208 protein-coding genes, 2 other RNA genes, 2 pseudogenes and 3 riboswitches (1 of these 215 cut by a window edge) are annotated in these 230,686 nt (G+C 51.0%); of the genes and pseudogenes, 95 read left to right on the top strand and 117 right to left on the bottom strand.

The window, feature by feature from the left end; all coding sequences use genetic code 11:
- Positions 1-744, bottom strand: the 5' portion of a protein-coding gene (locus tag ACQKDS_RS04120; protein WP_399666184.1) for a UTP--glucose-1-phosphate uridylyltransferase. It extends 150 nt beyond the left edge of the window; the window shows 744 of its 894 coding nt (coding positions 1-744); the start codon lies at positions 742-744; its stop codon lies off the left edge, out of view.
- Positions 745-782: 38 nt separating this feature from the next.
- Positions 783-1,682: a UTP--glucose-1-phosphate uridylyltransferase GalU gene (gene galU, locus ACQKDS_RS04115; protein ID WP_399666181.1), complete on the bottom strand. Its 900-nt coding sequence runs from the start codon at positions 1,680-1,682 to the stop codon at positions 783-785.
- 645 nt (positions 1,683-2,327) lie between these two features.
- On the opposite strand from galU, the gene ACQKDS_RS04110 reads away from it, so the two are divergent.
- Complete coding sequence (locus ACQKDS_RS04110) at positions 2,328-3,914, top strand: TerC family protein (RefSeq protein WP_399666178.1); 1,587 nt, start codon at positions 2,328-2,330, stop codon at positions 3,912-3,914.
- A gap of 39 nt (positions 3,915-3,953) precedes the next feature.
- On the opposite strand, the gene dcuC is transcribed toward ACQKDS_RS04110, so the two are convergent.
- From dcuC to udk, 4 genes are all read right to left on the bottom strand, one after another.
- Positions 3,954-5,312 carry an anaerobic C4-dicarboxylate transporter DcuC gene (dcuC, locus tag ACQKDS_RS04105; RefSeq protein ID WP_399666175.1) on the bottom strand — a complete coding sequence of 453 codons (1,359 nt, stop codon included), beginning with the start codon at positions 5,310-5,312 and terminating at the stop codon, positions 3,954-3,956.
- A 191-nt stretch (positions 5,313-5,503) separates the two neighbouring features.
- Entirely contained in the window at positions 5,504-7,339 is a 1,836-nt protein-coding gene (gene asmA, locus ACQKDS_RS04100) for an outer membrane assembly protein AsmA (protein WP_399666172.1), read from the bottom strand.
- A gap of 33 nt (positions 7,340-7,372) precedes the next feature.
- Positions 7,373-7,954 (bottom strand): dCTP deaminase, encoded by a 582-nt coding sequence (dcd, locus tag ACQKDS_RS04095; RefSeq protein ID WP_039992300.1) that lies wholly within the window; start codon positions 7,952-7,954, stop codon positions 7,373-7,375.
- 124 nt (positions 7,955-8,078) lie between these two features.
- Positions 8,079-8,720: a uridine kinase gene (gene udk, locus ACQKDS_RS04090; RefSeq protein WP_399666169.1), complete on the bottom strand. Its 642-nt coding sequence runs from the start codon at positions 8,718-8,720 to the stop codon at positions 8,079-8,081.
- A gap of 354 nt (positions 8,721-9,074) precedes the next feature.
- Here udk and ACQKDS_RS04085 point away from each other — a divergent pair, with 354 nt between their 5' ends.
- Positions 9,075-9,695: a phosphatase PAP2 family protein gene (locus ACQKDS_RS04085; protein ID WP_399666165.1), complete on the top strand. Its 621-nt coding sequence runs from the start codon at positions 9,075-9,077 to the stop codon at positions 9,693-9,695.
- A gap of 829 nt (positions 9,696-10,524) precedes the next feature.
- Here ACQKDS_RS04085 and apbC read toward each other — a convergent pair.
- Positions 10,525-11,637: an iron-sulfur cluster carrier protein ApbC gene (apbC, locus tag ACQKDS_RS04080; RefSeq protein WP_399666162.1), complete on the bottom strand. Its 1,113-nt coding sequence runs from the start codon at positions 11,635-11,637 to the stop codon at positions 10,525-10,527.
- Positions 11,638-11,814: 177 nt separating this feature from the next.
- On the opposite strand from apbC, the gene metG reads away from it, so the two are divergent.
- The 7 genes from metG (at position 11,815) to sanA (ending at position 20,441) form a co-directional block, all read left to right on the top strand.
- Positions 11,815-13,845 carry a methionine--tRNA ligase gene (metG, locus tag ACQKDS_RS04075; RefSeq protein ID WP_399666159.1) on the top strand — a complete coding sequence of 677 codons (2,031 nt, stop codon included), beginning with the start codon at positions 11,815-11,817 and terminating at the stop codon, positions 13,843-13,845.
- Between the two features lie 279 nt (positions 13,846-14,124).
- A complete protein-coding gene (locus ACQKDS_RS04070; protein WP_399666156.1) occupies positions 14,125-15,339 on the top strand; it encodes an MFS transporter in 1,215 nt (404 codons plus the stop codon).
- A gap of 130 nt (positions 15,340-15,469) precedes the next feature.
- Positions 15,470-15,877 carry a CidA/LrgA family protein gene (locus ACQKDS_RS04065; RefSeq protein ID WP_399666153.1) on the top strand — a complete coding sequence of 136 codons (408 nt, stop codon included), beginning with the start codon at positions 15,470-15,472 and terminating at the stop codon, positions 15,875-15,877.
- A complete protein-coding gene (locus ACQKDS_RS04060) occupies positions 15,877-16,572 on the top strand; it encodes a CidB/LrgB family autolysis modulator (protein ID WP_399666150.1) in 696 nt (231 codons plus the stop codon). The genes ACQKDS_RS04065 and ACQKDS_RS04060 overlap by 1 nt, the downstream gene beginning before the upstream one ends.
- Before the next feature lie 136 nt (positions 16,573-16,708).
- Positions 16,709-17,593, top strand: coding sequence for a cytidine deaminase (cdd, locus tag ACQKDS_RS04055; RefSeq protein ID WP_399666146.1), 885 nt, complete (start codon positions 16,709-16,711; stop codon positions 17,591-17,593).
- Between the two features lie 219 nt (positions 17,594-17,812).
- Positions 17,813-19,510, top strand: a complete 1,698-nt coding sequence (locus ACQKDS_RS04050) for an NAD-dependent malic enzyme (protein WP_399666143.1) — start codon at positions 17,813-17,815, stop codon at positions 19,508-19,510.
- 184 nt (positions 19,511-19,694) lie between these two features.
- Positions 19,695-20,441: an outer membrane permeability protein SanA gene (sanA, locus tag ACQKDS_RS04045; RefSeq protein ID WP_399666141.1), complete on the top strand. Its 747-nt coding sequence runs from the start codon at positions 19,695-19,697 to the stop codon at positions 20,439-20,441.
- A gap of 58 nt (positions 20,442-20,499) precedes the next feature.
- Here the strand turns inward: sanA and yeiB are convergent, their stop codons facing one another.
- The 3 genes from yeiB to ACQKDS_RS04030 form a co-directional block, all read right to left on the bottom strand.
- Complete coding sequence (yeiB, locus tag ACQKDS_RS04040) at positions 20,500-21,678, bottom strand: DUF418 domain-containing protein YeiB (protein WP_399666138.1); 1,179 nt, start codon at positions 21,676-21,678, stop codon at positions 20,500-20,502.
- A gap of 211 nt (positions 21,679-21,889) precedes the next feature.
- Complete coding sequence (gene folE / locus ACQKDS_RS04035; protein ID WP_399666135.1) at positions 21,890-22,555, bottom strand: GTP cyclohydrolase I FolE; 666 nt, start codon at positions 22,553-22,555, stop codon at positions 21,890-21,892.
- 255 nt (positions 22,556-22,810) lie between these two features.
- Positions 22,811-23,968, bottom strand: coding sequence for a YbfB/YjiJ family MFS transporter (locus tag ACQKDS_RS04030; RefSeq protein WP_399666132.1), 1,158 nt, complete (start codon positions 23,966-23,968; stop codon positions 22,811-22,813).
- Positions 23,969-24,073: 105 nt separating this feature from the next.
- Between ACQKDS_RS04030 and ptrR the strand changes: the two genes are divergently transcribed.
- From ptrR to fghA, 3 genes are read left to right on the top strand one after another with little or no spacing between them, the layout of a single operon-like run.
- Complete coding sequence (gene ptrR, locus ACQKDS_RS04025; RefSeq protein WP_399666129.1) at positions 24,074-24,967, top strand: putrescine utilization regulator PtrR; 894 nt, start codon at positions 24,074-24,076, stop codon at positions 24,965-24,967.
- Positions 24,968-24,993: 26 nt separating this feature from the next.
- On the top strand, positions 24,994-26,121 hold the full coding sequence (locus tag ACQKDS_RS04020) for an S-(hydroxymethyl)glutathione dehydrogenase/class III alcohol dehydrogenase (RefSeq protein WP_399666127.1): 1,128 nt from the start codon (positions 24,994-24,996) through the stop codon (positions 26,119-26,121).
- Positions 26,122-26,140: 19 nt separating this feature from the next.
- A complete protein-coding gene (gene fghA, locus ACQKDS_RS04015) occupies positions 26,141-26,983 on the top strand; it encodes an S-formylglutathione hydrolase (RefSeq protein ID WP_399666124.1) in 843 nt (280 codons plus the stop codon).
- A gap of 72 nt (positions 26,984-27,055) precedes the next feature.
- Here fghA and ACQKDS_RS04010 read toward each other — a convergent pair whose 3' ends face one another.
- Positions 27,056-27,592 (bottom strand): DUF924 family protein, encoded by a 537-nt coding sequence (locus ACQKDS_RS04010; protein ID WP_399666121.1) that lies wholly within the window; start codon positions 27,590-27,592, stop codon positions 27,056-27,058.
- A 215-nt stretch (positions 27,593-27,807) separates the two neighbouring features.
- Between ACQKDS_RS04010 and moeA the strand changes: the two genes are divergently transcribed.
- Together moeA and moeB are read left to right on the top strand one after the other, a co-directional pair.
- Positions 27,808-29,046, top strand: coding sequence for a molybdopterin molybdotransferase MoeA (gene moeA, locus ACQKDS_RS04005; RefSeq protein WP_399666118.1), 1,239 nt, complete (start codon positions 27,808-27,810; stop codon positions 29,044-29,046).
- 2 nt (positions 29,047-29,048) lie between these two features.
- The gene (gene moeB, locus ACQKDS_RS04000; protein ID WP_399666115.1) at positions 29,049-29,804 is read left to right on the top strand and encodes a molybdopterin-synthase adenylyltransferase MoeB; all 756 of its coding nucleotides are present in this window, start codon (positions 29,049-29,051) and stop codon (positions 29,802-29,804) included.
- 50 nt (positions 29,805-29,854) lie between these two features.
- Here moeB and ACQKDS_RS03995 read toward each other — a convergent pair whose 3' ends face one another.
- Together ACQKDS_RS03995 and ACQKDS_RS03990 are read right to left on the bottom strand one after the other, a co-directional pair.
- Positions 29,855-31,447, bottom strand: coding sequence for an ABC-F family ATPase (locus ACQKDS_RS03995; protein WP_399666112.1), 1,593 nt, complete (start codon positions 31,445-31,447; stop codon positions 29,855-29,857).
- Between the two features lie 156 nt (positions 31,448-31,603).
- Positions 31,604-32,539, bottom strand: a complete 936-nt coding sequence (locus tag ACQKDS_RS03990; RefSeq protein WP_399666110.1) for a LysR family transcriptional regulator — start codon at positions 32,537-32,539, stop codon at positions 31,604-31,606.
- Between the two features lie 97 nt (positions 32,540-32,636).
- Here ACQKDS_RS03990 and ACQKDS_RS03985 point away from each other — a divergent pair, with 97 nt between their 5' ends.
- From ACQKDS_RS03985 to ACQKDS_RS03965, 5 genes are all read left to right on the top strand, one after another.
- Complete coding sequence (locus ACQKDS_RS03985; RefSeq protein WP_399666245.1) at positions 32,637-33,077, top strand: DMT family transporter; 441 nt, start codon at positions 32,637-32,639, stop codon at positions 33,075-33,077.
- Entirely contained in the window at positions 33,074-33,571 is a 498-nt protein-coding gene (locus ACQKDS_RS03980) for a DMT family transporter (RefSeq protein WP_399666107.1), read from the top strand. The genes ACQKDS_RS03985 and ACQKDS_RS03980 overlap by 4 nt, the downstream gene beginning before the upstream one ends.
- A gap of 202 nt (positions 33,572-33,773) precedes the next feature.
- Positions 33,774-34,022, top strand: a complete 249-nt coding sequence (locus tag ACQKDS_RS03975; protein WP_399666104.1) for a biofilm development regulator YmgB/AriR family protein — start codon at positions 33,774-33,776, stop codon at positions 34,020-34,022.
- Positions 34,023-34,140: 118 nt separating this feature from the next.
- Complete coding sequence (locus ACQKDS_RS03970) at positions 34,141-34,389, top strand: CsbD family protein (RefSeq protein WP_399666101.1); 249 nt, start codon at positions 34,141-34,143, stop codon at positions 34,387-34,389.
- 930 nt (positions 34,390-35,319) lie between these two features.
- Complete coding sequence (locus ACQKDS_RS03965; RefSeq protein ID WP_399666098.1) at positions 35,320-36,897, top strand: malate:quinone oxidoreductase; 1,578 nt, start codon at positions 35,320-35,322, stop codon at positions 36,895-36,897.
- Positions 36,898-37,111: 214 nt separating this feature from the next.
- Here ACQKDS_RS03965 and ACQKDS_RS03960 read toward each other — a convergent pair whose 3' ends face one another.
- Positions 37,112-39,532 (bottom strand): aminotransferase class V-fold PLP-dependent enzyme, encoded by a 2,421-nt coding sequence (locus tag ACQKDS_RS03960; protein ID WP_399666096.1) that lies wholly within the window; start codon positions 39,530-39,532, stop codon positions 37,112-37,114.
- Between the two features lie 471 nt (positions 39,533-40,003).
- On the opposite strand from ACQKDS_RS03960, the gene ACQKDS_RS03955 reads away from it, so the two are divergent.
- Entirely contained in the window at positions 40,004-40,462 is a 459-nt protein-coding gene (locus ACQKDS_RS03955; RefSeq protein WP_399666093.1) for a helix-turn-helix domain-containing protein, read from the top strand.
- Between the two features lie 184 nt (positions 40,463-40,646).
- On the opposite strand, the gene ACQKDS_RS03950 is transcribed toward ACQKDS_RS03955, so the two are convergent.
- The 4 genes from ACQKDS_RS03950 to ACQKDS_RS03935 form a co-directional block, all read right to left on the bottom strand.
- The gene (locus ACQKDS_RS03950) at positions 40,647-41,681 is read right to left on the bottom strand and encodes a fimbrial protein (protein ID WP_399666090.1); all 1,035 of its coding nucleotides are present in this window, start codon (positions 41,679-41,681) and stop codon (positions 40,647-40,649) included.
- Positions 41,678-44,230, bottom strand: a complete 2,553-nt coding sequence (locus ACQKDS_RS03945) for a fimbria/pilus outer membrane usher protein (RefSeq protein WP_399666087.1) — start codon at positions 44,228-44,230, stop codon at positions 41,678-41,680. Before ACQKDS_RS03945 ends, ACQKDS_RS03950 begins: the two co-directional genes overlap by 4 nt.
- Positions 44,231-44,308: 78 nt before the next feature.
- Positions 44,309-45,037: a molecular chaperone gene (locus tag ACQKDS_RS03940; protein ID WP_399666084.1), complete on the bottom strand. Its 729-nt coding sequence runs from the start codon at positions 45,035-45,037 to the stop codon at positions 44,309-44,311.
- Positions 45,038-45,099: 62 nt separating this feature from the next.
- On the bottom strand, positions 45,100-45,657 hold the full coding sequence (locus ACQKDS_RS03935) for a fimbrial protein (protein ID WP_399666081.1): 558 nt from the start codon (positions 45,655-45,657) through the stop codon (positions 45,100-45,102).
- A gap of 472 nt (positions 45,658-46,129) precedes the next feature.
- On the opposite strand from ACQKDS_RS03935, the gene ACQKDS_RS03930 reads away from it, so the two are divergent.
- Both ACQKDS_RS03930 and ACQKDS_RS03925 read left to right on the top strand, forming a co-directional pair.
- Positions 46,130-46,846, top strand: a complete 717-nt coding sequence (locus ACQKDS_RS03930; RefSeq protein ID WP_399666079.1) for an EAL domain-containing protein — start codon at positions 46,130-46,132, stop codon at positions 46,844-46,846.
- 22 nt (positions 46,847-46,868) lie between these two features.
- The gene (locus ACQKDS_RS03925; RefSeq protein WP_399666076.1) at positions 46,869-47,459 is read left to right on the top strand and encodes a helix-turn-helix transcriptional regulator; all 591 of its coding nucleotides are present in this window, start codon (positions 46,869-46,871) and stop codon (positions 47,457-47,459) included.
- A 160-nt stretch (positions 47,460-47,619) separates the two neighbouring features.
- On the opposite strand, the gene ACQKDS_RS03920 is transcribed toward ACQKDS_RS03925, so the two are convergent.
- From ACQKDS_RS03920 to ACQKDS_RS03880, 9 genes are all read right to left on the bottom strand, one after another.
- Complete coding sequence (locus tag ACQKDS_RS03920; RefSeq protein ID WP_399666074.1) at positions 47,620-48,627, bottom strand: HlyD family secretion protein; 1,008 nt, start codon at positions 48,625-48,627, stop codon at positions 47,620-47,622.
- Between the two features lie 85 nt (positions 48,628-48,712).
- The gene (locus tag ACQKDS_RS03915) at positions 48,713-49,729 is read right to left on the bottom strand and encodes an NADP-dependent oxidoreductase (protein ID WP_399666072.1); all 1,017 of its coding nucleotides are present in this window, start codon (positions 49,727-49,729) and stop codon (positions 48,713-48,715) included.
- A gap of 72 nt (positions 49,730-49,801) precedes the next feature.
- Positions 49,802-50,425, bottom strand: a complete 624-nt coding sequence (locus tag ACQKDS_RS03910; RefSeq protein ID WP_399666069.1) for a hypothetical protein — start codon at positions 50,423-50,425, stop codon at positions 49,802-49,804.
- On the bottom strand, positions 50,422-52,017 hold the full coding sequence (locus ACQKDS_RS03905) for an MDR family MFS transporter (RefSeq protein ID WP_399666066.1): 1,596 nt from the start codon (positions 52,015-52,017) through the stop codon (positions 50,422-50,424). The genes ACQKDS_RS03910 and ACQKDS_RS03905 overlap by 4 nt, the downstream gene beginning before the upstream one ends.
- Positions 52,014-56,084 carry an amino acid adenylation domain-containing protein gene (locus tag ACQKDS_RS03900; protein ID WP_399666063.1) on the bottom strand — a complete coding sequence of 1,357 codons (4,071 nt, stop codon included), beginning with the start codon at positions 56,082-56,084 and terminating at the stop codon, positions 52,014-52,016. Before ACQKDS_RS03900 ends, ACQKDS_RS03905 begins: the two co-directional genes overlap by 4 nt.
- 78 nt (positions 56,085-56,162) lie before the next feature.
- Positions 56,163-61,658 (bottom strand): type I polyketide synthase, encoded by a 5,496-nt coding sequence (locus ACQKDS_RS03895; RefSeq protein WP_399666060.1) that lies wholly within the window; start codon positions 61,656-61,658, stop codon positions 56,163-56,165.
- Between the two features lie 38 nt (positions 61,659-61,696).
- Positions 61,697-61,969, bottom strand: a complete 273-nt coding sequence (locus tag ACQKDS_RS03890) for a phosphopantetheine-binding protein (protein ID WP_399666057.1) — start codon at positions 61,967-61,969, stop codon at positions 61,697-61,699.
- Positions 61,944-63,494 carry an amino acid adenylation domain-containing protein gene (locus ACQKDS_RS03885; RefSeq protein ID WP_399666055.1) on the bottom strand — a complete coding sequence of 517 codons (1,551 nt, stop codon included), beginning with the start codon at positions 63,492-63,494 and terminating at the stop codon, positions 61,944-61,946. Before ACQKDS_RS03885 ends, ACQKDS_RS03890 begins: the two co-directional genes overlap by 26 nt.
- 59 nt (positions 63,495-63,553) lie before the next feature.
- Positions 63,554-66,634 carry an amino acid adenylation domain-containing protein gene (locus tag ACQKDS_RS03880; RefSeq protein ID WP_399666052.1) on the bottom strand — a complete coding sequence of 1,027 codons (3,081 nt, stop codon included), beginning with the start codon at positions 66,632-66,634 and terminating at the stop codon, positions 63,554-63,556.
- Positions 66,635-67,764: 1,130 nt separating this feature from the next.
- Here ACQKDS_RS03880 and ACQKDS_RS03875 point away from each other — a divergent pair.
- Entirely contained in the window at positions 67,765-69,387 is a 1,623-nt protein-coding gene (locus ACQKDS_RS03875) for an FMN-binding glutamate synthase family protein (protein WP_399666050.1), read from the top strand.
- A gap of 102 nt (positions 69,388-69,489) precedes the next feature.
- Here ACQKDS_RS03875 and betA read toward each other — a convergent pair whose 3' ends face one another.
- From betA to betI, 3 genes are all read right to left on the bottom strand, one after another.
- Complete coding sequence (betA, locus tag ACQKDS_RS03870; RefSeq protein WP_399666047.1) at positions 69,490-71,160, bottom strand: choline dehydrogenase; 1,671 nt, start codon at positions 71,158-71,160, stop codon at positions 69,490-69,492.
- Positions 71,161-71,347: 187 nt separating this feature from the next.
- On the bottom strand, positions 71,348-72,820 hold the full coding sequence (gene betB / locus ACQKDS_RS03865) for a betaine-aldehyde dehydrogenase (protein WP_399666043.1): 1,473 nt from the start codon (positions 72,818-72,820) through the stop codon (positions 71,348-71,350).
- Between the two features lie 22 nt (positions 72,821-72,842).
- A complete protein-coding gene (betI, locus tag ACQKDS_RS03860; protein WP_399666041.1) occupies positions 72,843-73,439 on the bottom strand; it encodes a transcriptional regulator BetI in 597 nt (198 codons plus the stop codon).
- A gap of 229 nt (positions 73,440-73,668) precedes the next feature.
- Here betI and ACQKDS_RS03855 point away from each other — a divergent pair, with 229 nt between their 5' ends.
- From ACQKDS_RS03855 to eno, 4 genes are all read left to right on the top strand, one after another.
- The gene (locus ACQKDS_RS03855) at positions 73,669-75,708 is read left to right on the top strand and encodes a choline transporter (RefSeq protein WP_399666038.1); all 2,040 of its coding nucleotides are present in this window, start codon (positions 73,669-73,671) and stop codon (positions 75,706-75,708) included.
- Between the two features lie 240 nt (positions 75,709-75,948).
- Positions 75,949-76,023, top strand: a riboswitch (Fluoride riboswitch).
- A 102-nt stretch (positions 76,024-76,125) separates the two neighbouring features.
- Positions 76,126-77,028, top strand: coding sequence for a manganese-dependent inorganic pyrophosphatase (locus ACQKDS_RS03850; protein ID WP_399666034.1), 903 nt, complete (start codon positions 76,126-76,128; stop codon positions 77,026-77,028).
- A gap of 3 nt (positions 77,029-77,031) precedes the next feature.
- Positions 77,032-77,457 (top strand): universal stress protein, encoded by a 426-nt coding sequence (locus tag ACQKDS_RS03845; protein WP_399666242.1) that lies wholly within the window; start codon positions 77,032-77,034, stop codon positions 77,455-77,457.
- 14 nt (positions 77,458-77,471) lie between these two features.
- The gene (gene eno, locus ACQKDS_RS03840; RefSeq protein WP_399666031.1) at positions 77,472-78,758 is read left to right on the top strand and encodes a phosphopyruvate hydratase; all 1,287 of its coding nucleotides are present in this window, start codon (positions 77,472-77,474) and stop codon (positions 78,756-78,758) included.
- A gap of 421 nt (positions 78,759-79,179) precedes the next feature.
- Here the strand turns inward: eno and ACQKDS_RS03835 are convergent, their stop codons facing one another.
- Together ACQKDS_RS03835 and ACQKDS_RS03830 are read right to left on the bottom strand one after the other, a co-directional pair.
- Positions 79,180-79,818 carry a LuxR C-terminal-related transcriptional regulator gene (locus tag ACQKDS_RS03835; RefSeq protein ID WP_399666027.1) on the bottom strand — a complete coding sequence of 213 codons (639 nt, stop codon included), beginning with the start codon at positions 79,816-79,818 and terminating at the stop codon, positions 79,180-79,182.
- 392 nt (positions 79,819-80,210) lie between these two features.
- Positions 80,211-81,026, bottom strand: a complete 816-nt coding sequence (locus ACQKDS_RS03830) for a transcriptional regulator (RefSeq protein ID WP_399666024.1) — start codon at positions 81,024-81,026, stop codon at positions 80,211-80,213.
- A gap of 589 nt (positions 81,027-81,615) precedes the next feature.
- Here ACQKDS_RS03830 and ACQKDS_RS03825 point away from each other — a divergent pair.
- A pseudogene (locus tag ACQKDS_RS03825) lies at positions 81,616-81,918 on the top strand (transporter); the annotation flags it as partial.
- Positions 81,919-82,005: 87 nt separating this feature from the next.
- A complete protein-coding gene (locus ACQKDS_RS03820) occupies positions 82,006-82,536 on the top strand; it encodes a GNAT family N-acetyltransferase (protein ID WP_399666021.1) in 531 nt (176 codons plus the stop codon).
- A gap of 102 nt (positions 82,537-82,638) precedes the next feature.
- On the opposite strand, the gene ompX is transcribed toward ACQKDS_RS03820, so the two are convergent.
- The gene (gene ompX, locus ACQKDS_RS03815) at positions 82,639-83,157 is read right to left on the bottom strand and encodes an outer membrane protein OmpX (RefSeq protein WP_399666018.1); all 519 of its coding nucleotides are present in this window, start codon (positions 83,155-83,157) and stop codon (positions 82,639-82,641) included.
- Positions 83,158-83,552: 395 nt separating this feature from the next.
- Here ompX and rhtA point away from each other — a divergent pair, with 395 nt between their 5' ends.
- Complete coding sequence (gene rhtA, locus ACQKDS_RS03810; RefSeq protein ID WP_399666015.1) at positions 83,553-84,440, top strand: threonine/homoserine exporter RhtA; 888 nt, start codon at positions 83,553-83,555, stop codon at positions 84,438-84,440.
- A gap of 84 nt (positions 84,441-84,524) precedes the next feature.
- Here rhtA and ACQKDS_RS03805 read toward each other — a convergent pair whose 3' ends face one another.
- On the bottom strand, positions 84,525-85,469 hold the full coding sequence (locus ACQKDS_RS03805; protein ID WP_399666013.1) for an omptin family outer membrane protease: 945 nt from the start codon (positions 85,467-85,469) through the stop codon (positions 84,525-84,527).
- 726 nt (positions 85,470-86,195) lie between these two features.
- On the opposite strand from ACQKDS_RS03805, the gene dps reads away from it, so the two are divergent.
- From dps to ybiO, 6 genes are all read left to right on the top strand, one after another.
- Complete coding sequence (dps, locus tag ACQKDS_RS03800) at positions 86,196-86,702, top strand: DNA starvation/stationary phase protection protein Dps (RefSeq protein ID WP_399666010.1); 507 nt, start codon at positions 86,196-86,198, stop codon at positions 86,700-86,702.
- A 133-nt stretch (positions 86,703-86,835) separates the two neighbouring features.
- Positions 86,836-87,102 carry a DksA/TraR family C4-type zinc finger protein gene (locus tag ACQKDS_RS03795; protein WP_399666007.1) on the top strand — a complete coding sequence of 89 codons (267 nt, stop codon included), beginning with the start codon at positions 86,836-86,838 and terminating at the stop codon, positions 87,100-87,102.
- 374 nt (positions 87,103-87,476) lie between these two features.
- Positions 87,477-88,217 carry a glutamine ABC transporter substrate-binding protein GlnH gene (gene glnH / locus ACQKDS_RS03790; RefSeq protein ID WP_399666005.1) on the top strand — a complete coding sequence of 247 codons (741 nt, stop codon included), beginning with the start codon at positions 87,477-87,479 and terminating at the stop codon, positions 88,215-88,217.
- A gap of 111 nt (positions 88,218-88,328) precedes the next feature.
- Positions 88,329-88,988 carry a glutamine ABC transporter permease GlnP gene (gene glnP, locus ACQKDS_RS03785; protein WP_399666002.1) on the top strand — a complete coding sequence of 220 codons (660 nt, stop codon included), beginning with the start codon at positions 88,329-88,331 and terminating at the stop codon, positions 88,986-88,988.
- Positions 88,985-89,707 carry a glutamine ABC transporter ATP-binding protein GlnQ gene (glnQ, locus tag ACQKDS_RS03780; RefSeq protein WP_399665999.1) on the top strand — a complete coding sequence of 241 codons (723 nt, stop codon included), beginning with the start codon at positions 88,985-88,987 and terminating at the stop codon, positions 89,705-89,707. The genes glnP and glnQ overlap by 4 nt, the downstream gene beginning before the upstream one ends.
- A 144-nt stretch (positions 89,708-89,851) precedes the next feature.
- On the top strand, positions 89,852-92,086 hold the full coding sequence (gene ybiO / locus ACQKDS_RS03775; RefSeq protein ID WP_399665996.1) for a mechanosensitive channel protein: 2,235 nt from the start codon (positions 89,852-89,854) through the stop codon (positions 92,084-92,086).
- A gap of 48 nt (positions 92,087-92,134) precedes the next feature.
- Here the strand turns inward: ybiO and ACQKDS_RS03770 are convergent, their stop codons facing one another.
- Both ACQKDS_RS03770 and rlmF read right to left on the bottom strand, forming a co-directional pair.
- The gene (locus ACQKDS_RS03770; RefSeq protein ID WP_399665993.1) at positions 92,135-93,439 is read right to left on the bottom strand and encodes a PAS domain S-box protein; all 1,305 of its coding nucleotides are present in this window, start codon (positions 93,437-93,439) and stop codon (positions 92,135-92,137) included.
- A 412-nt stretch (positions 93,440-93,851) separates the two neighbouring features.
- Positions 93,852-94,817 (bottom strand): 23S rRNA (adenine(1618)-N(6))-methyltransferase RlmF, encoded by a 966-nt coding sequence (gene rlmF, locus ACQKDS_RS03765; RefSeq protein ID WP_399666240.1) that lies wholly within the window; start codon positions 94,815-94,817, stop codon positions 93,852-93,854.
- A gap of 117 nt (positions 94,818-94,934) precedes the next feature.
- Between rlmF and ACQKDS_RS03760 the strand changes: the two genes are divergently transcribed.
- Positions 94,935-95,573, top strand: a complete 639-nt coding sequence (locus ACQKDS_RS03760) for a flavin reductase family protein (protein ID WP_399665990.1) — start codon at positions 94,935-94,937, stop codon at positions 95,571-95,573.
- A 122-nt stretch (positions 95,574-95,695) separates the two neighbouring features.
- On the opposite strand, the gene ybiB is transcribed toward ACQKDS_RS03760, so the two are convergent.
- From ybiB to ACQKDS_RS03730, 6 genes are all read right to left on the bottom strand, one after another.
- Positions 95,696-96,649, bottom strand: a complete 954-nt coding sequence (ybiB, locus tag ACQKDS_RS03755) for a DNA-binding protein YbiB (RefSeq protein WP_399666237.1) — start codon at positions 96,647-96,649, stop codon at positions 95,696-95,698.
- A 220-nt stretch (positions 96,650-96,869) separates the two neighbouring features.
- Positions 96,870-97,169, bottom strand: coding sequence for a colicin immunity domain-containing protein (locus ACQKDS_RS03750; RefSeq protein ID WP_399665987.1), 300 nt, complete (start codon positions 97,167-97,169; stop codon positions 96,870-96,872).
- The gene (locus ACQKDS_RS03745) at positions 97,159-98,229 is read right to left on the bottom strand and encodes a colicin D domain-containing protein (protein ID WP_399665984.1); all 1,071 of its coding nucleotides are present in this window, start codon (positions 98,227-98,229) and stop codon (positions 97,159-97,161) included. Before ACQKDS_RS03745 ends, ACQKDS_RS03750 begins: the two co-directional genes overlap by 11 nt.
- Before the next feature lie 391 nt (positions 98,230-98,620).
- A complete protein-coding gene (dinG, locus tag ACQKDS_RS03740; RefSeq protein WP_399665981.1) occupies positions 98,621-100,822 on the bottom strand; it encodes an ATP-dependent DNA helicase DinG in 2,202 nt (733 codons plus the stop codon).
- Positions 100,823-100,994: 172 nt separating this feature from the next.
- Positions 100,995-101,360, bottom strand: a complete 366-nt coding sequence (locus ACQKDS_RS03735) for a tautomerase family protein (protein ID WP_399665978.1) — start codon at positions 101,358-101,360, stop codon at positions 100,995-100,997.
- A 4-nt stretch (positions 101,361-101,364) separates the two neighbouring features.
- The gene (locus tag ACQKDS_RS03730) at positions 101,365-101,697 is read right to left on the bottom strand and encodes a carboxymuconolactone decarboxylase family protein (RefSeq protein WP_399665975.1); all 333 of its coding nucleotides are present in this window, start codon (positions 101,695-101,697) and stop codon (positions 101,365-101,367) included.
- 352 nt (positions 101,698-102,049) lie between these two features.
- Here ACQKDS_RS03730 and ompC point away from each other — a divergent pair, with 352 nt between their 5' ends.
- Positions 102,050-103,147 (top strand): porin OmpC, encoded by a 1,098-nt coding sequence (gene ompC / locus ACQKDS_RS03725; protein ID WP_399665972.1) that lies wholly within the window; start codon positions 102,050-102,052, stop codon positions 103,145-103,147.
- A gap of 155 nt (positions 103,148-103,302) precedes the next feature.
- Here ompC and ACQKDS_RS03720 read toward each other — a convergent pair whose 3' ends face one another.
- The 3 genes from ACQKDS_RS03720 to ACQKDS_RS03710 all read right to left on the bottom strand — a co-directional run bounded on the left by ACQKDS_RS03720 (position 103,303) and on the right by ACQKDS_RS03710 (position 105,973).
- Complete coding sequence (locus ACQKDS_RS03720) at positions 103,303-103,821, bottom strand: GNAT family N-acetyltransferase (RefSeq protein WP_399665969.1); 519 nt, start codon at positions 103,819-103,821, stop codon at positions 103,303-103,305.
- Positions 103,822-103,823: 2 nt separating this feature from the next.
- Positions 103,824-104,393: a helix-turn-helix domain-containing protein gene (locus ACQKDS_RS03715; protein ID WP_399665965.1), complete on the bottom strand. Its 570-nt coding sequence runs from the start codon at positions 104,391-104,393 to the stop codon at positions 103,824-103,826.
- A gap of 134 nt (positions 104,394-104,527) precedes the next feature.
- Complete coding sequence (locus tag ACQKDS_RS03710; protein ID WP_399665962.1) at positions 104,528-105,973, bottom strand: MFS transporter; 1,446 nt, start codon at positions 105,971-105,973, stop codon at positions 104,528-104,530.
- A 102-nt stretch (positions 105,974-106,075) separates the two neighbouring features.
- Here ACQKDS_RS03710 and ACQKDS_RS03705 point away from each other — a divergent pair, with 102 nt between their 5' ends.
- Positions 106,076-106,729, top strand: a complete 654-nt coding sequence (locus ACQKDS_RS03705) for a helix-turn-helix transcriptional regulator (RefSeq protein WP_399665959.1) — start codon at positions 106,076-106,078, stop codon at positions 106,727-106,729.
- A gap of 112 nt (positions 106,730-106,841) precedes the next feature.
- On the opposite strand, the gene ACQKDS_RS03700 is transcribed toward ACQKDS_RS03705, so the two are convergent.
- Complete coding sequence (locus ACQKDS_RS03700; RefSeq protein ID WP_399665956.1) at positions 106,842-107,885, bottom strand: permease; 1,044 nt, start codon at positions 107,883-107,885, stop codon at positions 106,842-106,844.
- Between the two features lie 108 nt (positions 107,886-107,993).
- Between ACQKDS_RS03700 and ACQKDS_RS03695 the strand changes: the two genes are divergently transcribed.
- The 3 genes from ACQKDS_RS03695 (at position 107,994) to ACQKDS_RS03685 (ending at position 109,471) form a co-directional block, all read left to right on the top strand.
- The gene (locus ACQKDS_RS03695) at positions 107,994-108,293 is read left to right on the top strand and encodes an ArsR/SmtB family transcription factor (protein ID WP_399665953.1); all 300 of its coding nucleotides are present in this window, start codon (positions 107,994-107,996) and stop codon (positions 108,291-108,293) included.
- 65 nt (positions 108,294-108,358) lie between these two features.
- Positions 108,359-109,126 carry a MerR family transcriptional regulator gene (locus ACQKDS_RS03690; RefSeq protein WP_399665951.1) on the top strand — a complete coding sequence of 256 codons (768 nt, stop codon included), beginning with the start codon at positions 108,359-108,361 and terminating at the stop codon, positions 109,124-109,126.
- A gap of 171 nt (positions 109,127-109,297) precedes the next feature.
- On the top strand, positions 109,298-109,471 hold the full coding sequence (locus tag ACQKDS_RS03685; protein WP_399665949.1) for a hypothetical protein: 174 nt from the start codon (positions 109,298-109,300) through the stop codon (positions 109,469-109,471).
- A gap of 6 nt (positions 109,472-109,477) precedes the next feature.
- Here ACQKDS_RS03685 and ACQKDS_RS03680 read toward each other — a convergent pair whose 3' ends face one another.
- From ACQKDS_RS03680 to ACQKDS_RS03655, 6 genes are all read right to left on the bottom strand, one after another.
- Positions 109,478-110,257: a phosphate/phosphite/phosphonate ABC transporter substrate-binding protein gene (locus ACQKDS_RS03680; RefSeq protein ID WP_399665946.1), complete on the bottom strand. Its 780-nt coding sequence runs from the start codon at positions 110,255-110,257 to the stop codon at positions 109,478-109,480.
- A 9-nt stretch (positions 110,258-110,266) separates the two neighbouring features.
- Positions 110,267-111,064: an ABC transporter permease gene (locus ACQKDS_RS03675; protein WP_399665943.1), complete on the bottom strand. Its 798-nt coding sequence runs from the start codon at positions 111,062-111,064 to the stop codon at positions 110,267-110,269.
- Entirely contained in the window at positions 111,061-111,996 is a 936-nt protein-coding gene (locus tag ACQKDS_RS03670) for an ABC transporter ATP-binding protein (protein ID WP_399665940.1), read from the bottom strand. The genes ACQKDS_RS03675 and ACQKDS_RS03670 overlap by 4 nt, the downstream gene beginning before the upstream one ends.
- Positions 111,993-113,099, bottom strand: a complete 1,107-nt coding sequence (locus ACQKDS_RS03665; protein ID WP_399666234.1) for an ABC transporter permease — start codon at positions 113,097-113,099, stop codon at positions 111,993-111,995. The genes ACQKDS_RS03670 and ACQKDS_RS03665 overlap by 4 nt, the downstream gene beginning before the upstream one ends.
- Before the next feature lie 123 nt (positions 113,100-113,222).
- Positions 113,223-114,155, bottom strand: a complete 933-nt coding sequence (gene osmF / locus ACQKDS_RS03660) for a glycine betaine ABC transporter substrate-binding protein OsmF (RefSeq protein WP_399665938.1) — start codon at positions 114,153-114,155, stop codon at positions 113,223-113,225.
- Positions 114,156-114,706: 551 nt separating this feature from the next.
- Positions 114,707-115,837, bottom strand: a complete 1,131-nt coding sequence (locus ACQKDS_RS03655) for a Gfo/Idh/MocA family protein (RefSeq protein WP_399665935.1) — start codon at positions 115,835-115,837, stop codon at positions 114,707-114,709.
- 369 nt (positions 115,838-116,206) lie between these two features.
- On the opposite strand from ACQKDS_RS03655, the gene ACQKDS_RS03650 reads away from it, so the two are divergent.
- Complete coding sequence (locus ACQKDS_RS03650) at positions 116,207-116,776, top strand: DUF523 domain-containing protein (RefSeq protein WP_399666231.1); 570 nt, start codon at positions 116,207-116,209, stop codon at positions 116,774-116,776.
- On the opposite strand, the gene ACQKDS_RS03645 is transcribed toward ACQKDS_RS03650, so the two are convergent.
- A complete protein-coding gene (locus ACQKDS_RS03645) occupies positions 116,738-117,157 on the bottom strand; it encodes an NUDIX hydrolase (RefSeq protein ID WP_399665932.1) in 420 nt (139 codons plus the stop codon). The genes ACQKDS_RS03650 and ACQKDS_RS03645 overlap by 39 nt on opposite strands.
- 248 nt (positions 117,158-117,405) lie before the next feature.
- Between ACQKDS_RS03645 and sseA the strand changes: the two genes are divergently transcribed.
- Entirely contained in the window at positions 117,406-118,251 is an 846-nt protein-coding gene (gene sseA, locus ACQKDS_RS03640) for a 3-mercaptopyruvate sulfurtransferase (RefSeq protein WP_399665929.1), read from the top strand.
- Here sseA and ACQKDS_RS03635 read toward each other — a convergent pair.
- A complete protein-coding gene (locus ACQKDS_RS03635) occupies positions 118,248-119,117 on the bottom strand; it encodes a LysR substrate-binding domain-containing protein (RefSeq protein ID WP_399665927.1) in 870 nt (289 codons plus the stop codon). The two genes, sseA and ACQKDS_RS03635, sit on opposite strands and share 4 nt — an antisense overlap.
- A 104-nt stretch (positions 119,118-119,221) precedes the next feature.
- On the opposite strand from ACQKDS_RS03635, the gene ACQKDS_RS03630 reads away from it, so the two are divergent.
- A complete protein-coding gene (locus ACQKDS_RS03630) occupies positions 119,222-119,785 on the top strand; it encodes a DUF4865 family protein (protein ID WP_399665924.1) in 564 nt (187 codons plus the stop codon).
- A gap of 572 nt (positions 119,786-120,357) precedes the next feature.
- On the opposite strand, the gene ACQKDS_RS03625 is transcribed toward ACQKDS_RS03630, so the two are convergent.
- The 3 genes from ACQKDS_RS03625 to ACQKDS_RS03615 all read right to left on the bottom strand — a co-directional run bounded on the left by ACQKDS_RS03625 (position 120,358) and on the right by ACQKDS_RS03615 (position 123,500).
- On the bottom strand, positions 120,358-120,822 hold the full coding sequence (locus tag ACQKDS_RS03625) for a DUF1456 family protein (protein ID WP_399665921.1): 465 nt from the start codon (positions 120,820-120,822) through the stop codon (positions 120,358-120,360).
- A 268-nt stretch (positions 120,823-121,090) separates the two neighbouring features.
- Entirely contained in the window at positions 121,091-122,125 is a 1,035-nt protein-coding gene (trpS, locus tag ACQKDS_RS03620; RefSeq protein WP_399665919.1) for a tryptophan--tRNA ligase, read from the bottom strand.
- A gap of 271 nt (positions 122,126-122,396) precedes the next feature.
- Positions 122,397-123,500 carry a suppressor of fused domain protein gene (locus tag ACQKDS_RS03615; protein WP_399665917.1) on the bottom strand — a complete coding sequence of 368 codons (1,104 nt, stop codon included), beginning with the start codon at positions 123,498-123,500 and terminating at the stop codon, positions 122,397-122,399.
- 238 nt (positions 123,501-123,738) lie between these two features.
- Here ACQKDS_RS03615 and ACQKDS_RS03610 point away from each other — a divergent pair, with 238 nt between their 5' ends.
- Positions 123,739-124,182, top strand: coding sequence for an acetyltransferase (locus ACQKDS_RS03610; RefSeq protein ID WP_399665914.1), 444 nt, complete (start codon positions 123,739-123,741; stop codon positions 124,180-124,182).
- Positions 124,183-124,227: 45 nt separating this feature from the next.
- Here ACQKDS_RS03610 and ACQKDS_RS03605 read toward each other — a convergent pair whose 3' ends face one another.
- Positions 124,228-124,872: a TetR/AcrR family transcriptional regulator gene (locus tag ACQKDS_RS03605; protein WP_399665912.1), complete on the bottom strand. Its 645-nt coding sequence runs from the start codon at positions 124,870-124,872 to the stop codon at positions 124,228-124,230.
- A 175-nt stretch (positions 124,873-125,047) separates the two neighbouring features.
- Between ACQKDS_RS03605 and bhsA (ACQKDS_RS03600) the strand changes: the two genes are divergently transcribed.
- On the top strand, positions 125,048-125,305 hold the full coding sequence (gene bhsA / locus ACQKDS_RS03600; protein WP_399665909.1) for a multiple stress resistance protein BhsA: 258 nt from the start codon (positions 125,048-125,050) through the stop codon (positions 125,303-125,305).
- 180 nt (positions 125,306-125,485) lie between these two features.
- Positions 125,486-125,743 (top strand): multiple stress resistance protein BhsA, encoded by a 258-nt coding sequence (gene bhsA / locus ACQKDS_RS03595; RefSeq protein WP_399665906.1) that lies wholly within the window; start codon positions 125,486-125,488, stop codon positions 125,741-125,743.
- Between the two features lie 198 nt (positions 125,744-125,941).
- Here bhsA (ACQKDS_RS03595) and ACQKDS_RS03590 read toward each other — a convergent pair whose 3' ends face one another.
- Positions 125,942-126,868 (bottom strand): bifunctional helix-turn-helix transcriptional regulator/GNAT family N-acetyltransferase, encoded by a 927-nt coding sequence (locus ACQKDS_RS03590; RefSeq protein ID WP_399665904.1) that lies wholly within the window; start codon positions 126,866-126,868, stop codon positions 125,942-125,944.
- A 249-nt stretch (positions 126,869-127,117) separates the two neighbouring features.
- Here ACQKDS_RS03590 and ACQKDS_RS03585 point away from each other — a divergent pair, with 249 nt between their 5' ends.
- The 5 genes from ACQKDS_RS03585 (at position 127,118) to ACQKDS_RS03565 (ending at position 130,196) form a co-directional block, all read left to right on the top strand.
- Positions 127,118-127,789, top strand: a complete 672-nt coding sequence (locus ACQKDS_RS03585; RefSeq protein WP_399665901.1) for a CsgG/HfaB family protein — start codon at positions 127,118-127,120, stop codon at positions 127,787-127,789.
- Positions 127,790-127,805: 16 nt separating this feature from the next.
- Positions 127,806-128,162 (top strand): DUF4810 domain-containing protein, encoded by a 357-nt coding sequence (locus tag ACQKDS_RS03580; protein ID WP_399665899.1) that lies wholly within the window; start codon positions 127,806-127,808, stop codon positions 128,160-128,162.
- A complete protein-coding gene (locus tag ACQKDS_RS03575; RefSeq protein ID WP_399665896.1) occupies positions 128,159-128,815 on the top strand; it encodes a DUF799 domain-containing protein in 657 nt (218 codons plus the stop codon). The genes ACQKDS_RS03580 and ACQKDS_RS03575 overlap by 4 nt, the downstream gene beginning before the upstream one ends.
- 140 nt (positions 128,816-128,955) lie before the next feature.
- Positions 128,956-129,222 (top strand): hypothetical protein, encoded by a 267-nt coding sequence (locus ACQKDS_RS03570; protein WP_399665894.1) that lies wholly within the window; start codon positions 128,956-128,958, stop codon positions 129,220-129,222.
- Between the two features lie 128 nt (positions 129,223-129,350).
- The gene (locus tag ACQKDS_RS03565) at positions 129,351-130,196 is read left to right on the top strand and encodes a PA4780 family RIO1-like protein kinase (protein ID WP_399665891.1); all 846 of its coding nucleotides are present in this window, start codon (positions 129,351-129,353) and stop codon (positions 130,194-130,196) included.
- A gap of 182 nt (positions 130,197-130,378) precedes the next feature.
- Here the strand turns inward: ACQKDS_RS03565 and ACQKDS_RS03560 are convergent, their stop codons facing one another.
- Positions 130,379-131,239 carry a YDG/SRA domain-containing protein gene (locus tag ACQKDS_RS03560; RefSeq protein WP_399665889.1) on the bottom strand — a complete coding sequence of 287 codons (861 nt, stop codon included), beginning with the start codon at positions 131,237-131,239 and terminating at the stop codon, positions 130,379-130,381.
- A 324-nt stretch (positions 131,240-131,563) separates the two neighbouring features.
- On the opposite strand from ACQKDS_RS03560, the gene yajD reads away from it, so the two are divergent.
- The 4 genes from yajD (at position 131,564) to ACQKDS_RS03540 (ending at position 133,973) form a co-directional block, all read left to right on the top strand.
- Complete coding sequence (gene yajD / locus ACQKDS_RS03555) at positions 131,564-131,905, top strand: HNH nuclease YajD (RefSeq protein WP_399665886.1); 342 nt, start codon at positions 131,564-131,566, stop codon at positions 131,903-131,905.
- Positions 131,906-132,199: 294 nt separating this feature from the next.
- On the top strand, positions 132,200-132,835 hold the full coding sequence (locus tag ACQKDS_RS03550; RefSeq protein ID WP_399665883.1) for an AAA family ATPase: 636 nt from the start codon (positions 132,200-132,202) through the stop codon (positions 132,833-132,835).
- A complete protein-coding gene (locus ACQKDS_RS03545; RefSeq protein ID WP_399665880.1) occupies positions 132,832-133,134 on the top strand; it encodes a hypothetical protein in 303 nt (100 codons plus the stop codon). The genes ACQKDS_RS03550 and ACQKDS_RS03545 overlap by 4 nt, the downstream gene beginning before the upstream one ends.
- Positions 133,135-133,469: 335 nt before the next feature.
- On the top strand, positions 133,470-133,973 hold the full coding sequence (locus ACQKDS_RS03540) for a DedA family protein (RefSeq protein WP_399665877.1): 504 nt from the start codon (positions 133,470-133,472) through the stop codon (positions 133,971-133,973).
- A 693-nt stretch (positions 133,974-134,666) separates the two neighbouring features.
- Here ACQKDS_RS03540 and ACQKDS_RS03535 read toward each other — a convergent pair.
- A complete protein-coding gene (locus ACQKDS_RS03535; RefSeq protein WP_399665875.1) occupies positions 134,667-135,677 on the bottom strand; it encodes a magnesium transporter in 1,011 nt (336 codons plus the stop codon).
- Positions 135,678-135,736: 59 nt separating this feature from the next.
- A riboswitch (M-box (ykoK) riboswitch) is annotated at positions 135,737-135,906 on the bottom strand.
- A gap of 166 nt (positions 135,907-136,072) precedes the next feature.
- Between ACQKDS_RS03535 and ACQKDS_RS03530 the strand changes: the two genes are divergently transcribed.
- The 4 genes and pseudogenes from ACQKDS_RS03530 (at position 136,073) to ACQKDS_RS03515 (ending at position 140,423) form a co-directional block, all read left to right on the top strand.
- On the top strand, positions 136,073-136,276 hold the full coding sequence (locus tag ACQKDS_RS03530) for a ParD-like family protein (RefSeq protein ID WP_399665872.1): 204 nt from the start codon (positions 136,073-136,075) through the stop codon (positions 136,274-136,276).
- Positions 136,273-137,067: a type I methionyl aminopeptidase gene (gene map, locus ACQKDS_RS03525; protein WP_399665869.1), complete on the top strand. Its 795-nt coding sequence runs from the start codon at positions 136,273-136,275 to the stop codon at positions 137,065-137,067. The genes ACQKDS_RS03530 and map overlap by 4 nt, the downstream gene beginning before the upstream one ends.
- Positions 137,068-137,163: 96 nt before the next feature.
- Entirely contained in the window at positions 137,164-138,882 is a 1,719-nt protein-coding gene (gene dld / locus ACQKDS_RS03520) for a D-lactate dehydrogenase (RefSeq protein ID WP_399665866.1), read from the top strand.
- A gap of 171 nt (positions 138,883-139,053) precedes the next feature.
- Positions 139,054-140,423 (top strand): annotated as a pseudogene (locus ACQKDS_RS03515) (NAD-dependent succinate-semialdehyde dehydrogenase).
- A gap of 71 nt (positions 140,424-140,494) precedes the next feature.
- On the opposite strand, the gene ACQKDS_RS03510 reads toward ACQKDS_RS03515, so the two are convergent.
- Positions 140,495-141,085, bottom strand: a complete 591-nt coding sequence (locus ACQKDS_RS03510) for a Yip1 family protein (protein ID WP_399665864.1) — start codon at positions 141,083-141,085, stop codon at positions 140,495-140,497.
- 201 nt (positions 141,086-141,286) lie between these two features.
- Between ACQKDS_RS03510 and ACQKDS_RS03505 the strand changes: the two genes are divergently transcribed.
- The 4 genes from ACQKDS_RS03505 (at position 141,287) to ACQKDS_RS03490 (ending at position 144,009) form a co-directional block, all read left to right on the top strand.
- Positions 141,287-141,754, top strand: coding sequence for an acyltransferase (locus ACQKDS_RS03505; RefSeq protein WP_399665862.1), 468 nt, complete (start codon positions 141,287-141,289; stop codon positions 141,752-141,754).
- Positions 141,754-142,293 carry a GNAT family N-acetyltransferase gene (locus ACQKDS_RS03500; RefSeq protein WP_399665860.1) on the top strand — a complete coding sequence of 180 codons (540 nt, stop codon included), beginning with the start codon at positions 141,754-141,756 and terminating at the stop codon, positions 142,291-142,293. The genes ACQKDS_RS03505 and ACQKDS_RS03500 overlap by 1 nt, the downstream gene beginning before the upstream one ends.
- Before the next feature lie 107 nt (positions 142,294-142,400).
- Entirely contained in the window at positions 142,401-143,234 is an 834-nt protein-coding gene (locus ACQKDS_RS03495) for a DUF1460 domain-containing protein (protein ID WP_399665857.1), read from the top strand.
- Positions 143,235-143,445: 211 nt separating this feature from the next.
- On the top strand, positions 143,446-144,009 hold the full coding sequence (locus ACQKDS_RS03490; protein ID WP_399665854.1) for a YagU family protein: 564 nt from the start codon (positions 143,446-143,448) through the stop codon (positions 144,007-144,009).
- A gap of 179 nt (positions 144,010-144,188) precedes the next feature.
- On the opposite strand, the gene ACQKDS_RS03485 is transcribed toward ACQKDS_RS03490, so the two are convergent.
- From ACQKDS_RS03485 to ACQKDS_RS03360, 26 genes are all read right to left on the bottom strand, one after another.
- Positions 144,189-144,416 carry a hypothetical protein gene (locus ACQKDS_RS03485; RefSeq protein WP_427622477.1) on the bottom strand — a complete coding sequence of 76 codons (228 nt, stop codon included), beginning with the start codon at positions 144,414-144,416 and terminating at the stop codon, positions 144,189-144,191.
- A 49-nt stretch (positions 144,417-144,465) separates the two neighbouring features.
- Positions 144,466-144,660 carry a hypothetical protein gene (locus tag ACQKDS_RS03480; RefSeq protein ID WP_427622478.1) on the bottom strand — a complete coding sequence of 65 codons (195 nt, stop codon included), beginning with the start codon at positions 144,658-144,660 and terminating at the stop codon, positions 144,466-144,468.
- Between the two features lie 667 nt (positions 144,661-145,327).
- On the bottom strand, positions 145,328-145,501 hold the full coding sequence (locus tag ACQKDS_RS03475) for a hypothetical protein (RefSeq protein WP_399665850.1): 174 nt from the start codon (positions 145,499-145,501) through the stop codon (positions 145,328-145,330).
- A 127-nt stretch (positions 145,502-145,628) separates the two neighbouring features.
- The gene (locus tag ACQKDS_RS03470) at positions 145,629-146,501 is read right to left on the bottom strand and encodes a hypothetical protein (RefSeq protein ID WP_399665847.1); all 873 of its coding nucleotides are present in this window, start codon (positions 146,499-146,501) and stop codon (positions 145,629-145,631) included.
- Positions 146,502-146,720: 219 nt separating this feature from the next.
- Complete coding sequence (locus ACQKDS_RS03465; protein WP_399665844.1) at positions 146,721-147,683, bottom strand: ADP-ribosyltransferase; 963 nt, start codon at positions 147,681-147,683, stop codon at positions 146,721-146,723.
- A gap of 62 nt (positions 147,684-147,745) precedes the next feature.
- A complete protein-coding gene (locus ACQKDS_RS03460) occupies positions 147,746-147,925 on the bottom strand; it encodes a hypothetical protein (RefSeq protein WP_399665842.1) in 180 nt (59 codons plus the stop codon).
- A 343-nt stretch (positions 147,926-148,268) separates the two neighbouring features.
- On the bottom strand, positions 148,269-149,192 hold the full coding sequence (locus ACQKDS_RS03455) for a hypothetical protein (RefSeq protein WP_399665839.1): 924 nt from the start codon (positions 149,190-149,192) through the stop codon (positions 148,269-148,271).
- Positions 149,193-149,250: 58 nt separating this feature from the next.
- Positions 149,251-150,132 (bottom strand): DUF4255 domain-containing protein, encoded by an 882-nt coding sequence (locus ACQKDS_RS03450; protein ID WP_399665836.1) that lies wholly within the window; start codon positions 150,130-150,132, stop codon positions 149,251-149,253.
- A gap of 75 nt (positions 150,133-150,207) precedes the next feature.
- Positions 150,208-152,298, bottom strand: a complete 2,091-nt coding sequence (locus tag ACQKDS_RS03445; RefSeq protein ID WP_399665833.1) for an ATP-binding protein — start codon at positions 152,296-152,298, stop codon at positions 150,208-150,210.
- Between the two features lie 164 nt (positions 152,299-152,462).
- Positions 152,463-153,869 (bottom strand): contractile injection system tape measure protein, encoded by a 1,407-nt coding sequence (locus ACQKDS_RS03440; protein WP_399665830.1) that lies wholly within the window; start codon positions 153,867-153,869, stop codon positions 152,463-152,465.
- Between the two features lie 103 nt (positions 153,870-153,972).
- On the bottom strand, positions 153,973-155,091 hold the full coding sequence (locus tag ACQKDS_RS03435; RefSeq protein WP_399665827.1) for a hypothetical protein: 1,119 nt from the start codon (positions 155,089-155,091) through the stop codon (positions 153,973-153,975).
- 228 nt (positions 155,092-155,319) lie between these two features.
- A complete protein-coding gene (locus ACQKDS_RS03430) occupies positions 155,320-158,214 on the bottom strand; it encodes a hypothetical protein (RefSeq protein ID WP_399665824.1) in 2,895 nt (964 codons plus the stop codon).
- Entirely contained in the window at positions 158,207-160,843 is a 2,637-nt protein-coding gene (locus tag ACQKDS_RS03425) for a hypothetical protein (RefSeq protein ID WP_399665821.1), read from the bottom strand. Before ACQKDS_RS03425 ends, ACQKDS_RS03430 begins: the two co-directional genes overlap by 8 nt.
- Positions 160,844-160,890: 47 nt before the next feature.
- The gene (locus ACQKDS_RS03420) at positions 160,891-161,310 is read right to left on the bottom strand and encodes a hypothetical protein (protein WP_399665818.1); all 420 of its coding nucleotides are present in this window, start codon (positions 161,308-161,310) and stop codon (positions 160,891-160,893) included.
- Complete coding sequence (locus tag ACQKDS_RS03415; protein ID WP_399665815.1) at positions 161,307-161,729, bottom strand: GPW/gp25 family protein; 423 nt, start codon at positions 161,727-161,729, stop codon at positions 161,307-161,309. Before ACQKDS_RS03415 ends, ACQKDS_RS03420 begins: the two co-directional genes overlap by 4 nt.
- A 21-nt stretch (positions 161,730-161,750) precedes the next feature.
- Positions 161,751-163,346: a phage baseplate assembly protein V gene (locus ACQKDS_RS03410; protein WP_399665812.1), complete on the bottom strand. Its 1,596-nt coding sequence runs from the start codon at positions 163,344-163,346 to the stop codon at positions 161,751-161,753.
- Entirely contained in the window at positions 163,339-164,031 is a 693-nt protein-coding gene (locus ACQKDS_RS03405) for a hypothetical protein (protein ID WP_399665809.1), read from the bottom strand. Before ACQKDS_RS03405 ends, ACQKDS_RS03410 begins: the two co-directional genes overlap by 8 nt.
- Positions 164,028-164,195, bottom strand: a complete 168-nt coding sequence (locus ACQKDS_RS03400) for a DUF5908 family protein (RefSeq protein WP_399665806.1) — start codon at positions 164,193-164,195, stop codon at positions 164,028-164,030. The genes ACQKDS_RS03405 and ACQKDS_RS03400 overlap by 4 nt, the downstream gene beginning before the upstream one ends.
- Positions 164,192-164,644 (bottom strand): phage tail protein, encoded by a 453-nt coding sequence (locus ACQKDS_RS03395; protein ID WP_399665804.1) that lies wholly within the window; start codon positions 164,642-164,644, stop codon positions 164,192-164,194. Before ACQKDS_RS03395 ends, ACQKDS_RS03400 begins: the two co-directional genes overlap by 4 nt.
- Positions 164,641-165,912 carry a phage tail sheath family protein gene (locus ACQKDS_RS03390; RefSeq protein WP_399665802.1) on the bottom strand — a complete coding sequence of 424 codons (1,272 nt, stop codon included), beginning with the start codon at positions 165,910-165,912 and terminating at the stop codon, positions 164,641-164,643. The genes ACQKDS_RS03395 and ACQKDS_RS03390 overlap by 4 nt, the downstream gene beginning before the upstream one ends.
- Positions 165,913-165,953: 41 nt before the next feature.
- Positions 165,954-167,369, bottom strand: a complete 1,416-nt coding sequence (locus ACQKDS_RS03385) for a phage tail sheath family protein (RefSeq protein ID WP_399665799.1) — start codon at positions 167,367-167,369, stop codon at positions 165,954-165,956.
- A gap of 19 nt (positions 167,370-167,388) precedes the next feature.
- Entirely contained in the window at positions 167,389-168,450 is a 1,062-nt protein-coding gene (locus tag ACQKDS_RS03380; protein WP_399665796.1) for a phage tail sheath family protein, read from the bottom strand.
- Between the two features lie 18 nt (positions 168,451-168,468).
- The gene (locus tag ACQKDS_RS03375; protein WP_399665794.1) at positions 168,469-168,918 is read right to left on the bottom strand and encodes a phage tail protein; all 450 of its coding nucleotides are present in this window, start codon (positions 168,916-168,918) and stop codon (positions 168,469-168,471) included.
- A 175-nt stretch (positions 168,919-169,093) separates the two neighbouring features.
- Positions 169,094-169,519 (bottom strand): lysozyme, encoded by a 426-nt coding sequence (locus ACQKDS_RS03370; RefSeq protein ID WP_399665791.1) that lies wholly within the window; start codon positions 169,517-169,519, stop codon positions 169,094-169,096.
- Positions 169,520-169,825: 306 nt separating this feature from the next.
- Positions 169,826-170,191 (bottom strand): hypothetical protein, encoded by a 366-nt coding sequence (locus tag ACQKDS_RS03365; protein WP_399665788.1) that lies wholly within the window; start codon positions 170,189-170,191, stop codon positions 169,826-169,828.
- Between the two features lie 240 nt (positions 170,192-170,431).
- On the bottom strand, positions 170,432-170,740 hold the full coding sequence (locus ACQKDS_RS03360) for a phage holin family protein (protein ID WP_399665785.1): 309 nt from the start codon (positions 170,738-170,740) through the stop codon (positions 170,432-170,434).
- A 209-nt stretch (positions 170,741-170,949) separates the two neighbouring features.
- Between ACQKDS_RS03360 and ACQKDS_RS03355 the strand changes: the two genes are divergently transcribed.
- From ACQKDS_RS03355 to ACQKDS_RS03345, 3 genes are all read left to right on the top strand, one after another.
- A complete protein-coding gene (locus ACQKDS_RS03355; protein WP_399665782.1) occupies positions 170,950-171,525 on the top strand; it encodes a LysR family transcriptional regulator in 576 nt (191 codons plus the stop codon).
- Between the two features lie 438 nt (positions 171,526-171,963).
- Complete coding sequence (locus tag ACQKDS_RS03350) at positions 171,964-172,776, top strand: MetQ/NlpA family lipoprotein (protein ID WP_399665779.1); 813 nt, start codon at positions 171,964-171,966, stop codon at positions 172,774-172,776.
- Between the two features lie 252 nt (positions 172,777-173,028).
- Positions 173,029-174,060 carry a MerR family transcriptional regulator gene (locus ACQKDS_RS03345; protein ID WP_399665776.1) on the top strand — a complete coding sequence of 344 codons (1,032 nt, stop codon included), beginning with the start codon at positions 173,029-173,031 and terminating at the stop codon, positions 174,058-174,060.
- A gap of 259 nt (positions 174,061-174,319) precedes the next feature.
- Here the strand turns inward: ACQKDS_RS03345 and ACQKDS_RS03340 are convergent, their stop codons facing one another.
- The 3 genes from ACQKDS_RS03340 to ACQKDS_RS03330 form a co-directional block, all read right to left on the bottom strand.
- Positions 174,320-175,237: a DUF808 domain-containing protein gene (locus tag ACQKDS_RS03340; protein ID WP_399665773.1), complete on the bottom strand. Its 918-nt coding sequence runs from the start codon at positions 175,235-175,237 to the stop codon at positions 174,320-174,322.
- Positions 175,238-175,333: 96 nt separating this feature from the next.
- Positions 175,334-176,260, bottom strand: a complete 927-nt coding sequence (gene pbpG, locus ACQKDS_RS03335) for a D-alanyl-D-alanine endopeptidase (protein ID WP_399666229.1) — start codon at positions 176,258-176,260, stop codon at positions 175,334-175,336.
- Positions 176,261-176,436: 176 nt separating this feature from the next.
- Positions 176,437-177,540 (bottom strand): adenosylhomocysteinase, encoded by a 1,104-nt coding sequence (locus tag ACQKDS_RS03330; RefSeq protein ID WP_399665771.1) that lies wholly within the window; start codon positions 177,538-177,540, stop codon positions 176,437-176,439.
- Positions 177,541-177,893: 353 nt separating this feature from the next.
- On the opposite strand from ACQKDS_RS03330, the gene ACQKDS_RS03325 reads away from it, so the two are divergent.
- Positions 177,894-178,466, top strand: coding sequence for a DedA family protein (locus ACQKDS_RS03325; protein ID WP_399665768.1), 573 nt, complete (start codon positions 177,894-177,896; stop codon positions 178,464-178,466).
- Here ACQKDS_RS03325 and ACQKDS_RS03320 read toward each other — a convergent pair.
- The gene (locus ACQKDS_RS03320) at positions 178,461-179,345 is read right to left on the bottom strand and encodes a LysR family transcriptional regulator (protein ID WP_399665765.1); all 885 of its coding nucleotides are present in this window, start codon (positions 179,343-179,345) and stop codon (positions 178,461-178,463) included. The genes ACQKDS_RS03325 and ACQKDS_RS03320 overlap by 6 nt on opposite strands.
- 129 nt (positions 179,346-179,474) lie before the next feature.
- Here ACQKDS_RS03320 and ACQKDS_RS03315 point away from each other — a divergent pair, with 129 nt between their 5' ends.
- The 3 genes from ACQKDS_RS03315 (at position 179,475) to ACQKDS_RS03305 (ending at position 182,933) form a co-directional block, all read left to right on the top strand.
- The gene (locus ACQKDS_RS03315) at positions 179,475-179,912 is read left to right on the top strand and encodes a PACE efflux transporter (protein WP_399665763.1); all 438 of its coding nucleotides are present in this window, start codon (positions 179,475-179,477) and stop codon (positions 179,910-179,912) included.
- Between the two features lie 658 nt (positions 179,913-180,570).
- Positions 180,571-182,037: an L-asparagine permease gene (gene ansP, locus ACQKDS_RS03310; protein WP_399666226.1), complete on the top strand. Its 1,467-nt coding sequence runs from the start codon at positions 180,571-180,573 to the stop codon at positions 182,035-182,037.
- 140 nt (positions 182,038-182,177) lie between these two features.
- Positions 182,178-182,933, top strand: coding sequence for an arylamine N-acetyltransferase (locus tag ACQKDS_RS03305; RefSeq protein WP_399665760.1), 756 nt, complete (start codon positions 182,178-182,180; stop codon positions 182,931-182,933).
- On the opposite strand, the gene dusC is transcribed toward ACQKDS_RS03305, so the two are convergent.
- Together dusC and rhlE are read right to left on the bottom strand one after the other, a co-directional pair.
- Positions 182,920-183,852 carry a tRNA dihydrouridine(16) synthase DusC gene (gene dusC, locus ACQKDS_RS03300; RefSeq protein WP_399665757.1) on the bottom strand — a complete coding sequence of 311 codons (933 nt, stop codon included), beginning with the start codon at positions 183,850-183,852 and terminating at the stop codon, positions 182,920-182,922. The two genes, ACQKDS_RS03305 and dusC, sit on opposite strands and share 14 nt — an antisense overlap.
- A gap of 120 nt (positions 183,853-183,972) precedes the next feature.
- A complete protein-coding gene (gene rhlE / locus ACQKDS_RS03295) occupies positions 183,973-185,343 on the bottom strand; it encodes an ATP-dependent RNA helicase RhlE (protein ID WP_399665755.1) in 1,371 nt (456 codons plus the stop codon).
- 304 nt (positions 185,344-185,647) lie between these two features.
- Here rhlE and cecR point away from each other — a divergent pair, with 304 nt between their 5' ends.
- Genes cecR through ACQKDS_RS03270 form a run of 5 tightly spaced genes read left to right on the top strand, consistent with a single transcriptional unit; the run spans position 185,648 to position 191,421 of the window.
- Entirely contained in the window at positions 185,648-186,346 is a 699-nt protein-coding gene (cecR, locus tag ACQKDS_RS03290) for a transcriptional regulator CecR (RefSeq protein WP_399665753.1), read from the top strand.
- A gap of 18 nt (positions 186,347-186,364) precedes the next feature.
- Entirely contained in the window at positions 186,365-187,360 is a 996-nt protein-coding gene (gene hlyD, locus ACQKDS_RS03285) for a secretion protein HlyD (RefSeq protein WP_399665750.1), read from the top strand.
- Positions 187,361-187,377: 17 nt separating this feature from the next.
- Positions 187,378-189,126: an ATP-binding cassette domain-containing protein gene (locus ACQKDS_RS03280; RefSeq protein ID WP_399665747.1), complete on the top strand. Its 1,749-nt coding sequence runs from the start codon at positions 187,378-187,380 to the stop codon at positions 189,124-189,126.
- Positions 189,123-190,295 (top strand): ABC transporter permease, encoded by a 1,173-nt coding sequence (locus tag ACQKDS_RS03275; RefSeq protein ID WP_399665745.1) that lies wholly within the window; start codon positions 189,123-189,125, stop codon positions 190,293-190,295. Before ACQKDS_RS03280 ends, ACQKDS_RS03275 begins: the two co-directional genes overlap by 4 nt.
- Before the next feature lie 19 nt (positions 190,296-190,314).
- Positions 190,315-191,421, top strand: coding sequence for an ABC transporter permease (locus ACQKDS_RS03270; protein WP_399665744.1), 1,107 nt, complete (start codon positions 190,315-190,317; stop codon positions 191,419-191,421).
- Between the two features lie 107 nt (positions 191,422-191,528).
- Here the strand turns inward: ACQKDS_RS03270 and ACQKDS_RS03265 are convergent, their stop codons facing one another.
- The 6 genes from ACQKDS_RS03265 to moaA form a co-directional block, all read right to left on the bottom strand.
- Positions 191,529-192,239, bottom strand: coding sequence for a Bax inhibitor-1 family protein (locus ACQKDS_RS03265; protein ID WP_399665742.1), 711 nt, complete (start codon positions 192,237-192,239; stop codon positions 191,529-191,531).
- Between the two features lie 179 nt (positions 192,240-192,418).
- Positions 192,419-192,871, bottom strand: a complete 453-nt coding sequence (moaE, locus tag ACQKDS_RS03260; RefSeq protein ID WP_399665739.1) for a molybdopterin synthase catalytic subunit MoaE — start codon at positions 192,869-192,871, stop codon at positions 192,419-192,421.
- Positions 192,872-192,873: 2 nt separating this feature from the next.
- A complete protein-coding gene (gene moaD / locus ACQKDS_RS03255) occupies positions 192,874-193,119 on the bottom strand; it encodes a molybdopterin synthase sulfur carrier subunit (protein WP_399665736.1) in 246 nt (81 codons plus the stop codon).
- Complete coding sequence (gene moaC / locus ACQKDS_RS03250; protein WP_399665733.1) at positions 193,116-193,595, bottom strand: cyclic pyranopterin monophosphate synthase MoaC; 480 nt, start codon at positions 193,593-193,595, stop codon at positions 193,116-193,118. Before moaC ends, moaD begins: the two co-directional genes overlap by 4 nt.
- A gap of 4 nt (positions 193,596-193,599) precedes the next feature.
- The gene (gene moaB / locus ACQKDS_RS03245; protein WP_399665730.1) at positions 193,600-194,112 is read right to left on the bottom strand and encodes a molybdenum cofactor biosynthesis protein B; all 513 of its coding nucleotides are present in this window, start codon (positions 194,110-194,112) and stop codon (positions 193,600-193,602) included.
- Between the two features lie 49 nt (positions 194,113-194,161).
- Positions 194,162-195,148, bottom strand: a complete 987-nt coding sequence (moaA, locus tag ACQKDS_RS03240) for a GTP 3',8-cyclase MoaA (protein ID WP_399665727.1) — start codon at positions 195,146-195,148, stop codon at positions 194,162-194,164.
- A riboswitch (molybdenum cofactor riboswitch) is annotated at positions 195,135-195,279 on the bottom strand. (Overlaps the previous gene by 14 nt.)
- A 487-nt stretch (positions 195,280-195,766) precedes the next feature.
- Here moaA and yvcK point away from each other — a divergent pair.
- Positions 195,767-196,684 (top strand): uridine diphosphate-N-acetylglucosamine-binding protein YvcK, encoded by a 918-nt coding sequence (gene yvcK, locus ACQKDS_RS03235; RefSeq protein ID WP_399665725.1) that lies wholly within the window; start codon positions 195,767-195,769, stop codon positions 196,682-196,684.
- Here yvcK and ACQKDS_RS03230 read toward each other — a convergent pair.
- Together ACQKDS_RS03230 and uvrB are read right to left on the bottom strand one after the other, a co-directional pair.
- A complete protein-coding gene (locus ACQKDS_RS03230; protein ID WP_399665722.1) occupies positions 196,681-196,926 on the bottom strand; it encodes a VF530 family DNA-binding protein in 246 nt (81 codons plus the stop codon). The genes yvcK and ACQKDS_RS03230 overlap by 4 nt on opposite strands.
- 85 nt (positions 196,927-197,011) lie before the next feature.
- Complete coding sequence (gene uvrB, locus ACQKDS_RS03225) at positions 197,012-199,024, bottom strand: excinuclease ABC subunit UvrB (protein ID WP_399665719.1); 2,013 nt, start codon at positions 199,022-199,024, stop codon at positions 197,012-197,014.
- A gap of 724 nt (positions 199,025-199,748) precedes the next feature.
- Between uvrB and ACQKDS_RS03220 the strand changes: the two genes are divergently transcribed.
- The gene (locus ACQKDS_RS03220; protein WP_399665716.1) at positions 199,749-200,069 is read left to right on the top strand and encodes a hypothetical protein; all 321 of its coding nucleotides are present in this window, start codon (positions 199,749-199,751) and stop codon (positions 200,067-200,069) included.
- 139 nt (positions 200,070-200,208) lie between these two features.
- Complete coding sequence (locus ACQKDS_RS03215) at positions 200,209-200,919, top strand: ATP-binding cassette domain-containing protein (RefSeq protein WP_399665713.1); 711 nt, start codon at positions 200,209-200,211, stop codon at positions 200,917-200,919.
- Between the two features lie 160 nt (positions 200,920-201,079).
- Here the strand turns inward: ACQKDS_RS03215 and bioD are convergent, their stop codons facing one another.
- The 4 genes from bioD to bioB are packed head-to-tail and all read right to left on the bottom strand — an operon-like array spanning position 201,080 to position 204,686.
- Positions 201,080-201,757, bottom strand: a complete 678-nt coding sequence (bioD, locus tag ACQKDS_RS03210; protein WP_399665711.1) for a dethiobiotin synthase — start codon at positions 201,755-201,757, stop codon at positions 201,080-201,082.
- A complete protein-coding gene (bioC, locus tag ACQKDS_RS03205) occupies positions 201,747-202,511 on the bottom strand; it encodes a malonyl-ACP O-methyltransferase BioC (protein WP_399665708.1) in 765 nt (254 codons plus the stop codon). Before bioC ends, bioD begins: the two co-directional genes overlap by 11 nt.
- Positions 202,489-203,649, bottom strand: a complete 1,161-nt coding sequence (bioF, locus tag ACQKDS_RS03200; protein WP_399665706.1) for an 8-amino-7-oxononanoate synthase — start codon at positions 203,647-203,649, stop codon at positions 202,489-202,491. The genes bioC and bioF overlap by 23 nt, the downstream gene beginning before the upstream one ends.
- Entirely contained in the window at positions 203,649-204,686 is a 1,038-nt protein-coding gene (gene bioB, locus ACQKDS_RS03195) for a biotin synthase BioB (RefSeq protein ID WP_399665703.1), read from the bottom strand. The genes bioF and bioB overlap by 1 nt, the downstream gene beginning before the upstream one ends.
- A gap of 89 nt (positions 204,687-204,775) precedes the next feature.
- Here bioB and bioA point away from each other — a divergent pair, with 89 nt between their 5' ends.
- The gene (gene bioA / locus ACQKDS_RS03190; protein ID WP_399665701.1) at positions 204,776-206,050 is read left to right on the top strand and encodes an adenosylmethionine--8-amino-7-oxononanoate transaminase; all 1,275 of its coding nucleotides are present in this window, start codon (positions 204,776-204,778) and stop codon (positions 206,048-206,050) included.
- Positions 206,051-206,053: 3 nt separating this feature from the next.
- On the opposite strand, the gene ACQKDS_RS03185 is transcribed toward bioA, so the two are convergent.
- Both ACQKDS_RS03185 and pgl read right to left on the bottom strand, forming a co-directional pair.
- Complete coding sequence (locus ACQKDS_RS03185) at positions 206,054-206,455, bottom strand: YkvA family protein (protein WP_399665698.1); 402 nt, start codon at positions 206,453-206,455, stop codon at positions 206,054-206,056.
- A gap of 323 nt (positions 206,456-206,778) precedes the next feature.
- Positions 206,779-207,774, bottom strand: a complete 996-nt coding sequence (pgl, locus tag ACQKDS_RS03180; protein ID WP_399665695.1) for a 6-phosphogluconolactonase — start codon at positions 207,772-207,774, stop codon at positions 206,779-206,781.
- Positions 207,775-208,172: 398 nt separating this feature from the next.
- Here pgl and ACQKDS_RS03175 point away from each other — a divergent pair, with 398 nt between their 5' ends.
- Complete coding sequence (locus ACQKDS_RS03175; protein WP_399665692.1) at positions 208,173-208,994, top strand: pyridoxal phosphatase; 822 nt, start codon at positions 208,173-208,175, stop codon at positions 208,992-208,994.
- A gap of 33 nt (positions 208,995-209,027) precedes the next feature.
- On the opposite strand, the gene modC is transcribed toward ACQKDS_RS03175, so the two are convergent.
- From modC to ACQKDS_RS03155, 4 genes are all read right to left on the bottom strand, one after another.
- Positions 209,028-210,095, bottom strand: a complete 1,068-nt coding sequence (gene modC / locus ACQKDS_RS03170) for a molybdenum ABC transporter ATP-binding protein ModC (RefSeq protein ID WP_399665689.1) — start codon at positions 210,093-210,095, stop codon at positions 209,028-209,030.
- Positions 210,096-210,785, bottom strand: coding sequence for a molybdate ABC transporter permease subunit (gene modB / locus ACQKDS_RS03165; RefSeq protein WP_399665686.1), 690 nt, complete (start codon positions 210,783-210,785; stop codon positions 210,096-210,098).
- Positions 210,782-211,555, bottom strand: coding sequence for a molybdate ABC transporter substrate-binding protein (gene modA, locus ACQKDS_RS03160; RefSeq protein WP_399665683.1), 774 nt, complete (start codon positions 211,553-211,555; stop codon positions 210,782-210,784). Before modA ends, modB begins: the two co-directional genes overlap by 4 nt.
- A 170-nt stretch (positions 211,556-211,725) precedes the next feature.
- Positions 211,726-211,869: an AcrZ family multidrug efflux pump-associated protein gene (locus tag ACQKDS_RS03155; protein WP_399665681.1), complete on the bottom strand. Its 144-nt coding sequence runs from the start codon at positions 211,867-211,869 to the stop codon at positions 211,726-211,728.
- Positions 211,870-212,268: 399 nt separating this feature from the next.
- Between ACQKDS_RS03155 and modE the strand changes: the two genes are divergently transcribed.
- From modE to gpmA, 10 genes are all read left to right on the top strand, one after another.
- Positions 212,269-213,063, top strand: coding sequence for a molybdenum-dependent transcriptional regulator (gene modE / locus ACQKDS_RS03150; protein ID WP_399665678.1), 795 nt, complete (start codon positions 212,269-212,271; stop codon positions 213,061-213,063).
- A gap of 90 nt (positions 213,064-213,153) precedes the next feature.
- Complete coding sequence (modF, locus tag ACQKDS_RS03145; RefSeq protein ID WP_399665675.1) at positions 213,154-214,626, top strand: molybdate ABC transporter ATP-binding protein ModF; 1,473 nt, start codon at positions 213,154-213,156, stop codon at positions 214,624-214,626.
- Between the two features lie 223 nt (positions 214,627-214,849).
- A complete protein-coding gene (locus tag ACQKDS_RS03140; RefSeq protein WP_399665672.1) occupies positions 214,850-215,671 on the top strand; it encodes a lysostaphin resistance A-like protein in 822 nt (273 codons plus the stop codon).
- Between the two features lie 297 nt (positions 215,672-215,968).
- Positions 215,969-217,018, top strand: coding sequence for a galactose-1-phosphate uridylyltransferase (gene galT / locus ACQKDS_RS03135; RefSeq protein WP_399665669.1), 1,050 nt, complete (start codon positions 215,969-215,971; stop codon positions 217,016-217,018).
- A gap of 11 nt (positions 217,019-217,029) precedes the next feature.
- A complete protein-coding gene (gene galK / locus ACQKDS_RS03130; RefSeq protein WP_399665666.1) occupies positions 217,030-218,181 on the top strand; it encodes a galactokinase in 1,152 nt (383 codons plus the stop codon).
- On the top strand, positions 218,175-219,218 hold the full coding sequence (galM, locus tag ACQKDS_RS03125; protein WP_399665663.1) for a galactose-1-epimerase: 1,044 nt from the start codon (positions 218,175-218,177) through the stop codon (positions 219,216-219,218). Before galK ends, galM begins: the two co-directional genes overlap by 7 nt.
- Before the next feature lie 351 nt (positions 219,219-219,569).
- Entirely contained in the window at positions 219,570-219,911 is a 342-nt protein-coding gene (locus ACQKDS_RS03120) for a PsiF family protein (protein ID WP_399665660.1), read from the top strand.
- A gap of 213 nt (positions 219,912-220,124) precedes the next feature.
- A complete protein-coding gene (locus ACQKDS_RS03115) occupies positions 220,125-220,328 on the top strand; it encodes a PsiF family protein (RefSeq protein WP_399665658.1) in 204 nt (67 codons plus the stop codon).
- 458 nt (positions 220,329-220,786) lie between these two features.
- The gene (locus ACQKDS_RS03110; RefSeq protein ID WP_399665656.1) at positions 220,787-220,969 is read left to right on the top strand and encodes a hypothetical protein; all 183 of its coding nucleotides are present in this window, start codon (positions 220,787-220,789) and stop codon (positions 220,967-220,969) included.
- 419 nt (positions 220,970-221,388) lie between these two features.
- A complete protein-coding gene (gpmA, locus tag ACQKDS_RS03105; RefSeq protein ID WP_399665653.1) occupies positions 221,389-222,141 on the top strand; it encodes a 2,3-diphosphoglycerate-dependent phosphoglycerate mutase in 753 nt (250 codons plus the stop codon).
- A 59-nt stretch (positions 222,142-222,200) separates the two neighbouring features.
- Here gpmA and aroG read toward each other — a convergent pair whose 3' ends face one another.
- Positions 222,201-223,256, bottom strand: a complete 1,056-nt coding sequence (gene aroG, locus ACQKDS_RS03100; RefSeq protein WP_399665650.1) for a 3-deoxy-7-phosphoheptulonate synthase AroG — start codon at positions 223,254-223,256, stop codon at positions 222,201-222,203.
- A 205-nt stretch (positions 223,257-223,461) separates the two neighbouring features.
- Between aroG and ACQKDS_RS03095 the strand changes: the two genes are divergently transcribed.
- From ACQKDS_RS03095 to zitB, 3 genes are read left to right on the top strand one after another with little or no spacing between them, the layout of a single operon-like run.
- On the top strand, positions 223,462-224,067 hold the full coding sequence (locus ACQKDS_RS03095; RefSeq protein ID WP_399666224.1) for a response regulator: 606 nt from the start codon (positions 223,462-223,464) through the stop codon (positions 224,065-224,067).
- Positions 224,067-227,276: an ATP-binding protein gene (locus tag ACQKDS_RS03090; protein WP_399665647.1), complete on the top strand. Its 3,210-nt coding sequence runs from the start codon at positions 224,067-224,069 to the stop codon at positions 227,274-227,276. The genes ACQKDS_RS03095 and ACQKDS_RS03090 overlap by 1 nt, the downstream gene beginning before the upstream one ends.
- Positions 227,276-228,223, top strand: coding sequence for a CDF family zinc transporter ZitB (zitB, locus tag ACQKDS_RS03085; protein WP_399665645.1), 948 nt, complete (start codon positions 227,276-227,278; stop codon positions 228,221-228,223). Before ACQKDS_RS03090 ends, zitB begins: the two co-directional genes overlap by 1 nt.
- A gap of 50 nt (positions 228,224-228,273) precedes the next feature.
- Here the strand turns inward: zitB and pnuC are convergent, their stop codons facing one another.
- The 4 genes from pnuC to ACQKDS_RS03065 form a co-directional block, all read right to left on the bottom strand.
- Entirely contained in the window at positions 228,274-228,999 is a 726-nt protein-coding gene (gene pnuC, locus ACQKDS_RS03080) for a nicotinamide riboside transporter PnuC (RefSeq protein WP_399666221.1), read from the bottom strand.
- A 26-nt stretch (positions 229,000-229,025) separates the two neighbouring features.
- Entirely contained in the window at positions 229,026-230,087 is a 1,062-nt protein-coding gene (gene nadA, locus ACQKDS_RS03075; protein ID WP_399665642.1) for a quinolinate synthase NadA, read from the bottom strand.
- 309 nt (positions 230,088-230,396) lie between these two features.
- A non-coding RNA gene (locus ACQKDS_RS03070) (RtT sRNA) lies at positions 230,397-230,513 on the bottom strand.
- Positions 230,514-230,556: 43 nt separating this feature from the next.
- Positions 230,557-230,686: non-coding RNA, RtT sRNA (locus ACQKDS_RS03065), on the bottom strand.

Here is a 230,686-nt window from a genome sequence, read left to right as displayed (position 1 = left end):
CTTCAATAAGGTTGCAATCGCATCTGTCAGTTGAATTCTTCCCCAAGCACCGGGTTCTGTTTGCTCTAATATCGGCCAAATATCAGCAGATAGGACATAACGACCTACAGCAGAGTAGTTCGAACGTAACTGAATTTCACGACCCGGTTTCTCAATTATCGAGGTCATAAGCGCACTTTCACCGGGTCTTAGCGAATTAGTCTCACATTCAACCACCGAATAATCATGTAACACATTTTCGTCAGCCGCTTGTACCAGCACTTGGCTTAGACCGGACTGCTCAAAGCGTGCGATCATGTGTGCCAAATTATCTTTTTTAAGGTCGGCTTTAGCATCATCAAGCACCACATCAGGCAATACAACAACGAATGGTGAATCTCCAACCAGCGGTTTTGCACATAAGACTGCATGCCCCAAGCCTTTCGGTTGCCCCTGACGGATATGCATCAACGTCACACCTTTCGGGGTTATTGACTGCACTTCCTCCAACAGTTGCCGCTTGACACGGGCTTCAAGCATCGCTTCAAGCTCGAAAGAAGTATCAAAATGGTTTTCGATCGCGTTTTTAGAAGAGTGCGTAACGAGTATGATTTCTTTAATGCCCGCGGCAACGCATTCATTAACGATGTATTGAATTAACGGTTTATCGACGAGTGGCAACATTTCTTTGGGGATCGCCTTGGTTGCCGGCAGCATACGCATACCCAGACCAGCGACAGGAATAACAGCTTTCAACTTGGTCATGGTAATCCTCTTTCTCTATCATGGTCTGTAGGAGTCACTTAACGCTGATTCAGCGCCTGTTTTAGCCACTGACTAAAATCATCCCCTTCTGTCTTATGACGCAGCCCATATTGCACAAAAGCCTTCATGTAACCCAGTTTGTCACCACAATCATGTGACTTACCACTCATATGGAATGCTTCAACCGTCTCTTGAGCCATTAACATGGCAATCGCATCGGTCAACTGAATTTCGTTACCGGCACCCGGCGGGGTTTTAGCCAGTAATGCCCATATATCAGCTGAAAGCACATAGCGACCCACAACAGCCAAATTAGACGGTGCCTCATCAAGCGCAGGCTTTTCGACAACCGCAGCCATAGGGGCGCTTTCTCCTGCCGTCAAGGTCACCCCACCGCAGTCGACCACGCCATATTTCGAGACATCTTCTTCCGGCACTGGCTCAACCATAATTTGGCTAAAGCCAGTTTCAGAGAATCGTGCCATCATTTTAGCAAGATTCTCTTTGCGCAAATCGGCAGTTGCATCATCCAACAATACATCAGGTAGCAACACCACAAACGGCTCCTCACCTACCATGGGTTTAGCACACAATATAGCGTGTCCCAATCCTTTAGCTTGGCCTTGGCGCACCTGCATAACCGTTACATCCGCAGGACAAATGCTTTGAACTTCTTCTAACAGTTGGCGTTTAACACGTGATTCCAACACGGCTTCCAGTTCGAAGGAGGTATCAAAATGGTTCTCAATCGCGTTCTTTGAGGAGTGAGTAACTAATACAATATCTTTGATTCCTGCAGCTACACACTCGTTGACAATGTACTGAATCAGCGGCTTATCGACCACCGGTAACATTTCTTTCGGAATGGCTTTAGTTGCAGGCAACATTCGTGTACCTAATCCCGCTACGGGGATCACTGCTTTCAGTCTTTTTTGCATTTTATTTACCTACAATCAGATACTTATAAATGTATCTTTATCGAACAATATGGGTTCAATTTTTGGACGCCACGGGCATTCAGACACGCTACCGCCCTTGGCTTTCAGCTACCAATGCACTGTCATCGATACTCCTGTGAACCGATTGCACTTCCGTTTCACTTGGGTCGTGAACATTTCACTGTCTCAATACGTAATTGATAGACTGGTCACAAAAAAGTAAAAAAACTACGCGCTTATAACTAAACGATGATATTTGTTAGTGTTTATTCACCTAAGATTCTTATACTATTGTGATACTGATACAAGCCAAACATGGTAGATGAATGCCCTTTTCAGAATAAGACTACTATCACAAGAACAACTAACTTGATGTAGCCACCGAATCATATCGTAATCCTCTGATTTATAATGAAGTAACCGTATTTATCGCGAGGTTATCAATAAGAAGAAAAGCATACCTCTACGCAATAAAACTACTTTCTCCCGCCCAAAGATAAATACGTCAAGGTTTATCGTTTTACCCCAATGCCATCAGATTTATAATTAACCACGGTAATAATATGTGAGCGTTGAAATTTTGAGCTTACGGCGCCATCATTCTTTTACGGTATAAGTCGTCAAGCTAAAGGTGGTGGTAGGCGTATGGAATGGATCGCAGATCCGACAATCTGGATCGGTTTAGCCACGCTTGTCGCGCTGGAAATCGTCTTGGGGATAGACAACCTGATCTTCATTGCCATCCTGGCGAAAAAATTACCAAAACATCAGCGGGATAAAGCGCGTGTTGTCGGCCTATTACTGGCGTTGCTGACGCGTTTGGCGTTGCTTACCTCTATCTCTTGGTTGACCACACTCACCAAACCCCTGTTTATTTTTTTAGCGCATCCCTTTAGTGCTCGCGACCTTATCATGTCGATTGGGGGCGTATTTTTGCTGTTCAAAGCCACACTGGAACTCAACGAGCGGCTTGAAGGCAAGGACGAACTACAGCAAGAACCCCATAAAGGAGCACGTTTTTGGCCGGTTGTGGCACAAATTGTCGTGCTCGATGCCATATTCTCGCTAGATTCGGTTATTACGGCGGTGGGCATGGTTAACCATTTACCGGTGATGATGCTCGCGGTGTGTATTGCTATCGGCCTGATGTTACTTGCCAGTAAACCACTGACTCACTATGTCAGTGCACACCCTACTATCGTGACTCTTTGCCTTAGTTTTTTGCTGATGATCGGTTTCAGCCTAGTCGCGGAAGGGTTTGGCTACCCTATTCCCAAAGGATATTTGTACGCCGCCATCAGCTTCTCAGTATTGATTGAAGCACTCAATCAATTGGCGCGATTTAATCGTCGTCGTTTCTTATCGAAGCTACGGCCGTTGCGCGAACGCACAGCAGAAGCCGTATTACGTATGCTGAGTGGCAAGCATGAGGACGCTGAAATTGACCGCGATACCGCCAATCTCATCACCGACAGCCAGAGTGAAGCTGGCGAGATTTTCAACCGACAAGAGCGTCACATGATTGAACGTGTGATGGGAATGGCACAGCGCACGGTGGGCAGCATCATGACCTCACGTCATGACGTTGAATATTTTGAACTTGATAAACCGCAACACGCGCTGAGAAAACGACTAGAGAAGAGCCCACACACGCGTATTGTGGTAACAGCAAGCAGCACCCATGACGAACCACTCGGCGTTATCCATACTATTGACGTGCTTAAACAACAGTTAGCACTACAGGCATTAGATCTACGCTCATTGATACGTCAGCCGTTAATTTTCCCGGAACACCTCACCCTGCTCAGTGCGTTAGAGCAATTCCGACAGGCACAAACGCACTTTGCCCTAGTGGTGGACGAATTTGGCTCCGTTGAAGGCATTGTCACCCTCACCGATGTGATGGAAACCATCGCCGGTAATCTGCCTGAGAGCGACGGGGAGTTAGATCCACGATACGACATTCACCAAACAAGAGATGGCCATTGGATCGCTAATGGTTTCATGCCGTTGGAAAATTTAGTGCTCTACTTACCACTACCACTGGCAGACAAACGCGAGTATCACACATTGGCGGGTCTGCTGATGGATCATTGTCAACGTATCCCGCAGGAAGGGGAACAACTGACCATTGGCGACTATCTTTTTGAACCTTTGAAAATCATTCACCATCGAATTGTGAAGGTAAAAATCACGCCGCTAAACCCTACCACGTTGGACGATGATGCTTGAGCCATTACCGGGCGTTTTGCACGCCCGACATCACCCTACTTAAAGCTGTACTGGCACCAATAACTCTGTTGCCACAATCACCACAATTAATCCAACAATCACGGGTACCGACGTGCGCTTTACCACTTCAAACGGCGAAATCTTCGCCATACCGGCAACCGCCACCACCACGCCCGAAACCGGCGACAGCGTGCGACCAAGATTCGACGCCTGCAACATAGGAATAACCAGATAAGCCGGATTGATCCCCATCTGTGCGGCAAGCTTCGGGATTAACTCAACAAAGGCGTAGAACGGCGCATTGCCCGACCCCGTCGTCATCGCTGCCAACATCGTAATCACTACCAACACTAACATCATAATGATGCCACCCGTACCGAACGACTGAGCGAGGCTAATCAAACCACTAATAAAACCGATGGTACTCAACCCTTGTGCAAAAACGCCCGCGGCCACTAACAGCATGACCACACTAGCAAAGGCATCGGCCATACCGCGATAGGCAACCTCCAGACCGCTAAATACCGTTTGAGCGCTAAAACTGCGCACAAACTCAATCACCGCTGCCAACAACATACACAACACCAAAACAGTGATGATATGCAATTCTGGCCCCCATTTACCATCAAACACCAACACACCTAAGATCGGCGTAAACGGCAATACCGCATAAAAACCAGGTGCATGGGTGGTAATTTCGCTGACATCCATGATGTGATGCTGTTCATTGTTTTTATTATCGAGATAACGCTGCCAGAAGAAGTGTGCCACGGCCATACAAACAATCGCAGCGATAGAGATCGGTAAAGTCGTTTTAAATGCAAAATCGACCAGCGGCATTTCTGCCGCTTTAGCTGCCAATACCACATCACCGGAAGTTGGTGCCAGAATGATCGCTGCCGGAGAGGCACAAATAGCCGCTGCTGCCCCACGACTAATACCAACGTTAACCATCAAGGGGAACAGCGTGGCCATCAGCAATACCCCAAGACCGGTGGCAGACGACACCGCCAAGGACATCAGACAAGCAACAAAATAAGCCGCTACCATCAGTAAATAAGGCGAGTTAATCATCTGCAAAGGGCGCGAAGCTAACTTAACCACTACATCATTAGCACCGATATGCGTCATATAAGCAGCAAAACCACACAACATCATGATCATCATGCCAAGATCGCCACCGCGACTCATCAGCAAAATCTTAACGTACTCAATGATATCGGTTGCGTGCCACCCCGTCGAAGCAGCACTGGCAGGCAGCACGCTTTTCCCCATCAAAGCACTGATCGCCAAAAGCATCAGGCCACCTACCATCAATACGCCGGTAGCGGAATAACCTTTAATAATATAGCGACCAACCCCTACAGCCACACCGACCCCAATCAGAAGTTCTATCATATTTCCTCTACTTGTTTTTTTACGCTGCTCTGCACATCTAAACTGACAGAAGTGCGCACCACTGTGCACAAATTCAGTATAAGGAAACATGACTTTCATCAAAGTTACAAATAGAAACTATCAGGGAAAGCAGTATTTAACGATGGGGATGTTATGGTGCTGGCCAAGCGTTGGTCAGCACCGATAAAACATTACAACTTATCGAGCAGTTGCTTGAGCTCTTGTCCTTCACGCGCGTCTTTATTCTTGTCGACCCATTTATTGAGGGCCTCTTTCGCACGATTTTGTAGCGTTTTACGCAGCACTTGATCGACCTGCAGTTGATAGTTCAGCTGCTGCCATGGCCCATAAACCCGTAACGGAATTGCGGTTTTCTTCAATTGATCAATCAACGCACTGCGCCCTTGCCATCCCCCGGTAACCCGCACATTTAATGCCATATCACACTGTTTGCCTGGCATATCCAGCTTACCGCCGCCAGTAATATTCAGCATCGACGAATCCGCAGTAAGATCGCTAACAACAATATTTCCGCTTTTCAACTTAGCTTTAGCGCTAAGCTGTTTCACTTCGGTATAACGTTGATATTCATCTAGCCCGCGAATGCTACTGTCATTGCGTGCTATCGCCTGTTGGATCAATTGTTGTATATTCAAACCATGCAGTTTGGCTTCCTGCACGGCCAGTTGCACATCGCCCCGCCAGTGATGTTCAAAGGACTCCGCGGTTAATCTGTCACCCGTTAAGTCACCACTCATGCTCAGTGTGCCCGTCATTACCTGTGGTAACTCGAAGGCTTTTAACACCGTGCCCAACTCAACCTTTTTCAACTGCGGTTTTACATCAATCAGCGGTTTTTCAGTGCGCACATCCAATGACCCAGGCAAAGAGAAATCGCCACCCGCAACTTGCCCAGATAGCGTTGTTACCGTCAGTAACCCGCGCTGGTTCTCGGCCTGAAGATTAAGATGGGTAACATCCATACCACGATAGGTTAATTGCTTTGCGTTGATGTTAATTTGCGCATCGAAATCACGCAGCGCACGCATATTTTTTTGTTGTTCCTCACCTGCGTTGGCGATCACCGGTGCCCCCGCCATCATAGCAGGCTGCGTATCGCCAGCAGAACGGCGTTGCCAGCCGGAAAGTGCATCCACATTAAGATGTGGAGATGCTAGGTTTAATGCGTAAGTCGGCACGGCTTCTAAACCGATAATCGCATTACCACTCAGTTGACTTTCATTGATACCTAGCGTCATTTGGTCAAGCACCAACTGCCGCGGGCTTTGCTGATACACGGCTTTGACCGAACCTTGGCCTTTAAAGCCGCCAACCGGAATGTCAGCACCTTCAAGTTGATAAGTTAACTGATTAATCGTGGCGCTCGCCTGCCGCGGATAGTGGCGCAAATCCAGATCGGCTGCCAGGTTAAAGGTGAGATTGCGTTGATCGCGATTTACTCGGCTGGAAAGGGCCATTTCAGCTTGGCGATCGCCGGTGCGCTGCAATGTCAGGTTGAGATCGCGCACATTGATTTGTTCGTTATTCGCACGCTGCCAAATCAGCAGACTGTCCACAACACGCAAATTATCAATGTCGAATTTCCACGCGGTCTCTGTCGCTTCCGCAACGCCGCCGCCGGGCGCGATTGGCGCATCAGGTTGACTTTGTTCTTCACTGTCAGGCGTGAGACGAAAAACCGCATTTTTCAGCATCACCTGTTTGACAAACAGTTGGTGAGACAACAACGGGAGCAATTTCACATCAAGACGCATGTTCTCAGCGCTGACCACTGGAGAATGCGCACCCGGAGCAGTTAAGGTCATGCGCCCAGCCAAAATACTGAGTTGTGGCCACACATGCCAGCGCAAATCACCCTCCAACGTCAGGTGATAGCCACTTTTTTGTTCGACCTTACCGATCATGTAACTGCGGAAATCATTTGGATTGACCAGCAGCACCAATGCAGACATCCCTGCCACCAGTACCACCAGCAAAATTGCCAACGTCGTCAGTAATCGTCTCATGCCTTCCTCTTATCAGCTCAGCAGCCAGCGTCTTTAATCCTTATCGATACGGCTAGCCACAGCACCTTGCTGGTCCTTGTACTTCGCATCTTGACGGCTGTTATAAGGCCGCGCCGCCGGGCCCGACAGCGGTTCGAAACTCAGCGCACCGATCAACATACCAGGGCGAAGAGCCAACGGCAGCTTACCTGAATTATAGAACTCAAGCACAATACGGCCTTGCCAACCGGGATCGATACGATGGGCTGTAACGTGCACCATCAATCCCAGGCGCGCCAGCGAAGAACGCCCGTCCAGCCAGCCGACCAAATCATTCGGCAGCGTCACAGATTCAAGCGTCACGGCCAGCGCCAACTCTCCAGGGTGGAGGAAAAAGGCTTCCCCTTCCGGCAGCACAATTTCATCGCTCATCACACGGTCCAATGCAGCACTGACTTCATCTTTCGGCCCACTCAGGTCGATAAATGCCGCCGTATGCCCGCGAAACACGCGAAACTGGTTCCCTAAACGAACATCCACTGTAGCACCGTTAATCCGCTCGACTGGCGGTCGCGGCGAAATGACCAATTTTTCACTATCCAGCCAAGCCTCTATATCACGGTCGCACAGTCTCATTTTTCTCTCTCCATCGGGATGCATTCTCTACAACAAAAATTGCCATACAACCGGCAAAAGGTCTACGTCGGGATATAAATAGTTGACGTCAGACCGGAAATCATCACTCCGGCCTGATACCGTATCATTCAAAAAATTGGCTGATTTTGGCTTTTAGAATATCAATCGCAATACGGTTTTTGCCGCCACGCGGTACGATAATGTCGGCATATTGCTTGGAAGGTTCAATAAACTGTAAGAACATAGGACGAACGGTTTTCTGGTATTGCGCCATCACCGAATCCATTGAGCGGCCGCGTTCATTCACATCACGTTTCATACGACGCATCAAACAAATATCCAGCGGCGTATCGACAAAGATAGAGAAATTCATTTCCTGGCGTAAGCGCATATCGGTCAACAACAAAATCCCTTCAAGAATGATGACCTTTTTCGGCTCCAGATGAACCGTTTCCGTCTTGCGCGTATGTTCAGTGTAACTGTACAGCGGTAATTCAATCGCCTTACCGGCCTTAAGCATTTGCAGATGTTGGAACAACAGGCTGTGATCCATAGCGCTGGGGTGGTCGTAGTTAGTCTTGACCCGTTCTTCCATGGTCAGGTGAGTTTGGTCTTTGTAGTAACTGTCTTCAGGGATAACGCCAATATGTTCATCGCCAACCTGATCGCGCAATTCGCGATACAATGTGCTAGCTATAAGGCTTTTCCCAGAGGCAGATGCGCCAGCTATACCAATAATGACGCACTGATGCGGCTTGTCAGTCATAAAATTAAAGACCTGAATTCGTAATATGAAGGGAGGATACACACCCAAAATAATTCTTGCTGCATCTAAGGCCGTGACGGGTGAGCCAAGGCTCAACGCCCCCAGAAGCCGAGCTCACAACATCACTGACGTGAACAAAAGGCAACCAATCAAGATGCAACTTGAAGTATGACGGATAAAAACGTGACAATTATAGGGAGTTGCCATGCTCCGCGCCACTCTATTGTCGTTTCCGCTTAGAGAAACCCCTGTTTTAGGAACTTTGACTGTAGGGTAATCTGACACATCAAGGTAAACTCACCCACTGAACATTTTCCGCTTTGCGGGATACATAAATTAAGGGAGAGTCCCGCATTGGATTGGTATTTCCTGACCTTCTTAGGCGATAGCCTTTTGCTATTGCCAACGGCTTTGATTGTTTTCATTTTGCTGCTGTCCTCTGCGGGCACCCGCAATACGGCCTGGCAATGGGCATTCATTTTCGGCATTGTCGGCGCCTTGGTCTGTGCCTCTAAATTAGCCTTTATGGGTTGGGGAATCGGCAGCGCACGCTATGACTTTACTGGTTTCAGCGGCCACACGGCGCTTTCTTCTGCTATTTGGCCGGTATTCATGTGGTTGATTAGCGGGAGTTGTCGCCCACTACTGCGCCGCACGGCCATCTCGGTGGGTTGTCTATTACCGATGGCCATCGGCTGGTCACGGCTCGCCATCAACGTGCACTCGACCTCAGAAGTGATTACCGGTCTGTTACTGGGCTTAACCGCCAGCACGCTGTTCCTGTGGTTGCAATACAATAAAACTCGCCCACAGTTTTCTTGGCTAAAAACCGTTATTCTGCTGGCTCTACCCGTGCTGTTGATGGGGCATCGTCAACCAGCACCGACGCAAAACCTGTTGGAAAAGATTGCCGTGACGCTGGCACAAATAGAGCACCCTTTTACTCGAGCTGATTTGCATAAAACATTAAAATGATCTCAAGAGTAATAAACCGCCACTACGGCTAATACCTGTTAGTTAATCTTGAACTGTATTGGCCGTTTTTTTGTGTTATCTGCGTTTTTTAGATAGCCCTATTTATCGTGAACATTTGTTCCCCCGCTGGTTAGGCCTGCTAGTCAGGTCACGCCACCAAAAACTCGGTACGATATTAACGGGCGCGGCATGCCACGCCCCTACAAGTAATGTCATAACGCAGCCAAATAGTGCCGGTATCAACTCAACGTAGTGGCCGGGCATGCCCGGCCTGTATCCTGTCTCCGGCATTAAAAACCTAGCTGCGGAATGCCACGCCCCTACAGGTAACGTCATAACGCAGCCAAATAGCACCGGTATCAACTCAACGTAGTGGCCGGGCATGCCCGGCCTGTATCCTGTCTCCGGCATTAAACACCTAGCTGCGGCATGCTACCCCCTACAGGTAACGTCATAACGCAGCCAAATAGCACCGGTATCAACTCAACGTAGTGGCCGGGCATGCCCGGCCTGTATCCTGCATTAAACACCTAGCTGCGGCATGCTACGCGGTGCGCAGGAGAGGCATTGTCAAATGCCTGATCACCTGAGCACATTGCCCGTGCGCAGAAGGGAGTATGTAAAGCGATGGTCGATGGCAGAAAAGCACCTTGGGTAGCACTGTATGGGGGAGTGGCTTATTAGGATTCAGGCATTGACACGGTCCGTTCCCAACGCGTTCATTCGATAGCGCGCTAGGAACGACCGAAAATTTCTACCCATCAGACAAAATAGCGTTAACTGAACCACATCACGCCATTACGCCGATGCTGTCTTGCTGGATGAAACCTTACAACGCGCGGAAAGCGATCTCTGTAGGAATGGCTTCACCCTGCCAATACATCTGTGCCGCAACGCGACCAGCCAATTGGCGATACATCTCGGCAAACTCGCTGTCAGGACGCGCGGTAACCGTCGGCTGACCACGATCCAGATCCTCGCGCAACGAAATATGCAACGGCATCTGGCCAAGCAAGCGACTTTGGTATTTTTGCACTAATTTTTCTGCCCCACCGGTGCCAAAAATGGGTTCATGATGGCCGCAGTTACTGCAAACATGCATACTCATGTTTTCGACAATACCCAAGACGGGCACATGTACCTTTTCAAACATCACAATGCCCTTTGCCGCGTCCAATAACGCAATGTCCTGCGGCGTTGTCACCACTAACGCACCGGTGACTGGGATGTTTTGCGACAATGTCAATTGAATGTCCCCAGTTCCTGGCGGCATATCCAGCACCAAATAATCCAGATCCGGCCATAAGGTATCTTGCAACAGTTGCATCAACGCCTTGCTGGCCATCGGGCCACGCCACACCATCGCGTTATCATCGGTCACCAGATAGCCAATTGAGTTTGTCGCCAACCCATGCGCCATAATTGGCGCCATGTGCTGTCCGTCCGGCGAGGTTGGCCGCTCATGTTCAGTACCCAGCATATTGGGAATCGATGGTCCGTAGATATCCGCATCAAGAATACCGACCTTCGCACCTTCGGCCACCAGCGCCAGCGCCAGGTTGACCGCCGTACTGGATTTCCCGACGCCACCTTTACCAGAACTCACCGCGATAATATTACGCACACCTTTTACGCCAGCCTGATCGTTCGCGCGTTTCAACGTGGCAATGTCATGCTTCAACTTCCAGTCAATCGCTCGCGCACCGGTAACGCGCAACAATTCGCCGCTCACGCCATCCTTCAGCGCCTCAAAACCACTTTGCCAGGCAAATGGCATCGTCAGCTCAATATGCAGCACGTCGTCCAGCAGCGCGCAGTGATGAATCGCTTTCAGCGTTGTTAGGTTGTTTTTTAACGTCGGGTGTTCAAAGGCGGCCAATACACCGGTCACCAGGGCTCGCAGAACTTCAGGGGTGCTCTGCTCAGGGGATTTTGCGCTCATCCCGGCTCCTCGATTTTTAATGAATAGCGAATGAAATGAATAGCGTTGTGCCCAAGCATATCAGAACTGCACGGTGTCTGGCGCGTACACGTCGAAAGAAACCGCCCTAGCAGCGAAGCGTGCGATCGGTTAACATCAAAGCCCCTTTTTATTCATTACAGAAAGCAAGTTCTCACTATGGCTCAAGTCGCGAAAAAATTATTGGTGACGTGCGCGCTACCGTACGCAAATGGTTCCATCCATCTCGGCCACATGCTCGAGCACATCCAGGCAGATATCTGGGTTCGTTACCAACGAATGCGCGGCAACGAAGTTCATTTCATTTGTGCAGACGACGCGCACGGCACGCCGATCATGCTTAAAGCCCAGCAATTAGGCATTAAGCCTGAAGAAATGATTGCTGAAATGAGCCAAGAGCACCAACAGGATTTCGCCGGTTTCGGCATCAGCTATGACAACTATCACTCAACCCATAGCGATGAGAACCGTGAGCTGTCCAGCCTGATTTATGGCCGCCTGAAGGAAAACGGTTTTATTAAAAACCGTACTATTTCGCAGCTCTACGATCCCGAAAAAGGCATGTTCCTTCCCGACCGTTTTGTCAAAGGCACTTGCCCGAAATGCAAATCGCCGGATCAATACGGCGACAACTGTGAAGTATGTGGGGCGACCTACAGCCCAACCGAACTGATCGATCCAAAATCAGCGGTATCTGGCGCGACGCCAATCATGCGTGATTCTGAACACTTCTTCTTCGATCTGCCGTCTTTCAGCGAAATGCTGCAGGCCTGGACGCGTTCCGGCGCGTTGCAAGAGCAGGTGGCTAATAAGATGCAGGAATGGTTCGAGTCCGGCCTGCAACAGTGGGATATCTCCCGCGATGCGCCCTATTTCGGTTTCGAAATCCCAGACGCGCCGGGCAAATATTTCTACGTCTGGCTGGATGCCCCTATCGGTTACATGGGCTCGTTTAAAAACCTGTGCGACAAACGCGGCGATCTGGACTTTGACGAATTCTGGCGTAAAGATTCCACGACCGAGCTGTATCACTTTATCGGTAAAGATATCGTGTATTTCCACAGCCTATTTTGGCCGGCCATGCTGGAAGGCAGCAACTTCCGCAAACCCACCAACCTTTTCGTACATGGTTATGTCACGGTTAACGGTGCCAAAATGTCCAAGTCGCGTGGCACCTTTATTAAGGCCAGCACCTATCTGCAACACTTGGATGCCGACTGCCTGCGCTATTATTACGCGGCCAAGTTGTCTTCACGCATCGACGACATCGACCTGAATCTGGAAGATTTCGTGCAGCGCGTTAACGCCGACATCGTCAACAAAGTGGTGAACCTGGCTTCACGCAACGCTGGCTTTATCAACAAGCGTTTTGGTGGCCAACTGGCAGCAAGCTTGGCCGATCCAGCGTTGTACCAAACCTTTATCGATGCCGCACCGCGTATCGCAGAGGCTTACGCGAGCCGTGAGTCCGGCCGCGCCATCCGTGAAATCATGGCGTTAGCCGATCTTGCCAACCGTTACGTGGATGAGCAAGCACCGTGGGTGGTGGCCAAAGAAGAAGGCCGCGACGCCGATCTGCAGGCCATTTGCTCAATGGGCATTAACCTGTTCCGCGTACTGATGACCTACCTGAAACCCGTGCTGCCTTCACTGACAGAACGTGCGGAAGCATTCCTCAACAGCGAATTGAGCTGGGACAGTATTCAACAACCCTTATTAGACCACCCGATCAGTGCCTTTAAAGCATTGTTCAATCGTATCGATCTCGACAAGGTTAATGAAATGGTCAACGCGTCAAAAGAAGATATGGCAGCGAGTCAAGCACCGGTTAGCGGCCCATTGGCGGACGATCCTATTCAGGAAACCATTACTTTTGATGATTTCGCCAAAGTGGACATGCGTATCGCGCTGATCAAAAGTGCCGATTTCGTTGAAGGTTCTGACAAGTTGTTGAAACTGCAGTTGGATCTGGGTGGAGAAAACCGTCAGATTTTCTCCGGTATCCGTTCAGCATACCCGGATCCGAAACAACTTGAAGGCCGCCTGACGATTATGGTTGCTAACCTAGCTCCGCGTAAAATGCGTTTCGGTATTTCCGAAGGTATGGTGATGGCTGCGGGCCCCGGCGGAAAAGAGATCTTCCTGCTTAGCCCGGACAGCGGTGCCCAGCCCGGTATGCAGGTCAAATAATTCCTTCGCTTTGCCACTCAACACTAAAACCGGGCTTGCCCGGTTTTATTTTGCCCGCAACGTCGCAAGCTTGTGAGTTCGTAAAAGCCGAACCTCTTTGCCCGTATTGATCGAGTGATAAAATAAACGGTTACAACCTACTCCCGCCCATCATAGGTTGTGTTTAATCGTGGCAATAATCGTTATTTTTCAGGTTATTTTATCTCCCCCTCTTCCCTGTTCAGCAAAATACGCTATGTTATCAACACTGAATGTCTGTATGTTTAAACAGGTGTGGTCATGAAGGGATTCCCGACGCAAATCAATACATTACTGGCAAGTTCATTGATACTGACGATAGGGCGTGGTGTCACGCTACCCTTCATCACTATTTATCTGACCAAGCATTTTCATCTGTTGCCGAAAAGCGTTGGGGTTATTCTTGGCATCAGCTTAACCCTCGGAATTCTTAGTAGCCTGTATGGCGGTTACCTGGTGGATAAATTCAACAAAAAGACCCTGATGATGGCGTCTATTGGGCTATTCGCCCTGAGTTTTTTTACTATTCCGTCGATAACCCGGCCAGGCGGTATCATTGCGGTTCTCGCCGTATTACATACTGCCTATGCCGTGTTGGGCATTACCATTAAAGCCTGTTTCGCCGAATGGCTGCCCATTTCACAACGCATTAAAGCCTTTTCGATCAACTACACGTTGGTCAACGTCGGCTGGGCGGTGGGATCATCACTCGGCGTGCTGGTCGCCGGTTTTAGTCCGCTGCTGCCGTTTTATCTGTCCGGGGGGCTGGCTCTGCTGACGGTAGTGACACTGAATATACGTTTACGCCACACGCAGCCACAGTCGGCCATTAACCATGCGCACGTCGCGCCAGCCCTGCTGCCTGACTTTCGCCAAACGCTGCGCATCCTGCGTCAGGATCGGCGTCTGATTTACTTCACGCTCGGCAGTACGTTAGGTTCCGTGGTATTTGGGCAGTTCACCGGCTATTTATCGCAATACCTGATCACCGTTTCCAGCGCCGAATTCGCTTACCGCGTTATTGGTTTAGTCATGATCGTTAATGCGTGCGTTGTTATTGCACTGCAATATCTGTTGAGCCGTAATATGCGGCAGGACAACCTGTTACGTTGGTTGACACTTGGCACACTGTTTTTTATCGTCGGTTTACTGGGTTTTCTGTTCGCAGGGGCTTCACTGTGGCTATGGGCGGCAGCAATGGCTATTTTCACCTTAGGGGAAATTATTGTCATCCCGGTGGAATACCTGTTTATCGATTTTATTGCGCCTGCACATTTAAAAGGCAGCTATTATGGCGTACAGAACCTTAGCAATCTGGGGGGAGCCATCAACCCGGTATTGTGCGGTTTTCTGCTGAGCTATACCGCGCCGGGTTTGATGTTTGTAGTGTTGATCATCTCAGCGTTGCTGAGTCTGCTGTTTTTCTTCCTTGGCCATCGCTTGGCGCAGCGGCTACCGCAAGCTGAGGTAGCGTGATCAATACGAAATAGCTGCCGTCAATAGTCCAAAATGGCATAGACGGCATAACGACAATTCATGGTGTGTTTTGTGGCACAGCTCACAGTTTAATTGTATGATAAATACATCAGTTAAACAGGAAAGAATCATGAACAACGCATTCGCACTGTGCTGGAAATACCTTCGGGCATTCGCTTTAATATATCTTTGCTTATTTGCCGGTAATACCATTTCCGCCCTGCTCCCTATCACCATTCCGGGCAGTATTATCGGCATGTTACTGCTGTTTGCCCTGCTCGCCTCACAGATCTTGCCAGCCAAGTGGGTAAAACCCGGTTGTCATGTCTTTATTCGCTATATGGTCTTATTGTTCGTGCCCATTGGGGTTGGCGTCATGCAATATTATCAGCAGATTATTGATCATCTGGCTCCCTTGCTGGTGTCCTGCGCCGTCAGTACGTTGATCGTGCTCTTGGTCGTTGCTTACTCCTCACATTACTTTCATCGCGAACGTACGCTGACCAACGAAGATAATGACACACGGGAGGATAAATAATGCTGCACAACATCTGGTGGTCATTACCGCTGACGCTGATCGTCTTCTTCGTAGCGCGTAAACTGGCACAAAAGTTGAAAATGCCATTGCTCAACCCTCTGCTGGTCTCCATGGCAATCATCATTCCTTTCCTGCTGTTGGCCCATATTCCTTACGAGGATTACTTCCAAGGCAGCAAAATTTTGAATGACTTTTTACAACCGGCGATAGTCGCGCTGGCGTTTCCGCTGTATGAACAACTGCATCAGATCCGCGCGCGCTGGAAGTCAATCATCAGCGTATGTTTTGTTGGTAGCCTGACGGCCATGATCAGCGGCGGTGCCTTAGCGTTGTGGATGGGCGCTACGCCTGAAATTGCTGCCTCAATCCTACCTAAATCGGTCACCACGCCAATCGCCATGGCCGCCGCGCAATCACTTGGCGGGATCCCCGCCATCAGCGCTGTGTGCGTCATTTTTGTTGGTATCCTCGGCGCAGTGTTCGGCCATACCATCCTGAATTTACTGAAAATAAATACCAAATCAGCACGGGGTTTAGCGATGGGCAGCGCATCACATGCGTTAGGTACAGCACGTTGCGTAGAGATGGATTTTCAAGAAGGGGCATTCAGTTCACTGGCATTGGTAATTTGTGGAATTATCACATCGTTGCTGGCGCCGTTCCTGTTCCCAGTGTTATTGCATCTGTTCGCTTAAGTGCGCAACACCTGCGACATGTCTCGCAATTATGATTTCCATTGCATTCGTTTCATTAATAAAGAGAAGTTTGTCACATTTTATTATGAACAGGCTGCCTAGAATGTTATCCCGTTAACCCGTAAAGAGACTTTCTATGCATCCGCGTTTTCACACCGCTTTCAGCGAACTGTCTGCCGCATTGCAATCCGCATTGTTACCGTATATGGATGCGCCTCATTTTCCAGCAATGTTTACCGCCAACCAGGTTGAGGCAATCAAGCAGCGCTGTGAATTGGATGATGATGCACTGGCATTTGCCCTGTTGCCACTCGCCGCAGCTTGCTCGCTGACGCCAATTTCCCATTTCAACGTGGGTGCCATTGCTCGTGGTGTCAGTGGCAATCTGTATTTCGGTGCCAATATGGAGTTTCACGGTGTGCCAATGCAACAAACCGTCCACGCCGAGCAATGCGCAGTGACGCACGCTTGGCTACGCGGTGAACCGTCGCTGGCGTCGATCACCGTGAATTACACGCCATGTGGCCACTGCCGACAATTTATGAATGAATTGAACAGCAGCAGTGAACTGCAAATCCGTTTGCCAGGCCGTGATGCGGCGACGCTGGCTGATTATTTACCCGATTCATTTGGGCCACGCGATCTCGATATCAGCACGCTCCTGATGGATCACGTAGACCACGGCTTCCAATTGTCGTTAACCGATCCACTGGAGTTAGCCGCGCTGGCTGCCGCTAACCAAAGCCACGCGCCCTATAGCGATGCCCACAGCGGCGTAGCACTAGAAACTGAAGACGGTACCATTTACGCCGGCCGCTATGCCGAAAACGCCGCCTTCAATCCCAGCCTACCGCCGTTGCAGGCCGCATTGATTCTACTGAATGTCTCCGGTGGCAACAGCCAGACCCTCCGCCGCGCCGTGTTGGCGGAACCACACAACGCCATCATCAGCCAATGGGATGCTACCCGTGCAACGTTGACGGCACTCGGCTGCGAAGACGTGTCCCGCCTTACCTTTTAATGCCCAACGCGGAGCCAGTCAGGCTCCGCAATTAACAGCCTGACACGCTAAATACAATGCCTCCCCGCGTCTAAACCACTTTTTTTAGTTAAAAAATGATTTGATCGTCGATAATTACGTCAATTTGCCCCATGATCCGATAACAATTGCTGTACATATTCTCCTTATCTTTTAGGATCACTCGTTATAAAAACTGTCTGATACGTTAAGAGTAAACTGATGGAACTTGAATACGAAAGTAAACGCCCACTGTATATCCCTTATGCTGGCCCGATTCTGCTGGAATTCCCACTGCTCAATAAAGGCAGCGCGTTCACAGAAGACGAACGTAGCCACTTCAACTTACACGGCCTATTGCCAGAAGCGGTAGAAACCATTGAAGAACAGGTTGAGCGTGCCTATCGGCAGTATCAGGATTTCAAGAACGATAACGACAAACATATCTATTTACGCAACATCCAAGACACCAACGAAACGTTGTTCTATCGCCTGCTCGATGCTCACCTGAGCGAAATGATGCCCATTATCTATACCCCTACGGTAGGGCAAGCCTGCGAGCATTTCTCTGACATTTACCGTCGTGCGCGCGGCTTATTCATTTCTTATCCGAATCGCGACCGCATCGACGATATGTTGCAGAATGCCACCAAGCAGAACGTTAAAGTCATCGTCGTCACTGACGGTGAACGCATCCTCGGCCTTGGCGATCAAGGCATCGGCGGCATGGGCATTCCCATCGGTAAATTATCGCTGTACACCGCCTGTGGCGGGATCAGCCCAGCCTATACCTTGCCGGTCGTTCTGGATGTCGGTACCAATAATCCTCAACGATTGAACGATCCGCTGTACATGGGTTGGCGTCATCCACGCATTTCGGGTGACGAATATCATGAGTTTGTTGAAGAGTTCATTCAGGCGGTAAAACGCCGCTGGCCAAATGTGTTGCTGCAATTTGAAGACTTTGCGCAAAATAACGCCACGCCGCTATTGAACCGCTATCGTGATGAAATCTGCTGCTTCAACGATGACATTCAGGGCACTGCGGCCGTCACGTTAGGCAGCCTGATTGCCGCCAGTCGCGCGGCAGGCAGCCAACTTCGTGACCAAACGGTCACCTTCCTAGGAGCCGGTTCCGCCGGGTGTGGTATCGCGGAACAAATTATCGCTCAAATGAAGTCAGAAGGCCTGAGCGAAGACGAAGCACGCGCGCAGGTATTTATGGTTGACCGTTTTGGCCTATTGACGGATAAATTGCCAAATCTGCTCGATTTTCAAAGCAAGTTGGTGCAAAAAAGCGAGAATCTGACCGCGTGGAACATCAACAATGATGCTATTTCGCTGTTAGATGTTGTCCGTAACGCCAAACCCAGCATTCTGATCGGCGTTTCAGGCCAACCGGGGCTATTCACCGAAGAACTGATCCGCGAAATGCACCAACATTGCCCACGTCCGATCGTGATGCCGCTTTCTAACCCAACGTCTCGCGTCGAAGCGCGGCCAGAAGACATCATCAATTGGACCGACGGCGCTGCACTGGTGGCAACCGGCAGTCCGTTTGCGCCAGTAAACTATAAAGAACAACAATTCCCGATAGCCCAATGTAATAACTCTTACATCTTCCCGGGAATTGGTTTAGGTGTCCTTGCATCCGGTGCCTCACGCGTTACCGATGCCATGCTGATGGCTGCCAGCCGTGCCTTGGCAGATTGCTCACCGCTCGCGACCGACGGCCACGGTGCGCTACTGCCGGATATCGATGATATTCAAGGTGTGTCCAAATGCATTGCAATGGCCGTCGGTAAAGCAGCGCAGCTACAAGGCGTCGCGGTGGTTACTTCAGAAGAAGCGCTATCGAAAGCGATTGAACATAACTTCTGGCGTCCACAATACCGTACCTATAAACGCACCTCGTTCTAATCTGGTTATAACTTTTACTCTGTAGACAAAAATATCGGGCTCAGCATGCTGGGCCTTTTTTGTCGATGATGGCAGCAAAAAGTGCGCTGTAGGACATTAGCGAGCCCGTGGACGGCTTGCGTCGACCTGTCAGGTAAAGTAGCCTTGATTCACCCTATTTCAGATTTGCGCGTAAGGCATCAACATGTGGAAACGCCTAATTATTAGCCTGTTTGTCATCGCTACGCTGCTGATGCTTTCGGCTATCGCGCTTGACCGCTGGATCAGTTGGAAAACCGCCCCCTATATTTATGACGATGTGCAACAATTGCCTACGCGTCAGGTTGGCGTCGTGCTCGGCACCGCTAAATATTATCGTACCGGCGTCATCAATCAGTATTATCGCTACCGAATCCAAGGTGCCATCAACGCTTATAACAGCGGTAAGGTTAAATACCTGTTGCTCAGCGGCGATAACGCGCAGCAAAGTTATAATGAACCGATGACCATGCGGCGTGACTTGCTGGCTGCCGGCGTCGCACCCAGCAATATCGTGCTTGATTATGCCGGCTTCCGCACCCTCGATTCGATTGTGCGTACCCGTAAGGTATTCGATACCAACGATTTCATTATCATCACTCAGCGTTTCCACTGCGAACGTGCATTGTTTATTGCCATGCATATGGGCATTCAGGCCCAGTGCTTTGCGGTCCCGTCACCAAAAGATATGCTGACGGTGCGCGTACGCGAAGTCTTTGCTCGTTTGGGTGCGCTGAGCGATCTGTATATTCTGAAGCGCGAGCCTCGTTTTCTGGGCCCGCTCATTCCGATCGCATCCATGCATAACGTGCCTGAAGACGCACAGGGTTATCCGGCTGTCTCGCCGGAACAATGGGTGACGTTAGAGAATAAACTGGCAGCGGAAAAACAAAAGGCCAGCAGTAAACCCTAAATGGCCCGAATCTGTTCTAAAACGATCGGGATGCTGTCGATCGTTTTCTGTGGCCGACTTACCGTTGCAGCTTGCTGTTTTCCGCCCCCATAACCACAAGCTTACGCCACAACCATTCCATCGGCCCTTGTGTGAAATAGCGTAACCACAGATGAGAAAATAACAGGTTAGCCAACCACACCAGCGGCACAGACGCCAGTAACTGCAAACGGTCATAGTGTTGATACAGACCAAAGCGATAGAAAATCGTGGTACAAATCAGCGTTTGCAGTAGGTAGTTACTCAGCGCCATACGGCCAACCTGAGTCAACCCTCGGCAAATCGATAAGCGCGCCAACTGCGGCCAAAAGCCATAGCACAGTGCCAGATACCCCATCGCTTGCAGCGGTGCCCCCAACTCACGCGGGACTTGTAGCAAAAAACCACTCCAGCGGTAATCCCAATGCAGGTGCCATTGCAACCACACCGCAGGCAGCTGGATCACTAAGGCCAGCGGAATTAACCAGGCAGCCTGACGGCGGTAGTAGGTTGGAGAAAAGTGACCGCGCAGCCATCCACTCCGCATCAGACCCGCGCCGAACAACATCATCCCTGCCAGTTCCCATCCATACTGCGCGCCAATCGCCAACAGGCTCGAAGACAATAAGCCGACGCGATGACGCCAAGCCTCTATCCCTCCCTGTAGCTTCCAGCTTTGTTCAGACTGCAGCGCCGCCGCCCCCGGCTGCCAAAAACTACCCGGCTCCCCCGGCGTGATAAAACTCAATAGCAGTAGCACCGCAACACCAATCAAATACAGCACCACGCCGGTTTTTAACAGCGTAAAAGTGTCTTTTGCTTCTCGGATCATACGCGCACACACTAAGCCAATCAGCCCATAGGCCAGCAGAATATCGCCGTCCCACAGGAAAATGGCGTGCCCAAGCCCGAACAGAACCAGCCAGGTTAATCGCGTGCGCATCCAGCCTTTGCCACGATGCAGCAGCAACTGTAAACCGGCACCGAACAACAATGCGAACATCGCCAGAAATTTAGCCTGCGCAACCAGATCCAGTAACGCCCAAGTCCAGCTATCACGCAATGAGGGCATCCCTAAATAGGCCGGATTCAGATAGGCCGCTTTCGGCAGACCAAAAGCGCTAATATTCAGCAGCAAAATGCCAAAAATAGCGATGCCGCGCACGCAGTCCAACGTGGCAATACGCGGCAGAGGTGAGGTCAAAGCGTCATGATTCATCTGTTTTTCACTGTATGCGAGTCATTAAAAAGGCGCCCATGGGCGCCTCAGACTAATGACAAAGCCAGTTATCGGGGGAGCGAAGCGATGGAACCGTCGTGGCAGAAGCCAGCGGAGCGCCCCTCGCGATGCTGCGCTCGAGTATATCGGGCTAGCTGATGACGCGGTCATCAACCGCGGTCGCCGGTTATTTTGCTGTTCAGCCCCGCCTTTACCCCTGATGATGCCGTACCGCACGGAGGAACTCCTGGCGGGTGTTTTGGCTGGACTTGAATAGCCCGCCCAAAGAGGTGGTGGTGGTCGCACTGGTCGCATCCCGGATACCGCGCGCCTTGACACAATAATGAACCGCATCAATCGATACAGCCACGTTATTGGTACCGAGCAGCGTCTGTAGTGCCACCAGAATTTGTTGTGTTAACCGCTCCTGCACCTGGGGACGCTGGGCAAAGAACTGAACGATACGGTTGATTTTAGACAGGCCAATCACCGCATCCTTTGGAATATAAGCCACGGTGGCTTTACCGTCGATCGTCACGAAATGGTGTTCGCAGGTACTGGTCAGCGTGATGTCGCGCACCGTGACCATTTCGTCCACCTTCATTTTATTTTCAATCACGGTAATTTTGGGGAAATTCGCGTAATCCAGACCCGAGAATATCTCATCGACATACATTTTTGCGATACGATGCGGGGTTTCCGCCAGGCTGTCGTCGGAAAGATCGAGATTGAGCAGTTGCATGATTTCCGTCATGTGCTGCTGAATACGTCGCTTACGCGTTTCGCGATCTAACATTTCACCGCGCAATGGGGTTTCCAAGCCACGCGCCTCCAACGCAGCATGAACCTGCGCGGCTTCTTTACTTAATATCGTCATTTTTGTGTGTCTCCAGCAGGCCACCCTGATTCCCCATTCAAGCGTCGCCATAACGTTGAATTATCGAGCAGGGTTTGATTCTTTTATCCCGTCGGCGTTTAACAGCAATAACGTGCACCCGATCAAGATTTTGCCTCACTGTAAATGAGAGCGCGCCGTTTATCCAGTGATTGTGTTTCAACCAGTGGTGAAAATTCCGCATAGAGTACAATCAGGCTCGCCACATAATATCCTCATTTTTTGCCCGCCTTTCCGTCAATCCCGCACCGATATATCTGCCGCCGCCCGCATTGGGGTATTCACCACCAACAGACCCGCCACCACCAGTCCCGCGGCTGCAACATATAATGCCGGTTCCAAATGTTGCGTCAATGCGGTTGAGAGCGCCGACAGCATCGGCCCCACTAACTGACCAATGGCATAGCCCGTCGTCAACAACCCGGCCATGTAGCGCGCATGGTGGGGTGCCAACTCGCGGCCACGCTGAAGGGCAAGCTGCACCACACAGAGAAAACCACCACCGGTCAGCAATGCACCGACTGCCAGACCCGTCACCCCGGGTACCACTTCTGCGCACAGCACGCCCAACGCCTGCACCCACAACGTCACTGCCAAGCGGGTTTGCGTGGTCAGCTTATCCCGCGTCAAGATGCCGATCACGATCCCCAATACCGCCGCCCCGCCAAATACTGGCCAGACAAACTGTGCGAAAACGCTAGCGGGGAACCGAGCTGCCGCCATCTGCGATAAAAACGTGGCCGGCAAAATGTAACCAAATCCCGCCAGGCTATAACTCCACACCAAACGTTTTAGCGCGGGTGTCAGCACTAAAGGTTGCGAAACCACATTGGGGCGATGTAACGCCCCCGAACGGGGGAAATTCACACTGATGATCGTCGTCAACACCAATGCCAATACACCATATATCAGCCAGGCCTGTGCGGCACTGAGCACCAAACTGTGGATCCCCACCGCCAGCATACCGCTGAGAAAAATGCCCGCACCGGGGCCGGCAAATACCGCGGCACTCAGCGCGGGGCGGCCATAATGTGCCAAACGCTCATTGGTCCATGCCGCCACCAACACCATTGCCCAGCCGCTGGCCCACCCCAGCGCAAAACGCACCACACCGTGCCACCATGCACTTTCAATCAAGGCTGAAAGCAGTGTCAGCAACACCGCACCCCACACGCCGATCCACAAACGCCGTTCGACGTGACGGCTGGCACGCATGGCGTCATACGCCCCACACAAATAGCCCAAATAGTTTACTGCTGCCACCAGTCCGGCACCGGTCAGCGTGAGCTGATGTTCTGCAATCATCAACGGCACCTGCGGCGTAAAGGCAAACCGGCCGATTCCCATCGCAACAATGAGGGCAACAAACCCACTCAATGCAATTCTCAATGCCATTTAGCGCGTCCAACTGTTAAAAGAAAGTTGCCAGTATCATGCCGCAGTATTAAACTCACAAAAACTGAATAATACTAACCAAGTTCATCACGAAAAGAGAAAGGTATGGATCTGACCCAGCTTCGCATGTTTTGCAGCGTCGCCGAAACCGGCTCCGTCGCCCGTGCTGCTGAACTATTACATCGGGTGCCATCGAACCTGACGACCCGTTTACGTCAGTTAGAGCACGAATTAGGCGCCGATCTGTTTATTCGCGAAAAACAACGGTTACGCCTTTCACCGATGGGCCACAATTTCCTCTGTTACGCCAACCGTATATTGGCGCTGAGCGAAGAAGCGATGAGCATCACCCATGCTGGCGAACCCGCAGGCAATTTTGCGCTGGGTTCGATGGAAAGCACCGCGGCGACGCGCCTGCCTACGCTGTTAGCGGCTTATCACCAGCGTTTCCCGCAGGTTTCATTATCGTTAATTACCGGCACCTCGGGTGAAATCACTGAACGAGTGCGTGCCGGTACGCTCGCAGCAGCATTGGTCGACGGCCCACTTCAACATGAAGAACTGAACGGCTGCGTCGCCTTTGCTGAACACATGGTGGTGATTTCATGTCTGGATCATGCCCCCATTCACACCGCGCAAGACGCTAAAGGAGAAACGCTGTTCGCCTTCCGGCCAAGCTGCTCCTACCGGTTACGGTTGGAGTCTTGGTTCAAGCGAGACGGCGCACTGCCCGGCCATATTATGGAAATTCAGTCCTATCACGCGATGTTAGCCTGTGTCGCCAGCGGCGCGGGTCTGGCAATGATCCCGTATTCGGTGCTCAGTTTGCTGCCGGGCCACGAACGCGTGCAAACCCATCCTTTACCCGCCGACATTGCCGAAACAGCTACTTGGCTCTTATGGCGACGCGACGCTTTCGGCCCCAACGTGCGCGCACTGAAACAGTTAATCATTGAACAAGCTGAAATGTCGGCCGTAGAACATACCGAACCCGCTTAAAAGTCTAGACCACGAAGGAGAAGATAATGGAAATGATCAAAACCCGCGCCGCTGTCGCTTGGGGGCCAAACCAGCCACTGAAGATCGAAGAAGTCGATCTCATGCCGCCACAAAAAGGCGAAGTGCTGGTGCGCATTGTCGCGACCGGCGTGTGTCATACCGACGCTTACACGCTATCTGGCAACGATCCCGAAGGCGTTTTCCCCGCGATCTTGGGTCATGAAGGTGGCGGCGTGGTAGAAGCTGTCGGCGAAGGCGTGACCAGCGTGGCGGTCGGCGATCATGTGATACCGCTGTACACCCCCGAATGTGGCGAATGTAAATACTGCCAATCCGGTAAAACAAACCTGTGTCAGGCGATCCGTGCCACACAGGGTAAGGGGCTGATGCCGGATGGAACCACTCGCTTCTTTAAAGATGGCCAGCCTATCTTCCATTATATGGGGACGTCCACCTTCTCCGAATACACGGTAGTGCCAGAAATTTCGCTGGCGAAAATCAACAAAGAAGCGCCGCTAGAAGAGGTGTGCCTGTTAGGCTGCGGCGTGACCACCGGCATGGGCGCAGTGATGAACACCGCCAAAGTCAAAGCAGGCGACACCGTCGCCATTTTCGGTCTCGGTGGCATTGGTCTGTCGGCGATTATTGGCGCGCAAATGGCCGGTGCCAGCCGCATCATCGGCGTGGATATCAATACCAGCAAATTCGATCTGGCGCGCAAGCTCGGTGCAACCGATCTGATCAACCCGAAAGACTACGACAAGCCGATTCAAGAGGTGATTGTCGAACTGACCGACGGCGGTGTGGACTTCTCGTTTGAATGCATCGGCAATGTCAATGTGATGCGTTCTGCACTGGAATGCTGCCACAAGGGTTGGGGCGAATCCGTGATCATCGGCGTCGCTGGCGCTGGCGAAGAAATCTCTACCCGTCCATTCCAATTGGTAACCGGGCGCGTCTGGCGTGGTTCCGCTTTCGGCGGCGTGAAGGGCCGTTCGCAACTGCCGGGCATTGTCCAACGCTATTTGGATGGCGAATTTGCGCTTAACGATTTCATCACCCACACCATGGGTCTGGAGCAGATTAACGACGCGTTCGATCTCATGCACGCGGGTAAATCGATCCGTTCCGTGATTCATTTCGATAAAAAATAAGCAGGGAGTCAAAGCAGGCATGAGCACGTCACTTGAGCTTCTTGAAGAACACCGCATGTTTGGCGGCTGGCAACAGCGTTATCGCCACGCGGCGCAGAGCCTGAATTGCGCGATGACTTTCAGCATCTACCTGCCACCACCGCGTGATGATAATCCACCGCCGGTGTTGTATTGGTTATCGGGGCTAACCTGCAATGATGAGAACTTCACGCTGAAAGCCGGGGCGCAACGCATCGCAGCCGAGCTAGGGTTGGTCTTGGTGATGCCCGATACCAGCCCGCGCGGTGAGCAAGTGCCGGATGATGAAGGATACGATCTTGGCCAAGGTGCTGGATTTTATCTCAACGCGACGCAGGCACCGTGGGATCAACACTTTCGTATGTATGACTACATCAGCGACGAACTGCCCGCGTTGATCAATCAACATTTCAGCGTCAGCGATCGTCAATCAATATTGGGCCACTCGATGGGCGGCCACGGCGCCTTGGTGATGGCGTTCCGTAACCCGCAGCGTTATCGTTCGGTATCAGCATTTGCACCGATCGTGAACCCTTGCCAGGTTCCGTGGGGGCGCAAAGCGTTCACCACGTATCTTGGCAGCGATGAAAGCCAGTGGTTGCCGTATGACAGTTGCCACCTGCTCGCCACCGGCGCGGAAAAAATGCCGGTACTGATAGATCAGGGGGACGACGATCAATTTTTGGCGGATCAACTACAACCGGCGAAACTGGCCGAACTGGCGCGGCAACGTGATTGGCCACTGACGTTACGCATCCAGCCTGGGTACGATCACAGCTACTTCACCATTGCGACCTTTATCGAAGATCATTTGCACTTCCACGCCGAACATCTGTTCCGTTAATGAAAACTACGGGCGCAGCCAAATGCGCCCGCTCCTTTTTCACCCTCGTGGTGGCCGACAATACCGACCCGGTTAGAAACCAGAGCCTGGCTGCTGTAAAAACGCCTCTTCCTCCGCCGTACTGGTTCGCCCTAATATCGCATTGCGATGCGGATAACGCCCAAAGCGATCGATAATCGCCTTATGGCGTAATTCGTAATCCAATTGATCGCCATTATTTAATGCCTGATACAGTTCCACCGCCTGCTGATGAATCACCGCTGATTCCGAATGCATGAACGGCAAATACAGAAAACCGCGCTGCTCTGGACTAAGTTGCCCACTCTCACCGCTGCGTACTGCCTCCTGCGCCAGCACCAACGCCATGCCGTCACAGGAAAAAGAGCGTGGCGTCCCGCGAAATAGATTGCGACTGAACTGATCGAGCACGATAATTTCGGCTAACCGCCCCGCAATGGTGATACGCCAATGCGCCAGTTCCCCCCATGCCGCCGACTGCCACAGCTCGCCAAAGCGCGTATGCAGTTGACGGTCAAAATCATCGTCTTTTTTGAACCACATTTCGGGATCAATTTCCTCAAACCAGAAGTCCAAGACTTGTTGGTGCATCACCGCGCTCCTTTGTTTGGTTACCTGTCTGCACGTCATCGTTAACGCTGCCTGCGTGTTAGCAGTATTCATGCTCAATGATCAGGATACGGCGACTTGAAGTGCATAGCCAGATGCAGAAAGCAGGCTGGCGCATTCTCCCGCGTGGGGATATCTGCCATAATACCCTCACTTTGCCGTTATGCTTCGCGCATTCTGATTACGGAGTTTTCCTTATGGATCATTGCTCTACTTCCGACCTTATCTCTCTTGAGCAAGCACTGGACAAGATGCTTAGCCAGGTTACGCCGTTGGCCAATACTGAATCCGTGGCGCTGAATGAAGCCGCTGGCCGCATCACTGCCGCGCCGGTCATTTCGCCCCTTGATGTCCCCCCTTTCGCCAACTCAGCGATGGATGGTTACGCGGTACGCATCAGTGAGCTAAATGCCAATGCGCCGTTGCCGATCGCCGGTAAAGCGTTTGCCGGAGCTCCCTTCCATGATAGCTGGCCTGCGAACAGTTGCATTCGCATCATGACCGGTGCCCCCGTACCGCCGGGGACGGAAGCCGTAATCATGCAGGAACAGGCGGAAGTCAGTGAAGCTGGCGTTCGCTTTAATGCGGTGGTGCACGCCGGGCAGAACATCCGTTTAGCCGGAGAAGATATTCAACAAGGCGCCAGCGTGCTGCCTGCTGGGATAAAACTGGGCGCGGCACAGCTTCCCCTGCTGGCCTCCTTAGGCATCGCCGAAGTACGCGTGATGCGCAAACTGAAGGTCGCGCTGTTCTCCACCGGCGATGAACTGCAACCGGTCGGCCAGCCATTACAGGACGGACAAATTTACGACACCAACCGGTTCGCCGTTCGTCTGATGTTGGAACAACTGGGCTGCGACGTGATCGATTTGGGGATTATTCGTGACGATCAGGCAGCGCTGCGTAGCGCGTTCGAGCAGGCAGACCGCAACGCGGACGTGGTGATCAGCAGCGGCGGCGTATCGGTAGGGGAAGCGGATTACACTAAGCAAATGCTCGATGAGCTGGGAGATGTGAGCTTCTGGAAGCTGGCGATCAAACCAGGCAAACCCTTTGCTTTTGGCAAATTGCAGCACGCTTGGTTCTGTGGCCTGCCGGGCAACCCCGTGTCTGCCGCTTTGACCTTCTATCAATTGGTGCAACCACTGTTGGCAAAACTGGCCGGTCACAGCGAATGGCGCATGCCACCACGCCTGCGCGCACGCGCATTAACACCGTTTAAAAAATCACCGGGCCGCCTCGACTTCCAGCGTGGCGTGTTCGGCAGCAATGCGCAAGGCGAGCTCGAAGTCAGCACCACCGGTCACCAAGGTTCACATGTGTTCAGTTCATTCAGCCAAGGAAACTGCTTTATCGTACTTGAGCGGGAACGTGGCGTAGTGGCCGCCGGTGAAATGGTCGAGATTGAACCGTTTAATGCGCTGTTGAGGAGCTGAAGATGTTGCCGGAATTAACCGATGCCGAAGCGTTGCGCTATAACCGCCAAATTGTCCTACGCGGTTTTGACTTTGACGGGCAGGAAAAGCTAAAAGCCGCACATGCGTTAGTGATTGGCCTCGGCGGGTTAGGTTGTGCAGTCGCACCCTATCTGGCTGCGGCTGGCGTCGGGCGCTTGACGTTGGTTGATTTCGATACCGTTGCGCTTTCTAACTTACAGCGCCAAATTCTGCATACTGAGCCACGCATTGGCATGAGCAAAGTGGCGTCGGCGCAGTTAGCGCTCGCTGACATCAATCCGCACGTACAGGTTGATAGCGTTGATCGGCAATTAGACGATCGGCAAATGGCGGCCTTGATTGCCACCTGCGATGTGGTGCTTGATTGTACCGACAACGTCACGACACGCGATCAACTGAACCGGTTATGCCATGCGCAAAGCAAACCGCTGGTTTCTGGCGCAGCCATCCGCATGGAAGGCCAGCTCAGCGTCTTTACCTATCAACCCGGTGAGCCATGCTACCGCTGCCTGAGCCGGTTATTCGGTGATAATGCCCTCACCTGCGTTGAGGCGGGCGTGATGGCACCGCTGGTCGGCACCATTGGCACCTTACAGGCGATGGAGGCGATTAAGCTGTTGGCAAATTACGGCCAGCCGCTCAGCGGCAAGCTATTGATGTTCGATGCGATGTCGATGCAATTTCGGGAAATGAAATTGCCGAAAGATCCGCAATGTGAGATATGCGGCGCAAAGTAGCGGAACTAAAAAGGGCGAGAATACACTCGCCCTTGGACGTCTGATTAACGTTACTGAATCCCTTGGCTACGCAGATAATCTTCGTAGTTACCGCTAAAGTCGATCACCTTGTTTGGTGTCATCTCCAAAATACGGGTAGCCAATGAACTGACGAACTCGCGGTCGTGAGAAACAAAGATCAGCGTACCTTCGTACATTTCCAATGCCATGTTCAGCGACTCGATAGATTCCATATCCATGTGGTTGGTCGGTTCATCCATAATCAGGATGTTAGGGCGCATCATCATCAGCTTACCGAACAACATACGGCCCTTTTCCCCACCCGACAGCACCTTCACTTTCTTTTTGATGTCATCCTGGCTGAACAACAAACGGCCCAATACGCTACGAACCGCCTGCTCATCGTCTTTTTCCTGTTTCCACTGGCTCATCCAGTCGAAAACCGTCAGGGTGTCATCGAACTCATATTCGTGATCCTGTGCGTAGTAACCAATACGCGCGTTTTCTGACCACTTCACCGTGCCGCTGTCCGGCTGCGCATCACCCACCAGCGTTTTAAGCAGGGTTGATTTACCGATACCGTTCGGGCCGAGTACTGCAACCTTTTCGCCCACTTCAACCATCAGATTAAGCTTGCTGAACAACGGACCATTGTCGAAACCTTTGGTCAGTGCTTCCACTTCCAACGCGTTGCGGAACAATTTCTTGTCCTGCTCAAAACGGATGAACGGGTTCTGACGGCTAGAGGCTTTCACTTCTTCCAACTGGATCTTGTCGATCTGACGGGCGCGTGAGGTCGCCTGTTTGGATTTAGACGCGTTGGCGCTAAAGCGGCTAACGAACGATTGCAGTTCGCTAATTTGTGCCTTCTTCTTCGCGTTATCGGCCATCAGGCGTTCACGTGCCTGGGTGGCGGCCGTCATGTATTCGTCGTAGTTGCCCGGATAAACGCGCAGCTCGCCGTAATCCAAGTCAGCCATGTGCGTACACACCATATTCAGGAAGTGACGGTCGTGCGAAATGATGATCATGGTGCTGTTACGTTCGTTTAGCACCTGCTCCAGCCAACGAATCGTATCGATGTCCAGGTTGTTGGTCGGTTCGTCGAGCAACAGAATTTCAGGATCGGAGAACAGCGCCTGCGCCAACAGCACACGCAGTTTGAAACCCGGCGCGATTTCGCTCATCGGGCCATAATGCTGCTCAACGGGAATCCCTACCCCCAGCAGTAATTCACCGGCACGCGCTTCCGCGGTGTAACCATCCATTTCACCGTATTCAACTTCCAGATCGGCGACCTTGTAGCCATCTTCTTCGCTCATTTCAGCCAAAGCGTAGATACGGTCACGTTCTTCTTTCACCGCCCACAACTCAGTGTGGCCCATGATGACCGTATCCAACACGCTGAATTGCTCAAAAGCGAATTGATCCTGACGCAGTTTACCCAAGCGTTCATTGGGATCGAGGAACACGTTGCCACCGCTCGGTACCAGATCGCCGCCCAGGATTTTCATAAAGGTGGATTTACCGCAGCCATTGGCTCCGATCAAACCATAGCGGTTACCGCCGCCGAACTTAACGGAAATGTTTTCAAACAGCGGCTTACTGCCAAACTGCATAGTGATGTTGTTAGTACTTAACACAACGCTCGCTCTTCATTGGGAATGTGATTTGGCGCGCATTATGCCATAACGCAACACAGAGATCGTGCGAAGTTTCGGTGAAGATTTGCGCTAAGCGCCGGGATATCTGGATTTATCAGCCATTCCCGCCGCCACCACGTTATTCCGCACCGTCTATCATTCATACTGCCAATACACCGGCGAACCATATTTCTCAACGAAGAAGTCGATCACCGCGCGCACTTTTAGCGGCGGTCGGCGTGCATTCGGGTAAATCGCGGCAATCGCCTGAGGTTCTAGCGTGGTGGATACCGCATAATCCGGTAAGGCATGCACTAACGCTCCCCTTTTCAGCGCCTCACCAATCAACCAATCGGGAAACACCACCAATCCCATCCCATTTAATGCGGCGGTCACTAAGGTTTCCGCATTATTAGAAACTAACGAACCGCTGAAAGAGTAAGGTTGCCAGCGGTTATCTCGATCGAGGAAAAACCAGCGCTGCGCACCGGTAAAGCCGCGATACACTAAGCAATTATGCTGGTTCAGATCGCTCGGCTGCCGCAGCGCCGGCGAACGCGCCAGATAAGCCGGGCTTGCTGCCAAATAAAATTTGGGGCTGGCAAATACCCGCGCATGGAAGTTTGAATCATTAAGTACACCAATACGAAAGATCAGATCGGTGGCATCACGATGGGGATCGATAAAATCATCGGTTTGTACCAGTTCAATATTTAATGCTGGAAAGCGTGCCGCCAGTTCACTTAGCCACGGCGCAATATGCCGTTGACCAAATACCACGGGCGCATTGAGCCGCACTACCCCGCTGGGCTCACGCTCCCGCTCTTGCAATTCCGCCTGCGCTTCGTTGATATTATCAAGCACCGAACGCGCATAACGGGCAAATAACCGCCCCGCTTCGGTCGGTACCACCGCTCGCGTATTGCGATAAAGCAGTTGCGTCTGCAACGCATTTTCCAGCTGCTGCACCACGCGTGATACCGATGATGCCGCTATCCCTGCACGGCGCGCCACTTCCGAGAAATTACCCAACTCAATAACGGCTACGAACAATTTTAACGTTCGAATAGTAATCTGCTGCAAATTTTCCATCTGTGCAAATCTCGCAAAGGTGTTTCTATTATTATGCTGTTTTTCGCAGCACTGCAACAACCTAGAGTGTGCGACTGGATTTTTTGGAGCAGCAATGATGAATATTTTACCGATCGCGCTGGTGGTATTGGGCGGTATGGGGCTTTCGCTGGAGGCCGGGCTACTTGGGCCGTTAGGCAGTGAAGTCGGTCATTTATGGGCGACGTTCAGCATTTTCGGCGTCGGCGCGGTGCTTTCTCTGTTACTGGTTATTTTCTTTAGCCCTCGCTCGGCACCCAGCTATCTGGCACAACCTGGTTGGCAGTTGTTGGGCGGCATCCTGGGGCCGATGTACGTGGTGGTATTGACGTTAGCCACCCCGACTATTGGTATCGCAATGACCATGATCGCGATTTTGGCTGGGCAAGTGGGCAAAAGCCTGCTGATCGATCATTTTGGTTGGTTTGGCTCGACGGCACGTCGGGTAGACGCTAAACGAACGCTGGCCTTGGTGTTCATCCTCGCGGCGTTAGCATTGATTGCAGGTGGTAATGTATGACTCTGATAATGATTATTTTGGCAGTATTAGCGGGGGCCGTATTAAGCATGCAGGCGGCGATTAATGGACGATTGGGGCAAAACGTGGGGGTGTTAAAAAGCGCCTTCCTGACCTTTTTCCTGGGTGCAGTGGTCACCGCCTTGCTAATTTTGTTCTTCGCGGAACCCATGAGCGCCACCCTGCTCAGCGTACCAAAGTGGCAATTACTGGGGGCAATGTTCGGCGTGCCTTACATTATCATCATGGTGGTGGCGGTACAGCGGGTCGGCACGGCAGCCGCAACCGTGGCGGCCATTTTTGGCCAATTAACCATGAGCGTCCTCATCGACAGTTTTGGCTGGCTGGGCAACGATCAAATCCCCTTCTCAGCCCATCGCGCTTTGGCACTGGCCTGTCTGGCGATAGCCTTGGTGTTGATATACCGCAGCAACACGGCCAGCAAACGCCAGCCTAGAGTGCGTAAACCCGCTAGTGAGCGCCACTCATCGCATTAAATACGCCCTAAATATTGTACAAATGATGAATTGATGTATAAGTTTATTGCAAGGATTGCCACATCCTGATCGCGAAAGATGCCGTTGCATCGCCGCTGGGGGGCATTATCCCTTTCTGCCGCCCGCGGCTTTATTTCTCTTTGCCGCTTCGGCTCGTTTCTCACTACGGCGTGTGAAGACTCACCCATTCTGGAGAACGATCATGCACAACCGCGCTCAACAAACAGCCAAAGATATCACTGATTACTTCAATGTCGCGGCAAGCGGCATCAGCACGGGGTCGGAAACCTTATCGATAGTAGTGCAAGAAATGATACGTGATGGGCAACCGGTTTCTCAAAAAACGTTAGTAGCACGGCTAATTAATAAGTTAGAAACAGAGTCCGATCCCATTGTGTTACAGCGTTATCGCCAAGTTTTAGAACATCTTCTGCTCAAACATACTGATTAAGCTAAAAATACCGTCAGCTTCGCAATACTTGAATACATTTTACTCATGCACGATGCAGCAATCTCAACTACCTTTAAAACTGTGCCTGTTAAAGGCTGATTTCAACCAAGGAGGCAATATGTTCGATAAGGCTAATGACAAAATTGACGAGGCCATCGGCGCAGGGCAGGAGCAGCTTGGCAAGACCTTTGACCAGCCTGAGCATGAGTTTAAAGGTAAAGTGCGCAAACAACTCGCGCGCGGCGCGTATACCGTGGACGACATGATTGAGTCAGTCAAAGATCACACTAAATCATCCCCGCTGGCTGCGCTCTTGATTGCTGCCGGTGCAGGATTTGTGCTGGGCAAAATTATTACCCGCAAGTAATGGCGTCTCGCTTCGGCCCGCGTATATACCCGTTAATCTTCAAGTTGCCTGTGTGTTGGCTGCGCTTGTTCACCCGAATCACTTACCAGAGTCAGCTCATCGGGGTTCACTTGCTTGCCGCCTTCCTGCAATTCGCATTATTTAGGGTATAGCGGGCTGTTGTGGTTTATCATCACGCCGCCCCATCGCGCCCCCCTGCACCAATGCCCTCAGCGACGCTGTTCGTCGGCCATTACCGGTATTTAGCCGTGTTACCTGCAACCCTGTTGCTTTACAAGCATCTGAGATGGGGTCATTAAACAGGAATATATAGAGTGATCCTATTCACTTGGCTATTTGCATCCAAAACAGTATTGCGTTCGGTAAAAACGAGCTGTTAAATAGTTCAACGCCATTCAAATAACCCTATATCCCCTTCATACTTCACGTTGCTTGGGTATTGGCTGCCTTTTTTCTCCCTCGTCACAGAGTCACCTTTACTCTCAGGGATTCATTCAGTTGCCGCTAACAAGCAACTCGAATTATCTTGGGTATAGTTTCTGTTAAATTAACACTTTATTTAGTTACAAAAGTAGTTTTTAACATTTCAGCAAACAATAATACGTCTTCAGTAAACGTGAATTGCACAATTAATCTCCAGCATCGTGGCAAATAGTTCCCAACAATAGACATTGCAGTAAGGCAACATCTGGATTTTCCCGCAAGCAACGCGTTGCTGTGCAACCGGGATAAAGGGTGATGGCTAGCCCTGCAACCACGTCAAGCATGATGGGTACAGACTACTTTTTGTTAACCACCCTATTAACAAAAAAGGTTTATTCGCTATTTCGACCGCCGGAATTCATCGCTATTTCACTTATTTCAGGGTAATTCCCGATAAATTCTTTCACCTGCAAATGAGTAGAATTTACACACAAGAGATTTAATGTAATGAGAAAATTACTCGTCCTGTTTTTCTGTCTTAATCTGTTTGGCCTCAGCCAACACACCATCGCGGCAGAACAAAAAAACGTTGATGTGGTACTCATCGGTGGCGGTATCATGAGCGCTACGCTGGGAACCTATCTTCGTGAGTTGGAGCCCAACTGGACCATCGAGATGGTTGAACGCATGAATGGCGTCGCAGAAGAAAGCTCCAACGGCTGGAATAATGCCGGCACCGGCCACTCAGCATTTTGCGAAATGAACTATACGCCGGAAAAAAAAGACGGCACGATTGACATCAGCAAAGCCGTCGTCGTCAACGAATCCTTCGAGATTTCCCGTCAGTTCTGGGCGTATCAGGTCAAGAATAACGTCCTCGGCGAGCCAAAATCGTTTATTAACAATGTGCCGCACATGAGCTTTGTTTGGGGTGATGGCAACATCAATTTCCTGCGCAAACGCTATGCTGCACTGCAACACAGCACCCTATTCCGTGGCATGGAATACTCTGAAGATCCTGAGCAAATCAAACAATGGGCACCGCTGGCAATGAATGGCCGCGATCCCGCTCAGAAAATTGCCGCAACCCGTATGCCACTCGGCACCGATGTCAATTTCGGCGTGATCACTAACCAATTGGTGAATTCTCTGTCAAAAGACAAGAACTTCACCCTTAGCTTGGGTCATGAAGTACGCGATATCAAACGCAATCCTGACAACTCGTGGGCCGTAACCGTTGCCGATCTCAATAACGACGAGAAAGAAACTACCGTTAATGCCAAGTTCGTCTTTATTGGTGCCGGCGGTGCCGCACTGCATCTGCTGCAAAAGTCGGGCATTCCTGAAGCCGACGGCTATGGTGGCTTCCCGGTTGGCGGCCAGTTCCTAGTCGCCAGCAATCCTGACGTAGCCAATCAACACCTGGCAAAAGTTTACGGTTTGGCCAGCGTCGGTTCACCGCCAATGTCGGTGCCGCATCTGGACACCCGCATGTTGGACGGCAAACGCGTACTGCTGTTCGGCCCCTTCGCCACGTTCTCTAGCAAATTCCTGAAAAACGGTTCATTGTTTGATCTGGTGATGTCGATGAACACCTCGAACCTGATGCCAATGACCCACGTTGGGATGGATAACTTCGATCTAGTGAAGTATCTGCTCGGTCAGTTGATGATGAGCGAAGACGATCGTTTTGCGGCACTGAAAGAATATTACCCAGACGCTAATCAGCAAGACTGGACGCTGTGGCAAGCCGGTCAACGCGTTCAGATCATTAAGAAAGACGCAGAAAAAGGCGGTGTACTGCAATTCGGTACGGAAGTGGTCAGTTCGCAGGATGGCAGCATTGCTGCTCTGCTCGGTGCTTCGCCAGGTGCCTCTACCGCCGCGCCGATCATGCTCCACCTGATGGAAAAAGTATTTAAAGATAAACTTGCCACACCAGAATGGCAGGCGAAGCTAAAAGAAATTGTTCCATCTTATGGCACTAAACTGAACGGTAACGTGGAAATGACCAATAAGATCCGTCGTTACACCAGCGATGTACTGCAACTCAATTACATCGAGGTCAAACCAGAAGCCCTCTAGGTTTTAGCCTCTCAAACCGCCGTCTGCTTAATGCCGCTCAGTGTAGACTGAGCGGCATTTTTTATGCATTTTATTGGGAACGCGTTGTAGATTAAGAGATTCGTTCTGTGCGCAGGAGGCATTTCCGATTGGCGATCGGGTTCATTGAATCAATCGCTCCCCGTTTTAGCGGCGATGAATGGAAAGCAATGGTCTGCCTTGAACGAGTCATCCACTACAACGCGGCCTCAAGCCCTGCCGCCTCTGTATTCAACAGCCCCTTTGCACAGAGGTAAAAGCAGTAAACATCGCGGAAGTTTGAGCCGAGACCAAAAGAAACACGAATCGCCCCACAATTCCCTTTGTTGAGAATCTTGTCATCGAAGGCTTTGCAGTCAAGGATCTTTTCCGTCTTATCAAGCTCACAGTGCTCCACACCGGCGGTGGTATATGTCGCTTGCTGAACCGCTCCCAGATTGCAGAAACATCCGTTACGCACGATGATGCCAAAGCGTTCTAAAACTCGCTTCACGAGATCATGTGGAAAGATAGCGTTATAGCAATCGAAAAAGTTCAGCATGACTGTTGCCCCTTTTTTCTCAACCGACAGCCCATACACCTGACAAAGTGGGGTTTCAAGCATCGTGCTATGGCGAAGTTCTGACAGTTTTAGCTCAAGCCATCTGGCCAGTGCGGTTGAACTTACCCTGATCTCCTCCAGCCCCCAGCGAGAAAGGAACTGAAATCCTTGGGCGATCGCATAAAATGATGCGTAGTTTGGTGTGCCGACCTCGAATCGCCGACCATCATCATGGTACAACAACCGCTCAGTGGGGGACCACGGGCCCGAGTAGTAACATACTGCGCCACCGGCAAATGAGTGAGGAGTCAGCTTACGCAGCGAGGACCTTTTGGCGATAAGGCATCCGGAGCCCGTCGGATAGCCGAACATCTTGTAAAAGGAGATCGCAACGAAGTCCGGCCGATGAACGGAGTAATCCAGTCGGGACTGCGGAACAAACGCCGCGGCATCCAACAGCACCATCGCGCCCCGCTTTTGTGCGGCCTGAATCCATTTCAAATCATGTTTGATGCCTGTCGCATTAGACTGCGCAGGATACGCCAGCAGGTGCATATAGCCAGAGGCCAAATTGTCTAACGCGCGTTGCATTGCGCTGTCAAGAATCTCGAGGTTTTGGTCGAGGGGAATATATTTCACCAAGGCATCTTTGGCTTTGGCATATTCCCGGAGCCCGTGGACTGAGGTATGGTTGTCCTTAGTGAGCAGGACCTCCGAGCCACTCTCGAAAGGAAAAGACTCCGCGACCAGCCGAATGGCGCTGCTGGCGTTGGCGGTAAATATTATTTCATACTCGTCCGGTGAACACTGAAAGAAACGATAAATTGCCTGCCTCGCCTGCTCATAAGTTTCTTTCGAAGACTGAGATCCACTATGCGGATTACCGAAGATGGTGCTCTTGAGCATCTGATAATCCTCTTCAATAAGGCAGTGCGGTGCCAAGGTCCCACCAACATGATCCAGGTAAATCATCCGGTTAGCATCCAAACGCGAGAAGTTGCTTTGCCGAAGTGCTTCTACCTTGTCCTCCGCGTACGCGGGATGTTCCGCGAGAAATGATTGCCGCATTGTTTGGTAACACTGCAACTGCGGAGAATTCTGTAGCAAGCACGGCCAATCTTCGCGGTTCACGAACGTTTCCGGTGAAAATTGATAAAACGCGCTAAGTTCTGAGAACTCTGGCGGTGGGCTTGGTCTGGCAGACGCTTTGATTTCCTTATCCACCTGCCCACGCACAAGCCAGGCTTTTACCTGATAATTTCTATCAGGTACTTGCGCGTGAAACTCATGCAGCATCACATCCAGCAGCGCCTCTCGGGTGGGGCTATCACATTGGTTGAACTCTTCTAACAGAATGCAGGCATTGAACAGGAATTCGCGCGTGTCATCGTCGTTAAGATGAAACAAAAGAGGATGCAACGTCACAATGTCATCGACACGTTGGCAAAGCCCCTCGAGGGCGAAAGCGCGAGTGATGGGGGCGTGGTCACTCAGGCTAAGAGCCGCATCCATGATCGCAGAAGGTGTTCCAAAGAGCTTTTGCGATTCGCGTCGTGCCAAATCAAACAACTCATTGTACTGAAAAACGGTGCCGTAGATTGTCCCACCGGGGCGCAGCACCCGTTTAAACTCACGCGCCACCCGAGCCTTGTCGGGCGGAAACATCAGTCCAAAACCACAAACGATCATATCGAAACTGTCGTCTGCGAAGGGCATGTCCGCCATATCCACGTCTGCCTGGAAGGTAACATTACGTACAAGATCGTCACTAAGCACGCTTTGAGCCACATCGATCGCGATCTTCGACAAATCAGTAGCGATAAGCTGGATGTTGAGGGGTTTGGCCAGGTTATTGTAGAGGTAAGTGGTGATACGACCCGTCCCGCAAGCCACCTCAAGGATACGAGTCGGCGGTGCCGCCATGTCGATATCGTTTCGAATCTCCCTGACAAGGAGTTCTCCGTACGGCTTGTAGAGCCGAGGACCCAAAACACGCTCATAGAATTCTGTAAACGAGCTTAGCGACCACTGTTGATCTGATACCACCTTACAATGATGCTGCGTTGAATCATTCATTATTAGCTATCCGAAAGAATGTCGTGGTTAACTTAAAACGGGCTATCGCTTTAATGTTTTTCCAGTCCTATTGATTCGATACGTTCGGCGTCCTTCCGCAGAGCCCATACGCGTTTGTAGGCTTCTACAAACAATGTGTATTACTGAATATTCCTCTTTTTATCTCTTCTGGCTGCCGCTTTGATAGTCAAATATCTAACCAAAATGTTCGCCAACCTCAATCCCCCTCCAGTTTGTCTGTAGATTATTCAAAACTGTAGTTCATGGTTAAGAGGTTGGATCCTTTTTCCTTTTGATTGCCTGCACCGCTGTTTTATTTCCCTGCCGCGAGCGGAGCATTTTTCGCCACCATCATTTACCAAGTTTGCTCTTGCATAATCACAATTAGCCCCCTATTATCAAAGAACGAACTTGGATAATTAGCGTTATCTACTGCGATTTGAATGCCGTATCTGCGGGAGAATGTAAATAATGGATCACGCCAACATCATTCACGATTTGCTCGATTGGATTGAAACCCATCTGGATCAACCCTTGTTATTAGATAACGTAGCGGCGAAATCAGGCTACTCCAAATGGCATCTGCAACGCATGTTCCGCAGCACCACTGGACATGCCTTAGGCAGTTACATTCGCGAACGCCGTTTGTCCAAAGCCGCGCAGGCATTACGCGCCACCCCTCGCTCGATTCTGGACATCGCGCTGCAATACCATTTTGATTCCCAGCCTTCATTTTCACGCGCGTTTAAAAAGCAGTTCGGTAAAACACCTGCTGTCTATCGCCGCATGACGCGTTGGGAGGTAACCGATACGGCGTCACACTCGCTCGCGCCAATGCATCAACCTCATCACGATTCCGCTAATCTGCCATTACTGTCGGCTAAAAAATGCGCTAACGGCAAGTGTCATCCTTGGATCGGTCAACATTGATCGGGTTCACCGCTGCGAACAAGCCAATTTTGCTGCAACGCGATGAGTTGGTTGGGATAAGCGCGGTTAACCGCGCGTAATGCAGAACAGGCGTATCAGCGAATGCCGTCTGATATCCGGAGGGAGGGAGCGCAATCTGAGTGGCCAATTCCATCACAAAATTGGCCAAAGGCATGCTGCGCCGTCAGTTGTACTCGATAGTAAACGTCGCCATCGATTTAATGTTACCGCCTTTGACGGTCGTTCCCGTTCGGTAATAGCGCGCCTTTAAAGGCAGCGTAAGAGTATTGGCCTGATTCGCTACCGTTCGCCCGGCGTACACCGCTTCACCATTTTTAATCGGCTGTGTGGTATTGCCCGTCAGTAACTGTACACCAACCCCCGAAGCCACATTGGCCCCCGGTTGCGATTTAAGCACCCCTGGCGCATTTGACGCATCCTGATCGTAATTGAAGCGCACGTTCACAATCCCCTGCCCAGTATTACCCGGCAGCAAATCTTCCCCGACACCTCCCACGCAGTTAATCCGGATATCGAACGCTTTTTCACCCTGCGTCGATCCCACGCCACCAAATGATGCGGCGGTCACCGTGTCTAAATCGACCACTTTATTCTTAGAGCCGGCCTCCACGTTACACGTCGAGGTGACGATCGTCAGGCTGTTAGCATCCACTATCGATTGCAACAAAGGTAGCCCTGGGCCGGATCCATTCATATAGTAATTGGTATACAGCCCAGTGGTCAGTTGCCCGGTGCCGGTTTGCGCCGCCGTTTTAACAATGTCGATCTTGAAATAACCGCCATTAAGGTTGACGGTCGTGTTGCCACGCAGTGCCAAGGTATGCGGATAGTAGTTACTCACTGACCCAGCTTCACGATAAAGGCGAATACCGATCCCCGGGATATTGGTGCTCCATACATTGGTAAAATTAGTGCGGCTCCCCTGCATAATGGTGCCAATTGCCGAACCACCGTTATAACAGCGACCGATACTGCTCACGGCATTGATCGGGAACTGGCCTGTTACCAGCGTATCCCCTACCTGTTTGTCGGGGGTGACCAATACCCGCCCCAACTTCATGTTAATCACCTGCGCCCGATAACCGTTATTGACGTAACAGGCGGCAAACGCCGTCTGCCCAGACACCATCAACAGACCGAATAGAGCCAGGCGTTTTGCGGTCTTATTCAGCGGAAAAACTCGCGTTAACTTGATCATTTGCAACTCGCCTCATTAATCACGTAATCACTGCCGTTTTGCGGTTTCGCACTGTAATTGACAGTACATTGCTGTGTTGGCAACGTTCCCCACTTCACCTGCAATACGCCGTTCATCATCTCGGTACGCAGGTAAATGCGGCTACCTTGGCCAACAAACCCAATCGTCTGCTGACGCGAATCCAGGACATCGGCACCAAACGGCAACGCATTGCCATCAGGCCCCAGCGCATGAATGATGACGACCTGACCTTTAGTGGTTTTAAACGTCAGCTTGGCAATGGCTCCGGCATACGGTGCAACCTGCTGGCTGCTGCTTTCCAACTCAACATCGCGCGACATACCACTAGGATCGAGCGTTACGTTAGTCATACGGTATGGCGCCACATAAGGCACCACCGCATAACCGTTATTATCAATGCGCACCCCCGGCGAATTGGTGACAATGGCACCGGCCGCATCTGGCGCTTCGACCAGTACCATGGTTTGCCCGCGCTGTGGCGTCATGGTGACACCTCCGCTGTGGGCCACAATGCTGCCCGATGCCCCAAGCGAGGATTGACGGTAGTCTTTGCCATAGCTGTATGAACCATTCAGCGTAGAGAAACGGCTACGATATTCGCCGTTGACGCTGGTATTGGTGCCCCCGGTGCGATCGTTAGCCAGCGTTGCGCTGTAACTGATGTTGTTGTCTTCCCCGGTCGAGCCGTTAACACCAATGCGGCTACTGTCGTAATCTTTACCGCTATAGCCCAGCGAACTGTTCAGGCTCAAGGTTTGTGAGCCGACGCTGAATGGCACGGAAAGGTTCAGGTAATAACGCGTCTCGTCGTGATTATTGGCATCGCTGGTACGCATGGCAGAAAGCCCATAAGTCACACGGCCAAAGAAATTGTTGTACCCCACCTGATACTGCTTGGTCGTGCCGCTCCGGTTCCAGTAATCACGCACAGAACCGGTGATATATAGCGATCCCAAACGCTCACCCAACCCCTGATTCAAGGTGAGTTGGTATTCACTCCGCTGACGATTTACCGCATCAGCGCTCAGACCTTTACGCTCGTTATCACGCGAATACAGCGCATCACGCAGTGATAAATAACCGGAAGTGGAATAGCGGTAAGCCGCAATGGTGAAGTTAGTATTCGTTTCGGTCATCAGTTTGCTGTAGCTGAGTTTGTAACTCTGCCCGGACAAACTGCCCTGTTTCAGACGGGTATTCGCTTGCGTTACGTCCAGCGCAAAGGCCCCCACCGGCGTAGCTACCGCGCTACCGAGTAGCGCGGCACTGTATCCATCGCTCACCGTGACGCCGGTATAACCGGTAACGATATTGGTAAACCCGCGCTGATAAGTCGCCTGGAACATTTCCGGTTTCTTGCTCAAATTATCATCGCGTACTCGGCCTGCCGTTAACGCATAACGTGAAATTCCCGGACGCAGCATTTGCGCCACCGACGAATAAGGCACACTGAACTGGCGCTTGCTGCCATCGGCCTCGTTAACCGTCACATTCAAATCACCGCCGTAACCGGTCGGATATAAATCGTTAATGACAAACTCACCGGGGGCCACCGTGGTTTGATAAATCAGTTGGTCGTTCTGCCGAATTTCTACCAACGCGTTACTCTGCGCCACACCGCGCACCACGGGAGCATAGCCATTTAACGAGTCGGGCAACATCCGGTCGTCAGTCGCGATTTGCGCACCGCGAAAACCGATAGAATCAAAGAAATCGCCGCTGGTGTAAGCATCCCCCAACGTCAATATGCCGCGTACGGAAGGCAGCGCGCGCTGGGCGTAGGTGGCGGTGTTCTGCCAATGGGTACTTTCCTTCGAACGCCAGTTAACATTGGAATCATGACGCAACTGCCAACCGGCAACATTCACCCCGGCGTTAAGCGTCAAATAGGCATTGGTTGAATCTTGCGTATTGCTACCGCTGGTGCTGTGCGTGTTAAACGCGTTGAGATTGTAGGACAGGCTGCCAGCCGTAATACCACGATCCCAAAATTTTGGGTCGACATATCCTCGTGCACTACGGCGTAACGCCGCCTGCGGAATACTGATATCCAGGCGCAGGGTACTGTTGTCAAAACGGTAATACGCTTCAGGTATCCACTGCCCAAGCGATTGGCAAGTCGCGGGGGTTATCGCGGGATCGCGGCTCATCGCTTCGGTATCAACGCCAAATTCGTTCAATGCCAGCAGCGAGAAACAGGTTTCTGCACTGTTTTTTCCCGGCACGTTATGAAACTCAAGGTGTTTTTCGCCTTTCCACTCGCCGTTAACATAAATATCCAACAGATATTTACCGGCCAGAACCGGGTTACCATCACGAAAGCGTGAAAGATCGACGCTTTGTGCCCCCCCGATTAAAAAGTTGCTATTAAAAGTGGCTTCAACGGGCGCCCCCGGTCTCTCGGCGTTTGCCGGCGCTGCCGCGCGCGCCAACATCGGCGTCGCCAACAAGGTTACCGCTTGAAAGACCAAGGGAAGATAACTGAAACATGCCGACTTCACGGCGGCTGATAGAGGCAACTCTTTCATATTTAAGCATTCCTTTACCAAATTTAACGCATTCCGCCGTCCGCTGATGCAGCGGGTCCTGAGGCTCTATTGCAAGAGTTACTTTTGTTTATTTTTAGAACGTGTAACACGGCCGCCAAAATCATTGATGGTGGTGAACTCAATATCGGCGATACCGGTATGATTACCGGAAAAGGCCAGCGTTTTTTCTTCACCGGGAGCCAACATGTCGCCATGCGGTGCTAAAGGCACCTTCTTCTGATTCACCAGCGCATTGATTTCGGTAAATGACACATAAAATGGCGTTGGATTTTTGACGCTAACGCCCGCGCCGCTAAAGCGCCATTGCAGTTTTTCCGGGGCATCATTGGCCTCGCCATCCAACCCTGTTGGGCGATAAATCAGCTTCACACGTGTGCGGAACGCCACTTGCAGGAAGTTTTCCGGCACTTTACCTTGCGCTCCGGTCGGCGCTGGCGGAATTTCCAGCACGTTCAACCAAAACAGGGATTCTTTGTGCTGTGGCAACGACGTACTGGTCAACGACACACGCAACGCTTGGCCGGTTTTCGGCTCAACGCGGCTGATCGGCGGTGTTAAAATAAAAGGAGCTTTGCTATTTTCCGGCGTAGTTTCCGGATTACCTTCATCGATCCACGATTGAACCAATGCGGGCGATTGGCCGTTATTGGTTAATTGGACGGTGACTTCCCGCTGTTTTCCCGGATAAATAATACGCGTACCGTTAATAATAATGCTGGAAAAAGCGCTGCTGCTAAATAGCACGGCGATCAGCAATACACTGTATTTTTTAAATGACATTTTCATTTTTTATCACTGAGGTAGGGAATATTGGCGGGGAAATTCCCCGCCACAGTTCAGAATATGGCTTATTGGTAGATGATGGTGTATTGCACGTTAGTCGTTACATCACCTGCGCCAGCAGCAGCCGTCGCATAATATTCTGCGTAGTAATTCAGATCGGCAGAATCACCTTCGTTAGCAACGGTAACCCATTGGGAGTTAGCCTGCGCGCCATTATTGGTGGCAGCCAGAATTGGCAGGAACTGATTATTGCTACCTAACAGTTGAATTTGCACGTTAGTTGCTGCATCAGCCTGTGCCTGGTTATTCAAACGACCGGTATTGAAATCTACAGTTGAACCCGGTTCGAAATAAGTAGCAACCTGACCTTTAGAGCACTGAGTCAAATTAATAGCAAATGGTGTACGCCCCGCAGTTGCACTTTGCGTAGCCAAGGTTGCAGCAGAAACGGTTGGTAAAGTAACGGTAAAGTCTTTACCGCCTGGGGTACTAATAGTACAAGTTTGGTCAGTCACTTTACCGTTAAAAGTAATAGTACCGTCAGCCGCTTGTGCAGAAAAAGACGAAAGAGTTACGGTGCTTACAGCCAATGCAAATACAGCAGAAAATTTAGAGATTTTCATATTTAGACTCTCGATGAATTAATACAACTATTAAGTACATTCAGCGATGCTACTCCTTGTCAGGAATGAAGCCCCGATGAATCCATTGCCGGCGAAATATAAACCACGCTGAAACTTATTGTTAAATCGTTTATAACATTCATATCCTCACCCTTGATAGGTAAAAACTATCGCCGAATTACCATCGATCGATATTGACGATTCAAAGGAATGGGAATAATCTGTGTTTTTAAAATCGACTCAAGACACAACAGAAAAAAACCAACAAAAATCAACTAATTAAATAAACCAAGCACAATTAATAACTCACCGTTAGTTTTTGATGCATCTTGTCTGACGAACATCCTTTTTATGAAGTGTGGTCATCGTCCAAGACAACGTTTCAAATAAGAATATTACCTATATATCACGTATGATTAATTAAATTTCAACAAAAAATCATGAAGTTAAAATTCAATCGAAGGATTGGGAAATGAGTAGTTATTTTAGATCGAAAAATAATGGAATTTACTTTGTTTTCCAACCGATGTTTGGAAGAACGGGGCAACTGCTGGCCGTCGAGTGTTTATCACGTTTCACTTTCGAGAGTGAATACACACACTTTTCTCCTGAACAATTCTTCCAATATGCAGACAGTGCAATACGTATTGAGATTTTGTTGGAACAAGTCAATCTGATAGAAAAATATCAATCTTGGTTTAATGATAATCAGGTTATCGTCACTCTCAATGTCGATGATCACACCTTGAACGCCCTCGCCAGTCGCCAATTTGCGGAGAGAATTCAGTCTATTCGCTGTATTCATTTTGAAGTTAGCGAAAATGCAACGCGTTTAGTCAAAGATCGAGTTCATGGCGATCCCTCGCTGAACGGCTATTCATTCTGGCTGGATGATTTCGGTTCAGGCTATGCCGGTTTTTCTGCACTTTATAACAGCCAATTTCGTTTTGTGAAACTTGATCGTTTATTGCTGTGGAATTTTATGAATAAACCCGGTGGCGAAGGGCTAATGCGCGCACTATTGCGCTTTTTCCACCTTAATAATTACAAGGTTATTGTTGAAGGAGTTGAAACCGCTGACCATAAAAAGTGGTTGGATGAAATGCCTTATTTCGCACTACAGGGAAAGTTGTGGAAGGAATCCAACATCATGGATTTAAACTCACTTCTTGCAGCTGAATTTTTTTAACTCATTTTTGGTAGCAACCATTATGCCTAAAAACAATGTCCTTGTGATCAGTGAGTGTAAATATAGCTATGTCGGGCTTTCTATGCTGCTGAAGAAACATTATGACCATTACGATCTGAGACTGTTTTCTGACTTTATGCACGGCGGCTCGAAAGCAGAAAAAATAATAAAACACGACATTGCGCTGATTTTTACCTCGCAAAACCTCGAGCAAAGCGTCAACGTGGTAGAAAGCCTGGTCGCCATGCATCAACACTATCGCAGCAAAACGCGGATTCTGGTGTTTTACGAAGATGAACGGGTGGTGAAACTGCTGTCGGTATTAGGTATTTCCGTTGAGTTAGTCTCCACGCGCAAGCCGCTCTATTTACTGCAAGAAAAGTTGCAAAATCTGCTCGACAGCAAAGCGCCCGGCGGTATTAAAGTACAAAAAACCCGCGAACTTAGCCCTGCGGAAAGCGACGTCATCTTCAATCTGCTACGCGGCGACAGTTTACTGCGCATCGCCGAAAAGCGCGGTACGCATCCTAAGACCATTTTTTCGCAGAAATACAGCGCCATGCGCAAACTCAGGCTGCGTAACATGAGCACTATTTTCGTGGCGGCAAAGTAGTTGGCGGGGGAAAGAAAAAAATGATGCCAGCGATGATGCCAAAATCAAGATAATCGTGTCACAGCCGACGGCGCTCGACATGCGCAACGCGCCGGTTTACCCGGTTTTCACCGGGCAAACCGCTAACGCCGAGGTTACATCGACGATTTTACGCACAAAATTAACCCCGGGTGTCGATGGTAACAGACGCAGATAAGCCGCTATCAAGCAGCTCGGGGCGATCAAATACAATTTTTACTGGGACACGTTGAACGATCTTGGTGAAATTTCCGGTCGCATTATCTGGGGGTAACAATGCAAACGTTGCCCCGGTGGCAGGAGAAACACTGTCGACCTTAGCGGTAAACGCTTTCCCCGGATAAGCATCGATAGACACCGAGACGGGTAATCCTTTATGTATGCGTGCCATTTGGGTTTCTTTAAAATTAGCGTTAATCCACGGGGTGTTGCTGGACACAATACTGGCAATCGCTTGCCCCGCTTGCACCATCATACCAACCTGCAAACTGCGGTTACTGATAACACCGTCGATCGGGGCAACAATCCGGGTATAACTCAGTGTTAATTTGGCCTGCTCCAAATTCGCCTGTGCTTGATTCACGTTAGCTTTGTTCTGTTCAATCTCGCTTTGCTGCACAGCAAGCTTATCGCTTTGCGTTTTCAGACGGGCCTGCGCTTGCGTATACTTTGCCTCAGCAACTTTATAACTTGAGGTTGCATTATCCATATCACCTTGCGCTACATAGTTTTTTTTCTGTAAAGACTGAAAGCGCAGGTACTGTTGGCGCGCATTATACAAACTGGCTGCCGCCGAACTGACATCACTGCGATACTCATCTATCGTGCTGATCTGCATTTGATAACCGGCTTGCGCATTGGCTAATGCCGCCTGGCTTTGCGCCAAGGTTGCGTCGGCTTTTTTTACCGCGACCACAAACTCTCTGTCGTCCAGTTGCGCTAACACTTCGCCTTTTTTTACGCGATGATTGTCCTGAATCGTTGAGCTGACCACCACCGCGCTGATGCGCGGACTAATATGGGTAATGTCAGCCTGTAAATAGGCATTATCCGTGGTTTGGAAATAGCGCCAATAAAGAAGCCAGTACAAAAAAACGGCTAATAGCAGTAACACAATCAGTAATAACGCTATTTTTTTCATCTGTTTCATCGTTAATTCCAATCAACTGAATGGCGCCATAACGGATTAAACGCCATTCAGGCTTATCAATAAGCAGAGTACGGTAGTTTTAAATTTACAATCTGATCAACTGCTTACCAAAATGCTTGCCATCCAGTAAATCGATGAATGCCTGAGGGGTATTCTCCAGCCCATCGGTTATCGTCTCTCGATATTTCAAACTGCCTCTCTCTAGTGCATCCAGAAGAAAAGCATCCGATTCGGCATAATCCTTGAACCATTCGGTCACCAGAAAAAAACGATTTAAGGGCGCATCAGGCAAAGAGGAGAAAAAATCGGCAGGGCTGGATGCATCCACATGAGTGCCTTGGTTGTAATACGCCGCATTGCCACAAATGGGAACCCTCGCGCCTTCATTGAGCAATTTGGCAACAAACATCGAAATACGACCGCCAACGTTCTCAAAATAGATGTCGATGCCCTGCGGGCATGCGGCACGGAGATCCCGATTCAGATCGGCCGTTTTGTAGTTCAGGCACGCATCAAAGCCTAATTCCTCTACCACATAGCGGCATTTCTCATCGCTGCCCGCCAATCCCACCACGCGACAGCCAGCCAGCTTACCCAGTTGCCCCACCACCGACCCCACCGACCCAGAGGCTGCTGAAACCACCAATGTCTCTCCCGATTTAGGTTGCGCTATTTTGTTCAAGCCAAAATAGGCCGAGCGCCCTGGCGTGCCGACCACACTAAGAAAAACAGAAGGCGGCAATGAGGTGGGGGGTAAACGATGGACGGTAAAGTTTTGCGCATCACCGACGTAATATTTTTGCCAGCCAGAGAAAGTAAAAACACGGTCACCAATGTTAAATTGTGGGCTATTGGAAGCAACGACTTCGCCAATCGTTTCCCCCTGAATCACTTCGCCCAGCTTGATCGGGCTCACATAGCGGGTGTTTTGATTGAGTCGTGGCCGGGTGTAGAGATCTATCGATAACCACTGGTTTTCGATCAAAAATTCGCCGGGACGTAATTCATCCACCCGGCTGTTTTCAACCCTGAAGTTCTCCAGCCTGGCTGCACCAGCGGGATGGCTATTCAATACGATCGACGTGTTCTCAAATTGACTCATGGCATTCCCCATCTTAACTGCGTATGAAACGGTGAGTTGAACCGGCTATCAAGGCGGCCGGTGAAATACGGTTTAGCGATCGCCGGCACGCAGGTATGACGTCCAGCGATATTTGGGCCAGTAAAAACTGAATAGCACCATCAGTAATGTCAGCGGCCATCCGCAGATGAAAATAATGGCATCAACGGGTACATCGTCACGTTGGGACAATAGATAAACACCGATGGCTTTCAGCAAAAAAACCCAGATCCACATCAGTGAAACTTCATGCCATATACGGGCATACTGCGGTGTGCCATAAACGGGGATACTTTTCAGGCGGGGCATCGCTTGCTCTGCTAATGTGCGAATCATTGGCCTGCCTATCAGCGAGTAAAAACTGAACACCACCACCACCGAAAGCGCACCGCTGATGGCAAGAAATACATTTTCCTTTTTAATGCCGAACGGCGCGTAGCCCCGTAAATAAAGGTAATGGCTGAACCCTGATACCAGGATTAATGCCATCACGGAGAAAGTTCCGCCCCGCTTGCGCAATAATTCAACAGCGGCGGAATAAAGCGCTGTCACTAATAACGCAATACCCGCCCCGCCCCACCAAAAAGCGATGTTATACAACACGATGGGCGTAAGAATGGTGATGCACGCATCCCGTGATAGCAGGTAATGCCAGATCGTCATCGGTGCTGGGTTCATCGCCCCTCCCCTTGATTAACATGCAGGCGGAAGTCGCGGCTTGAAATCAACACAAACAACGCCGTCGCCAGCATCATGGTGCCCATGATCAGAAACAGATCGTTAAATGCCATGATCTCTGCCTGACGGGCGATCCTTTTCGCCAGCAACGCCAGCGCGGTGCTTTTAACACTCGCCGTATCGGCCGCCAGGCCGTGCTCGATTAGCAAACTTTTCATGTCATTGAGATAGCCCGAAAACGCGTTGCTACCAGAAACCAGCGAGGTTTTGATGACACTCACGTGGGTATATATCCGCGTGATGAAGAAGGTGCTCAAGATGGCGGTACCGCAAGAGCCGCCCAAGCTACGGAAAATATTGATCAATACCGCTGAAGAAGCGCTGTCTTGCTGTTGAATATGGCGCGTCGCTAACAAAGACAGCGGCACCATGATAAAGGGTTGGCCTAATGCGCGAATCAGCATGGACCATGTCATCTGTGGCCCGGCAAAATTACCATCCATCGCGCAATCCATAAACGCGCTGATGGCTAGGCCGACAAACCCAATGCAGATCAGATATTTTGGGTTATAACGCTGAATAAGCAGGGGAATAAATGGCAGGATAATCAGCTGTGGAAATCCCATCCAAATGACCACCGTGCCAATTTCTGATGCATTATAGTCGTGCACCATCGTCAGATAATACGGCACCAAAAATAGCGTGCCGTAGATAGCGACACCCAACATGGCAAACACCATGATGGCGCACGAGAAATTAACATCGCGGAACAGCCTGAGATTGATCAGGGGATAAGGGTGAGTCAATTGGGCATACATGAATACAATGAAACTGATGGCCGAGATTACCGCCAGTACGCATATCATGTTGGACTCTAGCCAGTTCTCCTGTCCGCCTTTTTCCAAAATAACTTCGAGTGTCCCCAAGAACAGCATTACGAACACGATACCGATAAAATCGCCATGCCGGATGATGTTCCAGTTGATCGTCGGGTGTTTTAACGCGTAATGAATCAGCCCCCACGACAGCAACGCCGGCAGCGCGTTGATATAAAATATGGCGTGCCAAGAGAAATTATCGGTTAACCATCCGCCTAGCGCGGGTCCCACCGCTGGCGCAAACGTGCCAATAATGCTGAACAGCGACATGCCTAATGGTCGCTTTTCCAACGGGAGGATCTCGATAATCAGACGAAATGAAATAGGGATCAGCGCGCCACCGCTAAACCCCTGCAAGGCGCGAAAAACAATCATGGAGCTGAGATTCCAAGCGGCAGAACACAGCAACGATGCTCCCAAAAACCCGGCAATACACCACAATGCATAGCGCCCTGTCCCTAACGCTTGGCAAAGCCAACCGCACAGTGGAATCGCCACAATCTCCGCGGTGAAATAAGAGGTCATCAGCCATGAGCTATCATTCAGCGTTGCCGAGAGCGCCCCTTGAATCACTTTCATCGAGGAATTGGCGATTTGAATATCTAAGATCGCCATAAACCCACCGACCAATCCGCCGATGATGGCACACCACTCGCGCCGGGATACCCCGACCTTGATGGCCGGGGCTGCCGTTAGGGTTTCCACTGTACTCATAACAGCACCTTGCGCAGTAAGCTTGCCGTATGACAGATTTGCGACTGTTTCATCATCGAGATGTGATTACCCGGCGCGCGGATCACGGTCAGTTCCCCCTTCGCCAAACGCGCCCAGCCAAGCCCGGGAGTATCATGCCTGATGCGATCCGGCATCACCTCTTCCGCCTCTGCGACCACAATATGGCCGCCGTATTCTGCCCCCTGGTAGCGGTCCGTAGCAGAAATGTGCGCCTGTAGAATCGTCAGAAAATGTTGGAAATGCACCTGACTGATATTGTTTGGAACCAAATTTGCGCGTTTAAATTCCTGGAGGAACAATGCCGTACGCTGCGCTTCAGACAGCGTTGCCAGAGTCGTACTCGCAATCTCGAATGACGCACCGGTAAAACGTTCCACTTTACGAGCAAAATAGGCCAGTCGCTGGTACTCATCCATCTGCGCCGCATAATCAATCTGCACCTGCGGTGCAGGTTGATCCAAAATCAGCACCGTCGCTAACTGCCCGCTTGTCTGCTGTAACTGTCGGGCCATTTCGAAAGCAATGGTTGCCCCCAAAGACCATCCTCCCAGCACCAGATTCTGCCGTTGGACGATCGCCTGTGACTGTTGCAGATAGCACGCGGCTAAAGCCTGAATATCATGGTGGTAATCGGCATCTTCACTGAAATTAGCGATCTGAAGGCCATACACCGGATAATCGTCCCCAAGCTCGCGTGCCAGCGCGTCGTAACATAAGATGTTGCCGCCAGCCGGGTGAATCATCAGCAAGGTGGGTTTGCTCTCTTCTCGCCCGGAATTCAACGTGACCAATGGCGATAAGGCACACGGTGTTACCTGTTCCAAGAACGCAGCCAGTTGACGAACGCTACTATTCTCAAATAACTGCCCCAGTGACAACGCCGTGCCAAATTGTTGGTTGATCTCAATAACCAACTTCAAAGCAGTAATAGAGTTGCCGCCCAGATTGAAGAAATCATCTCGTGTATCTACCCGGTCACATTGCAATACCCGGCAATAGATGTTGTGCAAACACTGCTCAACCTCACCCTCTGGTGTCGGTGGTGATTGAGACACATCGGCATGTATAAACGGTAAGGCGGCATAATTGATTTTTCCGCTGGCAGTCAGTGGCAACGCTTCCAGCCATACCCAGTGATCCGGTCTCATGTAGTGAGGCAGTTTATTCTGTAAAGCCGCCTGCACCGCGCTACTTTGCTCACCCTCGCCGCCACAGCAATAGGCCACCAGCCGCGCGTCTCCCTCGTTGAGCGGCCAAAGCTTGACCGCAGCCTGCACAACATCGGGATGCTGCTGCAAGATTTGCTCGATTTCGGCCAACTCCACGCGGTAGCCACGCACTTTCACTTGGCGATCGAGACGGCCCAAAAATTCAAGATTTCCATCCGGCAACCAGCGTCCTTTATCACCACTGCGATAGATACGCTCACCCGCTAAATAAGGATGAGGAATAAAATGATGTCGATTCTGTGCTTCCTGGCCAATGTAGCCTGCAGCCAAGTGTGCGCCGCCCAGATAGATCTCGCCGGGTAAACCGACAGGAACCAACCGTTGTTGGTCATCCAGCACGAGTACATGACTGTCCATCAGCGGTTTGCCCACCGGTAAATATCCCCCGGTCATTTCATCGACATTGTCAGGTACGGTATAGGTCGTAATTCCAACGGTGCATTCGGTTGGGCCATAGTGATTGATCACCCGGCAGTGTGGCCGCAACTGGCGGATACGCTTAACCAACGCTAGCGAGGCTCGCTCTCCGCCAAGCACCAGCAAGTCACGCGGCAATAACGCCTCAGCCTGGGGCAATGCCAATAAAGCGGCCAAATGCGTTGGCGTTATTTTCATGCAATCCAGCGGCTGTTCGGCCAGATAGGCCACTAAATTCAGCGGATCATTCAGTTGCTGAACACTGATCACCTCCAGTTGCCCCTGATTTATCAGCGCAGGAAACAACATGGTGTGTGCCAAATCAGTGGTGAAAGCAGAGAACATGCCGTAGCGGGCTCCGGCTGGTTGAGCGAGCACGGGCGTTATCGCCTGGCAGTATTGGCTCAGATGCGCATGGTTAATCCTGACGCCCTTCGGCCTGCCGGTACTGCCCGAGGTATAGATGATATAGGCGGGGGCACCCGGTGCAGCATGTGATTGCCGCGGATTACTGCACGGCTGCTCACTGAATTGTTGATCGATCGACACAGTCGGCAAGGAGACGGTAGGCGACGCCGCTTCGGCCAAAACAAAACGCACGGCGGCATCCTGTAAAATGAAGTCAATCTGTTCTACAGGCAGAGCAACATCGATAGGAACGTAGCAGCCTCCCGCTTTTAATACCGCCAACAGGGCTACCACACTGCGCTCGCTTTTGGCCATCAATAAAGCGACGGGCTGTCCCGGCAACAATCCTTGTGCCAATAAATGGTGGGCTAAACGGTTAGCTTGTTGATTAAGTTGCCGATAAGTTAGCGAACGCCCGGCACAACGTACGGCCAGCGCCGCCGGGGCTTGCTCGGCCTGACGCTCGAATTGCACCTGTACCGCCTCAGGCACGGTGCCAACAGGGCGCTGACATTCGCGCAGCAACTGTAAACGCTCAGCCTGACTCACCAGCGAGACGTCCTGCACGGTTAACTGCGGTTGCTCAAGAAACATCGCCAGCAGCGTGCGTAAATCATTCAGCATGCGCTCGATCGTATTGCGATTAAACAAGTCCGTGTTGTAGTTCAGGGTAAACAGCAACCCACCCCGATCTTCCTCTACCCACAGGTTCAGATCCAATTTCGCTACGCCGTAGTCAACTTTCAACGGTTTATAACTGAACAGCGTATTATGGTGAAAATGAGGGAAAACCTGATAGGTCAGCACTGCTTGAAAAAGCGGGGAGATCTGCGGATGACGAATACAGGCGATTTTATCAAGAATATCGTTAAGCGGGATGGCTTGATAACGCTGAGTTTGTTCGCTTTCTGACCGTGCGATTTTGACAATATCCTGTAACGCGGCTTCCGGATTCAGCTCAAAACACAAGGGCAGCGTATTCATAAACAACCCCATCATGTGCTGTGTCTCGGGCTGAGTACGATTAGCAAAAGGCGCACCGACCACGATCTGCGTTTGACCACTGTATTTATGCAACAACAGCGTATAAGCCGACAGGATAATATGGAACGGCATGACGCCAAGCTGTGCCGCTTGAGACTGCAAGCGCTGGTTAAAGGCTGGCTCAACAGAGTGGCTCACTATGCTACCGACCGTGCTCATTTTAGCCGGACGCGGGCGATCGGTAGCGATCTCAAGCACCCCTTGTACGCCATCAAGTTTATTGGCCCAATAGTTCAACCCCTGTTGATACTCTTCCGTGCTGTACCACTGCGCTTCCGCTAACGCGTAATCAGAAAATTGCAGGAAACCTTCGGTCTGTGGTGTCTCACCATGAAGTACACGGAAATACATCTCCATAAATTCTTTGAAGAATAAATTGACCGTCCAACCATCAGAAATAATGTGGTGAAACGTCAGTAATAAAACGTATTCATGGTGATTAGTTTTAATCATGCGCCAATATGAAAGCGGCCCATGCGCCAGATCAAAGTGTCTTCCCCCTTCTTCACGCGCCACACTTTCTACCCATGTTTCGCGTTGCTCTTCGGGGAGAGATGTAATGTCGTCATAGTGAAAGTTGAACCGCAGTTCGTCCCCCACACATTGGCAAACCTCGCCGTCCACCCTCTTGAATGTGGTGCGGAGGATGTCATGTTTTTGCGTCAAAAAGGCCAGTGCGGTGTTGACCGCTTGCGTGTCAATATCATGTGCAACGCGGCAGATAATGGCATAAGGATTGTTGTAGGCTTTAGCGTCATCAAGATATTGATCGAGCACCCACATGCTTTTTTGCGCGTGAGTCACCGGAAAATGCACTCTGCCAGGCTCACTGTTTTTGCTGATAATTTTTCCGGTTACGGCGCTATTACGCGTCTTTTTTTCTCTGGCTATTTTTTTCAATTCATCCAGGCTCAAGCCATTGAGCATGGCGGTAGTGATCTTAGTCATTATCGAATCCCGCTGTTGTCTGATTAAACACCGTTGCTCAAAGGGTTTCCCCCAGACCGAAGCCTGAGGGAAACGCGGTTATTCGCCTTGCAGTAATCCTGCAAGCTCAGCCAAAATCAGTGTCGCCAGACCTTTAACGGTCTGTTCCTGATAGAACAGATCGACTCGAATATCGATTTCGAAAATACCAGATACCGTCGACACCACCTGAACCGCCAGTAAAGAGTTCCCCCCGAGTTCGGTGAAGTTATCGTTTACTCCAATGCCCGAGATGCCGAGGATCGATTGCCAGACCTTGACGATTTCTTTCTCAATGTCATTTTCCGGCGCAACATATTCCACCGACAAAACAGGACGGGTATGCCCGTCAGCCACCTTGTCATCGATAGTCTCCAATACGATTTCATCCTGAACCGGGATAGACTCATCAATCAGTTGCCCAAGATCGCTGGTCACAATGACTAACTGTTCAAACTCCAGATGGGCGAGCTGCCGTTTCAGTGCATCAAGCCCTTCATTAAACAGAATGTCTTTGTCTGCCAGGTTGACCTTAACCGCCGGCGTATCGGTATGTTCGCCAAGCTGGTTGTCTTGCGTCATTTTGATCAGCGTATAATTTTCTAATGCCAATAACGGCATGCCCGCCGCAGACAAGAAAACAATATCCATGGTTATGGCGCTATCCTGAGGCTGATACGGCCGTTTCAACTTCACATGGGCATAACAATCTGCACTCAGCGGCGCGTGGTAGCTGATTTTTCCGTAGCTTATCGGCAGGAAGTTATCTTGCGTGATATACGTCAGGCAGCGGATCGCCGTCGCATCAATCACCGCCGGATGGTAGGGATAACGGACAAAGTCATTGCGGTACTCAGGTCTGATGACTTTGTGCATCAGCCATTCATTTTCCCCCTGGAAAATAGCTTGGTGGTTATCCCAACGTGGGCTTAATGACAGGAAAACCTCGCCGGTATTCGCATTGCCCATTTCGCATTCCAGCGGTAGGTAAGGCAATTCTGTGGGGCAACATTGACGGATGGCGTCGAGTGATATCAGGTCATGCCCGGGCTCGGCGCTCTTCTGCCCTACAGCCCCTAGCGCATGCTCCTCCCAATCAAGATCCAATACACCCCGGCTTCTCAGACTAAATTTATAGCCGTGATTATCGGCAGTCACCAATAGGTTCATCATGCGTGGCCAACCGTTAAGATAAATAACCGGTTTCGTCAGTAGCAGGTTCTTAACCTGTAGGGTTTCTTGTGGTTTGAAGTGATGCATCCATTCATGCAGCATCGACAGGATTGACGCCCCGACCAATGACGGCTGGTGTGCTAAACGATGCTCATCAATCACCCAATCTTTTTGCACCGCAAGATTAACGCGATAGGTTTCTTGCATCCCCTCACGACCGATCAGCGTTAACAGATCGCCCGTTACCTCTTCAAATGCCCCCGCTTTAGCGTTATTTTTCTTCTCCATTAACTGTTTGCCCCAGCGAACAGCCATGCCTACGTCACCCCATTTCCCCCAGTTAAGCGCAACGGTACGACCTGAACGTTGCTGGTTGCGGTAGTGGGCAAAGGCATCCATAAACGCGTTGCCTGCACAATAATCAATACGGGCTTCATCACCCACGATAGACGTTATGGAAGAGAACAAAATGAAGAAGTCAGGCTGTTTGTCTTTGAGCAACTCATCCAGTACCAGGCTACCAACCACTTTAGGATCCAGTACGGCGGCGCAATCTGTGTCGTTTTTCAACGGAATGATCCCACCCCCTGCGATCCCTGCGGTATGGAATACGCCGTCAATGCGATCAAAGGTCGACAGCATCTCGCGCATACCGCTGTAGTCGCACACATCAACCTTGGCAAGATGAACCACATTACCCCGCGATTCCAGGCGCAAGATGCCAGCGATCTTCTCGCTAACCGGATCATCCACCGGATGTTGCTGTATCCATGTGTGCCACTCATCACGAGGAGGCAGCGCAGAACGGTAGGTTAGAATCATGTTGGCGTTGCTGATCTCCGATAAGTAGCCAGCGATCAACATCCCCAACCCACCCAACCCCCCAGTGATCAAATAGGTGCCCTCCTCTTTCACCGCCGCAGGCAAGCCGCTCTCATCGTGTTTTAGATGAACCGCCTGATAATCCTCTTCCCAACGGTTACGCCCACGATAGGCCACCAGGTTGCCATGCGTATCGATGTGACTTTCATCAATCAGTTGCTGGGCGATGTCTTGCGGGGCGGCATAACCAAATAAGTCAACATCGACGACGTGACACTGTACTTCAGGATATTCGTGATAAAATACGCGTGCAGGCCCCACCACCAAGGCTTTTTGCGGTGAATACAACCGCTCCTCCGTAACGTTGAAAATATTATTTGTCACGAACAGCAGGTGCAGATCGTCCAGCAGGTTCTCACTCACCAATGCTTGCTGTAGGTAGAGCGGGCTGTAAAACGCATTCATCTGTAACGCACGCTGTTGGCCGATAAATGCCGGTTCCGCGCTATCCGCTGACAGGTTCCACAGATTAATGATGCGGGTGGGACGCTGTGCATTATTTTTCACGCTTTTTAACAGGCGTATATAGTCTTCACGCTGGGCCGGGTCGATCACGTAGCAGCCGTTGGTCAGATCCTCCTGATAATGCTTGCCGCGCCACACGGTCAACACACGATGCCCGGCTTCAACGAGCTGTGTTTGGAGATGCTCAGCAATCACCATCGCATCCACAAATAGCAGCCAGCACGCTTCGGCCGGATCGACACGCCCACCAGCCATAAACTTTGCTGGGATCGTGCGCTTCCAAGTTGGCATGTAAAACCATTCGCCAATATCGGCTTTTTTACGTTTTCTCGCGGCAAGCGATCTTTCGTCCAGCGATGGGCTACCGGCGTGATCGGGTTTAAGCACAGGCAAGCTAAATGCTTTACGCTCAAACGGATAACCGGGCAAGGAGACTCTGCGGCGCTGCTCGCCGCTATAAAATTTATCCCACGCAACGTCAACGCCACAGGCCCATAGGCTCCCGAGGGTATTGAGCAGATATTCATCGGTCAGATCGACGTCTTTGGCGGTAGGTAAAGAGGAGTAGATCAAAGCGCCATCATCCGCTTTAACGTGTTGCTTGGCCGCCGACTCCAGAGAACGGCCGGGCCCCACTTCCAAGAACAGATACGTTTGGTGCTCTTCGGTGATTAACGTTTTGAATGCATGAGAGAACAACACTGGATTGCGCACATGTTTAACCCAATAATCGCTGTCTGTAGCCTGCGTATCGGTGATCCAATCGCCGGTTACCGTAGAGACGAATGGAATTTGTGGGGCGTGCAATGCAATGTCGTCAATAACCTCGTTGAAAGCAGGCAATACAGGTTCCATCATGTAGGAGTGGAAACCGTGAGAGGTATCCAAATGCTTACAGAAAACATTGCTGTCTTCCAGTTGCTGCTGGAAGATTTCGATTTCATCCAACTCCCCGGCCACCACGCACAGGCCCGGATAATTCACCGCTGCGATCTCCAGTTTTCCGCCCTGTAAACGATGACGCAGCGCGTCTTCATCCATAAGCACCGCCAGCATGGCGCCGGCAGGCAATGTCTGCACTAATTTACCGCGCAACGCCACTGCACGCAGTGCATCTTCCAACGAGAAAACACCAGAAAGACAGGCGGCAACATATTCACCCACGCTGTGTCCTATCATCGCATCCGGTTTAATGCCCCATGACATCCATAATTGCGCCAGGCTGTATTCGACAATAAACAAGGCGGGCTGAGTAAACTGGGTTTCATTAATGCGTGATTTTCTTAGAACGTCTTCCCCTTGGAAAATAATCGATTGCAAATTAACGCCGAGGATCGGATCAAGATAACGGCAACAGCGATCCATCACGTCACGAAACACCGGATAAGTGGTATACAGCTTGCGCGCCATATTAAGGTACTGATTACCTTGGCCTGGGAACATGAACACCACGGCCTTACGGCCTTTACTCGTGGATGAAATAATGGTGGAGGGCTGATTCAGTTTTCCTAATAATGCCTCCCGTTCAGTGCCTATCACCACCGTACTGTGCGCAAACTGCTGGCGACCAACCTGTAGGGTATAGGCCACATCAGCCAGATTCACGTCCGGATACTGTGTCAGATAGTCATGCATACGCTGTTTCATCGCTTCCAGCGCAGTGCGACTCTTGGCCGAAAAAGGCAGCATAATCAACCCGTCGTGTCGATCGCCGGGAAGCGGTTGCGGAGGCGCTTCGAGAATAACGCAGGCGTTGGTGCCACCGACACCGAACGAATTGACCAGCGCACGATGCGGGTGATTGGTCTGCTCCAGTTTGCTCAGTTCGGTATTCATCACAAATGGGCTGGTTTCAAACTCGATGTTAGGATTTGGCGAGACATAATGCAGCGAAGCGGGCAACTCACCGGTTTTCAAGGCTAGCGACGCCTTAATTAAGCTAGCCATGCCTGACGCAGCGTCCGTGTGCCCAATGTTCGTCTTAACCGATCCCAGACGGCAATACTGCTTTTTATCGGTAAATTCTTGGAACGTCTGACTCAGTGAGGTGAACTCGATCGGATCCCCCAATGCCGTTGCAGTGCCGTGCGCTTCAACGAAGCTAATGGTTGCAGGGTTAACCTGCGCATTGGTGAAAGCCTGTTTAGCTACCGCAATTTGTCCTGCGATACTTGGGGCGGTATAACCTGCTTTCAGATTGCCGTCATTATTGATGGCGCCCCCTTTCAGTACCGCATAGATATGATCGCCATCGCGCTGCGCGTCACTCAAGCGTTTCAATAACACCACACCCGCTCCACGGCTAAATACGGTGCCATTGGCGCGCGCGTCAAAGGCATAGCAGCGCCCGTCAGCCGACTCCATGCCACCTTGCATGTACTGATAACCGCGCCGTTCTGGTGTATCGATCGATACGCCGCCCGCAACAATTAAATCGCTTTCGCCATTCAATAAACTATTAATGCCCATCACCACGGCAACCATCGCTGTCGAACACGCAGTTTGCACATTAACGCTGGGCCCTTTCAGGTTCAGTTTGTAAGAAACCCGCGTGGTGACGTAATCCTTGTCATTATTGGTCACGACCGAGGCACCGCTGACATACTTTTGCACCTCAGGGTGTGCATTCACTTTGTTTAAATGCCACGCCGTCCCCGTACCGCCAAACACGCCGACTTTGCCAGGATAAGTTCCCGGCACATAGCCCGCATCCTCAAACGCATGCCAACTGCACTCCAGAAAAATGCGGTGTTGCGGATCCATGATTTCCGCGTCACGTGGCGTAATATCAAAGAAATTAGCATCGAAATATTGTGCGTTTCCCAGAATACCTCGACGGCGAATATAGTTTGGCGAGGCAATCGTTTCCTCTTCAATTCCGCTGGCACGTAATTCCTCATCGGTAAACGTGCTGATCGTTTCGACACCCTCCAGCAAATTTTTCCAGAACATTGCTGTATCGTCAGCGCCAGGAAAACGGGCAGACATACCCACAATGGCGATATCCTTATCTTGGGGCATTGTTTGATCTTTCATTTTGTTACCTCACCGTATAGAGCATAATTAACAATAAATTACTTTTTGCGACCGATAATCTCGGCATGTTTTTCAACAATGCGTTGGCTTAACATCTGCACCGTCGGGTATTGGAATAAGTCCATAATGGATACTGGCGTGGCGAATTTATTTTTTATTTCTCTATGTACCTTTGATATCAGCAGCGAGTTCCCTCCCGCGTCAAAAAAGTTATCTTTTATTGAGAGATTTTTGTTATTTAATACCGCCCTCCATACCGAGATTATTTGTGCTTCAACTTCCGCGTTAGTCTTGTTTTTTATTACATCCATTTTCATCCTCTTTATTTTCGTAGCCACGAAGTTTTGATTTATCTATCTTGCCATTAGGATGGACAGGCATTCTCTCCAAGGGAATAAGCCGGGATGGCAACATAAAGTAGGGTAGCGACTTTGCCAGCCCGTTTTTTATCTCTTGAATATTGACCACTTGCCGTTCACGTGGCACAAAAAATGCCAATAACATTGGCATGTTATTTTTTGGGTGTGGTTCTACAATGACTGCGGCATGGGCGATATGCGGCAATGCCTGTAGATGTGTTTCAATTTCTGCCAGCTCAATACGATGCCCCCGCACTTTAACCTGATCGTCAACCCGCCCAACAAACGCGAATACCCCGTCATCACGCTGTTTAACCCAATCACCGGTTCGGTACATTTTATTACCGCCCCCACAGGCAAAGGGATCATCCACAAAACGCTCTTGGGTCAAGGTTTCAGCATGCAGATAACCTTTGGCTAGAATATCGCCGGCAAGATAAAGCTCGCCACACACTCCGGGCGGAACGGGATTAAGACCGGCATCCAACACATAAGCGCGTGCATGGGGAATCGGCTTGCCAATGGGTACCAGGCTGTCACGTTCTCCTGGTCGACATGGCCAATAGCAAGCAAAAATAGTAGCTTCCGTCGGCCCATATAGATTATGAATTTGCCCGGAATACTGCCGATGCAGATCGTCAACTAAACATTGCGGCAACGCTTCCCCGCCAGAGAATATATGGGCTAATGTTGGGCAATTACCCACCACGTTGGCATCCACAATGACACGCAACGCGGTGGGAACAAACTGGGCTACGGTCACCTGATGGCGCTGAATAAATGCCGCCATCAATAAGGGATCGAACTTCATCTCTTCATCAATGAGCGCGCAACTTGCCCCGACGCTCAACGGCCAGAATATTTCCCACACGGAGACATCAAAGCTGAAGCTGGATTGGTTCAGTACCACATCATGCTGACGCAGATTGAAGGCGGCCTGCATCCATTTTAGATAATGCGCTACCGTACGGTGGCTTACCATGACCCCTTTTGGCGTACCGGTAGACCCCGAGGTATACATGACATAACAAAGATGATCGCCACTGACAATCGGCAACTCTGGCGTGGCGGGTATCGTGAGATCGACCTGCGTGATATCGAACCACTGACAATATGGCGAACTCAGCTTCAACCTGTGTTCCGGTACACTATCGGTGATGACCCACTGGGTAGCAGTATGGTCGATCATATAGGCAAGACGTTTTACTGGGTAATACGGATCCAACGGTAAATAACAAGCGCCAGACTTTATGATACCCAATAAACTGATAACAAGATTGACCCCTTTATTGAGATAAACCCCCACAATGTCGCCAGGCCTAACGCCAAGATTAATTAATCTATCTGCTAATGCATTACTATATTGATCTAATTGTTGATAGGTCAGCGTTTTTTCATCACATCTCAACGCGACTGAATTTGGCGTATGGTTACAACACTGCATAAAATCAGCATGAATACTGTGCGCAGATGCCATAATATGGCCCTCTAATTCAATGAATAAGGTAGTGTGCTTTTACTTTGATGAAAAATAAACTAATCTGACTGAACCATTGCGCTGAGTAATTCGATATACGCTTCAGCTAATATTTTTACCTGCGTTTTAGTCAATGCGTTTTTGTGATAATTAAAATAAAGCTGTAAATTATTCCCTTCATGAACCGATAGCGTCAAATCCACTCTCGCCGCATGATGTTCTATTGGGCTAACCTGAATTTCAGTATCACCGATTTTTACCGGTGAGGGCATGGCAGACAAATAATTAAAGCAGACCGGCGCATAGAGTTTTTCACTCCACCCATTTTCCCGAATATCATTATTCAAAATATCGTACGGCACCATCTGGTTATCCAAAATGGCATATATTCTTTTATGGCACCGCGCTACTGCGGTATTCATCGGCTCGTCTGGGATCGCCGGGTCATAATAGGTTACTCGGTTCACAAAACAGCCTAATAGATCAGTTTCTTCATAAAGTGTACGGTTGGAAACCGGAATACCAATAGGAACATGTCGATAACACGTTGCCGAATTCAATAACCGGTTAAATGCAGCGAGCATACTGACAAACACGGTGGTTTGATGGTGTCTGGCAAAAGCCCTGAGCGATTGCGTTAACGCCACAGAGACAGTACAGCGATAATTTTCACCGTCCTGATCCGCCTGGGGCTGGAATTGAGACCCATCGGCTCCGGTTTGTACATACTCTGCAAACGTTTTTTGCCAAAACCGCCTTTCTTTTGGATAGCGTGTCGGCCAGATGGCGCATTGCTGCCATTGACGATAGTGTTGATAGCGCTTGCTCGGAGCCAGTGTAAAACTGTGATCGCCTGCATGATAGGCTCGCGCATAATCCACAAACTGCTGGAAGAACGCGCCAATAGAATCATGATCGAAAACGGTATGATGCACCTGCACAAACAGAATGTGTTGCGTATCCTGCGCGGATAATAATTTGATGCTGATAAGCGGCGTGTGCTCAAGATCGATCTCACTTATCCCCACCGATGCCAGCAACCGCTCATCATTCACCTTGCCATCGGCGATAATTCCATCGGCACATTGCTGGTGAATAACCTGTAGCGCTGTTGAGGGGTATTGCCCTTCGCGGCAGCTAACGCTATCAAGATCAAATCGACTGCGCAGCACCGGGTTGTGCTGTACGATGCGCTGAACACACCATTCCAAGGCGGCAACATCTAACGGCCCGTGTAGGTGTAAGCGAAAAGCAATCAGATAGGCCAGCGGATCCGGGCTTATCTGATCCAAGGTCAAAAAATAACGCTGCTCGCCAGACAACGGGGCTGACTCCAACTCGCAGTCGGCAGAAGAAAATGTCTCTTCATCATTAACGTAATAGGGCACGATAAAAGACAGCAAGTAAGGCGTAGCATTGTTAAAAAATAAAGCGTAATCAATATCACTGAATAATCTGCGCCGAATGCACTGCCGTGCCTGCATAACCTGGAGTGAGCCGCCACCTAAATCAAAGAAATTATCATCGGCTCCTAGATCGCGAAATCCCAGTATATCCTGAAATATATCAATCAGTTCTTGCTCCAGCTCATTGCTTGCCGGGCGATACGCGTAGCCCAACACCGGCCGTATAGGGCTGGGCATGGGTAAACGTTGAAGATCCAATTTCCCATTGGGCAGTTTGGGCAGTGTTTCAAGCGTCATGAAATAGGTCGGGATCATTGGTGCGGGGAGTTTGGCACGCAAAAAAGCGCTGATCTCATTGATTGATAACGCGGTGTCTGCACTGACTAAATAGGCAATAAGACGTACAGAACCATTATCGTCATCAATGGTACGCACCAAAGCCTGATTAATTTTCTCATGCTCGCGCAAAGCGATTTCAATCTCTTCGGGCTCAATACGCACGCCATTGATTTTGATCTGCCGATTTATACGCCCAAGATAAACAACGTCTCCTTGCGCGTTAAACAGACCCAAATCACCCGTTCGGTGGCCACGCACATCGCCCCCCTCGCATTGATAGCGGAAAAAACGCTGTTGCGTCAGGCTATCTTGGTTGAGATATCCGCGTGCCACCCCTTCACCGACAATGCAGATTTCACCACTTTGCCCGGCCTCAACCGGTGTTAAATTTTCATCGACGATGAGAATTTTACTTTCGCGCAGTGCTTTACCCAACGTGACCGGTTTGTGTTTCTCTAAACGAGAAAAAGAACCGTTGGCGGTAGCTTCTGTCGGGCCATAAAGGTTATATACTGTCGCTTCTGGGCATTGTTCAAAGGTACGTTCTTTAAGATCGAACGGTACTGGCTCACCGGAAAGGAAAATGGTCTTAGGCAAGCTCAATGCGCCGCCAACATCACGTTGATAACGCAATAATTCATCCCAAACCGTAGGCACGCAATAAATTGCCCCCTTAGGATGTTGCTGATACCACGTCAACAAGCGCCCAGGCTCATGCAGGCTATCGGCAGGCAAGATATGTAATGTCTCGCCGCGTAATAACGGGGCATATAGCTGTGTGACCGCCGCAGCAAAACTTAACGTGGACGTCAGCGGTAAGAGCGCCTGAGTTTCGGGCCACAATTGTTGGTTGAACCAGCTCAAGTAATAGCTCAGGTTCCGGTGTTCTATCGCCACCCCTTTCGGGGTTCCTGTTGAACCTGATGTGTACAAAATATAGGCAAGATCGCTTGCTTGGACTGTTGGCAAGCTAGCAGAAACCGCGGTATCGGAATAGTTGATGTCCTCCAGTGCCAGCGTTGCTGGAAATAATTTATCTATCCCCGATGCATGGATGACAGAGCGTGTCGTCAACAATAAAAAGACCGAAGCATCATCGAGGATTTTTGTTATTCTCGCCTTCGGCTGAAAGTGGGACAGGGGAACATAAGCACAACCCGCCTTAAGGATCGCCAGCAACACCACCGGCATCATCAGACTCGGCTCTAAATATACCGCTATCCTACCGCGAGAATGTAACGGATAGGTTAATGATATATATCTTGCTAATAAATTAGATTGATACTCTAGCTGGCTATAGCTCAAGGTTTGATCGCAAAACGTGACGGCGTTTTCATCGGGCCGGTGAATTGACCAATTGGCTATCGTTTCAAAAATAGGCTTTCTGTAATTCATAGCGATCATCTCCATATTTTGCTGCCAAAGGTTCCACCGCAAAAACTGAAAAAATCCAGGAAAACGTCATAAAGTTATTATTTAACTCAATATAAACCCTTGGCTAATAAATAAATCAATTAGCCAGATTTCATTATATTGCCAATAATTCAGCCCTCATTGCGGCGTACACCCGACACGGTATAGGTCTATTGCGATGTCTAACATCACTCGGCTAAACCTGCGATGGGCCTATCGAACGCGATGCCTTACTGCCGCTAACTTCTTATATCCCTCATGATAAATGATTACGGTTACTAATTAGTTGTTGATTGTAATCCTGCAAAAATAATACTCAAAGACAAAAATAATTCTAAGTGTAACGCAGCCAACTACGCCCTGATAACAGGGCTATAACCACAGTCAAGAAAATAACATAACCACATATTTGTTAAAGAAAAAAATAAATCAATAACGATGAAAAAAATTGTTACACTCGGATCATTTACCTATATATACCACCTAAAAAAACGCCAACAAACTTAAACGAAATTAAACAAAATGGCGATTAGTTAATCAATCGACAGTAGAGGTGATAAACAAATAAAAATAATATTGTTTAGAATTTATCAAATTACTGAAATTGAATATTTGTGTTTTTTTCATTAAAAAATTATTACAATCACGTGAAAATGACTCATCATAGATAAATGAAAAATCCATGACGCACTCAATCACTGCTGGTGAGTCATGCTCTTATTGTTATTTCAATTTCGATATTTGTGATGCTATCGCTATTAATAACCAAAAATATACCCCATACAATTTTCTATCGTACACCTATCAGTCTTTGTTTTATCGCCATCATCGCCTAATCAGTACCATCAAACACGGGATAGCGAATAACCTTCCTTTGAGTAGATACGCCAATCTCCCGCCGGTAGCGGCAAAAAAATGCGTAAGTAAACAGCGTACAGGGTGCGCCAAGGTTAATATTTTGTAAAAAATAATAAACTCGCAGTCACCGCCACATAACTCTCTTCGACGTTAGTTAAAATTCTGACTCGCGTTTCCGCCCGTGGGCAACACTATCCACCTTCTTTGCCGCTATAGCATGTCGCCTTGACTCACAATGAACATCAGGAGAGGTTATGAAGTCATCCTTATTCAGCCGTTATACCTGCTTTGTGTTAAGCATCACGATCGCACTTGCCTGTTTATTCACCGCCTTCGATCGGCCCGTATTCTGGTGGCCCACGCTGGTTTTTGCTGCTTTGAGTGCACTGGGTATCTACGACCTCAGCCAACAGCGCCACGCAATTTGCCGTAATTACCCGATCATCGGTCGTCTGCGCTTCTTCTTTGAGTTTATTCGCCCCGAATTACGTCAATATTTGTTGGAAGAAGATGATAAACCGCTGCCGTTCTCCCGCTCGCAACGCACCTTAGTGTATCGCCGCGCTAAAAACGAAATGGGTGATAAACCCTTCGGCACTATGTTGGATGTTTATCAAATCGGTTATGAGTGTATTGGTCATTCGATGTGCCCCGTGCCCGTTGCAGACCCCACCGGCTATCGTGTCACGATAGGTGGCGCAGACTGTACTCAGCCCTACTCTGCCTCTCTTTTTAACATCTCCGCGATGAGCTTCGGTGCACTTTCCGCCAATGCGATCCGCGCACTGAATCAGGGAGCGGCAAAAGGCAACTTCTATCATGATACCGGCGAAGGTAGCATTAGCCGCTATCACCGCGAACACGGGGGCGATTTGGTGTGGGAAATCGGCAGCGGCTATTTTGGCTGTCGCACAACCGATGGCCATTTTGATGCACAGCGCTTTGCCGAGCAGGCGAATACGCCTCAGGTGAAAATGATTGAAATCAAACTCAGCCAAGGGGCAAAGCCGGGCCACGGCGGCATCTTACCGGCAAACAAAGTCGATGCAGAAATCGCCGCGACTCGGGGCGTACCGGAGGGACAGGACTGTATTTCCCCGTCAGCCCACAGTGCCTTTAATACCCCGATCGAAATGATGACTTTCATTAAGCAATTGCGCGAGTTGTCAGGCGGTAAACCGGTTGGGTTCAAACTGTGCATTGGTCATCCATGGGAGTTTGTCGCTATCGCCAAGGCGATGTTACAGACCCATATCTTGCCGGATTTTATCGTGGTTGATGGCAAAGAGGGGGGAACAGGTGCAGCACCGCTGGAACTGTCCAACTATATGGGGATGCCGCTGCGTGAAGGATTACTGTTCGTGCATAACACGTTAGTCGGCTGCGGGCTGCGCGATCGCATCAAAATCGGGGCCAGCGGTAAGATTATCAGCGCCTTTGATATTGCCAGCGTACTGACGCTGGGCGCGGATTGGGTTAACTCGGCACGGGGATTCATGTTCGCCGTCGGCTGTATTCAGTCGCAAAGTTGCCACACCAATCACTGTCCAACCGGCGTCGCCACGCAAGATCCGCTACGTCAGAAGGCGTTAGTGGTAGCCAATAAGGCTGAACGCGTGTTTCATTTTCACCAAAATACGGTGAAAGCCCTGGCAGAGATGTTAGCCGCCGCAGGTATTAGCCGACCGGAGCAGTTAACGTCACATCATATGCTACGCCGTATCACCTCAAGCGAAATCAAAGTGTACGCCGATATTTATTACTATCTGGAGCCGGGTGCCTTGCTGGAGAAACAGATTAAAAGTGATTTTTACGCGCGTATGTGGCGAATGGCGACGCCAAGTAGCTTTGACGCGCAAGCCATTGTATTAACCTAATAAGAGGACATGGATGGCCCCCTCGCTTTAGGGAAGAGCCTTGGAGGGGGGAGCTTGCTACAGCAACCCTCCCCGTGATGGCGAGAGGGCGCGTTTGGAACATTACTGTGGCTTACGCACGGGCGCATCACCCGCAACATAATAGTCGGCCGAGCTACGTGCTAATGGCGTACGATTACGAATACGATCGGCAATCTTTTCCGCAATCATAATCGTGGTTGCGTTCAGGTTGCCGGTGATGATCTGCGGCATTATCGAGGCATCAACCACGCGCAGCCCTTCCATGCCATGCACACGCCCCTGCCCGTCAACCACCGCCATGTCATCCTCACCCATTTTGCAAGAACATGACGGATGGAAGGCCGTCTCTGCGTGTTCACGGATAAACGCATCCAGTTGCTCATCGGTGGTGACGTCAGCGCCTGGGCTAATTTCACGCCCGCGGTATTCATCCAACGCCGGTTGCGCCATGATTTCACGCGTGATGCGAATTGCATCGCGGAACTCTTGCCAATCCTGCTCGCTGGACATGTAGTTGAACAAAATACTCGGGTGCTGGCGCGGATCTTTCGATTTGACCTGCACGCGGCCACGGCTTGGCGAACGCATTGAGCCAACATGCGCCTGGAAGCCATGCTCTTTGACCGCATTGCTGCCGTTATAGTTAATCGCCACCGGCAAGAAGTGGTACTGAATGTTCGGCCAAGCGAACTCTTCGCGACTGCGGATAAAACCGCCAGCTTCAAACTGATTGCTGGCACCAATGCCAGTACCGTTAAACAGCCATTCCGCGCCGATTTTCGGCTGGTTAAACCACTGCAATGCCGGATACAACGACACCGGTTTCTTGCAGGCGTATTGTAAATACATTTCTAGGTGATCCTGCAGGTTTTCACCCACCCCCGGTAAATCGTGCACCACCTTGATATCCAAACTTTTCAGCAGGCCTGCCGGGCCCACGCCCGAGCGCTGCAAAATTTGCGGCGAGGCGATCGCTCCGGCACACAACAACACTTCGCGGCGCGCACGCGCCGTATGCAGCGCCTTGCCTTCACCTTTAAGGTAGCTCACGCCAATCGCACGCTTACCGGAAAACTCAATGTGGTCGGTCAATGCATGGGTCACGATCGTCAAGTTCGGGCGGGAACGCGCCTGATCCAAATAACCACGGGCGGTGCTGGCGCGACGGCCTTTTGGCGTCACGGTACGATCCATCGGGCCGAAGCCTTCTTGCTGATAACCATTCAGATCGTCGGTACGCGGATAGCCTGCCTGTACGCCCGCTTCAATCATCGCGTGGAACAGCTCATTATTACCCGCTTTTGGCGTCGTTACGCTCACCGGCCCTTCGCCACCGTGATAATCATTGGCCCCAATATCCCGGGTTTCCGCTTTGCGAAAATACGGTAGGCAGTCCAGATAACTCCAATCTTGCAAACCCGGCGCCGTCGCCCAGTTATCAAAATCCATCGCGTTGCCGCGAATGTAGCACATGCCGTTGATCAGCGACGATCCGCCCAAGCCTTTGCCACGCCCACACTCCATGCGACGATTATTCATGTGGGGTTCAGGATCGGTTTCATACGCCCAGTTATAGCGACGCCCCTGTAATGGATAAGCCAACGCGGCCGGCATTTGGGTACGGAAATCCAAGCGATAATCCGGGCCACCGGCTTCCAGCAGCAGGACGCTGACATCGGCGTCTTCCGTTAAACGGGTAGCCAGTACGTTGCCGGCAGAACCGGCACCGATAATAATATAATCATATTCCATTAACTCTCTCCTTATCCTCTAGGTGTGGCACTGCGCAGCAGGGTTCAACAACCGTGACGTTGTAAACGCCGAAAATCCCCGCGCTGGCTGCAAGATAAACTCCATTGAGGATAGATAGATAGGCTCAAGAGCTTGTGGGCTTTCGTCGATAAAAGCCCAGCAAGCCCATACCAAGGTGGGGCGATATTTAGAACACTGAACCGAATTCGCCCAGCTCGACCTGTACCGATTTGATTTGCGTGTAATGTTCCAGCGTCGTCAGGCCGTTTTCGCGCCCCACGCCAGAATGCTTATAGCCGCCGACCGGCATTTCCGCCGGTGACTCACCCCAAGTATTGATCCAGCAAATACCGGCTTCTAACTGATGAATCACGCGGTGTGCACGGTTCAAATCGCGAGTCACTAATCCGGCCGCCAGGCCATAGGTCGTGTCGTTGGCACGTTTGATCACTTCCTCTTCGCTCTGATAGCTGAGGATACTCATTACCGGCCCAAAGATTTCCTCACGCACAATCTCCATCTCATCGCGGCAATCAGTGAACACCGTCGGTGCCACGTAGGCGCCTTGGGCAAATTGACCGTCAGTCACCCGGTCTCCACCACAAAGTAGACGTGCTCCACTACGCTTGCCGCTTTCAATAAAGCGCAGCACCGATTCCATATGCGGGAAGCTGACCAGTGGCCCGAAGTTAGTGTTCGGATCGAGCGGATCGCCCAAGCGAATCCGTTTAACCCGTTCGAGGATCTTGCTTTCAAACTGCGCTTGCAGTGCGGCAGGCACAAACACGCGGGTACCGTTGGTACAAACCTGACCGGAACTGTAGAAGTTGGCCATCATGGCGATGTCTGCGGCACGATCCAGATCGGCATCATCAAAGATGATCAGCGGCGATTTACCGCCCAACTCCATGGTGACGTCTTTCAGCGTGGAGCTAGAGGCATTCGCCATCACTTTTTTGCCGGTTTTCACACCACCGGTGAATGAGATCTTGGCGATACCCGGATGATCGGTCAGGTACTGCCCCACTTCCGCCCCGCTGCCGGTCAGCACATTGAATACGCCGTCTGGCAGCCCCGCTTCGCTGTAAATTTCAGCCAGCTTAAGCGCCGTCAGCGACGTGACTTCACTTGGTTTGAAGATCATCGCGTTACCCGCAGCCAGCGCCGGGGCCGATTTCCACAAGGCAATCTGGATCGGGTAGTTCCATGCACCAATGCCCGCCACCACACCAAGGGGTTCACGGCGCGTGTAAACAAAGGCGGAGTCACGCAGCGGGATCTGTTGGCCTTCAATGGCCGGAATCAGACCGGCGTAGTATTCCAACACGTCGGCACCGGTAACAATATCGACCGCGGTAGTTTCAGACAGCGCCTTGCCGGTATCGAGCGTTTCCAGCTCGGCCAACACATCATTGCGCTCACGCAGAATATCCACCGCACGCCGTAAAATGCGTGAACGTGCCATCGGTGTCATCGCCGCCCATACCTTCTGCCCGCTGGCTGCACTCGCCACCGCACGGTTGACGTCTTCAGCGCTGGCAGCCTGAACTTCAGCGATCACTTCGCCATTAGCCGGGTTAACTGCGTTGAAAGTTTTCCCCTCGGTACTGTCTACATAAGCACCATGAATATAGAGCTTCTGTAAGCCAAAACGGGACATAGGTTCTCCTTTATTGCTGTCCTCAGGGCGGCGTATGCCCCCGGAGTTGAAACATAATGTAGTCAGTCGTCAGCGTTAACGCCTGGGACTGATTGAAATCGGCGCCACGCAGCGCACTGCGCAACCACAATCCATCAATTAACGCCGCAAGCCCTTTTGCCGCCAAGCGCGCCTCGGCTTTCGGCAAAACGCGCTGAAATTCGGCACTCAAATTTGAGTATAAACGACGGCCATTGACCTGTTGCAGCCGGTTAAGCTGCGGTTGGTACAGGCTGCTGGCCCAGAATGCGAGCCAGGTTTTCATCGCGGCGCTGTTGATCTGGCTGTCGTCAAAATTACCGGCAACGATAGCCTGCAACCGCGAGGCTGGGCTTTGATCTTCCAATGCCTGCAACCGCAGTTTCACTGCTTCACCCAAATGGCTGATTAAATAGCGCATTGTGGCTTCCAGCAGGCCGTTCTTATCCTTGAAATAATGACTGATGATGCCGTTGGACACGCCCGCCCGACGCGCAATTTGCGCAATCGTGGCATCGTGCATTCCTACTTCGTTTACCGCCGCCAACGTGGCATCAATCAGTTGCTGCCTACGTATCGGCTGCATTCCTACTTTTGGCATGGCTCCGACTCTTAAAATAGGTCTTAACGCTGACCATTAAACTTTTTTTTGATTGAACGTTCAATAAAAATTGAATATATTTTATTGCCACTTGGTTACAAAAATGTACTTTTCGGTTGTGGAACTGGCTGATTTTTGTGAGATATTTAACGAATCTGACCAAAATCAGTGGCTGTCAGCGGTTCGCTATCGAAGTAATTTTGGTTGTTAAATACCTCAGAGGAAGACGATGACAACACACGACACCTCCTCAAAACCACAACAGGACCGATTGAATCCTGTGGTTTTTTTCATCTCCGCGGGGCTAATTTTAGCCTTCTCGCTGATGACAATTTTCTTCACTGATTTTTCCGGGCAATGGCTCACGCGCACCCTGAATTGGGTTTCAACCACTTTCGGGTGGTATTACCTGCTGGCCGCAACGCTGTACATCGTCTTTGTGGTGTTCATCGCGGCGTCACGCTTTGGATCGATCAAGCTTGGGCCGGAACAGTCCAAACCTGAATTTAGCCTATTAAGCTGGGCAGCCATGCTGTTCGCCGCCGGGATCGGCATCGACTTGATGTTCTTCTCGGTCGCCGAGCCAGTGACTCAGTACATGATGCCACCGGAAGGCCAAGGCCAAACGTTAGAGGCAGCGCGGCAGGCAATGGTGTGGACACTGTTCCACTACGGTCTGACCGGGTGGTCAATGTACGCATTGATGGGGATCGCGCTGGGTTACTTTAGCTACCGTTATAACTTGCCGTTAACCATCCGCTCGGCGCTGTACCCCATTTTTGGTAAACGCATCAACGGGCCAATCGGCCATAGCGTAGACATTGCCGCCGTTGTCGGCACCATTTTCGGTATTGCCACCACCTTGGGGATTGGCGTAGTACAGCTAAACTACGGCCTGAAGGTGCTGTTTGACTTACCGGAAAACCTGACGGTGCAGAGTGCGTTAATCTTGCTTTCGGTCGTCATGGCGACTATTTCGGTGACCTCCGGGGTCAATAAAGGGATTCGCGTACTCTCCGAATTGAATGTCTGGCTGGCAGTTGGCCTGATGGCGTTTGTGCTGTTCTTCGGCAACACGGAGTTCTTGCTCAATGCGTTGGTGCTTAACGTTGGCGACTACATCAACCGCTTTATGGGCATGACGCTCAACAGCTTCGCTTTCGATCGTCCAGTAGAGTGGATGAACAACTGGACGCTGTTCTTCTGGGCTTGGTGGGTTGCTTGGTCACCGTTTGTTGGCCTGTTCCTGGCGCGTATCTCACGCGGGCGCACCATCCGTCAGTTCGTGGTGGGTACACTGATTATTCCGTTCGTGTTTACCCTGCTGTGGCTGTCAATTTTCGGTAACAGCGCGCTTTATCAGGTTATTCACGGCAACATTGGCTTTGCTCAGGAAGTGATGCAGTATCCTGAACGCGGCTTCTATAGCCTGTTGGCGCAATATCCCGCCTTTACCTTCAGCGCGTCGGTCGCCACCATCACCGGTTTGTTGTTCTATGTTACCTCGGCGGATTCCGGTTCATTGGTATTGGGCAACTTTACCTCACGACTCAGTGACATCAACAATGATGCGCCAAACTGGCTGCGCATCTTCTGGTCGATCGCCATTGGCCTGTTGACCATCGGTATGCTGATGACCAACGGCGTTTCGGCATTGCAAAACGCAACGGTGATCATGGGGCTACCATTCAGCTTCGTCATCTTCTTCGTGATGGCCGGATTGTATAAATCGCTGCGGGTTGAGGATTACCGTAAGGCCGGTGCGTTAAATACCTCCGCGCCAACGCCAATATCCAGTAATGATGTCCTGAATTGGAAACAGCGTCTGTCACGGGTCATGAACTATCCGGGTACCAAATACACCCAGAGAATGCTCGACCAAGTGTGCCGCCCTGCAATGCAGGAAGTCGCCCGCGAGCTCAAACTGCGCGGTGCCAAGGTGGAATTCAGCGAAGTGCCGCCTAGCGAAGACGAGCGTTTACCGCATCTGGAGTTGCTGGTGCGCCTGGGTGAAGAGCAAAACTTCATCTATCAGATCTGGCCGCAGCGTTTTTCTGTACCGGGCTTTACCTATCGCGCCCGCGCCGGTAAATCACACTATTACCGGCTGGAAACCTTCCTGATGGAAGGCACGCAAGGTAATGATCTGATGGATTACAGCAAAGAGCAGATCATCGGCGATATTCTTGATCAATACGAGAAGCACATGAACTTCTTGCATATTCATCGTGAGGCACCGGGTAACACACTGACGTTCCCAGACATGTAATGCACGTTGCGGGTGGCAGTTGCCACCCGCATGGCGTGATGCGGTTGGGGGGGGCTGGTGTTAAACTCCGTCCCAACGCACCGGCTAAAGACACTTCCTACTTTATTTATTCCGCTCGACACCTGAATAAAAATCCTGTTTATTCAGCCCAATACGCCATAGATGTGGCAATGTTGAATTAACAAGGAACGGCCGCAACGCACAACGGTGATTGCGCGGGTATAAAATTTCCCCTATAGTTTCTGCCAAGGTGATGGTGTTCCACCTTTCCCAACCGCCGCGCTGTCCAGCGCGGATGATGACGCCTGATATACATTTTTTGCTTTTTCCTTAGGCACGTATGTCAGGTATTTCTATGAATAAAAATGCGCGTTTTGCCCTGTGTTCACGCTCCTTCGCTGTTGCTAAGGAGACGATATGATTTACGTAATGGGTCATCGCAATCCAGATAGCGATAGCATCTGCAGCGCTCTGGTTACCGCAGACTGGTTAAACCACCTTGGAAAACCCGCGACAGCTGTTCGTTTGGGTGATATCTCTCCCGAAACCGCCTATATCCTGAAGCAGGCGGGCATCAATCAACCTGAATTATTAGCGGACGAACTCAACGACAAACAGGTCTGGCTGGTCGACTTTAGCGATGTCGAGCAGGGACCGCCTTCTTTAGCTTTCAGCGATATCGTTGGCATTATCGATCATCATCGTTTAGGCACGGTGATAACGCGAAATCCCCCTGATGTCTGGATCCGCGCTGTCGGCTGTTGTGCCACCGTCCTGTGGCAAATCCTCACCCTTGAAAGCACGCTACCCATTTCTGCCACTCAGGCCACCTTGATGTTAGGGGCAATATTGAGTGACACCGTGGCACTGACGTCATCGACAACCACCCAGCAGGATATTGCAGCCGTACACGCTTTATCCGCCCTCAGTCACCGGGACTATGATCTCTTTGTGCAAGGATTGCTGGCCGCCAAAACCGATCTTAGCGGGCAAACGCCCATGTCTCTGCTGATGAAAGACGCGAAACGCTATCAAATAAGCGGTCTGAGCGTGCTGATCTCTCAAATTGAAGTGGCATCGCTATCGGCAATAGACAGCATGTTGCCCGATCTCTTGGCTGCCTTAGCGGTACAAAGCAAAGAACCCGGTCTGGCTATCGCACTATTAGTGATTACGGATATTTTTCAGCAAAACTCAACGCTGTATTTCTCAGGGAACAATGTGCTGGATCTGGCCAGCCTCTCTCTTCCCAACGCGATCAGTCGAAAAAAAGAGATCTTGCCATGGCTGACAACCGCCGTCTCACTCGCCATAAGGTAATCAATATCTATGTATCAACATGCTCTGTTATTACTTAACAATGAAACAGACGGCCGTTTTTTGCTACAAGGCGTCGCCCGTCGCTTTTACCAACAAGGAACCCGGATAACCCTTGGGCATCTCACCGAGGATTATCGCGAACTCGATATCGGTTCTGATGCCTTTATCAAAGACCGCCAGTCGGCTGAAATTATTGCCGCCAAAGCCATGCTAAGTCGATTGGTTAAATCCGCCCGTTTTCCTATCGATGTGAAAGAAATCGTCACCCTACATCGTATTAAGGATGTTGGAAGTTATGTCGCCGAAGCGGGGATTGATTTGGTCATCATGGGACATAAAAACCGGCTGTTTGGCGCGCTATCTTCACGTTCTAGCGAATTTATCAATCATCTCTCTGTAGATGTATTGATTAAACATATTACCCACTGATATTCGAGGTTTATATGAGCTTTATTATTGAAAAAATCGTCGCCCGTGAAATTCTTGATTCAAGAGGAAACCCAACCGTCGAAGTTGATGTCTTTAGCCAATGCGGTGCCATGGCCAGAGCATCCGTGCCATCAGGAGCCAGTACAGGCTCGCGTGAAGCCATCGAACGTCGTGACGGTGATAAAACACGTTTCGGCGGCAAAGGCGTCCTCAATGCGATCAACAGTATTAATACGGAGATCAACGCACATCTGCAGGGGCATGACCTACGCGATCAGCGTGGCATCGACAACGTGATGCTTGCCCTAGACGGTACCGATAATAAAGAAAGACTCGGAGCAAACGCCATACTGGGCGTCTCATTAGCCGTTTCCCGGCTTGCGGCCCAGTTATCACATATGCCGCTGTACCGTTATCTCGGCGGAATTGGCGCAAACCTGATGCCAGTTCCCTGCATGAATATCATTAACGGAGGCGTTCATGCGCGTAACCAAGGCGCTGATTTTCAGGAGTTTATGATTGCCCCTTACGGCGCACCGACCTTCAGGGAGTCCGTGCGCTGGGGAAGTGAAGTCTATCAAGCACTCCGCCAGGTTCTGCTGGCAAAGGGCCTGTCCACCGGCGTCGGCGACGAGGGCGGCTTTGCGCCTACCGTATCATCAAACCGGGAACCCCTAGAACTCATTGTTCAGGCGATAGAAAAAGCCGGCTACCGGCCTGGTGAAGATATTGTTATCTGTATGGATCCGGCATCCAGCGAGTTTTACCGTGATGGTAAGTATCAGTTGCGTACGGAAAATGCTGAGTTGTCCTCGCAGGAGATGTCTGGCTACTACCAGACCTTAGTTAAAGATTTCCCTATCGTATTGATTGAAGACGGTCTTGCGGAAGATGACTGGGCAGGCTGGAAAAGTTTGTACGCTATGTTAGGCGAACAGATAGAATTAGTGGGTGACGATCTGTTTGTCACCAATGTGAAGTATATACAGCGCGGCATTGATCAAAACCTTGCTAATGCCGCGTTAATCAAACTGAATCAGATTGGCTCTTTGAGTGAAACCTTTGACGCGGTTCAACTCTGCCATGAAAATAATTGGGGCGCTTTTATTTCACACCGCAGCGGAGAGACCGTGGACAGTTTCATCGCCGATATGACAGTCGCGCTGCGTGCCGGCCATCTCAAAACGGGTGCCCCCTGCCGCGGCGAACGTATCGAAAAGTATAACCAACTGATGAGAATAGAAGACCAACTCGGTACATCCGCTCACTTTGCCGGAAAGTCGGCGTTTAAAAAACATTAACAGAACCATTAACCCTGGCCAATCAGGCCGGGGTTAATTTACCGTAAACCGTCACGCTATCGGATTTATTATACTTAACTGCATTATTGAGGTTGCAATCGCATCCCTCATGCCTTTGGGCTTCCCGGTCTGCTAAAGCGTTATTTTTGTCATTGAATAGCGCGCTATCAACCATTATTTGACCGCCCGCGCGATCATACATCATCTGTTCAAACTAAAAACATCAGCCAATAATGTACCAGTGTTATTATCACCATAGGAAACCGCGCTAACATCGGTCTTAAGTTTATTAAACCAGACTTAAAGAAATCTTAATTAAATAATTAAAACCACCGTAGCGCTTATTTTAGACCGCCACATAGTTTTACGCACAGTACACGACTAATGATACGTCACCGATATAACAAGCAGTACAGAGTGACTACGCACACTTACGGAATGCCAGCAGCATCATGATAAAGTCCATCTGCTTAATACAAACCTTATGCGAAATGTTCAATTTGTGACTGCTGATCGTTTTATACGTTCGTCGTGTCGTCGTGGCAATGCGTTGTGGCGTTAGCCCTGATACCATCAATGCTAATACCTGCCATTCCGTGTTTGAGAACAACTTGACTGGCGCAGGCAGCGGATGTTGCTCAATGATGCGTTTTATCTCTGGGCTCTGATACCCTAGCGCATAACGCGCGGAGGTAATTCCCGTGAGGATAAACTCTAGCCGCTCACGTTTCGATACTAAAGAAATATTCGGTATCGTCGCTAATAGGTGCAAAATACTGTAATTTTCTACATCAGTAAAAACCACCCAAGCGGTGTCTGGCCAACGTTCTTTTGCCTGTAATATATAACGAACACCTTCATATAAACGCTCATGAGTGCCGTACAGCTCCATCACTACCGTTTGCTGAGGTTGGCATCGCAACGCTTCATTTAACTCATTAAGGCTAGAAACTTGCTGAGAATGGATAATATCCGGCTTTAAGAAGTATGTCAGACCCAAATTAATCCACGGTATCGCGTCATAAAATATAAAGTGACCGGCACTGATTGTTTTTTCCATACAATCCCTCGATAATTACTTTCCAGTTGCAAATTCACTTTTATTTGCAGCTGAAAAATAAATATTTATAATTAATCGATTTATTAAAAACCAAATTTAAACATTAATTAACGCGTCGTGTTTACCCTAAATAATCCGTGTAACAGGAAGGCGATAAAAAATGACAAGTCGATCGAGCTCTCATTGAAACAGCACTTGCTAACTACTCAAAAACAGAAAAACACATTTCATCGTTCCTATACGCTGGAAAAATCAGTAAGGCGGGCGGCAACGCCCGCAATGCTATAACACAAAGGTAGACGGACTTGTTTCAAGCCAAACACAATGATGAGGTGAGCCAATACGGGCATTACTAGCATGAATGCCTCTTTACCTTATCGTTATTGACCCAACTACGGTAATTGTTCATCTTGTAAGCCGTAACACATCTCAATATGATGTTCTTGTAAGATTCTACACTTCATTAAGAACAGCCTTGATATTCCAGAAATGTAGGAACGGATCTGGTTGCTGCGCACCACGAGTAAATACTCTTCACGATTACAGCGCGCTGGCTGATTGTCAGCATATGCCAAAATATCGCGATTAAGCGCTGAGCTTGCGGCAATTGTTTGGCTCGGCGCCAAAACAAAAATTTTACAGCTGCTGGTTTCACCAATAAACCGCTCTTCCTGTTCCCCAAACCCTGTGACGAAAAGCGCCCCCCCAGCGACCAGAACAACGGTAAGTGCCAGCACACCGCAGAACATCCCCCAACGTCGCCCTGCGCGCCGCGCTGGTTGAGTTCTATTAAGCCTCACACCCGATGCCGACATGCTCGATGAAGGCGAGGTGAACGATTTTCTCGTCTCAAGCGGCATTTGGGGAGCCTGATCCTCGTTCTCAATCGCAATATCTTGGCTGAGCATAAAACCCACTTTAGGGACGGTAATAATCACCTCTTCATCAATTCCCAGCATTTTCAGCACTCGGCGTAACTTGCTGACGCATTGATTGAGATTATTATTACTTGAGATCATACCGTACTCATCCCACACCTTGCGGAATATCACCTCGCGGCTGACCGGCTCGCCACGATGGGCAATCAATAACAGTAACAGTCGTTTTGACGGATTTGAAATAGGAAGCGGATCATCTGAAAAGTCCTTTAAATTCAAGCTTCCGGCATTCGCATCAAAAAGAATATGTCCATTAATTCTATATTTCATGCTATCCATTATTATATTTATTACCTGGGGAGAATGTTATATAAACATCAAACGATGTATCAAATGTTAATTATTAATGCTATTTATTGTTATTTATTAGATGTTTTTTGGGTTATTTTTAAACGTTAAGCCTGCCATCTTTCGCCTTTTTGGCGTAAGAAAATTCTCACTCAACGTGGACAAGATTATACAACAAAAACAATCATTGATATATTTAAGTGATAAAATTATAATTTTTAGTGTTTTATTCCAACAAGAAAATAACTTAAGCATTACTTCAGAATAAACAACTACCTCTGATGTTTTTTTAATATAAAGCAACCTTCAATAAATCTAAATAAGATCGAATTATCTTCACACTTTATAATTCTTGATATACCCCTGTACATGCCAAGGTTAAACAAGCGTATTTTTTATACATAACATACGATTTTGCACGCGGGTGTTTAATTTATTTTTTAGTGGCCATCGGCGAGATATTCGCTTGTAATATCGCCCCACTGGCATTATCAGGCAGGTTATCATTGCTAATCATCGCATCAAACACCCTGATGGGCAGAGCCAGGTAGGTTGCGATTGGCCACATTTCGATATGTCGCTGGTTCCGGCAGCGTTTCTCATTTCTCTGGTTTTGCGCGCCTCACAAGGTTCCGCCACGGTAGCTATCCTAACGACGGCCAGATGACTGTCCGAAGCGGTCAGCGGCCTGAGCGCGATTCAGTTAGCGTTGGCCACATTAGTCAACTGTTTTGGCGGGTCAGGGCTATCACACGTTAATGACTCCGGTTTTTGGATCGTCATCAAATATCTTGGCTTATCCGTTGCCGATAGTTTAAAAACCTGGACGGTATTGACCACCGTACTTAGCATCAGCGGATTCTTGTTTACTTGATTGATAGAGTTAATGGTATAACGCTATCTCTATCACACAGTTATGGACAACGCTTCAACGTTGCCCAATGTTATTAAGGAATGCAGCATGAGCAGAGCAAACGCCGCGCCGCGATTGGTGACGGAGCGCCTGATTCTGAACGCCCATACCTTAGACGATTTCGACGATCTGGCCGCAATGTGGGCCGATCCGCAGGTCGTTCACTATATCGGCGCGACACCGCGCGATCGTGAAGACAGTTGGGCACGTCTATTGCGCTATACCGGCCTCTGGCCATTATTGGGATATGGTTATTGGGCGGTGCGCGACAAGGTGAGCGGTACCTATCTTGGCGATATCGGTTTTGCCAACCATCACCGCACGATCGCTCCAGCGTTAGATGCACCGGAAATGGGCTGGGTGTTGACCACGGCAGCGCAAGGCAAAGGCTATGCTTTCGAAGCGTTGCAGGCGGCGCTCAGTTGGGCGCAGTCGCACCTGCCGGACCGTAAAAGCGTTTGTATTATTTCGCCGGAAAATCGTGCGTCACTGACGCTGGCAACCAAGATTGGCTTTAGCGAAAGCTATCGTTCGGTCTACCACCAACAGCCGATCATCGTGATGGCACGCTCAATTTAGGCGCGGTGACGATTAAACAGGTCGAATCGCAGGCAAAAAAAATCCGCCCGAAGGCGGATTTTTGTCGCAAGTGCCACCAACGTGGCTCACTAGCGGAAATTCTTAGAAACGGTAGCCTACGCCAACGCTCCAGATACCAACGTCCACATTGCGGATGCGGCTCTGCTCGTAACCGACGTCCAGAGCAACTTCCTGGATTGGGTTGAACTGCAGACCAGCACCGTAGCTGAAGCCGTAGTCGCTGCTGCCGCCACGGGTAGAACCGTTTTGAGCGTTATCAACGTTTTTACCGTAGCCCACACCGATTACACCGTAGATGCTCGCCCAGTCGTTGAAACGGTAAGCTGGACCTGCGGTGATAGAGTTGTACTGAGCTTTCTTGTATTGGCCCGCTTCAGCACGATCTTTTTCAACGTGAGTGAAAGAACCGATAACACCCAATGGGTTGTTGTCGAACTCGTAACGATATTTCAGGTTGAAGCCGTCTGCTTTGTTAGCAACACCTTGAAGGTCGCCTTGAGCATAGCCACCGGTCACGGTGCTCTGACCAGCGAAAGCGGTACCTGCGGTCACTGCTAATACACAAGCTGCTACTGCGGAAAGACATGCAATTTTTTTCATAACCACCTCAAACGCGTTTTATTATTAAGTAAATCCATTTGTTCATGCATTGAAAATATAGCAAAAATCAGCGTGAAACTCTGCCCCAAAATCATTGTCTAACACTTAGTATCGTGTAACAGAAAATTTCAAGCACAGTGTATCTTCTTAATTCCGTTAAATTTTCGGGCGTATTCTATCCTTTTATGTGACAGAAATCACCTATTTAATATCCAGATTATTCTCAACGAATAGCGCATTTTTTGCTCTTTTACGCGCATTTTTATTTAACAATCGTTTAAATATCTGCATAGTTCGCTTTTCTCAGACACAAACTGGCCATTTCTATTACACTCGATTCCTCTGCGTTAAGGTTCTGCTCCCGGTGCTAGTGGAGCATATAAAAGGCTAAAAGGATGTCTTCGTCTGTTACTACAAAAGCGTCTTTGACGTTGCTGCCAATTTGTCTGTTGATCGTGGCAATGGTGTCCATTCAGGGGGGCGCATCGTTGGCAAAAAGTTTGTTCCCGATCGTCGGTGCCGAAGGGATCACCACGCTGCGTCTGAGCATGGGGACATTGATCCTGTTTGTTATCTTCCGCCCTTGGCGCATGCGCTTTGCCGTCGGCAGCCGGTTGCCGTTATTGATATACGGTTTGTCTTTGGGAGCGATGAACTACTTATTCTACTTATCGCTGCGTACCGTGCCGTTAGGGATTGCCGTCGCCTTGGAATTCACCGGCCCGCTGGCGGTCGCGATGTTTTCATCACGTCGGATAATTGATTTTATCTGGGTGGCGCTGGCGATTACCGGCCTGTGGTTCTTGCTACCACTTGGCCATGGCATGGGCAGTATCGATCCGTTTGGTGCCGCCTGCGCATTGGGTGCCGGGGCATGCTGGGCGATATACATTATCTTCGGTCAAAAAGCCGGTGGCGATCACGGGCCCGGCACCGTTGCGGTTGGTTCGTTGATTGCGGCAATCGTTTTCTGCCCCATTGGCGCCTGGCAAACCGGCAGCGCGCTGTTCAACCTTGATATTTTGCCCGTGGCATTCGCGGTGGCGATCCTGTCAACCGCACTGCCTTACTCGCTGGAAATCATCGCCCTGCCTAAAATTCCTGCCCGCACCTTTGGCACGTTAATGAGCCTTGAACCCGCGATGGCCGCACTTTCCGGCATGCTTTTCCTGAACGAGCACTTGAGTAGCGTGCAATGGTTGGCGCTGGCCGCGATTATCACCGCGTCAATGGGCGCAACGCTGACCATCAAACCTAAATCAAGATTAGAAAGCCTGACTTAGCCTTTATCATTTGGCCGTCAATCAGCCAGGCGAAATTATAAATAACAATGATAAATGCCGGACGAATACTCCGGCATACTGTATTTAGAAAGCGTACCTTAGGCCAACTGAGGTCATAAAATTATAGCTTTCAATACCGCTACTGTTCGCTGCGCCATTTATTTCCCCTGTTTCGTTATTATAAGCAGACAAACTGCCTCGTTTGTTGGTTGTGCGGTTCCAGACGCCCTCCATATAAATTTTTGCATTGGGCGTCAAATAATAACCAACATTCCCGGCAAGAGAGTAAAAATTCTGGTTCTTAATATTCGCTTTGAAGGTGGTATTTGTCAGGTAATGTTCATCGTTGTCAGACACTCGTGCCCATCCACTGTATTTAACGCTACCGCCGAGCTCGAAATCTTGATAACGATAGCTCCCTACAAGACCGATATACGGCATTTTAAAACGCTGCTTGTAGCCGATGACCGTCACCCCGGCTGGGAAAGATCCAATATCAGGTAAGCCAGTGTCTTCATCAGTGTAATGGTAAGCTCCGCCGCTAGCGTTGAAGCTATAGCGGCTTTCCTGATAACCCACCATCGCGCCAAAGCGATAGGTGGGTTCGTTTAATAACCATCCTTTTACGTTGAGATCGAATTCATTTGCATAATTTAAGCGCGTATTAGGATGCTTACTCTGGTCTGTCCATGCTTCCTGGCTGTCATCCAGCCAATCAGTATCATCCATATAACCACCACGGCTGGCAATCGTTGTCCAGCCTGAAGCGCCGATTGATACCCACGGCATTAAATCCCAGTCAAGCGAGCCTTTAATGATGGCTGCATGACTGTATTTCCAGTTGAGTTGACTGTTTTTATGCCCACCAAAGTCTGGGTCGTAAACCCGCTCCTTGGTTTTACCGCTAAGGCTTCCCAAGCCTATGTCCCCCGAAAAACTCTTTGGCGCAAAAATACTCTTATCAACATCCGCTATAGCGGAAAAAGAGACAGACACGGCGATGGTGAGAGTCACTATTGAAATTTTCATTAACCTATATCCCTATGAATTAATCATGAACAATGGCTTTATGTTAGCTATGACGTAACAAGTCAACAACTAACCACTGAACGTTGAGGTATTGTTTAACGCCACCTGCCATACGCAATTTTATGCCCTATAATATATCCCTAAACATGAGTGTCATTCCGCAGGACAGCAGCTTCTACAACTTTCCATTCCCAACCGAATGCCCAGCCAAGCTTAAAAACACGGTGCATCGTTATCAAGGAGACAGTGATTAATACGGCGATTAACGTCACCATTATTCTACCCTTATGGTCCGCCAAAAAGCTTTAACAGAAGCTAAACATGATCAGAAAACATAGTTTTTTAGGGCAATCGCTATTGAATAAAACGGAGGGAGCAATTAACCGTGAGTGATCGGGTATTAAACACGACGGCATTCAGTATAAACAGATCAACACCCTGAACCAAACAAAGACAAATATAGCGCAAACCAAATTATTATTAATATTTATCACGCCGGGATGATTATTTACATCAACGGCCTATCAGAAATCAGTAAAAATAAAAAAAACGATATAGATTATTACATTAAATTTAACCTTCAATACTATACGCCCGATCTTACGCATAAACCAATGGGTTAAACCTATTTAACCCATAGCCTATTTCATCCTGCAAAATGCCATATCATTGCTATAATTATCTCGTAGCAATTTGGGACAACGACTAATCAAGAGGATATCAGCAATGAGTACCGCTAAACTGGTTAAAACGAAATCTTCTGACCTGCTTTACACACGCAATGACATGGATGAAAAAACCAAACTGGCTGCCATCAAGGCATTGAATCATCAGGTAGTGCAGTTTATCGACCTGTCGTTGATCACGAAACAAGCGCACTGGAACATGCGTGGTGCAAACTTTATCGCCGTACATGAGATGCTGGACGGCTTCCGTACCGCCATCACCGAACACCAAGATACTTTTGCTGAACGCGTGGTTCAACTGGGCGGCGTTGCACTGGGCACCGTGCAAGTAGTGAATGATAAAACACCGCTGAAAAGCTACCCAACGAACATTCACAGCGTACAGGAACACCTTAAAGCACTGGCGGATCGCTACGGTATGGTCGCCAATGACATTCGCAAGGCGATCACCGAAGTAGAAGATGAAGACACAGCTGATATGTTCACTGCAGCATCACGCGATCTGGACAAGTTCCTGTGGTTTATCGAATCCAACATTGAGTCATGATTAACGTCGTGCCGCCGGCATGATGCATCAACAACAGGTTGACGCTGCGGCTCAACCTGTTGTTTTTTTCATTTGATATGAACACGGCATACGCCGTGTGCCTTTGAGGTTCCTATATCCCGGAGGTAACGCTATGGCAAATGGTTGGGCAGCCGAAGGGGCTGTACAAGATCAAATTGACTCGACCGTCGATGATGCCGTGCAGCGTGCGCGTCAAGCGCTTGGTCACGGCGAAAGTGCCCAGTATTGTCAAGAATGTGGTGAGGCGATTCCGCAAGCGCGACGCTTGGCATTACAAGGCGTGCGTTATTGCCTGGCCTGCCAGTCCGAGTTAGATAAACAACAAGCGGCGAACAGCCTGTACAATCGTCGTGGCAGTAAAGACAGTCAACTACGCTAACGGCGAGACGCATTACCGCAAAACCAACGTCCGTTGGCAGTGAGCACTCGCCAACCCAACGTCAACTATTTCTCCTACCCTGCCTTTATATGTGCGAAAAGTTAGATTTAGTTATCACTATTGATGCAAAATTGTTAATTATTGGTTGTTTCTCGCCCGTTATTTAGTTAATTATAGTCCCGTGCACCACTCGCTATCGATAGCACCATTTTGGGGCGTCATTTTGGTGCGCAATAATAAATATTCGCCTAGTCGGCACAATATCACATCACAACCCCTTGTTTTAAAAACAGTTGTAACTATGGCACGAATCTTCCATAGCGATAATGCATTAAAAAATGGGTAAACCACAACCTGTACAGGAAATTCCTCTTATGAAGTCAATTTTTAACGTCTCACTGGCCGCACTCTCCCTGGCCTTTGCCGTCAGTTCACACGCAGCGGACAAACTGGTCGTCGCTACCGACACCGCTTTCGTTCCATTTGAATTTAAACAGGGGAATGAATATGTCGGCTTCGACATCGATCTGTGGGCCGCGATCGCTAAAGAATTGAAAATGGATTACACCCTGAAACCGATGGACTTCGGCGGCATCATTCCAGCGTTGCAAACGAAAAATGTTGATCTGGCGCTGGCGGGCATCACCATCACCGACGAACGTAAAAAAGCCATCGACTTCTCAGACGGTTACTACAAAAGCGGGCTGCTGGTCATGGTTAACGCCAACAATGACAGCGTGAAAAGCATCAAAGACCTGGATGGCAAAGTGGTTGCGGTTAAAAGCGGCACCGGCTCGGTGGATTACGTCAAGCAAAACGTAAAAACCAAAAACCTGCGTCAGTTCCCGAACATCGATAACGCCTACATGGAGCTCGGTACCCAGCGGGCAGACGCCGTGATTCACGACACACCTAACATTCTGTACTTCATCAAAACCGCGGGCGCAGGCAAGTTCAAAACCGTCGGCGATTCGTTGGAAGCACAGCAATACGGCATCGCGTTCCCGAAAGGCAGCGACCTACGCGAAAAAGTGAACGGTGCGCTGAAAACGCTGCGTGAAAACGGCACCTATAACGAGATCTATAAAAAATGGTTCGGCACTGAACCTAAGTAATTCGGGACATCTATCAACCGATAACGAATTAAGCGCAGAGCCGCATGGTTGCCCTCTGTGCTTTGTTGTATCTGATGCCCACAGCGTGTGGGATCACCGGGAGAAAATATCATGCAGTTCGACTGGAGTGCCATCTGGCCCGCTATCCCCATTTTGTTAGAAGGCGCCAAGATGACCCTGTGGATTTCGGTCCTCGGTCTGATTGGCGGCCTGTTTATCGGCTTGATCGCCGGTTTTGCCCGCACTTACGGCGGTTGGATTGTCAACCACATCGCACTGGCATTTATCGAAGTGATTCGCGGCACGCCGATTGTGGTGCAAGTGATGTTTATCTACTTCGCCTTACCTTTGGCATTTAGCGACTTGCGCATCGATCCGTTTACCGCAGCGGTCGTCACCATCATGATCAACTCCGGTGCCTATATTGCTGAAATCACCCGTGGTGCCGTGTTATCGATTCATAGTGGTTTTCGTGAGGCCGGCTTGGCTTTGGGGCTGTCGCGCCGTGAAACCATCCGCTACGTCGTCATGCCGCTGGCACTGCGCCGTATGCTACCGCCGCTTGGCAACCAGTGGATTATCAGCATCAAGGATACCTCACTGTTTATTGTGATCGGCGTCGCCGAGCTAACGCGCCAAGGGCAGGAAATTATCGCCGGTAACTTCCGCGCGCTGGAGATTTGGAGCGCCGTGGCCGTTATCTATCTGATTATTACGCTGGTGCTGAGCTTTGTTCTGCGTCGTCTGGAAAGAAGGATGAAAATCCTGTGATTGAATTTAAAAACGTCTCCAAGCACTTTGGCAAAACCCAGGTGCTACATGATATCGATCTGAAGATTAATCAGGGAGAAGTGGTGGTGATCATCGGGCCTTCTGGCTCGGGTAAATCCACGCTGCTTCGCTGTATCAATAAACTCGAAGAGATCACCTATGGCGATCTGATCGTCGACGGCTTAAAGGCCAACGATCCCAACGTCGACGATCGGCTGATTCGCCAAGAAGCAGGCATGGTATTCCAACAGTTTTACCTGTTTCCCCATCTAACAGCACTGGAAAACGTCGCCTTTGGCCCACAGCGGGTACGTGGCTTGAAAAAAACCGCGGCGGAAAAATTAGCCCGTGAACTGCTGACAAAAGTGGGATTGGCGGAACGTGCACATCACTATCCCTCTGAACTGTCCGGTGGGCAGCAACAGCGTGTAGCGATTGCCCGCGCACTGGCGGTAAAACCGAAGATGATGCTGTTCGATGAGCCCACCTCAGCGCTCGATCCTGAACTACGTCATGAAGTGCTAAAAGTGATGCAAGATCTGGCCGAGGAAGGCATGACCATGGTGATCGTCACCCATGAAGTGGGCTTTGCGGAAAAAGTCGCCTCTCGCCTGATCTTTATCGACAAAGGCCGGATCGCACAGGATGGCGATCCCCACACGCTGATCAATCATCCACCCAGCCAGCGCTTGCAAGAGTTCCTGCAACACGTTTCTTAATCTCCCACAGCCTTACCACGGCGGCTCATCTTAGCCGCCATTTTTTTAGCACACTTTCCTACGCCGCGTGCCTTAACACGCCCTACTCTATTGACTGTTTTGATAACATTTAACACGCACTCACCGAGCGACAGGAGATCCACGATGCCGCCACATGCCCAGCGCCGATTCAGTTCCTCTCTGCGAGAACGCCTGCTTTATCCGCTGCTCGTGTTGATCGTTTTGCTGATTGCTCCCCAACCGGGTTTCAGCGCAGCTCCAACGGCAGAGCATACGCAGCAGCAATCCAGCGCCGCATTAATAAAGCTATTAGAAGATGACAACGCCCGCGCAGAACTCATTACACAGCTCAAACAATCGAGCGGAGAAACGACGCCCGCCCCCACAAAGGACGATGCGCCCGCGTCTCCCGCGACGCTGAGCGACAGCCTGAGCGGGTTGGCGCAAGACAGCCTCAATACCTTGAACCAAAAGCTGTCTGGGCTGCAAAAAGTGATCGATTCCGGCCCTAAACATCCTTTCAATAGCACCACCTTTTTCCGCGCTTTGGGGTATTTTTTACTGACAGTGGCATTTACCTTCGCCATTTTTCATCTGATCAGGCGGCTGGTTAGCCCACTGTACCAACTGATAGGCAGTTGGGGTCACCCTATCAGGCTGCAACGCCGGCCGTGGTATCAATTACCGATGGCGATCCTTTGTGCTTTCGTGATCGACTTACTGGTGTTGGGGCTGGCGTTAGCCGCAGGTCACCTGTTCGCCCAGTATGTCAACGCCAGCAGCTCGGTCATTGCCCGCCAGCAAACCTTGTTCCTCAGTGCGTTCGCGGTGATCGAATTCTTCAAGGCGGTTTTGCGGCTGATCTTTGCGCCTAACTTTGCTTATCTGCGTCCTTTCCCTTTCAGTGATGCCAGTGCCCATTATTGGAACCAGCGCCTTGCCTGGCTAAGTGGTCTGATCGGCTATGGTTTGATGGTGGTGGTGCCGGTGATCGCAACCCAAATCAGCTATCCGGCCGCCGCGGTTGCCAATCTGCTGATCATGCTGACCTTGACCGGCTACGCCCTGATGCTGATTATGATTAACCGCAAACCCATTCAGCAGCAAATCAACCTGCTGGCAGAACGTTCAATGGCCTTTTTCAGCGTGATCTTGCATGGATTGGGGCACGTTTGGCATCTGTTGGCGATGGCTTATTTTCTGGTGCTACTGGTGCTTTCACAGTTTGAGTTAGGTAACAGCCTGAGCTTTATGATGAGTGCGACAGTGAAAAGCCTATTGGTGGTCGGCATCGGGGCGCTGCTTTCCGGGATGCTAACGCGTTGGATCTTCCGGCGCATTACGCTGCCAGCCGACGTTAACCGCCGCTATCCGATGCTAGAACGCCGCATTAACGCCTACATTCCCAACGGTTTGAAAATCCTGCGTATCATGGTGGTATTGACGGCCACGCTGTTTCTACTCGATGCCTGGCATCTGATCAATCTCTACCAATGGGCCAACAGCGAGGGCGGGGCGCGCATCATTAGTGGGTTAGTGCATATTCTGCTGATTCTGGCGGTAGCCGTGGTGAGTTGGACGATCATGGCCAGTATTATTGAGCACCGCCTGACGCTGGAGTTGAGCAACGGCATGCGTTCAAGTGCGCGTGAACGCACCCTGCTGGCGTTGTTTCGCAACGTACTCGCCATTGTGATCAGCACCATTACCGTGATGATTGTTTTGTCGCAGGTCGGCATCAACATTGCCCCGCTGCTGGCGGGTGCCGGCGCGCTGGGGCTAGCCATCAGCTTTGGTGCGCAAACGCTAGTAAAAGACGTGATCACCGGGGTATTTATTCAGTTTGAAAACGGCATGAATACCGGCGAGTACGTCACGGTCTGTGGCATTACCGGCACCGTGGAGCGCATGACTATCCGCTCGATCGGGTTACGCGATGACTACGGCGTCTACCACATTGTGCCCTTCTCCTCGATCACCACCCTCGCGAACTATGCACGCGAGTTCGGCGTATACCGGGCTAATTACACCGTCAGCCGTGAAGAAGACATCGACCGCGTCAATGAGGTTCTGCATCAGGCGGTGAAAGCGCTGCAACAGGATGAGCAGGTGAAGCACTTCCTGATTGGCGAACCGGTATTTAACGGCGTGGTGGCGTTGGGCGATCGCTCATTTACCACCCGCATCACGGTACGCACGCAAGCATTGAAACAATGGGTAGTGCAATATGCGTTGGATCGGCTGGTGAAGATGCATTTTGATCGGGCGGGTATCACCATGCCGCAACAGGCGGTACAGTTATCTTATGCGCCAGATGACGCCCCACCCGCGGAAACCAACGCCAGATTGCCGAACAAACCGCAAGAAAACCTCGGCTAACGCTCAATGACAGGCTCTCACTTCGAGATGGGTGGGAGCCTGCCAACCTCAGTGTTGCACTGTTTCTTGCTTCACCGAACGAAATGCCTGCATCAGTTTGACCACATCTTGCATGCCAACATTGACCTGATGAATAACATTCCCCGCATCCTGGGTTAATGCCACGCCGCCCCCCGCCTGTTCAACACAAACGGCCATGTTTGACATCGCGGCCGCCACTCCCTGCTGGATCGATTTCGTCATGCCTTCAATCTCAACCGCCGCCTGACGAGATTGCTCTGCCAGAGCGCGAACCTCACTGGCCACGACGGCGAATCCGCGCCCAAACTCACCGGCATGTGCCGCCTCAATTGAGGCATTAATCGCCAATAAATTGGTTTGCGACGCAATCTTTCGCATCATGGCAACGATGCTGTCGATCTGTTGCGAATAATCGCCTAACTCACTCACTCGCTGTGAAGTTTGCCGGGCGGCAACTTCCACCTGTTGCATACCGTCAACGGCCTGCTGAACGATGGTGGCACCTTGCATCGCGCTTTTGTCTGTGGCTAATGAAAGATGATGCACATCGCGCATCAACGCCTCTTCATGTTGCTGTTGCTGCATCAAGCGGGTGATGTCCTGTGCTATCTTAACCACCTTGGTCACCTGGCCTTCATTATCAACAATCGGGTTGTAACTGGCTTCCAGCCAAACTCGCTCCCCGTGACGGTTTTGCCGCTCAAAACGACCGGTAATAAATTCACCGCGGCTCAAGCGTTGCCAATGTTGCTGATAGGCGGATGAAGCGGCAAACTCGGGCGGGCATAAAATCCGGTGATCCTGGCCGCGCGCCTCTTCAAGCTGGTATCCCAACAAAGACAGCATATTGTCATTCGCATCCAGAATCGTCCCCTGCGGGGTGAAGCTAATCATCGCCATCGAACGATTCAGCGCCGCCAGCAAACTACGCTGCTCCTGCGCCTGCACAACCCGCTCGGTTATATCACTCGCCACTTTGATAATTTCTGTTACTTTCCTTTGATTATTGAACACCGGAATATACGTGCCCTGTAACCACACCACCTCGCCATTCTTGCGCAAGCGTTTACTATTATCGGTAATCGCTTCCCCGTGATTGAGCTTATTCCAATGCTGCCGATAAGCATCGCTCGCGGCATATTTCGCCTCACAGAAAATACGGTGGTGTTGCCCTACCACCTCCTCCCTGTCGAACCCCATACATTGCAAAAAGAGATCATTGGCACGTAGCACCGTACCGTCGGGTTTAAATACGATCATCGCTACGGCATTTTCTATGGCGCGTAATTCTGTGCGACAAGTGACAGGTAACTGACTGAATCGTAATAACATAAGTGGGCATCCTCTGACAGGTGATGAACATTCAGCAAGTTTTATCCCCCCGATAATTCGCGTCGCATCACGGTGGTAAGCAAATACATCCCAATGCTTACACGCGTAAGTCACTCGGATAAATATGTACAACCAACCCAGCAGTAGCGAAAAGTATGACGGGGATGTTGTTTCGCGTTTAGCCCACTCACTAACGCATGACGGCCTGAGAGAAAAGATCCTCTTTTCCTACAGGCAGCCTAATTAACCGTAAATAAAATAATAAACGTAAGTAATTACTAATTTAATTATTGGATAACAATAAGAATAATGAATAATGAATAACCAAGTTGAGAATAACCTAACGCGCGGAAAATGAAAGGAAATTGTGAACAATTTGTTAGCGCCGATGCTGTCACCGGCGCTTGTCTATTCAATCCCAGCGTTCTGCCGCCCAAGCGGCTTGCTGCTGCGCATTGTGGAACGACCAAGCAACAAAGCGGCTGATTTTCTGCCCTTGCGCCATGTCGATAGTGCGAACCTCTTCTGCACCCGCCAGTTTCAGCGCATGATAAATTGCAGGCAGCGTCGTATGCTTCGAGATGAGCGAAGTAAACCACAGGCAATTTTGCGCCTTGGCGACGCTCTCTTCCACCATCTTACGCACGAAGGCTTCCTCGCCCCCTTCGCACCAGAGTTCGTTATTCTTCCCCCCAAAGTTCTGAACCGGTGTGTCAGCAACGTTGCCTTTGCCCAGCTTATGCAGCTTCAGTCGGGTGCTGGCTCGCGCTTCCTGTTCTGAAGCGTGGAACGGTGGGTTACACAGCGTTGCGTCAAAGCGCTCGGCCACACCGATAATGCCATCGAAAATACGTTCCGGCTGTTTTTGCAACCGCAGCCGCACACTATTTTTCAGCGTCGGGTTCATGGCAACAATCATTTTGGCCGAGTTCAGTGAAACAGGATCGATCTCCGAACCGGTGAAACGCCAGCCATATTCCCGCAGGCCAACGATCGGATAAATACAGTTGGCACCAATGCCCACATCCAGAATCGCGACGCCCTTGCCACGCGGGATCTCACCGCCGTTGCTGGTGGCCAGCAAATCCGCCAAATGATGCAGATAATCCGCACGGCCGGGGATCGGTGGACACAAATAATCCGCGGGAATATCCCAATGTTCAATGCCGTAAAAATGTTGCAACAACGCGCGGTTGAGCATTTTCACGGCGGCCGGATCGGCGAAATCCACCGAAACATCGCCCCACTGGTTGGGCTTCACAAACGGTTCCAACGCCGGGCAACTGGCAATCAACGCCGGAAAATCATAGCGTGAACGGTGGCGATTACGGGGATGCAGACCTTTTTTCTGCAACGGGAAGGTTTTCTTTTTTTGCACCTGAGGGACTCTTTCTGGCGGGTTCTGCTGCATAAGATAACATATCCCCCCACCAAACTTGCAGCCTGTAACAAACCCGTCAAAATAAACCTCAGGTTTATCAATGAAAGGATCATTATGAGCAGTGAATCTCGTTATTACTACGAACCGGCAGCGGGGCACGGCCTGCCGCACGATCCGCTGAATGCTATCATCGGGCCACGACCGATTGGCTGGATTGCCTCCGTCAGCGCCGCCGGGCAGCGCAATCTCGCGCCCTACAGTTTCTTCAACTGTTTCAATTACCGCCCACCGATTATTGGCTTCGCCAGTTCAGGCTGGAAAGACAGCGTGGCAAACATCGTGGAAACCGGTGAGTTTGTCTGGAACCTAGCGACACGCCCCTTAGCCGAAGCGATGAACAACAGCTCTGCAACGCTGCCGCGTGACGCTGATGAGTTTGCCTTCGCGGGTGTCACCCCGCTGCCGGGGCGCAAAGTTTGCGTCGATCGCGTAGCGGAAAGCCCCGTCCATTTTGAATGTAAACTCACCCAATGTATTCAATTACAAACGGCAACCGGGGAACAGGTAGAAACCTGGCTGGTGTTAGGCGAAGTGGTGGCGGTGCATATCGACCACGCGCTGTTGGATCAACACGGCATTTATCAAACGGCCGCCGCCCAGCCGATCTTACGCGCCGGTGGGCCAACGGCCTATTATTCCATTTCAGAACAACACCGCTTTGATTTAGTGCGGCCCGATGCGCGCCCATCATGACGCAGGCGACTGACCGGGCAATTCATCTGCAGTTCGGCTGAGTCATCAGGTGTAAAACAAGTCGCTTCACAGCGGGGTTACGCCCCAGCTAAAACGCTGAGGCCCCCGCCGCCTGCGGGGATTTAGGCTAAACGCGCCAACCCTTGTTCCAAGGTGCTGACCTCGCCGGTGGCCAACAGGCAGCAGGCGACCTGGCGAGCCAACGCGCGCGGGATCGCTACTTCCCCGGCCAGACAACGTTCGATCCAACGGGCGGTGGTCTCCGTATCTTTCGCCGTCGGTAATGTTGGCACCTCATCCTGCGCCGGGCGTTCCAACAAGACTCGCTGTTCGCCCTTCACGATGTAATGAATCTGCGGGCTACGCTGCGGATTGGCGTACGCCTCACCCTCGGTGCCCTGCATCAATAAACCACGCCCGTCAATCTGGCGGAAGAAAGACGCCACGCGGCCGACGTATTCCGGGTGCGAAACGCTAGCAAGGCGTAGCACATCGTCATCACCAAACGGTGTCGCCAATTTGGCCAAGGTATGCGCACTGTTGCGCACGCCCATACGCCAACGCAAGCCCAATTGGCGTTCGAGCGGCGCTGACAGCGTAGATACCGGCATAAACACCGGCTCGCCGTTATCCAAGCGCTGCTGCGCGTGGGCAGCCTCTTCCGACCACGGCACACCTAACGCTTGGAAAATTTCTGCGCTGGTCACGCGGGTGTGGTCATCAAGCACACCGTGCACCACCACCGGCAACCCGACACGCGATAACAGTAGCGCCAGCAATGGCGTGAGATTCGCCTGCTTACGCGCCCCATTATAACTTGGCAACACCACCGGCATCGGTCGCCCCTGCGGTTTGTGCAACCGTAGCACCTGCTGCTGCATCGCCTGATAGAAACCGAGCATTTCCGCTTCGGCCTCACCTTTGATGCGCATGGCAATCAACACGCCCCCCAGTTCCAGCTCCGGCACTTCGCCGGCCAACATCGCCTGATACAGGTGATACGCGGTTTCGCGATCCAAATCGCGCGCATGGTTTTTTCCGCGACCTATTTCTTTGATAATTTTGGTGTAATCCACGACAACGCCCCCAGATACGATTTTGCTTAGCATACCCTATCCAGCATAGCGCTCAACCTCCGCTATCGGCGCTACGGCGAGTTAATCGCAGGAGGACGATAAAGGCTTCCATGGCGGCTAACAGTGGCGATCGGCATTTGTATACTCAACTCGCCATATGACAACGCCCAGCTTGTTCCACAGAGGCCGGCAATGGAAGTTATAGTGAATCGTCTAAATACTAAGCCAATATGGACTCTTCCCACGACGCTTTAAGGATCGAAATAGTGTTTAGTAAGCCTTGATCGTCTAAATCATCTTCGTCGATTAAGTCAGGGTCAGCGCAGTATGTATCTACCGCTGAAAAAACCGAATCAAAATAGCGTTGCATAGCTTTGTCTCGGTTTTTCGGCTCGTAACAGTCTCTGTATTCGCGCCATGATGCAACGTATTGTTTTTCAAATTCGGGGGCTTTCATATTCCCCGAAACAAACAAGTCGATTAGAGCCAAAATGGCCAGTTCACGTTGATTAAAAGACATTACCTTCACCTATTAAATCGAGCTGTTGAGTTTCAGACAGCTTCCATCCAGAAATGAAATTGCCATCCGATTTGGTCATTACATTAAGTTTAGTTTCAGGGTTGTAGTAATGATAAACATTCAGGTCCCATCGATACTTTCCCGTAATTTTCTGTGTCAATGGATCATCAATGTGCTCTTTCAGTGCATGCTCAAATGACTTCAGACCTACAGTGTTTGGATTACCTGAGACGTTAAAATCTACTGCATGTTTGAATTTTTTCTGTAGTTGCCGGGGTTCAAAATTAACAAATTTTGATGGGAATGGCTTAGGTGCTTTTGATAAAGCAGACAGTTCTTCTAACTCGCTAACGGTACCAAGTCGACCAAGCCCAAGCCCGGCCACGGCAGATGCCCCAGCAATGAGTAACCCTTTGTTATCCATGACCTGATCGTAACCGTCTGGCGCATCACCACCGAGCTGTTGTGCAGCCTTATGGAATCCCTCGATGTTGCCGTTATAAATACCGCCAGCGGCCAGAAGCCGCCCAGCCGCCTTGCTGTTGATGGTTTTCGCCGCCTGAGCATGCTGTACCGGAGCACCGAAATAGTGTTGTTTAACTGTCGGAGCGGGCTTTCTGCCCCGATGTTTATCAAGCGTGTATTCGTAGATTTCACGCACTTCCCGCGGGAACATCTCGCAGCCGTGACCCATAAAGCAATCATAAATCAGGTTACTGTCTGCATCGAAATAAAATGGGTTACGCCGATAATCCCATTCAGCGCTGGTGTCCACACCGATCATCCAGCCAAGCTCAAGCTGCCATTGCACATCATCGAAAAGTTTATCGCATTGTGCCCGGTGTTTGCGTTTGTAAGACGTTGCTGAATTATTGCAATAAGCCGCTTCGCGTCTTTGCGGAACACTGTGGCGGCATATGCGTTGTTGAGGGTATTGCAGGTAATCCAGTTCATAAAAAATGCAGGCCAGCTCCATGGCACTTCTGGGTGAGAGTATGAACTGGATATCTTCGGGGGCGAGCACCAGTCTGGCATCCCATTTCATATAAAGCGTGAACATCCGTTGTCTGCCTTGATTCCATTTTCATTACAGATAGTTTTAGACCAAACCGTTTAAAAATCAATCAGACAAAGAAAGCCGGATAAAAACGATCATTTTATTGAGATTGATGACCCGAGATCTCTGGGCCTAGCATAGCGAAGGCGTTCCGAAGGCTTAGGCCACGACGCCCCCACCACCACGCTTCCCGAATAACGGACTTGGTAAACAGTTTGAATAAAATGGCTGAGCCGATAATGTTTCTTCCGACCACCGGGCATACGGCCGCAACGGCATCCAAGCGGTATACCGTTATCAACTGGCGATATCAGTAGGCCAGTTCACGTGGCGTTCATCAAAGCAAAACGCGGATCTTCCCTATCTCGACAGCGAATAACCCACGGCGATTGGCTTAGCGTCGACGCCGACGGGCAAACGGATTGGCCGATTTTTTCTGTTTTTTCGCGGCATCAGCGGCCGATTTCAGCGCCATAACGTGTGCTTTATCCGCCGCCGGCACCGCTTGCTGCTCGATCGGAAATACCGGTAACGCCGCCAACAGGCGCGAACCGTAGCTTTTAGTAAGCAAACGACGATCGTAAATCACGATCTCACCCCGGCAGGCGTTGCTGCGGATCAACCGCCCCACCTGCTGGATTAAATTAAACGACGCGCTGGGCAAACTCTGCACTTCAAACGGGTAGCGCTTCAGGGTTTTCAACCATTCACCTTCGGTGAGGATTACCGGGCTGTCGATCGGCGGAAACGCGATTTTATGAATATGCACCTGGGTCAGTAACTCACCTTTCAGATCCAGCCCTTCCGCGAACGACTGCAGGCCAATCAACACGCTGGCAACGCCTTTTTCCACCCGCTTGCGGTGCTCCTCCACCAGCCGATAACGTGGCTGGTCGCCTTGTACCAGCAGCATCAAACGTAGATCGCTGACATAGCTGAGGAAGGTTTGCATCGCCCGGTTGCTACTAAACAGAACCAGCATGCCTTTATGCTGCCCGCCCGCCACCTGCGCACGAAAGAAGCGTGCCATTTCTTCCAGATGTTCCGCTTCATTAGCGATCGAGGGTTCGAATGCCATGTTCGGAATAACAATCTTGCCCTGCTCAACATGGTTGAACGGTGAAGCCAACACCGCGAAACGATCACCGGCTTTCTCATTCAGCCCGCTCATTTCTTGCAAACGGGCGAAACTGTTGAGTGAGCGCAAGGTCGCCGACGTCACCACCACATGCGGCACGTTACGCCATAGCAGCTTTTCTAACTGATCGCTCACGCGAATCCCCACACAATGCAGATACAGGTGCGTGACATTATCGCGCTGCTCACGCGTCACCCACTTTGAGATCGGCGCATTGGACGATTTATCTAACGCGGCCAGCTTCCACAGCTTGGTCATTGCCTCCAGATAGCCTAACGTACGGCTGACCTGCAAAAGGGTGCGATGCAAACGCACAATGTCATGCTTGCCGGTTTGCTCAGAGAGATCGTTAAGAATGAACTCCGTCAGGCCGCGTAGTGCATCGGTCAGCTTAAACAACCGGGCGCACACCTCCACCATCTCAGGCGGTAATGCCCCCATTTCAAAGCGGTATTCCGCCTCTACGCTGTCGCCCGGCAGGTAGGCGCTAACCAAGTGCTCAAAGGTTTGCACCAGTTCACGCAGCTCTTCGCAGTGGTTTTTCAAACGTTCCGTATTGGACAGCCCCGGCGGGTTTTTCGGCCGGTATTGCACCATACACTGCTCAACCTGCCGTACGATCAGGTCGAGCTGTAAGTTGGTGGACAACGCAGTAATTTCACCTTCAATTTCCAGTGCATCACGTGCGACATCCGGCAGATGATGGCCTTCATCCAACACTAACAGTAACTCTTTCGGATTCGGCAGTACCGATTCACTTTCCAACGCCGCCATCACCAGCGCATGGTTTGCCACCACCACATCGGCACTCTCAATTTCCTTACGGGCGAGATAAAACGGACATTCACGAATATAGTGGCAATTGCGACCCAAACAGTTAGCTTTATCGGTACTCAACTTAGACCACAGTTTATCGTCAATCGATAATGCATAATGATCGCGTAGCCCATCCCACTCATGACGGCTGAGTGATGTAGACAGTTTTTGGCACAGCGCCTGCTCTTCGCCGTTTGACGGCACCAACTCATCTTCATCCAGATACAGCATCAGATCGCCCTGTTCAGCCACGTCGGTGCTCATGGCGGCCAGATTACGCGGGCAGACATAGCGGCGGCGACCAAACGCCCCGGTGAATTTTAAATCGGGAATGATCTTCTTTAGCAGCGGTAAATCTTTACTGAAGATTTGATCCTGTAACGCCACGTTGGCCGTGCTGACGACCAACGGTTTGCCTTCGTCGCGGCCCACAGCGATGCCGGGAATCAAGTACGACAAGGTTTTACCCACGCCGGTCGGCGCTTCGATCGCCAAGTGGCGCGGATAGTCACCTGCCAAGGTTTTCGCCACTTCGGCTATCATTTGCCGCTGCGGCGCACGGGAAATAAAATCCGGTATTTGCTGTTGCAGCGCTTTGTACCATCGGCCGATTTGATCTTTTACTGAAGAGGAGAGCGCCATTCACTGTATATCGTAACGAAATGATGGCGCTATTGTCCCACAGACCGCCCGCTCAGTCAGCCCGCGTTATCGGCATCTCAGCAACATGGCGCGTCGCCCTACAGGTTACCGTTAAGAATGGGTATGGCATTAAACCGTCTCAGTTGGAGGACTGGCCGGACGAGCTTGCACGTTAACGGGTACTAAACGACCAGTCTTCCAACTGCGATGTGACCACGATCACCATCACATCCTCGGGTCTCAATTGCAGGTTTTGTTGTAGTAACGCCGCCAGTCGTTGGTAAAAACGTTGCTTGGTTGCCGCATCACGCGGCTTACCCACGGTGATGTAAAACAACACATAATTTTCTGAACGAGGCCCCCCTAGGTAGTGTTGGTCATAAATCAACTCGCCAGGTGCGTATTGATCGATAACCTGAAACTTATCGTCTGGCGGCACCTCGAATGCCTCAACTAATGCTTGATGGAGGGTTGCTGATAAAATCTGCAAATAGGCTGATGATTTTCCACGCTGTAACGCTATTCGAGTAAACGGCATGCTGTTAGCCCTCCAAATCACGCAGGCGTGCCACAGCCGATGCCGCCGCAGGCCAGCCGGCATAAAACGCCAAATGCGTCATGATTTCTGCGAGTTGGTCACGGCTCAAACCGTTACGCTGTGCCAATTGCAGGTGAAAGGGCAACTGTTCCAATCGGTTCAGCGCCACCAACGCAGCTACGGTGATCAAACTGCGTTCGTAAGGCGTAAGCTGCGGGCGTTGCCAGATATCGTCGAACAAAATGCTATCGCTAAGCTGCGCCAGCTTAGGCGCAATATCAGCAAAGGCTTGCTGGCCCGTTTTTGAGCGTGTGGCACGTTTTTCCTGAGTGGACATGATTTTCTCCGAATAGTGAGCAATAGCATTACGCTACCTGTCACCCTTTCCGATGAAAATCGGGATTTTTGGGATCAATGATACGGAAAATCGGGAGAGTTAGTCTCAACCTACTCCCGCGGCACAAGGTGATAAAAGCCACCTTATCGTAAAGATAGGCTACGGGCTTGTCCGCGGTTGGCTAGCGCCGTTATTGCTTTTTTTTCCTCACTTAGCGTAGAAATAAATATTTTGTCATAAATACATCACACAAACTTGGTAAAAATTCTGCGCTGCGATAAAACTGGCAGCAAACGAACCCGTAATAGCATCAATGTTCAGCGTCTTTTAATAGAGAAAAGCAGGGATAAATATGAAACCTCAACTTCTTGCCGTTATTATTCCGGCAATTTTACTGGCACCTTCGTCCTACGCAGCAGAAATTTACAATAAAGACGGTAATAAGCTCGATCTGTACGGCAAAGTAAAAGGGTTACATTATTTCTCTGATGATGCGGGTAACGACGGTGATAAAACCTACGTTCGTTTAGGTTTTAAAGGCGTAACCCAAATTAACGAACGCCTAAGCGGTTATGGCCAGTGGGAGTATCAATTTTCTGCTAACCATTCAGAAGCCGACAGCGCCAAGGACACCAAAACCCGCCTGGGCTTTGCCGGTTTGAAGCTAAAAGACATCGGCTCTCTCGATTATGGACGCAACTACGGCATTATTTATGATGTCGGCGCCTGGACCGACACACTACCCGAATTCGGTGGCGATGCCTTCGTCAAGACCGATAACTTTATGAATGGCCGTACCAACGGTGTCGCCACTTATCGTAACAATGATTTCTTTGGTTTAGTCGATGGCCTGAAATTTGCCGCTCAGTATCAAGGCAAAAATGAAAATGACGGCCGTGCAAACAGTAAATCCAACGGCGATGGCTGGGGTTTATCCTCTAGCTACGAAATTATTGATGGTCTCAGCGTCGGTGCAGCCTATGCTTCATCCAACCGCACCAGTCAGCAAAAACAAGGTGCGTTTGGCAAAGGGGATAAAGCCGATATTTGGGCGGCCGGGATGAAGTTTGATGCGAATGGGGTTTATTTAGCCGCCACCTATGCTGAGAGCCATAATATCGCGCCTCTTTCTGGTAAGGCTACCGTGAATAATAGTACCACCGCCGTCAGTGGTTTTGCCAATAAAGCGCAAAGCTTCGAAATGGTTGCGCAGTATCAATTTGATTTTGGCCTGCGCCCATCCATTGCCTATGTCCAATCCAAAGGGAAGAATATTGAAAATATAGGTGATGCAGACTTAGTAAAATACATCGACGTGGGAGCGTCTTATTACTTCAATAAAAACATGTCTACCTATGTAGATTATAAAATTAACCAGCTTGATAGCGATAATAAACTGGGGCTGGCGGATGATGACGTGGTCGCCGTCGGTTTGGTTTATCAGTTCTAAAGTGGGCAGTGCGCCCACTGGCAACCTGTAGCTTCGGCTAATTTTACTGTTCATGCATCTTTGCCGGGTCGCTGCACCCGGCTTTTTTTCTCACTCTGGCGTGAAACGCCACGCCGACAGGGCAACGGCGTTAACCACAACGCTTACCGACCCGCTCACAATAATTTATACATATAACTGGTCGAATCCAGCGTGTCCTCGCAACTGGCGCGGGCATAATGCGGAATGTGCCCTGCCAACTGGAACCCTAACCGGCGGTACAATGCTTCTGCGGATGAGTCGCTGACGGTATCTAACACTAACAAATTGCGTTGATGTGCCACAGCCAACTGTTCGGCGTGCTGCATCAAGCTGCGTGCAATACCCTGACGGCGCGCCTGCGGATCGACCATCAGCTTGGCGATCTCTGCCCGATGGCGGCCATTATCCGGCATATCTAACAGTAACTGCACCGTGCCAACAAGGCGTTGGCCATCACGCGCCACCAGCATGAGCCGATCGCCACACGCTATCGCCGGTAACAGTTTTTGCCAAAATGCCGCCGCCTGCGCTAGGTTAAACGGGGTGACAAAGCCAATGCTGGCACCCTGCCAAACGCTGGCGTGCAGCACCTGTGCTAGCTCAGGCACCGCCTGTTGCGCCGCAACGGCGTCTAATTGCTGAATTTCAATCATAGTTATGGCCTACAGATGACAAGCGTATAGTGGGCCGGCCGAACGCCGGATGCATGAAATTGTGAAGCGCCCGTTAGTCGATAACGCAGGCAGTCCCCGGCTTGCAAGCGGAATACGCGCGATTCGATGGTTAACGTCAGTTCGCCGTCAAGCATCCACAGGTGATGTTCCAGGCTATGAATTGGCGGTAGATCGTAATCAATACGTGCGCCGGGTTCGAGCGTCCCTTCGATCAATTCGGCCTTATATAAGGCTGCCGGTGGCGACACTGAACGGCGATGAAAACCGCTGTGACGATCGACCCATACCGGCTGTTGTTCGCGTTGCAACAACTCCGGCGCCGTATTTTCAACATCGCTAAGCAAGCGCGACATAGTTAAGCCATACGCCGCGCACAGTTTGTTTAGCAATGAAGCAGTCGGGCTGGTTTCCATACGCTCAATGCGCGACAGCGTTGCGCGGCTAATCTCGGTATGTTGTGCTAATGCCTCCAAAGACCAGCCTTGCTGCTGACGCAATTCAGCCAACCGCTGCGCCAACCGCCGATCGGCATTATCCTGCTGATGATCCATCTGTGCTCCTACTCCACCAAATCTCATTAAAGAGAAATAATCCCAAATTAGAGAATCGTCAAGCGGATTTTTAGCGTAAGTCACGCTATGTCATGCCAATCGGCAGGCTAAACCTCCATGTATGGCTAGCCATTTCAGTAAGGGTCAGAAGTGGTATGTTGTACCAGATTACCCGTTAGCGCCTTGGGATAAGCGCATCGCCAGGCGAAATACACCGCCAGCAACGGCGCAATGGCAAAGAGTGAGAACACCCAACGTGCGGCCACGCTTGCCCCCTCCACGCCGCCCGGCACGTTTAACCCAGCCAGATTGGCGATCATTCCCGCTAGTGCGGCACCCAATGCGGTCGCAAACAGTTGCACCGTCGTGATCGACGCACCGGCAATATCCTTATCCGCCTCCGACGCATTTTGCAGGATACGCGTTAACAGATGCGGCCAGCCGAAACCAATGCCAAACCCAACCAATGTCAGGGCGATAACGATCGGCGTCAACGCCAGCCAGTGCCCGTCCGAAGATGCCGGCATCCACCATGCTAACCCCAGTAACCCCGCCAGCACCAGCAGCGGCCCGCTGACAATCGCCCGGCGGATACCGGCATTGCGCCAACCTGAACTGAGGATCTCCGCCACTGTCCAACCGGCTGCCATCGTCGCAGCAAGATAACCAGCAATCAGCGGCGACTGACCGTGTAACATTTGCAGAAAATACGGCACAAAGATCTCACTGGTCATGCCAATCACCAGCAATGAAACGGTGAGATATAATGCCGCCTGTGTCGATCCGCGGCGCAGTGCCCCCTGCGGTAACAAGCGGGCATTAGCATGGGTTTCACGCCGCAATAACCACAGCATCAACACTAGCGCCAAGATAATACTGCCCACATTGAACCATGGGTCGGCCACCAGGCTGCCAGCAGAAACGATTAACACGGACGCGGCCAGCAATCCCAACTGTGTTAACGGCAGCGCTACCGTTGCCTGCGGTGGCTTTCCTTTTGGCAAGATCGTCAAGGTGAACGCCGCATACAACAGCGTGATCGGCAACAGAATGCCAAACGCCCAACGCCAAGCCTGTAACTCGGCAAAAATGCCGCCCACCGCCGGACCGATCAGCGTCGCAATGCCCCACATCGCGGAAATCAGCGCCATCGCCCGTGGCCACAACGATTGACGAAATACCAAATTGATCATGGCATAGGACAACGCGAATAGCAGCCCGCCGCCAAAACCTTGAATCGTTCGACCGATCAGCATGACCCACATCGACGGAGCCAGTGCACACAACATCGCCCCGATGATGAAAAACAGCGAAGCCATGCCATATGCACTGCGAGCGCCATAGCCATTAAGTAAACGCGCCGACAGCACCGAACCTAAAATAGACGCCACCACAAACAGCGTGGTGTTCCAGGCATAAAGATGTAAACCACCGATGTCCTGCACCACGGAGGGTAAAATGGTGGTCGCCACAAAAATATTAATGGCGTGCAGCGCCACGCCTAACGACAGCGCGATGGCACTGGCGGCATTTGTAGCGGAAAACAGATCGCGCCAGCGGCTTTCATTATCAGTTATCACGTTCATCGTCCTATTTTCAGCGGTAGGCATTGAGTTGTGGGTGTGATTACGCTAAATTTAACAAGCGTTATCTTGGAATAATTAAGGGTGAGCCGGAGGAATATGTCAAGAATTAGCTTGGAAAATGGAGAGTGCACAGCACATTCTGTCAGTGATCGTTTGTTAAAGCTCTTGAAAACCCGTGGCCCACAACAAGCCTCTGAGGCCGGAAAAGTGCTTGGCACCACCGGAGAAGCCACACGACAACAGTTCGTTAAACTGGCAAAAGAGGGTTTGGTGGAAGCCAAAGCAGAAACCCGTGGCGTTGGTCGCCCGGTGCAACTGTGGCAGTTGACGCCAGCCGGCAACGCCAGTTTCCCGGATACCCATGCCGAACTCACCGTGCAATTGCTGCGCACGGTACGGGATAAGTTGGGTGACAATGCCCTCGATGTGCTGATCGAGAGTCGCGAGCAGGAAACCCGCATCAACTATATTCAGGCGATGATCGGTGCAGCCAATCTGCAAGAGCGCGTGGCACGGCTGGCGGCTTTACGCTGCCGTGAAGGCTATATGGCGGAATGGTGTGCGTTGGATGACGGCACCTTCCAACTGGTGGAAAACCACTGCCCCATTTGCGCCGCCGCTACCGTCTGTCAGGGTTTTTGCCGTGCCGAAATGAACATTTTTAGTGAAGTGCTACGGGCGCAGGTCGAACGCGTCGAGCATATTCTGGCAGGTGCCCGCCGTTGCGCTTACCGGATTTCTGAGGCGTAATAGCCAGTATTTCGCGCAAAGCGCGAACGGAGATTATTGCCCCAAAGCGGGGTACATCTCACTGATGCGCAGAGTATAGGGATAGCAACGCAGTGCCAAGGCTTTCTGGCTGTTAAAAGAATAATTGCGCCAAATATCCCATCATGATTGCCATACCGAGAATCACGGTCAGGAATGCAACAATCATGGGCATTTTGAACATCGACTTAAGCAAAATCACCTCTGTCAAGCTGGCTCCGGCGCTGCCAATAATCAGCGCCATGACGGCACCGATCCCCATCCCTTTGACCATCAGCACGGAGGCCAGCGGAATCACCGCTTCAGCACGAATATAAAGCGGAATACCGACGATAGCGCTCAATGGGATAGCAAACAGGTTATCCGCGCCCGCATGTGTGGCGATCCATTCAGCCGGGATGAAGCCATAGATCAACGAACCTATCAGCACCCCCGTAAGCAAATAGGGGAGCACCTCTTTGAACTGTTGCCATGCTTCTTGCCATGCTCGCTTGATGGTGCTTGGTGACATGGGTCGAGTGGGACTTTCGCTGGCGCAACACGCATCAGCCAGCTTTACCTGCTGACTTTCACAACAGGCTGTTTCCAGCAACGGCCGCTCCGGTTGGCTCAACGCTGCGGCATGACAACATGATGAAGATTTAACCGCCGTCTCAGGTGCGGAACATCCCATAGCACGGGGCTGGGCATCTTGCACATTAATAACATAGCGTTCAAAACCTAGCCGATTCAAGATAATGCTGGAGAGTACCGACACCGTAGCAGCAATGATGGCATACAGCATGGTGATTTTTAGACCGAAAGTTGCCCACATTAATCCAACAATAATCGGATTAAGCAACGGCGAGACAAACAGAAAAGTCAGTGTAGACCCCAACCCCGCCTTGGCTGATAACAACCCACGTAACATCGGAATGGTTGAGCAACTACAAAATGGGGTTATGGCTCCCAGTAAGGCTGCAATCACATAGCCCCGCCCCTTACGGGCACCCAGCATTGCCTGAATTTTCGCATCTGGCACTTTTTGCCGCACGACACTGACAGCAAAGCTTATCACCAGAAACAATAGCGATAACTCAGCGGCCAAAAATAGCAACATTTTTGCCGCATCCACCAGCATGGCTAACCCATTCTCCATGATATTATTCCTCAATATTAAAACTATATTTCTAGTATATTCGAAATGAATTGTGACGCAAAACATATTTCTGCTAATATCGAAATATTAACGATAAAGGAGTGGCATATGCAGTTAGAAGAAGCTGCTAAGGCATTGAAAGAGCTGGGGCATCCGACACGTCTGTATATCTTTAAACATCTGGTCAAAGCCGGGAGTCAAGGGCTGCCTGTCGGCGAATTGCAAAAGCAGCTAGACATTCCTGGCTCAACGCTGAGCCATCATATCTCCGCATTAGTGTCGGTTGGTTTGATACAACAAAACCGTGAAAGCCGAACGCTGATGTGTGTTGCCCAGTACGATATATTGGAAAATATTATCCAATATTTGCAAGATGAATGCTGTATTAACGGCGTTGATACTCGATGACGTCACCGCAGGTGTTGATCGATAACTCATTAAATAACGACGTGGCATAGGCGCGAGGAGAGCAGATGGCGGTTTATAGCATTGGCGAAGTCGCGCAACTGTGCGGTATCAACCCGGTGACGTTACGCGCCTGGCAACGGCGTTATGGCCTGTTAAAACCGCAACGGAGTGACGGCGGGCACCGCCAGTTTAACGACGATGACGTCGCGCGCATTCGTGAAATCATCAGTTGGATCGCCCGTGGCGTGCCGGTCAGCCAAGTGAAAGCATTGTTGGCCGGTGAAACCGTTCCCGACGACAATGCCAACTGGGTAACGTTACAACAACAATTGCTGGAAATGCTACATCAACCCGCGCCCAACAAACTACGCAGCCGAATTTATGAATTGGGGCGAGAATACCCGGTTAATGCGCTTATCGATCACGTATTGCGCCCACTGCGTCTGCAACTGAGCGCCAATAATCCGTTACTGCACTCACTACGGGCGCTGCTGGATGGCATCATCATCGAATATGGCGCATTTTGCATGGCCGGTGCCCGTAAAAAGCCCGGTCAGAATGCCCTGCTGATGGTCTGGGGTGCCACCGCCGATCGCACAGAACTGTGGATGGAGGCCATTATTTTAGCCAAAACCGGCCTGCGGATCGCTATTTTGCCCGAGCCACTGGCGCAGCCACAACCTCAACTGTTCAGCGCCGACCGCTATTTTATCCGTTGCGAAGGGCCATTGAGTGCATCACAGCGCAAGCAACTCGCTGCCTGGCACGACGCCGGGTTGGATATTACCTTGCTTGGTAGCAGTGCGCGGCTTACCGTGACGGTGCATGGCTGAGCGCCTGTGCCGGATTGGGTCACAGGGGCAAAAAAGCCCCTATGTCATTAGCTGTTAAACGTTAGGGTTCATCGTCGCTGGAATTCATCGCAACTCAGGGAAAGGCATTTCACAAAATAGACACAAGGTCTATAATCGTTGCTGTTTTAAACCACCTGCGAAAATAATTCCATGCTGAAAAAAGCGTTAGTCATTGTCATCGCCCTGTGCGCCTTCGGTTCTCTGGGCGGCGTGTTCTTAGCCGGTCTTAACATCTACACCCGCTCCACCACACCACAGGAAGAAACAACCACCGAGAGCGCCGCGCCTAGCATTATCCCCATGCCAGCAGAACACGCGCAATAATCTCCGCTATAACGCCGTCACACCGGCGGCAGCGGCCTGCCGTTCTAAATCCTCGATCGTCATATAGGCTGAACGCGGCACCAGACTGAAATCACCAATCAGCAGGCTGTCGCTGGCGGGATCGTTAACCATGTCATTGGCAGCCGTACGCAGTATCTCCAACTGTTCCACCGTCGTCCCCGGCGCAGTGATAAACGGTAAACCGGGCACTGACGCGGTACGGCCGATGATTTTCACCCCGGCTAACGCCTGCGGTTGCGCGCGTTTCAACAATTCTAAACTCACACTGTCGATGGCTGCGATGTCCGCCGTGCCATTTTGAATCAGTTTTAACGAGTTATAATGTGCACCGCTGGCGATGGCTTGGCTGAAGAAGCGTCCGTTCTCTGCCAACGGCGCAATCAACGCGCGTAAACTGTTGTAGCCGGATTGCGAATCCGTGCTGTTATACGCGACCACCCGGCCACGAAAGTCAGCTAGCCGTTGGCCCGCATCATTTTTACGCACCACCAACCAACTGCTGTAATTGGCGCCGTTACATCCTTCAACACGATAATGGTAAGTCCCCACCAATTGCACCTGCGGCAGATAAGCCACCAGCGGATAGCCGCAGGTTTGGCTAAGTAACAGATCTGGTTGCTGCCAATGGTGCGCCAAATCTTGCGGCCAACTTAGCGTTTCCGGCACCGTTGGCAGGCCAAGCCGCAGCAGCCTGGCCCGTAACGCTCGCCAAAATGGCACTACCTGCTGATGCGTAACCCCGTACATCGGCAAAGAGACTTGCATGATGACTCCCTATCCTATCGTAGACGACGAGCTCAACGCGTGCTGACGCCACGCCGTCAGATGCTCCACCCAACGTTCAAACGCCCTATCGATAATAATAGCCAGTAACGCCACAACCAGCGCGCCCTGAATCACATAAGCCGTATTAAAGCCGCTCAGACCGATAATAATCGGCGATCCCAACGTTTTGGCGCCGACGGTTGAGGCAATCGCCGCCGTACCGATATTAATGATCACCGAGGTACGAATCCCGGCGACAATCACCGGCGCGGCCAGCGGCAATTCGACGCGCCACAAAATCTGCCACGGACTCATGCCTACGCCCTGTGCCACTTCACGCGTTGCCGCTGGCACCGAGTCGATGCCAGTCAGCGTGCCTTGCAAGATTGGCAATAGCCCGTACAACACCAGCGCGATGATCGCTGGCTGCTCGCTGAATCCCATGACCGGCACAGCGATCGCCAGCACCGCCACAGGCGGAAAAGTTTGACCTATCGCGACGACGGTTTCCACCAGTGAACGAAACGCTTTACCCGCTAATCGGGTCACCGCGACGCCCGCCGACATGCCAATCATCATCGCTATCAGGCTGGAAATCGCCACCAACAGCAAATGCGCCACCGTCAACGAGACAAAACTGTCCTGCTGGTAAATAGGCCGTTGTAGATCGGGAAATAACGCGGAAAACACGCCGTGCAGATGGTTCATGCCAAACACTAACGCCAGCAACAGTGCGATCAGCCACGATAAGGGATCGCGTAACAATGACAGTACACCACCGCGCGGTGGCCGCTTTCCCCGGATCATGGCAGCGCCTTTTGCGCAATTAAATCGCTAAAGTGCAGCACACCGAGAGGCTCGCCCTGCCCACTCACGACCGGCAAACAATCGCTGCCGCGGGCAACAAATACCGATAAAGCTTCCCGCAGACTCATCTCTGCGGCGATCGGTTCGCCATCCACCTGCCCTGGCCGTATCCGTTCCGCCACCCTGCCAAGCGCCAATAATTTTATGCCGCGATCGCTGCGGCCAAAGAAATCCCTGACAAAATCATTCGCCGGTGCGGTCAACATTTCAAACGGTGTGCCCTGCTGTACCACTCGGCCAGCATCCATCAGCACAATCCGGTCACCCAATGCCAGCGCCTCATCAATGTCGTGCGTGACCAGCACGATAGTGCGGCCAGAAAGTTGGTGAATGCGCGCCACCTCTGTTTGCAACGTACCCCGCGTGACCGGATCGAGCGCACCAAAGGGTTCATCCATCAGCAACACTTCGGGGTCGGCGGCCAACGCGCGCGCTACTCCCACCCGCTGCTGCTGGCCGCCAGAGAGCTGATGGGGATAACGGCGGCGAAACAGCTCAGGATCCAGATGCAATAACGTCATCAGTTCGGTAACGCGATCGCGAATACGCGCCCGTGGCCACTTCAAGAGCTGCGGCACGGTGGCGATGTTCTCTTCAACCGTCCAGTGTGGGAAAAGGCCGATGGACTGAATGGCATAGCCCATACGCCGTCGTAAATCCTGCGGTTTAAATTTATGAATCTCTTCGCCTGCGAAGTAGATCTTCCCTTGATCATGCTCAATCAACCGATTGATCATTTTTAAGGTAGTGGATTTACCTGAGCCAGAAGTGCCAATCAGCACGGTAAAATCCCCTTCGGCAATGTTAAGCGACAGATTATCCACCGCCGCTTTGCCCTGAAATATTTTGCTTACCTGGTCAAAGTTAATCATCGGCGGCTGACGTCCAAAGCTGAAATAATAAATTTAAACAGTGAATCGACGATCACTGCCATCACGATCACCGGGATCACCCCCAGCAACACCAGATCGAGCGCACTACTGAGCAATCCCTGGAATACAATGGCACCAAAACCCCCGGCGCCAATCAACGCCGCAATCACCGCCATCCCAACGGTCTGCACCGCCAAAATGCGCACGCCGGTGAGGAACAGCGGCAATGCCAACGGCAATTGCACACGCCAAAAGATCTGCCCACGCGTCATGCCCATGCCACAGGCTGATTCAATCACGCTCGCGGGTACGCTTTGTAACCCGGCCACCACGCTGCGCACCAACGGCAACAACGCGTACATGACCAAAGCAACAATCGCCGGAGCCAAGCCAATACCGCTCACGCCGTGGCGTGCCAGCCACGGTAAAGCCGCCGCCAGCCCGGCCAACGGCGCAATTAATAAGCCGAACAATGCGATTGACGGTATGGTCTGAATAATATTGAGCGTAGAGAAAATGACACTTTGCCCGCGTGGCGAACGAAAACACCACATGCCAAGCGGTACGCCGATCGCTAACGCCGGCAAAATGGTGAGCAGTAGAATGGTAAGATGCTGCATCAACGCGGCATCAAACACCTCTTGCCGGTTGTGGTACTCCTTCAGTAACGAAAGCCCGTCCAGTTGGTCGGTGAACAGCAACAGCAACGCAGGCAGCACTACCAGCGTGTTCCCCACCATACGCCACAACTGGGATGCGGTGATACGTGCAATAGCCTCTGCGGCCATCAATAAACTCAGCGCCAGCATCAGCCAGCAGCCGCTGCCCCACGAGGTGCGCGCCAGCGGTGAACCGTCTAACGCCAATTGTTGCGCTGCATAACCGCTCAGCCAAAAGGTTAAGCCCAACAGCATCGACGCGCTAATCGCAGTCAACGACGCATTACGTCGGTTCGGTGGTAACACACTGAGCACCGCCAACAGCGCTAAAGGCACCAGCAGCCAGAGCGCCGCACCATGTAACAGTGAGGTTAGGCCGATGCTTTTACCTGAAAGAAGGCGGTTGGGGGCATAACTGAGGAATGGCAAGCAAAATGCCGCCATGATTAACAAGATAAACAGCGTCAGTATTACGCGGTTTTTTAACACGTTAGTCAAAAAAACTCTCCGGTTCCATGGTGTGCCCTTACCATTGGGGAGAAGCACTACGCTCCCCCCAACATCCCCTTATCCTTTTACAAATCCCTTTTGTTTCAGATAGGTAATAGCGACCTGTTTGGCATTTTGTCCTTCCACCGCAATTTGCGCGTTTAATTTTTGCAGTGTCGGCCCATCAAGCGAAGCGAATACCGGTTTTAACAGTTCAGCGATGTTAGCGTGCTGTTTTAATACCTCCTCGCGAATAATCGGCGCTGGCGCGTAAATCGGCTGCACACCTTTTGGATCGTCGAGCGTTTGTAAGCCAAGCGCTGCCACCGGGCCATCTGTGCCATAGGCCATCGCCGCGTTAACGCCAGAGGTTTGCTGTGCAGCGGCCTTGATGGTCACGGCCGTATCGCCGCCGGCCAGCGTTAGTAACTGATCTTGATTGAGCGTAAAGCCGTAAGCATTCTGGAACGCAGGCAGTGCATCGGAGCGTTCAATAAACTCAGCCGATGCAGCCAGTTTGAATTTACCGCCAGCATTAATCCACTTGCCTAAATCTGCTAACGTTTTCAAATGATTAGCCTGTGCAATATCCTGCCGAATGGCGATAGTCCAGGTATTATTGGCCGGTGCTGCGTCGAGCCACACCAGTTTATTTTTGTCGTAATCGAGCTGTTTAACTTTATCAAAACCGGCCTTGGCATTTTTCCAGGCCGGATCTTTTTCATCAGCGAAGAAGAATGCGCCATTGCCGGTGTATTCTGGGTAGATATCGATCTCACCGCTGGTAATAGCGCCACGCAGTACCTTGGTGGTGCCAAGCTGCAATTTATTGGTGGTATTGATGCCATTCGCTTCCAACACCTGAACAATGATATTGCCCAGCAGCGAACCTTCCGTATCAATTTTTGAACCAACACGTACCGACTCTGCCGCCTGTACGGCACCAGTAGTGACAGTAAGAAGACTCAACGCCAACGCAAAAATACGTCCGCGTGGGGAGGTGAATGCCATTGTTGCTTCCTCATGCTTGTTTTTCGATAGGATAATTAATGGGGTGCTGCACGCATCCCGCGCGCAATCCATGTCGCCTGCGGCGCTTACCCAACTTGCCGGCGATTTTCATCGCTATAGCTCGTGAATCGCGACGTTAGCCGGCCTATTTATCCATTTGCCTCGCCTTTTTAACGCCTTACGGTTACCGAATTGTCAGGCAACACGTTCTACCCTATAGATTTTTTACCCTGCGTACCACGATAAATCGGCAAAATCATAACGTAGTCAATGATAGTTCAAAGATTGGCGTAGTATGGAAAAGAAGCATCAGCAGACTGATGAGTGCGCATGAGAAATGATATTGCAGTCACGTTGTGGCGGGATTATCAGCTTCGTGAGCCGTAGCAAATTGCCAACGCCATAAGCGGGCAATTTGCTCACTCACTAATGCAGTAATTAAACAAGTTAGTGCTTTACTAGGCCAGTAAGTTACTAGGTTAATAAGTTAGCAAGGTAGTAGCTTAATGGCATCTTGGCTTAAGACGTTATTAACTTCATGGGGTGATAAATTATTTATTATTCACCGCCAACCAACACCGCTGCTCCGCCGAAGCGGCAATCGCATCTAATACACAAGAGACTTTCCAGCCCTCCTCAAAGTCAGGCCACATACGATCATCAGCAGCAATGCCGTTCACCAGATCGCGTACTTCCACAGTTTTTTGATCGTTAAACCCAATGCCATGACCGGCACTGATGCAGAAGGCGGCATAATCCGGGTGCATTGGCCCCACCAACAGCGTTTTAAACCCCTGACGCCCGGCAGGATCATCGTGGCGATAAACCTTCAACTCCGCCATTCGCTCCTGGGTGTAGCTGAGTGTGCCCTTGGTACCGGTAACGACGTAAGTCAGCCCCATCTTACGGCCACAAGCAATGCGTGACGTTTCGATAGTGCCCATGGCTCCGTTGGCAAAGCGCAGCAACGCACTGGCCTGATCTTCGTTTTCTACCTCGCATAATTGGGCGGGATTTTTAGCATCTGGCCGCTGCTTGATGACCGTTTGCAGATCGCCGGATACCGCTACGATGTCCCCCACCAAATAGTGCGCCATATTGACAATGTGCGCAGCCAAATCCCCTAATGCCCCTAGCCCCGCACTGGCCTTACGGCAATGCCAATCCATCGGAGTACGCGGATCAGCCAAATAGTCCTCATTGTGGGTGCCGTAGAAATGCACCACGTCACCGATTTCGCCATTGGCGATAATCTCACGCGCCAGTTGACTGGTAGGATTCTTCATATAGTTAAACCCCACCAACGTTTTAACCCCTTTGGCCTGCGCCGCCTGCACCATATCGAACGCATCGTTAGCATCCAACGCCAAGGGCTTTTCCGAATAAACATGTTTACCGTGACAAATCGCTGCCAACGCCATTTCTTTATGCAAAAAATTAGGTGCGCAGATGTCGACAACATCGACCGCCGGATCGGCCACCAACTGACGCCAGTCGCCGGTTGAACGTGCAAAACCGAACTCTGCCGCGCGCTGGCTGGCCAACTCGGGGGTCACTTCCGCCAACATCTCTAACACTAACTCCCCTTTCAACGGAAATACCGTGCTCGCTTGGGCATAGGCAATCGCGTGACAACGGCCAATATAACCAGTACCAATCAATCCGATGCGAACCTGTTTCATCCTTATCTCCTCAGCATGGGTTTTACTACACTCGTCACACACAAATCGGAATAATTCATCCAATTTTGGATTTTATAAAATATATTTTTCATCACAAGAGGAATATAAAAAATAACGTCTATTCGTGACGGCCTTCATGATTTCCGGCACAGCGGCTGAAACAACTGTAATAATGCTGCGTAATACTGCACACAGATGAAAACCCACCGCATTGATGAAACATAAATTTCATTTACTGGGTACAGTTGGGGTTAGAACGTAATTCGCGCCAACAACAGGTGCTTCACCTGGCGCGTTTTGCTAGCATAAAACCGCGTGTGGGGCAGTCCGTCTGCCAGCACTTTCGCCATCGCTACCGAGACGCTAACCATGTCGCCAAAAATTCTCATCAGCGCCTGCTTGGCAGGTTTTAAAGTACGTTATAACGGCTCAGATAAACCTATCGTGGATGCGACGCTGACGCGCTGGCAACGCGAAGGCCGCTTGGTGATTTGCTGCCCGGAGTTGGCCGCTGGTTTTTCTACGCCACGGCCGTCAGCAGAAATCAGCCCAACCGCCGACGGTACAGCCGTACTCGCGCAGCGCGCGCAAGTCCGCGAAGCCACAGGTAACGACGTCACTCATCCGTATTTACTGGGTGCCCATTTGGCGCTGGAAACCGCCCGCCAACATAATTGTCATTTTGCATTGCTCACTGATGGCAGCCCATCTTGCGGTAGCCAAATGATTTATGACGGTGAATTTCAAGGGCGCACCAAACCCGGCAGCGGCGTGACCGCAGCATTGTTACGCCAGCATGGCATTGAGGTGTTTTCACATCATCAGATAGCGGCGCTGATTGCCCGCGTTTTCACATCATCAGATAGCGGCGCTGATTGCCCGCGTGAACGCCTGGAAGCTCTAACGCATAATCATATAGTCTGCCAGCCGTTGACGTAGATGCGAAATAGCGTGCGGATGGTGGATAAACACATCAATGGCCATCATCCGCCAATATTGCCCTTCCTCGCCAAATTGAATAGCAGCAATCTGCTGCGGGGCAAGGGTGCCGACCATAAACCAGGTCGCAGGTTGACCGACCAGTACGCCATCGTAACGACGTTGCCACAGTATATGTTGCGGCAACACCGTCAGCCCAAATTCTTCTCGCGTTTCGCGCTGGATGCAGGCTAACGGCGTTTCATGCCCTTCACGCCCACCACCAGGTAGATCCCACTGTCCTGGCCACGGGATATCCGCACGGTTATCGCGCAGATAAACCAATATCGCCTCTTGGTGCAACAACGCAATTTTCGCGCCGCCAAAACACTGCTCTGCCATGCTATTTTCCTCGGAAAATCACCCGCGCAGCCATGACCTGCCAGACCGGTATCCGATGCACGGGTATCTTGCTGTGATGCAACGCCAATGAGTTAAGGTATATCCCGTCAGATTTCACATTGCTGGGGTGTTGGCTTTCTTCACTCCCCACACAATTGACCGATACCCCCCTGCGCTACCGCCTGCATGCAACTCGAATGATTTAGGGTATAGTAAAAAACCGGTTTTATTACAGGCAAACATTAACGATGAACTCTCCTTTTTTAGTGACGCCTCAATGGCTTGAAAAACACATTAATGATAGCGATCTGGTCGTGGTTGACGTGCGTATGTCACCCGTCGGATTAGTGCCTAAAAAAGATATGCTGGCCGAGTTTGCCAACGGACACATTCCGGGGGCGGTCTATTTCGATATTGATGAGGTTGCCGACAAAAACACCACGCTGCCGCATATGTTGCCCACCGCAGAGGAATTTAGCGCTGCCGCGGGTCAACTGGGCATCAGTGAAAACAGCACTCTCGTGTTTTATGACGACGGTAATCAATTCTCAGCACCGCGCGGCTGGTGGACTTTTCGTCATTTTGGCGCAAAAAATGTTTACGTGTTGGATGAAGGGCTTAATGGCTGGAAAGCCCGCGCTAATGCGCTAGAGACCGGCCATCACACGCGTAAACCGTGCACATTCAATGCCCAGTTTGACGCTGCCGCCGTGGTCAATATGCAGCAGGTTGAACACGCACTCGGAGGGAAAACACAGATCCTGGATGCACGCGCCGCGCCGCGATTCTATGCCGAAGCCCCCGAACCGCGCCCGGGGTTACATCGTGGCCACATTCCCGGCAGTATCAATATTCCTTATCCAGAACTGCTGGAAAACGGCCGTTTTAAGTCGCTGGAAGCATTGAGAAAAACCTTTAGCGATAAAGGCGTCGATATCAATGGCCCCATCATTACCAGTTGCGGTTCCGGCGTCACCGCTGCGGTGTTAGCATTCGGTTTACTCTCGCTGCAAGCGCCACAGGTCGCACTGTATGATGGCGCATGGACCGAGTGGGGTGCGCTAGACGGCAAACAACCCATTGCGCAAGATTAGCACTCAAGCCGCTCAGCGATAATCTGTGCCAGACGTTGCACGGCGGCGTCTGGCTGATCCTGCGCACGATGCAATATCACCCCTAACGGGCTGAGCAAGGGTAATTCCCCTGCGGGTAATAGTGTCAGGTTCGCAGGCATACCTGATTCGGTACGCACCGTCACGCCTAACCCCGCGCTGACCGCCGCCCATATGCCATTTAAGCTGCGGCTGATGAAAGCAATGCGCCAAGGAATACCGGCACGATCCAATGCCTGAGTCGCCGCACTGCGCATCAGGCAAGGGGCGTCGAATACCACCAGCGGTAAGGGTTGTTGCCGCGTTTGCCAACGCGCTGCTTCAAAGTTCGGCGAAGCGATCCAGTGCATCATTCGTTGCCCTAAAGCCTGCTGAAACGGGGTATCAACACCGCTATCCCAGGTCAAAGACAAATCAAGCTGCCCCTTCATCACCCAGTCAATGAGTTCGGCATTACGGGCGATTCGCGCCTCAATACGCACACGCGGATGGGCACGGGCAAAGCTGCCTAGCACCTGTGGCAAGAAGGTTTCGCCAAAATCTTCCTGCAAACCTAACCTTACCGTGCCGTGTAAATCCCAGCCTCGTACCGCCGCCGCTGCCTCATCGTTTAACTCCAGCAGGCGGCGCGCATAACCAAGCAACATTTCTCCCGCTTCGGTCATCACCATGCCGCGTCCTGATTTACGCAAAATGGGTGTGCCCACCTGTTGTTCCAACTTTTTCAAATGCGCGCTAACGGCAGAGGTTGAGCGCCCCAAGCGCTCTGCAGCCTTGGCAAAGCTACCCAGTTCAATGCCTGTGACATAACTGCGTAAATCGTCGAGATCAAAGGTAATCCGCCCCATGCTAACCATCCTGATTTTGTGGATTGTTAATCAAAATATTGCCGATTTTCATGATGAAGATGGCGTGGCACGCTAATGCCGTCAATCATTTTCGGAGAATCATCATGCTCGCCATGCAATATTGTTTCACGCTTCCCGCCGATTACCCGATGGAGATTATTCGCCAGCGTATCGCCAACACGGGTCATTTACTGGATAACGCCCCGCAGTTAATCATTAAAGCCTATTTATATGCGCTTAAAGGTGAACACAGCGCAGAAAACCGCTATGCGCCGTTTTATCTTTGGAATAGCAGCAGTGGTATGCGTGAGTTTTTACTCAGCAGAGGGTTTGTTGGGCTAACGCAATCATTTGGTTGGCCGCAGGTCAATCATTGGCTACCTTGGCTCACGCAATTCGACCGCGCAGGTCTGCACGACGCGCGCTTTGCCAGCGTGACGCGTCAGCGTATCTCACCGTTCAGTGATTTGGCGCAGCTACGCAATCAGCAATGTGCACATCCGCAGGCGCTGGCTAGCATTAGCGCATTTGATCCGGCCAATTGGCAATGGATGCAAATGCACCTGTGGCGGGCGTTACCGACGCAGGTGAGTGATGATACGCAATGTTATTGTGTTGGTCACATTTCCGCCCCTTTCGATTATTCAGCGATAGCGCAGCAGGAGTAAAAACGGGTCAGGCATGCCTGACCCCTACGATGAAAGTTGGGTGCGCTGGTGAGGTTCAGACGCGCGAGTAAATGTGGGTCAGGCATCCCTGCCCCCTACGATGAAAGTTGGGTGCGCTGGCGAGGTTCAGACGCGCGGGTAAATGCGGGTCAGGCATCCCTGCCCCCTACGATGAAAGTTGGGTGCACTGGTGAGGTTCAGACGCGCGGGTAAAAACGGGTCAGGCATGCCTGACCCCTACGATGAAAGTTGGGTGTACTGGCGAGGTTCGGACGCGCGGGTAAAAACGGGTCAGGCATGCCTGACCCCTACGATGAAAGTTGGGTGAGCTGGTGAGGTTCGGGCGCGCGGGTAAATGCGGGTCAGGCATGCCTGACCCCTACGATGAAAGTTGGGTGAGCTGGTGAGGTTCGGGCGCGCGGGTAAATGCGGGTCAGGCATCCCTGACCCCTACGATGAAAGTTGGGTGTACTGGCGAGGTTCAGGCGCGCGGGTAAATGCGGGTCAGGCATGCCTGACCCCTACGACGGAACGAGGTGCAATTCGGCGGTAACGGAGCTGGGTGGTGGGTCTTATGCGCCGCGTACGCGCTGTGTCAGTCCTTTCAGGAAGTAACGTAACATTTGATCGCCACACGGCCGATAGTTCTTCGTACCCTGTTTGCGGAACAGCGCGCTCAACTCCGGCTTGGAGATGCGGAAATCAACCGCGGTAAAAATCTGGAACAGATCGATGTCTTTCAGTTCAAACGCGACGCGTAGTTTCTTCAATACCAGATTATTGGTGATCGGCAGCTCCACCGGAGGCGCAGGAAACTTGTCATCCTTGCCGCGTTTGAAGAACACCAAACCGTTAAGAAAATGTGCCATCACTTCATCAGGACATTTTTCAAAACCCGGTTCGCCCTCTTTGATGACGTAAGTGCCCATAGCCGCAACGTCGACATCGAAACCGTCCAGTTTAACGATCTCAACCATTTTTGCGTCGTTAATGCTCAGCATATAGCGCACACTGCGCAGTACGTCATTGTTAATCATGGAATTGCCTTTAGCTGGTAAACCGAGAAGGCGCGCAGTACGAGATACGCTCGCTGCCGCACACCTTGAATATGTGCGGCAGTATAAGGATCGGTTAGGGGTTTCTCAATCGATTTGGCTTTTTTGCTGGCCACCGCGAAACCGTCTCAACGGTAATATTTCTCCATGATCGTTCAACAACATGGCGATCGGCCGTGCTCAGTTCCCCGAACCACGGCTGAATGTCAGCATTGTCACCTAGCGCATTCTTCGTCGCTTGGCCTGCATCTCACCGATTATCCGCGCCAGAGAATCCATCGCTCAGCGTAAAGAAATCCAGCCCCATTGCCGCTTTCACCTGCGCCAGCGTTTGCTGGCTCACCACATGAGCCTGCTGTGTGCCCACTTTGAGTATGCGCACCAGTTCGCCCTTATCGGCCAAATAGGCGGCTCGGCGTTCACGTATCGGTGCCAACAACGTTTGCAGCACGTCTTCCAACAGTTTTTTGATTTTTACGTCGCCCAATCCGCCATGACGATACTGTGCTTTGAGCTCTGCAACTAATTCAACGTCATCACAAAAAGCGTCCAAATAGGTGAATACCATGTTGCCTTCCACTTTTCCGGGATCGCTAACCCGTAAATGTTGTGGATCGGTGTACATGCTCATGACCGCAGCGTGTATCTGCTCGGTACTGGCGCCCAAGGTAATGGCGTTGCCACGTGATTTTGACATTTTCCCCTGTCCATCCAATCCCGGCAAACGGCTCACGTGGCTCAACAACGGCTGGCATTCCACCAGCACATCGCGATCCACAATGCGGTTAAAGCGCCGCACGATCTCGTTGGTTTGCTCCAACATCGGCAATTGGTCTTCACCTACCGGCACGTGCGTGGCCGCGAACGCAGTAATATCGGCCGCCTGACTCACCGGATAAACCAAAAAACCGGCCGGTAAACGGCGGGAGAAATCTTTCTCGGCAATTTCGCTTTTTACCGTCGGATTACGCTCTAAGCGCGCCACCGTGACCAGATTAAGATAATACTGGGTGAGCTCTGCCAATGCAGGCAACGCGGATTGCAAACACAGCGTGGTTTTCAGCGGATCGATGCCCACCGCCAGATAATCGGCGACGATATTCAACACGTTGGCGCTGATCTTTTGCGGGTTACTGCCGTTATCGGTCAGCCCTTGTAAATCAGCAATCATGACCGTTTGTTGGTGCTGTTGTTGTAGCTCAACACGCTGACGCAGTGAGCCAACATAATGGCCTAAATGCAGTGGGCCGGTGGCGCGATCGCCGGTAAGAATGGTGTAACGCATGACATTGCTCCTGATCGAATAATTTCGCGATATATCGCCGGATCAACGCCATGAAAAATGCCGCCAAACCGGCGGCATAATGAAAGAGGTGTGAATACCCGTGCCGCCTTAGTAAAGGCGCCACCAGCAAAGATTAAGCATGGAGCACGGGAAAGTATTCATGCCAGCTAAACTACTCTTCACTCGACGGCCACGTCAAGCCCTTCATGCAAGGAATCGCGCCATGTTTGTTGTGTGGCGCGCGCGCCTGCATCGCATCCAACCCAACACATCAACGCACCGGCTGGCGCGGGCGGAAGATATGATCAACACCGTTTTCGCGCAGCGTACTGACCAGTTCATGCCCCCCGTTCGGCGTGGCATGCACCTGCTGTTGCTCGCTGTCAAATACCGGTGTAGCCCAATAAATATTCACCGGGTCGCCATGCTGTTTTGGCAGCACCAAATGTTCATGATAGGGATAAAACAATGAAGACAGCAGGTAGCCAGCATAGCCTTGCGGGGCGACTTCCGAGGCTAACGTGTGCCCTTCACCCATCCAGGTGAGTTGCGCCCATGGCACATGCGCAAACCCCGCCAACGCGCTGGCCATCTGTATCGCGCTCTCTTCGGTCATGTATTGGCCGTCGATAGCGATGCCCAGCTCCATACGGCGATAGTTCGGCGCATCATCATTAAATAAGATATCGACCCACGGCATCGGACGAATGCTGACGCCCATGGTCAAGAAATAATAAATGCCGTCACGCTCATGTTGGGTGATGGCCATCGGCGGCCATTTACCTTGATCGATCGCATAATATTTTACTGACGGGCCGAAATGCTGTTCATACTGCGCCAGGTAATCACTTTGCATCTTGGGCCAAGGATTCCCCTCTTCCCGCTGCCAACGCCGCCAAAACTGGCGGGTATTTTCCGCCAGCGCATACTGGGTATTGGTCGAGGCGGAACCCAGCGGATAAGCCAACGCACTTTCTTTAATACAGCTGGCGGAATAGCACACGGCATGATCGATGTATAAACTCCATCCCGGAATCACCGCCAGCAGTTGGCCGTAATACCACAGCGCTGCGCCATCATCGCTCTCACTCCACACAACCTGTAATCCCTCAGGATTCAGCGGCGCTTCACCTTCCAGATTGCGGCAGTATTCCGCGGCCAGCATCGGCGGTTGGCCTTGCTCCAATGCGGCGCTGTCTTCCTGCAACGGCGCGGCAAGCAAATTACGCAACCAACAGGCACGCACCTGAAAACGTTCGCTAAAGGCTTCGGCGGGATAAATATAAAAATAGGCGGCTCGGTGATCTTGCTGAACCACCGCAACCAGCGTTTGGTTTTCATTACTGACTTCAGCAAGTACGTATGACTCGTTCATATCACCTCAATAAGATCGCTATACAGCATCAGCGCTGTACACAGTCCTTAAACATTGTGGATTGTTAAGGATATAAATTGAATTCGGGTTTTTTCCAGTGTAAAACGCATCGACGCTCGAAATCACCTGTAAAAATCTCAAAAACGGGGTAATCACAGGATTTTTCTTGTATTAATCAGAGCATAGCCGCCAGCCGTAACGTTCACTACCCGCAAGCGCGATGACAGGAATGGCAAATATGATAACCATCAAACCAAGCACCGCCGAGGATTATCCGCGGCTCGTCACTCTCTGGCTTAATTCAGTACGAGCCACGCATCACTTCATCACCGAAGCGCAGCTCAACGCATTACAACCGTTGGTCGCTAACGATTATCTACCCGCGCTCGCGGTTTGGTGCGCACAAGATAGCGCCGGACACATTTGCGGTTTTATCGGCATGAACGCGAACAAAGTCGAAATGCTGTTCATTGACGCCAATCAACGGGGTAAAGGCATCGGCAAAGCGTTGCTGGCCTTTGCTGCAACGCACTATGACGAAATCTTACTCGACGTCAACGAGCAAAATCCGCAGGCGGTAGGTTTTTATCAACATTATGGTTTCAAGAGCATGGGTCGTTCTGAACGAGATGGGCAAGGCAACCCTTTTCCGTTGCTGCATATGAAATGGAATAAACCATAACCGCCGGCCATCATTCCAACGTGGCCGGAGAGTCATGGCCGAGGGTTAAACCTTATTACCCACCTGGCTCAGACGCGGCCAAATCAGCATCAGCGTATCAACCAAACGCATTAACTCATCGCGATCGGCACCTTCACGCGCCTGCACCGACATACCTTCAATGGTACACATAATGTATTTCGCCAATAGCGCGGTGTCGGTTTTTACCAGTAACTCGCCTTGCTGTACTTTTCGATCGAAACAGGCTTTCAGGCTTGCCTCTTGCGCTTGGTGCTTGCGGCGCAGCATTTCAGCGACATCACTGGACGACGAAGACAGAGCCGCAGACGCACAGACCATAAAGCAACCCGACGGCGTTTGCGGATCGGTAAAGACATCGGCTGAGGCGCGCACATAGGCTTCAACCACCTCGGCAATCGGCAATGCTTGCTCCAGTAATTGATTAGTGCAGGTGGTGTACTTCGTCAGATAACGTTCCACCGCCGCGCGGAATAATCCCTCTTTGTTGCCAAACTCGGCATACAGCGTTGGCGCTTTGGCACCGGTCGCCTCGACCAAATCGGCTAGCGACGTCGATTCATAACCGTAACGCCAAAACACGTCGAGTGCACAGTCAAGCGCCCGATCGCGATCGAACTGTTTCGGTCTGCCACGCGTTTTCTTGGCACATGCCTCTTCTTTGATCGTCATAGCCCCTCACCTATTACACGCCGATTCAGCGTGGCTCAATTAAATTAACGATCATTATAAAAAAATATTGCACTGTCGTCGAGAAGCGATTACCATTTAATTATCGATCGTTATTTAAATGTAGCGACAGCAACAACAGCCACTCTTCAAACCTATTCAATTTGGAAATAACCTAATGAAAAAGTTAACTATTACTCTGGCAGCCATCACGTTAGCCTCACTTTCTTTCGGCAGCTTTGCCGCGCAGCAGGTGAATAGCCAGCCCGTTGAACAACAAAAAATTGGCGTTATCAGCAGCAGCGGTGCTGCAGATGTGACCTCGCTGGAGGCCAGCCTGGCAGAAAAAGCCGACCAAGCCGGTGCAACCTCTTACCGCGTGACCAGTGCCGGCGGCAATAACCAACTGCATGGAACGGCAGTAATCTATAAATAACAATACGTTAATCATGTCGTTATGCATCAGTATGCCAACAACGCTCTGATGTGGTATCAGCTACAAATAATTTAATCGGTGAGCTATATAACAACACAAAATCCGCTGGCCAAATTAAATTATCGATGATTAATGATTTAAAAATCAACAAACAAACAGCCTAAGATAGGAATTAAGACCATGAAAAACCTGAAAATAACCATCGCTGCTATAGCACTTGCATCCACCTCATTCGGTAGTTTTGCTGCGGAATTGGTCAACAGCCAACCAGCCGATCTGCAAAAAGCCGGCGTGATTAGCGTAAGCGGTGCCTCCGACTTAACCAGTCTGGAACACAAACTGGCCGCTAAAGCCGACCACGTGGGGGCCAAATCATTCCAGATCACCTCAACGACCGGCAATAACAAACTGCACGGCACCGCGATCGTTTATCACTAATGGCGCGAGCAACTAGGCTGCATAACCTTGGTTGTTGAATTATTGCCCCAACCCATAGCTCCGCTTCCCCTTGGCCTATGGGTTTCTGCGTGTAGCAAGCACCGGTCAGCCAAATCGTTTGTGATTAAATCGCTAACAAAAAACCGTTTCAGTCTAATCTTCGGGGCAGGCTGCCTGCCCCGCTGTTATTTGCCCTGGTCACTTGTCGGTCGTTAACTCTTTCAGCATATAAATACTGCACCCGTGGTGCCCGGTATTGCCCCGCTTCTCACTCAACGAAATAAAACCCAACGACAGATACAAACCGACCGCCTCTTTCAACTGTTCCGTGGTCTCTAAATAACAGTAACGATACCCCGCCGCACGTGCCGCTTTCATCGCCTGTACCACCATGTAACGTGCCATGCCCAAGCCACGGATTTGTGGCTTAAAGAACAGTTTTTGTAGTTCGCAATAATCAGGTTCACCGCCTGCCAGCGGCGCAATACCCACGCCGCCCGCCACCTCGCCCTGCTGTTCAACCACCCAGTAACGCCCGCCGTTTTGCTGATAAACTGCCGTCAATTGATCCAAATCGGGATCGTGCACGCTAACCCCTTCCATCTTATCCATGTCGTATTCCCGGAAGGTGGCCCGGATCACCGCCGCCATTGCCGCATCATCCTGCGCGGCTATTGGCCGCACGTGCAACGCCGCAGTCCGTTGCTTACGTGCGCTACCCAATGCAGCAGAGAATTTTTTCATCGCCGCAACGGTCATTGCCACTTCATCGACATCCAACTGCGCTATCGCCTGTTGCATAAAGTCATCGGCATCAGTCTCGATCGCCGCCAACGTTTTCTTTCCCGTTCGCGTTAAACGATGCAACGTGTGACGTTTATCATGCGGATGCTCAATCACCTCGATCATTTCAGCACTCACCAGGCTGCGTAACGCGCGGCTGGCGCTGGCCTTGTCAATACACAACTGGGCGGCCAACTCAACGACCCCTAAAGGTTGCTGATTGATTTCAATCATCAGGTGTATTTGCAACGGCGAAAAACGCGATCCGTTGCTTTGCTTGTTCAACATCCCCAGTTCACGCACCAGACGTCGGGAAAGCGCCCGAAAATCACGGATCTCCACGTTATTGTCCTTCCTCATGCAATCAGTAAATTTAAAATTAGTTGATAGTGTTACCTAATTAACATAGCGCATAACAATAATAAGGTGAAGACGTTCCGCATAAACTAAGGGTAAATACCGATGTATTTACGCTATTCCCGACATCTTTTTCTGGTAGGATTCCCCTGCAGAGCGCCAATATACCCGGTGCTCTTCAATCGACACCGGCAGCCCTGCCGGTGTCTGCTATCAAGGAGAGATTTCACTGATATGAAAAAATCATTCGTACTTTGTTCCATTGCGCTTTCCGCCAGCATGCTGGCCGGTTGTGCAACCGAATCCTCACGTTCGCTGGACGTACCTAAAGTCGCGTCCTACCAAACCAGCTATCAAGGCCCGCGCAGCCCGATTTCCGTCGGCAAGTTTGATAACCGCTCCAGTTACATGAACGGTATTTTCTCTGACGGCGTCGATCGTCTGGGTAATCAGTCCAAAACCATTTTGATCACCCATCTTCAGCAAACTGGCCGCTTTAACGTGCTCGATCGCACCAACATGGATGAGTTGAAAACGGAAGCGGGCCTGAAAGGGCAAAAACAGACGCTGAAAGGCGCCAACTATGTGATCACCGGTGACGTAACCGAGTTTGGCCGTAAAGAAGTGGGCGATCATCAACTGTGGGGCATTCTCGGCCGCGGGAAATCACAGGTTGCCTACGCCAAAGTAAACCTGAACGTGGTTAACGTACAAACCTCAGAAGTGGTTTACTCCACCCAAGGTGCGGGCGAATACAGCCTGTCGAACCGTGAAGTGATTGGCTTTGGCGGCACCGCCAGCTATGACTCGACCCTGAACGGCAAAGTATTGGATTTGGCCGTGCGTGAAGCGGTCAACAATTTAGTCACCGGCATCGAAAGCGGCGCATGGCGCCCGGCAAACTAACGGATTAGTACATTACATGACAATAAAAAATATCAGCGCTGTGCTGCTGGCGGCAACGCTGCTGGCTGGCTGCACAACGCCAAAAACCTTGTACAACTGGGATGGTTATCAAACCACTGTTTATCAATATTATCAGCAGGATGGCGTGAGTTCGGAACAGCAAATTGCGGCGTTGAACCAAATGGTCGAAACCTCCCGCGCTAACGATAAAGCGGTGCCACCCGGCCTGCACGCGCAACTGGGCCTGCTGTACGCCAAGAGCGGCCGCCCAGATCGGGCATTTACCGAGTTTAATACTGAAAAACGCCTGTTCCCCGAATCCGCCGCGTTTATGGATTTCCTGATGGCTAAGGATAAAGGAAGCTTCAAATGAAACGGACATTCAGCCTACTTGCCGCGCTGGCCATCTTACTGGTAACCGGCTGCGCCAAAAAAGCCCCTTACGACTATGCTGCGTTCCACGAAAGCAAACCAAAATCCATTTTGGTGACGCCGCCGGTTAACCTGTCACCGGATGTCAACGCCAGCCACAGCGTCCTTTCAACCGCCACGCTACCCTTAGCCGAGGCAGGTTACTATGTGTTCCCTGTCGCCGTGGTTGAAGAAACGTTCCAGCAGAATGGGTTGAGCAACGCCAATGACATTCGGGCCGTTAGCATCCAGAAGTTGCATCACATCTTCGGTGCTGATGCGGTGCTGTACCTGGACATTGAACAGTACGGCACCAGCTATCGAGTGATCGATAGCGAAACCCGCGTCAGCGTAAAGGCGCGCTTGGTCGATTTGCGTAATGGAAAAGCACTGTGGAGCGGCAGCGCGACCGCATCTAGCAACGAAAACCGTAATAGCAGCGGCAATAGTCTGCTGGGTATGGTGATCAATGCGGCTATTGCTCAAATCGCCGATACCATTAGCGACAAAGGCTTCGATATTGGTGCTATCGCCAATACGCGTCTGCTTTCCGCCGGTAAAGACGGTGAACTCCTTTATGGGCCACGTTCACCGCATTACGCCAGTCAGCGCTAACCTCAGCTTCAGGCAGCCGATAACGGCTGCCTTCATTTCCCCTTTTCACAAATTTAGCCCATGCTTAACTGAGCGCTGACGTCACTGACGGGCTTCGTTTACTGCCGCCCTCACCTTACTTTCGCTAAGCGGGAGGCGGGATGATGACGAAAAAACCACGCTGTTGCAGTTTTTTCATTGGTATTACCCTAATGGCGGTAAGTTATCGCAGGAAGCAGCACCGCAGAAGCCCCGGTTGCGTAGTGGTACTCACCCACGGCGTAGAAAGCAGCAAAACGATCGCGCTAGGTGATACACTCGCCTATACGCGGTGGCGCGATTTTCTCGTTCATCGTAAAGACATCATCGAAACAAATGAGCATGGCCGTGCTAACTTTACGCTCAATAGCGGTAGTGTTAGGTATTAGCGGAAAACTGCTGATAGATTGTCGCTAACGTCCTGGATGCAAAACTAATTCCGGCCTTTCTGGTCTAAATTATTCGATACGATGACGTAAAACATTCACACCAGAGCCTAAATAGGGTACAAGGCTGCATGAAAATTCCAAAACGACTCCAGCCATTGGTAGATGATGGTTTAATTGACGATGTCATCCGCCGTTTAAAAAGTGGCAAAGAAGCCGACGTGTTTATTGTGCGCTGCGGGGATGAAATCCGCTGCGCTAAAGTGTACAAAGAAGCGGACAAACGCAATTTTAAGCAGGCGGTTCACTACCAGGAAGGCCGCAAGGTGCGTAACAGCCGTGATGCGCGCGCCATGAATAAAGGTTCGCGCTTTGGCCGCCAGCAGCAGGAAGAAGCCTGGCAAAATACCGAGGTCGATGCATTGCATTTATTGGCCAACGCGGGCGTGCGGGTACCCCAGCCAGACATCTGCCTTGATGGCGTGCTGCTGATGGAGCTGATCACCGATGATGAAGGGTTAGTCGCCCCACGGTTAAGTGACATTACGCTAGAGCCAGAGCAGGCACTGGCTGACCACGCATTGATGATGAATTATGCCGTACGAATGCTGTGCGCCGGGCTGGTACACGGCGATTTGTCTGAGTTCAACGTGTTGATGGATAAAGATGGGCCGGTCATTATCGACTTGCCGCAGGTGGTCGATGCTGCCGCCAACAACCATGCAAAAAGCATGTTTGAGCGTGACATCAATAATATGACCCAGTATTACGGCCAGGTCGCCCCGCAACTGCTGGGGAGCCAGTACGCTAAAGAGATTTGGGCACGCTATCAAGAAGGCGATCTGACGCCGGATAGCCAGCTGACCGGTAAGTTCAGTGAGAGTAACAAGCAGGCCGATGTCGGCTCGGTATTGGATGAGATTCAGGCTGCTAGCGACGAGTATCAGCGCCAACAAATGGCCCGCAACGAAGAATAAGCTGCGCGGTCATGTTTAAAAGCTGATAACAAAGCCATCCCTTTGCTGAGCCTGTTGGGGTCGAAGCTGTTCGACCCTTACTAACGCGCGCTTTTTAATAAAATTACTCCGCCACCTTAAAGACGGATGATGCATTTTCCGGCAACCGACTATCCCCCGCCCTATTGCATCCGCGCAGTGAACTATTTTTGCGTTGAGTAATGTTCGCGGTGATAGGCGACAAAACTCAACGCGATGTTATGCTGCGGAATGACATGTAGACGCCCTGCAATGCCATTCAACGTAAAATCGTCATTGATAGTAAAACCGCCATTATCAAACAAAACGTGATGATTAGGGCACAAGCAGATGAGATTCGATTCAATATCAGGCCCATTATGCGGCTTCCCTAGCGGCTTGATATGCGCCGCTTCTGCATACAATCCCGTCGCTGTGACCAAGGCAATACCACAAACCTGGCATTGGTATTGATGCATTTGTTTAACTTTTTTGGCTGTTACGGTGTCGCGCACAATCCGCTGAATGGTCATTTCTTTGCGCTGAGTTTCACCATAAGCCGGTGGTTGATCGCGAAGTGTTTGCGAAATTAACGGCGTGCTGTAGGCAACCAGTCGAAAACGGCAGATTTGAAATCCTGACTTACCCGTTTCACGCCAAGCATCATCGACGTAATATAAACCCGCATATTGGTAACCGTGACGAGGTGAATGCGGACTTTTGTGTTTAGCGCTGCGGGTAACGCGAACCGGTAACCCATCAGCCTTGCTTCGTGCGAGCGCCAAATTCTGCCTTGTCAGTTCTTGATCTGCATTTTGTTGGCCTGTACTTACATCGCGCCCGCCTGCGCCGGTATAAATAATTTCACTTCCGTAATCTTCATCATCTTCATAGCCTCCCGAAAGGACGATCGAATCAGCCCCTTCATTAGCGCTACCGCTGATACCCGCCTGAAGCGGCTTATGCACGCCTGCCTGCGCCAACGCTTTTCTGTCCGTAAAAAATTGTCCGGGTACAACACCCTCAATCTCACCAAATTTCCGCATATTCCCTCTGCTATAATGTCAAAAAAGTGAGCTTTATAGTGGCTCTCTTTTTCATCAATCAAATGAATATGCAGAAGTTTACCTCATTTACGGCTTATCGATTTATATTAGTTGTTCGTTTAACCAACATTGGTGAATACAAATGTTCGACTTGTGACGATAGTGCAAGATTGACGCAACTAGGCGATTTTAGCCCCACTTGAATATCCTCATGAATGAGATAATTCACGCATCTGATGCACAGCATCACAGCGCTAGCTCACCCTGCCCCCCAAAACTTTGTGGTATTATTCGGTCATTACTGTTTCTATCGGCGGGCACATCATGGCATATATCCCCAAAAACTACGCAAAACTGGAAGTTGGCTACCGCGAGAAAGCGCTGAAACTGTTCCCATGGGTTTGCGGGCGTTGTTCTCGTGAGTTTGTCTATTCCAACCTGCGGGAACTGACGGTGCACCATATCGATCACGACCACAGCAATAACCCTGAAGACGGCAGTAACTGGGAAATGCTGTGCCTGTATTGCCACGATCACGAGCATTCAAAATACACCGAAGCCGATCAATACGGTTCAACCGTCGTTGCTGGCGAAGATGCGCAAAAAGATGTTGGCGCCGCCACGCATAATCCGTTTGCTAATCTGAAAGCATTAATGAAGAAGTAATGCTCACCGGGCGTAGCGCCGGCTGCGCCCCCTTCCCCTACCCACAGCCTGCTCGCAATCTAATAACTTATTAAGTTAATAATAAATTAAATCCCCACGATGCCTCACTACCAGAGAATTCCTACCTGATCACTGAGTCAGTTAATAGTAAAATAAGTTGCTAAGTTAATAAGATAGTGACTTGGCAACGCGACTAAGTTGGGGCATATTGTGTCTTATTAACCTGTTTGATTATCAACCTAATAAGCAAGTAACTTAATAAGTTAACAGCTTAATAACTTGAGAGATGGCAGCATGATTGTTTTGATTGGCTCACAGAAAGGCGGCGTTGGGAAATCAACTAAAGCGGTAAACATCGCCGGGTATCTCATTCTTAAGCTAGGCAAAACGGCCATTATTGTTGATGCCGACGACCAGAAATCGATCATGACGTGGTACAACGATCGGCAAAACGTGGATGGTTTGCCACACATTCCGGTGGTGGCCGCTTCGGGGAAAATCAAAGAAACCTTACTTGAGTTGGATCGTCACTACGATTACGTGATTGTTGATACCGCAGGCCGCGACAGTGCCGAGCTCCGCTCTGGTCTGCTAGCGGCGGATCTGTTCCTTTCCCCCCTGCGCCCTTCCCAAATGGATCTCGATACTATTGGTTACCTGTCGGAAATGTTCTCCACCGCGCAGGAATATAATGAAAAAGTGAAAGGTTACATCGTGCTTAACATGTGCCCGACGAATATTTTCATTAATGAAGCCAATGAAGCGGCAGAAGTGCTAAGTGAATACCCGGAATTTAACTTGGTCAGTCATCGCCTGTGCGACCGTAAGATCTACCGTGATGCTTGGGGTGATGCCAAAACCATTCACGAAGCACATAACCTTAAAGCACAGCATGAAATTGAAAGCTTGGTGAAAGAGGTGATCTTATGAAAAAACGTACGCCAACGCACCGTATGACAGAAGATGAATTTATCAACAGTGCGACCTCGCACACCCTGCTTGCCCCAACGCCAGCAGTTGAAGCCAAAGCTCCAGGGCGTAAACGCGTCTACAAAGCTATTTCAGTCAGCCTGACCGACAATCACGTTGAAACGATTGATAACATGATCGTGCTAGCTGCTCGCAACGGTATCGTACGCGTCACCCGTTCCGACATCATCAAACTGGCGATTGATGCACTGGCAGACAAAAGTGAAACACAGTTGCTGGAACGGCTGAAAAACAACTAATTGCATAAGCTAGCAGCCTGTTAACTTAATAAGCTAATAATTTATCAAATTAACAGGCGCATTTTTTTTACTCACCTTTGCGGCTAAAATCCCCCTATTACGCCCCCCTCCAGACGCCATCTCAGATGACATTTTGTCGGCCGTATCACTACCTATAAATTGCCTACCGCTTGATATTATGCCCCGCCCTGCCTCGGTTAGGGGGCGGGTTCCGGCAGTTAAATGGGGGCTAAACGCAAGATAAGTAGCCTTTGTGAACCTGAATAAAACAGGTTGTAATGCATGATGATAACCTTCACGCCCATAGGCGTGTTCATGATGTATGAGGCTGGTTAATGTCTGAGTTCATGGCTATTTTTAATCATTATATGCCAGCGCAAGAGCATCTCATTTGGGCAATCTTCTTCTTTGCGCTGGGTAAATCGACCATTTTTTTATCTTCGTTACTGCCACCAGCGTCGGTCACGTTGCTGCTTGGGGTTATGGTCAGCCACGATATTTTCCCCTTAGCGCTGGTCGGATGCGCCATTACGCTTGGCGCGGCAATGGGCTCAATACTTTCATTCCATTTTGGCCGTTGGTGCGGCAATACAGCACTGATGAAAAAAATACCGCTGCGGTATCAACGTGCCGTAGAAAATGCACAGACTACCTTGGCACAAAAAGGCAATTTCGTGCTGTTTGCCTCGCGCTTCATTGCTGTGTTGCGTTACACCATCCCGTTCGCTGCGGGTGTGATTAGGTTACCGTTAAACAGGGTTTACGCGATTTGTTTTATTTCGGCCGCGTTGTGGTCGATCGGTTTTTTGATTGTTGCCCATATCAGTCTGCTTTTTTAGTAACCAACCGCGGTTAGAAAACGCATCGTCAGGTCGCTAACTGAGTTCGCGGCACGGATAACTTGCGATGATGTTAACGGGCGCAGCATGCTACGCCCCTACGATTTGGCTGACGGTGTTGTCGGCTGATTGCGCGAGAGGTTTCCCCCCAAAGATTAACGTTACGGAAAACAGTGGGCTACCCTGCGTTCATCGGTTGCGGTGTGGTTGGGCGCAGCAGGCTACGCCCCTACGATTTAGCTGACGGTGTTGTCGGTTGATGACGCAAGACATTTACCTTCAGAGCATGATACGGCTGTAAGCAGCAGCCCGCCCTGCGCTCTTCGGTTGCGGTGTGGTTGGGCGCAGCAGGCTACGCCCCTACGATTTAGCTGACGGTGTTGTCGGTTGATGACGCAAGACATTTACCTTCAGAGCATGATACAGCTGTAAGCAGCAGCCCGCCCTGCGCTCTTCGGTTGCGGTGTGGTTGGGCGCAGCAGGCTACGGCCCTACGATTTAGCTGACGATGTTGTCGGTTGATGACGCAAGAAATTTACCTTCAGAGCATGATACGGCTGTAAGCAGCAGCCCGCCCTGCGCTCTTCGGTTGCGGTGTGGTTGGGCGCAGCAGGCTACGCCCCTACGATTTAGCTGACGATGTTGCTGGACAATATTAGGCGCAGCGCACTGCGCCCTTTCCCATTCACCTCGTTAAATATCCAGAATAAACTTGGCGATTTCGAAGTAAATAATTAACCCTGTGCCATCGATAAAGGTGGCAATAAACGGTGCCGATACCACCGCCGGATCGATACCGCATTTCTTTAATAGCATCGGGATAATTGAAGAAACAATAGCGCTCCATAGAATAATCGCCACTAAGGTTAAACTGACGACCAGTGTGACCTCGGTGCCTACTCCCATAATGATGGCGCGAACCCAAGCAAATAAGCCAATCGTGACGGCAATCATCAGGCCAGTGGTTAACTCTTTACGCAATATCGCGCCAAGATTACGTAGACTCACCTCACCCAACGCCATCGAACGAACCAGCGTTGAGGTGATTTGTGTACCGCTGTTGCCGCCGGTACCAATCAATAACGGGATAAAGAAGGCCAACGCAATCACGGCTTCCAATTGGTCTTCAAACGCCTGTAAGACCGTGCTGGTATAGGCTTCAGCGACAAACAGTAACAACAGCCAGACCGCGCGCTTCTTCCATAACGTTACCGGACTGGTGTCCAAGTAGGGGGTATCCAGTGGCAGGCTTGCCCCCTGGCGCTGGGCATCTTCGGTCACATCGTCATCCATAAGCCGATGTATTTCCTTATCCCCTAACATGCCGACCAATTCCCCTTGCGCCAGTACCGGCACCGCATCCAAGGTATTTTTCGCCAACAACGGTGCCACCTCAGCGCGTTCATCCTGTGGGGAAACATGGAAAAAGGAGGCGGTCATCAGCTCACGAATCAACGTGGTTTGATCAGCCTGTTGCAGTAATTTTTTGACCGATAGCACGCCGCACAAACGCGCCTTTTCCATGATAAAAACCTGAGACGGAATATCATCAGTTTGCAACTGTTGTAAGAAGTGTTGCTGCGCTGCCGCCACCGACATGCCGGCTTCTAAGGTAAAAAAAGTGCGGTTCATGTACGCGCCGACAGAGTCTGTTTCTGGTCGTGAAGAAACAGGCGTAGGCAGAGATTGATTAATCATAGACATAACGGAATTCCCTAATGAAGAAATTATCTCATAGGGGCGACAAGACAGGACTAGCGGGTAGCCGATCCCCACGTCTTGGGTTTAGCACTATACAACGTATCCCAATAAGGAAGTTATCTTGGCAACACCTTGATTCGATGAAACCTGTTTTACCCTGTGTGGCCTCTCTCGATGCCATCAGGACGATAACTTATGTTTGTATAGGAGCCTCGCCATAACGAGATCGTAAAAGCCAGACGGATTATAAGAAGAAGTTTCTTAGGCACAACGCGTAGTTTTGTTCTGTTTATTGAGCATTTAAGAAATTCTCTCACTTCATCAGCACCACGATATGCCAAACCATCACCATATAAAGTGTATACATTCCGTATACTTTTCATTTATGGAGCACAGCGATGGGCATTGTGAAAATCTCCGACGCTTTACATGACGATCTGCGGCTTGCCAGCATGACGATGACGCGCTCGATCAACGCCCAGGCGGAACATTGGATCAAAGTGGGGATGTTGGCGGAATTCTATCCAGAATTAACCTACCCGCAATTGGTAAAAAAAATGATGAGCGATGACGCGCTGACGCTGAAGGAGATGATTGAGTGAAACAGATTGTGATCAAGACAGCGGACGAAGTCACTAAAATGCGGCACGCTGGCGCACTGCTGGCCAAAGTATTTGCTATGCTTGATGGCGTCATTCGTGAAGGCATTTCCACCATGGAAATCAACGACCGTGCCGAAGCGTTCATCGTCAACGAATTGAAATCGCGCCCTGCCAGCAAAGGCCAGTACGATTTTCCTTACGTGCTAAACACCTCGATTGATGAGGTGGTATGTCACGGTATTCCGTCCGTAAGCAAAATCCTGCGCAGTGGGATGATCATTAACGTCGATATCACGCTGGAAAACGGCGGTTACATTGCCGACTCCAGCAAAATGTACTGTATCGGCCAGCCATCGCCGGTGGCTAAACGGTTGGTGAACACGGTGTATGAATCGATGTGGGCTGGCATTCGTGCGGTAAAACCCGGTGCAACACTGGGCGATATTGGTCATGCCATCCAGCAACATGCAGAACAGGCGGGCTATAGTATCGTACGGGAATATTGCGGCCACGGTATTGGCCGTGAAATGCACGAAGAACCGGCGGTGATGCATTTCGGTTTGCCGGGAACCGGCACCGTCTTGCAAGAAGGGATGGTCTTTACCATCGAACCCATGATTAACCAAGGCGACCACCGGATCAAACAAAAGAAAGATGGCTGGACGGTGATCACGCGCGATAAAAAACTATCCGCCCAATGGGAACACACCGTCGCGGTAACGGCTGATGGGATAGAGCTCCTGACGCTGCGTGACGAAGAACGCCAGAAAGGCTTTTTAGCGCGCTATTAATCGAACGCAAAATCATCGCTACGCAACCGATGGCATGGCAGGAATACGGCAACGTTCCTGTCACTGCACATTGGGTCACTAGACAGGGAGATCGGCATGACACAGTTCGCAAGCAGCGAAGAGAAAGCCTTCATCAGCCAATTGAAAAGCATCGTCGGCGGCCCACAGCTGCTGACCGATGAACGCAGCACAGAGCGCTATCGCAAAGGCTTCCGCTCCGGCGGGGGTAAGGCGCTGGCCGTGGTGTTCCCAACCCGGCTGTTGCAACTGTGGCACATTCTACAGGCCTGCGTTGCGGCCGATAAAATTATCCTCATGCAAGCGGCTAATACCGGTCTGACCGAAGGTTCAACGCCCAGCGGCAATGATTATGATCGTGATATTGTCATCATCAGTACCCTACGGCTCGACCATGTGCAGGTGCTGGATCAGGGGAAGCAAGTGGTTGGTTTTCCCGGTAGCACGCTCCATCAGTTGGAAAAACGGCTTAAACCCTATGGCCGCGAACCCCATTCCGTCATTGGATCGTCCTGCATTGGGGCTTCGGTAATTGGCGGCGTGTGCAATAACTCCGGCGGCTCGTTGGTAAAACGCGGCCCCGCCTACACCGAAATGGCGCTTTTCGCCCAATTGGATGCTGACGGCCAGCTGCGCCTGATCAACCATTTGGGGATAAAACTTGGCGACACGCCGGAAGAAATCCTCACCCGCCTGGAGCAAGGAGATTACCGGCCGGAAGATGTCGAGTACGGCGAACTGCGCGCTTCGGATAACGAGTATGCCGAGCGGGTGCGTGATGTCGATGCCGACACCCCGTCACGCTTTAACGCCGATAAACGCCGCTTATACGAAGCCTCAGGTTGCGCTGGCAAACTGGCGGTATTTGCCGTGCGTCTCGACACCTTCGAAAAAGAGGCGCAAGAGCAGGTATTTTACATCGGCACCAATAATACGGCGGTGCTGACGGAACTGCGTCGTCACATGCTCAGCCAGTTCGACAATCTGCCGGTAGCCGGTGAATACCTGCACCGCGATATTTTTGATATCGCTGAAATATACGGCAAAGATACTTTCATGATGATTGATAAGCTCGGCACCGACCACATGCCGCGTTTCTTCACGCTGAAAGGACGCGTCGATGCGACCGTGAACAAATTGCCGCTGCTGCCGGCTAACCTGACCGATCGAGTGATGCAGGGGTTAAGCCATTTAGCACCCAGCCACCTGCCGAAACGCATGAAAGCGTATCGCGATCGTTTTGAACATCATTTGCTGCTAAAAATGGCCGGCGCCGGTATCGAAGAGGCCCACAGCTATTTGAAGCAGTACTTCACCACCGCCGAAGGCGAATTTTTCGTTTGCACCGCCGATGAAGGTAAAAAAGCGTTTTTGCATCGTTTTGCCGCCGCCGGTGCCGCCGTGCGTTACCATGCGGTGCATAGCGAACAAGTCGAAGATATTCTGGCACTAGACATTGCCTTACGCCGCAACGACACCGAATGGTTCGAAACCCTGCCAGCGGAAATCGACAGCCAACTGGTGCATAAACTGTATTACGGCCATTTTATGTGTCATGTGTTCCATCAGGATTATGTGGTGAAAAAAGGCGTCGATACGCATCGGTTAAAACAGCAGATGCTAGCCATCCTCGATCGGCGCGGTGCCGAATACCCCGCAGAACATAACGTCGGCCATCTGTATGACGCGAAACCAGACTTACAGCGTTTCTATCAACAAAGCGATCCGACCAACAGCTTTAACCCCGGCTTGGGGAAAACCAGTAAGCTGAAAAATTGGGGCAGCAATATCCCGTAACATCTGCTATCGCCGCTGTGGCCGCGTATGTCGGGGGCTACAGCGGTAACTCACCAACATCGCGTTGTTTCCCAGCCCTATCGTCTAAACTTAAGGGTAGACGCAGCAGATTTTTCTGCGTCACTGCGGGCGTTTGCCCTGCGTCACCCTGCGCGACGAAAGGAGCTTTTCATGCCATATCAGACGATTAACCCTTTTAATAATCAGTTAATTAAAGAATATACACCGATCAACAGATTGAAGACGCACTGGCACAGGCCGATGCGCTGTATCACTCCGACTGGGCCAAAGGCGATATCGATCAACGTCTGCCAATCTTGCACCAACTGGCCGATCTGATAGACAGCCAGGTTGAAGCATTGGCAAAAATTGCCAGCGTCGAAATGGGCAAGCCGATCGGCCAAAGCCGTGGCGAAGTGCAATTGTGCGCGCAAATCGCCCGTTATTATGCCCAGCATGCCAAACAATTTTTAGCGCCGGTGCGCTATGACTCGAGTCTGGGTGAAGCCTGGGTAGAGCACCATCCGATCGGCGTGCTGATGGCGGTGGAACCGTGGAACTTCCCGTATTATCAATTAATGCGCGTATTGGCACCAAATCTGGCGGCGGGTAATCCGGTGATGGTAAAACACGCCAGTATCGTGCCGCATTGTGCCGCCGAATTCGAACGGTTGGTGCTCGATGCCGGGGCCCCTAAAGGCGCTTATACCAACCTGTTTATTTCGCAAGAGCAAGTAGCCCATCTTATCGCCGACGATCGTATACAGGGCGTCGCGCTAACCGGTTCAGAAAAAGCTGGCAGCGTTGTGGCGGCACAGGCGGCGAAGAAACTGAAAAAGGCCACGCTGGAACTCGGCGGCAATGATGTTTTCGTGGTGCTTGACGATGGGGATCTCGATAAAGCCGCTAAAATCGGTGCGCAAGCCCGGTTAAACAATGCCGGGCAGGTGTGTACCGCCGCGAAACGTTTCATCGTACAGGAGAAGGTTGCTGAGGCGTTTTTGCAAAAACTAACAGAACATTTTCGCGCAGCGCAGATGGGCGATCCACTGAATGAGTCCACTACGCTGGGGCCTTTGTCGTCAAAAGAGGCACTTGAAGGCTTAGTCAAGCAGGTCAACAATGCCCTTACTCACGGCGCCAAGCTGCATTACGGCGGAGAAACGCCGCAACACGAAGGAAACTTCTTCGAACCCACCATTTTGACCGACATTAGCCGTGATAACCCGGCCTATTTCGAGGAGTTTTTCGGCCCTGTTGCGCAGGTTTACGTTGCGAAGGATGACAATGACGTAGTGCAACTCGCTAACGATTCACACTACGGTCTGGGCGGCGCGATCTTTAGCACCAATATCGAGCGCGCTAAAAAACTGGCATCACGCATTGAAACCGGCATGGTGTACGTCAATTCACTGACCGACACGGCGCCAGAGTTACCGTTTGGCGGTGTGAAGCGTTCCGGTTTTGGCCGCGAGCTGTCAGACTTAGGCATTAAAGAGTTTGTGAATCAGAAATTGGTCGTGGTGAACAACCCGCATTAACGCGCGGGCGACATGCCCCTTTCGTCATGTATGACTGGCGCAAGGGGCTTACCGCATCAGAATGATGAACGTTAAAATAACCAGGCACCATACCCCCACATCAACACCGTCACCCCAAGCAACAGCTCAAGCAGCAAAATGCCAATAGCGAAGGTGGAGCTTGAGAAAATGAAGCCTTCACGATTGTCGATATTCAGGAAATGGGGAATACCCAAGTACAGCAAATATCCCGAATAGCACAGGCCAATAATTCCGACGAACAGGCACAACCACACCACCGGGTAGAGCGCCACAACGCCACTGAGGAACATCGGGGTTGCGACGTAGCCTGCGAAAACCATGCATCGATGCAGGCTGGGGCGCGACTCATAACGCCGCGCCATCCAGTGAATCACTTTTCCCATGGCCGCGACACCGACCAGCATCAACAGATAAAATGCGATCGCCGTATAGAATGCCGTAGACATAGCCAGTTGAATGGCATGCCCATCACCAGAAAGCCAACCCAACTGCGTGGTGCCGATAAACGCACAGATGACCGGGATCGTAGCCAACAACAGCACGTGATGCGTATAGAGATGTGAGACACTTTCGTTCTCACGCTGAATTTCTTTGAACTCGGTGCTAGGATGCGCTAAAAGCCCCCAAACATGATTAACCATGAGACACCTCCTCAACTCGCCGCACGTCGTTCTCGGCGAGGATATTCACACCTCAGGCGAACAACCTGCCCGCGTGAGGACCGCGACTACGGGGCTCCCCCCTGTATAAAGTATAGCCAGTCGCTGAAAAAACGTTCGTTCAGCAAGGATTACCCGGCGGTTTGCTCTATAATCAATCTGTTAGTGCATTGAGGGAACATCATGACGCAAAAACTCCGTACCCGCCAAAGCGGCATTGCCAATGTCGAAATCGGCCAAAACGTGATGGTAATCGAGCCAAGCAACCTGTATGGCTGCCATTTGGGCGATGACGTGTTTGTCGGACCCTTTGTCGAAATTCAAAAAAACGTCCGCGTGGGCGCACGCAGCAAAATCCAGTCGCACAGCTTTATCTGCGAATATGTCACCCTTGGCGAGGACTGTTTTGTCGGTCATGGCGTCATGTTCGCCAACGATCTGTTTAAAGCAGGCGCGCCTAATGCCAATCCCGACAGTTGGGGGCATACGCGCATCGGTAATCGGGTGTCGATCGGTTCCGGTGCCACTATTTTAGCAGTCGCGATCTGCGACGATGCCGTAATTGGCGCGGGCGCAGTGGTGACCAAGAACATTACCCAGAAAGGGATATATGCTGGGAATCCGGCCAAACTTTTACGGGAGCTGCCTTGATGAGCGAGATCGTGATTGAACGCATCACCGATCTGCCCCACCGTTATCTGGAAGATAACGATTTCACTTTCTACGTTGAGCATTACGCCCATCCCAGCTTTGACACGCCATTTGAACAGTGGCCAATCCTGCCTGTCGTGCCATTTCGCAAAAATTACCCGCTGGCACCTTTCGTAAATGATGAAGGCGACACCTTCCTCGCACGCTATCAAGGCGTGGCGGTTGGGCATATCACATTGAGCAAAAACTGGAATGATTACACCTTAATCGAAGAGGTTGCTGTCAGCCGCTATGCGCGCCGCCGGGGCATCGGAACCGCGTTATTGCATGCCGCGCAGCAGTGGGCGCATGAGCATGATACCGCAGGCTTGATGTTGGAAACGCAAAACAATAACCTAACGGCCTGCCGTTGTTACCAGCGTTACGGCTTTACGCTGGGCGGGATCGACCGTTTACTCTACCGTGGTCAAGCGGACATCGCCGACCATGAAATTGCGTTATTTTGGTATTTACCGTTCAACAACGAAGTCGGTTATTAACCCGCTAAAAATAACGTTCACAGTTTAGCTAAGGTTTACTCTTCAACCGGCAAGATAGCGTTCAACTGTTATCACCTAACAAATAGGTGTCGCCCGCGGAGAGAAACATGAGCAAGGCAGCTCAATGGATGTTGATCGTTTTATTAACCGGCTGCGCCAGGCAAACACCGATGCCCACCGCCGCCTATCCAACGACAAATCCTACTTCCGCTACGGAAACCTACATGCAAATTGATACAACCACCCGCGATAAACTTGAAAGCATTTTAACAACGCGTCAAACGCAGCCGCCATTGGATGCTGGTTCTGCTATTGCACACATTTCGCAGCAGTTTCTCGGCACGCCCTATGTGGCTGACAGGCTGGTGGGCTCTGCCACCCTACCAGAAAAATTAGTGGTAGATTTCCGCGGGTTGGATTGCTTCACCTATCTCGACTACGTTGAAGCATTGAGACATGCCAATACGCAGCAACAGTTTGTGCAACGGTTGATCGCCACACGTTACATCAACGGTGAGGTAAGGTTCTTAAAACGTAAACATTTTTTCAGTGACTGGGCGCATCAGCCTGAAATCATCGCCAAAGATATCACCACGCAGCTCAGTCCGCATGCCATCACACTGGAAAAACACCTCAACCAAAAAGCTGACGGCAGCCAGTATCTTGCCGGTTTGCCCAATGTGACGCGTAGCGTGAGTTACATACCCGGCGGTTATGTTGATCAACAGCTCCTGAATCAGCTACGCACCGGCGACTACATTGGGATTTACAGCCATTTAAACGGGTTAGACGTCACCCACGTCGGCATCTACGTGATGACCCCCGAAGGCCCCATGCTGCGTAATGCCTCTTCGCGTGAACATAACCACCGCGTTGTGGACTCACCGTTTATCGACTATGTCCTCGCCACACCGGGTATCATCGTGCTGCGTCCGCTGTAATTCAGCGTTGAGTTGTTAACGTAGGGATCAATAAAAATATCCATGATGATAGGGTGAGTGGAGAGTTAAAAAAGTCGCGACACTTACTTTATTTACACTTTCACTGATCTACTCTTATTTTTTTGGTTAAAAAACTGGTCATTTATTCAACCAGCACCACTATTATGACTCTTCCTATAATGGAATATATGAATAACATTGGTGACCAGTTATGCAAATAAAAGACCTGTTTTTAACCACTGACCCTAAACGGCGTCGCTATGGTGTCGCTATTTTTGTCGGTATTATCGCTGGTATTATGTCGGCATTCGTCAAATGGGGGGCGGAAGTACCCTTACCGCCGCGAACCATCGCAGATGGCCGCAACGAGTTCAATCCACCTTATCTTTTCTTACGCGATTATCTCGGCATTGACCCAACCAGCACCGTGTACACCTTTTCGGAGCACATTATTAACCCGGTAATGGTGACACACATTCTATTTTCATTGGTCTTTGCCATTGGCTATTGTGTGGTCGCTGAATGTTTTCCAAAGGTCAAAATGTGGCAAGGGGCGATGGCCGGCCTGATTGCAACGGTCGCCGTTCACGGGATTAGTTTTCCTCTTCTTGGTCTGACGCCGTCTTTATCCATGATACCCATCGATGAATATATTTCTGAAATCCTCGGCCACGTATTCTGGTTCTGGGCGATTGAGTTAATCCGCCGCGATCTGCGCAACCGGATCACCCACGAGCCAGACGCCGAGGTACCACTCACCGCACCGTATCGCTAACAACTTCAAGGCCTGCGCAACACGATGCCTCCGTGATGCCACCCCGTAGTGGCCGGGCATGCCCGGCCTGCATATAAGGGCACGCCCGGCCAGCATGTGGATAGGCTTCATCATCAAACAGGCGCGGCATGCCACGGCCCTACGCAGCAATACCCCATGCAACACGCCTCCACCCGTCATCAACACCCCCGTAGTGGCCGGGCACGCCCGGCCTGCATATAAGGGCATGCCCGGCCTATATATAAGGCCTGCATATAAATAGTCTCCATCATCAAACGGGCGCGGCATGCCACGCCCCTACGCAGCAATACCCCATGCACCACGCCTCCACCCGCCATCTCCCCCGTAGTGGCCGGGCATGCCCGGCCTGCATGTGGATAGGCTCCATCATCAAACGGGCGCGGCATGCCACGCCCCTACGCAGCAATACCCCATGCACCACGCCTCCACCCGCCATCAACACCCCCGTAGTGGCCGGGCATGCCCGGCCTGCATGTGGATAGGCTCCATCATCAAACGGGCGCGGCATGCCATGCCCCTACGCAGCAATACCCCATGCACCACGCCTCCATCCGCCATCAACACCCCCGTAGTGGCCGGGCATGCCCGGCCTGCATGTGGATAGGCTCCATCATCAAACGGGCGCGGCATGCCACTCCCCTACGCAGCAATACCCCATGCACCACGCCTCCACCCGCCATCAACCCCCCCGTAGTGGCCGGGCACGCCCGGCCTGCGTATAAATAGTCTCCGTAATCAAACGGGTGCGGCGTGCCACGCCCTACGCAGCCGCATAATACGATGCTCCCTGTAATGCCACGTAACAGTCATCACCGCGTGATAATTTGCGCCTGTGTTTTTTTCCCCCTTGGGATCGGCAAGGCCGCATCCATCACCTCTGCTGACATCTCATCCTCTTCTGACGCCCTTGGCCTGAGCAACACTACTTTAAGTCCCTCGACGCTACCGGTTTAATGCGGTCGATTTGCCGAGATGACGATGTTGATTTGCAGTTATTGTGAGCCCGGTAGAATGGATTGCGAGTCAGAGAGATTTCGATTGCGAGCCTCTACAGTTATTATCGGCTAGGAAATATATCGCCGGATGAATATGAACGCCGATTACAACAATGTGCCTAAATCCGTGTCTGGTTTTAGGTAACCATTACACATTGCCTTCTTACCGGGAAGACACTGAAGCTCCTGCACCTGCTTCACTGCCGCAGCCGGCTCAGAGCGAGAAGCTGCTAAAAGACCGGGGTTTAATCCGGCCTGCGGCGCCGGACTAACGGACTTCAGCACCAGAGCGGCGTCAAATCTTAATTGCGGTTAAACGACACCGCTGGCCAGTCGGAAAACTCGCTTAAGCTATGCCGATACGCCTGTGTCACCTGCGCCAAAGCGGCGTTCTGCGCCTGGAGTTCCTCGTCCGTCAACCAACCGTGCACGCCATGGGCAGAAACGGCTTCCGCACGCTGAAACCGATATAGCACAAAGCATGCATGACGGCGCTGGATGGGGGCGTGGAATACCAAGGCGGTAGCTCATGCTCCGGCACATTATGCGGCCGTCAGGCAGTCCTGTACCTAAATGACTCTTCTCGTGGTCAGGCTTTGCTATTCATCGTTTCAACGCCCGACGAATGGAGGAGGTCAATTGGTTAAATCGTCTTTTTCGGACTAGCTGCGGCTCACTCCCTTTCGGTGTTGGTGTATAGTGCGACCATAGCTCTGGGTTTAATTCCCATGGGGCGGCAACCTGAACATTATTCTGGTAGAAAAAAACCTTGCCCTTTAGTCTGTCTTTATTACGGTATGCATAACGTAATTCACTTGCTGTAATTGATTGTCCTCCTGCTCCCTCCTTGCGCGCAATCGAGGGGATATCAAGACCATCTAAAACAAAATGGATGCGATTCCCAGCTCCCTGCGCAGCCATTTCAAGACCGAGTTTACTCCCTCTTTTCCAGAGCAGTTTAGGGGCGCTGTCACCGCCACTTATATGCCACTGATGATACGGACTGCTACCATACTTCTTCCGTGTTTCTTTATATATCTCTTGCATATTAAATTTACTATTAGTTTCTCCCGCTGCAAAATAGCTCTCCCACAATGGATAATTTCTTACCTTCTGTGACCGCGCCTTGATATCATCAGGCGGCAGCATTTTTTTCATATTTTTCTCGGGTGACTTAACAAATTTCATTAAAGGTCCATCCAGCAATGCCATGTTGGTTTGCAGAGATATCGTATTGTTATACATATCAATAATGGACGCGGGCATCTGCTTATCTTCAGGTCTAAAAGTTTGTCCAATGGCAGAAGAGAGATAATTTCCCCTTTCCCCACTCAAGCCGTATACCAGGTCGCCTTTTTCAGCGCTAAACCGATCGCGAATTGAAAATGGTTGCTCTTCAAAAGAGTCATCTTCTTCAACGCGTTCTTCTAAGGGCAATGTTTTATTTACTGGGATTAAATCGTTATCGTATGGCATAAGTATAAATTCTCATGTTATGAAAGGATAAAAAATATAAAGTTGCCGTATCCGTAACCCGCTATGGCCGCTGTCGATATGACCGGCCGGCCTCAAGCAGCCAGCTGAAAGGTATATTATTGCGAAGTAGACTGAGATCCCTGTGCCGTGTCAGGAGCTACTCCATCTCCTCTCCTGGCTTTTGCCGTTGGGGAGCGTGGGCGTGTTCCGACACCATCATCACCGCGCGATCATTTGCGCCTGTGTTTTTTCCCCCCTTGGGATCGGCAAGGCAGCATCCATCACCTCTGCTGACATCTCATCCTCTTCTGACGCCCTTGGCTTGAGCAGCACTACTTTAGTCTCCGGCTCTAGTCCCTCGACGCTACCGGTTTTGAGCTGTTCAATCAGCGATGCCAGCTCACGCTCGCCTTCCGGATCGCTCCCGTCGGTCTGTCCGGAGCGGGTCACCCAGACCTTCACGTAAGGCTGTTTCGATCCATTCGCCACTTCAAAATCGAATCTCTTTTTCTTAATCATTGAATTGGCTTCTGGGGGATAACCTTTTTCAAGATGCAGTACATAACTCTTTTCAACAGTAAACGGCGTCCCCTCAGGAAACAGCACTTCTTTTTCGCCCGGCGCATTACTGATCCCTTCAACCAGCGATCCGCTGACCTCCCCGGGTTTCACTACAATCAGCGCCCCTTTCGCCATATAACTTTTGGCAACTGCCGGATCGTAAGTGGTACTCATAAACCCCGGGAACCGGGCATCGTTACCCTGTTCAAGCAACGCCTCGGCCACGGCGACATGGCTGCCATGCCAGAGCGTACCGGAATACCGTTCAAACATCGGCGATTCAAGCGCCCTATGGAGCAGTTCAACCGTCTGGCGATACTCACTTTTCGCCTGCGAGCGCTGGCCGGAAGTGAGGTATTGATTTCTCTTCAGCAGAGCTTGCAGGCGGCTCTCCATCTCTCCCGCATTTTTCGGCGGCGCGAACCCACCGTAACCCGGGTTGATCACATTGGCCCCGTTAGCGGTGTAGAAGCGAGTGACGGCCAGCAGCATCCCTTTAAGTAAAATATCCTGATTCTGTTTGCTGTCGCCGATGGCATCAAGCAGGCAACTGGCCCTCGCCTGAATAACAGCCGTCTTTTCCAGCGTTCGACGCAAAAAAGAGCGAGCGATATATTCCACCGCGGGGAATTCAAGCAGATCGTTACCCAGATGATTAAACTAAAACGCCTGTTTTTCCTCAGCTATTTTTCTACCGCCAGGGCAACAACACTTTCTTTCAGAGATTTCTCTGCCGTGGGGAAAAATCTGTCAACCTTATTGCGAATGACATTCTCAATATTACCTTCATACTCTGCTGCGCGTATAATGGCTTTATTAAACTCATCTATTACTTGTTGTGATTTTGGATTTTCTGTTGGCATCGATATATCTCCTTTAGGTTAAAAATGTGTATGGGAGGGGACTCCACTGATTGATATAAAACAGATGAGCTGCATACTATTGATAAAAATAGAGTTAGCAGCGAACACCTTTCTATTAAAGTAAAAATAGATTCATTATCAAGCCCCACAGAATCTGATAACACTATGGTTTATCCATCTGCTGCCATTAACGCCAGAAATTACACTGCCGTTAAGTCAAAAATAAATCCATGCGTCATCCTGCACATCAAGTCTTAATGCAGGTTTTTTACGCCCTCCCCCCCACACATCTCTCTACGTCACATGCCATGTTGCATGACGATGTCTTAACGCGAAAATCTATTCAAGATGCCTCAGGCTGAAAATTGAGTAGCATTCTTCGTGTATCTCTAATCCTGTTTTCTATATGCATCACAGAGTTTGATATACCTTCACTACTTACTTTTTTACGCTTGATAGTATTAAGTGCACCATCTCTGCTTATTTTCTCTTTACCAAGATATTCGAACCGATCCTGTATGTCATCATACCCCTCCATGGATATAATCGATTCAATCACTTCAAATATCTTTTCAATTTTCTTTATTTTTTTACTTCCCAATTCACCATCGCTCAACTCTTTGATCTGAAGAGCAAAATCTGCGAGATCCCCGACTGGTAACGACAATCCAGTCGCCTCATCTATCGCCTTTTTCACCCCCATAACGGCAAAATTCTTCTTAGTGCTATTGTTGTTGCTCAAATACGCGTTTTTCACCGTAAATAAACCTGACCGTAGAATGGAGTCATGAGTATGTTCAATCTCCTGTTGGATTGTTGATGTTTGCAATCGTTTATTTTTTTTCAGCGGTGTCTTTCCAAGAACTTTTTTGGTCAGCTCTTTGCTTGCGATCCCTGCGCTTAGACCACCGACTGCGGCCCCAACTGCAGTACCTGCACCAGGTAAAATCAATGTCCCCACGACTGCTCCAAGAGTTGATCCTGCCAGGCCAGAGAACGCTGAGGTAGTATGAGTGATCACGATATTAGAGCCATTCTTGGCAAGGGCTCGCATGGCTCGAGAGGAATTAATCGTATTGTCGACAGCGTCGTGAATCGTGTTTACAACGCTGGTTATAACATCCAGACTATCGGTATATCGACATATGCGATTTTTACTCTCATCATGCATCTCGTCCTCAAACTCCTGGAACGACTCGTCTTCTTTAGCAAGTGGAGCCTGCATTGGTTTTGATTTCTTTTGGGTAAAGGCTATTGGCTTACGCATAAAATCACCTCATGATTTTCAAGTTTTTTCACCATGGTAATCCCAGAAAGAAATGTATTTAAATCCCCACCAGGTCTGTCTTATCAACCGCGTTGATATAAACACGGTAGCCATCGGGCGTGACCGCTGCAGCCTCATCCTTTTCCCATTCGTCAAAAACGGTGTTCATCGGAGCGAGATATTCCCTCCGCGTCATACCGGAAACCTGCAACGACACGCTGATGTCAGCCGCCCCCCCGTTTGAAGCGGCAACCGGCGAGGCATCCAGATTAACGTGCGTTATTGCAAGACGGGCATCATCATCACCGCCCAGCGCCACCATTAATTGCTCCCGCAGTACATCGGAAATGGCCTGTGGAGAAACGGGCGCTTTTGGCTCAACGGTGGTAGACAAGGATTTAACCGGGGTCACGTCCTCACCTTTATCACTCAGGCTAATCGGTACGGTGACACAATAGTTGAGCGACAGGCGCGGACGATTGCCCAGCGATTGCCAGAAGTTACCCAGGCTGTTCAGATTTTCTTTAGGCGGCATAACCTGCGTGTAAGCCCCGGGAATATCGGCTAACTGGCGGTTGTTAATCAACGCCGCCAGCACCTGGGACATCACCTGTATGGCCTGGTTGTCAGGCTGACTGTCTGGGTTACTGGCATCCGTAGCGGGGCCGGTTGATTCCCAATAGGTAATGAGGTAGTTGCACTTCACGTTGACCCAACCGGGTGACAACCGACCCGCGCCGACATTAAATCCGCGAGACTCTGCGGTACGCAACTGCAGATCTTCGTGGATATCATAAAGAAACACGCTTATCGCAGCATCGGACTGCGTGGCATCCACATCCGGTAAATCAAAGCGGATTGCCACGGCCTCATTCACATAGGCGCGCAGCATCTTATTCATCGCGTTATTCACGTCGACCAGCGTTTGATAATTAGACATACTTGTTCCTCGGTATTAATAGTAAGTTATCACTGTTCATGATGCGTTATTGACACGGGATATTGAGTCAGCAGGTTAAATAGCCAGCCGCCCTGTTTTGGCCAGCTCACGGGTTAACGCCGCGTCGATATGACGGTGGCTAACTTCCTGATTATCACTTTCTGCAGCGAAGAAGGCGGCCAGCAGGGCAATATTCCTGATATTGGCGCCGGTAATATTTGCCCGCTGCGCTAATTTTTCAAAGTCCACGTCCGGTGAGACCTTAATATTCTTCGGCCATATTTTTTTCCACATGTTATGCCGCAGCGTTTCATCCGGGTAAGCAAAGCGGGTAATAAAGGTAAAGCGCCGGTTAAACGCACTGTCGAGATGGCTGCGATTATTGGTGGATAAAATAACCAGCCCGGGGAAATTCTCCAGCCGTTGTAACAGGTAAGACACTTCAATATTGGCATGCCGGTCATGGGAATCTTTGGTTTCACTACGCTTACCAAATAAGGCGTCGGCCTCATCAAAAAACAAGATGCCGGCATCCTGCTCTGCCAAATCAAAGATACGGGAGAGATTTTTCTCGGTTTCACCAATGTATTTATTAATTACCGTGGAAAGGTCAACCTTGATTAAATCGACCCCCAGGGTATGGGCAAGCACTTCCGCCGCCATGGTTTTCCCGGTTCCCGAGTCACCGTAGAACAGCGCGCTGATCCCGACGCCATAGCCCACCTTGTCTTTAAACCCGCCGGCCAGGACTTTTTCCCGATAACGGATGGCCGTCAACATCTCTTGGAGCTGTTGCAAGAGACTCTCCGACACCAACAGGTCGTTTAATGACCGCTTCGGCGTAATGCGTTGCGCTAACGAACCAAAGTTCTGTTGGGTGCGTAAATTGAGCGCATGGCGCATATCACACTGTTGCAGAACATCCGCCGGATCACGTTGTTGCCGATACAGTTCGGCCTCTTGCACAATCAGCGGCAGGCTTTCCGGGGTAAAGGTATAGCGCTGGCTTAAACCGATAAGATCAATATCCGCGGCACGGCGCTCTGGCAAGCAAGCCATAAGCAACTGTGTTTTTTCCTCTAGCGTCAATACCGGCATCTCTATCTGCAAGGTGGGCGTCTTTTTCAGCCATAAAGGCGGGGAATAGGGTTCGACCAGACACACTACCCTTAATCCCGGCTGGTTGAGTTGCTCAGATAATCTCTCCGGCAGTGACGTGCTCTTTTCCATCCGTGCCTGCAAGTGGCGGATCACCATGCCCGCGCCGCGCATACGAGTTTCACGCATCAGACAGGTTAAGTGCATTAACAGCGCATCGTCATCGCTCTCGGCGCATTTATCGATATCGACCCACAGCGTCTGCCGGTTTTCAGAAGCAAAAATGCTCGACACCGCATGGGCTCTGGCGCTCCCCGGCATACCACGCAGTAACACCACGGGGCGTGGCTCAATATCGTCAGTCAGTAACACGTCTGCCAACGCGTGTTTCAAGCAGGCAGGATAAAAAGGCAACGCTGGCGGGTGGAACCATTCAGCCCACGACGCTAACGCCGGCGCCAAATAGTGATGCCCGAGTAAAAAATGGTACACACCGCTATCGGTAATAAAGCGAGTTTGGTTCCATGCCGGATTTTTTTTATTCTCCTCTATCGCTAAGAGCTGACAGCTCATTAACGGTGCCCGATGTAGAAAACTGGCTTGCTGTGCCCGCCTCTCCTTGTCTGAACAACACAATAGCGTTAAGGCCAATGAAAAACTGGGCAGTTGACTTTGCTTGCCCCCCTGGATCCAGGAAAACAGATCATAATAACGGCTGTCAAAATGGGGCAGCAATCCCAATAGCACCGTGTCCCGTTCAAAGTCGGTGAGTTCGAAACGATGAATCAGGTCAGTTAAGCCTTCGGTTACCAATGGCTGCCCGTTTCCCGCCCGGTATACCGGTTGTGTGACAGCGGCCCAATGAGGCCTGCCGATGGGGTGCTGCATTCGCGCTTCAACCTCCTCTTCACTGAGCAGAAACCCGTTAAAAACTTCGTGATGCGCTGAATGGCAGTAATAATAATGCTGTAATAACAGATCGATACGTTCCAGCTCGCTAAACAATAGCGATAGCTGGCAATCACCCGGCGGGATAAATGCGGGCTGAAGGGCTGAAGAAAGCGTCATGTTGATATCCGATAAGAAGAGAAAATAGCGGTCGTTTATCCTGTGATACCCGGTATATACCCCAAATAATTGGAGTTGCATTGAGGCGGCAAAGCTGTAAGTTCCCAGGCGCATAGATAACTATGTGACTGGGGCACGCAGGCGCAGCCAACAAAGATGCAGCTTCAAGTATTAAGGGTAGGCCAGACGATGGTCAGTGGCTGTTCAGTCCACGGAAAAGACGCCAGCGTCATCGGCCACGGCCAGTCTCTGAGTAAATAGTCATAGGGTTCCGATCTCACAATAATCTGCGGGAGTGCCCCTTCGGTGCTGATTTCGCCCGTGCGCTGTAAGAACAATTGGCGGATATCCGTCAGGCTCAAGGTTTGCCAGCCGGGGAGTTGCTGACCGATAGCGGTTAACCAGCGATCAATCTGCTGCTGTTGCGGTTCGCTCAGGTTTGTTGATGTCGGTAGCGGGGCCGCCAGTGAAATACCACACAGTAACTGATTGAGAGTTAACCGTTCGTCATCTGAATCACGGTTGCTCCATACCAGCCAGTTCAGGCAGTACAGCGCCTGCCAGCGAGCGCCGTCACTGATAAACTGCTGCTCTTCACAGAGTGCCAACTGCGCAAAGAGTTGAGGCAACAGCGGCCAGAGCAGCAGTAACCCGGCATTGCTGATGTGCTGGCCCGGAGAAGCCGCATATTCATCTTGCTGTCGTATATGGCTCATTTCATCACCCGGCCGCGCATGTTTGCCCAACGGTTGTAAACAGCGGTTTAGATAAACAGCAATCTGCTGCTCACGCTCCGCCCCTTCCTGCCTGCGAATCGCATGGCGCACCGCGTTTTGTTGCCATAATGGCAGTAACCAGCGCGTAGCCACCAACGGGGGAAGCGCTGGCTGAGCGAGCGGCATGCTGCCGGAAAACCGACCGCCGGTCAGTAGCTGCACCACCTGCCCGGACGGGATTTCGCCCTGGGCAATCGCGTCTCCCCACGCTGTCACCTGGCTGACGGCAGGAGCATGTTGACTCAGCCAGACCCGCCCCTGCTGGCTATTTTGCAAATACCACACGGCGGCCATCGACAGCCGGCTGGCCGTTACCCGGCTGTACCAGGATGTTGGCAGCATTTCCTGCTGTTGCCGGGTGTGCAGCAGCAATAGCCTGAGCCACTGCTGAAGCCGCGCCGCCGGGGTATCCCGTAGCCGTTGCTGCAAAACAGCGGGCTGCAAACAGTCCAGCGCCAGCTGATACAGGTTCTCACCATCATGATCGCGCTCGTTAAGCACGTCCGCCGATTCAGGCTCCAGCCTGCCAGTGGCAGGCTGGGCGTGGGCAGATGCCTGTTCGCGGGCAAGATAATCAGCAAACGCCTGTGCCAGTCGCTCGGTAAATAGCGTGTCAAACTGGGAGGCCGGAATGGCCCCCAGATTAATCACCCCTTTTTCCCTGCTGATTTCGCCAGAAAATGGTATCTCTTGCGCCACCAGCCTGAGCGTATATTTAATACTTTCGGCATTCAGTACGGATGATAATAATATCTTTTTGCCCCGTGCTTTACAGGGCGCCCTAATATTACACATTACCTTATCGATATGGATAGGTATCATAGACTGATTCTCTAATAAGTTTTACACTAATAAAAAACCAATAATGGCTAGCCGAATTACACGCAACCCTCTGTGATTACAGCTTAATAATAAATGCCAATATATAATAAGGTGGAACGACATTGATATTATGCTGATGAGCATCCTGTATCGCACTGGCGTCATGATTATGTGGTTTTGATCCCCCCATTTTAGAGGTGTAAAGCTGATACCCACTAAAATTACCGTTCTTATCTCCACTTAAGAGAACAGTTATATCTGCAAAATTAAAACCGTCATCGGGTGATTTCCCTGAAGAGGCACTACCATATTCCGCAGCCGAAGTTACATCATTGTGAATAAAACTACTACCATAAGCACTGGAGCGCATCCCCCCTAAATGGTTATGCTCGGGAATCTGCGCTACAGATAAAGCATGCTCATTCACCGTCACGCTAATGTTGGGGGTTTGCGCATCCGATTTAATACTACATTGCTTGTCTTCATTACTCCCTGTTACTTTTTGATTATTGGTTTTATTGACATCGCTAAATGCAGCGGCCCCCAGTACAAACCTGTCGCGTAAATCCGGTCGACCCTCTTTACCATCGCATAATGCCCACCCCTTCGGCATTTCAGCCTCTGAGCCAGCAAACATCATCACCATGCCTTTTTGAAAGCTCTGCTCTGGTTTCAGTCCAATACCGTCTTTATCAACCTCCAGCCCTTTATCCTTGTTTACCTTGACCCAGATCCCTGATGAATCGTGCTCCAGCCCCCAGTCAGGATAAAGTTTTACCCCTACGCCATCTTTATCAACGGTAATCCCTTTGTTATCATTTACCTTGATCCCTAACCCTGAATCATTATGTTCCAGGCCATGACCTGGATAAAGCTTCACCCCTACGCCAAATTGATCAATGTGTATACCATGAGTATCATTCGATAAAACATTGATACCATTAGCATCAACTTTTACCCCGCCACTCTCGTATACTTTTAACTCTAAACGCCCCGTATCAGAGAGAATAAAACCGTTAGCAGGACCGGTTTGCCCTTTTGATTTTCCTACCGCCTTACGGCCATGCTCAGCCACATCAATTAAATTCGCAAAATCCGTTTGCAACGGAATACTTCCCGCTTTAAAGCGTTCTTTTAATTCTTCAACGCTCGGTACTTCTTGGGCATCACGTAATTCTTTTTTATCGATAGTCATACAATACTCCTAAAATATTATTAAGATTAAGAGCCTAATAGGATAGGATCTTAGAGTTAATTAAAGATAACTATACCGATATGCTTTGCATACCATATTAATTATCCATTCAGATCTACTACTTACTGGTTGTAGCGTATTTACAACAAGAAGAAAATCACCGTATTTTATTCGTGGCAATCAATCTCCATTACTTAAAATATAAATGAGAAACAAGGTCAAAAATACTTAACTATCCGATGGAGCATCCTGCGGGACATAAAGCAGCTCTTCACTGAGAATAATATCGGAATGCCATTCGCTGCCGTCACTGCCGACAACCTGAGTGCGCTGCGCGTCAGTGGCAACACGCATCAAGCCAATGTCCAACTGCGTGACCGGCAGGTGGCCTAAGGTCAGCATCTGCATAATGGCAAAGGCATCATCGCCCAGCGGCGTGCCGCTGTTTTGCCAGCGCTTATAGGTGGCACCAAAGTTTTTAAACGCCGCGTCATCCAACCAGTGGTTAATCAGCGATACGTGAGCCGGGAACTTCGCCATGATGGTTTCCTGCATCCAGGCAATCAGCTTATCGGGAACAATATTTTTGTGCTCAATTAAGCGGCGGTTATGCACGGCACTGACCACAAATGAAAACCGGTCGGTAGTGGCATAGTTGGCATGACCGAAATTCCACTGATAGCGAAAGCTTTCCTCTGCGGTCGGAAAATCGTCTGCGCTATCGACAGCCTTTTCGATAAGCAGGGTACCCGTGACCGGATCGATGGCCTTAATCGTCGCCTCAAGCTGCCAGTCAGCCTCTGCCACAGGCCGATGCGCTTTGCTGTCATCTGACCTGGAAAACTGAAGGCCGCTAAAACGGATCACAATGATGTCACCGACGCTGACCATACTGGGGTACGGAGTTTGCGCATTACTTGCCAGCAGTCGCTGCTGTGGGTTGGCAGGCTGCTGTGCATCGGAGGCATAATTGAGCCGATAGTTCATATCTTGCAGCCAGACGTTGCTGTTCTGCCAGCGTAAATTGCCCGCCTTCCAGGCACTCTGGAGACGTGCCAGATTGTTTTTCAATTGCTGGCTGTTCGCGGTGCTCACACTAAAACTTTCCCCGTCGGTGGCCGTCACCAGCAGCCGGCTAATACGCCCCCGGTTCTCCCCCTCAATCACAATAAGATCGATGAGTTGCCCTTGGGCAATCTTGCCCGCTATCCCTGCTTGAGTGAGGGTTAACAGAGGCTCCGCCACGGAAAAATCCGTTAGCGTTTGCTCGCTATTAAAATCACTGTCCGGTGTCTGCGGCAGCAGTTGACGATGTTCAATCAGATAAAACGGCAACTGGCTGAGATCCGGATTATCGGCAAAGCAGGTGCTATCTAAACCGATGCGGGCAGCAATGCGCTTTTGCAGTGCCGAGACCTTGTCAATACGGATATTGACCCGGTCATAGCCAAGATCGGGCTGCTGTGCCAAATACGCACGCTGAGTAGCAAGAAAGTCAGACATATCCAGCGTCAGCGGCAAAGCCGCGCGATGCGTACCAAAATATCCCAGCAGATAGTCTAGAAAATTCAGTTCACGGGTGAAATTGGCCTGATTTAGCGCACGGCCATTATCGGTGAAGATCGCCGCATCCCGTTGCTGAAAATCAGTCAGCGTATCGGCATAGGATTGATGGACATCCTGTTGCACCGAGGTATTGGCATAGGGCCAGCGGGTGCCGCGAATAGCATTGCCGCGCTGTTTAAATGCCAGCAATTCCGGCAACAGCGCCAGCTCCGCGCTACCGTCAGCCAGCAACTGGTCGGCAGAGAGCAAGAACTGATGCAGCGCGCGGATCGAATCACCAATCTCTGAATCCGGCTCTTGTAGCGAATAGCATTCAGGCAGGCGCTGGCCAACGGGGGTATAGGTGTCCAGATTACGCAAGCGCCCGGCGGGTAGCACCGTCGCTTGCGTCTTGATCAGTTCTGGCACCGTCAGGTAATCCGCCATGCCCAATTCGGTTGGTCGGCTATAAATACCGCCTTTGGCAATAAAAGTTAACGGGCTATCATCACCGGCCAACAGCGCCAGCGGAGTGTCCCCCCACAGCTGTGGAAAATACCCGCTGGTAACCTGCCATGACCAGCTATCTTCCGCAATCGCCGTGACGTGCTCAGGCAACGGGTCGACAGATAGTTGACCCAGGCTGGCCACTCCGGGGATAGCCAACAGCTGATTGACCAATGGGCTGAGGTTAAGGGTTATCCCTTCCGGGGAAATCCGTGATGGTGTCGTCTGCTGCCAGCCATGCTGCAACCGTGGCCCTTCGAAGATAACCTCGTCGGCATCACCGAGCGCACGTCGCTGTTCGGTGGTATAACGCACGGCCGTTGGCCGCAGGAACGCTTCAGTCACCTGATAAATTTGTGCCGCAACCTGATTGATATCACCGACGTTTTCTGCCAGTTCAACCGTGATACGCGGGCTAAACGTAACCGATTCCAGCCAGGTAATCCGCGAGATGCTTTCGCCAAGATTACGGTGCGCCACCAGAAAATCGTCCAGAGACTGCTCCACGAGTGCCCGATCCTCTGCCGACAACGACTGGGTAAAGCGGGTCGGAATCACCGATAACCAGAGATTCCCGCGCAGCGTTATTTTCTTCTTGTTCTTTGAATCGGTGGGATCACTGAAGCTGTACTCTCGCAGTTCCGCGTTATACCACCAGTGGAAACGATTCCCTTCAGGCTCTTTGATCAGACGAACATCGCTGAACAAAAAATCCTGTTCCGTACTGGCAAGCTTAATGTCGCTGCTGTGCAAGTCGAGTAATGCGCGACGGTAATCTTCCGCCGTTACCGTATTACAAGTGAGCACGCGATCGGGCCCGAACTCTTGCGGAAATAGCGTCTCCTCTCCTGCGCGCGTGAGCAAATCATTCAACGGTAGCGACGCACGATAACTGAGGTCAGAACAATTCCAGGTAGCGGACTGTAACAAGGTGACGCCAGGATCGTGCTCACCGGTATCCGTCCAAACATCCCCACTGAGTGTTTTTACCTGTTCGGTGACTTGTTGCCAGAGGGTTTCAAACGCAATGGCGTCCTTCACCATCGGGAACAAGGCGTTTTCTTTAGACATATGCTTCTCCTGTCGAGAGGGAGGTGTTTGAGTGCAAAATAAGGACTTCGTTGTCTTTGGCGATGATGGTCTGCTGCGTTTCCTCACCCTTGCTGCGACTCAGCGTCAGCGAGACCACGCGTTTAACCACTGTTGACTGTTGTAGCGTGGCGAGCAGTTGGTAATAGTCCACCTGATTTCCCGGTGTAACGGCCAGCCGTCGATCGTCCCCCCACGGCATATATTGTTGCCGTAATTGTATTTCCAGTTGACGATAACCATAGTCAGAGTGAATACCCGGCATAAAAATAACCTGATAGCACGCCGTCACGTCGACGTAGGTCGGGTTAGCCAGCTTCGGTTCGGCCCACAGGGACGTGTACTGGCTCAGCCACTGCGCCATCATCACCAGACGGCCGTCACTCAGCACCGGGCGCAACGTATCATCGTTATCGCAATAACGGCTGTCAGGAATCACCATCAGCGTCTGGGCGTCGAGCGCCGGAATATGGTTCAGTTTCTCCACATCGGGAAAGCGCACATCAAAAATTTGTGGATACTGGTCCATCAACAAACTGCGCATATTGCCCCAGGTGATAGCACGCTGTCGGTGGGCGATTCGCGTGGTTGCACGTTGTAACATCGCCTTTTCTGTTTCCCGTACGCGCCCCCCTGTAGAGGGTAAAGGCTGGCTAATGTGACTAATGGCATCAACCGGAGAAACGAGTTGGCTGATGGTGTCGGCAGGCAATGGCAGGGTAAAATGTTGATCATCAACTTGCGCACTATTATTCAGGGTGGCAGTCATTGCATTGGCCATAACCCCCTGTAATTTAGGCATATCATCGGCTGAGAATGTGGCGCCAACCTTCGGTATCGCTTTTATCCAGTAATAGTCCGATACCAGCCCCTCGCCCCCCGACTGAATATCATCCGGTAACGTCGCCCGCCACGGGTTACTGACGGATAATCCCGCGGTGTCGTCTTGAACGACGGCGTCTAACGATGCCCACTGGTTCTGCTGGTTGTAATACTGCCAGGAGAGTTCAAGTGCGGATGAAGCGCGGAGCGACCAGTAAACAGACAGCGTATCTTGCGCGGCAACGCCGCTGAACCCCAGATATAATGCCTGTTGGTTAGCTTCTTCCTCAGGTGACGTCTCCGCAACAGGCAGGGACAAACGCTGCTGAAAACGCGTGTCAATCCGACTCACCTGAGGCGTCCACGGCGCATTTTTACCGGCAGGATTTCTCTGCCAATCGGCATGGAAAAAGTCCGTTCCGCTTAGCACCACACTGACGGTAACGTCCGCATCCGCAGACAACGTGCTATCCGCAGGGAGTATGGCGTGAAGTGGTACCATCTGCGGCGCACCGTCACCGCAAAACAGCGTCTGTTCCTCACCCAAGGGGTAGCACCCTTTCGGCGTGGTGAGATAAAACTGCACCTTAAACGCACCATTTTCTGCTGGCGGTGCAGGATAATCTGCATACCAGCGGGCAAAATTCTCCTGTGGCAGAGAGCACCATTGAGGCTCAATGGTCAACTCCCCCCCTGCCCGCAACATTGAGGTAGGTAACTTAAGCTCAAACGCATGACCGGAATGCGGCGACAGGCCAAATGGATAGCTGAAAGCGTCCAGATGTCCGTGCCCGCCTTGTGCTCGGTAGCCCATCTCCTGACAGTTATGGATCGCGACGTTTAACGTGGCAGGCCACGCTACGCGCTGCCCGACAGGAAACTGTAATGCCAGTGAGGCATCGCTTCCCGCCGCACGGGGCGCTTTGCTATCCGACAACGCCTCAGCAGGCAGACGGTAAAGGTGCTGATGCGGGCTGAGCCTGTCGGCACGGAGCACCTGATGTTGACCGTCGTCCAGCCAGACCATCTCCGGCATCGCAGCCGAACCTGCATCCTCTAGTGCCCAGGTGACCGTTACCGTTCTCTCCCCCTTCAACGCCGTCAGTGGCGTGTCGAGGCGGGTTTGCACTGACCAGGGCGTTTCATTTTGCGTTTCGGCGAACAGCCGAACCCCTCCATCCGGCAATGCGATATCGTTATCGGTATCCAGCGCCGTACAAAATTGCCACGCAGCTTCTGCGTTTTTCCGGGTCCAGCACAGTTGCTTCAGCTCCTGCCCGGTTACCAGCAGGCTGTCGTCAGTCTGGTAGGTCAGGTTGTTGCCCGCGCTATCCAGCCCGGCATCCAGCAGGCTACCGCCGGGCAACCGATAAGGCGCGGTATTTTTCTGTAGCGTAAAATTCACCGCAACGCTATCCGGCTGATTATCCCGTGGGGAAAAACCCAATAACTCGCGATAGTAAAGCGAACGATGACGTGCTGGCAGCGTATTGAGTAAGGCCTTTGGCGTCTCAAGAAGCTGGAGCAATGCCAGTAAAAAAGCCTGCTGTACCGGCAGTTTTTTAGCGGCTAATGCAGGATTGTGATAAATGTTGCTCAGTGTGGCTAGCGTGCAATTTTCCATCCAGAAGGACGCCCAGAAAGCATCAGTATGGCCCGCAAACGGTACGCGTTGGGTGTATTCCGCCACGTTAGTGAGCAGATCGTTCACCGTTCGCGAGTCGAGTAAAAACTCGTTTTCTGTCAACGCACTGGCCAATTTTTGTTGCAGTTGTTCCAGGTCAGACATGATGTAACCCATTCATTATTTGATGATAAAAAGAGGTGCTTGGGGAGTTATCCCGCCGTGACAAACGACTGGCTGTTGATCAACTTCCCAGAGCCGGGAGCCGGGGCCGGATTCGGATCCGGCCCAAGCTGCGGATCCGACGCTGGCGAGCCCGGCGTAAAGAGCGCGGTGAATTGGCTGCCGACCACAATCACTGGGGTCCTGGTTGTGGCAAACTCAGCCTGCTGATCGGCTGCCAACGCGGTAATCGTGATTGTCCCCGTCCCCTTAACTTGATGTGTCGGAGTGGTATACGTCGCTGAAATAGAAACCTTTTTTTCATCACCCAGAATACAGATTTTCTTATTCAGGATGTTGGCCTCGCCCGTACCACGAATCAGACAAGGTTCGGTTGGCGTAACCGTATTAATGCCAAACAGGGTTTCAAATTTCAGCGAGTCACCGTCTGTCATCACCAGATTGCTCATAATAATCTCAGCGTTTGTCCGTCATTAATATCCAGCGTCCCCTCTATCGTTTCAGTCATATCACTGCCAGAAAGATAAACGGAAATTTGTACTTGCAGACGACTGGCCTCATTCTTCGCCGGCTGAATAATCACCTCTTTAAGTACCGCACGCGGTTCATTGCGCAGAATGCTTTCTTCAATTCGATTGTGAATATTCGCCAGCAGTTCATCAGAAATATTCTCAAAGATAAAATCATGCATCCCGCCGCCCCAGGTTTCACGCATAATTCGCTCACCCGGCTCCGTCATAAATAATACGCGAAGACTCTGTAATACCGCATTAATACCCGCGGTCATCTGGACGCCATCATTTGGTGAAAGCTGTGGCGGAAATGACCAGCACTGCCCCAGCGTCGTGGTTAACTTATCGTCATTCATTTCTGCCTCGTTATTTAAACGTTATTTTTTCATGTTGATATTGGCACTGGTTATTTCCACCTGCTTCTTACCGGTAATCGATACGTTATTTTCAGCCTGTTGAATAAGCGTATCGACATTACATTTGAGCGTTTTTGGCGTATCAAAGGTAATATCGCCCTCACCGGTTAATGTGACCGTATTTTTATCGGCAGAGAGCACCAGTGTTTTCTTATCGGTATCTATCAGCAGCGCTTCCTGCTTACCGTCTTTATCTACCACCAGCCCCTTGCGATTATTTTTTTCATGCGGTGGAAACGGCGCGGTGTTTTTTGGATTGTGCATTGCACCTAGAATTATCGGATAACGCGGATCGCTTTCTATGAATCCCACGACCACCTCATCACCGGGTTCAGGATAAAAACAAAATCCACTCGCTTTACTGGCCCAGGGTTTACTCAGGCGCGCAAGAAGAGTGGCATCAGGCAGACCCAGCGCGGGCAGATGAATAGCAATACGATCCTGATGCTTTGGATCGGCCTTAAATTTGGCCACCGTGGCAATATGCAACGATTGAACTGGCGGGATAGTCTCCAGAATAGGTGTCGCCATCCCGACCACTAATTCACTGCGCCAGCCCTGTTCAATATCGAACTGCTGATTCACCCCTGTCAGTATTGCCGTGCCATCTAATCCCGCGCCGAATCGGCTCAGTTTGATGCTTTCTCCCAGTTTAAAGTCACGCGTCCCCGATAACAGAATGCTGCCCTGCAATCCCGTCATCTGTTGATGGCTCAACCAGGATTTCGAGAGGGATTGTAATGTCGTTTCAGGCATATCGCTGAACGCCAGGGCATAATCTTGCTGCCAGGACGCCGCTTGCTTAACCTCGGGTTCAGGTTTCCAGGGGCGAAAGCTTTTTGCCTGGCTTTTTTGCTCAGAAGTGAGCTTTTGGTCGGCAATATCCCACCCTTGTAGCGACAGGCTATCCAGCGTAAACCGGTTATCAAAGTTCAGGTTAACGTCATACAGACTATAGCCATAATTCTCACCGTCGCATTCAAGCGTCTGCGAAACCGTGGCAGGCTCGGCCAGCGGACTTATCACGACGCTATTACTGGCCGCATCGGGCAGTAGCCAGCAGTTGGTGGATAACAGTCGGTTGCGAATAAACCGCCAGTCGCAGAGACGAAACTGGACCATTTGCTCATGCTTACTACTCAACTCTTTGGCCGCTTTCTGGGTCACCTTTACCCCAGCCTGCTGGAATAACCCCTTCAGTATGGTGCCGTCATTCTGATCGAGAAAAACCCGGCTACGCGGCAAAAATGTCAATTTTTGCAATACATGGCGCGCCTCCAGGCGTACTGACCAGTACTTTCCTTTCAACTGCATTTTTTTTTGCGCAAGATGGCCGTTAAACAGCGGTTTTCCATCCAGAGAGATAGCAACGGTGGCCCCCAAAGTGAAACGACTCACTTCCTGTTTAACGGCGCCATCCGTGGCGCCGTTATTATCCGTGGGTACGCGCAGTTCTATCCGCGCGGTCGGGATTTCATTAATCTGTTGTTGTACGCGTAGCCAGCGGATCCCCAGTGAGCACGCCTGCCCGGCAATTTTCAGGGTGAGGTTATTCATGCATTCCCCCCTTCAATGCTTGCAGACTGTCCCCGGCCTGGAAGTCATCCAGATTATCCATATCGTTATCCCACGCTAACGACAGGTAATCGACGCTGCTGACGAGTGTACCCGCAGCTCCAATGGCTAAAAGCGGTAACGAAGCCATATCGGTAACGCTGACTAATGCACGCGAAGGCGCATTTTTATCTTTGAATGACTGCTGAATAATAAAACTTTCATCCGCAACCAGGCTCAGGCGAGCCGTCGCCCGCAACGGCGTAGCATCACGATCGAACAGCGTATAGCTGACCGATAAATCACTGGCCCGGCCAGCAAACCAGCCTTTATTTTCCCAGCGCATTTTTCCCCAGGTAATGCGCAAGAAGTAGGGCGATTCGGTGGCTGAATCCACCGCACAGAGTGTTTTTAACATCGCCAACTGGGTTTCAACCGGGGTGGTATTCCCTGGCATCTGGCTATCGAACAGCAGACTGAGATTGAGTCCGACCGGTTCAGAAATAATATAACGGTTACTTTGGGATACCTTGTTAATGGTGTCTTCTGTTTTAAAACGCGTCTGATAATCCAGTTGGATACTTTCCGGGTTATACATCACGCTCATACCACCCGCCGGGATTTTTCCTTCACGATCTTTCCAGGCTTTAATGGTTAACTTCGCTAAACCACGCTCTAGTAAACTCACAGGCTCCCCCTTTCAAGCAGGTGTTCAAGCACCTCCTGCTTAATCTTTTCTACCCAACGTTGCTCATCCAGATCGGCATACCCCGTGGATGGCAAGGGCAATATCGGTTGCGAAGACTCTGTCACTTCAGCCTGAATGATCAGCTCTCGGATTTCGACCGTCATAATTTCACCCCTAACATGCGCATATCCTGATAACGCAGCTCTAACGTATTGATCAACACGGTATTACTGCTGGCATCCAAATCCCCCATCTGCCACCGAACCGGCAGCGCATGGCTTAGCGTCCAGGTTGTCACGGGTAGTGAAGATTCGTTCAGCAACATGATCACCACGTTCGCCCATTGTGTACTTTCCCGACGTAGCACGCGGTCAAACTGCCACGTCAGGAATGACGCATTCATCACGCCACGTTCCAGTACCAAGCTACCGTGGTTAACCTTTTCGGCCAGCCAGATATTGCGGGCGTTTTCACCGCCCTCGCGGTGCTGGCTTACATCTAACGTGCGGGACAGGCCAGACACGCGCTGGAACGCAATATCAAACGGGTTGGGAATGTTGTTAAATAAAAAATGCACGATAAAACGATGGGAAACCGCCGGTGTACTCATCATCGTTGACCTCCGGGTTGTACGGTTGCTGAGCCATCACGCAGATTCAGCATCAGATTGATATCAATAAACTCTGCCGGAGCCAGCAGAGCCAACTGAACCCGAAGGATAATTTTACCGCTGCGAATATCGTCCTCAGACATGGTTTCATTCAATCCAATGCTGAGCGCAAAGGCCTCTTCCTCCACCGTGCCTAAAAAGGCACCGGCCAGCCATTGTTGACGCAGCCAGGTCCAGACCTGGCCTTTTAATTTCATCCAGGTCTGCGCATTATTCGGTTCAAACAGATAAGAGCGTGCCAGTTTGCTTAAGTAATGTTCCACGCTATTGACCAGTAAACGCGTCTGGATATAACGCCAGGGCGAAGCCTCATCATTGAGCAAAGTGCGACATCCCCACAGACGAACGCCTTTCCCGACAAAACTGCGGATCAGGTTGCAATAGACCCCTTTTTCATTCAGTAACGCCTTAGAGGTCAGGATGTTTTGAGTCGGCCGAACGGTTTTTGCCAACGGAATATTGGCCGGTGCTTTCCAAACCCCCTTTTCATTGGCATTGCACTGGATGGCGGCAGCCACAGCAGGGAGCGGAGACAACAAACGGTACGCTGCTGTTGTCTGCTCCTCATCCACGTAACTGGTTTGTAATCGGGGCCACCAGGCGGCCCCATGCTGACAAAGGTCAGTCGAAAAAGACTGCTGCGTCAGTGCAATAGCGTCTTCCGATGCCTCGGGTAATTCCAGCAGCGCAAAGCGCTGCTGGCTCTGACGACACAGCGTCAGTAAAGCTTCCCATCCCTGATACCAAAGCAAAGCCGCATCAAACTCAGCTTCATCTTCCCCACTCCTTTGCTTGAGGGAGGAAGAAGACATGTCATTTAACTCGCTCATCTCCGGTACCAACAACAGGCCGGATTGGTTATCCGCTAAAAGGATTTCCATCATTCGCGTAGACTGTAATTCGTTAATCAGTGACTTCAGACGATCGGTAGATTCTCCCTCCCATGGCCCGAGAGAGAGTACGTAGCAGTGCTGCCCGCCGTTCTCAAAAAAGTGGCGCAGGGAATAAGCCAGCGTCCCGCGCTGTCCAAAGTGGCTGCGAGCCTGCGTCAGCGATCCCACGCTGATTGGCTGCAACGCCGCTACAGGCGCAGCAACAGCCTCATCGGGGAGGGCGTAACCAATAAACAGTGGCATCGTCACCGGATCATCGTTCGACGCTTGCGTTAACAGAGTTTCATTATGGGAAACTCCGGGAAGAATCATCGCCATTGCATTATCCTTATAAGGGGTCTGTAAAGGGCTTACGCCGCTTACTGAGCCATATCCTGAGTGAATTGAAGGATGATGAATTCTGCCGGACGAACTGCCGCCATCCCCACCTGGATAATCATTTTCCCTTGATTAATATCATCTTGCGTCATGGTGATACCTTTACCGATACGCACCGAATACGCCTCTTCCGCTTTATTTCCAGCCAGCCCACCCCGCTGCCACAGGCTGTATAGGTAGTTTTCAATCGCCGCCTGCACCCGTTTCCAGGTTGGTTGGCTATTCGGTTCAAAGACCATTGGACGCAGGGCTTTTTTGATGTCCCGCTGCGCCATATCAAACAAACGACGAACCGGGATATAACGCCAGTTATCATCATCTTGCAACGTTCTGGCCCCCCATACGACAAGACCACGATCGCTGAAATCACGAATGACGTTGATCCCGACCTGATTCATTGTCGCCTGCTGATCATTCGTTACCCGGACGCTGACATCGCTGATACCGTTGAGAACCACATTCGCGGGTGCTTTCCACACGCCGCGCTCACGGTCTGTTTTGCAATACACCCCGGCCATAATCGGCGACGGCGGGATCAACAGCTGAGCAGGACGTTTGGAGTCGAGTTGCTGGGTGATGTCTTTCGCCAAACTCGCGTTAACCGCACGCAGATCGATCAGCGTGGCAACTTTCGTACCCGCCTCATCGACATACCCAATGACAGCGACACGTTCGTCGTCAAGCTTGGTGACGTGTGACACACTCACCAGCTCTGGGTAATACACCGCAACATGAGCAGAACTGCTTAATCCAGTCGGTTTGTCACCTTTGCTGCTGTCTGCCAGTAAGAAGTAACCTTTATTCTGATCCAACGAGGCGAGTAACGCGCCATACACCGCGGTGCGGTAAGCTTCATCCGTTTCCGGGCAGGCGAGCAGCGTAATCTCACCCACTTCGTCGATTAGCCCCGGTAACGCATTCAGCTGAGCGGCATCATCGTGTTTTTCCAGGGGATAGAGGTAGCAAGGACCACCACCATTCTGGAAATAGAGCTGGATGGCCAGTGAAGCAGTTGGGGGTAAAACCTCAACACTGTCAATGGTATAGGTATATTCTTGTTTTGCCTCAGCGGCCGCGTCCTGGGTCTGTTTTTTCACCCCATCAGACAGCTCAGACTCAGCGGCAAGGCGCGATTTAGTTTCTGGATCTGGGTCCGGCGTCGGCTCAACAGGGGTTGACGTCAGCGTCGCTTTTGCTGAAAAAGCGGTGGTCGCATCAAACAGGGTTGAATAGTCCAGCCAACTGCTGATTCGGGTGATAACCCCCTTTTGCTCAGCCTTGAGTGGGGTAAAGTGGGCAACAAATAACGGCACCGCCGTCGCCCCCTGACTGACTGAGATTGCCGGAGAGGCATCTTCCTCAATATACACGCCAGGTACAGATGTGACTGTAGGCATACTATTTTCCTTCAGTGAATTACTGTGCAATATCCTGGCTGAACTGCAGGATAATAAATTCGGCCGGACGTACGGCGGCAAGGCCAATTTTGATGATCATCTGACCCTGATTAATTTGTTCCTGGGTCATGGTGATATCTTTACCGACCTGAACAAACCACGCCTCGCTCGGGGAATTGCCCGCTAACGCGCCCTGTTGCCACAGAGAATGTAGATAACTGTCTACAGCCGCTTTAACACGTTGCCAGGTCGGCTGGCTATTGGGTTCAAATACCAGTTTGTTCAACGACTTCTGGATATCCCGTTCAACTGAGTTAAACAGTCGACGTACCGGGATATAACGCCAGTTATCACTGTCTTCCAGGGTTCGTGTGCCCCATACGACAGTGCCAGTGCCCGTAAACGTACGGATCATATTCAGGGCCTTACCCTGATTAAATCGCCCTTGAAAATCATCACTGACCGGATATTTTGGCGTGACACCATTAATCACTTGGTTCGCAGGGGCTTTCCAGACACCACGAGTCCGATCGGTTTGTGCGATAGCCGCGGCAGCAATAGCACTTGGCGGAACATCTTCACCTGAGGTCAATGACCCCCATGGGTAATACACTGCGCCATAAGGAGAAGTGGGATAATCTTTCATTACCTCATCCACCTTATCGGCGGCATTGATTTGCTGTAGAGGGCCGTCAAAAAGGCCAAAAATGCGGTAACCTTTATTGACTACGGCGTTAAACGCGTCATAGGGGGGGGTGGTGGTACCAGCCGAGACAATCAACGTAATATCATCATATTGTGCCACCGCCTCTTCGATATTCGCCTCGTTAACCAAATAACATTTACCGCCGCCGTGCATAAACCATAACTTGATGCTGGCATAAAAGTTATCTGCCGTCGGTGAAACGTACGCGGCAGTAAAGTCGCTCCAGCTGTGGTAAACCTGAATATCTTTACCTACTGCACGGCTAGTACTGTTGTAAGCGAAAACAGGCACGGCCGTTGCCGCACTGTTTACTGAAAAACTCGACACCGCATCTTCACTCAGATAAACGCCGGGATAACTGGTTGTTACACTCATGGCAACATGTCCTCTTGATTAGGCAGTTTGAATAGTCACGCGATCGGCCATTAGGGTAACTTGCTGTACTGCGATTTCGTTGCTGGTGGCATCAAATGAAGGGGAGGTCAATGACGTCGGGAAAGCGTTGGTAATATTCCAGCTAACCAAAACTTCCGTGCCAGCTTCATTAGTCAGGCTGATCATAATGTCTTTCTTTTCAACCTGATTGAGTTGAATAGAATTAATCCATTCATACATTGCATTTTTCCCCGGAAATACCCCTTTACTCAGCGTAATGTTAGGCACCTGTCGCTGGCCGGGCATTTTGTACCAATTGCCAGTACCGTCACGGTATTCAATGGTATCGAAATTAATATCTAGACCGGAGGCGCTGGTAAAAGGCACCTGCTCGTCGCCCAGGGTTACAATAAAGCGATAGGTAGGAATGGGGTACTGCACTGCAATTTCATCTGTGGTAACTGCCATGATATCAGCCCTTACTGTTAAGTTAATTATAAATGGAATAACGTAGTCACGTTATTTTCGTACAAAGATAAACAAATTAATAAACATTCAATTATCTATAAAAAAGTACGCTACCGCCCCTGGCTTTCGCCAGTACCTTTAAGAAAGTTAAATATTATTTCATCTGTCTATCTTATTATTTTAAGAAAAGTGCCTGTTCGGCCTCTCTTCTTTTAATCAGTCCGGCAGTTGCTACCCCGCCAACATGAACCCAACGCAGGAACTCCTGCGCACAGCCGTCATAATCATCAGCATTGATTTTTTTGAGCAATGTTGATTTAGAAAAATGCCCTACGCCGACATTGAAAACAAAAGATACTAGGGCATCGAATTGATTTTGAGTGAGTGGCACACTTACCCGTTGGTTCACAGCGTGCTCACTTTCAACAATGTCCAGCTGTAAAAATTTGTCGGCCTCTTCCTGAATAATAATATCTCCAGGCCGAACACCTTGGGTATGCCCGTAACCAATGGTCCAGACGTTAGCCGAGCATTGATAAGCATGAAGCCTCAGCCCTTCAAACTTTTTAATTAAATCCGTACCATTAGCACCAATATTCATAGGGTATATTTCCTTGCAATTATTAGCATTAAATACCCTCTTATTATTACGTTGTTTACTGCCACCTACCTAATTGCTTTAAAATTTTCTCATGATATTATTACCTTACAATTTACCTCCTCGGCGCTGCTTTCTCTAAAGGGATTGAGTTAAGCAGATACAATAATTTAGCAATGACGTTTATTGCGGTATTACATTTATCCAAAACCAAATGAAGCCTAGCTACATAATCTGGATAGTCCCCCTGTCCACACATTAAAATCCGCGTTCAGACAGGGTGTAAGCAAATCAGGTGATACCAAAATTTCAAGACCGGGAGGCGCGGCTAATCGCCTCTCGCTGCCTGCTGATAACATCAGCAGACACAGACTCACGGACACCATGATTCTTTGCCAAAGCATTGCCAATCTTGTTACGGACGGCATGATTTTTTTCCTCCAGTTGTTGCTGTGTTTTTTGCTGTTCTGAAAGTGCCGAGGTCAACGTGGCAGCCTGAGCTTTAACCTGCAGCAGACGCCCCATAAGCTGTTCTGTTTGCATTATCAGCCGCATATTCTGTTGACGAAGGTGAGTCAGGTGGCGATGTTGTACACGTAACCACTGCGTACCGACTATCAACCCTAAAACAAACAAAAAAAACACTGAACCGCGAAAAATAGTCACCATGCTCATACCGTCCTCTCATTTTTGGTTAGATCTATGGTCGAATATAATAAAGCGCACTTAGCGTAGTTTATAAACTCATCCCGGAGAAAAATTCATGACGTATAATTTTCTCCTAACCTAAACGCTGATAAAAGCTAAAACAAGCTCATCATTGAAATGACCCTGGCTGATTTCTATTTTATTATTATTTTTTCTATAATCCATTCAATAAAAATAAACGTGTATTTTGATATCGTTAATGCTGCATTATTTCACCATACTTCTAGCCAGTACTTTATTGACAATGACATCTATCGCACCACTTCCCATCGCGCCAAACAGACCAGAAATAGCACAGGTCATATAGATACTACTGCCCATTTCGAAGCTCATTAACCCACCTAAAATACCGGTAAATCCCGAAACAACCATTTGAAAAAAAACGCCAACCCACCGCCACTCTCCCTTATTATTTTTAACATCCATGATATATCTAACTACACCGCCCCACGTGGACACTAATCCAATTAGCATCCACGTTATTAACTGTGCATCGTTAGGATCTTTAAATGTCAATTCCTCCTCCTACTCTACGTTGAAAAACCTGCACTCAATTAGTCTGTACATAGTTTGTCAATAAAGATCCCTAGTGTAAAATATTATAAAGTTAATCCCAGTTAATAATTTATTAATTTACTCATGATTATGAGGATGGAATAATATAAAAAAAAACATAAAAACATCAATATTTCCAGGGGATCAACGTTTCATTCACAAAAGGAAATATGATGTTCACATCGAGAGAACTTAAAGCTTTTATTAGTGTTGCAGAAAAAAAATCCGTAAAATTAGCAGCAGACGAGTTAAACATATCCTCACCTGCAGTTTGCTCTATGCTAAAAAAACTTGAAGGTCGAATTAACAATAAGCTTTTTATATTTGAAAAAAACAGGATGACTCTAACTCAATATGGAGAAAGAATTTACACTTTAACAAATGGGCATTTTCATGCTTTAAAATCCCTTGAGGCGAATTTAAAAAACAACAAAAAAATAATAAAAGTCTTCGTGAGTAAAGATCTGGGGTTCTTATCCTCATTTATAATAAATCAATTTAAAAAAATATCCATCGAGGTCATGCTGACAAGCTTAATTGATAAATCCACCGATGTCATTATAAATGACATTACCAATCAAAATATACAGCCAGATAACTACAACTCTATTCTTACACAGTTAAAATTATATCTTGTTTACGATGAATCTTCAAATAGTCAAGATGTATTTATTCATAAAGACTACTCGCAACTTATAAAAAAAATACCACTACAAAATTCATCAATGAAATTGAAAATAAACTAAAAGGAAAATCAAATATAATCTTATCTGGTGATATTACATCCATCGTTGAAACACTCCTATCCTCCTTAGGATCAACAATACTCCCTCATATATGCTCAGTATTAAAGTGCCTAACCAAATCAGGATTAAAGTTAACAGCAATAAATGATAAAATCCCTCTTTACATCCATATCAAAAAGGAACACAACTATGCATTGGTTGAAGAGATGTTTATGGATAAAATAAACTAAAACAAAAAAAGACACGTCTTTAATTTTATAGGCGTGTCTTTGTGGCCCCCTCCGTTACTGGCAATCCCTCACCGCAAAGCGGGTCAATATCACCCCCGAGTCTTATTTATAACCGACTATACTAACGCCACATTTGACTTCACTTAGCGACTGCGTTTATCTATCAGGATAAACCTATTGATTGAGTTATTTTTTCAGAGAGAGACCGATGGCGATTCACTGGCGTTATACGATGTTGGCGGCGACACTCGCGGCAACGGCGCTCTTATCAGGCTGCGATCAAAAAACCAATCAAAACCACATAACCGTTGGCGTGATTAATGGGGCTGAGCAAGACGTCGCGGAAGTCGCCAAACAGGTGGCGAAAGAAAAATACGGCCTTGAGGTTGAACTGGTTGGTTTTAGTGGTTCTTTGCTGCCCAATGATGCAACCGACAAAGGCGAATTGGACGCTAACGTCTTCCAGCATCGTCCTTTTCTGACCCAGCAAAATAATAGCCACGGGTATAAACTGGTGGCCGTTGGCAATACCTTTGTCTTTCCCATGGCCGGTTATTCGAAAAAGTTTACCTCAGTTGAACAGCTGCCCGATGGGGCAATGATAGCCATCCCTAACGATCCCACCAACCTTGGTCGAGCGTTATTGCTATTAGAGAAAACCGGATTGATTACGCTCAAGCAGGGCAAAGGGCTGCTGCCGACCGTGCTGGACATCAGCAGTAACCCGCATCATTACCGTATTATGGAATTGGAAGGCGCGCAACTGCCCCACGTTCTTGACGATCCGCAGGTTGCCGTGGCAATCATCAGTACTACCTATATCAACCAAACGGGTTTGACACCGACCAAAGACAGTATTTTCATCGAAGATAAAGAATCCCCTTACATGAACATTGTGGTGACGCGCGAAGACAATCAGGATACACAAAACATCCAGAATTTTGTCAAAGCCTATCAGTCGGATGAAGTCGCCCGCGCCGCAGAAAGAATTTTTAACGGGGGTGCGGTAAAAGGCTGGTAATCCTTACAAGGCATTAATGGCGCACTAAACGTTTAATCAACCGCGGATTCGATCGCGAATTAGCGGTTGTTTTTTCTTGACCAGCAACGCCAGTCAAACTGGCTAGATGGGTAATCACCTTAAATTAACGATCGTGAATAACAAGATGATCGAATACGTCAAATTTCCGCGAAGTTAAATCCCCTTTTCCAGCTTGACCCTCACGCCACGTTAGGCTTTAGTCTCTTGGCTCGCACAAGGGAGGAGCACTTTATGTTGTTAAAAGTCGGCGAGTTGGCACGCCGCTCCGGCATCACCATTCGCACATTACATTATTACGACAGCATTGGTTTGCTGATTCCTTCTGCACGTTCCGACGCCGGTTATCGTCTGTATAACCGTGCCGACGTCACGCGCCTACATCATATCCAAGCGCTACGTCGTATGGGTGTCACGCTGGCAGAAGTCGGGGCACTTTTAGAACGTTCAGATTTGGCATTACCAAAGGTGATTGAAAAACAGATTGCCGCACTCGATCAACAACTCACCCAGATCGGCGCTCTGCGCGGGCGGTTGCAGCAATTATATGCACAACTCACCGTTGGTGATGAACCAGAAATGAACGATTGGCTAACCACATTGGAGTTAATGACGATGTACGATAAATATTTTTCCGCCGATGAACTGGCTCAATTACCCTTCTACCAAGCAGATGCCCAACGTCAACAAGAGTGGGTCACGATAGTCACTCAGGTACAAGCATTAATGGAACAAGCTGTCCCTGCTTCGGCAACGCAAGCTCAGATTATTGCACGGCGCTGGATGCTGATGCTGGAGCGCGACACTGCAGGAAATCCGGCTTTCCTTACTCGGTTAAATACCATGCATGCCGATGAACCGACTATGCATGAACAGACCGGTATCACACCGGCAATGACCGATTACATCACGCGAGCCTTTGCCGAGGTCAAGCTAGCAATTTACCAGAAATATCTGTCAGAAGAAGAATATGCGTATGTGCGTAAACATTATTTTGACCGCATGCAGGAATGGCCAGCGCTAATTGCGCGTTTCCAGTTGGCAATGCAAGATGGCGTACCCGCGGACAGCGATTTCGCCAAGCAACTGGCCGCGAACTGGTTAGAATTATTCCGCTCTTATGCCGGTGATAATCCAACAACGCAGATGAAAATCAGACAGGCAATGGAGCAGGAGCCAGCACTGAGCGAGGGCACTTGGCTAACGCCTCCGCTGCTGGCTTATCTGCGGGCAACAATGCGCCATCTAGCAAGTACTGGACAGTGAACCCCGCCCCTTAGACCTCGTCCATAGGCTAATGGCATGTTGTACTCGTCGGTGGCACTAAATTACGCGGGTCGAACATGTTCGACCCCTACGGGTTAAGCAAATGAGTATGTGCCTCAGGCTGAGGACACCCTTCCTACGCGCGAGTAGTACCTTATTACTACCTGTGTTTAGTACTGTTATCACGTAATGATGCGCAGCGAACACGCGCCCGACTATATTCATCAATGTAGGCGAAATCCTCGACGTGCCACTCAAACTAAGCTTTATACCGGCTACGAATGGCGCTAAGCATCGAGAGCACCAGCAATATGCCGCCGCCGGCGATAAAACCGAACACCACATTTAACAGTGATGGCACCACGCCTTGCAAAATATGATCCACAGACGGCATCACGGCAATATGTGAGGCCCAATCTTCGAACAAGTGATCTACCGACGGTAAACCATGCGTCAAAATACCGCCGCCCACCATAAACATAGCAATCGTGCCGACAATCGATAAGGTTTTCATCAAGTACGGCGCTGCGCTCACAATGCCACGCCCGATAGTCTGTACCCATGCGCTGGCTTTACGGCTCAGATATAACCCTAAGTCATCCAACTTGACGATGCCGGCAACGATGCCATAAACGCCGATCGTCATCACCACGGCAATACCAGACAGCACAATCACCTGTTGGGTGAAGCTGGCCGCGGCCACCGTCCCTAAGGTAATCGCAATGATCTCTGCAGAAAGTACAAAGTCGGTGCGTATTGCCCCTTTCACCTTGCGTTTTTCGTACGCGACTACGTCTTCATTGGGGTTCAAGGTTTCTTTCTGTTCGCCCTCTGCTTTTTTGTGCGTCAGGCTATGAAACACTTTTTCAAAGCCCTCATAACACAGATAAGCGCCCCCAACCATTAATAACGGGGTAATCGCCCACGGTGCAAATGCGCTGATCAACAAGGCCAGCGGCACTAAAATCGCCTTATTGATCAAGGAACCTTTGGCGACGGCCCACACCACCGGTAATTCACGATCGGCTTTCACACCGGTCACTTGCTGGGCATTCAGCGCCAAATCATCGCCCAATACCCCGGCAGTCTTCTTCGCCGCCATTTTAGTCATCAACGAGACATCATCCAGCAATGAGGCGATGTCATCAATCAGCGTCAGTAAACTGCTTCCGGCCAATTTCACTTATCCTTATACAATGTGATGTAACAACCTATAGCATAGCGAGAAATCACCGATGTTGCGTTACCCTTTGCACAGGATAAAACACGTCAACTATTCCGGTTGGTTCGCCAGACGTGCGTCCTTTTGCCGGCGATAATCACGCGCAGCGGCGGGCACTGGTTTCACTTTTCCGGTTTCAATCCAGGTACGCAGACGGCTCGCATCGGCAAAATGCGTATATTTACCAAAAGCATCCAGCACCACCAATGCCACCGAACGATCGCCGATCTTGGTTCGCATCGCCAGGCAGTGACCAGCCTGATTAGTAAAGCCGGTTTTGGTCAGTTGGATATCCCATTTCTGGTTATAAACCAGATGATTGGTATTGCGGAATGGCAAGGTGTACTGCGGATCTTTGAAGGTCGCTGTACTTTCGGGCGTCGTACTGAGCTGACCGATAAGCGGGTACTGTTTGGTCGCCACCAGCAACCTGGTCAGATCGCGCGCGGTGGACACGTTATGAATCGACAGACCGGTTGGCTCGACATAGCGAGTGTGCGTCATGCCCAATGCTTTAGCCTTGGCGTTCATCGCGCGGATAAAGGCGTGATAACCGCCAGGATAATGATGTGCCAGGCTGGCAGCAGCGCGGTTCTCGGAGGCCATCAGTGTTAATAGCAACATATCTTTGCGGCTGATTTCGCTGTTTAAACGCACACGGGAATAAACCCCTTTCATTTCCGGGGTCTGACTGATATCTACCGTCAGCATTTCATCAAGCGGTAAATGCGCATCCAGCGTTACCATCGCGGTCATCAGCTTGGTGATTGAGGCAATAGGCACCACTTCATCCGGGTTAAGTGCATAAATCACCTTGTGATTTTTCAAATCAACCACCATGGCGCTACCTGAAGCCAACTCTGGCTGGCTGGTATGCAAGGCGGCGGTATTTTCGCTGGCCAGCGCACGGGGCACGAGCCCCGCTGTCAACGGCATGGCCAACAAGGCCAAAATCAAAATTCGAATTCTCACATGAATGACTCAGTTAGCAGAAAGAGGAGAAGATATTAAGAAACAGCGCGGCAGTATAAATGAGCCCTATAAACATAGCACTGCGATTGTCAGTGTCTATTTGTGACAAATTCTGTCAGCGAAACGTTAACACAACCGGCGAGCGTGTCGGATGAAACGCCCGCCGTTACCCTAAGCAAGGCTTACAATGCCGACTGCCAAGCCGATTGCGGCAGCAAGTATAATCCGGCCGGTTGCTGCGCGCCCTCCCCGACGATATAACCAATCCCCGCCGCCATTACCGCCAACGTCACATCAAACGCATTCAGGCTATCGCCGTAGCCTGCCGTCAAGTTAAACATCGAACCATTAGCCAACAGATAGACGGTTTTTCCAGCCAGTTGATAGGCGTTAACATACGGCATCGGCTCCTGATGCGGTAAGCGTTGCAGGAAGTCGACATCGATTTCTTCCGCGACATGGCCTACGTTAAGGATAAAGACCCCATCCTTCACCTGCGCAAGCTGCTGTGCCGATAAGACGTTTTTCGCTCCGGTAGCGGTGGCGATCACTTCCGCCTGCTGCACCGCACTGGCTAAATCCACCACCGCCCAACCGTCATACTTTGCCTGCAACGCACGCGCCGGATCGATTTCCGCCACCATCACTTGCCCACCGTACGCCTTGGCTGCCGCCGCAACGCCTTGCCCCACCAAACCGTAACCGATCACCAACACGCACTTTTCATGCAGCGTCAAATGCGTGGTCTGGAAAAACGTATGCCATGCCGTCAATCCAACCATATGACGATTATGTAATCCTTCTTTAACCGGCAGATCATCCCAATTAAAAATGGGGTAACGTGGAGCGATGCCATTCAGACGATTTATGCCCGAACCGGTCGCTTCCAGACCAGCGTTGATCGTTGGGCCATCAACCGTTTGATGGAGCCGGGTGGTCAGGTCCGCGCCCATTTCGCATAGGTGAGTCGGCCCCCATGCCAGCGCGCGATCAAAAGAGGCCGACCAATCGGCCTCGCTCATATCACGCCAGGCATGGGCCTGCGCCCCCTGCCTTTCCAGCCAAGCCACGACATCATCTTGCACCGTCGTTGGGTTGCAGGTGGTCAAATAAATTTGCGCACCTTTTTGTAATAATCCGGCGACTAACGGCGCCATTTTCAAATCTAAATGCATGTTACACGCCAACCGCACATCATGCAGATTGGGCAGTGCCGCGACGGCCGATCGGGTACGAGGCATGTGGCGCATCGCCCAGGCCAGTTCTTTATCAAAATCCTGATACATCGATGACTCCTGTGATGGTGTCACGCTTTCACTTACGGCAAAGGCACAACGGTGTTGCTCAACGCCATAAAGCGCAGCGTATACTGTGCACTATAGCCAAAATAATTGGCACGCTATCAAGACAGCACGCGAGTGAATGCCGATGAGTTTACCGCAGCCAGTGACTCAGATGAATGTGCGCAGCCAACCCGGAGACAAGGTGAAGTATGACGGGGATAATCCCCCTCATCGACCACCGACGGATGTAAACCGCGCTAAAAGCACAGCATATAAGCGCTATCACTCAGGGGTGAGCGCAGTCTAGCCACGTAATCTATGGCGGATGTATCAGTCGACAATGAAAGGATTAACAAATGGGTGATTTAGCGCATTACATTACGGATTACGGTTACTGGGCCCTCTTCATCGGCTGTCTGGCGGAGGGAGAAACCCTGACCCTTCTCGGCGGTATTGCCGCACACCAAGGGTTACTGCTTCTTCCCTGGGTCATCGCGGTAGTGGCAGTCGGCGGGACACTCGGCGATCAATTACTGTATTTGATCGGCCGGCGTTATGGCGACAAGGTCATTACACGGCTGAAGAAACAACAACCACGCATCAAACGCGCACAAGCGTTGATCGCTCGTCATCCGATACTGTTTGTTATCGGCGTGCGCTTTATGTATGGCTTTCGCATTATCGGCCCGGTGCTGATCGGTGCCAGCCGCCTGCCACCGTCACGTTTCATACCGCTGAACATGCTCGGCGCTCTCTTATGGGCACTGATTTTCGTCTCGATTGGCTATTTTGGCGGCCAGGCAATTGAACACCTGCTGACAGACGCCAATAAACAACACGCCGCCCTGCTGCTAACCGCCGCGGTCATCGTTATCATTTTACTCATCCGTTTTTGGTGGCGACGCCGCCATACGGCTAAAGAGTTATGATTCCGCTTGCATCAGTGCGACCAGCTCGCGAGCGGCTTTTTCCAGCGGCTGATTTTTTAGCCAAATCAAATGCATCGGTAACCTGAGTTCATTTTTGGTATTGTTAAATTTCAGGCGTATTAGCCGCCCTTGTGCCAATAACGGCGCGATAAGCGACTGCGGGAAGTTGCCCCACCCCAAGCCGGTTTCCACCATGTTCAGTGCCATGTGCAAACTGTCAGTACGCCAATAAGATTCCGCGACTCTCGGGCGTAAATCAACCATCGGTACATCCCGACTGGCGACAATAATTTGCCGCACGTTAACCAAATCCTCAAGAAACAGTTCGTCATCCGCGCCTTTCAATGCCGTATGATGCGCAGACAGCGTGGCAACCAGCGACTCCGTGCCAACAAAGTGGAACTGCTCTTTCACATTGACATTCAAACCGCCAAAGGCCAGGCAAACACTCACTCGCCCCTGATGTAACAAATGCAGCACCTCATCCTGCGGTGCGGTCAACATCTCTACATTCAGTAACGGATAACGCGCAGATAAGGTTTTCACCGCTTTCAGCAAACCTTGGCTGTTGATGTCCGATGCCACGCCGATCGACAGCGTGCTTTCCAAGCCTTGGGACAGCTCAATCGCATGATTGTGCAGTTGCTTTAATTGATCGGCAATCAAACGTGCATGGGGTGCTAGCGCTAAAGCCATCGCCGTCGGTACCGGCTCACGATGAGTACGATCAAACAGTTGGAAACCGAGCTCGGCCTCCATATTGGCAATCCCCATGCTCACCGCTGAGGGAACACGTCGCAACGCACGCGCAGCGGCAGAAAAAGACCCACGCTCTAATACCGCCAAAAACAGTTCAATGTTATCACTGGAAAAATTCATCGCATCAACCTATCAGTAAAACTGACATCTTCTGACTTTTTCTATCAATAGAGTTGACGCTATCTTAGCGGCCAATTCGCTGGGCGTCATCCAGCGATGCGTGATAAGCAAACGAACAAGAGAGGTAGCATGCAAGGTGTTAAACGCAAACTGGTTTATGTGACCGCCTACGAAATCATCGGGATGACCATCTCAGCGCTTGGCTTAGCGCTGCTTTCCGACAGTGCCCCCAGCAGTACCGGGCCATTGGCGGTGATTATCACCACCATCGCCGTCAGTTGGAATTTTATCTACAACTGTTTATTTGAATATTGGGAAAGCCGCCAAACTTCGCGCACCCGCACGGTTAAACGCCGCATTCTGCATGCCATCGGTTTTCAATTGACGTTGGTGGTCTATTTAATCCCACTCATAGCTTGGTGGATGGGGATTTCATTATGGCAAGCACTGCTGTTAGATCTGGCGCTGATTGTGATCATCCCTTGTTACACCCTGGTATATAACTGGGCGTTCGACAAACTTTTTGGTTTACCCACTTCCGCGTTACCGGCAGAAGAAACAGCCTAAACCATCGGCCGCTACAGGCAACCGAGCTTGCGTAGCGGCCCGCCTTAATCAGCGATAGCACGCCTTCACCTAACGGATGATTAACAGGGTTAAACGCCAAATAGACTGAGGTACATCAATGGATGTGATAGAGAATATCCCGTTGATAATATGACCGTCGCCGTGTACGACTTAAGTAGAGGAGAGACATCCGACCTGTTAGCATAAATCCTTACGCAATGTCATCGACTCGACAGATACTTCTGCTTACCAGCCCAAGCCATTGAAATCAGCTTTAAATAATAAATATCTTTATTTAACCAGTCATATACGTCCATTAATTACTCACAAAACCACATATAATTCTAATTATTTCGCCAAAAATACCAACAATACTCTTTATATCATCACAGCTCCGATCTGTTTCTTATCGTTTTGATAAAACTCTATTTTTATTTATCACATCAGATCCCAACACAATTAATAACGATTTAAACCTAGGAGTTTTTGCCTCATTTTAATAGAAAAGGTAGCATGCCACGCCGTTATTTAATGACGGATGGATAAACAATAAACAGCAGAATGAAGCCATGACCTCATTCTCATAACGATTGTTACCCGCAATCGTTTGCTTACATAAAAAGCAACCTTCCGATAGACAGGAAAAACAGGACGGATGATGAAAGCACACACAAAGTCGGTGCATGACAAACACGCGGCGAGAAGACGTTGGTTAGACTCACACGAATCCGGTTACCACAAAAGTATGGGCAATCGCCAAATACAAATGATCGCCATTGGCGGCTCGATCGGTACCGGTTTGTTCCTCGGCACCGGCGGGCGTCTCGAAATGGCTGGGCCAGCATTAGCATTGGTGTATCTGGTTTGCGGTATCTTCTCGTTCTTTATTTTGCGGGCGCTGGGTGAGTTGGTGCTGCACCGCCCTTCCAGCGGCAGCTTTGTGTCTTATGCACGCGAGTTCCTCGGCGAAAAAGCCTCTTACGTTGCAGGTTGGATGTACTTTCTCAATTGGGCGATGACCGGCATCGTTGATATCACAGCGGTAGCGCTGTACATGCATTATTGGGGAACTTTTGCCGATGTACCCCAATGGCTGTTTGCGCTGTGTGCATTAGGGATCGTCGCCACCATGAATATGATCGGCGTAAAGTGGTTCGCCGAAATGGAATTCTGGTTCGCCCTGATCAAAGTGGTCGCCATCGCACTTTTTCTGGTGGTCGGCGTGGCATTTCTTGGCATGGGTACCCCGATTGACGGCAACACCACGGGATTCCATCTGATTACCGACAACGGTGGGATGTTCCCACATGGCCTGCTGCCCGCATTGGTGTTAGTGCAAGGGGTGATATTCGCGTTTGCCGGTATTGAACTGATCGGCACCGCGGCCGGCGAGTGTAAAGATCCGGAAAACATGCTGCCTAAAGCGGTGAATAGCGTGATTTGGCGTATTGGTCTATTTTACGTGGGCTCGGTTGTCTTGCTGGTCATGCTGCTGCCATGGAACGCCTATCAGGCCGGGCAAAGCCCCTTTGTCACGTTCTTTAGCAAACTTGGCGTGCCATATATTGGCACCATGATGAATATCGTGGTGTTAACCGCCGCCCTGTCCAGCCTGAACTCGGGCCTGTATTCCACTGGCCGCATCCTACGCTCACTGTCGATGGGGGGCTCCGCGCCAAAATTTATGGCGAAAATGAGCAGCCAGCAGGTGCCTTATGCGGGCATTCTGGTGACCTGTGGTATTTATGTTATCGGGGTAATACTGAACTATCTGGTGCCATCACGGGTGTTTGAGATCGTACTGAACATCGCTTCGTTAGGCATCATCAGTTCCTGGGCGTTTATCATCGTTTGCCAAATGCGGCTGCGTAAAGCCATTAAAGAAGGTAAGGCCAAACCAGTTTCCTTTAAAATGCCCGGCGCTCCCGTAACCTCTTGGCTGACACTACTGTTCTTGTTAGTCGTAGTGCTGATGATGGCGTTCGATTATCCAAATGGCACCTGGACAGTCGCAACGATTCCCGTACTTATGCTGCTACTGGTGTTAGGTTGGTTCGGCCTACGTAAACGCGCAGCGGAAGTGAAACGAGAGCAACAAACGCAAGAAGAAAAATACGTCTCCTAAGCCATCACCGCCGGGGTGCGTAGCGCATCCCGGCTCGCCCCGCCTTCAGCACAGCACAGCACAGCACAGCACATTTTGAATCCTGAGATCGCGTAAAAGCCACTATTTTATTGCTATTGGCTTGCTTACTGAGATCGCCCGTGGATATTTCTCGCTATCTGCAACACATCGGCTTTAACGGCACGCCAAGCGTTAATTTGGCTACGCTGCAACGGTTACACCATCGCCATATGCTGACGGTGCCGTTTGAAAACCTCAGTATTATTTATCATCAGGGCATTAATTTGGCGGAACAGGCGCTGTTCGACAAGATCGTCGAACATAACCGAGGCGGCTTTTGTTACGAATTGAACCAGATATTTGGCTGTTTATTGCAGCAGATCGGATTTGACGTGGTAGCCATCTCCGGCGAAGTCCGTGACCCACAGGGCAACTTTGGCCCGCCCTTTGATCATCTGGCGTTGATCGTCACGCTGGATCACCCCTATTTAGTCGATGTTGGCTTCGGCGACTCGTTTCTTACACCATTAACCCTCAACACGACACAACAGCAACCACAAGCCAGCGGCACCTTTCATTTGGAACACCAAGGGGAATATTATTATCTGGCGCGTCGCCATGGCGATCGCCACTCGCACGCCAAAACGCTGTACCGCTTTACATTACAGCCGCGCGCGTACAGCGATTTTGCCGCGATGTGCCGTTATCACAGCAGCTCGCCAGAATCGCCCTTCACTCAAAAACAGCTGTGTTCACGCCCGACCGAAAATGGCCGTGTGACCCTGAGTGACCATAAACTGATCGTCACTGCCGATCACCAGCGCACAGAGACAACCTTACAATCTGAACAACAGCGGCGAGAAGCACTACGGCAGTATTTTGCTATTGTGCTGTGATTGCCCGGGCAATATCCGCAGAGGTTTTCATCGCACGGATTTCGGCAAACAGCACGCTGGCTTCTGCGTACTCTTTGCGCAAATAGCCGAGCCACTGCTTGATACGCGCCACGTGATACAAGCCGGTATCACCTAGCTTTTCTAGCTGAACATACTTTTGCAGTAATTTCACGACGTCTGGCCACGGCATACGTGGCTCATTGTATTTGATAACTCGGCTAAGGTTCGGGATATTGAGCGCTCCCCGTCCTAGCATCACGGCATCGCAACCGGTGGTTTGCATGCACTGTTGCGCATTGGCGTAATCCCAGATCTCCCCATTAGCAATCACCGGGATCGCTAGCCGCTGGCGGATCTCGCCGATCGCCGCCCAATTGATACGATCGGCCTTATATCCGTCCTCTTTGGTTCGCCCATGCACCGCCAGTTCGGTCGCCCCTGCCTGCGCCACCGCATCTGCAATCTCAATACTGTGTTGCAATGAGTCCCAACCCAAACGCACTTTTACCGTTACCGGCAATTCAGCAGGCACGGCGGCGCGCATCGCTTTAGCACCCTGATAAATCAGCTCAGGATCTTTCAACAACGTAGCGCCGCCACCGCTGCCGTTAACCGTTTTCGATGGGCAGCCGCAATTCAGATCCACCCCGTAAGAGCCCAATTCCACGGCACGAGCGGCATTTTCCGCCAGCCATTGCGGGTGTTGGCCGAGCAATTGGACACGCACTAAAGTGCCAGACGGCGTGCGGCTAGCGTGATGCAGCTCAGGGCACAGGCGATAGAAAGACTTCACCGGTAGCAGTTGATCCACCACTCGCAGAAACTCGGTGATACAAAGATCATAATCGTTCACTTCGGTGAGCAACTCGCGCACCAAAGAATCGAGCACCCCTTCCATCGGCGCCAATAACACGCGCATGAGCACCACTCCAGCTAATTAAGACGCGCAATAATACGGGGGAACAGCGCTTGCAGACAAGCGCATCCCGGCGAAAAAAAACCGCCGATAAACGGCGGTTTGCTCTTTCACTCGCTGCGCTTACTCTGCCGGTTTGCTACGACGAGGACGGCGCGCAGGCGCGGCTGCGCCACGACGCTGACCTTCGCCCTGTGGACGCGCATTACCGTTACCACGGTTTTCACGCTGACCGCCGCCGTTGCTAGCACGCTGTCCACCGCCGTTACCGTTACGTTGGCCGCCACCATTGCCACGTGGCGCGCCACGCCCGCCGCCTTGACGGCCATTAATGATCGGCTCCGCTTTGATACTCGGATCGGGCTCATAGCCTGGCAGAGCAATACGTGGAATTTCACGTTTTAACAGGCGTTCGATATCACGCAGCAGTTTGTGCTCATCGATACAAACCAGCGAAATCGCTTCGCCGGTACGTTCCGCCCGCCCCGTACGACCAATACGGTGCACATAATCTTCCGGCACGTTCGGCAACTCATAGTTAACCACATGTGGTAATTGATCGATGTCCAGACCGCGTGCTGCAATGTCAGTCGCGACCAATACGCGGATTTTGCCGTCTTTAAAGTCGGCCAATGCACGGGTTCGCGCACCCTGGCTTTTGTTACCGTGGATGGCGGCGGCGGTAATGCCGTCTTTGTTCAACTGTTCAGCCAAATGGTTGGCACCGTGTTTGGTACGGTTAAACACCAACACTTGGCGCCAATCGCCTTCACCGATCATTTGCGACAGCAGTTCCCGCTTGCGCTTCTTGTCAACGAAATGCACGCTCTGCTCAATCTGCTCGGAGGCGGTATTGCGGCGCGCCACTTCAACCGAGGCCGGATTGTGCAACAGCTTACCTGCCAGCGCCTTGATCTCATCAGAGAACGTCGCAGAGAACAGCAGGTTCTGACGCTTCGGCGGCAGCTTGGCTAACACGCGGCGAATATCATGGATAAAGCCCATATCCAGCATGCGGTCGGCTTCATCAAGCACCAGAATTTCAATTTTTGACAGGTCAACAGCGTTCTGATGTTCCAGATCCAGCAGTCGGCCCGGTGTTGCCACCAGAATATCCACGCCGCCGCGTAGTTTCATCATCTGTGGATTAATGCTCACGCCACCAAACACCACCAGCGAACGCAGGCGCAAGTGTTGGCTATAGGCTTGCACGTTTTCACCGATTTGTGCCGCCAGCTCACGGGTTGGCGTCAAAATCAACGCGCGCACCGGGCGACGGCCTTTGACCGCTTGGCCATGCTTGCTCAGCAGCTGTAATACCGGCAGGGTAAAACCGGCGGTTTTACCGGTACCGGTCTGGGCGCTGGCCATCAGATCGCGACCTTCAAGTACGACAGGAATGGCCTGACGCTGAATAGGCGTAGGTTCACGATAGCCCTGTTCTTCAACAGCGCGCAGAATTTCAGCATTTAAGCCGAGGTTTTCAAATGACATAGTAGAGAAAAACTCCAGATCCCCCCTAACCTAAACAGAGTTCGGTGCAGTTTCCGGGAGGATGATCAGACGGGACATTAAGCATGGCCACGAGGGATTGGCACAAACTGCAGTGCACCAAGCGGCCGATTGTAACAGATGTCGCACAAGAAAAGGCAATTTTAGCGCTTGATAGCACATTATGCCGTGAAGCCCGCATCGCCAAAGATATCACCCAACAAGAAGTAAGGTAATTGAGTTTGCTTTCTAACCTATTAGGTCTAAAATTAATCATACGATTGATTAACTTTCTAGGCGATCGCTTATGCCTCATTCAGAAAATGCGCTGCCAGCCAGCCGGGCCCGTGGCGAACAAGCGCGTCAGCAGTTAATTGCCGCTGCCATCGAAGTGTTTGGTGAATACGGTATTCAAGGGGCGACAACACGCACCATCGCTCGACGCGCCGGGCAGAATATCGCCGCCATTACCTATTACTTCAACTCGAAAGAGGGGCTGTATTTAGCGGTTGCCCAGTGGATCGCCGATTTTATTCAGCAGGCTTTTCGTCCATTAGCCGAAGAGATCAACGGTTTTTGGTTGCGCCCTGCGGCTGAACGAACACCGGCACAATACCTTAGCTATCTTAAACGTGGCTTACTCGCTTTCAGCGAGTTGATGACTCAACCACACACGCTTAACCTCAGTAAAATCATGTCTCGCGAACAGCTTTCGCCCACCGACGCCTACCCGTTGATCCACCAGCAAGTCATTGCGCCGTTGCATAGCACAGTGTGCCGGTTACTCGCGGCCTATACCGGCATTGATGAACAATCGCCCAAGGTGGTACTGCATACCCACGCATTGCTCGGCGAAGTGCTCTCGTTTCGCGTCGCGCGCGAGACGATCCGCCGTCAGGCCGGTTGGCAACAGATTGGCGCGGATGAGGCAGCGCAAATTAGTGCGGTACTCGCTGAACATATCGATCTCGTGGTGACTGGGCTGCGCCAACGCTATGGCGCATAAACTCTGGCAGGGAGTGTTATGAATAAAACAAGAGTGATCTTTATCGTGGCAATCATCGTGATGATTGCCGCTATCGCCACTGGGCTCGGGTATTACCAGCAACAGCAGGCTAAACCGCTCACGCTGTATGGTAATGTTGACATCCGCACCGTCAACCTAGGCTTTCGCGTAAGTGGGCGGCTGGCCGAATTGATGGTTGATGAAGGCGATACGGTACAAACCGGGCAACAGCTTGGCAGACTGGATGACGCTCCTTATCTCAACGCTCTGCAACAGGCCGAAGCCAACGTCAGCAACGCGCAGGCCAAGCTCGCATTGTTAAAAGCCGGTTATCGCGCCGAAGAGATAGCTCAAGTGCGTTCTGAAGTCGCGCAGAAATTATCGGCCTTCAACTATGCCAACAGCTTCCTACAGCGCCAGCAAGGATTGTGGGCAAAAAGCGCCACCTCCGCCAATGCGCTGGAAGACGCGCGCACCGCGCGCAATCAGGCACAGGCCAGCTTGCAAGCGGCAAAAGACAAGTTGTCGCAGTTCCTGAGCGGCAACCGGCCACAAGAGATCGCCCAGGCTGAGGCTAATTTGACGTTAGCCGAGGCCGCATTGGCGCAAGCCGAGTTGGATGTAAAAGATACCTTCTTGATTGCCCCCTCAGCAGGCTCTGTGCTCACCCGCGCGATTGAACCGGGTACCATGCTCAACGCCAGCAGCACCGTGTTTACGCTATCGCTGACTAAACCGGTCTGGGTACGTGCTTACGTGAGTGAAGCCAATCTCGGTCAGGCAGCCCCCGGCACCGAACTGGAAATTTATACCGATAGCCGGCCCGGCAAACCGTATCACGGCAAAATCGGCTTTATCTCGCCAACGGCTGAGTTTACGCCTAAGAGCGTCGAAACGACCGATTTGCGTACCGATCTAGTGTACCGGCTGCGGGTGATTGTCTCTGATGCTGACGATATGCTGCGTCAGGGGATGCCGGTGACGCTCCAATTCGCCCACAGCCCATCTTACTAGGCAATAACCGTTAAGGGATGGTGATGGAACAGCAGCAGGTACATACCATTGAGCTGGAAGCCGTGGAAAAACGTTTTCCTCAGCTTGCCAAACCAGCGGTCGCCAGCCTGACTACGCGCTTACACAGCGGGGCAGTGATCGGATTAGTGGGGCCGGATGGCGCAGGGAAAACCACCCTGTTACGCATGTTGGCGGGTCTGTTGAAAGCCAGCAGTGGCCGCTTACGCGTGGCCGGGCTAGATCCCATCACGCAAGATCGCCAATTGCATGCCATTCTCGGCTATATGCCGCAAAAGTTTGGCCTGTATGAAGATCTGTCCGTAATAGAGAATCTCACGCTTTATGCCGATCTACGCGGTGTTACGGGCGAACAGCGCAGAGAAACTTTCGAACGCCTGCTGCAATTTACCGACCTCACCCGCTTTACCGAACGTTTAGCCGGTAAGCTTTCCGGCGGTATGAAGCAAAAGCTTGGGCTAGCCTGTACGCTGATTGGGCAACCGCAAGTTCTGTTGTTAGATGAACCTGGCGTCGGTGTGGATCCCATCTCACGCCGCGAGCTGTGGCACATGGTGCATGAGTTGGCTAACGACGGCATGCTGATTCTGTGGAGCACCTCTTATCTTGATGAAGCCGAGCAGTGTCGTGAAGTCCTGCTAATGAATGAAGGTGAGTTGTTGTTTAGCGGTGCGCCCAAAGCGCTGACGCAGCGCATGGCCGGACGCACCATTTTAATTGATGCCCCCGCGGGGACTCACCGCGCTTTGCTACAACACGCAATCTGTTTACCATCAGTGACCGACGGCGTGATCCAAGGCAAATACTTACGCCTGATCCTAAAACCTGATGCCGATCACCATCAGGTGCTGACCGACCTGCATTTATCTGATGCTGAACTGACCGAGGCAGAGCCGCGCTTTGAAGATGCGTTTATCGATCTGCTGGGCGGCGGGCCAAACAGTAAATCGGCGCTCGCAGAGATTATGCCCACTGTTGAAGGTGACAGCACGGAAACGGTGATTGAAGCACAAGACTTAACGAAAAAATTCGGCGATTTTGCCGCCACCGATCATGTCGATTTTAAAATTCAGCGCGGCGAGATTTTCGGTTTGCTGGGCCCAAACGGTGCCGGTAAATCCACGACATTCAAGATGATGTGTGGCCTACTGGTTCCCAGCAGCGGCAAGGCGTTAGTGCTTGATATGGATCTGAAAACCAGTTCGGGTAAAGCGCGCCAGCACTTAGGATATATGGCGCAGAAATTCTCCCTGTACGGCAACCTGACGGTGGCGCAAAACCTGAAGTTTTTCTCTGGCGTCTATGGGCTTCGCGGCAATCAGCAGCGTAAAAAGATCAACGATATGTCCGCTGCGTTCAATTTTTCCCCACTCCTCAACCAAACCACAGACTCATTGCCGCTCGGTTTTAAGCAGCGTTTAGCGTTGGCCTGTGCGCTGATGCATGAACCGGATATCCTGTTTCTTGATGAACCTACCTCAGGTGTCGATCCGCTAACGCGGCGCGAGTTCTGGCTGCATATCAACGGCATGGTCGATAAAGGTGTCACGGTCATGGTCACCACCCATTTTATGGACGAAGCAGAATATTGCGATCGCATCGGGCTGGTGTATCGCGGCAAGATTATTGCCGCCGGTACACCGGACGATCTTAAGCAACTGGTCGCCAACGAGACCCACCCGAACCCGTCCATGGAACACGCGTTTATCGAACTGGTGCAAGGTTACGATCGGGAGGAGCAACCGTGAACGAAAAAGCAACTGTGGACGATATTCCCGGCCTCGTTGATAACAGCCGCTTTTCCTGGCGACGTTTGCGCGCATTATGCTTGAAAGAAACGCGGCAAATAGTGCGCGATCCGAGTAGTTGGCTCATCGCCTTTTTGATCCCGTTAATGCTGTTATTCATCTTTGGTTACGGTATCAATCTGGACTCCAGCAAACTGCGCTTGGGGATCCTCGTCGAGCAGCAAAGCGAAGATGCGCGCGATCTGGTCAATGCCTTCGCCGGTTCGCCGTATATCACGCCGACCATCAGCGACAACCGTCCGGCGTTAATCCAGAAAATGCAGGCGGGTGAAATACGCGGTTTGGTAGTGATCCCGGTTGATTTTGCACAACATATGGCGCGCCCATTCGATCAGGCACCGATCCAAATCATCACTGACGGCAGTGAGCCCAACACCGCCAACTTTGTGCAAGGTTATACTCAAGGGGTTTGGCAACTCTGGCAACAGCAGCGCGCTGGCGATCTTGGCCGCGAAGATAAAGCGTTAATTGAGCTACAACTACGCTACTGGTTCAATCCGGCAGCTATCAGCCAACACTTCATCATTCCGGGCGCGATCACCATCATTATGACGGTGATCGGTGCCATTTTGACGTCGTTAGTGGTTGCCCGCGAATGGGAACGCGGCACCATGGAAGCGTTGTTATCGACGCAGGTCACCCGCAGCGAATTATTACTGTCAAAACTGGTGCCCTATTACGCCCTTGGCATGATCGCCATGGTGCTGTGCATGGTGGTGTCGGTTTTTCTCTTCGGCGTGCCCTATCGCGGTTCGTTACTGATACTTTTCGTCATCAGCAGCATGTTCTTGATCAGCACATTGGGCATGGGCTTGCTCATTTCCACCGTTACCCGCAATCAGTTCAACGCAGCCATGGTGGCGCTGAATGCCGCTTTTCTGCCTGCCATTATGCTTTCCGGCTTTATTTTCCAGATAGCCAGCATGCCCACAATAGTTCGCGCGGTCACCTATATCATTCCGGCACGCTATTTCGTTAGCACGCTGCAAACCCTGTTTCTGGCTGGCAACATTGGCGCTACGTTACTCATTAACCTGCTGTTTTTAATCGCTTCAGCCATCGTATTTATCGGCCTGACGGCATGGAAAACCCGGCGGCGACTCGATTAGATCGAATAAGGAAAGAGGCATGTTTCATCGTCTTTGGACATTGATTATCAAGGAAATGCAGGCGCTGCTGCGCGATCCACAGACGCGTGCCATTTTGGTACTGCCGGTGATTATGCAAGTATTGCTGTTCCCCTTTGCTGGCACGCTGGAAGTGTCCAACGCCACCATCGCGATTTATAGCGAGGACACAGGCCATGCGTCGGTGGAACTGACCCAGCGTTTCGCCAAAGCAAAAGCCTTTAGTCATGTCCTATTGCTACGCAGCCCCCATGAAATTCAAACCACTATCGACAATCAAAAAGCGCTGCTGCTGGTTCGCTTCCCGGCGCAGTTCTCACGCGATATCGCCAGCGGCAATACGGCGCAATTACAGTTAATTCTCGACGGTCGTAACTCCAACAGTGCACAAATCGCGGCCAACTATGTGCAACAGATAGTACAGGATTATCAAAACGAGTTGATTGGCGAACGTCCAAAACCCAACAACAGCGAATTAGTGGTCCGTAATTGGTATAACCCAAATCTGGATTATAAATGGTTCGTCGTACCGTCATTGATTGCAATGATTACCACCATCGGCGTGTTGATTGTTACCTCATTGTCAGTGGCACGAGAGCGCGAACAAGGAACATTGGAGCAATTGCTGGTTTCGCCGCTCACCACTTGGCAGATCTTTATCGGTAAAGCAGTTCCGGCACTGATTGTCGCCACATTTCAGGCGTCGATCGTCCTGTTGATTGGCATCTTCTTATATCAGATCCCGTTCGCCGGCTCATTGCTGCTGTTCTACGCCACGATGTTAATCTATGGGTTGTCACTGGTCGGTTTTGGGCTGTTAATTTCGGCGCTATGTGCCACCCAGCAACAGGCATTCATTGGGGTTTTTGTATTCATGATGCCCGCGATTTTGCTTTCCGGTTATGTTTCACCGGTAGAAAACATGCCAGTGTGGTTACAGAATTTGACCTGGGCTAATCCGATCCGCCATTTCACCGACATTACTAAACAGATCTATCTCAAAGATGCCAGCTTCAGCATTATTTGGCATAGCCTATGGCCACTGTTGGCCATTACCGTCATCACTGGCAGCGTAGCCTACGCCATGTTCCGCCGAAAAATCGCGTAAAAAAAGCTCAGTCCAGTGTGGGCTGAGCCTTGAATAGGTGATAAAAATGCCACCTGTTTTCGCTCTGATGGTCGGGGCTGTATGGCCCCTCCCATCACGCGCAGAGTTTAGCGACGGTTGCCGAAAATACGTAATAGCATCAGGAACAAGTTGATGAAATCAAGGTACAGCGTCAGTGCGCCGACAATGGCATATTTGCGGAAGCTGTCTTTGTCATCGGCGTTCAACTGCTCGCCCATCGCTTTCAATTTCTGGGTGTCATACGCCGTCAGGCCGACAAACACCACCACGCCAATATAGGTAATCGCCCACATCAACGCCGTGCTTTTCAGCCAGATATTTACCAGTGAAGCCAGCACGATACCGATCAACGCCATGAACAGCATACTGCCAAAACCACTGAGATCGCGTTTGGTGGTGTAACCGTACAGACTCATGGCACCGAACATACCGGCGGTCACCACAAAGGTACTGGCGATGGAGCTATAGGTGTAGGCGATAAAAATGCTGGATAGCGTTAGTCCGGTCAGCGCCGAATACAACATAAACAACGACGTTGCGACCGCTCCGCTCAAACGGTTAACCATACCCGAAATAACAAACACCAGCGCCAATTGCGCGATAATCAGGCCAAAGAAAGTGATCTGGCTGGAAAAGATGAAATTCAGTATGGCGGGCGTATTCGCCGCATACCAAGAAACAAAGGCCGTTAACAGCAAGCCACAGGTCATCCAACCGTAAACCTGTGCCATATAAGCCTGAATGCCGCTGCCGGCACGTTCGACGATCGAACCATTAGAACGCGGATATCGGTCCATGACGGTTACCTTTTGCAAGTGAAACAAACGTTCGGGGAAAAGCCCCACCTATACTAAGCGTACCACAGAATAGATCGCACGCCGCGCTCAAGCGTATCGATTTGTTGCGCCTGTTGACGCGCAAGCTACACCTTCACGGGCGTATTAGGCAAACTACAATGCAAACCCGCGGAGGCACGTTACCAACGTTTGGCCGCGTGTTGATCGCTCTCACGCGCTTCAACCCAACGCTCCCCCTGTTCAGTAGCTTCACGCTTCCAAAACGGCGCACGGGTTTTCAGATAATCCATAATAAATTCAGCCGCATCGAAGGCCATGCTACGGTGCGCACTGGTCACACCAACGAAGACAATTTCATCCCCCGGGAATAACGCGCCGATTCGATGAATCAGGCTAACCCGCTGCAACGGCCAGCGGCTGCGGGCTTCTCGCACGATTTCCGCCAATGCCTTTTCGGTCATGCCCGGATAGTGTTCCAGCGTCAGCGCACTGACGTTGTCGCCCAAATTATGATTGCGCACCTTGCCGGTGAAGGTCACCACCGCGCCGTCATCGTCGCACTGCGCCAACCACGCATATTCATCACCCACATTAAAGCAGGCAGCCCCTACGCGGATACGGGTATTTTCCACTGTTAACCTCCGGTTACCGGTGGAAAGAAAGCGACTTCATCACCTGCCTGTAGCGGATGCTCCGCCGCAACCAGCGCCTGATTTACCGCCGTCAGCAGTTTGCCAGGCTCCAGCGCCAGTGCCCAACGCTCACCGCGTTGGCACAATGCCTCACGTAGCGCCTCTACAGTGGCAAATTCTGCGGGCAGTTTCAGGCTGTCGGTGCCGATCAGTTCGCGCACCTGCGCGAAAAACAGAACAGTAATCATAATACCGCCTCGAAATCCCCGGATTTACCGCCGCTTTTCGTTAGCAGCCGCACCGGGCCAATGACCATATCTTTCTGCACCGCTTTGCACATGTCATAAATGGTCAACGCGGCTACCGACGCAGCGGTTAGCACTTCCATCTCAACGCCGGTTTTACCGGTCAAACGACAGCAGGTTTCGATACGCACCCGGTTATACTCGGGCTGCGCAATCAGTTGAACTTCCACTTTGCTCAGCATCAGTGGATGACACAGGGGGATCAGCTCCCATGTGCGTTTCGCCGCCTGAATACCGGCAATGCGCGCCGTGGCGAACACATCACCTTTATGATGGCGGCCGTCCACAATCATGGCGAGCGTCGCGGCATGCATCTCAACAAACGCTTCGGCACGCGCCTCACGCACCGTCTCTGCCTTAGCAGAAACGTCGACCATGTGTGCTTCACCGGCCGCATTAATATGGGTTAACTGTGTCATAAGGTTATTTTTTCAAATGTGGCTGAAAGTTGCACGGGCGATGGCGCGCGTCCAACTGCGATTCAATGATGCGCTCCCACGCGGTACGGCAAGCACGCGTTGAACCCGGCATGGCAAACAACACCGTCTGATTGGCAATACCTGCCACGGCGCGTGATTGAAGGGTCGCGGTACCGATTTCTTCGTAGGACACCATGCGAAACAGCTCGCCGAAGCCTTCAACTTCGCGATCGAACAGCGGTAACAACGCTTCCGGCGTGTTGTCCTGCGCAGTAAAGCCCGTGCCCCCGGAGATCAACACCGCCTGCACGTCATCGCTGGCTATCCATGCGGACACCTGCGCACGGATCTGATAAATATTATCTTTAACAATAGCGCGTGCCACCACCTGATGACCGGCCTCTTTTGCCGCCTCCATCAGATACTGACCGGAGGTATCTTCCGCTGCACCGCGACGATCAGAAACGGTCAGAATGGCGATACGCGCCGGAATAAATTCACTGCTGGCATGACTCATAAGTCTGCTCCTGTCCAAGATATGCCTAGTGCGTTTGCCACCGCGAGACTCAACCGCCGATGAAAGAGAGATTCTGCGTTATACCGCTGTGGCCCTGATGCAAAAAGTGGGTTTGCTTTTTCGTCAGCAATCCGCTCTGGATACGCTCTTTTAGCGCATCCAATTGCTCATCATTAGCCAGCAAATCTCGCAGCGTTATACCCTGTTCGCCGAACAAACACAGGTGTAAGTTGCCGATGGCAGACACGCGTAGCCGATTACAACTGGCACAGAAGTCTTTTTCATAAGGCATGATCAACCCAACTTCACCTTGATAATCGGGATGGCTGAAGACCTGCGCCGGGCCATCGCTGCGAGCACGCGGTTGGCGCTGCCAACCTTGCTGCTCTAATTGCAGGCGAATGACATCACCGGACACATGATGCTGACGAAACAGCTTTCCGCCCTCGCCGGTTTCCATTAGCTCAATAAAGCGCAGTTGGATCGGACGGTGTTTAATCCAATTTAGGAAAGTATCGAGTTGGTGATGATTGACGTCACGCATCAGCACCGCATTGACCTTTACCTTGCTGAAGCCCGCGGTAAAGGCGGCATCGATGCCTTCCATGACCTGACGGAATTTATCTTGGCCGGTTATGGCGTGAAACTGACGCGCATCCAGACTATCGACACTGACATTAATGGCGGTTAACCCGGCGTTACGCCAACGTTCGACGTCACGCGCCATACGATAGCCGTTGGTGGTCACCGCCAGTTGACGAATTGCCGGATTTTCGCGTACTGCGGCAATAATTTCGATAAAGTCCCGGCGCAATGAAGGTTCACCGCCGGTAAGACGCACTTTTTCAGTACCGAGTTCAGCAAATGCCCGGCTAACACGACGGATTTCTGGCAGTGAAAGGAAAGCATTAGGGCTGCCGCTTGGCTGGTAGCCATCGGGCAGACAGTAGGTGCAACGAAAGTTACACACATCGGTGATCGACAGGCGCAGGTAATAGAATTTGCGCTCAAAAGCATCAATAAGTTGTGGCACCATAACACCTTTCCAAGTACGGGAGATGCAGACATTTCTATCTCGCACCCTGGTGGCTAACTTCGCCACGGCCCAAACGCCATATCGTTCCAGCGGAACGACGTAGGCCCAAAGGCTAGGAGTATTGATCTCAATTACAGTCGTCTAAAACAACCGCAACGAAACCGTGGTTAACACAGAATTCTAGCGCCAAACAGCGACGATAGCCAACGCGTAATTTCGCTATGTAACTCTATATACAGCGCTTTTATTCGTGTGTAGAACACGTTAGTTATGATAACCGGGCACAGCACAGGTGAATTGACTAGCATCACGCGAAAGGCACTATTTTTCGCCTTTTTGCGCCAAATCCGCTACTTTATGCGCCAAATAATTCGAGTTGCAGCGCAGTAACAGCCCCTTTGATGGCAATGCGCCCGCTAACGGTATGTTGAGTCGTGAATGAGGACTGAGCCAGCAAGCTGATGCAGCAAACTCTGGCTGATGCTGCGGGAAGATAAGCCCCAGCAGGCCCTAAACGCAGAATCACACCGTGGCAACATGAAGCAGGGCTGGCATCTGCCGGTCATTCAGTTCAGTAATAGCCAGCCCAGTCAACGATGGGCCGGAAGAAGGAAACTTATGCGTAATCGTACCCTTGCCGATCTCGACAGAGTCGTCGCACTTGGCGGTGGCCACGGCCTTGGCCGCGTAATGTCGTCATTGTCATCGTTAGGCTCGCGTTTAACCGGCATTGTCACCACCACCGATAACGGTGGCTCAACCGGACGTATCCGCCGCTCTGAGGGCGGTATTGCCTGGGGCGATACCCGCAACTGTCTGAATCAATTGATCACCGAACCGAGCGTCGCCTCCGCGATGTTTGAATACCGTTTTAGCGGTAACGGTGAGCTGTCGGGTCATAACCTGGGTAATCTGATGCTCAAAGCGTTAGATCACCTCAGCGTTCGGCCGCTGGAAGCGATCAATCTGGTACGCAACCTGTTGAAAGTCGACGCCGCGCTGATCCCGATGTCGGAACAACCGGTGGATCTGATGGCGCACGATCATGAAGGCAACCATGTTTACGGCGAAGTGAATGTTGATCAACTCACCGCTATGCCACAGGAATTAATGCTTTCGCCACATGTACATGCAACACGAGAAGCGGTGGAGGCCATCGCCCAAGCGGATTTGCTGCTCATCGGCCCCGGCAGTTTTCTCACCAGTCTGATGCCACTGCTGTTACTCGACGATCTCACTCAGGCGTTACGGCGCAGCAGCGCCAACATGATTTATATCGATAACTTAGGGCGTGAGTTAAGCGTAGCCGCAGCGGCGCTATCGATAAAAGACAGGCTGGAACTGATGGAAGAGAAGATTGGCCGTAAAATGATTAACGCCGTTATTACTAGCCCGTCTGTCGATACCCAATCGGTTCAGGATCGGATAGTCATTCAACAAAACCTTGAAGCACACGACATACCGTATCGCCACGACCGCCAGTTACTGCGTCAGGCACTCGACCAGGCACTAATCAAACTGGCGGCACGGCATTAATCTTTCCCCTGATACCAAGGGTTTTGGTTAACCGTACTGATGTAAAGATCTTCTACTTGCTTACGTGCCCACGGCGTACGGCGCAAAAACTTCAGGCTGGACTTGATGCTCGGATCGCTGCTAAAGCAGTTGATACGGATGCGATCGGCCAGCCCGGGCCAACCGTAATGCTCCACCAATTTGTTCAATAACTGTTCCAAGGTGATGCCGTGCAGCGGATCTTTGGAGGTATGTGCGGTCATATCAGCGACTCATCATGCAATTTGGCCGCACACCATACGGGGGCAGCAAGGATGTTGTCAATTGACTGCGCGGCTGGCGTCTGGCTCACGATAACGCAATGAATTGCTCACGCAACTGATGAATTTCATCACGCAGCGCCGCGGCCTGTTCAAACTCCAGATTCTGCGCATGGGTATACATTTGTGCCTCCAGCTCGCGAATCTTTTGATCCACCGCTTTAGGCGTCAGATTCTGATACTGCGCCGCGCTTTCTGTCGCCTTGCCCTTACCTTTGCCCTTACCACGCGTTGAAGGTTGACCCAATTGCAAAATATCCGCAATTTTCTTGTTCAATCCCTTCGGCACAATGCCGTTTTCTTGGTTAAAGGCCTGCTGTTTGGCGCGACGACGTTCGGTTTCGCCGATCGCTTTCGCCATCGAATCGGTAATTCTGTCACCATACAGAATCGCTTTACCGTTCAGGTTACGTGCCGCACGGCCAATAGTCTGAATCAGTGAGCGTTCTGAACGCAGGAAGCCCTCTTTATCGGCGTCTAAAATCGCGACTAACGATACCTCCGGCATGTCCAACCCTTCACGCAATAGGTTGATGCCCACCAATACGTCAAACTCGCCCAAACGCAAATCACGAATGATTTCGACACGTTCAACGGTATCAATATCCGAGTGCAAATAACGCACCCGCTCGCCGTGCTCTTCGAGATACTCGGTGAGATCTTCCGCCATACGTTTGGTCAGTGTCGTCACCAATACGCGTTCGTTGATCGCGACGCGCTTGCGGATCTCCGACAGCAGATCGTCAACCTGCGTCGCCACTGGGCGCACTTCCACTTCGGGATCCAACAGCCCCGTCGGCCGCACCACCTGATCGATGATATCGCCCCCGGATTTTTCCAGTTCATATTTGCCCGGCGTGGCGGAGACATAGATGGTTTGCGGCGCCAGCGCTTCAAACTCCTCAAAACGCATCGGGCGGTTGTCCAGCGCAGAAGGCAAGCGGAACCCATACTCCACCAGCGTTTCTTTACGCGATCGGTCGCCTTTGTACATGCCACCAATCTGCGGAATGGTCACGTGCGATTCGTCCACCACCAGTAAACCATCGGCGGGCAGATAATCGAACAGGGTCGGTGGCGGCTCACCCGGGCCACGGCCAGAAAGATAACGTGAATAGTTTTCAATCCCTGAGCAATAGCCCAATTCATTCATCATTTCGAGATCAAACTGCGTACGCTGCGTCAAACGCTGTTCTTCCAGTAATTTATTATTCGCTAGCAACACGTTACGGCGATCGGCCAGATCGACCTTGATCTCTTCCATCGCTTGCAGGATGCGCTCCCGCGGTGTGACATAGTGCGATTTCGGATAAATGGTAAAGCGCTGTACGACCTGTTCAACCTGACCTGTGAGCGGATCAAACAACGACAAACGCTCGACCTCTTCGTCAAACAGTTCAACCCGCAGTGCCAATTCGTCTGATTCCGCCGGGAAGATGTCGATCACCTCCCCACGAACCCGGAACGTCGCGCGTTGGAACGCCTGATCGTTGCGCGTATACTGCAGCTCCGCCAATCGGCGCAGGATCGCACGCTGATCGATGATCATACCTTTGGTGAGATGCAACATCATCTTCAGGTACAGATCCGGATCGCCCAGGCCATAGATCGCCGAAACAGAGGCGACCACCACCACATCACGCCGTTCCAATAGCGCTTTGGTAGCCGACAGGCGCATTTGTTCAATATGCTCATTCACTGAGGAATCTTTCTCGATAAAGGTGTCTGAGCTCGGTACGTAGGCTTCTGGCTGATAGTAATCGTAATAAGAGACAAAATATTCTACCGCATTATCCGGGAAGAATTCTTTCATCTCACCGTACAGCTGCGCCGCCAGCGTCTTGTTCGGTGCCAACACCATAGTCGGCCGGTTTAGATCGGCGATAACGTTAGCGACGGTAAATGTTTTACCCGACCCCGTTACGCCCAATAGCGTCTGGTGCGCCAGGCCGTTTTCCAGGCCGTCTTCCAGCTTACGTATCGCTTCCGGCTGATCGCCAGCCGGTTTGAAATCGGAATGCAGTTTAAAAAGTTTACTCATATACCCTTCATCTTTTTCGTCGCCGCATTGTTCCCTGCGGCCGATCCCTATTCAAACGGTTAGCGATGCTGATGCCCACTGAGTACGGCCTCTAAGTATGGGAAGCCGTCATGATTTTCGCCACTGCGTATGATACTGGATATAAAACCAGCTTCAAGCGTATTCGTTGCTTTATTGCGCGGTGAAATATTGCCGCTGCACCGTAAGCGTTACAATACCGTGACAATTTTATTGTCAATAACCGTTTTATCCCCAGATTCTGTCACGAATTAACTTTTCGATAGCAGCATGATGAAAAACCGCGCGGAGAAGATCTTTCATCGCAATGACATATTGATTTTAACTAACTTACTGAAATTAAACAAAATTAATAAAAAGACGAGAATCCGGACAATGCGCAGACAACCCGCGTCCGCTCTCGCTTTAGAGCGCTTTTCTAAATCTAATGCACAAGGTTATCCACAGGAATAGTGGATAACTCTCACCGCCCCGCCAACCACGGGAGTTGCAGAAAAATCACTTTTTCCCTGTTAATTGCTCCGGGTTAGCTTTTTTAGTTATTTTTTTACACTTTTATGGCGGTAGTTATGCCGATAAAGACTAAAAAGCCCCCTTGCCAAATTAAGAATTATCCAAGGTTTTGTTGTGACTCAGCAATCTTCAATAATTAGCCGCTAAGGCTTGCACCATCCCGCCGTTTTGTGGCACTGGAAAAGTGCAAAAAATGTCCGGGTTAACTTTTGACGATATTTCACCCATGACCTCTGAGCCTGTCACCCTGCGCTTTCCGCTTAACATCGCCATAATAAACCTGCCCAATAGCCAGTCCATAAAAGTTGGCCTGAGAGTTGCAACATGCCCTAGCAAGCAAAGTACAGACAGATTCAAGATCGGCAAGAAACAACAGAATTATCTGTTGGCGCTTTCGCGCCCATCGCCGATGAAAAACAGGCTTCAGCCTCAGAAAGACGTGATAAGGACAACATTCAGCCACAAAGCATCATTTTTGACGGTAGATTGTCTGTTTAGCCCAAATCCGCCCTGATGTTATAGAAAGCGAGAAACGGCATTTTATTCTGGACGTTAACGCACTCGGGAAAGAAATCGCTAACCGCGAGGGAAGGAAAAAAGTACGGAAGCACAGGGTCGATGAGTGATAAACCGGTCTTTGAGGAGAATGCCGAATGTTAATCCTACGTTCAGTCAATCAATTTTACGGACAACGCCATACCTTATGGGATATCAACTTGGAACTGCCACGCGGCCAATGTACGGCGCTGCTGGGACGCAACGGCGTCGGAAAAACCACGTTGGTCAACTGTATTATGGGGCATCTGCCGATCGTCAGTGGCAGTATGATTTGGCAACGGCCTGACGAACCCCCACAAAATCTGCTGCGACAACCGGTGGAAAAACGTGCCGCACTCGGCATTAGTTATGTTCCGCAGGGGCACCAAATATTTTCGCAACTCAGCGTCGAAGAGAATTTGCAGGTAGCGTTACTGGCCGGGCGCGATAAAAACCGCCGCATCCCGCCATTGATTTTTCATTTGTTCCCGAATTTGCACGCGATGCTAACCCGGCGGGCTGGCGATTTGGGGGACGGCGAACAGCAACAATTAGCCATTAGCCGGGCGCTAGTGCTAGAGCCAGAATTACTGATCTTGGATGAGCCCACCGCTGGTATTCAACCCACCATTGCCGCAGAAATCAGCAATGCGATTAATCAGTTGAATCGCGAACGGGGTATCACCATTTTGCTGGTCGGGCATAAATTGCCGTTTATTCGGCGCGTTGCAGATCGCTTCTGCCTGCTAGATAAAGGCCGCAATGTGGCCAACGGCACGCTAGAACAGTTGGATGCGTCGCTGATCGAGGCTTATCTGGCGGTGTGATGCAATGGGATGGCCATCGCGACGCCATCCCTTTGGTTATATACCCTTTATACTTCAAGTGGCTTGGGGGTTGGCTGCCTTCCTTCCCCCTAGTCGCAGAGTCGGCTATGCTCCCCGGGACTTATCAGTTGCCGCCTACAAGCCACTCGAATTATCTTGGCTATAACGTGGATAAATCCAGATACTGCCCCAGCGGTTGGCTTTCCGCCTGCGGCAAATGCGGGATCTCACCCAAAAATGGCGCGGGCAGCATACGGCGCAGCGTGACCAGATATTCCTGATGGCGCAGGCCCGGAGCCGTCACGTCGTTGGCAATCCAACCCGCCAGCGTTAATCCCGCCTGTTGCACCGCCTGCGCAGTCAGTACCGCGTGATTAATGCAACCCAGCTTCATGCCCACCACCAGAATGACCGGCAACTGCTCCTGCTGTACCCAATCGGCGAAGGTATGGGTGTCGCTCAATGGCGTGAACCAACCGCCCGCCCCTTCAACCAGTAGCCAGTCCGCTCGTTGCGCCAACTGCTGTAATCCGGTGGAAAGCCGGACAAACTCGATCGGCTGTTGCAATGCGGCACTGACAATATGCGGCGAGGTCGGCTCAGCAAACGTGTAAGGGTTTACTTCGTCATAACGCAACGCCACATTGCTGTGAGTTTGTAATGCCAGTGCATCACTGTTGCGTAAACCTTCCGGCGTCATTTCACTGCCAGAAGCAACCGGCTTGTAGCCGGCGCAGCGATAACCCGCCAATTGTGCCGCCTGTAGCAACGCGCTGCTCGCCACGGTTTTGCCCACTTCGGTGTCGGTGCCGGTCACGAACCAGCGCTTAATCGCCATAAATCACTCCATAAACCACATGATAACTGAGTGGAAACTGCCCTTGCTGGCAAGGGTACGCCGCTTGTAGCGCCGCCAGACGACGGCGAGACAGCAAACCGGCCTCTCGCCCCTGATGTAAATGTGTCGCACCGATGCCTTTCAACGAACGCATTAAGGTCATCACATCGGGATAATTCAGCGTGCGACGTACCGGCTCAAGCCGATAGCGATACGGTGCACAAGCGGCCTCAATCGCCGACAATGGCAAGAACGCATTCACATGACGTTCGCCATCCACCTGCTGCCAAGCATCACCCAATTCATGCAATGATCCCTGCGCCAGCGTGGAAAATAACGTCACGCCGCCCGGACGCGTAACCCGCCGTAATTCCGCTAACGCGCGCGATAAATCGCCGCACCATTGCACCACCAAACTGCTGAAACTCAGATCGACGCTGGCATCGGGAAGCGGAATATGTTCGATATCCCCCAGCAAATAATCATCGGCCACCCCTTGGCTCCGGGCGAAAGCCAGCATACCCGGTGCCAAATCCAGCGCGGTGACCTGTTTACCTAACTGACGCCAGCGCCGGCTGAAATAGCCGGTGCCGCAGCCGGCATCAAGCACCCGCTGAGCGGGATAATCGCCCCCCATCCCCAGTAAGTGCTCGCCAACTTCACGTTGCAGCGCGGCTGCCGCATCATAACTTGTCGCCGCGCGGCTAAATGCCGTGGCCACGGCGTGTTTATCAACAAATTCCGGCGCTGACATCGTGCAGTACCTCCAGCAGACGATCGATATCCTGCGGCTGATGTGCTGCCGTCAGAGTAATGCGCAACCGGGCCCCGCCCGCCGGCACCGTGGGTGGCCGAATCGCGCTAACCCATAAACCGTGATGACGTAACGCCTGCGCCAGATCTAACGCTCGCTGATTATCCCCCACCAGCAATGGCTGAATGGCGGTACATGAGTCGCTCAGGGTTAACGGTAAGCCGGCGACACCAGCCCGGAAGCGCCGAATGCTGTCTTGCAAACGCTGACGTAATTCATCGCCCTGTTGCACACAGTGCAATGCCGCTTGTAAAGCGCAGGCCTGCGCGGGCGGCATTGCGGTGCTGTATATCAAGTGACGGGCAAATTGCAGCAGATATTCGGCTAACGGCTCATCGCACAACACCGCAGCGCCGCTCACACCAAATGCTTTGCCGAAGGTTGCAACCAGTAGGTCTGGGCGCACGTTTTGCTGCCAGCAACTGCCGCGCCCCTGTTCACCTTGCAGCCCGATTCCATGTGCATCGTCAACCATCAACCAGGCACCGTTTTCACGGCTGAGCCGGTGTAATGCCGCCAACGGTGCGCTGTCGCCATCCATGCTGAATACGCCTTCCGTCACCACCAACTGCTGCCCCACACAGGGTTTCATCAGCAGATCCGCCAACGAGGTAGGTTGGTTATGTCGAAAACGCCGCAGCTGCGCCGGCGAGTGTGCCGCCGCCTCCAGCAGTGATGCGTGGCTGAGTTTGTCCGCCACAATGCGATCGTCTGCCTGCATGAGCGCTGCCAACACCGCCTGATTAGCCGCATAACCCGAAATAAATAACAATGCACGCGGGTAACCCAGCCAATCCGCGAGCTGTGATTCAAGTTGCTGATGAGCCTGGCTAAAGCCGGTGACGTGGCCAGAACCGCCGCTGCCCACGCCATACTGCTGGGCTCCTTGTTGCCAAGCGGCAATCACCTCAGCGTGCTGGCTCAGCCCCAGATAATCGTTACCCGAGAAATTGAGATACTGCTGCTGGTTGAGCCGAATATGGCGGCCATTGCCACCCTCATTCACCTGGCGCGTACGATAAGCTGCCGCCTGCCGCCGCTGCGCTAATGCCTGATCGATCCGTTGTTGCCAACTCATTACTGCGCCGCGTTGTAATACTCAGCGGTGTCAGCATTCAGCAATTGCTGCGCCAGTACCTGCTGTTGTTGGTTATCACCCTGTTCAGTCGTGGTTTGCTGCGGGTTAAGCCCCAACTTACGGAATAACAGCGTATCTTTATCTTCTTCCGGGTTCGGCGTAGTCAACAGCTTGCAACCGTAGAAGATCGAGTTAGCACCGGCCATAAAGCACATCGCCTGCGTTTGCTCATTCATCTGTTCGCGGCCGGCAGAAAGACGCACGTAGGACGCAGGCATCATGATGCGCGCCACGGCAATGGTACGAATGAAATCAAAAGGATCAACATCGTCATTATCGGCCAGCGGCGTCCCTTTCACTTTGACCAGCATGTTGATCGGCACGCTCTCCGGCGGCTTCGGCAAGTTCGCCAGTTGTACTAACAACCCGGCACGATCGCGCACCGTTTCTCCCAGGCCGACAATGCCACCCGAGCAAACTTTAATCCCCGCGTCACGCACTTTGTCCAAGGTGTCCAAACGTTCCTGATAGCTGCGGGTGGTGATGATGTTGCCGTAAAATTCGGGTGAGGTGTCCAGATTATGGTTGTAGTAATCCAATCCGGCTTCAGCGAGACGTTCGGCCTGCGCACCATCCAGCGTACCCAACGTCATACAGGTTTCCATCCCCATCGCTTTCACGCCCTGCACCATCTGCTGCAAATACGGCATGTCACGTTCGTGCGGATTCTTCCAAGCGGCGCCCATGCAAAAACGGGTTGACCCCGCGGCTTTGGCCTTACGAGCCGATTCCAATACCTGCTCTACCTGCATTAAACGTTCTGATTCCAACCCGGTCTTGTAACGTGAACTTTGTGGGCAGTATTTACAATCTTCCGGACAGGCACCGGTTTTAATCGACAGCAACGTGCTGACCTGCACTTGGCGGGGATCAAAATGCTGACGGTGAACGGTTTGCGCTTCAAACAATAATTCGAGTAAAGGTTTATCAAACAGGGCCTGGGCAAGCCCCACTGTCCAGTGAATGCGATCGGCCATCACGGCGTCTCCAAAATGAAAAAAGTGTCGTCAGTTTAGATATTGTGACTATACTGTCAACCTTTCGGTAATATGTTTGGTTTACAAGTATGTCTCTCTCTACGAACGACCTCGAATTTGATCAACGCCACATCTGGCACCCTTACACTTCTATGAGTCATCCCCTGCCATGCTATCCCGTAGAGGCGGCTTTCGGGGTTGAATTGCAATTGAGTGATGGCCGTCAATTGATTGACGGTATGTCGTCGTGGTGGGCTGCGATTCACGGATATAATCATCCGCAGTTGAATCAGGCCGCGACCGAACAATTGGCAAAAATGTCTCATGTGATGTTTGGCGGCATTACCCATCCGGCCGCCGTCGCGCTGTGTCGCAAGCTGGTCGAGATGACACCCTCAACATTAGAATGTGTGTTTTTAGCCGACTCGGGCTCGGTGGCGGTCGAAGTCTCGTTAAAAATGGCACTGCAATACTGGCAGGCGCGCGGCGAAAAGCGCCAGCGTATTCTCACGCTACGCCACGGTTACCACGGCGACACCTTTGGTGCGATGTCGGTATGCGATCCAGATAATTCGATGCACAGTTTGTATCACGGTTATTTGACGCCGCACCTGTTCGCTACCGCGCCGCAAAGCCGCTTTGATGGCGAGTGGGATGAACAAGATATCGCACCGTTTGCCGCCTTGTTGGAACAGCATGCCGGGGAGGTTGCGGCAGTGATCCTTGAGCCCGTGGTGCAAGGAGCGGGCGGCATGCGGATTTATCATCCCAGCTATTTACGCCGCGTGCGCGAACTGTGCGACCGCTACGACGTTCTGTTGATCGCCGATGAGATCGCCACCGGTTTTGGCCGCACGGGTAAACTGTTTGCCTGTGAACATGCCGATATCACGCCGGATATTTTATGTTTGGGTAAAGCGTTGACCGGCGGCTATATGACACTGTCCGCCACCCTGACAACTCGCCACGTCGCTGAAACCATCAGCAATGGCGCAGCCGGTTGCTTTATGCACGGCCCGACGTTTATGGGTAACCCGCTGGCCTGCGCGGTCGCCAACGCCAGCCTGACGCTGCTGGCAGAAAACCATTGGCAGCAACAGGTCGCCACGATCGAAGCCCAGCTCAAACAGCAACTGTTACCGCTGGCAGCATCGCCCAACGTGGCCGACGTGCGTGTGCTGGGGGCGATTGGCGTAGTGGAAATGAATGAACCGGTTGATGTGGCGCAATTACAACGCCATTTTGTTGAGTGCGGCGTCTGGATTCGTCCCTTTGGTAAACTGATCTATTTGATGCCACCGTACATCATCCAACCGCAACAACTGAGCCGTCTAACCGCTGCGATCGCCGCTGCGGTAGCATGAGTATTACCAGTGCTGGTCCAGATAACGGGCCAGTACTATCAAACACAGAATCCATAACACAATAATGACGAACGCCGCAAACCGACCGCGGGGATTATCAATGCGCCGTTGCGCTGTTTCGCGTAGTTCCACCATCAAGGGTTTGGGGATCAAACGCACCGCCAGCAAGATACCTAATGGAATGATGATCACATCATCTATATAACCTAATACCGGTATAAAATCCGGGATTAAATCGATCGGCGAAACTGCATAACCCGCCACTAGCAAAGCAATCAGTTTGGCATACCACGGAGTACGGCGGTCACGCGCCGCCAACCACAGCGCCACAATGTCTCGCTTGATACCTTTGGCCCATCGCCGCAGCCAACTAAACCACGGCGTGCGTTTTTTTAGTGAAATCATGATGACTTAGCTTAAGTACCCCGCAGGTTGCCGCGCTGAAGATAAAATTGTGTAAACAATGTTAACTTATTTGATGACTCAAGCACACGTCGATCGTGTAAAGCTGATGTAATGATGTTAAAACGATCGAGTTTGGTCTTTCTGATTGATTAGTGATGAGGAGTCACCATAACTTTTCGTTTAAGCAGCCATGAGTTGCAAGACGGAACGATGATAGGGTTCAAGGTACATTTTAACCGTTTGATCAGCGCTATCATCACGGTGACATACCGCTGATTATGCTCACCGTGACGATATTGGGCACGCCACGCGCGCCCCTGCCATTATCTAGCCAACACGCTAACCCACATAGGGCCTTTGCCCACCGGATAACGCGCCAGCATTGTCAGTTTCCCACTCTCTTGATCGATTTCATGTACCGCAACATGGTCAGATTTCTGCCCAGCGGAAATGATAAAGCGGCCGCTGTGGTCGATATTGAAACCACGTGGTTGCTGCTCCGTTGGGTAATGGCCGATAACGCTCAGCGTACTGCCGTCTTGCGACACGGCGAAGGCACTCAAAATGCTGGCGGTACGGTCACTGATATACAAGAAACGGCCATTCGGCGTGATGTGGATATCCGCCGCCCAACGAGTGTCGTCAAAACCGGCTGGCATCGCATCAATCGTTTGCACCGTCGTATACTTTTGGCCGTTTTCACCGATCGCCAACACGTCGACCGTGCTGTCGAGTTCATTTACCAGATATGCGTATTGATCATTATGGTGGAACGCCATATGACGTGGCCCCGCACCTGCGGCGGTGCTGACATCAGCCTGTCTGTGTGGCGCCAGTTCACCAGCTTGATTCAGGGTGAACAACCGTACGCGATCTTCTTTCAGGCACGGAATTAACACCAATTGGTTGGTGGGATCGATATTGGCTGAATGGGGCGCAGTAAGACCATCAAGTTGCTGTAGCGGTGCCGTCACTACCCCATCGTGACCAATGGGGCTAATAGTGGCGCAGTTACCGCTGTAAGAAACAGAGAACACATAGCGCCCCTGTAAGTCAGTTGACAAATGGGTCGGGCTGCCCGGCAGTGGAGCCATACCCGCTTGCTGTAGCTGGCCGTCGGTGCCAATGCGGTAACTGACGACGCCAAACGCCGGACGCACACCAACGTACAGGTGGGTTTTATCTGGATGAATCGCCATCGGCTGGACCTGCCCAGGCACATCGACGGTTTGCAACAGCGTCAAGGCACCGAGGTTATCTAACTGCCATACGTGAATCTGTTGGCTTTCGGGACTGGCGACGTAAACGATTTGCTTCATTGTGGCTCCTTACTGAGAAAGATTGAAACCGGTTTCAGATCGTGCGGTTTTCCCTAGCTTACCTGACAACAGAGACTTAACAACCCTGTGTTTCATTGCGGTCGGGTAGGTTTTTATTACAAGGCAACCGGGTACAGCATCTGGCCACCAGTGAAGGGAGTTTACTGACGTCTTTGATAGGTATCGATAAATCTCAAAGTATCAAAAAAATTAATATAAAAGAGCACCTAGCCCTGCTGTATTAACAGCCAGCACACTGGAATAAACCTCAGATTAGCGGCTAATTTTGGCTAGCTTGCATTTTTGCGATCCCAGTCTAATACTTTCACTAACTTAATCTATTTTTCACGCGGTTCCGCGATGAATCGGCCTTTGTGCCTACCGACAATGGGATTATTATGAGCTACCGCGTCATTGCCCTCGATTTAGATGGCACCTTGCTTGACAAGCAAAAACGTATCTTACCGCAATCTCTGGCAGCCCTATCTGCTGCACGTGTCGCAGGTATTAAAGTGGTGCTGGTGACGGGCCGTCATCACGTCGCCATCCATCCGTTCTATCAGGCACTGCAATTGGATACGCCAGTCATCTGCTGTAATGGTACTTATTTGTATGACTACCAGCAGAACAACGTGCTAGCTTGCGATCCGCTGCCCAAATCACAGGTCAAACAGGCTCTTAACATACTTAGTCAGAGTGATATTAACGGATTGATGTATGTGGATAATGCCATGCTGTATCAAGAACCAAGCGGACACGTAATCCGCTCACTGGCATGGGCAGAAACCCTACCGGCCGCCCAACGGCCGACGCTATTGCAGGTCGATTGCCTGACGCAGGCCGTTGACCAGGCACAGACTATCTGGAAGCTGGCTACGACCCATGTCGATATTTCTATTTTGCGTACCTTTGCTGAAAAAGTAGAGGCAGAGCTCGGGCTGACGTGCGAGTGGTCATGGCGCGATCATGTTGATATCGTCAAACACGGCAACAGCAAAGGTAAGCGTTTGCAACAATGGGTGCTCGCACAGGGACTGAGCATGGATCAGGTCGTGGCATTTGGCGATAACTATAACGATTTGAGCATGTTAGAAGCCGCCGGGCTCGGGGTCGCCATGGGCAATGCGGATGACGCCATTAAACAACGTGCCGACTTAATGATCGCCGATCATATGCAACCCGGCATCGCAGAAGTCATTCGTACCCATGTCCTGAGTTAAATACGTAGTAAAAAGCGGGCGTCAAAACCTCAACTAACGACCATCACGGCTGATCGACACGCTTTTCACCTGCGCGTACACCCATTGACCAGGCTTTATGGCCAGTTCATCCCGCGCCCACGGGGTGATACGCGCCCACAATATGTGGTCACCCACCGCCAATTTGACGTCAACTTGCTCGTCAACGTCCAGACATTCCACAACGTGAGCGGGTAGTATGTTACGAATACTGCTGTTTTTGGGAGGCTGCAATACCAACGAAACATCAGCTGCATTGATACGAATACGCAGTAAGCTGCCAACAGGTGCACTCACACGGCTAACCCATAAACGCTGGTCGCCGAGCCGAAGCGCGCTCATCGCATAGCGTTCATGGTGTTCAATGACGCTCACGCGCAGCACACTGCTTTGATCCTCACGCTGTAACCACGGCCTCAGGGCGCTGCTGGCCCACACCTCTTCCAATCCCCCGCAGGCCAACACCTGCCCGTTATCCAACACCAGCACCTGTCCGGCAAGACGTAAAATCTCGTCCAGGCTGTGGCTGACGTACAAAATCGGAATATTCACATCCTGCGCCAAGCGCTCCAGATACGGTAGCAGCTCACGTTTACGTGGCAAATCCAACGAAGCCAGCGGTTCATCCATCAATAAGAGTTCCGGCGCGGTTAACAGCGCCCGGCCAATCGCCACCCGCTGTTTTTCGCCGCCGGATAACGTCAGCGGTAATCGATTAAGCAGTGGCGCAATGCCCAAGAGTTCGACAATGGTCTCAAACTGAGGGCGCATCGATGCCGCCATGCCATATTGCAAATTGCCACGCACCCGATAATGCGGAAACAGGCGCGCATCTTGAAATACATAACCAATGCGACGTTTCTCTGCGGGCAGGAATAGACCGGTCGCGGTATCCACCAGCGTACGGTCATTCAGCACGATGCGGCCGCGATCTGGCCGGGTTAAGCCCCCAATGGCGTTGATAAGCGAGGTTTTACCCGCGCCGGAAAGGCCAAAAATTGCGGTAATCCCCTGCGCTGGTAACGTGGTTTGTATATCAAGCTGCAACTCACCCAGCCGTTGACTGAAATCCAGCGTTAACATTCACCCTCCCATCCGTTTGCGGCCCCAGCGAGCCAACCATTCTGACGCCATTAGAGACACTAATGACAACACAATAGCCATCACGCAAAGCCGCGCAGCCGCAGCTTCCGCACCGGGCGTTTCGATCAGTGTGTACATGGCCAACGGAATGGTGCGTGTCTCACCGGGAATATTGGAAACAAAGGTGATGGTGGCACCAAACTCGCCCAAAGATCGGGCAAAGGCCAGCACCACTCCGACGATCACCCCAGGCAGCGACAACGGCAATGTTATGGTGAAAAACACCCGCCACGCCCCCGCCCCCAGCGTACGTGCTGCCTGCTCTAAGCGGCAATCCACCGCCTCTAGCGCCAGCCGAATAGCACGTACCATGAGAGGAAACGCCACAACCGCCGAGGCTAAAGCCGCACCGCGCCAGCTAAAGCTGAAACTAAAGCCAAACCAGTGATACAACCATTCACCAATGACGCCACGCCGCCCCATCGCGATCAGCAATAAATACCCCACCACCACCGGCGGCAACACCAGCGGTAAATGGATAATGCTGTCCAGCAGTGACTTACCCGGAAAATCACAACGCACCAAGATCCAGGCCAGCAAAATACCCAGCGGCAAACTGCAGATTACCGCCAGACTCGACACTTTCAGGCTCAGTTCAACCGCCTGCCACTCGTACTCGCTCAGAATCATTGGCGTGGGGAAAATCCGTAACGTTGAAAGATAGCTGCCGCTTGCGGGCTTTTCAGGTAAGTGTAGAAAGCGCTCACGGTCGGGATGTCATGTCCTTTGACGATCGCCATTGGGTATTCAACTGGCTTATGACTGCTGGCCGGGAATAGACCGATTACCTGCACTTTATCACTGGCAACCGCATCCGAACCGTAAACAATTCCCAATGGCGCCTCCTGACGCTCCACCAACGCCATTGCACTGCGAACATTATTGGCGCGCGCCAAGGTCGGTGCCAACTGTGACCATACTTTCAGGTGCTGTAACGCTTCTTTTGCATAAATGCCGGCGGGTACATGATCCGGATCGCCTACCGCCAAACGGCCGCCAGCCAATAATCGGCGCCAGTCAGTTTGCGGCGTAATCGTGATGCGTTCGCGTTTGCTCTCTTTTGCGGCAATCAGCACCAAATCATTACCCAGCAGCGTATAACGGCTCTCTTTCACCATCTGTTGTTTATCTATGGCGTAATCCATCCATTGCTGATCGGCGGAAATAAACAGATCGGCTGGCGCCCCCTGCTCTATCTGGCGCGCCAACGTGGACGAAGAAGCGAAAGATGTGACGATCCGTACGCTTTTGCCTTGCTGATAGTGTTCTGCGATATCTTGCAACGCGTTGGTCAGTGACGCTGCGGCAAAAACGGTAATTTTTTCGGCAGCGGCTGCCTGCATCACCAGACCCGATGCCAATACCATCCCGCCAAGCCATTTAGCCCATTGCTGTTTCATGTTCTCTCCGCCAGTCAAATGTCAGGATTGTTTTCGTTATATAAAAAATAATATAACGTCAAACCAAAGCCTGTCATGCGGTTTATCAAGGAATTAAGATCTATATCGGCAAACAGAGGGGAAACTTAAGCGGCAACCGCCGAACACGTCGGCGGTTGTCAGAAAGGGTATTAGCTGCGTTTTTCTTTTGATGGACCCGCTTTAGAGAAGATGTTGAACACTTCTGCCAAACCGTAGATCAAACCGAGAATGACGGCCATAACCACCGGCACCATAATGACGGCAAACGCCAGACTCTTCAATAATTCCAACATAGTAGCCTCACTTGCACTGCGTAGGTAAACGACGACTTAGTATTCACTGTAAACGATACCCGTCATACTTCAAGCTGTATCGTTGCTGGCCTCCTTGCCGATCAACTCACTGACGTCCATTACGACGCAACTCGTCTCATTTTGGCTATCCCCTTCATACTGCAAGTTGCTTGGGTGTTGGCTGCCTTCCGTCACCCTCGTCACAGATGCTCATTCAGTTGCCGCCTACAAGCAACTCGAATTATCTTGGGTATATACGTTCACGCTAAAAACGCCGGTAGTGTAACAAACGGGGAAATTTATCCTCAGCCAAATGTGCTGAAAGCAGTACGATTTGGCGCTAAACGCCAGATCGGCGACAATCACAACCATAACCTTATGTTGCCGACAGGATGGATCATGCAGGCCGAAATTCTTCTTACTCTCAAGCTCCAGCAGAAACTGTTTGCCGATCCACGCCGTATCGCGCTGCTTAAACAGGTCATGCATTCCGGTTCGATCAGCCAAGGCGCCAAGCTGGCGGGTATCAGTTATAAAAGCGCTTGGGATGCCGTTAACGAAATGAATCAGTTGGCGGAGCACACCGTGGTGGAACGTGCGACCGGGGGAAAAGGCGGAGGGGGCGCGCAGGTCACGCGTTACGGCCAGCGACTCATTCAATTGTATGATTTACTCGGTCAAATCCAGCAAAAAGCCTTTGACGTACTTCACCAGGAAGACAATTTACCGCTCGACAGCCTGCTCGGTGCTATTTCACGTTTTTCACTGCAAACCAGTGCGCGCAACCAGTTTTTTGCCACAGTTGTGGAGCGCGATCATCAGCAGGTGCAGCAACACATTCACCTGCTGCTGGCCGACGGACAAACACGCCTGTGCGCCGCCGTCACCGCACAAAGCGCCGATCGTCTGCGATTGTCGCCCGGCAAAGAAGTGCTGGCGCTGATTAAAGCGCCGTGGATAAAACTGAATACCGACCCCGCATTATCCGGTGCGGCAGATAACGCCTTGAGTGGCAACGTGGCTAACATTCAGCCGGGCGTCGAACACAGCGAAGTGTTGGTGAGTTTGACCGGCGGAGAATGCTTATGCGCCACGCTCACTAACCACGAGTTGCAGCAACTCCGGCTGCGGCCTGGCATGCCGGTAAATGCCCTGTTTAACGCCGATCGCGTCATTATCGCCACGCTGTGTTAAATGCAATGTCTCGTTGCAGTTTTGTCAATTGACATCCACCGTCGATGCGCCTATTTCTAAACCCAATGATTGCAAAAAAAGGAACAGGCGATGTCGTCGTTGCACATTACGCAAGGTTCATTCCGCTTAAGCGATACCCGCACGCTGACGCTAGACACGTTGGCGATTCATGCAGGCGACAGTTGGGCGTTCGTCGGCGCTAATGGCAGTGGCAAATCAGCGCTGGCGCGCGCGCTCGCTGATGAGCTACCGCAACTGAGCGGCGAACGCCATAGTGGTTTTCAACATGTGGTGCGGATTTCGTTCGAACAATTGCAAAAATTGGTCAGTGACGAGTGGCAACGCAACAATACCGATCTACTCAGCCCCAATGAACAGGATACTGGCCGCACTACCGCCGAGATCATTCAGGAAGAGGTTAACAATGCCGCTCGCTGCGCACAACTGGCGGAACAGTTCGGCATCACGGCTCTGCTTGACCGTCGCTTTAAATACCTGTCGACCGGTGAAACCCGCAAAACCCTTCTGTGCCGCGCACTGATGCCTCAACCCGATCTATTGATACTGGATGAACCGTTCGATGGGTTAGATGTTGATGCACGTGCGCAACTGGCAACTCTACTGGCAACGCTCTCGCAACAGGGCTACACGCTGGTATTGGTGTTGAACCGTTTCGATGAAATCCCCGATTTCGTTCAACAGGTGGGTATTGTGGCCGACTGCACCTTGGTCAACCGCGGCCCACGCCAACAAATAATGCGTCATGCGTTGGTCGCGCAGTTGGCGCACAGTGAAAAACTGCATGGTTTAGCGTTGCCGGAAGCCGACGATCCACAGCAAAAACCGGCATTGTCGGCCGAGCAACCGTTGATTATTCTACGCGACGGCGTCGTCAGCTATAACGACCAACCGATACTCGATCACCTCAGTTGGCAGGTAAACCCTGGGGAGCACTGGCAGATTGTCGGTCCCAACGGCGCGGGTAAATCCACTTTACTCAGCCTGATTACCGGCGATCATCCGCAAGGTTACAGTAATGACCTCACGCTGTTCGGTCGACGTCGCGGCAGTGGCGAAACCATCTGGGAAATTAAACGCCACATCGGTTACGTGAGCAGTAGCCTGCATTTGGATTATCGCGTCAGCAGCAGCGTACGTAACGTCATTACCTCCGGTTTCTTCGATTCGATCGGCCTCTATCAGGCCGTTTCCGATCGCCAACGTCAACTTACCGATCGGTGGTTAACGTTACTCGGATTTGATGGCGCGCTTGGCGACGCGCCGTTCCAAAGCCTGTCTTGGGGGCAACAGCGTTTAACGCTGATCGCCCGTGCCTTAGTAAAACATCCGGCATTGCTGATTCTGGATGAACCTTTGCAAGGATTAGATCCGCTCAACCGCCAGTTAGTACGGCGTTTTATCGACGTGCTGATCGCCCAAGGCAGCACTCAATTGCTGTTTGTTTCACATCACGCCGAAGATGCTCCGCAATGCATCACCCATCGCCTCAGTTTCATCCCGACAGACAAAGGCTATCGTTATCACTGCGCTACCTTAGCGTAACGTTCGCAGGATGAGAGGTGCCCCCACTCATCCTGATTTGCGCAGCCCAAACCCCATCAGCAGCCGGACTGATACTCATTTCCTCACTGCACCGACCTTCCCTTGTATTAGCTTGTGCTACTATCCGCTGTAGCACTCAATTCGCTGCTCATTGATGCACCAATCTAGCAATGACTGCTTTTGGTAATGAATATTGCGTATTAATCTTAAAGGGATAACTGTTATGTGGGGCATACTTTCGGCTTCATTGTTTTTTTTGCCATTTAATCGTCTGATCGCCTGGGCCATGTTAGCGGTATCCGCCGGACTTGGGGTCTATCATCAGGTTCTCACGCCACTCAGTCTGGCTTGCCTGGCGGTCATCATCATCGCGGCAGTGTTGCGCCATCAGTACCGCGCACAGCGTGGCGTCGCCATTGCATTAGAAGTCTTCCTCATCGCCAGTTGCCTGGCGCTCTTTTACCATCTGGTGCCGGGGTTCAATAACCCACTCATGGTCAATCATGCTAAAGCAGGCCCGCTTAGCGCACCCTTTACGCTGTATTACAACTTCGATAAGGCACTGCTGCCGTTCTTGCTATTCGCCTGTTTACCCACCTTATTCAAGGCGACTAAAGCCGATAAAAACGTGGGTTTTAGCGCTTGGTTAATATTGGTGGTGTGCGTTCCGTTAGTGCTGCTGTTAGCCGTCGCGCTCGGTGGGCTTAAGTTCGAACTCCATTTTCCTGCGTGGATTTTAGCATTCGTCATGGCTAACGTGTTTTTTGTCTCGTTGGCAGAAGAAGCGCTATTTCGTGGTTATCTGCAGCAACGGTTAGGCCAATGGCTAGGCGCTTATCCGGCGCTTATCATTGTGTCACTATTATTTGGTGCAGCGCACTTTTCGGCGGGGATGCTGATGGTGGCATTTGCCACGCTGGCAGGAGTGATCTACGGCTTAGCCTGGATGTGGAGCGGCCGCCTGTGGGTGCCCGTTGCGTTTCATTTTGGCTTGAATCTGACGCATTTACTGTTCTTCACCTATCCGATGTATCAACATCCATAAGCCTTCTACGCCGGCAGGGATTTTCCTGTCGGCACTATGGATGAAAACGCTACCACAACTCCCGCTATTTTATCGTGTCACCCCCTTCTAAGCAAATACCGTAAGGCGCTAACCTAGCGATTAATCACATTTTACCGTGCGTGTAAACGATACCATTTTTCGGCGTAGATCACCTTTTTCCTGCCGCAGTCGTGCTATCTTTTCAACCACAAATTGTGCATCACCCTCCGGCCATACCGGATTGCGGCAAGTGAAAACGATAACAACTTGCCGCTTAGGCAAGTTGAAGGAAGAGTTATGACGGACTTTAATTCTATTGATCATCCCCACCGCCGTCTCAATCCATTAACCGGGCAGTGGGTGCTGGTTTCGCCACATCGCGCCAAGCGCCCTTGGCAGGGCCAGCATGAATCGCTGACGCCGCAATCACTACCCCAATACGCCCCAGACTGTTTCCTTTGCCCCGGAAACACCCGGGCTACCGGTGACAAAAACCCGGATTACGCAGACACCTATGTGTTCACCAACGATTTTGCCGCGTTGATGAGTGATACCCCGCAAGCCCCCGAAAGTCACGATCCACTGATGCGCTGCCAAAGCGCCCGCGGCACCAGCCGCGTGATCTGTTTCTCGCCAGACCACAGTAAAACCTTGCCCGAACTGACGCTCGCGGCGCTTGAACAGGTCATCGTTACCTGGCAGGCGCAAACCGCCGAGCTCGGTCGTCTCTACCCATGGGTGCAGATATTTGAAAATAAAGGTGCGGCGATGGGCTGCTCCAACCCGCATCCACATGGACAGGTCTGGGCCAACAGTTTTCTGCCAAATGAAGCAGAACGCGAGGATCGATACCAGCGCGATTATTTCAAACAGCACGGCACAACGATGCTGATGGATTATGTGCAGCGCGAACGTACTGACGGAAGCCGTACGGTAGTAGAAACTGCACACTGGCTCGCCGTCGTGCCCTATTGGGCTGCCTGGCCGTTTGAAACGTTATTGCTGCCGAAAGCGGCGATGCAACAAATAACCGATCTTGATGCTTCACAACGTGCGGATTTGGCCGTCGCGCTGAAAAAGCTCACCAGCCGTTATGACAATCTGTTTCAGTGCTCTTTCCCCTATTCTATGGGATGGCACGGCGCCCCTTTCAACGGTGCGGATAATGCGCATTGGCAGTTGCACGCCCACTTTTATCCGCCGCTGTTGCGCTCTGCCACGGTGCGGAAATTTATGGTGGGCTACGAAATGTTGGCAGAAACCCAACGTGACCTGACCGCGGAGCAAGCGGCTGAACGCCTGCGTGCGGTGAGTGATATTCATTACCGTGAGGCCCCAGCCGAGTAAGGAGCACGACGATGAGTTTGCAAAATTTCACCCAACGCGTATTTACTGAATGCTTCGGTTATGCCCCCACGCTAACAGTACAGGCCCCCGGCCGGGTGAACCTGATTGGTGAACATACCGATTATAATGACGGTTTCGTTTTACCCTGTGCCATCAATTACCAAACGGTCATCGCCAGCGCCAAGCGTGACGATCGCCAGATTCGCGTACTGGCCGCGGATTACGATAAGCAACAGGATTGTTTCTCCCTCGATCGGCCGATAGCGCACCATCCAGAGCTACTGTGGACTAATTACGTGCGCGGGGTCATCAAACATTTGCAACAGCGCAATGCCGATTTTGGCGGTGCCGATTTGGTCATCAGCGGTAACGTGCCGCAGGGCGCGGGGCTCAGCTCCTCCGCCTCTTTAGAAGTGGCGATCGGACAGGCCATGCAGGCGCTGTATCAATTACCACTCGATGGCGTGGCTCTCGCCCTGAACGGTCAAGAAGCAGAAAACCAATTCGTCGGTTGTCATTGCGGCATTATGGATCAGTTAATCTCAGCGATGGGCAGACAGGACAGCGCGATGTTAATCGATTGTCGAACGCGTGAAACCCGCGCGGTGCCGATGCCAAAAAACGTCGCCGTGGTGATCATTAACTCCAATGTTAAACGTGGCTTGGTCGATAGCGAATACAACACACGGCGCCAACAATGTGAGGATGCAGCACGTTTCTTTGGTGTTAAGGCGCTGCGTGACGTCCGCCCCGCGCAATTCTTCTCGATGCAGCATGAAATGGACCCATTGGTGGCTAAACGCGCACGCCACGTGATCACCGAAAACGACCGCACGCTGGCAGCCGCCGAGGCGTTAGCGGCGGGCGATATAACATTAATGGGAAAATTGATGGCGGAGTCACACGCCTCGATGCGCGATGATTTTCAAATCACTGTGCCGCCGATCGATTCACTGGTGGAGATCGTTAAAAATGTGATTGGCGAGCGTGGCGGCGTAAGAATGACCGGCGGCGGTTTCGGCGGCTGCATCGTGGCATTAATGCCACAAGCGTTAGTCGCATCGGTTCGCACCACAGTACAACGTGAATATCGCAAACAATCCCACGGCCTGCAGGAAACGTTCTACGTCTGTACCGCCTCACAAGGAGCCGGCCTATGCTGAACGATCTCAACGCGTTAGCACCTGACGGCCAGCCATTCACCCTGACGACCCTGCATAACACCCGCGGCATGACGGTGACACTGATGGACTGGGGCGCCACCTGGCTGTCTGCACTGTTACCCCTTCGCTCCCATCCGCACCGTGAAGTATTGCTGGGTTGTGCAACACCAGCACACTACCCGCAACAAAATGCGTATCTTGGTGCAACCGTCGGCCGTTACGCCAACCGTATCGCCAATGCCAGCTTAGCGATCGCGGGTAAATCGCGCAATCTGCTGGCGAATCAAGGGGAGCACCAATTGCACGGTGGGCCGAAGGGTTTCCATGCCCGCCGCTGGCAGAGGGTGCATCAAGATGCGCAGCAGGTGGTGTATCAGCTACACTCCGCTGATGGCGATCAGGGCTTCCCCGGTAATCTGGACGTCAGCGTCAGTTATCGTCTTACCGACGATCACCGACTGGAAATAAGCTATCGGGCACAGACCGATCGGCCTTGCCCGGTTAACCTGACTAATCATGCTTATTTTAATCTCGATGGTGCCGGTCAAGATGCGCGAATGCAGAAACTGCAACTGTTTGCCGATCATTATCTGCCGGTCGACGAGGAAGGTATTCCCTGTGCACCGCTGACTAACGTAAACGGAAGCGGTATGGATTTTCGCCAGCCCAAAAACATCATGCAGGATTTACTGCGCGATCGCGATCAGCAACGGGTAAAAGGCTACGATCACGCCTATTTATTGCACCATAACTGCCACACCATGGAAAATCCGGCGGCACATCTATGGTCCGCGGACGGCTTGGTAAAAATGAGCGTCTTCACCGATGCACCTGCTCTGCAACTCTATAGCGGCAACTTCCTTGGCGGTGTAGCGGCGCGTGATGGCGGCTATTACAGCAACTACGCGGGTATTGCGCTGGAAAGCGAGTTTTTACCCGACAGCCCGCATCACCCTGAATGGCCGCAGCCGGATTGCTGGCTGCAGCCCGGCCAAACCTATCGTAGCGCCACCCATTATCAGTTCTCAATACGGTGAGACGACCTGCCCCAAACCGGACGGTAAAGGGCAGCACGTTATAAATCCTTACCGTTTTCCTCCTGCCCCGTATGACCCTTCACCTTTCCTTATTCCCCCCGACGCACTAGAATCAGCCTACTGTGATATTGCGCTATCCCTTGTGCAATATCGCTCTTGTCGGCCTTTATACACGATATCTCTCTTGCTACCTCGAGTCGTTGCACTGGCGGATCACAACGCTTTACGTATGAACACCTGCGGATCGGGTTTGACTGCGATTTACCGAGACCTAAAGCGGGTTCTGGTAACCCACTAAGAGGCGGCTTCGAGAAAATCGGTATTGGCCAATTAATAGCTGAAGGAACACCTATGCGACTGATTACAGCTTTCCCATTACTGGCAGGTTTACTGTTGAGCACTCACCTGATGGCGGCAGAAACACCGGCCAAAACGCCTTCACCTGCGCAGGCGGCCCAGCAAAAACGTATGACTGATTGTAATCAACAAGCGACGACGCAATCCTTGAAGGGTGCGGATCGCTCCACTTTCATGAGCACCTGTCTAAAAGCCGAAGGCCATAAAAAGGTGGACAAAACATTAACGCCACAACAGCAAAAAATGAAACGCTGTAACGCCGACGCGGCTAAGAAAAGCCTGAAAGGTGACGAGCGCAAAACCTTCATGAGCCAATGCCTGAAAAAAACCGCCTGATCTTCCCAATGCAGACATACAACGGGTGAGCGAAAGTTTATCCGTTTTTCGTAACCCCCCCTTCGAATACCCCTTCGTTAAGATTAATCTCATATCCCCATCCAATGCCACGTTGGACTTTAAAATCACAAACAATAAGCTACCCTTAAGTTTGGGTGATATAACAAGGCGCTTGGCGTAATATCATCGCTATTACTATTTTTTACGTTTTCAATGAATACCGGAGAAATATTTATGCGATTAGCGATTGTAACTCCCCTGTTGACCGGTTTACTTCTGAGCACTAATCTGATGGCGGCGGATGCGGCTGGAGGGTATGAAGATTCAAAGCAACAATACTGCGAGCAACAAGCCACAATACAAGGACTAACGGGGGCGGAACATGACAAATTTATGAAGTCTTGTACCGCTAAATAACCTCGTCAGATGCCGCCTCATTTTTTCGCACTAATGACATTTTAAATGTGAGGCGGATTATTTTTTCTAACAATCTCCCAAAATATTCCATAGATACATGGGCTGTTCTTGTTACTAAAACCGATAAGGAGACTATTGAACTGCATAAAAACAAACGAATTCATAAAAAAGCCGTAAGTTAACTCACTCATAAATCATCATTTTTTATGTTCTCATCTGTTAGCAATTCAAGTTCCCGAATGACTGAATCATAAAATTAAACCTATAAAACAAATAATTACCAACACACCACATTAGTCCATTAAGATTAATCTTATATTGCCATCAAAAAACAAAACCGGCTTTCAAAACCAAAACAATAAACTATGCTTAACTTTAGATGGTAGCCAAATCTCTTGGCGTAATATCATCACTACGACTGTTTTCTAAGTTTTCAATGAATAACTGGAGAAATATTTATGAAATTAACAATTGTAATTCCACTGCTGACCGGTTTACTTCTGAGCACCAACCTGATGGCGGCAGAGGTCACAAAAATCGTCCCGATAAGGGTGCTCGAAGCTTGTAAAAGTGATGCCAAAGTGAAAGGATTAACGGGTGATGATTACACGAAGTTCGTGAATGATTGTGTACATAAATAACGTCACCTTTGACCGCTTCGCTTTTATTTCATGTCGTTACTACGGAAATAAAAGTGAAGCGCAACACATTAAACAAATTAAAGATTAAAGATTAAAGATACCGCCACTTATACTTCAGCTTTAGCAAAAACTTAAGTAATTCTTTTTTATATTGATAGTATGACTCTATCTCCCCATTGCGAGTCAAGCGCCTACCAGATAAAGTTGAACTGTCGTTTTTCGCATAATCACCTTAACCCCACTTCGCTGATCCTCTGCCCCCTAACTCGGCTAAACGATTCAGCTTTTCAGCCACTCAACCCTTACTTAACGCTAAGAAATTCGCTATGGTTTAACACTATCGATTGCCGCGCCCACGGCAGCGACAATATAATGATATTCGTTATCATTGAACTGTCAGATTATTAAGGAGTTAAGCTATGGCTGTAACTAAGCTGGTTCTGGTGCGTCACGGCGAAAGCCAGTGGAACAACGAAAACCGCTTCACCGGTTGGTATGATGTTGATCTGTCTGATAAAGGCCGTACTGAAGCGAAAGCAGCAGGCGAGCTGTTGAAAGACGAAGGTTTCGCTTTCGACTTCGCTTACACCTCCGTACTGAAACGCGCTATCCACACCCTGTGGAGCGTTCTGGATGAACTGGATCAGGCATGGCTGCCAACGGAAAAATCTTGGAAACTGAATGAGCGCCACTACGGTGCACTGCAAGGCCTGAACAAAGCTGAAACCGCCGAAAAATACGGTGACGAACAAGTGAAGCAATGGCGCCGCGGTTTTGCCGTCACGCCTCCCGAACTGACTAAAGAAGATGAGCGTTATCCTGGCCACGACCCGCGTTACGCCACCTTAAGCGAACAAGAACTGCCACTGACCGAAAGCCTCGCGCTGACCATCGATCGCGTGATCCCTTACTGGGATGCAGAGATTCTGCCACGCATCAAAAGCGGTGAACGTGTGATCATCGCCGCCCACGGTAACTCTCTGCGCGCCCTGGTTAAATACCTGGACAACCTGAGTGAAGACGAGATTCTCGAACTGAACATCCCAACTGGCGTGCCATTGGTGTATGAGTTTGATGAAAACTTCAAACCAACTAAACGTTACTATCTGGGGAATGCTGACGAGATCGCGGCTAAAGCGGCTGCCGTCGCTAACCAAGGTAAAGCAAAATAATTCTCGCTCTGATGCAAAAAGCCCCCAAATCATCGGGGGCTTTTTTATTTACCGCTGTTTTATAAACTACGGCGCACTTTTACCGCTGCGGCCAAATTACGCAAAACAGTTTCAGTATCTTGCCAACCAATGCAGGCATCGGTCACGCTCTTGCCGTAAACCAGTGGCTCACCGCTTTCCAGGCTCTGATTGCCTTCAACCAAATGGCTTTCAATCATCACGCCCATCACTGCCTTCTCACCGCCGCCGATCTGTTGGCACACGTCCGCGCAGACTTCCAGTTGCTTTTTGAACTGCTTGCTGCTGTTAGCATGGCTGAAATCGATCATAACATTCGTCGGCAGACCGGCTTTGCTTAGCCCTTCTTTTACCGCTTTCACATGCCCCGCGCTGTAGTTTGGCTCTTTACCACCGCGCAGAATAATGTGGCAATCACCGTTACCGCTGGTGTTAACAATAGCGGAGTGGCCCCATTTGGTTACCGATAAGAAGCAGTGCGGTGCGCTGGCTGCATTGATTGCATCAATCGCTACCTTGATGGTGCCGTCGGTACCATTTTTGAAACCTACCGGGCAAGATAACCCAGAAGATAGCTCACGGTGCACTTGGGATTCCGTGGTGCGTGCACCAATGGCACCCCAACTCATCAGGTCGCCCAAGTATTGCGGAGTGATCATATCGAGAAACTCACCCGCTGCCGGCAAGCCGCTGTCATTGATATCGAGTAACAGCTTACGCGCCAGACGCAGGCCTTCGTTAATCTGGAAACTGTTATCCATTAGCGGATCGTTGATCAGCCCTTTCCAACCTACGGTGGTACGCGGTTTTTCGAAGTAAACACGCATCACCACTTCCAGCTCACCTTGCAATTCCTGACGCAGCGTCAGCAAACGCTCGGCGTATTCTTTGGCCGCTTTGGTGTCATGGATCGAACAAGGGCCGATCACCACCAGTAGGCGATCATCGCGACCACGTAGAATATTGTGAATGGCATTGCGCGCACGTGACACCGTCTCCGCTGTTTTTTCTGTGGCAGGAAACTTCTCCAACAGCGCCACTGGCGGTAAGAGTTCCTTAATTTCTGTGATGCGTAAATCGTCGTTTTGGTAATTCATAACTTTTCCATTCGGTATCAAGAGAGGTATTTCGCGGTGCGTAATGCTAATCAATCTAGCCTGTGAGGATGGCGCTGTAAATCACCTTTGCCGCCTCAACTTATAACGCCCAGTTTCACAGCAGATTGTGCTGTTTTATAAGGGCAGCGCAGACGCTCCTTTTTCGCTATGCTATCGGGCAGGACTCCGCCATGTGAGCAACATCATGCCCTCTTTATTATTAGTTGATGACCACCCGGTGGTTCATGTCGCATTGGATGCTGCGCTGATGAACACGCCCCACACCTATGCACTGCAAGCGGTGCAAAATGATACGCAGGCGCTAGCGCAACTGGCCAAAGCGTCTTTTGACGTGGTGATTCTGGATATCGGCTTGCCGCAGGTGGATGGGCTCCAATTATTGAAGAAGATTCGCCGCCACTATCCGCAACAGCCCATCCTGATCTATACCGCCCAAGAAGAAGAGGTTTACGCACGCATGGCCTACAGCGCCGGTGCCAATGGTTTTGTTAACAAAGGGAGCACGCTGGAACAGTTGGTACAGGCCATTGAAGCCGTGCTGCGCGGTGAGACGAGTTTCCCGTCCATAACATTGGCCGATGAAATACCCATGACAGACGCGGTGATGCTAACGCCAAAAGAACTGCAGGTACTGGGTTTACTCAGCAAAGGATTTTCGAACCTGCAAATCGCCGATATGCTAAACATCAGCAATAAAACCGTCAGCACCCATAAAAAAAACATTCTGCGTAAAACCGGTGCCAGCAACCTGCTGGAGTTAGTTGTCGTATTTAAAGAGTTAATCCCCTAATGCGTCTGATGGTATTAGCGATCTTTCTGCTGAATATCTGCAGCAGCGCCCTGGCCATTGAGCCAGTACGTTATCAATTAGTCAGCAACCTGAATCTTTTTCTCACTAACATGCCGACCGCCAGTGAGAAAAATCCTTGGCGTGACCATACTTTACGCGTAGGTATCATCAGCGAAAATACCAGCCCCTATAATATTTTGGTTGATGATGACCTATACGGATTGAACGCCGATTATCTCGAATATATTCAGCAAACAACGGGGATTCACTTTGCCATCTACGGGTTTGCCGATCTGGCTCAGTTGAAGCAGGCACTGCACAAAGGAGAGCTCGACCTAATGCTCGGCATTCCGCAGCAGGCGGCACTGGATGATCTCCACACCTCACAACCTTACTACATCAGCAATTTGCGCGTCTTACGCGATCGCGCGAATAAACGCCCGGTGATGCTCAACTCGTCCAATGCACGCGTCGCTATCAGTATGTTGACCGACATGCAGACCGGGCCAGCATTGCAAGCGGTGACCTCGCATATACAGCGTTATGATAACAATTTACAGGCAGTCTATGCACTGCTGAACGGCGATAGCGATTACTTTATCGCTGACGAAGCCAGCGCCAGCTTTATTATCGACCAGTTGCAACTAGGGCAATTATATCAAATTGAAAGCAGCGTCAACCTTGGCAATTTATCGTTCGTGTTTGCCGCGACTAATTCTACCCTGATCGCATCGCTGAACACCGCCATCGCCAATGCCCCAATGGAATTGATGAATGTTATTCAGGGACGCTGGAGCAAAAAAATCCCCAGCTATTTGGATACCGGTAATGCCAACCTCACCCAGATGGAACAACATTGGGTAGACACTCACGCAAACGTAACTTACGCCGCCGTCGAAAATAACTTCCCCTTTAGCTATCGCGGTTCCAATGGGCAAGCGCACGGCTATATCATCGATATTCTCACCATTATTGCGCAAAATACCGGTTTGCAATTTACGCCAATTTGGGCGCGCAATGCCGAACAAGCAGATCAAATGGTGGCATCCGGCCAGGCCCGCTTTCGCGCGGCGTTACCCTTAGCGCGTAGTGTAAAAGCGCATTACAACACCAGCATGCCTGTTCATCGATCGCTATGGGGTGTTTACGTCGCACACTATGCCAGCGACGTCTCAACCTGGCGTGCACTGCAAAACAAGCGTATCGGCTTTATCCGTGGCGATTTGGGGCAAAGTTTGATCCCAAGCGGCGACGAAGCCATTGCCTTTAATGACAGCAAAGCCATGTACGATGCGCTGGCCAACGGCCAATTAGATGCGCTGGTAGACAACATCATCTCCGCCAACTTCTTTGCCCTTTCGCGCTATGCGGGCACCATCAAGTTAGCTTTCGCCGCCAACAATGTCGCTTATCCGATCGCATTCGGCGTACGGCAGGACGAGCCGTTGCTGCTGACGATCCTTGATAAAAATCTGATGCAGATCCCGGCCGACACGTTGCAATCTCTGCGCAACGAATGGATTGTCGACCGCAGTAGTTTAATTGATGCAGTGAATGATAATCGCATGCAACCGCAAACTACCTGGCTGTTAACATTGCTCGGCGCCATCATCCTGCTGTTATTAGCATGGGTATTGCGGCGCTATATGCAACAACGTCGCGAGCGGCGAGAACGGATACAGTTGGAACAGGCACGCCAGCGCGCAGAAGCAGAAAACCGCATGAAAAGCCAATTTCTCGCCACCATTAGCCATGAGTTGCGTACGCCGATGCACGCGATCCTTGGCTTGTTGGAGCTGGAGCTAAAGCAGCAATCCGCTGTGGGCGGTTTACCGGTGATCTACAGCGCCGCTTCATCGCTCATGAACCTGCTGAATGATTTGCAGGACTACGCCAAGTTAGAAACCGGCTCATTGACGCTGGCACCGAAAGCGCTGGCATTGCGCCCGTGGGCTGAGCACCTCAACGCATTGTATCAGCCGTTGCTGAGGGAGCGCCCCGTCACCTTAGACGTTCACGTCACCACCGCCTTGCCCAATACGTTAATGATCGATGGTGAGCGTTTACTTCAGGTGGCTAACAATCTGATTAACAATGCTATTAAGTTCACGCAGCGTGGCAGCATCGTGGTTAATCTGGATTGGCAACCGCAAGATGAGCAACAGGGTGAATTACAGTTGCACGTGGTCGACAGCGGCTGTGGTATTGCCGATGACGAAATAGATAAACTTTTCCAACCGTTTTATCGGGCACGTAGCGCTCAACGCACCTCGGTACAAGGCACTGGACTGGGGCTGTCAATTTGCAAAGAGATTATCGAAAAGATGGGGGGGCGGATCCGCTTACAGTCGCAACTTGGTATCGGTACGCAAGTGAATGTGAGCATCCCCGTCTCGCTGGCGGACTGCGCGGCAAACCATTCACCGAGTGAAGTGACGCTCGCCTTGCCTTCCCCGTCGTTGCGAGTGGCGCTGGTCGACGATCATCCTACCAATCTGCTACTGATGGAGCGTCAACTGCGGCACTACGGCCTGCATCCCACGCTGTTTGAGCGCGGCAATGAGCTGTTGCGAGCACATCGCCGGCAACCGTTCACATTGCTGTTTATCGATTACAATATGCCGCGCCCAGATGGATTAACGTTAGCACGCTTAATCCGTCGGGATGAGCAACGGCGCGGCTTAACCGCCTGCCAAATTATTTTATGCTCTGCCGACGTACAAGAGTTTACCCGTATCCCAACCGGCCAAGTGGCGATTGATCACTTCCTGACTAAACCCATTTCATTGGCAGCAATTGCCACTATATTGCATCAGTCAGAACGCGCTCCTGCGACGCAGTTAGTCCTTACTGACATAAAAAGTACCCTCGCTGCAATGGCGGGCGATAACATCGCAGTGCAACACAAACTCGTGTCGACCCTAGTCTCTACGCTGCGCGAAGATCAACAACGTGTGCACCAAGCCGTTATCGACCAAGATTGGGCAATATTGGGCACGACAGCACACCGGATTAAAGGCAGTATGTTAATGCTACAATTCCCGCTGATGGCGGAACATTGCCAACAAGTTAGCGAAGCCGCACGCAATCAACAGTTAGCACAAGATGCCTATACTAAAATGATTGCGTCAGTGACACAGTTACTGAGTGAGCTAGAGAGTCTGATCGGTGCTGACGAAGAATGCGTCGGCTTCAAAAAGGAAAAATAATGCCGGAAATGCCCCACGTTCATTTGCCAAAAGACGGCAATAGTAAACGCCTACTGACTGCTTTTTTAGTCACCGCAGGCTTTATGGTTGTAGAAGTGATCGGCGGGCTGCTTTCTGGCTCGCTAGCGTTGCTGGCCGATGCCGGACACATGCTGACCGACACGGCCGCCCTGTTAGTTGCGCTGATGGCGGTACACTTTTCACAACGTCAACCCAACGCACGTCATACTTTCGGTTATTTACGTCTGACCACGCTGGCGGCATTCCTTAACGCGGCTGCGCTCTTGGCAATCGTGATATTCATCCTGTGGGAGGCAATACGCCGTTTCTTCGAACCCCAGCCGGTAATGGGCACCCCGATGCTGATTATCGCCATAGCAGGGCTACTGGCAAACCTGTTCGCCTTCTGGTTGCTGCATCGTGGCAACGAAGAGAAAAATATCAACGTTCGCGCTGCTGCATTGCATGTACTCGGCGACTTACTCGGCTCCGTTGGCGCAATCGCCGCTGCCATCGTGATTCTCATGACCGGCTGGACGCCCATCGACCCGATTCTTTCCGTTTTGGTGTCGTGCTTAGTGTTACGCAGTGCCTGGAAACTACTGAAAGAGAGCTTCCATGAACTGTTAGAAGGAACACCACAGGAAGTGGATATTGCCAAACTGCAAAAAGACCTGTGTCTAAATATCTCGGAGGTGCGAAACATTCACCATGTGCATGTATGGCAAGTGGGGGAACGGAGAGTGATGACGCTACATGCGCAGGTCATCCCGCCACATGACCATGACGGGCTGCTACATCGCATTGAGGCTTACTTGCTGGAACATTACAACATTGGGCATACGACCATTCAAATGGAGTATCAACACTGCGACACGCCAGATTGCCGTATTAATCAAGTATCCGCGCCAAGTGAACACTCACATTTAGGCCATCATCACTCATAGGCTGCGCAGCCCCGGCGCGCTTGGGCATTAGGCACGCCGGGTGAGAAAAATTATCGGGATGTTGATAATGGGCGTGAATGATTCCCCGCTGCACGACGCATCCATAACCAAGCGCCATTCAACGCGATCAACGTCAAAATCACGTACTCCAACGCCATCGCGTAAACTCCCTGATACGCAAAAATAGCTACGCTGATCACATCAACCACCACCCACAGCAGCCAGTTCTCAACGTATTTACGCGTCATCAAAATCATCGCGACGATCGATAGCACCATCATGGATGAATCCCAGAACGGGAAGGCGTCCGGTTGGAGTTCAGGTTGTTGCACCTGCATGCCAAGCCCCTGCATCACCGTGACTGAAATTTGCGTCAACCAGGCAAATACACGATCGATATTGAAGGTCATCAATACAATACCAATCACGCACACAGTGGCCCAGGCCAAAGCTTTCGGCAATGACAACCAGCGAATTTGCAATTCGGCTTGATTGTCTGCCGTCTGACGACTCCACGCATACCAGCCGTAAATATTGGCGCCAAAGAAGAACAGTTGTAACAATAGACTGGCATACAACTGGATCTGAAAGAAAATCACCGCGAACAGCGTGACATTAATTAAGCCAAATAAATAATTAATGATTTTTTCTTTGCTGGCATACCAAATACACAGCAGGCCAAACAAGGTGCCGATAGCCTCGATCCATGACAAATCGTATCCTCCCGCCCCCAGCGGGATGTGTACCATGATATTGCCGGTACTAAAAAAACTCATCATGCTTTCCTTATCAGAGAGTTAAATCACGCGTTACCTTTCACCTGCATTTTTAGCTGTGCGGCAAAAGTCAGCATGCGGTTCAGCGGAAGCAGCGCCTTTTCACGTAGCGCATCGTCAACCATGATCTCATGCTGCGCTCCCCCCTGCTCTAACCCTTCCGCAATCGCTTTTAGGCCGTTCATTGCCATCCACGGACAGTGCGCGCAACTACGGCAGGTTGCACCTTCTCCCGCTGTCGGTGCTTCAAACAGCTCCTTATCTGGACACGCCTGCTGCATCTTGTAGAAAATACCGCGATCGGTCGCAACGATCAGCTTGCGCTGCGGCAAGTTTTTCGCCGCTAGAATCAACTGGCTAGTAGAGCCGACCGCATCGGCTAAATCCACCACCGCTTGCGGCGATTCAGGATGCACCAATACCGCGGCATCGGGATGCAGTGCTTTCATGCGCATCAACGCCTGAGTTTTAAACTCGTCATGCACAATACATGCCCCCTGCCAACACAGCACATCGGCACCGGTTTGTTTTTGGACATAGTTGCCCAAATGGCGATCCGGTGCCCAAATGATTTTCTCACCTTGGCTGTCGAGATGTTCAATCAGTTCAACAGCAATGCTGGAGGTTACCACCCAATCAGCGCGTGCTTTAACTGCAGCTGAGGTATTTGCGTAAACCACAACGGTACGGTCTGGGTGGCTGTCGCAAAAAGCGTTGAATTCGGCCTCTGGGCAGCCAAGATCCAGTGAACATTCGGCATGCAACGTTGGCATCAGCACCTGTTTTTCCGGGCTAAGAATTTTAGCGGTTTCCCCCATAAAGCGAACGCCAGCAACCAGCAGCGTTGAAGCTGGATGCTGGCTACCAAAACGTGCCATTTCTAATGAGTCGGCCACACACCCACCGGTTTCTTCTGCCAGTGCCTGAATTTCGGGATCGGTATAATAGTGAGCAACCATAACCGCATCACGTTGCTTGAGCAGCGTTTTAATTTTCTCACGATAAAAAACCTTTTCCGCGTGATCCAGCGCTATCGGTTTCGGCGGGAATGGATAAATTGCTGCATTGGCATCAAACATTTCACTCATCGCTATCATCTCATGCTAGGCTAAGGCGCTACCGGACGAGTTAAGCCCTTCTGTCGCCCTGCGTTTTATATACTAAACAAAATACCTAATTTTAAGATAAAAGTCGCTGCGATTTTCATCTTGCAGAAGGATTTGTTTAATCAGAAAAACAGTGTGGTATTAATAATAGATGATAATCCGCATAAAACTTATGTTATATGAATATGTCTGGACGGTGCTCAATTCTGATCGGTGAATAGAATGACGTTAAAGTAGGCTGGAGAGTGCAGGATCAATGGCCTGGACTCTGGCTTTGAGGGCTTTTGTAGAATTTGAGTCGTGCAGGATTACTCGCCCTTCGGGCCAACGCCAGCGTTGTTCAAAATCGCTCCCGCCGATTTTGTCGAACCTGAACGCAGGTTCTCACCCGCACGACGCGTGCTATAAGCAAAATGCGTTTCAGGATCATACTTTGGGGGATCTTGCAGAATGGTGGGTCGTGCAGGATTACTCGGCCTCTGGCCTCGCCCTTCGGGCCAACGCCAGCGTTGTTCAAAATCGCTCCCGCCGATTTTGTCGAACCTGAACGCAGGTTCTCACCCGCACGACGCGTGCTATAA

Origin of the sequence: Serratia sp. NPDC078593, assembly GCF_050268245.1 — a bacterium.
GTDB lineage: Bacteria > Pseudomonadota > Gammaproteobacteria > Enterobacterales > Enterobacteriaceae > JBNNGK01.
This window is presented reverse-complemented; position numbering and strand designations above follow the sequence as displayed.

Excerpts from the sequence above, each read along its gene's own strand:
- galU (WP_399666181.1), bottom strand. The coding sequence starts at position 1,682 with ATGCAAAAAAGACTGAAAGCAGTGATCCCCGTAGCGGGATTAGGTACA.
- ACQKDS_RS04110 (WP_399666178.1), top strand. The coding sequence starts at position 2,328 with ATGGAATGGATCGCAGATCCGACAATCTGGATCGGTTTAGCCACGCTT.
- dcuC (WP_399666175.1), bottom strand. The coding sequence starts at position 5,312 with ATGATAGAACTTCTGATTGGGGTCGGTGTGGCTGTAGGGGTTGGTCGC.
- asmA (WP_399666172.1), bottom strand. The coding sequence starts at position 7,339 with ATGAGACGATTACTGACGACGTTGGCAATTTTGCTGGTGGTACTGGTG.
- dcd (WP_039992300.1), bottom strand. The coding sequence starts at position 7,954 with ATGAGACTGTGCGACCGTGATATAGAGGCTTGGCTGGATAGTGAAAAA.
- udk (WP_399666169.1), bottom strand. The coding sequence starts at position 8,720 with ATGACTGACAAGCCGCATCAGTGCGTCATTATTGGTATAGCTGGCGCA.
- apbC (WP_399666162.1), bottom strand. The coding sequence starts at position 11,637 with ATGAGCGCAAAATCCCCTGAGCAGAGCACCCCTGAAGTTCTGCGAGCC.
- metG (WP_399666159.1), top strand. The coding sequence starts at position 11,815 with ATGGCTCAAGTCGCGAAAAAATTATTGGTGACGTGCGCGCTACCGTAC.
- ACQKDS_RS04070 (WP_399666156.1), top strand. The coding sequence starts at position 14,125 with ATGAAGGGATTCCCGACGCAAATCAATACATTACTGGCAAGTTCATTG.
- ACQKDS_RS04065 (WP_399666153.1), top strand. The coding sequence starts at position 15,470 with ATGAACAACGCATTCGCACTGTGCTGGAAATACCTTCGGGCATTCGCT.
- ACQKDS_RS04060 (WP_399666150.1), top strand. The coding sequence starts at position 15,877 with ATGCTGCACAACATCTGGTGGTCATTACCGCTGACGCTGATCGTCTTC.
- cdd (WP_399666146.1), top strand. The coding sequence starts at position 16,709 with ATGCATCCGCGTTTTCACACCGCTTTCAGCGAACTGTCTGCCGCATTG.
- ACQKDS_RS04050 (WP_399666143.1), top strand. The coding sequence starts at position 17,813 with ATGGAACTTGAATACGAAAGTAAACGCCCACTGTATATCCCTTATGCT.
- sanA (WP_399666141.1), top strand. The coding sequence starts at position 19,695 with ATGTGGAAACGCCTAATTATTAGCCTGTTTGTCATCGCTACGCTGCTG.
- yeiB (WP_399666138.1), bottom strand. The coding sequence starts at position 21,678 with ATGAATCATGACGCTTTGACCTCACCTCTGCCGCGTATTGCCACGTTG.
- folE (WP_399666135.1), bottom strand. The coding sequence starts at position 22,555 with ATGACGATATTAAGTAAAGAAGCCGCGCAGGTTCATGCTGCGTTGGAG.
- ACQKDS_RS04030 (WP_399666132.1), bottom strand. The coding sequence starts at position 23,968 with ATGGCATTGAGAATTGCATTGAGTGGGTTTGTTGCCCTCATTGTTGCG.
- ptrR (WP_399666129.1), top strand. The coding sequence starts at position 24,074 with ATGGATCTGACCCAGCTTCGCATGTTTTGCAGCGTCGCCGAAACCGGC.
- ACQKDS_RS04020 (WP_399666127.1), top strand. The coding sequence starts at position 24,994 with ATGGAAATGATCAAAACCCGCGCCGCTGTCGCTTGGGGGCCAAACCAG.
- fghA (WP_399666124.1), top strand. The coding sequence starts at position 26,141 with ATGAGCACGTCACTTGAGCTTCTTGAAGAACACCGCATGTTTGGCGGC.
- ACQKDS_RS04010 (WP_399666121.1), bottom strand. The coding sequence starts at position 27,592 with ATGCACCAACAAGTCTTGGACTTCTGGTTTGAGGAAATTGATCCCGAA.
- moeA (WP_399666118.1), top strand. The coding sequence starts at position 27,808 with ATGGATCATTGCTCTACTTCCGACCTTATCTCTCTTGAGCAAGCACTG.
- moeB (WP_399666115.1), top strand. The coding sequence starts at position 29,049 with ATGTTGCCGGAATTAACCGATGCCGAAGCGTTGCGCTATAACCGCCAA.
- ACQKDS_RS03990 (WP_399666110.1), bottom strand. The coding sequence starts at position 32,539 with ATGGAAAATTTGCAGCAGATTACTATTCGAACGTTAAAATTGTTCGTA.
- ACQKDS_RS03985 (WP_399666245.1), top strand. The coding sequence starts at position 32,637 with ATGAATATTTTACCGATCGCGCTGGTGGTATTGGGCGGTATGGGGCTT.
- ACQKDS_RS03980 (WP_399666107.1), top strand. The coding sequence starts at position 33,074 with ATGACTCTGATAATGATTATTTTGGCAGTATTAGCGGGGGCCGTATTA.
- ACQKDS_RS03975 (WP_399666104.1), top strand. The coding sequence starts at position 33,774 with ATGCACAACCGCGCTCAACAAACAGCCAAAGATATCACTGATTACTTC.
- ACQKDS_RS03970 (WP_399666101.1), top strand. The coding sequence starts at position 34,141 with ATGTTCGATAAGGCTAATGACAAAATTGACGAGGCCATCGGCGCAGGG.
- ACQKDS_RS03965 (WP_399666098.1), top strand. The coding sequence starts at position 35,320 with ATGAGAAAATTACTCGTCCTGTTTTTCTGTCTTAATCTGTTTGGCCTC.
- ACQKDS_RS03960 (WP_399666096.1), bottom strand. The coding sequence starts at position 39,532 with ATGAATGATTCAACGCAGCATCATTGTAAGGTGGTATCAGATCAACAG.
- ACQKDS_RS03955 (WP_399666093.1), top strand. The coding sequence starts at position 40,004 with ATGGATCACGCCAACATCATTCACGATTTGCTCGATTGGATTGAAACC.
- ACQKDS_RS03950 (WP_399666090.1), bottom strand. The coding sequence starts at position 41,681 with ATGATCAAGTTAACGCGAGTTTTTCCGCTGAATAAGACCGCAAAACGC.
- ACQKDS_RS03945 (WP_399666087.1), bottom strand. The coding sequence starts at position 44,230 with ATGAAAGAGTTGCCTCTATCAGCCGCCGTGAAGTCGGCATGTTTCAGT.
- ACQKDS_RS03940 (WP_399666084.1), bottom strand. The coding sequence starts at position 45,037 with ATGAAAATGTCATTTAAAAAATACAGTGTATTGCTGATCGCCGTGCTA.
- ACQKDS_RS03935 (WP_399666081.1), bottom strand. The coding sequence starts at position 45,657 with ATGAAAATCTCTAAATTTTCTGCTGTATTTGCATTGGCTGTAAGCACC.
- ACQKDS_RS03930 (WP_399666079.1), top strand. The coding sequence starts at position 46,130 with ATGAGTAGTTATTTTAGATCGAAAAATAATGGAATTTACTTTGTTTTC.
- ACQKDS_RS03925 (WP_399666076.1), top strand. The coding sequence starts at position 46,869 with ATGCCTAAAAACAATGTCCTTGTGATCAGTGAGTGTAAATATAGCTAT.
- ACQKDS_RS03920 (WP_399666074.1), bottom strand. The coding sequence starts at position 48,627 with ATGAAACAGATGAAAAAAATAGCGTTATTACTGATTGTGTTACTGCTA.
- ACQKDS_RS03915 (WP_399666072.1), bottom strand. The coding sequence starts at position 49,729 with ATGAGTCAATTTGAGAACACGTCGATCGTATTGAATAGCCATCCCGCT.
- ACQKDS_RS03910 (WP_399666069.1), bottom strand. The coding sequence starts at position 50,425 with ATGAACCCAGCACCGATGACGATCTGGCATTACCTGCTATCACGGGAT.
- ACQKDS_RS03905 (WP_399666066.1), bottom strand. The coding sequence starts at position 52,017 with ATGAGTACAGTGGAAACCCTAACGGCAGCCCCGGCCATCAAGGTCGGG.
- ACQKDS_RS03900 (WP_399666063.1), bottom strand. The coding sequence starts at position 56,084 with ATGACTAAGATCACTACCGCCATGCTCAATGGCTTGAGCCTGGATGAA.
- ACQKDS_RS03895 (WP_399666060.1), bottom strand. The coding sequence starts at position 61,658 with ATGAAAGATCAAACAATGCCCCAAGATAAGGATATCGCCATTGTGGGT.
- ACQKDS_RS03890 (WP_399666057.1), bottom strand. The coding sequence starts at position 61,969 with ATGGATGTAATAAAAAACAAGACTAACGCGGAAGTTGAAGCACAAATA.
- ACQKDS_RS03885 (WP_399666055.1), bottom strand. The coding sequence starts at position 63,494 with ATGGCATCTGCGCACAGTATTCATGCTGATTTTATGCAGTGTTGTAAC.
- ACQKDS_RS03880 (WP_399666052.1), bottom strand. The coding sequence starts at position 66,634 with ATGAATTACAGAAAGCCTATTTTTGAAACGATAGCCAATTGGTCAATT.
- ACQKDS_RS03875 (WP_399666050.1), top strand. The coding sequence starts at position 67,765 with ATGAAGTCATCCTTATTCAGCCGTTATACCTGCTTTGTGTTAAGCATC.
- betA (WP_399666047.1), bottom strand. The coding sequence starts at position 71,160 with ATGGAATATGATTATATTATTATCGGTGCCGGTTCTGCCGGCAACGTA.
- betB (WP_399666043.1), bottom strand. The coding sequence starts at position 72,820 with ATGTCCCGTTTTGGCTTACAGAAGCTCTATATTCATGGTGCTTATGTA.
- betI (WP_399666041.1), bottom strand. The coding sequence starts at position 73,439 with ATGCCAAAAGTAGGAATGCAGCCGATACGTAGGCAGCAACTGATTGAT.
- ACQKDS_RS03855 (WP_399666038.1), top strand. The coding sequence starts at position 73,669 with ATGACAACACACGACACCTCCTCAAAACCACAACAGGACCGATTGAAT.
- ACQKDS_RS03850 (WP_399666034.1), top strand. The coding sequence starts at position 76,126 with ATGATTTACGTAATGGGTCATCGCAATCCAGATAGCGATAGCATCTGC.
- eno (WP_399666031.1), top strand. The coding sequence starts at position 77,472 with ATGAGCTTTATTATTGAAAAAATCGTCGCCCGTGAAATTCTTGATTCA.
- ACQKDS_RS03835 (WP_399666027.1), bottom strand. The coding sequence starts at position 79,818 with ATGGAAAAAACAATCAGTGCCGGTCACTTTATATTTTATGACGCGATA.
- ACQKDS_RS03830 (WP_399666024.1), bottom strand. The coding sequence starts at position 81,026 with ATGAAATATAGAATTAATGGACATATTCTTTTTGATGCGAATGCCGGA.
- ACQKDS_RS03820 (WP_399666021.1), top strand. The coding sequence starts at position 82,006 with ATGAGCAGAGCAAACGCCGCGCCGCGATTGGTGACGGAGCGCCTGATT.
- ompX (WP_399666018.1), bottom strand. The coding sequence starts at position 83,157 with ATGAAAAAAATTGCATGTCTTTCCGCAGTAGCAGCTTGTGTATTAGCA.
- rhtA (WP_399666015.1), top strand. The coding sequence starts at position 83,553 with ATGTCTTCGTCTGTTACTACAAAAGCGTCTTTGACGTTGCTGCCAATT.
- ACQKDS_RS03805 (WP_399666013.1), bottom strand. The coding sequence starts at position 85,469 with ATGAAAATTTCAATAGTGACTCTCACCATCGCCGTGTCTGTCTCTTTT.
- dps (WP_399666010.1), top strand. The coding sequence starts at position 86,196 with ATGAGTACCGCTAAACTGGTTAAAACGAAATCTTCTGACCTGCTTTAC.
- ACQKDS_RS03795 (WP_399666007.1), top strand. The coding sequence starts at position 86,836 with ATGGCAAATGGTTGGGCAGCCGAAGGGGCTGTACAAGATCAAATTGAC.
- glnH (WP_399666005.1), top strand. The coding sequence starts at position 87,477 with ATGAAGTCAATTTTTAACGTCTCACTGGCCGCACTCTCCCTGGCCTTT.
- glnP (WP_399666002.1), top strand. The coding sequence starts at position 88,329 with ATGCAGTTCGACTGGAGTGCCATCTGGCCCGCTATCCCCATTTTGTTA.
- ybiO (WP_399665996.1), top strand. The coding sequence starts at position 89,852 with ATGCCGCCACATGCCCAGCGCCGATTCAGTTCCTCTCTGCGAGAACGC.
- ACQKDS_RS03770 (WP_399665993.1), bottom strand. The coding sequence starts at position 93,439 with ATGTTATTACGATTCAGTCAGTTACCTGTCACTTGTCGCACAGAATTA.
- ACQKDS_RS03760 (WP_399665990.1), top strand. The coding sequence starts at position 94,935 with ATGAGCAGTGAATCTCGTTATTACTACGAACCGGCAGCGGGGCACGGC.
- ACQKDS_RS03750 (WP_399665987.1), bottom strand. The coding sequence starts at position 97,169 with ATGTCTTTTAATCAACGTGAACTGGCCATTTTGGCTCTAATCGACTTG.
- ACQKDS_RS03745 (WP_399665984.1), bottom strand. The coding sequence starts at position 98,229 with ATGTTCACGCTTTATATGAAATGGGATGCCAGACTGGTGCTCGCCCCC.
- dinG (WP_399665981.1), bottom strand. The coding sequence starts at position 100,822 with ATGGCGCTCTCCTCTTCAGTAAAAGATCAAATCGGCCGATGGTACAAA.
- ACQKDS_RS03735 (WP_399665978.1), bottom strand. The coding sequence starts at position 101,360 with ATGCCGTTTACTCGAATAGCGTTACAGCGTGGAAAATCATCAGCCTAT.
- ACQKDS_RS03730 (WP_399665975.1), bottom strand. The coding sequence starts at position 101,697 with ATGTCCACTCAGGAAAAACGTGCCACACGCTCAAAAACGGGCCAGCAA.
- ompC (WP_399665972.1), top strand. The coding sequence starts at position 102,050 with ATGAAACCTCAACTTCTTGCCGTTATTATTCCGGCAATTTTACTGGCA.
- ACQKDS_RS03720 (WP_399665969.1), bottom strand. The coding sequence starts at position 103,821 with ATGATTGAAATTCAGCAATTAGACGCCGTTGCGGCGCAACAGGCGGTG.
- ACQKDS_RS03715 (WP_399665965.1), bottom strand. The coding sequence starts at position 104,393 with ATGGATCATCAGCAGGATAATGCCGATCGGCGGTTGGCGCAGCGGTTG.
- ACQKDS_RS03705 (WP_399665959.1), top strand. The coding sequence starts at position 106,076 with ATGTCAAGAATTAGCTTGGAAAATGGAGAGTGCACAGCACATTCTGTC.
- ACQKDS_RS03700 (WP_399665956.1), bottom strand. The coding sequence starts at position 107,885 with ATGGAGAATGGGTTAGCCATGCTGGTGGATGCGGCAAAAATGTTGCTA.
- ACQKDS_RS03695 (WP_399665953.1), top strand. The coding sequence starts at position 107,994 with ATGCAGTTAGAAGAAGCTGCTAAGGCATTGAAAGAGCTGGGGCATCCG.
- ACQKDS_RS03690 (WP_399665951.1), top strand. The coding sequence starts at position 108,359 with ATGGCGGTTTATAGCATTGGCGAAGTCGCGCAACTGTGCGGTATCAAC.
- ACQKDS_RS03685 (WP_399665949.1), top strand. The coding sequence starts at position 109,298 with ATGCTGAAAAAAGCGTTAGTCATTGTCATCGCCCTGTGCGCCTTCGGT.
- ACQKDS_RS03680 (WP_399665946.1), bottom strand. The coding sequence starts at position 110,257 with ATGCAAGTCTCTTTGCCGATGTACGGGGTTACGCATCAGCAGGTAGTG.
- ACQKDS_RS03675 (WP_399665943.1), bottom strand. The coding sequence starts at position 111,064 with ATGATCCGGGGAAAGCGGCCACCGCGCGGTGGTGTACTGTCATTGTTA.
- ACQKDS_RS03670 (WP_399665940.1), bottom strand. The coding sequence starts at position 111,996 with ATGATTAACTTTGACCAGGTAAGCAAAATATTTCAGGGCAAAGCGGCG.
- ACQKDS_RS03665 (WP_399666234.1), bottom strand. The coding sequence starts at position 113,099 with ATGGCGGCATTTTGCTTGCCATTCCTCAGTTATGCCCCCAACCGCCTT.
- osmF (WP_399665938.1), bottom strand. The coding sequence starts at position 114,155 with ATGGCATTCACCTCCCCACGCGGACGTATTTTTGCGTTGGCGTTGAGT.
- ACQKDS_RS03655 (WP_399665935.1), bottom strand. The coding sequence starts at position 115,837 with ATGAAACAGGTTCGCATCGGATTGATTGGTACTGGTTATATTGGCCGT.
- ACQKDS_RS03650 (WP_399666231.1), top strand. The coding sequence starts at position 116,207 with ATGTCGCCAAAAATTCTCATCAGCGCCTGCTTGGCAGGTTTTAAAGTA.
- ACQKDS_RS03645 (WP_399665932.1), bottom strand. The coding sequence starts at position 117,157 with ATGGCAGAGCAGTGTTTTGGCGGCGCGAAAATTGCGTTGTTGCACCAA.
- sseA (WP_399665929.1), top strand. The coding sequence starts at position 117,406 with ATGAACTCTCCTTTTTTAGTGACGCCTCAATGGCTTGAAAAACACATT.
- ACQKDS_RS03635 (WP_399665927.1), bottom strand. The coding sequence starts at position 119,117 with ATGGGGCGGATTACCTTTGATCTCGACGATTTACGCAGTTATGTCACA.
- ACQKDS_RS03630 (WP_399665924.1), top strand. The coding sequence starts at position 119,222 with ATGCTCGCCATGCAATATTGTTTCACGCTTCCCGCCGATTACCCGATG.
- ACQKDS_RS03625 (WP_399665921.1), bottom strand. The coding sequence starts at position 120,822 with ATGATTAACAATGACGTACTGCGCAGTGTGCGCTATATGCTGAGCATT.
- trpS (WP_399665919.1), bottom strand. The coding sequence starts at position 122,125 with ATGCGTTACACCATTCTTACCGGCGATCGCGCCACCGGCCCACTGCAT.
- ACQKDS_RS03615 (WP_399665917.1), bottom strand. The coding sequence starts at position 123,500 with ATGAACGAGTCATACGTACTTGCTGAAGTCAGTAATGAAAACCAAACG.
- ACQKDS_RS03610 (WP_399665914.1), top strand. The coding sequence starts at position 123,739 with ATGATAACCATCAAACCAAGCACCGCCGAGGATTATCCGCGGCTCGTC.
- ACQKDS_RS03605 (WP_399665912.1), bottom strand. The coding sequence starts at position 124,872 with ATGACGATCAAAGAAGAGGCATGTGCCAAGAAAACGCGTGGCAGACCG.
- bhsA (WP_399665909.1), top strand. The coding sequence starts at position 125,048 with ATGAAAAAGTTAACTATTACTCTGGCAGCCATCACGTTAGCCTCACTT.
- bhsA (WP_399665906.1), top strand. The coding sequence starts at position 125,486 with ATGAAAAACCTGAAAATAACCATCGCTGCTATAGCACTTGCATCCACC.
- ACQKDS_RS03585 (WP_399665901.1), top strand. The coding sequence starts at position 127,118 with ATGAAAAAATCATTCGTACTTTGTTCCATTGCGCTTTCCGCCAGCATG.
- ACQKDS_RS03580 (WP_399665899.1), top strand. The coding sequence starts at position 127,806 with ATGACAATAAAAAATATCAGCGCTGTGCTGCTGGCGGCAACGCTGCTG.
- ACQKDS_RS03575 (WP_399665896.1), top strand. The coding sequence starts at position 128,159 with ATGAAACGGACATTCAGCCTACTTGCCGCGCTGGCCATCTTACTGGTA.
- ACQKDS_RS03570 (WP_399665894.1), top strand. The coding sequence starts at position 128,956 with ATGATGACGAAAAAACCACGCTGTTGCAGTTTTTTCATTGGTATTACC.
- ACQKDS_RS03565 (WP_399665891.1), top strand. The coding sequence starts at position 129,351 with ATGAAAATTCCAAAACGACTCCAGCCATTGGTAGATGATGGTTTAATT.
- ACQKDS_RS03560 (WP_399665889.1), bottom strand. The coding sequence starts at position 131,239 with ATGCGGAAATTTGGTGAGATTGAGGGTGTTGTACCCGGACAATTTTTT.
- yajD (WP_399665886.1), top strand. The coding sequence starts at position 131,564 with ATGGCATATATCCCCAAAAACTACGCAAAACTGGAAGTTGGCTACCGC.
- ACQKDS_RS03550 (WP_399665883.1), top strand. The coding sequence starts at position 132,200 with ATGATTGTTTTGATTGGCTCACAGAAAGGCGGCGTTGGGAAATCAACT.
- ACQKDS_RS03545 (WP_399665880.1), top strand. The coding sequence starts at position 132,832 with ATGAAAAAACGTACGCCAACGCACCGTATGACAGAAGATGAATTTATC.
- ACQKDS_RS03540 (WP_399665877.1), top strand. The coding sequence starts at position 133,470 with ATGTCTGAGTTCATGGCTATTTTTAATCATTATATGCCAGCGCAAGAG.
- ACQKDS_RS03535 (WP_399665875.1), bottom strand. The coding sequence starts at position 135,677 with ATGTCTATGATTAATCAATCTCTGCCTACGCCTGTTTCTTCACGACCA.
- ACQKDS_RS03530 (WP_399665872.1), top strand. The coding sequence starts at position 136,073 with ATGGGCATTGTGAAAATCTCCGACGCTTTACATGACGATCTGCGGCTT.
- dld (WP_399665866.1), top strand. The coding sequence starts at position 137,164 with ATGACACAGTTCGCAAGCAGCGAAGAGAAAGCCTTCATCAGCCAATTG.
- ACQKDS_RS03510 (WP_399665864.1), bottom strand. The coding sequence starts at position 141,085 with ATGGTTAATCATGTTTGGGGGCTTTTAGCGCATCCTAGCACCGAGTTC.
- ACQKDS_RS03505 (WP_399665862.1), top strand. The coding sequence starts at position 141,287 with ATGACGCAAAAACTCCGTACCCGCCAAAGCGGCATTGCCAATGTCGAA.
- ACQKDS_RS03500 (WP_399665860.1), top strand. The coding sequence starts at position 141,754 with ATGAGCGAGATCGTGATTGAACGCATCACCGATCTGCCCCACCGTTAT.
- ACQKDS_RS03495 (WP_399665857.1), top strand. The coding sequence starts at position 142,401 with ATGAGCAAGGCAGCTCAATGGATGTTGATCGTTTTATTAACCGGCTGC.
- ACQKDS_RS03490 (WP_399665854.1), top strand. The coding sequence starts at position 143,446 with ATGCAAATAAAAGACCTGTTTTTAACCACTGACCCTAAACGGCGTCGC.
- ACQKDS_RS03485 (WP_427622477.1), bottom strand. The coding sequence starts at position 144,416 with ATGCCGCGCCCGTTTGATGATGGAGCCTATCCACATGCAGGCCGGGCA.
- ACQKDS_RS03480 (WP_427622478.1), bottom strand. The coding sequence starts at position 144,660 with ATGCCGCGCCCGTTTGATGATGGAGCCTATCCACATGCAGGCCGGGCA.
- ACQKDS_RS03470 (WP_399665847.1), bottom strand. The coding sequence starts at position 146,501 with ATGCCATACGATAACGATTTAATCCCAGTAAATAAAACATTGCCCTTA.
- ACQKDS_RS03460 (WP_399665842.1), bottom strand. The coding sequence starts at position 147,925 with ATGCCAACAGAAAATCCAAAATCACAACAAGTAATAGATGAGTTTAAT.
- ACQKDS_RS03455 (WP_399665839.1), bottom strand. The coding sequence starts at position 149,192 with ATGCGTAAGCCAATAGCCTTTACCCAAAAGAAATCAAAACCAATGCAG.
- ACQKDS_RS03450 (WP_399665836.1), bottom strand. The coding sequence starts at position 150,132 with ATGTCTAATTATCAAACGCTGGTCGACGTGAATAACGCGATGAATAAG.
- ACQKDS_RS03445 (WP_399665833.1), bottom strand. The coding sequence starts at position 152,298 with ATGACGCTTTCTTCAGCCCTTCAGCCCGCATTTATCCCGCCGGGTGAT.
- ACQKDS_RS03440 (WP_399665830.1), bottom strand. The coding sequence starts at position 153,869 with ATGTGTAATATTAGGGCGCCCTGTAAAGCACGGGGCAAAAAGATATTA.
- ACQKDS_RS03435 (WP_399665827.1), bottom strand. The coding sequence starts at position 155,091 with ATGACTATCGATAAAAAAGAATTACGTGATGCCCAAGAAGTACCGAGC.
- ACQKDS_RS03430 (WP_399665824.1), bottom strand. The coding sequence starts at position 158,214 with ATGTCTAAAGAAAACGCCTTGTTCCCGATGGTGAAGGACGCCATTGCG.
- ACQKDS_RS03425 (WP_399665821.1), bottom strand. The coding sequence starts at position 160,843 with ATGTCTGACCTGGAACAACTGCAACAAAAATTGGCCAGTGCGTTGACA.
- ACQKDS_RS03420 (WP_399665818.1), bottom strand. The coding sequence starts at position 161,310 with ATGAGCAATCTGGTGATGACAGACGGTGACTCGCTGAAATTTGAAACC.
- ACQKDS_RS03415 (WP_399665815.1), bottom strand. The coding sequence starts at position 161,729 with ATGAATGACGATAAGTTAACCACGACGCTGGGGCAGTGCTGGTCATTT.
- ACQKDS_RS03410 (WP_399665812.1), bottom strand. The coding sequence starts at position 163,346 with ATGAATAACCTCACCCTGAAAATTGCCGGGCAGGCGTGCTCACTGGGG.
- ACQKDS_RS03400 (WP_399665806.1), bottom strand. The coding sequence starts at position 164,195 with ATGACGGTCGAAATCCGAGAGCTGATCATTCAGGCTGAAGTGACAGAG.
- ACQKDS_RS03395 (WP_399665804.1), bottom strand. The coding sequence starts at position 164,644 with ATGATGAGTACACCGGCGGTTTCCCATCGTTTTATCGTGCATTTTTTA.
- ACQKDS_RS03390 (WP_399665802.1), bottom strand. The coding sequence starts at position 165,912 with ATGGCGATGATTCTTCCCGGAGTTTCCCATAATGAAACTCTGTTAACG.
- ACQKDS_RS03385 (WP_399665799.1), bottom strand. The coding sequence starts at position 167,369 with ATGCCTACAGTCACATCTGTACCTGGCGTGTATATTGAGGAAGATGCC.
- ACQKDS_RS03380 (WP_399665796.1), bottom strand. The coding sequence starts at position 168,450 with ATGAGTGTAACAACCAGTTATCCCGGCGTTTATCTGAGTGAAGATGCG.
- ACQKDS_RS03375 (WP_399665794.1), bottom strand. The coding sequence starts at position 168,918 with ATGGCAGTTACCACAGATGAAATTGCAGTGCAGTACCCCATTCCTACC.
- ACQKDS_RS03370 (WP_399665791.1), bottom strand. The coding sequence starts at position 169,519 with ATGAATATTGGTGCTAATGGTACGGATTTAATTAAAAAGTTTGAAGGG.
- ACQKDS_RS03365 (WP_399665788.1), bottom strand. The coding sequence starts at position 170,191 with ATGAGCATGGTGACTATTTTTCGCGGTTCAGTGTTTTTTTTGTTTGTT.
- ACQKDS_RS03355 (WP_399665782.1), top strand. The coding sequence starts at position 170,950 with ATGATGTTCACATCGAGAGAACTTAAAGCTTTTATTAGTGTTGCAGAA.
- ACQKDS_RS03350 (WP_399665779.1), top strand. The coding sequence starts at position 171,964 with ATGGCGATTCACTGGCGTTATACGATGTTGGCGGCGACACTCGCGGCA.
- ACQKDS_RS03345 (WP_399665776.1), top strand. The coding sequence starts at position 173,029 with ATGTTGTTAAAAGTCGGCGAGTTGGCACGCCGCTCCGGCATCACCATT.
- ACQKDS_RS03330 (WP_399665771.1), bottom strand. The coding sequence starts at position 177,540 with ATGTATCAGGATTTTGATAAAGAACTGGCCTGGGCGATGCGCCACATG.
- ACQKDS_RS03325 (WP_399665768.1), top strand. The coding sequence starts at position 177,894 with ATGGGTGATTTAGCGCATTACATTACGGATTACGGTTACTGGGCCCTC.
- ACQKDS_RS03320 (WP_399665765.1), bottom strand. The coding sequence starts at position 179,345 with ATGAATTTTTCCAGTGATAACATTGAACTGTTTTTGGCGGTATTAGAG.
- ACQKDS_RS03315 (WP_399665763.1), top strand. The coding sequence starts at position 179,475 with ATGCAAGGTGTTAAACGCAAACTGGTTTATGTGACCGCCTACGAAATC.
- ansP (WP_399666226.1), top strand. The coding sequence starts at position 180,571 with ATGAAAGCACACACAAAGTCGGTGCATGACAAACACGCGGCGAGAAGA.
- dusC (WP_399665757.1), bottom strand. The coding sequence starts at position 183,852 with ATGCGCGTGTTATTGGCGCCGATGGAAGGGGTGCTCGATTCTTTGGTG.
- rhlE (WP_399665755.1), bottom strand. The coding sequence starts at position 185,343 with ATGTCATTTGAAAACCTCGGCTTAAATGCTGAAATTCTGCGCGCTGTT.
- cecR (WP_399665753.1), top strand. The coding sequence starts at position 185,648 with ATGCCTCATTCAGAAAATGCGCTGCCAGCCAGCCGGGCCCGTGGCGAA.
- hlyD (WP_399665750.1), top strand. The coding sequence starts at position 186,365 with ATGAATAAAACAAGAGTGATCTTTATCGTGGCAATCATCGTGATGATT.
- ACQKDS_RS03280 (WP_399665747.1), top strand. The coding sequence starts at position 187,378 with ATGGTGATGGAACAGCAGCAGGTACATACCATTGAGCTGGAAGCCGTG.
- ACQKDS_RS03270 (WP_399665744.1), top strand. The coding sequence starts at position 190,315 with ATGTTTCATCGTCTTTGGACATTGATTATCAAGGAAATGCAGGCGCTG.
- ACQKDS_RS03265 (WP_399665742.1), bottom strand. The coding sequence starts at position 192,239 with ATGGACCGATATCCGCGTTCTAATGGTTCGATCGTCGAACGTGCCGGC.
- moaD (WP_399665736.1), bottom strand. The coding sequence starts at position 193,119 with ATGATTACTGTTCTGTTTTTCGCGCAGGTGCGCGAACTGATCGGCACC.
- moaC (WP_399665733.1), bottom strand. The coding sequence starts at position 193,595 with ATGACACAGTTAACCCATATTAATGCGGCCGGTGAAGCACACATGGTC.
- moaB (WP_399665730.1), bottom strand. The coding sequence starts at position 194,112 with ATGAGTCATGCCAGCAGTGAATTTATTCCGGCGCGTATCGCCATTCTG.
- moaA (WP_399665727.1), bottom strand. The coding sequence starts at position 195,148 with ATGGTGCCACAACTTATTGATGCTTTTGAGCGCAAATTCTATTACCTG.
- yvcK (WP_399665725.1), top strand. The coding sequence starts at position 195,767 with ATGCGTAATCGTACCCTTGCCGATCTCGACAGAGTCGTCGCACTTGGC.
- ACQKDS_RS03230 (WP_399665722.1), bottom strand. The coding sequence starts at position 196,926 with ATGACCGCACATACCTCCAAAGATCCGCTGCACGGCATCACCTTGGAA.
- uvrB (WP_399665719.1), bottom strand. The coding sequence starts at position 199,024 with ATGAGTAAACTTTTTAAACTGCATTCCGATTTCAAACCGGCTGGCGAT.
- ACQKDS_RS03220 (WP_399665716.1), top strand. The coding sequence starts at position 199,749 with ATGTCCGGGTTAACTTTTGACGATATTTCACCCATGACCTCTGAGCCT.
- ACQKDS_RS03215 (WP_399665713.1), top strand. The coding sequence starts at position 200,209 with ATGTTAATCCTACGTTCAGTCAATCAATTTTACGGACAACGCCATACC.
- bioD (WP_399665711.1), bottom strand. The coding sequence starts at position 201,757 with ATGGCGATTAAGCGCTGGTTCGTGACCGGCACCGACACCGAAGTGGGC.
- bioC (WP_399665708.1), bottom strand. The coding sequence starts at position 202,511 with ATGTCAGCGCCGGAATTTGTTGATAAACACGCCGTGGCCACGGCATTT.
- bioF (WP_399665706.1), bottom strand. The coding sequence starts at position 203,649 with ATGAGTTGGCAACAACGGATCGATCAGGCATTAGCGCAGCGGCGGCAG.
- bioB (WP_399665703.1), bottom strand. The coding sequence starts at position 204,686 with ATGGCCGATCGCATTCACTGGACAGTGGGGCTTGCCCAGGCCCTGTTT.
- bioA (WP_399665701.1), top strand. The coding sequence starts at position 204,776 with ATGTCTCTCTCTACGAACGACCTCGAATTTGATCAACGCCACATCTGG.
- ACQKDS_RS03185 (WP_399665698.1), bottom strand. The coding sequence starts at position 206,455 with ATGATTTCACTAAAAAAACGCACGCCGTGGTTTAGTTGGCTGCGGCGA.
- pgl (WP_399665695.1), bottom strand. The coding sequence starts at position 207,774 with ATGAAGCAAATCGTTTACGTCGCCAGTCCCGAAAGCCAACAGATTCAC.
- ACQKDS_RS03175 (WP_399665692.1), top strand. The coding sequence starts at position 208,173 with ATGAGCTACCGCGTCATTGCCCTCGATTTAGATGGCACCTTGCTTGAC.
- modC (WP_399665689.1), bottom strand. The coding sequence starts at position 210,095 with ATGTTAACGCTGGATTTCAGTCAACGGCTGGGTGAGTTGCAGCTTGAT.
- modB (WP_399665686.1), bottom strand. The coding sequence starts at position 210,785 with ATGATTCTGAGCGAGTACGAGTGGCAGGCGGTTGAACTGAGCCTGAAA.
- modA (WP_399665683.1), bottom strand. The coding sequence starts at position 211,555 with ATGAAACAGCAATGGGCTAAATGGCTTGGCGGGATGGTATTGGCATCG.
- ACQKDS_RS03155 (WP_399665681.1), bottom strand. The coding sequence starts at position 211,869 with ATGTTGGAATTATTGAAGAGTCTGGCGTTTGCCGTCATTATGGTGCCG.
- modE (WP_399665678.1), top strand. The coding sequence starts at position 212,269 with ATGCAGGCCGAAATTCTTCTTACTCTCAAGCTCCAGCAGAAACTGTTT.
- modF (WP_399665675.1), top strand. The coding sequence starts at position 213,154 with ATGTCGTCGTTGCACATTACGCAAGGTTCATTCCGCTTAAGCGATACC.
- ACQKDS_RS03140 (WP_399665672.1), top strand. The coding sequence starts at position 214,850 with ATGTGGGGCATACTTTCGGCTTCATTGTTTTTTTTGCCATTTAATCGT.
- galT (WP_399665669.1), top strand. The coding sequence starts at position 215,969 with ATGACGGACTTTAATTCTATTGATCATCCCCACCGCCGTCTCAATCCA.
- galK (WP_399665666.1), top strand. The coding sequence starts at position 217,030 with ATGAGTTTGCAAAATTTCACCCAACGCGTATTTACTGAATGCTTCGGT.
- galM (WP_399665663.1), top strand. The coding sequence starts at position 218,175 with ATGCTGAACGATCTCAACGCGTTAGCACCTGACGGCCAGCCATTCACC.
- ACQKDS_RS03120 (WP_399665660.1), top strand. The coding sequence starts at position 219,570 with ATGCGACTGATTACAGCTTTCCCATTACTGGCAGGTTTACTGTTGAGC.
- ACQKDS_RS03115 (WP_399665658.1), top strand. The coding sequence starts at position 220,125 with ATGAATACCGGAGAAATATTTATGCGATTAGCGATTGTAACTCCCCTG.
- ACQKDS_RS03110 (WP_399665656.1), top strand. The coding sequence starts at position 220,787 with ATGAAATTAACAATTGTAATTCCACTGCTGACCGGTTTACTTCTGAGC.
- gpmA (WP_399665653.1), top strand. The coding sequence starts at position 221,389 with ATGGCTGTAACTAAGCTGGTTCTGGTGCGTCACGGCGAAAGCCAGTGG.
- aroG (WP_399665650.1), bottom strand. The coding sequence starts at position 223,256 with ATGAATTACCAAAACGACGATTTACGCATCACAGAAATTAAGGAACTC.
- ACQKDS_RS03095 (WP_399666224.1), top strand. The coding sequence starts at position 223,462 with ATGCCCTCTTTATTATTAGTTGATGACCACCCGGTGGTTCATGTCGCA.
- ACQKDS_RS03090 (WP_399665647.1), top strand. The coding sequence starts at position 224,067 with ATGCGTCTGATGGTATTAGCGATCTTTCTGCTGAATATCTGCAGCAGC.
- zitB (WP_399665645.1), top strand. The coding sequence starts at position 227,276 with ATGCCGGAAATGCCCCACGTTCATTTGCCAAAAGACGGCAATAGTAAA.
- pnuC (WP_399666221.1), bottom strand. The coding sequence starts at position 228,999 with ATGAGTTTTTTTAGTACCGGCAATATCATGGTACACATCCCGCTGGGG.
- nadA (WP_399665642.1), bottom strand. The coding sequence starts at position 230,087 with ATGAGTGAAATGTTTGATGCCAATGCAGCAATTTATCCATTCCCGCCG.